Genomic DNA, 222881 nt, shown 5'->3' with positions numbered 1-222881 from the left:
CGCCGCCCGCCAGCCGCCGCACGACCTGGCTGTCGGTCGGCGGCGTGCACAGGCCCTCGGGAACGCCGGCCTGCGGCATGCAGCGCCCCCGCGCCGCCGGCGTGACGAGGTCGCGCCGGACGAACACGTCGCCGGGGAAGTCGAGCAGGACCTTCTCGCCGCTCGGGTTGGCGAGGATGTACTCGATGTAGGGGAACGCCGTCCCGGACGGCGGCGTGGACCGGGACGCCGTCCCCACGCCGTCGCTGATCCCGGACGTCACCGCGGCGATCCTGTACCGGGAGCCGTCGGCGGTGCCGATCGTGAGGGGCGCGCCCGCGGGCGGCAGCTTGGCGGCGCCGCCCGGCGCCCGCTCGCCCGCGGCGGGGGCGGCCTCGGTCGTGCCCTCGTCGCCGGAGCCGGGCGTCAGCACGACCCCGGCCGTGACCAGCCCGGCCAGGACGAGCACGCCCGCCGCGACCAGCCCGCTTCGGCGTCCCTTCCGCCGCCGCTCCCGGCGCTCGCGCTCGCGCTCGCGAGGCCCGAGCCGCACCTGGACGCCGCTGGTCTCGCGGACGCCCATCGGCCCCGTCGCCGACGACCGCTCCTCGGGTTCGGAGTAGGCGTCCTGCGCCTCGGGCACGGCGGCCCACTCCGACCCGCCGAGCGTCGGCTCCTCGCGCGACCGCGGCGGCTCGGGGGGCGACGGCGGGGGCCCCGGGGGCGACGGCGGGGGCCCCGGGGGCGACGGCGGGGGCGTTCCCCAGACGCGCGGCGGCGCCTGCGCGGCCGGCGCGGTGTGGACGATCGGACGCGTGGGGGCGTCCGGCGGGATGGGAGGGCCCGGCGGAACGTGCACGCCGGGCGGAACGTGGGCGCCGGGCCCGGGCGGGCGAACCGGCGTCCCCTCTCTGGGCGTGGCCCTCGGGATGCCCTGGGAGGGCGTCTGCCTGATCTCGCCTGGACGGCGCGGAAGTCCCGGTTCCGTGTCCACCGTCTCGCCTCCCGATGTCCCTCGTGCGGCTTCCCCGCGAACCACACTCCCCACAATTCACCACATTTTGACCTAATCGCCTTCCGCTGCCACACCGGCCCCCGGAGTCTCGCGAGATGCGACAAGTCGAGCCGGGAGTCTTGTCACCTGACGGACAATTACTCCGCGCTCCGGCGCCCCGGGCGGCGCCGGAGGCCGTTGGAGCGAGTCAGGAGAGGGAGTCGGCGAGCGAGCCGATGAGGTCGACCACGCCGGCGGGCCCGTCGACCACCAGGTCCGCCCGGTCGGCGAGCGCGGTGACCTCGGTCGAGCCGCTGCACACCAGCACGCCGGGCACGCCTTCGGCGCGCAGCGCGTCGACGGCGTCGAACGCGGCGAGGTCGCCGAGGTCGTCCCCGGCGAACAGCAGGGCGGAGGGGCGCGTCCCGCGGTCGTCGACGTACGCGCGCAGCGCCTTGCCCTTGTCCATGCCGGGCGGGCGCAGTTCGAGGACGTACCGTCCCGGCTCCACCGACAGCCCGGTCCGCTCGGCGAGCGCGGCGAGGATGCTGCGCAGCCGGTCCAGCGCGACCTGCGGTTCGGCGCACCGGCGGGTGTGGACGGCGAGCGCCTGCCCCTTGTCCTCGACGAACGTCTCGGGCGGGGCGCCGGCGGCGGCGAGGACGCCGGGCAGCTTCGCGCGGGCCTCGGCGACGCCGGGCGGCGGCTCCGGCACGGTCAGCGTGCCGGAGTCCCAGCGTTCGAGCCCGTACTGCCCGAGCACGACGAGCCCGTCGATGCCCTCGAAGCCGCCGTACTCGACGGCCACGGCGGCGGGACGTCCGGTCACGATCAGCAGCGAGCCGACCAGCGGGGCCAGCCGGGCCAGGGCCGGCGCGGCGTCCGGATGGGCCCTCGCCGAGGCGGGGTCGGGGACGATCGGCGCCAGGGTGCCGTCGAAGTCGAAGCCGAGCACGGCCCCGGCCGGGTCGTCGCGGATGGCGTCAAGTCCTTCGGCGCCTGCGGCCGTCAAAGAGCGGGGAGAGTTCACGTGACCAATGGTGGCCAGGTCAGGGCCGGATGCCGAGCCGCCGCGCGGCACGGCTTCGTTGCCGCTGTGTCCGCATCCGGCGCAGGCGCTTGACGAGCATCGGGTCGCACTCCAGCGCCTCGGGCCGGTCGATCAGGATGTTCAGGAGCTGGTAGTACCGCGTGGCCGACATGTCGAACGTCTCGCGGATGGCCTGCTCCTTGGCGCCGGCGTACTTCCACCACTGCCGTTCGAAGGCGAGGATCCGGCGGTCGCGCTCGGAGAGCCCGCCGGCGCTGAACGCGGCGTCGTCCGCCGCGCCCTCCGCTTCGGCGGGGCCGGGCTCGGCCGGGGGGCGGCCGTCGTCCATGGTTCGGTCCTGTGGGGGGACGTCACCGCGGGGGTCACCGGGGGCGTTCGCCGCTCGCATCAGGTCCCCTCTGTGGTTACTGATCCCGGGTCGTCCGGGTTCGGGCGGGAGCCATGCTACGCGTCCGCGCGGACAAGTTCCGGCGGATCCCGGTGAACGGACGCCGGTGGTTCAGTGCATCACATCCCCCTTCACCTGGGGCTCTTTCGCTCCGTGTGTCTCACCGGCAACGGCGTTCACGTCACGGTGAAACATATGTACGCTGCATACGTTAGAGTAGGTGATCCGCAGCGTCCGGCGTTCGGAACGGAGACCTTGCATGGCGACGGAGACCTCCGCCACGGGACGGACCGCCGAGCGGGCCGCGCCTCGGGACGGGAGCCCTCCCGGACCCCCCGCCGACGGCTCCCTCACCGAGATCGCGACCGCGCTGTTCCATCTGCGCCGCGTGTGGGCCAAGCCCGACCTCGTCAAGCGCGTCCGCGCCCAGACCTCCACCGCCGCGGACGGGCGCCCGCTGCAGCTGTCGAACCTGATGGTGGTGAACGCGGTCGCCGCCCTCACCGACTGCGCGCCCCCGGACGAGCCGTCCTGCGAGGTCACGGTCGGCGCGGTCGCGGAACGGCTGGAGATCGACCCGTCCACGGCCAGCCGCCTCGTCGGGCACGCCATCGACGCCGGCCTGGTGTCCCGGCGCCCCTCCCCCGTCGACGCGCGCCGCGCCAACCTCGGCCTGACCGAGTCCGGGCGGCGCGTCAAGCAGGTCTCCGACCGGTTCCGCCGCGCCTACCTCGACGACCTGATGGCCGACTGGTCGGAGCGGGAGCGCACCGAGTTCGCGCGGCTGCTCACCCGCTTCGCCGACGCCGCCGTCCGGGCACCGATGTACCCGGACGGCATCGACCGCATCTTCGAGGAGGCGGCCGCCGACTAGGCACCGTTGCGCAGGGCGGACATGCGGACGTGGTACTCGTCCTCGTCGATCTCGCCCCGGGCGAACCGCTCGGCGAGCACCGAGCGCGCCTTGGTCATCGGGTCGGCCGCCGCCCTGGCCGCCTCGGCGCCGTCGTGCATGCGGCGCCGGATGAGGTAGAAGGCGGTGCCGAGCACGGCCAGCCAGAACAGGCCGAACGTGATGGGGAAGACCGGCCAGAACGCGGGGGCGTCCCCGTCGTGCCAGCCGCCCGGGTGCATCGCGGCCGCCTGCGTCGCCAACATCGTCAACATGGTTCATCGACCTTCCTGTGTCGGATGAGTCGATGCTCGGCGAGAGGTCCGGGGGGCCGCATCGTCCGGCCGGAGGCACTCGCGCTACGCCCGCCGGAGTACCGCGCTCACCACCAGGGCGGCCGGTACTCCTCGTCCTCGCCGGGCCGCGGCGGCCGCGAGTGCCGTCCGCGCGGCTCGCCGTCGGCCGGGTCGGGCGGCGGGACGGGCCCTTCCGGCGGTTCGGCGCCGCCCAGGCCGGGCGGCGGGACGTCGGGGAACGCCTCGGCCGGCGCCTCGTCCGCGTGAGGTACGGGCGGAAGCGGCGGCTCGCCGGGCGGTTCCGGCGGTACCGCGGCGAGCGGATCCGTCGCGGGCCCGGGGACGTCCGGCGCCTCCAGGGCGCCCCGGCGGAAGGCGTCCCAGTCGTCGTCATCGAGGACGGACGGCTCGTCCCGCGCCGCCCCGTTCAGCCCGGCGCCGTTGCGCCCCATCCCGTTGAGCGGATCGTGTCCGCTGAGGGGGTCATGCCCGTTCAGCGGGTCATGCCCGTTCAGCGGGTCGTGCCCGTTCAGGGGGTCGTGCCCGTTGAGGGGCTCATGCCCGTTGAGCGGGCCGTGGCCGTTGAGCGGATCGTGCCCATTGAGGGGGTCGTGGCCGTTGAGCGGGTCATGCCTCTGGTGCGTCCCGTGCCCGCCCGTGGTGAACTCACCGGGATCGAACGGGCGCAGCTCGCCCGGCATGACCGGCGGCTGCTTCGGCTCGATGGGAGGCGTCGGCCGCCCGTCCCAGCCGGACGGCGGCGGGGGCTCGGGGAGAGCGGGGTCCGGCGGCGGGAACGCGGCGGGGCCCGGCTCGGGCCGCGGGGCCTCCCAGAGCGGGGCGTCCCGCGGCGCGGAGGCCGGCGGCGGAGGCTCCTCGAAGGCGGGGGCCGGGTAGACCTCGTTGTTCTGGAAGAGCGGCGCGTTGACCGGTGCGACCACGGGCGCCGCGTACATCTCGGCGGGGACCGGGGGCACGGCGGCCGCGGGCTCGCGCGGCGCGGCCGGGGCCGAGGGCAGGCCGTAGTCGGCGACGGCATCGGTGTCGCCGCCGTCCTCCTCGGGACGCCGCCGCTGCCGCCACCCCAGCACGAGCCCGAGGACGACCAGCAGCCCCCCGCCGCCGAGGACGAGCGGGAACAGCACGCCGGAGTCGCGGTCGTCCCGCTGCGCGGCCGGCCGCGGCGTCGCGGCCGCGGGCGGCGGCGTCTCCACCGGCCCGCTGGAGGTCTTGTTGATCTGGTTGGCGGCGACGAGGGTGCGGACCGCGTCGACCGTCCCGCGGCATTCGGGCGACCCGGTGGGGTGGGCGGCGCGGGCCGGCGAGCCCTGAATGAGCGCCCGCCGGACCTCCTCGGGGCTCAGCCTCGGGTAGCGGGAGCGGACGAGCGCGGCGACCCCCGCGACGATCGCGGACGAGGCGCTGGTCCCCGTCCCGACGACGTAGCCGTTGCTGGCGTCCGCGCTGACGATCTCGACGCCGGGCGCGCAGACCGCGGCGCCCGAGCGCCGGTTGCTGTCCTTCCAGAGGCGCAGGCGGCGGTCGAGCGCGCCGACGGCGATCACGCCCGGGTAGGCGGCGGGGAAGTTCTTGCGGTTCGCTCCGGAGCCGTCGTTGCCGGCGGAGGCGATGAGCACGACGCCCTTGGAGAGCGCGTACCGGATCGCCTTCTCCTGCGAGGGCGTGCCGTTGTAGGACTGGCGGCCGCCGCCGAGCGACATGTTGATGATCCCGGCGCCGTGGTCGACGGCGTACCGGATGCCCTGGGCCACCGCGTCGCGGTCGCCGCCGGCGCCCGGCTGCTGCCCGTTGTCGCGGCGCAGCGGGTCGTCGTTCTCCAGCGTCACGCGGACGGACAGGACGTTGCTGAGCGGCGCGACGCCCATCATGCCCTGCGACAGCTCGGGACCGTGGCCGTGACCCGCGATGATGCTGGCCATGGACGTCCCGTGCAGGCCCCAGTAGCGGCTGCCCGGACGGCGTACGCCGCCGGTCAGGTCGGGGCCGGTGACGACGCGCCCGGTGAGGTCGGGGTGGCGCCGGTCGACGCCGGTGTCGAGGACGGCGACCGTGACGCCGCGCCCCCTGGAGTACCGCCACGCCTTCTGGGCGCGCAGGACGTCGAGGTGCCATTCGCGGGAACGGATCTGGTCGGTCGGCGCGTTCAGCAGCGGCCCCGCCACGGCGCCGGCCGACGCGCCGCGCACGGTCCGGTCCTTCGCGGAGGAGTCGGAGACGATCGCCGCGGGCACGGCCACGGCGGCGCCGAGCGTGAGCGCGGTGAGGGCCGCGGTCGTCCGGGCGCCGAGCCGGAGCAACGGCACGGCCGGCCGGGGGTGCGCCGGACGGCGCCGACCGGCTTCGGACACGCCGCCCCTCCCTCTGGCTGACCGCCGCGCTCCACGGCGGGTGACATTCTGCCACGCGAACCGCCCCTGGCCCGGGCACTCGGCACATTAGGGCACGGGCCCGGACAGCGCGGATCTTCCCGGACCAGCCTTCCGTACTCGCGGGTAATCAAACCGGGCACGGCATGCTAACCCGTGCGCGCCGTCCGGGTCACTGTGATCCCGCACCCGTCAGAGCCCTGACCGAGAGGTCGTCGTAACGCTCCCGGTCGGCCTTCTCCCGTCCGGCGAAGGTGCCGGCGACCGCGCACGCGAACCCGATCGGGATCGACACGAGCCCCGGGTTCTCCAGCGGGAACAGGTGGAAGTCGACGCCCGCGGGGAACAGCGACAGGCTCTCCCCCGTCACCGGATCGACCTTGCCGGAGACGACGGGAGAGAAGAGGACCAGCACCAGCGACCCGATCAGGCCGCCGTAGATGCCCGCGACGACCCCGGCGGAGTTGAACCGGCGCCAGAACAGCGAGAGCACGATCGCCGGGACGTTCGCCGAGGCGGCCATCGCGAACGCCAGCGCCACCAGGAACGCCACGTTCAGGTCGCGGGCGACCACCGCCAGGACGATCGCCAGCGAGCCGACGAGGAACGAGGCGAACCGCGCGACCGCGACCTCCTGCGACTCGCGCGGGCGGCCGAGCATCAGCACCTGGCCGAAGTAGTCGTGGGCCAGCGACGCCGACGACGCCAGCACCAGCCCGGACACGACCGCGAGGATCGTCGCGAACGCCACCGCCCCGATGAACGCCAGCAGGACGTCCCCGCCGGCCCGCCCGCCGACGTGCTGCCCGACGGCCTGCGCGAGCTGCAGCACCGCGGTGTTGCCGGACGGGTCCTGCGCCACGATCGCGGACCGGCCCACCAGGGCCGCGGCGCCGAAGCCGAGCGCGAGCGTCATCAGGTAGAAGACGCCGACGAGGCCGATCGCCCAGGACACCGACGTGCGCGCGGCCCGCCCGTCGGGGACCGCGAAGAACCGCGAGACGACGTGCGGCAGGCCCGCCGTGCCGAGCACGAGGGCGAGCGCGAGGCTGATGAAGTCGAGCTTGTTGACCACGGTCCGGTAGGCGTCGCCCGGGACGTCCCGCCCGTACTGGAGCCCGGGGCGCAGGAACGCCTCGCCCTTCCCGCTCGCGTCGGCGGCCGACCCGAGCATCGCGCCGGCGTCGAACCCGAACCTGCCGAGCACCAGCGCCGTCAGCACCACCGCCCCGGCCATCAGCAGCCCGGTCTTGATGATCTGCACCCAGGTCGTGGCCTTCATGCCGCCGAACGCCACGTAGAGGATCATCAGCGCGCCCACGGCCACGATCGTGACGGTCTTCGCGGTGCCCGCGCCCATCCCGAGGAACCGCTCGCCGCGGTGGATGCCGAGCAGCAGCGACACCAGCGCCCCGGCCCCGACCATCTGCGCGAGCAGGTAGAACACCGAGACGGTCACGGTGGACACGGCGGCGGCCCGCCGCACCGGCGCCTGGCGCCGCACCCGGCGCACCAGCACGTCCCCCATCGTGAACCGGCCCGCGTTCCGGACCAGTTCGACCAGCAGCAGCGCGAGCAGCCACGCCACGAGGAACCCGATCGAGTACAGGAACCCGTCGTACCCGTTCAGCGCGATGATCCCGGCGATGCCGAGGAACGAGGCCGCCGACATGTAGTCGCCGGCGAGCGCGATCCCGTTCTGCGGGCCGGTGAACGTCCGCCCGCCCGCGTAGAAGTCGTCGGCGCCGCGCGTGGTCGCCCGCGCCCGCACCGTGATGGCCAGCGTGATCAGGACGAACGCCAGGAACAGCCCGAACGTCAGCGCGCGCCCCGTCACCGGAGCTCCCCGGCCAGCGGGTCCAGCCGCCTGCGCGCGTACGCCAGGTAGCCCCAGGTCAGCGCGAACGTCGAGACGAACTGCAGCAGCCCCAGCAGCAGCGCGACGTTGACGTTCCCGGCGACCGTCCGCGCCATGAACCCGCGCGCGAACGCGGCCAGCCCGACGAACACGAGATACCACCCGAGGAACCCGGCCGCGACCACGGCCGCCGCCCGCCGGAACCGCCGCCGCAACAGCAGGAACCTCTCATATCCCGCAACTGGCGCAAGTCCCCCCGCCATCGGTCTCCCCCTGCCCCTTCGTTACTCTCCGCGTCCTTTCGGTCGCCCTATGAGAGCAAAGATTCGCCGACCGCAAGCGCCGTTTGACGAGATCCGCATGACGGCGGCCGGAGACGGCCAAACGACCGCCGTGCTGGAGCGGCGGCCGCGACCGTGCAGGTGAGGAGGGGAACGGCGGTCAGCGTTCGTAGCGGCGATGGCCGCGTCTGGCCCGGAGGCCGGCGACGATCGCGACGCCGACCACCGCCAGGCCGATCTGGAAGACCAGTTCGATCCAGTCGATCCCCTTGGTCGTGGCGACGCCGACCGACTGCGCGATCGCGGTGCCGATGATCGCGGCGACGATGCCGACGAGCACGGTCAGGAGGACGCCGATGGGCTGGCGGCCGGGCAGCAGCAGCCGGCCGAGCGCCCCGATGATCGCGCCGATCACGATCGCGCTGATGATGCCTGTGATGTTCATGTCCTCGCCTGTGCCCGTTCAGGCCCGAACGTCACCTTTTCGGGCCGTCTCCCATGGACCGCAGGTCGTCGAAGGTCAGCGCCGGGCCGCCGAGCTCCCCGGGGCGTCCGGCGCGCAGGCCGTCGACGAGCAGGTCGAGGTGCCGGTGCGCCAGCTCCTCGCCCGTCTCCCGCGGCAGCGGGCCGGGCAGCGGGCGCGACAACCGCACGAGCAGCATGCCGACATCGCCGTGGGTGACGTCCGGACGCAGGTCGCCGTCCTCCTGGGCGGCGGCGACGAGTTCCTTCATGACGGCGACGCCCTCCTCGCGGGTGGCGGCGATCTCCGCGTCGTCGAACGGGATCTGGTCCAGCAGGACGGGGAAGACGGCGCCGATGCGGATGTCCAGCACGCGGTGCATGTAGCGGACGAGGGCGTCGAAGGCGGTCCCCTCCTCGTCCCGCGCGCGCCTGACCTCGTCCCTGGTGCGCTCCAGGGCGTCCAGGGCGACGGCCCTCGTCAGCGTCCGCCGGTCCGGGAAGCGCCGGTAGAGGGTGGCGATGCCGGTGCCCGCGCGCCGCGAGATCTCCTCCAGCGGAGCGCCCGGTCCCTGCTCGACGAACACCTCACGGGCGGCGGCGAGGATCCGGTCGCGGTTGTCCCGCGCGTCGGCCCGCAGCGGCCGTTGCTTCGCACCCATGAACCCAGCGTAGTGGAGGCTCGCCCTCCGAATCTCCTCTAGTCACAGTTAGTGACTATCAAGATCTATGACTATAGCGTCCCCGAGCGGAGGAGCCGAGAAACGGCACTAACCGGAGACATAACCTCCGGCTAGTGCTACGGTGCGAATAAGTGGAGAAGGAACCTCCGGAAGGAAGAGATCATGAATGCCGCCACCCGGACCCCCGCCCGGACTCGCCCCGCCGAGCCGCTGACCGTCGACGCCACCGGCCCCGCGGACGTCCCCGCCGCGGTCCTCGCGTCCCGTGAGCGCGGGCTGCCCCTGACCGTCCAGGCCACCGGGCACGGCACCGTCGTCCCGCCGGACGAGGGGCTGCTGCTGAGGACAGCCCGCATGTCCCGCGTCCTGGTCGACCCGTCCCGCCGCGTCGCCCGCGCCGAGGCCGGGGCTCGCTGGAGCCACGTGATCGCCGCCGCCGCGCCCCTCGGCCTGGCGCCGCTGTCGGGCTCGCACGCCTCCGTCGGCGTCACCGGCTACACCCTCGGCGGCGGCGTCGGCTGGCTGTCCCGCCGGTTCGGCTTCGCCGCCGACCACCTGCTGCGCGCCGAGCTCGTCACCGCCGACGGCCGGCACCTCACCGCCGACGCCGACCACCACCCCGACCTCTTCTGGGCACTGCGCGGCGGCAGCGGCAACTTCGGCGTCGTGACTTCCCTGGAGTTCCGGCTCCACCCCGTCTCGACCGTCTACGCGGGAGTCGCGCTGTTCCCGGCCGAACGGGCCGCCGAGATCCTCACCCAGTTCCGGGACGACGCCGCCACGCGCCCCGACGCGCTCTCCGTCTCAGTGGCGCTGGCCGACCACGCTGACCGCGGCCGGGTCGTCGTCCTCCGCGCCGTCTATGCGGGAACCGCTGAAGACGGCGCGCGCGCGTTGCGTTCCCTCCTGAAGGTCGCGGGCCCGCCACTGCATGACAGCTTCCGGACGATGCCCTACGCCGAGACCGAGTCGCTGGGCGGCACTCCGCCCCTGCACTTCCACCTGTACGCCGACCTACCCGACGCACTCATCTCTGCGATCGCCCGCAGCGACGCCTCGGGGATCGAGGTGCGGCACTGGGGCGGCGCCATGGCGTGCCCCGCCCCAGGCGCCGGCCCCGTCGGGCACCGGGACGTCCCGTTCTCCCTCACGATCGAGGGCTCCGCCGCGGACGCCGCTCCGCTCGCCGCCTTCGCGACCGGAGGCTCGTTCCTGAACTTCCTGCACGACACGTCCAGGACGGCCACCGCCTACACCCCGGAGGACTTCCGGCGGCTGCGCGAGGTCAAGCGCGCCTACGACCCGCAGAACGTGTTCCACCGCAACCACAACATCCGGCCCGCCTGAGCGGCTACCTCCGCACGACCCGCATCGGAAGGGCCCCCGCGGGACGGAACGTGATCTCCGCCCGGACGGGCACGGTCACACCGGGTACCAGGTCAAGCCGGTGCGTCCGGGCGATGGTGGCGAGCACCAGGGTCGCCTCCAGCATCGCGAAACCGGCGCCCACGCAGATGCGGCGCCCTCCGCCGAACGGCAGATACGCGTACCGGGGATGTGTCTGCTCCCCCATGAACCGCTCCGGCTGGAAGCCCTCCGGATTCGGCCAGACCTCGGCGTTCCGATGGATCAGGTAAGGCGGCACGGCGATCGTCGAACCGGCTGGCACCTGCACTCCGGCGACGTCGTCGTCTTCGAGGGCGTCACGCTCGATCGTCCAGGCAGGTGGACAGAGCCGCATCACCTCGGACAGGACGGCCTTCGTCCAGGGCATCCGGTCGACGTCCTCCGCCGTCGGTTCTCTGCCGCCCAGAACCTCGTCCACTTCGTCCTCTAGGCGGTCCCTGGCCGCCGGGTACTTCGACAGGAGCATGAACGTCCAGGCAAGCGAAGCCGCCGTGGTCTCGTGCCCGGCCAACAACAGGGTGAGAACCTCGTCGCGCAGCTCCGCCTCGCTGAACTGACCGCTCTCCTTGAGCAGATTCAACAGTTCGCCGCCGGACGAGCCCCGCACGACCCGCTGGACCATGCCGTCGAGGTGTTCCAGCGCACCCCCAAGCCCCGGCACCCGCTGATACACGCCGCGCTTTGCGGCCGCCCCGGGCAGGAAGGTGCCGACGACGGCCGCTCTCTGGAGTGCCTCAAGCGCCCGCCCCGTCTTCTCGGCTTCCCCTTCGAGCTCGCTGCCGAACAACGCCCGTCCCACGATGCCCAACGTGAGGCGTCGCAATTCCCTCGCCGCGTCCAGCGCGACCCCGTCGGGCCACCGTTCGACGGCCTTCGCGGCCGTATCGACCATCTGCGGCGCGAACCCGACGACATGACGCTGCGCGAACACCGGCTGCACCACCCGCCGATGCCGCCGCCACGTCCCGCCTTCGCTGGTCAGGAGACCGTCCCCGAGAACGGCCCGGAGCGGCCGATACGTGAACGCCTTGACGTAGTTGTCCTGGTTGGCGACGAGGACCCGTTCGGCATGCTCGGGACGCGACAGAAGGAAGAACGCCCGGTTCCGTCCGAACGGCACCCGCACGGTGTCTCCGTAGCGTCTGGCCAAGGCCCCATAGGTGTCGAGCGGGTTCCGGGCCATCCGGCCCCACCACCGAACAGCCTCGACCGCCCCCGGCCCCTGCGCACCCCGTCCGTCCATGCCTCAACCGTAGGAACCGCCCCAACCCCCGACAACCCTTCGCTCTATCTCACTATCGGTAGTCGATTGACCACATAAGGCCATCACTGCGAGCTGACGTACAGTCACTCTCCGTGCAACCGTGGTCGCGCGGCGTCACTCAAGCCGCCAACCACACCAGACGAACGGAGAGCCCCCCGATGGCCAATTGGAAAGCGCGCCTCCTGGTGACCACGACCGCCCTGGCCGCCTGCGCCACCGTGACCGGCCCCGCGGTCTCGACCGCGGCCCAGGCCGCCACGGTCACGACGCGCACCGCCGAGGCGGACCTTCCCCCCGGCGTCGTCAAGCTCGGCGACGCAGAAGGCTGCCCCCCGGTCACCCTCTGCCTCTACCGGGACTACAACCGGCGAGGCCCGGCCTACGGCATCGGCGCCGGCTACAAGGTCGACCTCAAGGACCTGCCCATGGGCGACGACACCGCCGCCAACAACGTCTCCTCGTGGGTCAACAACACCCACGGCCTCGCCGTACTGATCGACGCGGACAACGGCAAGGTCCGTCCGCTGTACCCCGGCCAGCCCCTGGAGGAGCCGCCGTCCGACAACGACACCGTGGACCTGGTCGACTGGGCCTGACGCCCCAGAGGCCGGGCTCCTCCGATCCACTTCCCTTGCGCACTGCCACAAGACCAACACGGTAAGGAACCGACCGTCCGCACTAGGCGCGGGCGGCGACGCAAAGCAAGGAGGACGATGTGGACACGCATGTGCGCAAACGCAGGCTGAAGAAGTGGTGGGTGCTGGAAGTCGGCACCGACAGGGAGATCTCAGGGCCTTACGACACCAAGGAAGAGGCCGAGAAGGCGAGGGACGATGCGAAGAGCTGACCCGCCTTTCTAACTGAACCACCGGCTCCCCGCGCTGTGCGCGGGGAGCCGGCTTGTTTCACGCCATGTCCCGCTCCGGGCCCCCGCCTCCGCGACCAGCGGCTACAGATCGGTCCCCACCGGACGCTTGCGCAGTGGGCGCTCCTCGGGACGGTCAGTACCGCAGGCGTGCTCAGCGCGAACGTATTCCGACAAACCCAATTATCACAGCCGTGCTCAGCGCGGCCCTTCACGCAAAGGAAACCCGATCATGGACAACATCACCGCCATGCTCAAGCGCAACCGCGTCGTCATCGCCGTCGCGGCCTTCGTCACCCTCGTCGTCTTCGTCTCCGGCGACAGGGCCCACTTCATCTTCACCGCTCTGGGGGCCGGCCTGGTCCTCGGCGGCTACAGGATCGTCGTTCGGCTGGCGAAGAACCCCGCCGAGGGAAAGAAGCACCTGGTGGCCGGCTCGGTCGCCCTCACGGCGGTCATCACGACCGCCATCAACAGCGACCTCAGTGTCGACGCCGTGGGCAACATCATCACCGGCATCGGCGGCACCGGCTTCATGCTGCTGATGTTCCTGCTCTTCAAGCACTTCTGGGCCGACGGCTCGAAGTGAAACCCCACCGGGGCTCCCGCCGAGTCCTGGTCCGATTGAAAAACGGCCCCCTCGGGGCCGTTTTCTGCTTTCCCAGGCTTTTCGGTCAGCGGCCGATGGCCGCGAGGACGTCGTTGGCGATGGCCTCGTCGATCCTGCCGTCGGGTGCGCCACCGACGCCGATGCCGGCGATGGGGAAGCCCCGGTACTTGACGGGGACACCGCCGGGCAGCACCAGGGTGCCGGGGATCTGCTTGATCGTTTCGTTTCCGGTCAGGGCGCTCGTGGGCTGGCCGAACGCCACGGCGGTGTAGGCCTTGCGCTTGGCGGACTCGTACGTCTGCGGGCCCGCCTTGCGGGTGCGGACCACGAGCCGGATGGTGCCGACCCGTTCCATGATGACCATCGTCACGTGCTGGTTCCCGTGGCGCCGCGCCGAGTGCACCAGGGCCCTGGACGCCCGGACGAGCGCGCTGTCGGACAGGACCCGTTCCGGTGCCGTGGCCTTGCCGTGCCCGCCATGCCCGCCGTGCCCGTCGTGTCCGCCATGCCCGCCGTAGACGGTGATGGCGGCGGCCGGCGCCGCGGCCGACGCCGTCCCCGTACCTCCGAAGGTCCCGGCCGCGACCGCGCCCAGTGCGATGGCGCCGCCCACGAGATGCCTGATCGACATGTCTCCCCGATTCTGCAACATCCGACTACATAGAGTGATCGTTCAGATATGCACGGTAATGGGGCCGGGGCCCGGGAACAACCCGCTGTGCGCAGAGCGCCGCGCAACACTCGGGAAACGAATCGCCATGGCTCCCCAAAGCCGGGGCGCGGGTGGGGGCTGCCGGTGACGCTCGCTGCACGACCGGCCGGTCGTCAGCCGAGCGCCAGGGCGAACACGAGGGCGAGAAGGAGAGAGTCGAGCCTGTCGAGGAGGCCGCCGGCGCCCGCGAGCCACGAGGCGGAGTCCTTGGCCTCGACCCCCCGCTTGACCATCGACTCCAGCAGGTCCCCCAGCGGGGCGCCGACCGCCACCGCGACCGCCCAGGCGGGCGTGAACGCACCGAACACGGCCAGCGTCCCCAGCCCCGCGGCGGTCCCCGCGAGCAGGCCGCTCCAGTGCTTGGACGGCGACAGCCGGGAAAGGGGCGGCCCGCCCAGCGACCGGCCCGCGAAGGAGGCGGTGATGTCGGCGATCGACACCGCGGCGAACAACGCCAGCACCTCCGGTCCGAGCAGGACCACGCCGGCCAGCGGCGCGAACCAGATCACTCCCAGCACCCCGAAGCACAGCCTGGACAGGCCGCCGGCCGCGTCCCCGGCCAGCACCGGCACCAGGGCGACGGCCGCGAGCGTGAGGGCGAGGGCCTGGGGCAGATGGGCGGGCGCCGCCCAGGCCGTCACGGGCGCGACGGGCACGGCGACGGCGAGCACCGCGCGGTCCGGCCGCGGGAGGTCGGTCAGGCCGCCGTATTCGATGGCGCACGCCACTCCCGCCGAGGCGGCGAGGACGGCCGCACCGCCGGGACCCACGTCCAGTGCGATGACCACCACGGGCACGCCCACCGCCCAGGCGCACCACCGGAGCATGTACTCGCGCCGTTTGGACAGCACGACCGCGATACCGCCGACGAGCAGCGCTCCGGCGAGGTAAGGGAGCGGACCCGCGACCCCGGTCACGCCATGCCGAGCGGGGCGCGCAGTGCCTCGGCGACGGTGACCGCCACGCGGGCGTTCGCCACGGCGTCCCGTACCGCGATCCGTACCGTCCTGCCCTCGAACGCCGGGGACATCGGCGACAGGTCCCGCAGGAACACCCCCCGCCGCCTGCACCGCTCGACGAGCCGGGACGCGGTGAGCCCGCCCCCGGGCAGCGTGAGCAGGACGAAGTTCGCCACCGACTCGCTGACGGACAGGTTCTCGTCGACCTCGGCGAGCGCCGCGGCGAGCTCGGCGCGCAGCACCGCCGTCTGGGCCCACCGGGAGGCGTAGTACGCCGGATCGCGCAGCGCGTTCACCGCGGCTATCTGGGCGGGCAGGCTCACCGCCCACGGCGGGGTCCAGCGGCGCAGTTCGGCCGCGATCGGCGCAGGCGCGGTGAGATAGGCCGCCCGCAGGCCCGACAGGGCGTACATCTTCGACAGCGATGTGCAGACGACGGCATTACCGGCCTCCGCCGCGTAGGGCTCCAGCGTCTGCCCCGCGCCGACGTAGCCGGCGTACGTCTCGTCGATCCAGAACCGGGTCCCGGCCGGCGCGTCCTCCATCACCCTCCGCAGCCGGGCCGCGTCGGCATGGACCCCGGTCGGGTTGTTGGGGTTGACGATGACCACCAGGTCATAGCGTTTCCGCAGGACGCGGGCGAGACGTTCCGGATCGATCCGCCAGCCCTCCGCGCGGTGCAACGGGAACCGGTCGGCACGGCAGCCGATCACCCGCTCGACGACATGCGCGTACTCACCGTAGGAGGGGTCGATCAGCAGCACCCGGCTGGAGGCGTCCAGCCAGCCGCGGAACGCGCGGAAGATCAGGTCCGAGGAGCCCGCCCCGACGGCGAGGACGCTCTCGGGCAGGCCCCGCCGGCGCGCGATCTCCTCGACGAGCCCGTCCGCCCGCACCGGCGGGGACGTCCGCGCGATCCAGTCCAGCCCGCGGGTCAGGGCGGCGACCGCGGCGGGAGCCGGCGGGAACCACGCGTCGAGCACGTCGGCGGGGACCACCTCGCCGCTCGCGTCCAGGGTGTCGAAGCCCCGTCCGAGCGCTTCGACGGACGCACCGCCGTGCGCGCACATCTCGTCCCCGGGCAGGAACGGGACCTCCAGGCCCCAGCGCACCGTCCGTCCCAGCTCGCGCAGCAGCGGCCCGTGGCGTCGCAGGGTCCGGTCGGTGAGCTCGGCGACGTCGCCGGTGAGCAGCTGGAACCCGGCGGCACCGGAGCGCACCGCCGTCCCGGTGGACGCGAGCCCGAGCTCCAGGTACATCGGCAGCAGCTCGACCCGGCCCAGGGCCACGATGCCCCGGCCCCCGTGCCCCGCCACCCAGCGGAGCGCCGCGTACATCAGCAGCCTGCCGATCATCGCGCCCCGCAGGGTCGGATCCACGGCCAGGATCCGGATCTCGAACAGGCCGTCCTCGCACAGCGCCGGATGCTCGTCCCTCCGCAGGTGCCTGTCGATCGAGAAGCGGCCCGCCCACGGAGGCGTCACACTGATGAACCCGGCCGGGCGGCCGTGGTGGACCGCCACGATGTAGACGTTGCTCCCATCGAGGTCGTCGGTGAGCAGCCCGGCGTCGTTGGGGGCGTGCTGGCCGAGCTCTCGCGCGTAGACCTCGTGCCGGAGACGGCCGATCCACTCGACGTCCGCTTCGGACGACATCCGAAGTTCCAGCTCCTCGACGCCGGGCGCGACGAGCGAACCGGCGGTGGACGTTCCCGGAAGTTGTTGATCCGTAGTCATTGACCTCACCTCGGGCGCCACTCTGCCGAGGCCGTCGCGCCACCGCCTGGGTACCCGTACTCAGCCCTCCGGCGCCTCGTACTCAACAGCGCCGGAACCGGTGGTCCCCGCTCGCGGTGCCATCGAGCCGGGGCATCTGATTACATCGGGTCACCTGGACGCGAAGAAGGAGACCTGTGACCGAGGACGCCACCGACAGCCAGGTCTGGGACCCCTACGGCACGCTTCGCCGGGTCCTGTGGGTCGGAGGCGGGCAGTGGGCCGGCAAGTCCACCGTGACCCGGCTGCTGGCCGATCGCTACGGGCTGACCTGCTACAACTACGACTACCACGACGCCCGCGGCCACAACGACCGCCGGATCGCCCGCCGGATCAGGCTGGGCCATCCGCCCGCCGACCCCGACCCCGACGCCACCTGGGTGAACACCACCCCCCAGGACATGGCCGCCGAGACGCTCGCCGGCTTCCCGGTCCGCTTCGAGTGGGCCCTGGACGACCTGCGCGCCCTCGTCTCGGGACGCCCCGTCATCGCCGAAGGCTGGGGACTGCGCCCCGAGCTGGTCGCGCCGGTCCTCGGCTCCCCCCGGCAGATGGTCGTCATGGTGCCCACCGAGGCGTTCCGTGACCGGCAACTGCGCGAACTCCCCCGAGCCGCCGCCTTCGGACCCCGCGTCAGCGACCCCGCGCGGGCCCAACGCAACCGCATCGAACGAGACCGCCTCGTCGCCGACGACGCCGTCCGCTCCGCCCGGCGCCTCGGCATCCGCGTGATCGAAGTCGACGGGACCCGCGACGCCGGCGCCGTCGCCGACATCGTCGCCGACCACTTCCGCCCGTATCTTCCACCCCCGGAGAAACGCGACCCCTGACCGCCGCAGGCGGTCGTCCGCCTTCGGAGAAGCCTGTTCGGCAGAGAGATGTGGCCCCTCCCGAATGCTCGGGAAGGGCCACACTCCTGGGGAGCGACCCCCGTCGAAGGGTCGCCCGTGTCTCAGCCGACCGCCCAGACCTTCAGGCCATCGGCGACGTAGAGGTCCGAGGACCCGGCAGCGGACGTGCGGGCTTGCAGGCCGTGCTCCGAGAAGTCGACCCACAGTTCGGTGTCCGCGCCGGCGCGCCGGCGGAAGGACTCGTCCGCACGCGCCTTGATCAGCGCGTTCCGCACGACCTCCTTCTTGGTGCTCCCCGTGACGCCCATGAGCAGAAGAGGCTCGACCTCCTCGTCGAGCCGCGGACGCCTGATCGGCTCGACCGCCGCGACGTTCACCCAGGAGGTCTCGTAGCGGGGACCGTCGGCGTCCTCGTTCTCGTACATCACGCAGTAGAACATCTCCAGCCGCGCGTCTTCGCCGACGCAGGCGCGCGCCTTCTTCAGCGCCGTCTGCTCGATCTCCTTCTTGCCGGCCCCTGTGAGGCCGCTGAACGCGAGAACGGTGACCGTCTCCTCGTCCTTGTTCACCTCGGTGAGGATGGTGGGTCCGACCTCCACGACGTCCACGACCGGAATGCCCTGGTCGGGGGCGACCTCAAGGGAGGCCTCCGGGGGGAAGCACCGACGCGCCCTCTCAAGCGCCACCGCTTCCTTCTCCGCCCGGTCGGCTCCGGCGAGGTGCCAGAAACCGAGAGCTGCCAACGTCACGTTGACCTCGGCGATCGCCATATCTTCGTCCTTCACGTGAGTTTTTTGATTGATCTGGGAACGCGTTCCCCTCAGGCTGAACCGTACGGCATCGCGGGTGTCGGTCAAGGTCGTCACGGACGCGGGCCGACCGTGGCATCGAAAAGGGCGCACACGCCAAAACAAAGAGCGGCCACGCGCCGGGCAGAAAGGCCTCCGTGGCCGCACTTCCGTACCGTTCTCATCCCCGCATAGAGCGGGCCCGGTCGTCGCTCAGCGGGTTCGCGCGGGCGGCACGATCTCGCCCACCGCGCCCGAGGCGTCCAGGCGGACGACGGTGGGGCCGCGCTCGCATTCCCACGTCGTGACGTTGACGAAAGTCGTCTCCCCGTGGCGCCAGAGCCCACCGTCCTGGTGGATGTGGCCGAACAGGTGCAGCTTGGGGCGAACCTGCCGCACCCGGGCCAGCAGATCCTCACAACCGTGGCGTCCGGGGTAGGCGTTCGCGTCACCGATTCCGAGCGGAGGCCCGTGGGTGACCAGGACGTCGACGCCGTCAGGAATCAGAGCCCATTTCTCCGCGAGGGAACGGCCCCGAGGGAGATTGAACGCCCACTGGTTGAACTCCGGCTGCCAGGGGCTGCCCCAGAAGGTGACGCCGTTGATCTCCGTTCCGCCGTCCTCCAGATAGCGGATGCCGCGATCGGCGAGAACGGCACGGGCCCGTGCGGGGTCGTCCATGAACATCCAGTCGTGGTTTCCCGCGACGACCACCTTCGCGCGATGCGGAAGTGCTTGCATCCAGTCCGCGGCATCCTCGAGTTCTCGCAGGTCCTTGCCGCGCCGGCACAGGTCACCGGCGTGAACGAAGACATCTCCGTCGGGGACGGCGAGTTCGCGATGATAGGTGTGCGTATCGGCGACCGCCACAATCCGCATGAGCCGAGCGTACTGAGCCGCCCCACCGCCCTTGAAGACCACCGCCCGCAGGGGCGGTCCAGGGCTAGAGTGCGCGCGTGGGCTCAGTGATCGGGTTCGACTGGCAGGCGGTGGTCTACCGGGACTTCGACGTCGACCTGGACGAACCCGGCGAGCGCAGCGGCGCGGCACTGGAGGCGCTGCTGGCCGACCTGAACGTGGAGGTCGAATCGCCGTTCATCCTCGGCGACTGGGTCGACAGGCTGGGCGCTTCCGCGAACGCGGAGTCGGCCGCGCTGCTGGAGCGGCTCACCCACCCGAACGTTCAGATCCGCCGGATCCTGGCCGTCGTGCTCACCTACCTGGACATGCCCGACGATGCGGTTCCCCGCATCCGCGCCAGGAGCGAGAGCGACCCGGACGCCCCGACCAGGCTCGGGCTGCTGCTCGCCCTCGGCCGGTACCCCATGGCCCACGACCACCTGCGCCGCCGGCTGGATCGCGAGCCGTCCGACGCGCTGGGCGCCGCGCTCGGCCTGCTGCTGCACACCCCTGAGACGGTGGACGACGCGGTCCTCGACGCGCTCACCCACTGCGACGGCGAGCCCGGATCGGCCCTGGCCGAACTGGCCTGGGGCGACCCCGAATGGGTCGGCGTCCCGCCGGGCGGCCCCGTCGACGCCGTCGACAGCTGGCTTCACCCCACGCCCGAGCTGCACTCACGCTGGCTGGCCCGGATGCTGGCGCGCTTGAGGACCGGCCCAGCGAACCCAGCGGCCACCCACCTCCTGGTCGCCTCCGCGGACCGCCTGTTCCCCCGGTTCCCCGAACACGCCGCCGCCGTCGCGTCCCTGCTGCGGCACCCAGACCCCGTGGTACGGCGAGCGGCCGTGGCCAAGAACCACCTGCCGTCCCACCCCGCATACGCCGATGCCCTCGCGGCCTGTCTGAGCGATCCCGAGTTGTCGGAGATGGCCCTCGTCGCACTGACCCAGCGCGGTGACCCTCGATGCGTGCCCGCGCTTCAGCGCCTGATCGCCCACGCCCCCCTGGATCTCCAGCTACAGCACCGGTTCCGTGCGGCATCGGCGCTGGCTGAGCATCTCTGGCCGCAGGTCCGAGCCCGGCTCGCCAGCTCCTCCTCCTTCGAGGCCAAGGCCCTGCTGTCGTGGATCAGGGAATGGCCCGAAGGAGAACAGGCCGTCCCCGAGGTCACCGCCGTCCTCGAAGGACTGATCCTGCGGCTCGGCGTCCCCGCCCCCGACAGCGGTGACCTGGAGACCGCCGCCGCGTGCTGCATGTTCCTGCGCAGATGGGGCCTGGCCGACGAACGGGCACTGACCGTCCTCCGGCGGGTCGCGTCGGGCCCGGACCCAGAGACCGGCCTCGCCGCCATCCGCGCCCTCATGGGCCTCGGCGAACCGGCTGACGAAGAGGTCGTCGGCCTGCTGCTGCACGTCCTGGAGCGCCGCCACCAGTTCGACCGCAAGGCCGGACGCCACGGCTGGCGCTTCGACACCAACGCCTGCGACTGGCTCGGCGAACTCGGCCCCCGGGCCCGCGCGGCCATCCCCGCCCTGCGCGCCGTCCGCGACGACCCCACCGAACCCGCCCGCGCGGCCGCGGCCTTCGCCCTCTGGCACACCACCCGCGACGCCAACGAGGCGCTCCCCGTCCTGATCGAACAGATCCCCGCCGACCCGGTGCGCACGCTGTACGACCTGAGCCTGATGGGCGAAGCGGCCCGCCCTGCCCTCCCCGTCCTCCGCGACTACGCCGAAGGCGAGGGAGACGTGGCAAAACACGCCCGCCAGGCCCTGAGACGCATCGCTCCCGAGGCGTGATGAACCGGTGCGCCCGAGCGCCGGATTCTCGATAGCGGAAAACAGCAAGGGCCCGGCGATGCCGGGCCCTGCTTGTTAGGGAGGCACCAGCCAGCGCTGGAAACCCTTGATGTGCAGGTGGCGGATGGATCACTCCTTGCGGAAGGTCACCTTCCCGCCCTCTTCGCGTACGTCCAGGGCGTTCTCCTGCCACTGACCGGAGACCTCGACATCACCGCCCCCCGTGCTGATCACGAGCTCGGTGGGGTTGTCCGCCCGAACACTGGCGTTCCCGCCATGGGTGTACAGGTGGACCTTGCCGGCAGCCCTGCCCACGACGATCGGGCCGGACGAGGTGAGGGAACCGAAGGTGAGTTCCCCGATCGTGATGCCCTTCCGACCGTCCAGGTGCACCCAGTCCGAAGGGCCGGAAACGGTGATGGCGCCTCCGCTGGTCGCCTCCATCTGACGGACGCTGAGCGGCAGGCCGACGGTGACGGTCCCGATCCGCGACAGGCCGCGCCGATGACGGCCCTCCACGGTGTCGAAATGGGGACCGGAGAACAGGAAGGCGCCGTCGGGCACCCTCTTGAGTCCGCGTCCGCGGTAGTCGAGGACGACCTCGATCTCTTCTCGGTCTTCCACGACGATGACCACGTCGGCGGCTCCGCCGTTGATGACGATGGCCCTGTGGGTGTGGAGCATGGTGATACGACGCTGCATGTCGAATCTCCTAGGTGAGGTGTTTGGGTTGCTTCACGCGTCGATGTACGAGCGCTAAGAACAACCGTCCCGGAAATGCCCCCGCCCGCCAGCCACCGACATCACCCTGCGAAAAGCCCTCGACACTGAGCGCTGGTAGAGCAACACCTAGGCCTCAGTCGGCAAAACGCACAGCGCCGACGCTGAGCGCCTTCAACAGGTCAGAGGGGTTACGGCGACTTCGGACAACAGCGGGGGTCCGACACATATTCGGCAGACTCACCATCCCCCGACGTGCCTCAGGGCCTTCCCGGGCGTTCACAAGATCGTGCCTGCCGATCAGCGCCATGTGCGCTCGGGCATCCGCCAGCACCGCAGCGAGCCTTGCCAACGAACGGTCGACCGCTACGGGGGCCTCAAGCAGGGGCGGACAGACGGTATCCGTCTACCTCAAAGCGGCTGGCGAGCAAGAGTCGGCCGGAAGGGCCAGCCGTTTGATCGGCACGGCCGGACGGCCGCGGGCGGCGCGGCGGGCCGGCACCCACGCCAGACGGCCGTAATGCCTCCAGGAGCGGGCGACCTTGGCGGCGTCAGACATCTGTTCACAAGAGACTGGCCGCCCCAAGATCGCCACGCGAACCCCAGGCAACCCGTGTGCACCTGGTGGTGGCTGCCAGCAGTTCTGTCGCGGTACTTCTCGCCTGATCACGGCGTCCGCCGGCCTCCAAGCCCGTGTTCGAGAAGGCTCTCGTTGGAGGTGTTCGACGGGCCTTGGGCTTGGCGGACGGCGGGCCGGTCGCCACGTGGCAGGTGCCCGTGGCTCGACGAGTTGAGGCTGCCGCCATCCCTCGGTGCCTCCGCCTTGCACAACCTGTAAGCCCGTAAGACCTCTCGGAGAACGTTGTTCTTCCCTGCGCAGAATCCCTGGAAGCCGCTCACAACGTGTCGCGATACGAGCCAGTGCCTTCACCCGCGCAGGCCCTATGGCGTCGCGGATGAGGAGGGGCTCGCACGAGACGGAAGGGCGGGGCGGATCGCTGGGATCCGCCCCGCCCTCGACTGGCGTCCCGGCGCCGTCAGTGGCGCCGGGAGGAGTTCATCGGCCAGGACCGAGCCGCGAGTCCCGGTCGGGCCAGTGACCGTACCCCCGTGCTCCGACGAACAGGTAGCCGGAGACCGAGGTGTCGTTCAGCGGGCCATTCCCGCCGATGCCGGTCTTGGTGAGATCCCCGTCGACCGTTTCCATCAGCCGCCGGAAACTCTCCAGCGCGGTTTTCTCGGAGCTGGAGAGACGGACCACGGCCGCGAGCTCGGAAGCGACCGGCCGGTAGATGGTCTTGCTGGAGACTGCCGGCTCGACCTTGTCGATCGCGAGGGTCAGCATGGTCTTCTCGATCGCCATGGACTGGGGATCGGCTTCGGAACTGCCGGGGCAGCCGGGTGCCCGGAGGAGATGGACGTCGACCCAGATGACGGCGTAGACGTCTTCCGACTCCCTCTGGGTTTCCAGGGCCCGCGTCAGGGCCTCGCTGCCCGGCAGGTCGGCCAGCATCTTCGCGTCCTGCGCGCAGGCGTCGGCATAGGTCGGCGGCCGGCCGTCGGTCTCTCCGAGACCGCAGCCGCTCGCGAGCAGTGCCAGCAGCGCCAGAAGCACCGCGATGGCCCCGCGTCGTTTGGTAGACACGTTGGGTCCTCCGAATTTTTCTTTGCGGACCGCTCTTCCTGGCGGTCGTCCTCAGAAGACCTTCGCTGGCCGGCACCGATCGGCAATGCACCGCCCGAGCGGCTTGCCGGTCAAGCGAAGGTGCCGACCGGAGGAGGTCCGCGAGGCAGTCGATACGGGCACGGTGCCGGACGACCGGATCACAATGAAGGCGTTCCTTGAACGCTGGGTGTCGGTGAACCTACCGGGCACTCTGGCAGAGTCCACGGAAGACGACTACGCCGACATGGTCCGTCTGCACCTGGTGCCGACGTTGGGCTGCAAGAAGCTCACGGTGGCCAAGGTCGATCGGCTCTGGAACGCAAAGCGAGAGGCCAGATACGCCGCAAATTCCCGGAAGAGAACAGCGGCCGCAAGACGCGCATCGTGCTCAGCAAGCTGAAGACGACCAAGTCACGGCGGACTCTCGTGCTCACGCCAGAGATCGTGAGCACGCCGCACGCCGCACGCCGAGCAGGCGAAGGCACGGCTCGCGCTCGGCCAAGCCTGGCAGGATCACGAGCTGATCTTCCCGTCCGAGGTGCCCACCCCCACCGACCCGGACAACTTCTCGCACACGTTCTCCCAGCGGGCGGGCCTCGGTCACTGGCATCCGCATGAGCTGCGCCACTCGGGAGCCTCGCTGATGCACACGCAAGACACGCCGCTACGCGTGGTCTCAGAGATCCTCGGTCACACGGGCATCGCCATCACGAAAGACACCTACGGTCACCTGACCGTGGACGACATGCGCGCGACAGCCAAAGCCATGAGCGGCGCTCTGCCCAACAGCTGAATCCCGTAGCTTTCACGGTGACGCACAAGCCCCCTTCCAACACCGGGAAGGGGGCCTTGAACTGGTAGCCGACGAAGGAAATTGAACCCCTACCTTCTGTTCACAAAAGACCGGCAGTACCAGGATCCCCACTCGAACCGCAGGCAGACCCGTGTGCGCCTGGTCGCCGATGCCAGCAGCCGTAAGCCTCTGTTGCGGTACTTCCGTGCTGTACTTCTCGCCCACTCACGGCCTCCGCCGACCTCTGAGGGCTGGGCTCACCAGTGATGCCACGCGGGTCCGCCCGACTGGGCAGACGGTTACAGTCCCACCGCCCAACTCCCCTGACCTGCGCCTTGCCGCCGAACTTCGGCCCGCATCCGGCACACGAGCTAGCGGGCGGCAGGAACCAGCCTCTGGACAAACGATCGGAAGTCTGCCGCCAGCCAGAGTTCAGTTTCTAGATCGGCATCGATCCAGGCGACAGACGGCTCGCCCTGTCGCCCGCTTGCGCGGTAGTCCAGCGCTACCCAGTAGTGCCCATCACCTGACAAGAGAACGGTTGGAGACGGCAAGTCCCACTCCTGGACCAAGTACGGGGTATCGAGGAGAGACAACGTGCCTTCACGGCGACCAATCCCGAACAGCTCGGCCAAGGGGACGTGAGTGGGACTCCATGAGTTGGGCTGGTCCGTGGGGAAGGCGTTCCAAGCGTCGGCCACCGGACCACCGTTCTGTACCCCCAGGAGATCAAGCAGAGCCTGGGGAAGCCTCACCCCAAGCAGGCCCTCGGCCTCCTCGATCGCCCCCGCCACCAAGGGCGGCTGAACCCCATAGTCACCAGTCCCCCAGAACGAGGCTTTGACATCTTCGAACGGGGCCACGAGCGCAGATCCTACGTGTCCACCTCCCGCGGCCAGCCACGCTCCACCAACTGCCGTCTGTTTACAAGCGAGATCAGCGACGTCCAGGCGTGTCCCCAAGTGCCCGCTGACCAGCGTCGCAACCTCCCGGGCGTCCACACCCGTCCAAGATCATCCGACCCCGTTGTTAGCACCACCGTTAGCACCCACGCCCGTCCCGGAGGGTGCGCCCGCGCGAACGACGAGACGCTGTGACAGACAGATTCGCGCGGGCGTGCCCTCCGGCCCGCGGGGGGCTGGGGGCCGCGAGGCCCCCGCTTCGAGCTCGCTCAACCGAGTCTGGCTGAGCCATCGCCCACTTCCGGGGCGGCGACCGGCCTAGTGCCACTTCGTCCACCGAGATCAGCGTTGCTTAGTGTGTGTGGGCGGGTTGCCTTGGTGGCCGACCCTGCCTTCAGGGTTCCCACCGTTCGGTGCAGCTCGTCCGCCTCAGAGGTAGAAACCGCCTTGCAGACAGCAGCTGCTGGGCAGTCTCGAACTTGTCGACTTGCTCTTGCGCCTGTCCACAACCGGTTAGTTGCCGCTAGCTACTGAGCGAGCGACCTCTGAGGCGATACTTGTTTGTCATGAGCAATGGTCGATGGGTGTTGGTGGCAACATGCCTAGGCGTGACCGTCCTGGCCGTGGTGCTAGCCGTACTTGAGTGGGATAGGGCCAACAAGTTGGCTACATCGGTTTCGGCGCTGGCAGGTGTGGCCGCGGTGGGAGTAGCGGTGTGGGCCGTGTTGGCTCGGTCGTCACGCGCCCAGGTCCGTGTGCGGGATTCGGGGCGTGCCGTTGCTACACGAGGTGGCAGGGCGTCTACGGGGGTGCGGAGTCCGGCCAGTGAGCCGTCTGATGCCATCGTGGAGCACAGCGGAGACGCCGAGGCATCCGACAACGGGCAGGCGTCCACGGGCGTGGATCTAACCTGAGCGCCCGGGATGGCTGGGCAAACCACGGAGAAGGTCGATGGAGTACGTGCGCAGTTCAGTGAAGGATTCGGGTGCCGCTACCGCATACTCCGGTGGCTTCGCTAGTTCAGGTATCCATGTTGGCGATGTGCACTTGGGTTCGCTGCCGGTAGCACGGTCGGCATATATCAAGCAGGTAGAAAGAATCTTTTCCGGCCAATTGCAAGGTCGCGAAGTAGAATTGGCCGAACTTGCGGATTTCTGCACTCGTTCCGAAGGCAGATGTTGGGTATGGTGGCAGGCGCCAGCATGGTCGGGCAAGTCGGCCTTGATGGCTTGGTTCGTACTGCATCCACCGCCGCAGGTGCAGATAGCGTCATTCTTCACCACCGCACGATTCAGCGGCCACAATAACCGAGTGGCGTTTGCAGACGTGATGCTGGAGCAGCTCGCGGAGATTGCCGAAGAGCCGGTTCCCCCATATCTGAATGAATCCACCCGCGAGGCGCATCTACTGGGTCTACTGGACCGAGCTGCCAACCGATGCCGGGAGCATGGGCGCTGGCTGACACTGGTGGTTGATGGACTGGACGAGGATCGCGGTGTTACTGCCGGGCCGGACGCACACAGTATCGCCGCGTTGCTGCCCGACAGGCTCCCTGAGGGCACCCGGGTAGTTGTGACTGGGCGCCCTAATCCCCCTGTGCCTTCCGACGTGCCCGAAGGGCATCCGCTGCGCGATCGCCGTATCGTCCGGCCACTGAAGCCGTCACCAGCAGCGAAGGTAATCAAGGATGCTGCGGTACGGGAACTTAAACATCTTCTTCAAGGTTCTCTTGCGGAGCAGGATCTACTTGGTTTGGTAACTGCAGCAGGTGGCGGCCTGTCAGGACCTGACCTAGCAGCGCTTACCGGACGGTCCGAGTGGGAGATCACTGATCATCTGTCGACCGCATCTGGACGAACTTTCAAGACCCACACGAGTCATTGGGCACCCTCGAATGCGCCAGATATGTACGTACTGGCACATGAAGAGCTCCAAACTATGGCCACTCAACGGTTGGGCTCGACGCGGCTGGAGGGATACCGACAGCGATTGCATGTCTGGGCTCAGTCCTATCGAGATCAGCTATGGCCTGAAGGAACTCCCGAGTATCTGCTACGCGGTTATTATCCTATGCTGCGCGCATCCGGAGATCTGCCCCGAATGATCGACTGTTGCTTGGATGGTGCACGACATAATCGGATGCTAGACGTAAGCGGGGGTGACCACACTTCCCTAACTGAGATTTATGCGGCACAACAAGCGCTCTGCGCTAACGATCAACCGGACCTTGTAGTGATTTGGCGCCTGGCTATTACTCGGGACAATCTCCGACAGCGCAACCTACACATTCCGGAACATCTGCCCGCAGCCTGGTCTCTACTGGGTAACACTAACCGTGCTGAGGCACTTGCCCGCTCCATCACCCATGTTGACCGCCGAGCTCAGGCGTTGGCCTACCTAGTACACGAGGTGGCCAAGGCCGGCGACCTCCAGCATGCTGAAGAAATCGCCCGCTCTATCACCCACGTTGACCGCCAGGGACAGGCGTTGGCCTACCTAGTACACGAGGTGGCCAAGACCGGCGACCTCCAGCATGCTGAAGAAATCGCCCGCTCCATTATCGATCTTAATCAGCAAGCTCATGCGCTGACCCATCTTGTGCCCCAGGCCATCGTAGAAGGCAACCGTGATCGTGCCGAGATTTTGACGTCCCAGATTGAGGCTCTCGTCGGCTTCACCTATCCCGACCATCAGGGCTGGCCTCCTGCGAATCTGGTGTACGAGGTAGCCAGAGCCGGCGACCTCGACCGCGCCAAAACCTTGGCCCACCAAGCCGAAGGTCTCGCCGCCCTTATTGGTGTCTTGGACCATCAGGCCTGGGCGCTGACATGCCTGGTGTACACGCTCGCCCAGATTGGTGAACTCGACCACGCTGAGGCTCTCGCCCGCACCATCACCAACTCCGTTTCTTACCACAGCGTGGCTTTGGCGAAGCTAGTAGCTGTGGCTGCCCAGACTGGCGACCTCGACCGTGCCAAGATATTGACCTCGCAAGCCGAAGAACTCGCTTCTACCATCACCAGCCCTGGTCTGCAGGGTTGGGCACTGGCGGAACTGGTGTACGCGGTTGCCCGGATTGGCGACCTCCACTACGCCGAGGCTCTTGCCTGTACCATCGACAAGTCAACCTCCTACCGCAACTTGGCTTTGGCGAACTATGTTTATGTAATTGCTGAAGCTGGCGATCTCGGCCGTGCTGAGGCCTTCATCGACTCCGTCTCCGACGGGCAGGGTCACATAGTGGGGGCTCTGGCGAATGCAGTGGCAAAAACCGGTGACTTTGACCACGCTGAAGCTCTCGTCCACACCATCAGCAATCCCTATCTACGGACGCAAGCGCTGACTGATCTCGTATACGCGGCAGCTAAGGCTGGCGCCCTCGACCGCGCCAAGACATTGGCTTATGAAACCGAAAATCTCGCCCGCACTGCTACTGCTCCCAAGGAGCAGGCCCGAGAGGCAATTAACTTGGTGCGCATGGTGGCTGAGGGGGGCGACATCGACCGAGCTGAGACCTTGGCCCGTGCCATTCCCAACCCGGATCATCAAGGACAGGCGCTTGCCGGACTGGTGTACACAGTGATCCAGAACTATGGACTCGACCGCGCGGAGACTCTGACTCGCACCATCGCCAGCCCCTACCATCAAGCGCAGGCTCTTGCCGATTTGGCGCACGTGGTAGCCCATACCCGTGACTTCGATCGCGCTGCGGCCCTAGCCAGTACCATCACTGACCCCGAGGCACAGGCTCGGGCGAAGATGAACCTGGCGGATGTGATGTCCAGGTCCGGCGACTTCGACCGAGCCGAAAACATAACCCGTACTATCACCAACCCCCACTACCAAGCTCAAGCGATGACAGGGCTACTGAAAGCGATAGCCAGGACCGGCGACTTCGACCGAGCCGAGACCCTAACCGACTTCATCGCAGACCCCTTCCATCAAGCAAAAGCGCTGACCGAACTGGTATCTGCGGTAGCTAGTGCGGGTAGCCCTGGTCAAGCCACGATCTTGGCTCAAAGAACTGAAGTTCTCGCTCGTACCATCGCTGACCACGAAGTGCGGAACCAAGCACTGGCTAAATTGGCGGAGGCGGTGGCTCAGACCGGCAATTCTAGTTACGCCGAAACCCTAACCCGCCCCATCACCGACTTCTACGAGCGTGGGCCAGTTCTCGCAAATATGGTGAAAGCAATAGTCGAAACCGGCGACATCGACCGAGCAGAGAAGCTAGCCCGCACCATCACTGACTCTCACCATCAAGGGCAAGCGCTGACACAATTGGTACGCATGGTGGTTAAGACCGGCGACATCGACCGGGCAGAGAGGCTAACCCGCACCATCACCGTGTCTCCCCATCAAGCGCTGGCGCTGAGGGAAGTAGTGCTTATGCTGACTAAAACCGGTGACTTCGATCAAGCCGAAAAGCTTACACGTTCCATCATTAACCTTTCCGATCGGGATGATATATTGACGGATCTGGTGAATGCGATAGCCAAGACCGGCGACTTCGACCGAGCCGAGAATCTAATTCATACCATGAACGGCTCCTATCAAGAAGGGGAGGCGCTGGTGGATCTGGTGTATCTGGCAGCTCAAACCGGCGACTTTGACCGCGCAGAGACCCTAACGCGCAGAATTTCGGATCCCGAACAGCGCGGCCGATCACTAGCGGCCTTTGCCAAGAGCGCGGATATCGATTCAGCCCGGCGACTTGTCGCCGAAGCCTGGTCTCTTGCAGACTGGAAAGTTCCTCTGGAAGCTCTTATTAGGATCGATCCGGCAGCCTTGTATGCAATAGCCGAAGAACTGTGTTCGGAAGTCTATTGATGGATCGCCGGTCAGAATCAACCATTGACAATCAGAAGAGGGGCACCTTCTTCGGACCTTTTGGTCGCCCTGACAAGGGGCTCTGCCGTTACAAGTGATCCACTTGGCGAATCTTAGAGGTGGCACAAAAGGGCGAGATTGTGCGAACAAGGACTTGGCCGCAGGGACTTTTTGCGAAATCCCTACCGAAGTAATCGACTAGTACCTGACCATCCATTTTTCCTTGCGGTCCCATTGACTCTGGCCTCCCACGGTTATGCGGACGGGCGCGCCGGTGCGGCGGGACCGGACGGGACAGGCCGCATGCCCGGCGCGCCGGGGCGGGCGGCCGCTGGCGGCCGCGTAGCGGGCGCCCTTGAAGACGTAGAGAAAGTTCTCATCCGGCGGGCGGGGCCCTCTGATGATCTTGGCTTCTGGACATGCGTCGGCCCCTGGGTTGCCTGGTCAGGGACCTTGTGACGGCAGAGCTCAGGGGCCGGGTGCGGATCTAGATCAGGTTGGTGTGGCGGACGTCGAAGCCTGTGGCGGTGAGGGCCTGGTGGACTTCTGCGAGGCTGCGGCGGCCGATGTTGCGGACTTCGGTCAGTTGATCGGTTCGGATCATGTGGAGTAGGGCGTCGATGGTCCGCGGTGGGGTGTCGGCGTACTTGAGGGCGTTGGCGACTCTGACGGACAGGTGAAGGCAGGACAGGGGGCAGCTCCCTGTGTGCCGGGCGCGCTGCTGGGGTTCGCCAGGGTGGGCTACGTCTGGGGATGCTGTGCGGGCGGCTGTGGTGAGGAGGGTGACCATGTCGCCGACTGTGTGGACGCCGAGACAGGTTGTCGGGCATCGAGCGGTGATGCCTGGGTGGTGCGGGAAGTGGTCGGCGGTGTTCACCTCTGATGCCATGGCCACGCCTTCGTGTGGGTGATCTGCTCGCGCAGCTGGTGAACGTCGGGGGCCGACAGTAGGCGGTCCCCGGTCGGTAGCGAGACCATCGCCCACCACTCCCCCGTCGCCTCGCCGTACCAGGCTTGGACTCCGGGGAACATCTCGGCGAGGACTCGGGCGGCCCGCATGGTCTCAGCGTTGCCGCTCATGGCGTCGGGCCTTCCCGGGCCTCGGCTGGTGGAGCCGGCCCCACAGGATGCGCTCGACCTCGGTGACCGCCTGGTCCAGGTCGGCGCAGGGGATGGGTTGGGGGTTGCTGCGGGTGAGGTAGACCCATCGGCCGAAGTGGGTGGCGCTGAGTTCCTCGATGGCCGGCGCGTGCTTGGTGGGGCCGACGCGCAGGGTTGCCGGGGAGACGTAGAAGCGGCGGTATGTGCGCCATCCCTGGGCGGCGAGTGCCTCGGCGAGGCGGTCTAGGTGCCACATGGCCTTGCGGTCCTGGCGGTCTCTGGTGGCGAACCAGCGGACGAAGCGGCGGGCTCGGCGTCCCCATAGGCGTAGGGTCACGGCGGATTCGTCGATCATGCGTCGCTCTCCTTGGTGAGGGCGAGGACGCGTCCGATCCGGTCGGCGGCCAGCTCGGTCTCCCACAGTGGGCACAGCGGTTCCAGCTCCGGTTCGGAGCCGCGGGTCGGGCCGGACCAGACCCAGTGCCACCACAGCTCGTGGTCGGGGGTGTGCGGGTGGCACCTGACCTCTTGGCGCAGGCCGGGGCTCAGCGCCTGGCCCAGGGCGTTGTCGGGTGCCGGCTCCCCTGCGAGGTTCACGGCCATCACCGCGCCGTGTCCCCATGGCTTGGCGGTTAAGCCGCGCTGATCCAGGGCGGCTATCAAGGCGAGTGCTGCGTCTCGCCATTCGCGTGGGTTGCCGCCCGGTGGACGTGGATGGGTGTCTGTCGCGTCCGGCGTCGGGGCGTCTGGGGGAACGGGCATAAGGGTTCCTTCGGACGGTCTTCTGCGAGGTTGGTCGGCCAGCTCATCGCGGTGATCTTGCTGGTCAGAGCTCCATCAACCTGGATTGGCATTCAAAGTACGGGTACAGTACTTCAAGTACAAGTCACTTCGCGTACTTGCGCCGCACAATAAGTACTGATCTCGTAGAGGCGACGAAGGAGGGTGCCGATGTTCGGCTTGATGGTCCGGTTCACCTGCAAGGACGAAGAGAGCGCCGGTAAGTTCGACCAGCTGGTCTCCGAGACGATCGGCAAGATCGAAACGGAAGAGCCGGGCACGCTGATCTACGCGGTGCACGAGGTCGACGGGCAGCCGCTGCAGAGGATCTTCTATGAGCTGTATCGGGACCGGGCGGCCTTCGACGCGCACGAGGAGCAGGACCACGTTCGGCGGTTCCTCGGTGCCCGTGATGACCTGCTCGCCTCGGTGGAGGTCGACTGGTTGGGCCTACAGGTAGGCAAGGGAACGACAGGGTGAGCACTGAGTATCAAAGGGCGCTCGGACGACGGATCGCTCAGGAGCGCAAGCGGCGAGGGCTGTCTCAGCCTGAGCTGGCGCGGCTGATCGATCGGTCCGTTGCCTGGGTCTCCCAGGTCGAGCGCGGCGTGCGCAAGGTCGACCGCATGTCGGTCTTGGAGAAGGTCGCCGAGGTGCTGGAGCTTCCGCTCTCGGAGTTGGCGGCCGAAGCTCCGGTTGTCGCCGCGTCGAGTGAGGAAATGCCGGGGTCGGCCGGGCTGCGCCTGGTGTTGTCGGGTGCTCACTCGCTTCGGGCCATGCTGCACTCGGCTCCCGTCCCGCCGACGGCGGAGATCAAGCCGCGGGTGGACCGGGCTTGGGAACTGGCGCATGAGAGCCACTATGTAGAACTGGCTGACTTGCTCCGGGGCCTGGTGCCAGCGCTGGAAACCGCGGTGCGGTCGGCGCCGGAGGAGCGGCGGGCAGAGCTGTTCAACCTGCTGGCGGCGACCTATCAAGCCTGCTCGGCGGCCCTGTCCAAGCTCAACGAACCGGAAGCGTCGTGGATCGCCGCTGACCGCGCCATCGTCGCGGCCGAGCGCGCGGGCGATCCGCTGATGATGGCCGCCGGCGCCTTCCGGCTCGGGTTCGTCTTCCTGGGAGCGCGGCAGTTCGACCAGGCCGAGGAGAACGCCCGGACGGCAACTGAGGCGCTGTGGTTCCTCGTCGACCAGGGCAAGCCGGAAGCCATGTCTCTGTGGGGTGGGCTGACGTTGCAGCGGGCCATGGCCGCGGCTCGGCTCAATCAGGCGGACGTGGCGTATGAGCACCTGGCGCGGGCTCGTGAGGTCGCGGAACGGCTCGGGAGCGGTCGCAACGACTACAACACCGAGTTCGGCCCGGCGAATGTCGTCCTGCATGAGGTCACCGTGGCGGTAGAGCTGGGAGACGCCGGCCACGCCCTTCGGGCCGGGAGCGAAGTCGATACCTCGACGTTGTCTCGCGAGCGCCGGGCAAGGCTGCAAGTCGACCTCGCGCGTGCTCACGCCCAGCGGCGGCAGGTCGATGGGGCTGTCGCGGCCCTGCTGGAGGCGGAGTCGATCACGCCGGAGCAGGTACGGAACCATCGGGTCGTGCGTCAGGTCGTGTCCGATCTGCTGACTATGCAGGATCCGCCCTCGTCCGACCTGCGAGAACTCGCGGAGAGGGTGGGCGCGTAGAAAAAGTACGTCTTCTAGTACTCCAAGTACTAGTAGAAACTCTGAGTACCGGGTAGCGTTCGTGTTGACGCTGAAGCACTCCTGATGGAGGTGAAGGCCCAACACGAACGCTCTTCGTGTTTCAGGGGCGGGAAGGCCGCTCTTGGACGGCGAAACAGGCCACTAGTGAAAGTGGCCTGAGCGGGAGACCCGCCCAGGCCGGATGCGGTTAGCACCCTAGTTGGCGCTTCGATGCTACCTCGTTCGTCCTGATGGCGTGTGCTCCCTTCGGTCCGTAACGCCTGTTCAGCAGGCGGACGAGAGGTGTACTCAGCATGCGCAACATTCCTGTCGACGTCTCCGCCCTCACCTTCGTGTGCGTGTCCGCGCCGCGTCCGAAGGTGCTCAACCAGGAGACGGGTGAAGTCAAGGTCGACCGTGACGGACACACGGTGTTCACGGTCGGCCTGTCGGCCGCCGACGCGATGGGGCGGGTTGACCTGCTCAATGTCGCGGTGACCGGCGACCAGTCGGTGACGATCGGGGAGGTCGTGACGCCGGTCGGGCTGGTCGCGTTCCCCTGGGAGGCGGTTCTCGGCGGCGAGAAGCGGTGGGGCGTTGCCTTCCGCGCTACTCGCGTCGTCCCCGTCTCCTCGGACTCGTCCGCTCCGGCGGGCGTGGCCTGAACGGGGCGGCCGTCATGACTGACTTCGTCCTGGTGCTCGGGGTCCTGGCCGCTGCGGCGGCCGGGCTCTGGGCCTGGCGCCGGTTCCACCCGGTGTCGTTCTGGTACGGCGTCGGATTCCCGGCCCGGGCGGTGCTGGTCTACCTGACGTGGCATCACGTCGCCTCGGGCTGCAAGCTCACCCGCAACCGGCGGCGATTCCGCCTCACCCTGGACGCCATCCCAGTGGTCGGGCCTGCCTCGCGTTCTGCGGCGACGGTGGTCGAGCACAAGCGGCGGGTGCGGCGGGTCGACGTCGAGCGCTCGCCCCGCCTCGGCATCCTGCGCCCTACCCGGCTGGGATGGCGAATGCGGCTGCGCCTGCACGACGGCCAAGTCCCCGCCGACTACGAGAAAGCCGCGGAGGGGATCGCGCACGCCTGGCGCGTCCACTCGGTCCGGGTGGTCGACGTGCGGCCCGGCTCGGTGACGCTGTGGGCCACGATGCGTGACCCGCTGGTCGAGGTGGTCACCGCGCCGGAAACCGGTGAGCTGCTGACCGTGCGTCCCGGGAAGCTGGAGAACGGCCGTGACTGGGTGATCGACTTTCGCGCGGTGCCGCACTGGCTCAACGTCGGCGCGACACAGTCCGGTAAGTCGAACCTGGCCAACGCCCTGCTCAAGGGACTGGCGCCGCAACCGGTCGCCCTCGCGGGCTTCGACCTCAAAGGCGGCGTGGAATTCACCCCGTACGCGCCTCGGCTCTCGGCGCTGGCCACGACCCGCAAGGAGTCGGTGGATCTGCTGGTCGACCTGGTGGGCGAGGTCGAGAACCGCATGGCACTCTGCCGGGCGCACGGTGCGCGCAACGTGTGGACGCTGCCGGAGGACCTGCGGCCGATGCCCATCGTGGTCCTGGTGGACGAGGTCGCCGAACTGTTCCTCATGGCCGACAAGTCCGAGAAAGACGAGGTAGCCAAGACCGCTACCGCGCTCCTGCGGGTCGCTCAGCTCGGGCGGGCGTTCGCGGTCTACCTAGTCGTCTGCGGGCAACGCGTCGGCTCCGACCTCGGCCCCGGCGTCACCGCGCTACGCGCCCAACTGTCCGGGCGGGTGTGCCACCACGTCAACGACCCGGAGACGGCGAACATGGCCCTCGGCGACCTCGACCCCGCCGCCCTGGACGCCGCCCGCGCCATCCCCGCCGAGACTCCCGGCGTGTGCATCGTCGCCGGCCAAGACGGCTCATGGCACCGCGCCCGGTCCGTCTACGTCCCCGAACACGAGGCCGAACAAGCCGCGCGCGACTACGCGCACCAGACCCCGGACTGGGAGACCCTCGTCGGCTCCGCCCCGGTCGTCCGCCCCGCAGCGTAGACGCCCCCTTCTTTCCCGGCTCGGCGTGAGCCCTGATCGCGCCACGTCCCTACCCGACCCATGTCCGAAACCGGTCCTGGAGGCTCTCGTGGCTACCCGCGTCCTCGTCGTTCGTCCTCGGCCCGTCCCCGTCCTGTCCGCCTCGGCCCCGGCATCGTCCCGGCCGTCCGCCCTCTCGTCCTCGTCGAGCCGCCAGCCGGTGCGCGTCGTGTGTGACGAGTTGCGGAGCCTGGACGTCGCGGTCTGTGGCTCCTGCACCGAGTCGTTCACCTCGTCCCGGTCCGGCGAGGTCGACACCTGGGCCGACGCGCACACCTGTGATGCCGAACTGGTCGCGCTGCTCGCCCTCGTCACTTCCCGGCGGGCGGCGTGATGCGGCGACTTGCCGGGGCGGTGGCCGACTCGGCGCCGGTGGTGGTGCTGGCCGGGATCGCGGCGGCGGGGTCGTTCACCCATATCCGTGACACCGCGACCGAGCACGGTCAGCGGGGGTGGATGGCCTGGGCCATCGCGGTCTGCATCGACCTGACCTGCGTCATGGCCGCCGCGGAACGCCAGCGAGACAAGAACACCGGCCGAGACACCGGACGGCTGTCGTGGCCGACCGTCGTCCTGGTCGGCGGGATCCTGCTGTCGCTGGCCGCCAACCTCGCCCAAGCCGACCCGTCGGTCTGGGGCTGGATCACTGCCGGGACTCCGGCGGGCGCGTTCCTGGTCGCGGTGTCGATGCTGGAACGCCGAAAGGCCGGCACCCGCGCGGCGGCGCACACCCCACCCGTCCCTGAGTCCTTCGGCCGTCCCGATCCTGCCCCGGTCGTCTCGTCCGCGTCCTCGTCCGGCTCGTCCTCGGCGTCGTCTCCGTGGGTGGTGTGGGAGGACGAACGCCCCACCGTCCCCGCTGCCCAGGACGAACCCCGCAACGGTGACCGCGACGAGCAGGACGGCCAGACCTCTATCCCGGCCCCGGCCCCGGTTCCGGCCTCCGAGGAATCCGCGGTGCCCTCGTCTGCTCCCGCTCCGGCGGCTCCGCTGGTCGAGTTCGCTCGCCGCGTCGCCTCCGAGCACGAAGCCCGCCACGGGCGGCCGATCACTCGTGACGCGCTGCGCGCACGGCTCGGCGTTTCCAACCAACTCGCCTCAGACCTGCTCCGCCAACTCCGCACCGAACAGCCCCACGCAACCGCGTCCGTCTCCTGACCCGCTGGAGGAACCCGCCATGACCGCCCACACCAACCCGACCGGTCACATGTCCCTGCTGGTGCCCGGTGACCTGTTTGCCCGCCATCAGACCATCGCCGGGCTTCGCGCCCTGGCCGACTTCCTGGAGGCCAACCCCGCCGTCCCGGTCAATGAGTACGGCAGGGAGTACAACGTCTACGCCCGCGCCGAGGACGAGGCCGCGGCGGTCGCCATGGTCGACCAGGTCGCCGCGCTGCTCGGCGCCGAAGTCATCGACAAGCGCGCCGACGGCGGCCACTACAGCGCCGAAAAGACCTTCGGCCGCATCACCTACGGCATCGTCCACGTCCCCCAGCGGCGCCAGGACGAATACGAGGCCTACACCAGCTACCGCCACAACATCCGCCTCGACCCCGACCAGAACGGCGACCAGGGACGGGCGGCCTGATGACCGCCGACCAGTACTCGGCGCCTTCCCGCGCGCTCGCCCCGCTCGCTCGGCTGGTCGTGGGCTGGGTGTGCGGGACGTGCGGCGGGGGCGGGGTCGCCTCCGACGGGTCCACCTGCTCCGACTGCAACGGCCACGGCCACACCTGACAGAAGGGGCACCCGATGTTCCTGCGCCGCTGCGCCTTCACCTGCTTCTGGCTGGTCCTGGGCCTGTTCGCCCTCCGGCATCCCGGATCCGCCGCGCAGGCCCTCCGCGCTGTCTTCGAGGGCCTGGCCCTGCTCGCCGACGCGCTCTCGCTGCTGGTGTCGGCCCTGTAGTCCCCGGCGTGGCCGCCGTCGCCGGCAAGCAAGTGCGGCCACGCCGGGCCCATCACCCGCCCATCCCACAGACAGGCAGGAGACCCGTTCATCGTGCCCGATCCCGCCCCCGCTCCGCTCATTAACGGTGTGGCCGCGCGTGACATGGCCAACCGGTACAACCGCGCCGACTTCCGCGCCTGGGCCCGCCGCGCACACTCCACCGGCGGCTGCGCCCAACCCGTCCACCTCCGCGGCCGCGTCACCCACCTCGACCCCCAGACCGGCGAGATCCTCCGCCACTACTCCACCGCCCAAGAGCCCGGCGGGGCGCTGCGGGTGGCGTGCAAAACCCGGCGGGCCTCACGGTGCCCGGCCTGCGCTGAGACCTACCGCGCCGACACCTACCAGCTCGTCCGCGCGGGCCTGGTCGGCGGCAAGGGCGTCCCGGGCACCGTGAGCACTCATCCGGCGGCGTTCGTCACGCTCACCGCGCCCTCGTTCGGTGCCGTCCATTCCCGGCGTACCGGCAAGGCCGGCGGTGTGGTGGCCTGCCGTCCCCGGCGTGATGGCGGGATGTGTCCACATGGGCGGCCGGTCTCCTGCACTGTCCGGCACGGCGAGGGAGACCCGCGTCTCGGGCAACCGATCTGCCCGGACTGCTTCGAATACGCGGGCGCGGTGCTCTGGAACGCCCACGCTCCTGAGCTGTGGCGCCGGTTCGCCCTGGCCTTCCGGCGGTACGTCGCCCGGTCGGCGGGCCTGCGCGTGGCCGACCTGCGGGACGTGCTGACGGTGTCGTTCGCCAAGGTCGCCGAGTATCAGCGGCGCGGCCTGGTCCACTTCCACGCCGTCATCCGCCTCGACGGACCCGGCGGCCCCCACGCATCCCCGCCATCCTGGGCAACCCTCGCCCTCCTCAAGGCGGCCGTCGACCACGCAGCGAGCGCGGTCACCGTCTCAACTCCGGCAGCGGGCGGTGTCCCGGCCCTGACGCATGCCTGGGGCTCACAGGTCGACGTCCGACCGATCACCACCACAGGGGAACTGACCGATACCGCCGTGGCGGGCTACATCGCCAAGTACGCCACCAAAGCCGCCGAATGCGTCGGCACTCTCGACCGCCGCATCCGGCCGACTGACGACCTGGCTGACCTGCCTGTAAGCGGCCACGCGCGGCGGCTCATCGCCGAGTGTCTCCGCCTGGGGGCGCTGGAGGAGTTCGCGGGGCTGCGGCTCGCCGAGTGGGCTCACATGCTCGGCTTCCGCGGCCACTTCTCCACCAAGTCACGCCGGTACTCCACCACCCTCGGCGCGCTGCGCGCGGCACGTATCGAGCACAACCAGCACCAACACGACGACATCTCGACTGGCCGACTGCCCTTCGATGACGACCAGGTCCTCGTCGTCGCCCACTGGCGCTACCTCGGCCAAGGCATGACACCCGGCGAAGCACTCCTCACCGCCGCACTCACCGGCAAGCCCATGCCGGCCCTCACCACCGATGAACGGAGTTTCGCGTGCCCAAGCTCCTGCTGACCGTCCCCGAAGCCGCCAAAGCCCTGTCCATCTCCCGCAGCAAGCTCTACGAACTCCTCGCCTCCGGCGCCATCCGCTCCGTCCGCATCGACGGAGCGCGCCGCATCCCGCTCAACGCCCTCAACGACTACGTCAACGCCCTGATGGAAGAGGCAGCCTGATGGCAAAGACCGCCCTCGCCAACCCCGAAGAGCCACGCCGACCCGGCAAGTCCAAGCTTCGTGACGGCGTGATGAAGCGGGGCAAGACCTGGTCCTATGTCATCCGCGTCACGGACCCCGAAACCGGCGTCTCAAAACCCAAATGGGTCGGCGGCTTCCCGACCGAAGACGCCGCCAAGGAAGCGCGCGACGAGGCACGTGTGAGGGCGCGGCGGGGCGAGTACATCGACCGCAACGCCATCACCGTGGGTGAGTACCTGGGCGAGTGGCTCGACGCTCACGCGGTCGAGATCAAGCCCAAGACCCTCGCCAACTACCGCTACCTGATCGACCGGCACGTCCGGCCCAACATTGGCGGCCTGCGGCTCCAAGCCGTTCGCCCCGGCCAGATCACCAAGCTCTACCGCGACCTCGTCACCGTGGGAGGTCGAAAGGGTGCGGGCCTCTCGCCTCGGACGGTCGCCCACGTGCACTCGGTGCTCCGGAAGGCGTTCGGCGACGCTGTCCGGGTTGATGAGCTGATCGCGTCCAACCCCACGGAACGCGCGAAGCGGCCTCGGCTCCATCACGGTGAGCCCGGGAAGGTCTGGACGCCTGCGCAGCTCCGGGCCTTCCTCGTCTCCGTTGAGGGCCATCGGCTGTCGGCGTTCTTCCACTTGGCCGCCTACACCGGTGCTCGGCGCGGTGAGCTGCTCAACCTGCGGTGGCCGGACGTCGACCTCGACGGGGCTTCGATCCACATCAAGGGGTCGGTGGGATTCGTCGCCGGCGAGCGCATCGAGGGGACGACCAAGAGCGGCCGGTCCCGTCTCGTAAGCCTCGACCCCAGCACGGTCGACGTCCTCAAGGCGCACCGCAAGCGCCAGCTCGCCGACAAGCTCAAGGCCGGTGAGTTCTGGAAGGGCGCCGAAGACGGCCACGTGTTCGCCACGGGATGGGGTGAGCCGGTGCACCCTGACACGGTCTCGTCCCTGATGGCGACTCTGATCAGAGAGCACAACGCGGCGGACGGCATTACGCCTCTCCCCCATGCAAGACTGCACGACCTCCGCCACGTCCACGCGACGACTCTGCTCCTGGCGGGCGTTCCCGTCCACGTGGTCGCCGCTCGACTCGGGCACGCTGACCCGGCGATCACACTGCGGGTCTACGCGCACGTCGTCAACGAGCAGCTCGCCGAAGCGGCCACGATCTTCGCCGACAGGATCGACGGCGCGGCGTAGTCGGCTGTTAGCAAACCCGTTAGCAAAAGCCCCCTTCCAAGGCTGGGAAGGGGGCTTTGAGCTGGGAGCCGGCGAGGGGACTTGAACCCCTAACCTTCTGTTTACAAGACAGATGCTCTGCCAATTGAGCTACGCCGGCGGGCTCGTCCCGCATCGTAGTCGACTTGGGGGCTCGGGGGGATCCGGGGAGGTTTTCTGGGGTGGGTGTCGATCTGCGGGGGGACTCGTTCGTGTAGGGGGCGGGGCGCCGGGTGCGCACGGGCGGGCGTCGCGGGGAAGGAGTGGGGGCAGGGGTGCTGGTGGTCGTGGAGGAGGAGAGATGAAGTCCTACGTGCTCAACATCATCCAGCCGGTGGGGGAGGTGCCGCCGCCGGAGGTGCTGGAGCCGATCATGGCGCGGCTCGCCGAGGTTCGGCGGGATCTGGAGCGGCAGGAGTGCTGGGTGTTCGGGCGGGGGCTGGACCAGCCGGAGGCGAGCACCGTGGTCTGCATGCGGGGGGACGAGGTGATCGCGACGGACGGGCCGTGGACGGAGGGCAAGGAGCACGTCGGGGGCCTCGCCATCGTCAGGGTGAAGGACCTGGACGCGGCGCTGAAGGTGGCTGCCAGGTTCACGCAGGTGACCGGGTTGCCGATCGAGGTGCGGCCGTTCCTCGGCGAGGGGTGATCGAGCGGGTCTTCCGGGAGGAGCACGGGCGCGCGGTGGCCGTGCTGGTCCGGGTGTTCGGCGATGTGGACGTCGCCGAGGAGGCCGTCCAGGAGGCGTTCGCCGAGGCGGTGCGCCGGTGGCCGGTGGAGGGGGTTCCGGCGAGCCCGGCGGGGTGGATCATCACGACGGCGCGGAACAAGGCGATCGACCGGCTGCGGCGGGAGGCCGCGCGGGCCGGGAAGTACGCGCAGGCCGTGCTGCTCAACGCGGCGGAGCCCGTCGGGGCGCCGGTGGTGGAGGACGATCGGCTGCGGCTCATCTTCACGTGCTGCCATCCGGCGCTGCGGATGGAGGCGCGGGTCGCTCTGACGCTCCGGTTGCTGGGCGGGCTGTCGACGGCGGAGATCGCGCGGGCCTTCATGGTGCCGGAGAAGACGATGGCGCAGCGGCTGGTGCGGGCGAAGGCGAAGATCCGGGAGGCCGGGATCCCGTACCGGGTGCCGGATGAGGGGGAGCTGCCCGGACGGCTCTCCGGCGTGCTGGCGGTCGTCTACCTGGTGTTCAACCAGGGGTACGGCGGTCGGGAGGAGTTGGCGGCCGAGGCGGTTCGGCTGGGGCGGGTGCTGCGGGAGCTGATGCCGGACGAGCCCGAGGTGATGGGGTTGCTGGCGTTGATGCTGCTCGTCGAGTCCCGCAGGGGCGCCCGGCGGAGGGACGGGGAGCTGGTGCTGCTGTCCGAGCAGGACCGCGGGCTCTGGGACCGCGGGCTCGTCGAGGAGGGGCAGGAGCTGGTGCGGCGGTGCCTCCGGATCGGGCGGCCCGGGCCGTACCAGATCCAGGCGGCGATCAACGCGGTGCACGGGGACGCGGCGAGGGCGGAGGACACTCGGTGGGATCAGGTTCTCCAGCTGTACGACCAGTTGATGGTCGTGGCGCCGAGTCCCGTGGTGGCGCTCAACCGGGCTGTGGCGGTCTGTGAGGTGGAGGGGGCCGGGGCCGCGTTGGAGCTGGTCGAGCGGCTGGAGTTGGGCCGGTACTACCTGTTCCATGCGGTGCGTGCTGATCTGCTGCGGCGGCTCGGGCGGGACGGGGAGGCGGCCGAGGCGTACGGCGAGGCCATGCGGCGTACGGAGGACGAGGCCGAGCGGGCGTTCCTCAGGAGGCGGCGGGCCGCGGTCGCCGGTTGAAGGTCTGGCCGGCGACGAGGGCGCCGAGGGCGACGGTGAAGCCGACGACCTGCCACGGGGTGAGGGTCTGGCCGAGGATCAGCAGGCCCGCCAGGGTGGCGACCATCGGGTTGGTGAGGCCGAGGAGCGAGACGGACGTCGGGGGCAGGCGGTCGATGCCGCGGAACCAAAGCGCGTAGGCGATCGCGGTGCCGACGATGCCGAGGTAGGTGAAGCCCAGGAGGTTCTCGCCGGTCAGCGAGGACGGGGCGCCTTCGAGCGCCAGGGTGAGCGGCAGGAGGACGAGGCCGCCGACGGTGAGCTGCCAGCCGGTCATGACCAGGGGCGACTCGGGGCGTCCCCACTTCTTGGCCAGGACGATCGCGGTGGCCATGAGGGACGTCGCGGTGAGCATGGCGGCGATGCCGAGGGGGTCAAGCCGGGCGTCGGCGCCGAGGGTCAGCAGCGCGACGCCGCCGGTGCCGGCGAGGGCCGAGTACAGGACGGCGCGGGCCGGGGCGATCCGCAGGACGCCGAGCGACAGCAGCGCCACGACCAGGGGCTGGACGGAGCCGATCGTCGCGGCGACGCCGCCGGGGAGGCGGTAGGCCGCGAAGAAGATCAGCGGGAAGAAGGCGCCGAAGTTCAGCAGGCCGAGGACGATCGACTTCCACCACCACTCGCCGCGCGGCAGGCGGCGGGTGGCGGCCAGCAGCACCAGTCCGGCGGGCAGGGCGCGCATCGTCGCGGCGAGCAGGGGGCGGCCGTCGGGCAGCAGCGTGGTGGTGACCACGTAGGTGGTGCCCCAGCTCGCCGGGGCGAGGGCGGAGAGGACGAGGTCGGAGGCGTAGCGGGTGCGCAGGGCCGGGGCCGGGAGGGCGGTCGTCTGATTCACTTCAACGTCAATTATCTGAACGTTGAGATTATTTCCGATCTCAGGCGCGAAGGCGGCTGATCTCGTACAGCGCGATGCCCGCGGCGACTCCGGCGTTGAGCGACTCGGCCCTGCCCGGCATCGGGATCGTGACGAGCATGTCGCAGGTGTCGGCGACGAGCCGTCCGAGGCCCTTGCCCTCCGAGCCCACGACCAGCACGAACGGCCCGGACGCGAGTTCCAGGTCGGCGACGGTCACGCCGCCTGCGGCGTCCAGCCCGGCGACGAAGCAGCCGGCCTTCTGGTAGGCCTTGAGCTGGCGGGAGAGGTTCGTGGCCTGCGCGACCGGGATGTTCGCGAGGGTCCCCGCGGACGACTTCCAGGCGCCGGCGGTGACGCCCGCCGCGCGCCGCTCGGGGACGACCACGCCGGTCGCGCCGAACGCGGACGCGGAGCGGACGATCGCGCCGAGGTTGCGGGGGTCGGTGATGCCGTCCACCGCGACGATCAGCGGGGCGGTGCCCTTGAGCAGGTCGTCCGGGTGGGCGTAGCGGTAGGGCTTGACCTGCAGCGCGATGCCCTGGTGGACGGCGCCGTCGGTCAGCCGGTCGAGCTCGTTCTTGCCCGTCTCCAGCAGCGGGATGCGGCGGTCGGCGGCGATCTGGGTCGCCTCGCGCACCCGCTCGTCGGTGCCGGACGTGACGTACAGGGCCGTGCCGGGGACGCCCGCGCGCAGCGCCTCGACGACCGGGTTGCGGCCCGTGACCAGCTCGGGGACCTCGCCGGTCGCGCGCCGCGCGCCCGCGGGACGTCCCGCCGGGCGGTTCTCCGAGGAGGCCTGGCCGCGGCCGCCCGGCCCCAGCGTCGGCGTGCCGGTGCGCTTGGAGTTCTTGACGGCGCGGGCCTTCTGGCGCTTGCCGTGCCAGTGCCGGTCCTCGGCCTTGGGGGTGGGTCCCTTGCGCTTGGCCATTGTCGGTTACGCCCCTCGCGACGATTGCGTGCTCGCCCCTGCCGGGCGGCTCAAGATCTCAGCGGACGGCGACGAACCCCCGCGAACGTTCGATTTTATCCGCAGCGCGGGGTGCGCGATGCACGTCAGCCGCGCTTCAGTTCCCAGCGGGGGCCCTGCGGGGTGTCCTCGACGAGGACGCCGGCCGCCGACAGGCTGTCGCGGATGGCGTCGGCCGCCGCGTAGTCCTTGCGGGCGCGGGCCGCCTGCCGCTGCTCCAGCGCCACCTTGACCAGGGCGTCGACGACGGGGTGCAGGTCGTCCTCCCCCGAGGCCGCCCACTGCGGCGAGAGGGGGTCGATGCCGAGGACGCCGGCCATCGCCCGGACGGACGCCAGGTGGCCGTGCACCGCGTCGAGGTCGCCGGACGCCAGGGCGCTGTTGCCCTCCCGGACGGTCTCGTGCAGCACCGCCAGCGCCTGCGGGACGCCGAGGTCGTCGTCCATGGCGGAGGCGAACGCGGACGGGACGGAGGACGGCGTGCCGCCCCCCACCTGCTCGGACGCCCGCGTCACGAAGCCCTCGATCCGCTGGTAGGCGGAGACGGCCTCGGCCAGGGAGGCGTCGGTGTAGTCCATCAGCGAGCGGTAGTGCGCCGAGGCGAGGTAGTAGCGCACCTCGGCGGGGCGGGCCTTGCCCAGCAGGTCGGGCAGCAGCACCACGTTGCCGACCGACTTGCTCATCTTCTCGCCGTCGACGGTGAGCAGGCCGTTGTGCAGCCAGTAGCGCGCGAAGCCGTCGCCCGCGGCGCGGGACTGCGCGATCTCGTTCTCGTGGTGGGGGAAGATCAGGTCGACGCCGCCGCCGTGGATGTCGAACGTCGGGCCGAGGTACCGGGTCGCCATCGCCGAGCACTCCAGGTGCCAGCCGGGGCGCCCGTCGCCCCAGGGCGTCTCCCAGGACGGCTCCCCCGGCTTGGCGCCCTTCCAGAGGGCGAAGTCGCGCGGGTCGCGCTTGAGCTCCTCGTTGGGGGTGTCGCCGGCGGAGCGCATGTTCTCCAGCCGCTGGTTCGACAGCGCGCCGTACTCGTCGGCCCAGGACCCGACGTCGAAGTACACGTCGCCGCCCGCGGCGTACGCGTGGCCGTTCGCGATCAGCCGGCGCATCAGGACGATCATCTCCGGGACGTGCCCGGTGGCGCGCGGCTCGATCGTCGGGGGCAGGCAGCCGAGCAGGTCGTAGCCCTGGGTGAAGGTGCGCTGGTTGCCCTCGGCGACGGCGAACCACGGCACGCCCCGCTCGGCCGCCACCGCGATGATCTTGTCGTCGACGTCGGTGACGTTGCGCGCGAACGTCACCTCGTAGCCGGACGCGCGGAGCCAGCGCAGCAGGACGTCGTAGATGACGCCCGAGCGCAGGTGCCCGATGTGGGGGGCCGCCTGCGGGGTCGCACCGCACACGTACATCCCCACGCGGCCCTCTTCCAGGGGCTCGAACGTGCGGACGCTACGGGTACCGGTGTCGTAAAAGCGCAGGCTCACGGGTTCAGGTTATTGGATCGGCGTCCGGCTCCGTGGCGCATCGCACAGGCCGGAACACGCCATCGCGCCGCGGAGGTCATTCCACCGGGAACGTCTCCGCCAGCCGGGCGGCGAACGCGGCGGCGTGCGGACCGAAGCCGCCGTGGTCGCCGGGGTAGGTCTCGGCGGACGTCCCGAGCCGGTCCGCCAGCTCCAGCGCGGCCCGGTGCGGCGGCTCGCCCGCGGACTCCTCCCCGGCCGCCGGGACGATCCGGACGGACGACGCGCGCAGCGCCTCCACATCGAGCTCGTACCGCCCGAAGCCCGGCACCTCGTACCCGACGAAGAAGTCGGTGTTCTTCTCGAAGCGGGCGAACATCTCCAGCATCTCCGGGCTCGGCGGCTCCTGCTCCCCGGCCGGTCCTTCCTCGGCGGAGCCGTCCTCCTCGCCGCCGCCCATGCCCAGCGCGGCGCCGAACGTCCCCATCGCGGGGCCGGCGCCGCCGTCGCGGTAGGCGCGCTCCACGTCCGCCATGACGGTCTCCCAGTGGTCCGCGTCCGGCAGCAGGGTCAGCAGCGGCGGCTCGTGGGCGACCAGGGCGCGCACCTGCTCGGGATGCCGCGCGGCCAGCTCCAGCCCGATCTGCGCGCCCGAGCTGTTGCCGAACACGAAGGCCGGGCCGTCCGCGACCTCGGCGAGCAGGCGGGACGCGTCGTCCGCGTGCGTCTCGACGCGCTGCCGCTCCGGCGGCCCGTCGAGCGGGCTGCGCGAGTTGCCGCGCCGGTCGTACGTCACGACCGTGTACCGGCCGGCGAGCAGATCGGCGAGGCCGGCGTAGCCCGCCGCATCGTAGATCCCGCCACAGATCAGCAGCAGGACGGGCCCGGATCCGCGCACCTCGTAGTGGAGGGTCGCGCCGGGGACGTCAAGCGTTCCCATCGGTGTCTCCTTCGTCGAGCCGGGCGGCGCGGGATTCGAGGTAGCGCCGCTCCGGCAGGCTCGTCGTGCCGCGGGCGGCGTCCCGGTACGCCTCCCGCGCGGCCGGCGCGTCGCCGGCCTTCTCCAGCAGGTGGGCCCGGACGGCCGCCAGCCGGTGGTGGCCCTCCATCCGGGTGTCGCCGTCCAGCGTGCGCAGCAGGTCCAGGCCGGCGGACGGCCCGTCCACCATGGCCAGCGCGACGGCCTCGTTCAGCGTGACCATCGGGTTGGGCGACAGATGGGCCAGCAGCCGGTACAGCGCGAGGATCTGCGGCCAGTCGGTGTCCTGCGGCCGTGCCGCCTCGGCGTGGACGGCGGCGATCGCGGCCTGCACCTGGTACGGGCCGGGCGGCGACCAGGTGAGCGCCTCGGTGATCAGCTCGGTCCCCTCCCGGATCTCCTCGGCGTCCCAGAGCGTGCGGTCCTGCTCGGTGAGCGGGACGAGCAGCCCGCCGTCGGCGGAGCGGGCCGCGCGGCGCGCGTCGGTGAGCAGCATCAGCGCGAGCAGCCCGGCCGCCTCGCCGTCGCCGGGCAGCAGCCGGTGCAGCGCCCGGGCGAGCCTGATCGCCTCGGCGGTGAGGTCCGCGCGCCGCAGGTCGGGCCCGCTGGACGCGGTGTACCCCTCGTTGAAGACGAGGTACAGCACGTGCAGCACGGCCCGCAGCCGCTCGTCGCGCTCGTCCGGCGGCGGGGGCCCGAACCGCGCCCCCGCCGCCTTGATCTTCTGCTTGGCGCGGCTGACCCGCTGCGCCATCGTCGCCTCCGGGACGAGGAAGGCGCGGGCGATCTGCGCCGTCGTCAGGCCGCCGACGGCCCGCAGCGTCAGCGCGACCTGCGAGGACGGCGACAGCGCCGGATGGCAGCACAGGAACAGCAGGGTCAGCGTGTCGTCGCGGTCGGCCGCACGGTACTCATCGGGGCCGGGCTCGGCGGGCTCCTCCGCGGCCACGGCCGCCTCGCGGTCGCGGCGGGCCCGCTCGCTGCGCCACTGGTCGGTGAGCCGCCGGGTCGCGACGGTCAGCAGCCAGCCGCGCGCGTTCTCCGGAACGCCCTCCCCCGGCCACTGGACGGCGGCGGCGAGAAGCGCCTCCTGCACGGCGTCCTCGCACGCGTCGAAGGCGCCGTGCCGCCGCACGAGCGTGCCGAGCACCTGCGGCGCGAGGTCGCGCAGCAGGTCCTCGACGGCCGGGGGCGTCCTCACATCTCCGCCCCGGACTCGTGCATGAGCGCCCTGACCTCCATGTAGCCGCCGTACCGGACGTCGGGCCAGCGGGAGGCGATCTCCACGGCCCGCTCCTCGGTCTCGCAGTCCACGGCGATGTAGCCGGCGAAGTGCTCCTTGGCCTCCAGGAACGGGCCGTCCGTCACGGCCGGCTGCCCGTCCCTGCCGACCACGGTCTTGGTCAGGGACGGGTCGGCCAGCGCCGCCCCGCCGACCAGCTCGCCCGACTCCGACAGCTCCTTCATGATCGCGTCGACCTCGCCGAACAGCGCGGTCCGCTCCTGCTCCGTCAGGTCCTCCAGGAAGCCGGGACGGTTGTAGATCATCAGCATGTACTTCACGGTCGTCTCCTCGTGGTCGGGCGGCCCCGTCTCCGGGCCCGTCAGAGAAGGATCGGAGCGGCCGGCGCGTTCTCGACACCCCCGCCGAGAAAATCTTCAGAAATCTTCGATCAGGTCCCTGACCTGGTGGCACAGGACGCTGAACGCCAGCGCGTCCGGCATCCGGGAGGCGACCGTCGCCAGATCGGCCCGGCCCGGACCGGCATGGACCGTCACCATCCCGCTCCCGATCACCACGTCCTGCACGGCGCTCCAGGGCAGCCGCTCGCCGTCCTTCCCGACACCGTCCAGGTCCACGGTGAACGGACCGATCCGCACGGACTCCCCCGCCTTCACCGCCGCCAGGAGGCGCGGGACGATCCGGGCGGTCACCTCCTGGGCGACGGCCACGCCGAGCGTCCGGACGTCGGGGATGTCGTCGCCGAGCCGCAGCACGCTCCCGTCGTCCGCGACGACCGTGAAGCACCACCGGACGCGCCCGCCGGGCCCGCCCGGCACGCCGGCGACCGTCACCGAGACGAGCTCGTCCCACGTGCGGGCGCCGCCGCCCGGCCCGGTGACCTCCAGGCCGCCGGTGTGGAGGACGGCGACGCGGGCCCGGACGCGGGGACGGTCGCGTCCCGCGATCCACCCGGCGGCGGCCGCGTACCCCATCGACAGGAGGAGCGCCGGGACGCCCACCCACCACACGTGGTCGTGCAGGTACACGACGGCCGCGGGGACGAGCGCGGCGGCGGCCAGGCACAGCAGCGCCAGCCACGCCCAGGTGCGGCGGGCCGCCGCCCGTCCGTCGAAGATCCGGACCGGTTCGCCGAGCCGGTCCCGCGAGGGTGCCACGGCGGCGCTACCCGGCCGCCCGGGCCCGCGTGACCCGCACGAACCTGCCGCACGCCATCGGTGCCTCCCTCGCCTGGCCTCTCCAATACCGTACGTCTCCCCACTTATAGTGCGCAGCGTCACAGTGATCACTAAGAAGTTGCGGTTCGGCGGCGTCCTGGCTGGTTAATCTCGGCGGAGGACCCCTCCCTTCCGGAACGAGAGACATGCCGACTGATCCGACCCGGCCCTCCTACACCGCCGTGCAGCGGCGGCTGCTGACCACCGTCGCCGGCCTCGTCGTCGCCGCGCTGGCGGGCGGCGCCTTCGCGCTGACCTACGACGTGCTGCGCGAGCTCGCCGTCGCGGGCGGGGTGGGCCGCCGCTGGGCGCCGCTGTACCCGGCGATGGCCGACACCCTCACCGCCGTGACGATCCTGTCCCTCGTGGTCACCCGCAACGCCCGCTGGTGGACGCGGCTGCCGCGCTGGACGCTGCTGGTCCTGCTCCTCGCCGGGGGCGCCGCGGCGTCCGTCCAGCGCTCGGTCCGGGGGTTCGGCCCGCTGCCGGACGACGCGGTGCGGACGGGCGTGGCCGTGGCGCCGCACGCGATGCTCGTGATCGCCGTCTGGCTGTGGCTGACGATGGTCAAGCAGATCCGGGTGGCCAGGCCCGCCGCCGGGGAGGAGGCGCCGCCCGAGGCGCAGCGCGGCCACGTCAAGGTCCTCGGGCCCGCGGCGCCGCCGCTCGCGCTGGAGGCGCCTCCCGCGCACGAGGCCGGGCCGGAGCGCGTGCCCGAGCCGGAGCCCGAGCCCGAGCCGGAACCCGAGCCCGAGCCGGAACCCGAGCCGATCCTGCCGTTCAGGGACGAGCCCGAGTGGCCCGTCGCCGACAGGCCCGAGCCCCTCCCGGAGAACCCCGGGCCCCTCGCCGAGGAGCCCGCGGCGGAGGAGCACGACCCCTTCGCCTTCACCTTCGAGGAGAGCCTGTCGTCGGAGCCGGCGCCGCCGCTCGACCCGCTGCCGCAGCCGCGCCGGCCGCTGGACTCGGTGCCCGACCGGCTGCCGACGGACGTCGAGCTCGTCCGGGGCCGCGACCGCGCCGCCGAGGAGCCCCCGCCCGCCGCGACGACCCGCCCCGACATCGTGGTGCCCCCGCCCTACGACACCGGCGAGGACGAGGACGACGGCCCGCCCGCCGACCGCGCCGAGGACCCCGACGCCGGAGACCCCGGCACGGAAGCCCTCAAGACGGGCGATCGTCCGGGGGAGGACGACGCGAACCCGCCGCCGTCCAGCAACTTCCGCAGCGGGCCCGTCCCTCCCGCCGAATAGGGAGCGGGCCCCGGCATGGCAACCGCGGCCTTTGCCCTGATCTGAAAAGCCGCCTTTCCTCCCACCTCGGCTGATCTACCCGCACCGGGTGAAAGGGAGGAGGCGGGGGAAGGTATGCCTCCATGACGACCGTTTCATGGGTCGAGGGCAGCCAGGACGGCGGCTTCGGTATCGAGAACCTGCCGTACGGGATCTTCTCGCGCCCGGGAGAACTGCCGCGCGTCGGCGTGGCCATCGGCGACCGCGTCCTCGACCTGGCCGAGATGTCGGCCGCGGGCCTGGTGGAGGACCGGCGGTACTTCGCCTCCGGGTCGCTGAACGCCTTCATGGTCGCGGGACGCGCCGCCTGGCGGGCGAACCGGGAGCGGGTGACGGAGCTGCTCACCGACGAGGCGTACCGCGAGCGCGTCGAGCCGCACCTGATCCCGGTCGCGGACGTGGAGCTGCAGAAGCCGTTCGAGGTCGCCGACTACGTCGACTTCTACTCCTCGGAGCACCACGCGACGAACGCGGGACGGATCCTGCGGCCCCAGGGCGAGCCGCTGCCGCCGAACTGGAAGCACATGCCGGTCGCCTACCACGGCCGCTCCGGGACCGTGTACCCGGCGGGGACGCCGATCATCCGGCCGTCGGGGCAGCGGCGGGCGAAGGACGACCCGGCGCCGTCCTACGGCCCGTCGCGGCGCCTGGACTTCGAGGCGGAGGTCGGCTTCGTCGTGGGCGTCCCCTCCCCCGCCGGGCGCGGGGTCCCGGCCTCCGCGTTCCGCGACCACGTGTTCGGGTTCGTGCTGGTGAACGACTGGAGCGCGCGCGACCTGCAGATGTGGGAGTCGCAGCCGCTCGGCCCGTTCCTCGGCAAGTCGTTCGCGACGTCGGTCTCGTCGTGGGTGGTGCCGGTCGCGGCCTTGGAGCCCGCGCGCGTCCCGCCGCCCGTCCAGGACCCGGCGCCGCTGCCCTACCTGCGCTGCGACGAGCCCTGGGGCCTGGACCTGCACCTGGAGGTCCTGATCAACGGGCGGGTGGCGGCGCGGCCGAGGTTCGCGTCGATGTACTGGACGCCGCCGCAGCAGATCGCGCACGCGACGGTGAACGGCGCCCCGCTCCGCACCGGCGACCTGTTCGCGTCCGGCACGGTTTCGGGACCCGAGCGCGAGGAGCGCGGCTGCCTTCTGGAGCTCAGCTGGAACGGCCAGGAGCCCCTGCTGCTGGACGACGGCACGGAGCGCACGTTCCTGGAGGACGGCGACACCGTGACCATCCGCGCCCAGGCGCCGGGAGCCGCCGGTTCCCGCATCGCCCTCGGCGAGGTGACGGGCACCGTCCACCCGGCTCCGTCGTAGCGGCGCCCGTCAGGCGGGCGGGAGCACGAGGGCGTTGGCGATGGCAGCGAGGCCCTCGCCCCGCCCCGTCAGGCCCAGGCCGTCGGTGGTGGTGGCGGAGACGGTGACCGGCGCACCGGACAGCGCCTCGCTGAGGGTCTTCTCCGCCTCGGCGCGCCGTTTGCCGATCTTGGGGCGGTTGCCGATGACCTGGATGGCGACGTTGCCGATCGTGTGACCGGCCTCGTCGACGAGGCGGGCGACCTCGCGCAGCAGGGTGACGCCGGACGCGCCGGACCAGCGCGGGTCGGACGTGCCGAAGACGGCGCCGAGGTCACCGAGACCGCAGGCCGAGAGCAGCGCGTCGCAGGCGGCGTGCGCGGCGACGTCGCCGTCGGAGTGCCCGGCGAGGCCGTGGCCCTCGCCCGGCCATTCGAGCCCCGCGACCCACAGGGGCCGGGGCTCGGACGCGAACGGGTGGACGTCGGTGCCGACGCCCACCCGAGGGAGCCTTGAGTTCAACGCGGCCGGCCTCTCAGCTGGCCAGGACCTCGTCGAGCAGAGCCTCTGCCTTGTCCTCGTTGGTCTTCTCGGCGAGCGCGAGCTCGCTCACGAGGATCTGGCGCGCCTTGGCGAGCATCCGCTTCTCACCTGCGGACAGCCCACGCTCCTTGTCGCGCCGCCAGAGGTCGCGGACGACCTCCGCGACCTTGTTGACATCGCCGGAGGCGAGCTTCTCAAGATTCGCCTTGTACCGGCGCGACCAGTTGGTGGGCTCCTCGGTGTAGGGTGCGCGAAGCACCTCGAACACCTTCTCCAGCCCGTCCTGGCCGACGACGTCCCGGACGCCCACGTCCTCGACGTTCTCGACCGGGACCCGTACCGTCAGGTCACCCTTGTCAACCTTCAGGACCAGGTAGGTCCTGTCCTCACCCTTGATGGTGCGAGTCTCGATGGCCTCGATCCGAGCAGCCCCATGGTGGGGGTAGACGACGGTGTCGCCGACCTGGAAAGTCATGTGACAAGTACCCCTTCCGCTAGAACCAGGGTAGCACGGAAACGAGCGTGCCCGAACCCGCCTTCCCGACAAATGCGCAGGTCAAGCCACATATTGAGGTATTGACAAACCCCTTTATTGGTGCATCGAAGACCAGTTCCCCTCGCTCAGCGTAGCCGAAAGAACACCGCGATCCCTCCCCCGCGCCCTTACCGGCAACCGGCCCCCGGATACAAGCATCATTCCGCCGACGGTGCGGACGGGTTCCATACTGGGATGTGAGCACCCTGCGCCGCGCGGGTACGAAGCGCCCGGAAGGGTCTTAATAGGACACGGGGTCGGGACGCGCGTCCCGCGGGAACACCGATCGGCGAGGGAGGTGCCGCGTGAGGCCGGACGGCGGCGACCCGGAACCCGACGACTACGGGCTTCCGCGCGTTGACGTCGTCGTGCCCGACGACGCCCGCGAGCTGGAGCGGGACGTCGCCGCCTACCACCGGGAGCGGCGCCGGAGGCGGCGCAGGGCCCGCGTGCGGCGGCTGTACCGCCCGCTCACCCGGTTCGGGGTCGCCGTCCCGATCATCGCGGGCGCGCTGCTGGTCGCGCTGCTGAGCGGCGTGCTGATGACCGCGTTCGGCCCCCGTCCCGCCCCGCGGCCGACGACCGCCCAGCTGGCCCCGCGCCCCACCGCGAGCCCCGGCAGGGTCGGCGGGCTCCTGCCCGACCGCCGGGTCGACCTCGTGACCGCCGGCCGCGTCTCCCGGCCGCTGCGCGACCTGCGCCCCGGCGTGATCGCCGTCGTCCCGCCCGGGTACCGGTGCGAGGGCCTGGTGGCGGAGCTGGCCGGCCGGACGCAGGAGTACACCCTCACCTTCTGGCTCGTCGCCGACCCGCGCCCCGCGGGCGCCCGGAAGCCCCTGTCCCTGAAAGACCTCAAGGCGTGCGCGGGCACGGCCCACAACGGGACGCCGCAGATCCTGGAGGACCGCGCCGGGGTCCTGGCCGGCGCCTACTCGCCCGCGCCCGGCACGCCCGGCCCGACGGGCACCGGCCTCACCGCCGTCTTCGTGCGGCCGGACGGCGTGGTCACCGAGGTCGTCCGGGCGCCCGCGGCCGGGCCCGGACTCACCGGGAAGATCAAGGGTCTGGGTTCCGGTTAGGTCTCCCGCCAGGGCGTGTCGGCCACCCCGGGGAGGGGTTTCCGGCAAGACCTCGCTACGCTTCCCCTGGCGTATCTCACGCCCGTCCCACAATTCTCTGAAACCACCTCTTCACCTGATATCTCGCGAGGAGACCGCCGCCGTGATCCGAAACAGCCGTCGAATGGTCGTGCTCGCCGTCGCGGGTGCCGTCGCCATCGCGCCGGTGGTCTCCGGCTGCGGCGCGGGCGAGAAGCCCCAGACCGCCGCCCCCACGCAGCTCACCGAGGGCGTCAACGTGTCGGTGCCGCTGAACAGGCCGCAGGCCCCGCAGATCGACCTGCGCGACATGTTCCTGCTGGGCCCGGAGGCGGGGCCGCCCATCCCCGCGGGCACGTCCCTGGCCCTCTACGGCGCGATCATCAACCAGGTGCAGGGCCGGCCGGACCGCCTGGTCTCCGTCAGCTCCCCGGCGTTCGGCGGCGAGGCGAAGATCGAGGGCGGCTCGCTCACGCTGCCCCCCGCCGCCTCGGACGGGACGGGCAGCTTCACCAAGCTGCTCGGCAAGCCTTCGGCGGCCCCCACCCCGCAGCAGCAGGGCGGCAAGAAGAAGACGCAGCAGCCCGGCGCCACTCCGACCGGCGGCACGCCCTCCGGCCCGGCCGCGCCGTCCGGCGGCGCCACCCCGGAGCCGACCGGCCAGGGCGCGACGCCGAACGTGTCCGAGACCCCGACCTCGCAGAACACCATGGGCCCGCAGGGCAGCGGTCCGTCGGTCTCGCCGAGCGCCGGCGGGGAGGTGCCGCTCGTGGTGCTGCCCCAGCTCAACAAGGAGCTCCTCGCCGGGTCCACGGTCCCGCTGACGATGCGGTTCGAGCGCGCCGGGTCCGTCGAGTTCCAGGTGCCCGTCGTGGCGCGGCAGGACCAGTTCAGCACCTACCCGCTGCCCATGACCCCCGCCACGCCGCAGACCCCCGGCGGCCAGACCCCCGGCGGCCAGACCCCTGGCGGCCAGACGCCCGGCCAGACCCCCGGCGGAGGGGCGAACACGTCCCCGTCCCCGGGCGCTGAGCAGGGCGGCCCCGAGGCGTCCCCGTCCCCGGGCGCCGTCCAGACGCCGGCCACTGGAGAGACGCCGACCGCCGGCTGACCCGCCGAACCCGGCCCGAACCCATGAGGAACGGCCCGTCCCATCCGGGACGGGCCGTTCCTCATGTCCGTCAGGGCTCGAACTTGGCGTCATGCCCGGCGGCTCCGAACCTATTGCGCGCGGCTTGGTTTCACGGCCCCCAGGTCTTTCGGCTCCTTCCTAGCCGAAGACCATGCGATGCCCCCGGGCCGTGTCCATGTACTCGCGGACTCGGTGGATCAGGCCGTCTCGAAGTTCGAAGACGAAGCAGTAGTCGTTGCTGTAGTGGTTGCCGTTGGCGAGCGTGGCCGTCATGGTCTCCTCCACGATCACGTGGTCGCCGTCGGCATAGATCCCGTGGAAGGTGACGGTGACGTCGTGCGCGAAGAAGCGAGGGAAGTCGTCGGCGAGAAAACGGACGATCGCCTCCCGGCCGACTATGTGGCCGGAGCCCTCCAGCGCTACGGCGGTCGCGTTGTTCAGGGGCGCCAGCCACTCGGCATCCTCAGTGAAGACTGCGGAGATCTGATTCGCCTCGTGGGTGGCGAAGGCTTTCCAGGCGTTCTGGACGATGTCCCGGCCGTGTTGTGACATGGCCGCGACCCTAGACAGGCGTGAGGGGAGATGACTGGCGAATTTGCGACATCAACGTCGGCACTCCCGCTTGGCCGACGTGGCGCGCGCGGAGGGCGCTTCCGGCCGTTCCGGCCCTGCTCCGTACGGGTCGGTGACCCGGCCACCGTTCCGGGTCCCTTCTCCCCTCTCCTGGGGCTCGACGAGTGAAGTCAGGTGGGTTGTTCGCGTTGATATCGGCGGAGGGCTTCCGGGCGGTGATGAGGCGCGGAACCGCTCGGCGAGTGGTTCGGCGGGGTAGTGCTCGCCGAGCAGAGAAAGAGCCGGCGACCGCTCCCGGCGCATCACCGGGAAGCAGTCCATGACGGTCCTCGCCCAGCGTCCCGGCCTGGTCCAACAGTGGACCAAGAACTCCAACAGTGGACCAAGAGCCTGGACGGTGCCCCCGCAGCCGTGACCGCGACGGAAAACGCAGGTCACGGCGTTCGGCTAGGGCTCGAACTTGTAGCCGAGGCCCCGGACGGTGACGATGTACCGCGGTGTGGAGGGGACTTCCTCGACCTTGGCGCGTAGGCGCTTGATGTGGACGTCCAGCGTCTTGGTGTCGCCCACGTAGTCGGCGCCCCACACGCGGTCGATGAGCTGCATCCGGGTGAGGACGCGGCCGGCGTTGCGCAGCAGCACCTCCAGCAGCTCGAACTCCTTGAGCGGGAGCTGGACGGGCTCGCCGCCCACGCTGACGACGTGGCGTTCCACGTCCATCCGGACCGGACCGGCCTCCAGCGTCGCGGGCGCCGGCTCCTCGACCTCGCCCTGGCGGCGCAGCACGGCCCGCATGCGGGCGATCAGCTCGCGGGTGGAGAACGGCTTGGTGACGTAGTCGTCGGCGCCGAGCTCCAGGCCGACGACCTTGTCGACCTCGCTGTCCTTGGCGGTCAGCATGATCACCGGGACGCTGGAGCGCGCGCGCAGCTCGCGGCACACCTCGGTGCCGGGCAGCCCGGGGAGCATCAGGTCGAGCAGCACGAGGTCGGCACCGTTGCGTTCGAAGATGTCCAGCGCGTCGGGGCCGGTGGCGGCGACGGCCACCTCGAAGCCCTCCTTGCGCAGGTTGTACGAGAGTGCGTCGCTGAAGGACTCCTCGTCCTCCACGACGAGCACGCGGGTCACGGTGTTGCCTCCCGGGCGGTGTTCTGTGGGGCTGGAAAAGCGGTGGCGCCGGCCGCCGGGCGGCGCGGCGTGTCGATCAGGGGGAGCCGGATCGTGAACGTCGACCCGTGCCCCTCCTTGCTCCACACCGTGACGTCGCCGCCGTGCTTGCTGGTGACGTGCTTGACGATGGCGAGGCCGAGGCCGGTGCCGCCGGTCTGGCGGGAGCGGGCGGGGTCGACCCGGTAGAACCGCTCGAAGATCCGCTCGATCTCGGCCTCCGGGATGCCGATGCCCTGGTCGGTCACGTTGATCTCGACGTGCGTCTCGTCGCACCGGCGGGTCGAGACGACGACCCGGGTGTGCTCGGGGCTGTAGGCGACGGCGTTGTCGACGAGGTTGCGCAGCGCGGTGACCAGCAGCTCCTGGTCGGCGCGGACGCGCAGCCCGTCCTCGCCGCCGGCCGCGAGCTGGATGTCCTTGGCGACCGCCTTGATCTGGCAGCGTTCGAGCGCCTCCGCCATCACCTCCTCAAGGGTGACCGGGGTGAGCTCGGGCAGCGGCTCGTCGCCCTGGACGCGCGACAGCGTCATCAGGTCCTGGACGAGGTTGTTCAGCCGCACTGACTCGTACTGCATCCGGCCGGCGAACCGGCGGACGGCCTCCGGGTCGTCGGCGGCGCTCTCGACCGTCTCGGCGAGCAGGGACAACGCGCCCACGGGGGTCTTCAGCTCGTGGCTGACGTTCGCCACGAAGTCGCGGCGGATCGCCTCGGTGCGGCGCATGTCGGTGAGGTCCTCGGCGAGCACGAGGACGAGCCCGTGGGAGCCGAGCGGCGCGACGCGGACCGCGAACCAACGGCCGTCGGCCCGCCGTCGGCCGCCGTTCGGGCCGACCTGTATCTCGGTCTCGCGGATCTCCCCGTCGCGGCGCACCAGCCGGGTCATCGCGATCACCTCGTCCACCACGAGGTGGTCGCCGCTGACCAGTCCGTACGCCCGCGCCGCGGAGCTGGCCCGCAGCACCCGGTCCTCGCCGTCCACCACGACGGCCGAGGACCGCAGGACGCTGAGGACCGAGGCGACGCCCGGCGGCAGGCTGCCCACCGGGTTCGTCGCTACCGCCGTCCGCTGGGCTCGCTCGCTCACCCGCACCGCCAATCCAGTCGCGAGCCCGATCGCGAGCCCGGCGAGCCCTGTCAGGCTCGCGACAATCTCGACCTCCACACCTCGGATCGTAAGCGGCGATCGGAGTAACGCTTCCCCCCTGCCCTGGTCAGCGCCTTCTCGTTACCCGAAAGTTCACCTTTCCCTCCGGATGCGTTCATGCCCGTGGGGCAAAGTGTGGCGTGGGCGAGTCCGCCCTGCCCCGCCCGCCCCCGTCCACATCGAAGGATTCTCAAGTGCGCGACGCCTACCACGAGGAACTCGACTCCCTCACCGACAGCCTGGTGGAGATGACCCGCCTCGTCCGGTCCGCGATGGCCCGCGCGGTGACCGCCCTCCTGGACGCCGACCTGCGGCTGTCGGAGGAGGTCATCAGCGGGGACGAGCACGTCAACAAGATCGACGCCGACATCGAGGCGACGGTGTTCGACCTCATGGCCCGCCAGCAGCCGGTCGCCGGCGACCTGCGGACCCTGATCACCGCGCTGCGGATGAGCGGCGACCTGGAGCGCATGGGCGACCTCGCCGTGCACATCGCCAAGACGGCCCGGCGGCGCCACCCCGAGTCGGCCGTCCCGCCCGAGCTGCAGGCGACCGTGCTGGAGATGGGGCAGATCGCCGAGCGGATGATCGCCAAGACCGGCAGCGTGATCGCGTCCCAGGACGTCGAGATGGGCCTGGAGCTGGACGCCGACGACGACCAGATGGACCGGCTGCACCGCCGCCTGTTCGACATCCTGCTGTCCCCGAAGTGGCGGCACGGCGTCGAGCCGGCCGTGGACATCACGCTCGCCGGGCGCTACTTCGAGCGCTTCGCCGACCACGCCGTGCACGTCGCGGAGAACGTCGTCTACCTGGTCACCGGCCAGCGTCCCGAGGAGATCGTCGACTCGGCCTGATCCGGTCGCGCCCGCGCGCCCGCGCGGCGGCGGGACACGAAGGGCGCGAGGGGTCTGGACGGCTTGATCAACGTTCGTTAGCTTGCGCGTCATGAGACCGATGCGGGCACTGGTGCGGGCGATGGCGTCGGCCGGGCTGTGCGGGGCGGTGGCGGCGGCGTCCCTCGGGGTGCCCGGCACCGCGTCGGCGCGGGCCACGCCGGGGGCGCACCGGCCCTCCTGGCGCCTCACTCCGACCGGCAGCGAGGCGCGGTTCCGCGGCCTGGCGGCGGTCGGCCGCGAGACCGCCTGGCTGGCGGGCGGCGGCGGGACCGTGCTGCGGACGACCGACGGCGGCCGCACGTGGCGCGACGTCGCCCCGGCCGGCGCGGAGGGCCTGGAGTTCCGCGACATCGAGGCGTTCGACGCGCGGCGGGCGGTCGTGCTGGCCATCGGCGAGGGCGACGCGTCCCGCGTCTACCAGACCTCGGACGGCGGCGTCACCTGGAGGCTCGGCTTCAGGAACGACGATCCCAGGGCGTTCTACGACTGCCTCACGTTCTTCGACTCCCGGCACGGGCTGGCGGTCAGCGACCCCGTGGACGGCCGGTTCCGGATCATCGCGACCGGCGACGCGGGCCGCAGCTGGCGGGTCCTGCCGCCTGGGGGCATGCCCCCGGCGCTGGAGGGCGAGGCCGGGTTCGCCGCCAGCGGGCAGTGCCTGGTGAGCCACGGGCCACGGGACGTGTGGCTGGCGACGGGCGGGGCGTCGCGCTCGCGCGTGTTCCATTCCGGGGACCGCGGCCTCACCTGGACCGTCGCCGACACGCCGCTGCCGTCCAGCCCGTCCCAGGGCGTGTTCGCGGTGGCGTTCCGCGACTCCCGGCACGGCGTCGCGGTCGGCGGCGACTACCGGCCCGGACAGCCGTCGCCGGCGGCCGCGGCGACGACCGCCGACGGGGGCCGCACGTGGCGTCCCGCGCGCCGCCCGCCGGCCGAGTACCGCTCAGGAAGCGTGTGGCCTGCGTATGCGGGTCCGGCGGTGTTGACGGTGGGCCCCACGGGCAGCGACGGCAGCCTCGACGGAGGCCGCACGTGGACCCGGTTCGACACCGGGAGCTTCGACACCGTCGACTGCGCGCCCGACGGCGGCTGCTGGGCCGCGGGCGAGAAGGGCCGCGCCGCCCGCCTCTCCATCACCCGCTAGACGGGCTCTCGGCTAGACGGACTCCCCCAGAAGCGACCTGAGGAGGTCGCGCAGGGACTCCTGCTGGGCCGGGGCGAGCGCGGTCAGCGGCGAGTCGGCGTCGAGGCGTTCGAGGACGTCGGCGCGGCAGCGTTCGCCGTCCGGCGTGAGGACGATCTGCTTGGCGCGGCGGTCGGTCGGGTGGGGGCGGCGCTCGACGAGGCCCTGCCCTTCGAGGCGGTCGACCAGGAAGGTCGCGTTCGACGCCTCGCAGGCCATGCGGTGGGCGAGCTCGCGGGCCGTGATCGGCTCGGACAGCTCGCGGAGCGCGACGACCTGGGCCGCGGTCATGCCCACCTCGTCGGCGACCCGCCGGGCGTGGACGTCGAGCCGCTGCGCGAACCGGTGGACCAGCTTGCACACGTCCCGTTCCATCTGCTCGCCCATGCCCCGAGTGTAGCGCCTGTACTTCGAATCATGATATTGCTAACTCGAATCATCCGAGTTCGAAGTAAATGGAGCGTGCGTGCCCCCCTCCCTCTTCTCCCTGATGCTGGTCGTCTTCGGCCTGACCACCGGCGAGTTCGTCATCGCGGGCATCCTGCCGGACGTGGCGGCGGACCTCGGCGTCTCGGTGCCCGCCGCCGGGCGCCTGGTGAGCGCCTACGCGCTCGGCATGATCGTCGGCGGTCCGGTCGTCACCGTCCTGACGGCGCGGGTGCCGCGCAAACCGCTCGTCACCGGCCTCATCGCCGTGTCGGTCCTCGGCAACCTCGGCTCCGCCCTGGCGCCGAACTACCCGGTGCTGCTCGCGGCGCGGTTCGCCGCGGGACTGGTCGTGGCCACGTTCTTCGCGGTCGCCATCGCCACCGCCGCCTCCACGGCCCCCGCGGGCCGGGAGTCCTCCACCATCGCGAAGGTGGCGCTCGGGCTGAACCTCGGCATCATCCTCGGCGCCCCGCTGGGCACCGTGATCGGCCAGACCCTCGGCTGGCGGGCGACCTTCGGCGCGGTCGCCGCGCTCACCGCCGCGGGCCTGCTCATGGTGCTGCGGTTCGTGCCCGCCCTGCCCGCCGCCGCGACCGGTCCGCTCTGGGGCGAGCTGCGCGTGTTCGCGGGACGGGACGTCCGCCTGGCGATCGCCCTCACCGCCCTGGGCAACGTGGGCGTGGTGACCGTCTTCACCTACATCGCGCCGCTGCTCACCGAGGTCAGCGGGTTCCCCGAGGGCGCCGTCCCGGTGCTGCTCCTGGTGTACGGCGCGGGCGCGGTCGCGGGCAACTTCCTCGGCGGCCGGCTCTCGGACCGGGCCCTGATGCCCTCACTGGCCTGGCTCCTCGGCGCGCTGGCCGGCGCCCTGGCGCTGTTCTGGGCGGTCGGCGGGGTCCGGCCCCTGGCCGCCGTGATGACGTTCGCGCTCGGGCTGCTCGCCTTCGCGATCCTCCCGGGCATGCAGACCCGCGTCCTGACCACGGCGGGCGCGGCCCCCACGCTGGCGGTGGCCGTGAACGCCTCGGGGTTCCAGGTCGCCGCCGCGTTCGCCGGCTGGCTCGGCGGGACGCTGATCGGCGACGGGCCGGGCCCGCGCTCGCTCTTCCCCGTCGCGGCCGCGCTCACCGTCGCCGGGCTCGCCGTGGCCGTGCGCATCCACCGCGGCGACCGCGCGGCCGTTCCCGCGAGCGCCGGCTCCGGGTGACCTCGCCGGTCCGCGTCCGGCATGCGAGGGGCCGCCGGGAGGCGGCCCCTCGCGGGCTACTTGCGCTTGCCGCGCCTGGACTTGCGCTCGTCCTTCGGGTCGGGGCTCTTCGCGGCGGGCTTGGGGGCGCTCCCGCCCTTGGCGGCGCCCTGGTTCTTGACGGCCTCGATGGCGGCCTTCGCGGCGGCCGGGTCGAGGTACTCGCCGCCGCGCTTGAGCGGGGAGAAGTCGTCGTCCAGCTCGTAGACGAGCGGGATGCCGGTGGGGATGTTCAGGCCGACGATCTTCTCGTCGGAGATGTCGTCCAGGTGCTTGACCAGGGCGCGCAGGGAGTTGCCGTGCGCGGCGACCATGACGGTCTTGCCGGCGGCCAGGTCGGGGATGATCGAGTCGTACCAGTACGGCAGCATGCGGTCGACGACGTCGGCGAGGCACTCCGAGCGCGGGATCAGCTCGGACGGCAGCTCGGCGTAGCGCAGGTCGTTGACCTGGGACAGGGGGTCGTCGTCCTTGATGGGCGGCGGCGGGGTGTCGTAGGAGCGGCGCCAGGTCATGAACTGCTCTTCGCCGAACTCCTCGCGCGTCTGCGCCTTGTTCTTGCCCTGGAGGGCGCCGTAGTGGCGCTCGTTGAGGCGCCAGGAGCGCCTCACCGGGATCCAGAGCAGGTCGGCCACGTCGAGGGCGATGTTGGCGGTGCGGATGGCCCGCTTCAGCAGGGAGGTGTGCAGCACGTCGGGGGTGATGTCGGCGTCGAGCAGCAGATCGCCGCCCTTGGTCGCCTCGCTCTCGCCCTTCGCGGAGAGGTCGACGTCCACCCAGCCGGTGAACAGCCCTTCCGCGTTCCAGACGCTTTCGCCATGCCGGAGCAATACCAGGGTCGCCATGGCACCAGAGCCTAGCGGCCCCGCGCGCGTCACTCGCGGTTGGCCGGGTCCGCGAAGGAGGCGAAGGCCTGGAGGTTGGCGAGGCTCTCGCCGCGCTTGACGCGCCAGTCCCACTCGCGCTGGATGGACGACTTGAACCCGCGCTCCAGCGCCTTGTCGAAGTTCTCGTCGGAGTAGGTGAGGACGCAGCCGAGGAGGCGGTCGATCTCCTCCGGGGACACCGATTCGAGCGGGACCTTCCCGACGAGGTGGACGTCGCCGACGTCGTCCAGCGCGAAGGCGACCCCGTACATGCGGCCGTTCTTCTCCAGGAGGAACCGGTAGAACTCGGCGTGGTTCTCGTCGGGACGGCGGCAGAAGAACGCCTCGACGTGCAGCGAGTGGTCGCCGGCGATGAGCCACGTCATGGTGGCGAGCTTGTGCTGGCCGGGGAGCTTGACGAAGAACGCGTTGTCGCGCGGCTCCTCGAACTCCAGCTCGTTGGACCTCAGCGTCTCGCGGATGGTCTCGACGACGGTCACGTGTGCTCCCCCCTGGAGGGCGGCTCCCCGCGCCCCCGGTCGGCTCGGCTAAACGGTGGCCCGCGCGGCCGCGGTCGGCACCGGCATGGCACCGGTATACACGTCGAGAAGGCGGTCGACGGTGGCGTCCCAGCCGAAGTCGTGGGCGTGCCGGACGGCGCCGCGGGCGAGGCGGGCGTGCAGGCCGGGCTCGGCGTGCAGGCGCCGCAGGACGGCGGCGTAGTCGGCGGGGTCGTGGCCGGAGACCAGCACGCCGGACTCGCCGTCGGCGACCGCCGTGCACAGGCCGCCGACGCGGGACGCCACCACGGGGGTCCCGCAGGCCTGGGACTCGACGGCGACGAGTCCGAACGACTCGCTGCGGGACGGGACGACGGTGACGTCCGCGGCGCGGTACCAGTCGGCCAGCTCGCGCTGCGGGGCCGGCGGCTCGAAGCGCATGACGTCGGAGATGCCGAGTTCGGCGGCGAGCAGTTGCAGGCCCGCGGGGCGGCACAGCCCGGAGCCGCTCGGGCCGCCGACGACGGCGACGACGAGACGCGAGCGCAGCGCGGGGTCGTCGGCCAGCATGCGGGCGACGGCGCGCAGCATCACGTCGGGCGCCTTCAGCGGCTGGATGCGGCCGACGAACAGCAGCACGTAGGCGTCGCGGGGGAGGCCGAGGCGTCGGCGGGCGGGGCCGGTCCGATGGGGCAGGAGGCCGGTGCCGCGGGCGATGAGGGGCGACTCGGGGCGGAACAGCGACAGGTCGACGCCGGGGCTGACGGTCGCGACGCGGGAGGGGTCGGCGCCGTAGAGGTCGACGAGCTCCCCGGCCTCCTTGGCGGTGTTGGCGACGAGCTGGTCGGCCGAGGCCACGACCTGCTCCTCGCCGAGGACGCGCTCGGCCGGCTCGGGCTGGTCGTCGTCGGCGAGGGCCGCGTTCTTGACCTTGGCCATCGTGTGCATGGAGTGGACGAGCGGGACGCCCCACCGCTCCTTGGCCGCCCAGCCCGCCTGGCCGGAGAGCCAGTAGTGCGTGTGGAGGAGGTCGTAGTGGCCGGGCTCGTGGGCGGCCTCGGCGCGCAGTACTCCGGAGGTGAATCCGCACAGGTGCCGGGGAAGCTCGGCCTTGTCGAGCTCCTCGAACGGCCCGGCGACCACGTTGCGGACGAGGACGCCCGGCGCGAGCTCCACGACGGGCGGAAGGGCCCGCGAGGTCGCGCGGGTGAAGATGTCCACCTCGACGCCCCTGGCGGCGAGCCGCCTGGCGACCTCGACCACGTAGACGTTCAGCCCGCCCGCGTCGCCGGTGCCCGGTTGGTCCAGAGGGGACGTATGCACACTGACTGTCGCAACCCGGCTGATACGACGCGACACCCGACACCACCTCCGACAGTGCAACCTACCGACCGGGTTTCGTGTTCCCCCGGTTCGGGGGGCAAGCGCGACCGTCCGCCACAGTGACGCACCTCACCCGGGGGCGACGCGCGGATAGGCTGCCGTCCGGGCTTACTCTGCCGATCCACGCTCACCCACCCGGAAGACTGGACGCATGCGCAAGACGGCGATAGTGACCGGAGCAAGCAGCGGCATCGGGGCCGCCACGGCGAGGCGCCTGGCGGCCGAGGGGTTCAACGTCGTGCTCGCCGCACGGCGCCGCGACCGCCTCGACGCCCTCGCCGAGGAGATCGCGGAGAGCGTGCCGGGCGCGGGGAAGGTGGCGCCGTTCACCCTGGACGTCACCTCGCAGGAGTCGGTGGACGCGCTCGCGGCGGCCGTCGGCGCCTGCCACGTCCTGGTCAACAACGCCGGCGGGGCCCTCGGCCTGGACAGCGTCGCGACCGCCGACCTCGACGACTGGCGGTCGATGTACGAGAGCAACGTCATCGGCCTCGTCCGCGTCACCAAGGCGATCCTGCCGAAGCTGGTCGAGAGCGGCGCGGGCCACGTCGTGAACATCACCTCGCTGGCCGGGCACGTCGCCTACGAGGGCGGCGGCGGGTACAACGCGGCCAAGCACGCCGCCTACGCGGTCAACGAGGTGCTGCGCCTGGAACTGGTCGCCGAGCCCGTCCGGGTCACCGAGATCGCGCCGGGCCTGGTGAAGACCGAGGAGTTCTCGCTGGTCCGCTTCCGCGGGGACGAGGAGAAGGCCGCCAAGCAGTACGAGGGCGTCCCCGAACCGCTGGTCGCCGACGACGTCGCGGACTGCGTCGCCTGGGCCGTGACCCGCCCGCCGCACGTCAACATCGACCGCATCGACGTCCAGCCGCGCGTCCAGGCCGCCCCGCACAAGCTTCACCGCGAGTAGGGGTTCTCACCGCGAGGGCGCGACGGCGCTCCAGGGGAGCGTGACCTCGCCGAGGCGCCACCGGTTCCGGCCGCCGTACGGGGGCCGCGCCAAGACGGGATGGGTCCGCGCCAGCAGCGACACCGCCTCGACCCAGCGCGCGCGGGGGCCGAACGCCGAGTGGGGCGCCGCGGTCGCCCAGCAGCGGTCGAACGCGGTCAGGAACTCGTGGACGGGCTCGCCGGGGACGTTGCGGTGGATCAGCGTCTTGGGCAGCCGTTCGGCCAGTGCGGACGGCCGTTCGAGCGAGCGCACGTGGGCCGCGAAGGTGATGGTCCGAGGGCCGTCGGCGGTGAGCGTCACCCAGACGGCGCGGCGCCCGATCTCGTCGCACGTCCCCTCGACGAGGACGCCGGAGGGGGCGAGGCGCGCCCGCAGGTCGTCCCATGCGCGCCACGCCGCGGCCTCGTCGTACTGCCGCAGGACGTTGAACGCCCGCACCAGCACCGGCGGGCGCGGCACCGGCAGTTCGAAGCCGCCGCGCCGGAAGGACAGGCCTTCGTGGGGGCCGGTCGCGGCCGCGAAGGCGACCCCGGCGGCGACCCGGGCCGGCTCGATCTCGATGCCGACGACCTCCAGGCGCGGAGACACCGGGCGGAGCCGCGAGTACAGCTCGAAGGTGGTGACCGGGGACGCGCCGTAGCCGAGGTCGACGGCCAGCGGCCGCACGCCCGAGCGCAGCGCGGAGGTCTGGGTGGCGGCGATCCAGCGGTCGATCCTGCGCAGCCGGTTGGGGGCGGTGGTGCCGCGGGTCACCTCCCCCCGCGGCCTCGGGACAGGGGGCACGGGGTAATTGTCGGCGGTCCGGACCTATGCCTCGTACATCAGTTCACTTCGTGAGATCGCACCCACTGAACCGGATTCGGTAAGTCATCGGTTACGGTGCTGCCGACGCCCCGTCCCCCGGAGGAGTGCCGATGCTCGACCTGGCGACCCTGCACGAGGCCATCGCCGCCGCGATCCCCGACCGCGAGTGCCTGGTGTGGCGCGAGCGCCGGGCCACCTGGCGCGAGGTCGCCGACCGGACGCGGCGGCTGGCGAACGTCCTGCACGCCCACGGGCTCGGCGTGCGCGTCCGGGACGGCGGCGGCGCGGCGCACGAGCCGTGGGAGTCGCCCCACGACCATCTCGCCCTCTACCTGCACAACGGACCCGAGTACCTGGAGGGCCTCGTCGGCGCGCACAAGGCACGGGTCGCGCCGTTCAACGTCAACTACCGGTACGTGGACGACGAACTGGCCCAGGTGTTCGCCGACGCCCGGCCGGCCGCCGTCCTCTACCACGCGCGGTTCGCGGACGTGATCGGCCGTGTCGTCCGCAGGCTCGGCACCGGCCCGCTCCTGCTCCAGGTGGCGGACGACTCGGGGGCCGCCCTCCTCCCCGGCGCGCTCGACTACGAGGACGCGCTCGCCGAGGCGTCCCGCGAGCCCCTCCCCGTCCGGCCGAGCCCGGACGATCTCCACATCCTCTATACCGGCGGCACGACGGGGCTGCCGAAGGGCGTGCTGTGGCGGATCGGCGACCTGATGACCGGGCCGCTCGGCCTGCGGCGCCGCGACGGCACGCCCCTCACCGACCTCGGCGAGGCGGTCGAGCGGGCCGTCCGCAGCGACGTCCGCGTGCTGGTCGGGCCGCCGCTCATGCACGGCGGGGGCACGTGGTCGGCGCTCGGCGGCTGGTGCGGCGGCGGCTGCGTGGTGTTCCCCGACCGGGTGGACGGCCTGGACGCCGCCGACCTGATGGCCACCGCCGAGCGCGAGCGCGCCACCCGGATGCCGCTGGTCGGGGACGCGTTCGCCCGTCCGATCGTGGCGGCCCTGGAGGCGCGCCCGCACGACCTCGGCTCCCTGCGGACGCTGATCAACTCCGCCGCGGGCGTCAGCCCGGGGGTGAAGGCGCGGCTCCTCGAACTCCTCCCGCACGCCCGGCTCGTGGACGTCCTCGGCTCCTCCGAGAGCGGCTTCCAGGTCACCCGGCACGGCCCGGCGGCGCGGACGTTCCGCGCGGCGCCGGGCACGGCCGTGCTCAGCGCGGACCGGTCCCGGCGGCTCGCGCCCGGCGAGGACGAGCTCGGCTGGCTGGCCAAGGGCGGCGACGCGATCCCGCTCGGCTACCTCGGCGACCCGGTGAAGACCGCGTCCACCTTCCTCACCGTGGACGGCGAGCGCCTCGTCGTCGCGGGCGACCGGGCCCGGCTCCTCGCCGACGGCGCCGTCGAGGTGCACGGACGCGAGGCCACCACGATCAACACCGGCGGCGAGAAGGTGTTCGCGGAGGAGGTCGAGACCGTCCTGCGCGGCCTGCCCGGCGTCGCCGACGCGCTGGTGGTCGGCCGCCCGAGCGAGCGCTGGGGGACGGAGATCGTCGCGGTGGTCGGCCCGTCCGGCGCCCCGTCCGACCGGGAGCTGCGCGAGGGCTGCGCCGCCCATCTCGCCCGCTACAAGATCCCGAAGGCGTTCGTGCGGACCGACCGCGGTCTGCGGCTGCCGAACGGGAAGGCCGACTACGCCGCCGCGCGCGAGCTCCTCGGCTGAACGGGATTCCGTGCGGCCCTGTACCGGCCGCCCCCGGCACGGGATCATGGCGGGATGCCGGACCTGACGCTCCTGCTCGCCGACCTCGCCGCCGAGGGCGACTCCGTCGACGCCCTGGTCGCGCCGCTGGCCGCCGGCCGCTGGGCCGACCCGACCCCGGCCGAGGGCTGGACGATCGCGCACCAGATCGCGCACCTGGCCTGGACGGACGCGCAGGCCGTCGTCGCGGCCACCGACGCCGCCGCGTTCGCGGGGATCGTCGAGGAGGCCATGGCCGACCCCGGCGGCTACGTCGAGGCCGGTGCGCGGGAGGGCGCCCGGGAGGAGCCCGCCCGCCTGCTCGCCCGCTGGCGGGAGAGCCGCGCCCGGATGGTGGAGGCGCTGGCCGCCGTCCCGCCGGGAACGCGCCTGCCCTGGTTCGGCCCCCCGATGAGCGCCGCGTCCATGGCGACCGCGCGGCTGATGGAGACCTGGGCGCACGGCGAGGACGTCGCCGACGCGCTCGGCGAGCGCCGCGCGCCCACGTCCCGCCTCCGGCATGTCGCGCACATCGGCGTCCGCACCCGCGACTTCGCGTTCCGCACCCGGGGCCTGGAGCCCCCGGCCGAGGAGTTCCGCGTCGTCCTGCGAGGACCGGACGGCGACGAGTGGACCTGGGGCCCGCCGGACGCCCGCCAGTCGGTCACCGGCCCCGCCCTCGACTTCTGCCACGCGGTGACCCAGCGCCGCCACCGCGCCGACCTGGACCTCACCGCGACCGGCCCCGACGCCGACCGCTGGCTGGACGTGGCGCAGGCCTTCGCGGGCCCGCCCGGCGCCGGCCGCGCCCCGGCGCGCGGCTGAGCGGGTCCCGCGCCTGAGAGATTCGCCACTGACCTCCGCGTTCGCGTTCGCGGCGCGCGGCGGTGGAGAAGTTGATCGTATGACAGTTCTCATCGCATACGACGGTTCTGACGACGCGCGGGCGGCCGTGGAGTACGTCGCGCGGCACCTGCGCCCCGGGCCGACCGTGATCATGACCGTGTGGGAGCCGCTGCTGACCCAGATCTCCTGGGCGCCGCTGGCCGCCGCGGTGCCCGTGGCGGGCAGGATCGACGAGGGCGAGCAGTACGAGGAGGAGAAGCAGGCGGAGCGGCTCGCCCAGCAGGGCGCCGACATCGCCGCCAAGGCGGGGCTGACCGACGTGGCGGTGCGCGCCGAGCGCGGCGGCGGGCCGGTGTGGGCCGCGATCGTGGACGTGGCGGAGGAGCTGAACGCCTCCCTCGTCGTCACCGGCTCCCGCGGTCTGGCGGGGGCCCGGTCGGTGATCCTGGGCAGCGTGTCCACCCGCGTGCTGCACCATGCCCACCGCCCGGTCCTGGTGGTGCCGCCGCCGAAGGGCGACGACGAGGGCTGAGCGTTCCCCCGGGGAGCGCTAGAGCGCTCCCACGACACGCTCGAAGGCGTCGTAGGCGGCCTCGGTGAACAGGACGAAGCGGGCGTCCATCACCTGGGTCGGGGTGCCCCGGACGGTGCCGACCGCGATGCGGGCGGCGTCGTCCACGGGCCAGCCGTAGATGCCGGCCGACACGGCGGGGAAGGCGATCGAGTCGACGCCCAGCTCGTCGGCGACGCGGAGGGACTCGCGGTAGCAGGAGGCGAGCTGGTGGGAGCGGTCCTCGGAGGAGGAGTACACGGGGCCGACGGTGTGGATCACCCACGCGGCGGGCAGCAGGCCCGCCGTCGTGGCCACCGCCTGGCCGGTCGGCAGGCCGCCGCCGTAGTGCGACGAGCGGAGCCGGCGGCACTCCTCCAGGATCTCCGGGCCGCCCCTGCGGTGGATCGCGCCGTCCACCCCGCTCCCGCCCAGCAGCGACGAGTTCGCCGCGTTCACGACCGCTCCGACCCTCTGCTCGGTGATGTCGCCGTGGACAAGAGTGATCTTCATGTGCCGCCGTTCCTTCGCCGTGCCGAATCCCGTCAGAGAACAAGAATTCTCGCCCGCGGCGCACGCGAAACGCGTTCGGGCGCTTCCCGGCGGTACGCTCATGGCGGACGAGCCGCCGGGGGGCGGTGTGGCCCGTCCGACTTCGTCCGGCCGGACGCAGGGGGGTGTCCATGCGGAACGCCGGGCGTGACCAGTGCTGGCAGACCCCACAGCAGACGATGCACGATGGCGTGAAAGTCGCGGAGGTACCCCCTTGAAGATTCTCCTCGCCGGAGCGACCGGAGTAGTCGGCCGCCGGCTGATCCCGCTGCTCGTCCAGGCGGGCCACGAGGTCGCAGGGACGACACGCCGAACCGAACGCACCGGCATGGTCCGCGACCTCGGGGCCGCGCCGGTCGTGCTGGACGTGCTCGACGCCGCCGCGGTGCGCGAGGTCATGGAGGCCGAGCGCCCCGACGCCGTGGTCCACCAGCTCACCGACCTCAGCGCCGAGGACTTCCAGGCCAACTCGCACCTGCGGATCGTGGGCACCCGCAACCTGGTCGACGCGGCGAAGGCCGCCGGCGTGCGGACCATGGTCGCGCAGAGCATCGCCTGGCTGTACGTGCCGGGCGACGCGCCCGCCGTCGAGACCGACCCGCTCGACTCGCACCTGCCGCCCTACGCGGGCATCGCGGCGCTGGAGCAGGCGGTCTCTGAGATGCCGCATGGCGTCGTCCTGCGGTACGGGGCGCTCTACGGCCCCGGCACCTGGTACGCCCCCGACGGCGCGATCGCCGAGCGGGTGCGGGCGGGCGGCCTGCGCGAGGCGCCGTCCTGGACGTCGTTCGTGCACGTCGACGACGCGGCGTCGGCGGCGCTCGCCGCGCTGGAGTGGCCGGCCGGGCCCGTCAACATCGTCGACGACGAGCCGGCGACCACGGCGGACTGGCTGCCGGTCTACAGCGCGGCGCTCGGCGCGCCCAGCCCGGGCAGCGCCGGCAAGCACGCGGCGGCGACGGGCCGTCCGGCGTCCAACGCCAAGGCGCTGAGCCTCGGCTGGAAGCCGCGGGTCGCGTCCTGGCGCACCGGTTTCGCGCGGATGGACGTGCCCGTCCGGACCGACTGACCTCCCGGTCAGCCGAACTGGAACGAGCGCTTGGCCAGTCCGAGCCAGTAGCCGTCGATGACCGACCGCCGTCCCGAGGCGGCGTCGGCGTCGGCGCCGAGCGCCACGAACAGGGGCGCGAAGTGCTCCGTCCGGGGGTGCGCGATGCGCGCCGCCGGGGCCTTGGCGCGGAAGTCGAGCAGGGAGTCGACGTCGCCGCCCCGCACGGCCCGGTCCGTCCACTCGTCGAACTCCGCCGACCAGGCGGGCGGCGCCGCGTCCGGGTCCGGGCGCATCTCCCGCAGGTTGTGCGTGGTGAAACCGCTCCCGACGATGAGGACGCCCTGGTCGCGCAGCGGCGCGAGGCTCCGCCCGATCTCGAAGAGCCGCTCGGGCTCCAGGGTGGGCATCGACATCTGCAGCACGGGGACGTCGGCGTCCGGGTACATCTCCACGAGCGGGACGTACGCGCCGTGGTCCAGCCCCCGCTCCTCGTCCTGGTGGACGCCGGGGATCAGCTTGCGCACGTCGTCGGCGAGGGCCGGCGCGCCGGGCGCGTCGTACCGGACGTCGTAGTAGCGCTGGGGGAAGCCCCAGAAGTCGTACACGAGCGGCACCGGCCGGGTCGCGCCGATGCTCAGCGGCGCCTCCTCCCAGTGCGCCGACACCATGAGGATCGCCTCCGGCCTCGGCAGTTCCGCCGACCAGCGGGCCAGCTCGGCGGTCCACCGGTCGTCGTCGGCCAGCGGAGGCGCGCCGTGGCTGAGATAGAGCACCGGCATCCTGGTCATGTCCACCCTCCCCTTACTTGAGAGTTCAACCATACTCGACATCATTGAACTTTCAAGTCTTGAGGGTTCAAATGCCGGGTAGAGTGGAGGCATGGCCGAGACGATGACCGGCGACGGGACGACGACCGACGAGACGATGACCGGCGAGACCACCGGCGAGGCGACCGGCGGGACGACGGCCGAGCCGCGCTGGCTCGACGACGACGAGCAGGAGACCTGGCGCGCCTTCCTGTGGACGTCCCGGCTGCTCGGCGAGGCGCTCGACCGCCAGCTCCAGCGCGACTCGGGCCTGCCGCACGCCTACTACATGATCCTGGCGATGCTGTCGGAGGCGCCCGGCCGCGCGCTGACGATGACCGAGCTCGCCGAGATCGTCCACTCGTCCCCGAGCCGCCTGTCGCACGCGGTGAACCGGCTGGAGGAGGCCGGCTGGGTGAGCCGGTGCAAGCCCGCCGCCGACCGGCGCACCACGATCGCCCACCTCACCGACGAGGGCTTCGCCGTCCTCGCGAAGGCGGCGCCGGGCCACGTCGCCGAGGTCAGGCGCCACCTGTTCGACCCGCTCACCCGCGAGCAGATGCTGGCCTACCGCGAGATCCTGCACGCCCTCCTGGGATCCCTCGACCCGAACCGCGAGGCGCCGTGCGCCCGCGAGGGCTAGACGAACTCCACGCCGTGCGACTTCGCCTTGGGGTGCGCGGCGGCGAGCAGGCGCATGCCCTCCTCCTCCAGCGCGGCGCGCTCCGGCGCCGGGACGGGGGCGAACGGCTCGATCCGCAGGACCGCCTCGCCGCGCCCCTTCTCGATCTTCCACATGCCGTGGACGAAGCCGTCCACGAGGAACGTCGCGCGGATGATGCCGTTGACGGTGAAGACGCGCCTGCGGTGCTCCTCGGAGATGATCCGCGCCCGGTCGGCGTGGGACAGCAGCAGGTTGTCGAAGTCGGGGACGAACCGGACCGGCGCCTCCGCGCCGGGACCGGGGCGCGGCGCGTCCGGCAGGTCGTACAGCGTCCTGCCGTTCTCGTCGCGGAAGGTCACCAGCTCCGGCCCGAGCCGCTCGACGACCTCGCCGAGGCGCGTGAGCCCGGCCCACTGCTGGACGTCCTGGACGCTCGCGGGCCCGAACGCCCCCAGGTAGCGCCGCACGAGGTCGTCCAGGGACGGGTCGGGCGCCGCGGGTCCGAGCCAGTTCTCCAGCGTCGTGTGCCGGGCGGTCCCGGACGAGCCCCATATCCCCCGCGGCGGGACCTGCACGAGCGGCAGCCGGCAGCGGACGGCCCACGCCAATAGCGCCGGGTCCTCGTCCGGCCACCGTTCGGCCAGCAGCGCGCGCAGATCCTTGTCGGAGCGCGGCTCCTCCTCCAGCAGGGCCCGCGCCCACGCCGTGACGGCCTCCAGGTCGAGGTGCCCCAGTTCGGCCGCCCGCGCCTTCAGATAGTTGTCGAGGATGACCTGGGTGATCGGCCGCAGCGCGCGGGCGTCGCGGGCGCTGACCAGGTGCAGCGTCCCGCGCATCAGGACCATCCGCAGCGCCCGGCGGTCGGCGATCAGCTCCCCGGCCTCGTCGAGCGCGTAGTCCGCGAGCCGCGTCCACAGCCCGATGTGGGGCGGGTTCGGGGCCTGCGCCTGCAGGCCGACCAGATGCTCGATCGCCTCCAGCGCGGGCATGGCGTGCCGCTCCAGCAGGAGCTGGCGGGCCAGCAGTGCGCGGTTGAGCGCGCGTCGTCCCAGCTCAGTCGTCATAGCGGGTGACCAGCTCCTGCCAGCTCGGCGCGGGACCGGGCGGTTCCGGCCGGTCCGCGAGGTTCAGGGCGTCCAGGAACAGCGCCAGGTAGCGGTGCCGCAGCCGGTTCATCCGCTCGTCGTCCCCGATCCGGATGCCGTGCAGGTGTTCGAGGATCACCGAGACGTCGCCGACCTCGATCCCGGGGCGCAGCGCGCCCGCCTCCCGGGTGCGCTCCAGCAGCCGCCGCGTCGCGACGTGGATCTCCCGGCCCTTGCGGCTCATGTCCTCGGTGACCTCGAAGCCGCCCGCCAGCCGCATGGTGAGCGAGCCCGCTCCGATGTCCAGGCAGCGGCGCATGAACGCGGCGAACGCCTCCCACGCGTCGCCGTCGTCGTCCAGGGCCGCCTCCACCTCGGCGAGGTAGCGGTCCATGCCCTCGTCGGCCAGCTTCTGGAGCAGGTCCTCCTTGCTCTTGTACCGCCGGTACAGCGCGCTGATCCCCACCCCGGCGTGCTCGGCCACCGCCGAGATCGGCGCTCCGGGGTCGGCGGTGAACACCGCCCGCGCCGCCTCCTTGATCAGCTCGTCGTTGCGGGCGGCCTGTGCCTTCCGCCCGCTCATGGGCTCTCGTGCCGTCTCCATGCCCGCCATCCTAGCGGAACGAAGAATTCCGTTCTACGTCTGGGAACCGGCGGCCTTGACCCGGCCGCCGTCCGCCTCCATTATGAACACACGTTCATGAACAAGTGTTCACATGAAGGAGGCCGGATGACGGAGATCGTCAACACCCACCAGGCGGAGGCGTGGAACGGGTACGAGGGCGAGCACTGGGCCGAGAACCACGACCGGTACGACGCCATGAACGGCGGGTTCAACGACGCCCTGCTGGAGGCGGCGCGGATCGGGCCGCGCGACCGGGTCCTCGACATCGGCTGCGGGAACGGGCAGATCACCCGGCTCGCGGCGAGGCGGGCGTCCCTCGGCAGCGCGACGGGCGTCGACCTGTCCCGGCCGATGCTCGCCCGCGCCCGCTCCCTCGCCGGGAGGGAGGGCGTCGCGAACGTGGCGTTCGAGCGGGGCGACGCGCAGGTGCACCCGTTCCCCGCGGCCGGCTTCGACGTCGCCCTCAGCCGGTTCGGGATCATGTTCTTCACCGACCCGGTCGCCGCGTTCGGCAACGTCCGGCGGGCCCTGCGCGAGGGCGGCCGGCTGGCGTTCCTGTGCATGACGCCCTCCGCCGAGAGCGACATGGCCGCCCTCGCGGCCGCGCTCCCGCCCCTCGACCGTCCGCCCGTCGGGCACGGCGGCCCGCTGTCGCTCTCCGACCCCGACCGCGTCGAGGAGGTTCTCGGCGGCGCGGGTTTCCACGACGTGTCCAGCCGCAGGGTCGAGGCCGAACAGGTCTGGGGACGGGACGCCCGCGACGCCGGGGAGTTCTTCGCCGGGTGGGGGCCGATCCGCCACAACTACGGCGCGGGCGAGGAGGTGCGCGACGCCCTCGTCGAGGCGATGCGCTCCTTCGAGCGCGACGGCGCCGTCCGCCTGCGCGCCACCGCGTGGCTGGTCACGGCACGGCGATGAGGAGGGTCGTGGTCCTCGGCGGCTACGGCGCGGTCGGCCGGGAGGTCGTCGCGGGGCTGCTCGGGCACGTCCCCGAGGTGGTGGCCGCCGGGCGCGACCTCGCCAAGGCCCGCACCGTGGCGGGCGCGCTCCCGCTGCGGTTCGACCTGCGCAGCGACGACCCGGGGCGGCTCGCCGCCGACGCCGTCGTCATGTGCGCGGAGACGGGCAACGCGCGGGTCGCCGAGGCGTGCCTCGCCCGGGGCGTCCACTACGTCGACGTGTCCGCGTCGCACGCGGTGCTCGCCGGGATCGAGAAGCTGGACGGGCTCGCCGCCGGGCGGAACGCCGCCGCGGTGCTGAGCGTGGGGCTCGCTCCCGGCGTCACGAACCTGCTGGCCCGCGAGGCCGGCGGCGGGGACGTCGAGATCGGCGTCCTGATCGGCGCCGGTGACCGGCACGGGCCGTCCGCCGTGGACTGGACGCTCGACTCCCTCGCCGGCCTCGGGGAGACGTGGCGGATGCGGTTCCCCGCGCCCTACGGCGTCCGGACCGTGCACCGCTTCCCGTTCTCCGACCAGTACACCCTCCCCGGGCGCGTCCGCACGGGGCTCTGCCTCGACTCGCGCGCCATGACCGCGCTCCTCCCCCGCCTCGTCCCGTTCCGCGACCTGGCCCCGCTGCGGGCCGCGTTCCGCCGCGTCCACATCGGCGGCGACGGGTTCGCGGTGGCGGTCGCGTCCGGCGGGACGGTGCGCTCGTTCGCGGGACGGCGGCAGAGCCGCGCGACGGGCCTGGCCGCCGCGATGGTCGTCCGGGGCCTGGACGGCACGCCGCCCGGCGTCCACCACATCGAGGACGCCGTCGGGCCGGACTTCCTGCCCGGACTCGCCGCGCACGGGTTCGAGCTCGCTCATTACGATGCGGGGTGATGTCACCTCGAAGAGCGGCGGCGCTGGGCGCCGGCGACCGCACCCTGCGCGACCACCTGATCGCCACGGCCGAGCGGATGATCGCCGAGCGCGGGACGGCGGGCCTGACCGTCCGGGCGATCGCGCGGGAGGCCGGCGTCGCCGACGGCGTCCTCTACAACCACTTCGCCGACAAGGAGGAGCTGCTCGCGCACGCGCTGCGGGCGCACGCCGAGTCGGTCGCGCGGCCGCTCGGCCCGCTGCCCGAGCCCGGCGCCGGCACGGTCGAGGAGAACCTGCGCGCGTACGTGGCGTACGGTCTCGCCCTGCACGACGGGGTGCTGCCCGCGCTGGCCGGGCTGGTCGGGCACCCGGCCGTCCTCGCCCGGTTCGCGGCGCTGAGCGGCGGGGGCGACACCTGGAGGGACCGGCTCGCCGCCTACCTGCGCGGCGAGCGCGACCTCGGCCGCCTCGCCCCGCAGGCCCGGGTCGAGGCGGCGGCCTCCCTGATCGTCGGCGCGTGCCACGAGCCGGTGCTGTCGGTGCTGTTCCAGGGCCAGGGCCTCGCGCACCGCGTGTCACCGGACGTCGTGGACGACCTCGTCGCGACCGTCCTCAACGGCCTCGCCCCCCGCTAGGGCGCCCCGCTCCTCACGATGCCATCGCCTCCCTGACCTCCGCCAGCGTGCGGTCCGCGATCGCGTTGGCGCGCTCGTCTCCCTCCGCAAGGACCTGGCGCAGGTACGCGCGGTCGGCGGCCAGCTCGGCGCGGCGGGCGCGGATCGGGCGCAGGAACTCGTTCACCGAATCGGTCACGACCTTCTTCAGCGCCGCCGAGCCGCCGTCGCCGATCTCGGCGGCGACGGCGTGCGGGTCGCGGCCCTGGCAGAGCGCGGCGAGCAGCACCAGCCCGGAGACCTCCGGGCGGGTCTCGGGCGCGTAGGTGATGGTCCGGTCGGCGTCGGTCACGGCCCGCCTGATCAGCCGCGCCGTCTCGTCCTCGGTGGCGGAGAGCGCGACGGCGTTGCCGCGGCTCTTGCTCATCTTGCGGCCGTCGGTTCCGAGCAGGAGGGGCGCGGACGACAGCAGGGCGTCCGGCACCGGGAAGACGGGCCCGTAGCGCTCGTTGAAGCGGCGCGCGACGGTCCGGGTGATCTCCTGGTGCGGGAGCTGGTCCCGGCCGACGGGCACCAGGTTGGCCTTGCAGAACAGGATGTCGGCGGCCTGGTGGACGGGGTAGGTGAACATCAGCCCGCTGACGGCCGCCTGCCGGGACGTCGCGATCTCGTCCTTCACCGTGGGGTTGCGGCTCAGCTCCGCGATCGACACCAGCGACAGGAACGGCAGCATGAGCTGGTTCAGCGCGGGGACGGAGCTGTGCCGGAAGATCGTCGCCTTGGCCGGGTCGATCCCGGCCGCGAGGTAGTCGGCGACCAGGCCCTCGACGTACTCCGACAGGTGGTCGGCGACGTCCCGGTCGGTGAGCACCTGGTAGTCGGCCACGAGCACGAACAGCTCCACGCCCGCGCGCTGGAGCCGCACCCGGTTGGCCAGGGTGCCGAAGTAGTGCCCGAGGTGCAGCGGGCCGGTGGGGCGGTCGCCGGTCAGGATCCGGAAGGCTCCGGGGTCGACCGCGATGCGTTCTTCCAGCTCGCGGCTGCGGGCTTCAGGGGTGGTGTCCATGGGGTCCTCCTCGTCGGGTCCGGCCGTCCGCCGGTCCGGTCCCGGTTCGCCGAGGAGGAGAAAGGGCCGTCCAGCGGACGGCCCGATCGCATGCGTCGTTGTGGCCGTCCTAGGACGGCCACCAGCCGAGACATGCGGTGCGCTTCACCCCTCGATGCTACTCCACCGGATGTGCGGGCTGCCAGATAATCTAGAACGGAACCATCTTGGGTAGGCTGGGCGCATGACCTCGATGGCCCCCGCCCGCACGCAGACGGACCTGTCCTTCCTGCTCGACCACACCAGCCACGTGCTGCGCGGCCGCATGACCGCGGCGCTCGCGGAGATCGGGCTGACGCCGCGCATGCACTGCGTCCTGGTGCACGCGCTGGAGGAGGAGCGCACCCAGATCCAGCTCGCCGAGATCGGCGACATGGACAAGACCACCATGGTCGTGACCGTGGACGCGCTGGAGAAGGCCGGGCTCGCCGAGCGGCGCCCCTCGTCCCGGGACCGGCGGGCCCGGATCATCGCCGTCACCGAGGAGGGCGCGCGGGTCGCCGCCCGCAGCCAGGAGATCGTGGACGGCGTCCACGCGGCGGCCCTCGGCTCGCTGCCGGACGACCAGCGCGAGGCTCTCGTCCGCGCACTGAACACCCTGGTCACCGGGCATCTGGCCACCCCGCCGGAGGCGTCGGCGCCGGCCCGGCGGGCCCGCGAGCGCCAGAAATAAGCCCGTCCCAGATCGTCTGTAACAAAACTATCTGCTACGGTCTCTCCTGTACCTCCCGACAGGAGATGACCAATGCCCTCCCTCTCGCTCTCCCCGCTCCGCTCCCGATGGGCGGCGCTCGGCGTGCTGTCGGCCACGATGCTGATGACCATCCTCGACGGCAGCATCGTCACGGTCGCCGCCCCCGCCATCCAGGACGACCTCGGCTTCTCGCCCGCCGGGCTCAGCTGGATCATGAACGCCTACCTGATCCCCCTCGGCGGCCTGCTGCTCCTCGCCGGACGGCTCGGCGACCTCGTCGGCCGCCGCACGCTGTTCCTCGCCGGGAACGCCGTCTTCACCGCGGCGTCGGTGCTGGCGGGCGCCGCCACCTCGTCCGGCCTGCTGATCGCCGCCCGGTTCCTGCAGGGCGTCGGCAGCGCCCTCGCCTCCGCCGTCGTGCTCGGCATCCTCGTGACGCTGTTCGCCGACCCCCGCGAACGGACGAAGGCGATCGGGGTGTTCAGCTTCACCGGCGCGGCCGGCGCCTCCATCGGGCAGGTGCTCGGCGGCGTGCTCACCGACGCGCTGAGCTGGCACTGGATCTTCCTGATCAACCTGCCGATCGGCCTCGCCGTGATGCTGCTCGCCCTCCCCGCGCTCCCCCGCGACCGGGGCGCCGGCCTGGCCGCCGGCGCCGACGTCGCGGGCGCGGCGCTCGTCACGTCCGGGCTGATGCTCGGCATCTACACGGTCGTCAAGGTCGAGCGGTTCGGCTGGCTCTCGGCGCACACGCTCGGCCTCGGCGCCGTGTCGCTGCTGCTGCTCGCCGGGTTCGCCGTCCGCCAGTCCCGCGCCGCGACCCCGCTGATGCCGCTGCGGATCCTGCGCTCCCGCAACGTGTCCGGCGCCTACGTCGTCCAGCTGCTGACCCTGTCGGCGATGTTCTCGTTCCAGGTGATCGTCGCCCTCTACATGCAGCAGGTCCTCGGCTACAGCGCGCTCGGCACCGGCCTCGCGATGCTCCCCGCCGCCGTCTCGATCGGCGCGGTGTCGCTGCTGGCCTCCGCCCGGCTCTCCAACCGCTTCGGCGAGCGCTTCGTGCTGGTCGCCGGGCTCGTCCTGCTCATCGGCGCGATGGCCTGGCTCACGACCGTCCCGGTGGACGCGGACTACGTCACCGACCTGCTCCCGGTCTTCGTACTGATCGCCGGCGGCGGGCTCGTGCTGCCGTCCCTGACCGGGCTCGGCATGTCCAGCGCCCGTCCCGAGGACGCGGGCCTGGCGTCCGGCCTGTTCAACACCGTCCAGCAGGTCGGGATGGCGCTCGGCGTCGCGGTCATGACCACGCTCGCGGCGTCCCGTGTCGCGTCCCTGCGGGCGGACGGGCGGGACACCGCCGCCGCCCTCACCGGCGGCTACCACCTGGCGTTCACCGTCTCGGCCGGCCTGCTGGTCGCCGCGCTCGCGGTGTCGCTGCTCGTCCTCCGCCGCCCGGCGCCGGTGGCCGCCGCCGCGCCCGTCGAGTCGGTCCCCACCACCGTCTGACCCCACCACCACCTGAAGGAGATCACGATGACCGAGTACGGCCCCGGCCAGGGACCCGGCCCCAAGCCCGTCGGCGAGGACGAGCTGTCCCGCCTCCTGGGCGAGCAGCAGTTCGGCGTCCTCGCTACGAACCGGAAGAGCGGCCACCCCCACGTCTCCACGGTCGTCTACACGTGGGACCCGGACGAGCGCGTCGTGCGGATCTCCACGACGGCCGATCGGGCGAAGGTGAAGCAGCTCCGGCGCGACCCGCGCGCCGCCCTGCACGCCTCCGGCCCCGGCCACCTGTCGTTCGCGGTCGCCGAGGGCGCCGCGGAGCTGTCCGCCGTCAGCGAGGAGCCCGGGGACGCGACCGGGCGCGAGCTGCTCGCGATGACGCCGGGCTTCGACGACCCGGCGGACGAGCGGGCGTTCCTGGAGCAGATGGTGAAGGACCGGCGGCTGGTCATCCGCCTGCGCGTCGCCCGCCTCTACGGCACGGTCCTGGCCGACTAGTGCGGCAGGACCAGGAGCAGCAGCGGGAGGACGGCGATGACCGGGACGGCGACCGACGCGGCGAGGCGGGTCCGGCGGGGCAGCGGCTCCGGCTCCAGCAGCCGGTTCACCCGCGCCATCACCGGGATGTCGCTGTGGGAGGCGACGCCGAGCGTGCCGGACGGCGCGGCGGCCGGGCGGGCGGCCGCGAAGCGCAGCAGCGCGGTCGCCAGCTCGCGCGGCGGCCGGCCGTGCCGGGCGCGGTCGTCGGCGGCCATCTCGATCAGCAGCTCCACCGCGTCCAGGCACCGCCCGACCAGCCGGAACTGCGGGAAGACCTGGCGCAGCGACGCGAACGGCAGCAGCACCAGGTCGTGGCGCTCGCGGGCGTGCGCGCGCTCGTGCGCGAGCACCGCGGCCAGCTCGCCGCGGTCGAGCAGCTCCAGCGTCCCGGCGCTGACGACGACCTTGGACGAGCGGACGCCCGGCACGCAGTACGCCGCGGCGCCGGGGTGGTCGAGGACGAGGGTGCCGGGCACCGAGGAGTCGCGGCGCGACACCAGCGCGAGCAGGGCCCGGTGCCGCCGCCGGGCCCGCACGACCCGCAGCACCGCGAACATCAGCATGACCAGCAGCACGCCGGTCAGGCTGATCGCGGCGAGCAGGGCCGCCACCTGCGCCGGGTTGAGCCGGGCCGCCTGGTCGTCGTACAGGCCGGGCAGCCCGCCGAGGACGCCCTTGCGGTACGGCAGGAGGGCGAGCCCGAGCAGGGCGCCGATCGTGGCGACGCCCCAGCACAGCCCGAGGGCCTGCCAGAGCGCGATCCCGATCCGGGGCGTGCGCCACGTCCACCGGGCCCGGGACAGCAGGTGCGCCCCGCCGACGGTCCCCAGTGAGATCAATGCGAGCAGGGCGGTGCCGGTCATGCCGGAGGTTCCTTACCGGTGAGGCCCGCGAGGGTCTGGCGGATCACGTCGATCTCGTCCCGCGACACGGAGCGGACGAAGTGCGCGAGCGCCGCGTCGCGGTCACCGGTCTCGTTCAGGGCCCCGAGCATCAGCTCGGTGACGTACATCTCGCGGCTCGCCACCGGGTGGTAGCGCCAGGCGCGGCCGTCGCGCTCGCGTTCCAGGAAGCCCTTCTTCGCGAGCCTGTCGAGGACGGTCATGACCGTGGTGTGCGCGAGGTCCCGGTCGTCGGCGAGGGCACGGCTCACGTCGCGCGCGGTGGCCGCCTGGTGCCCGGCTTCCTGCCGCGCCCACAGGACCTCCATGACCGTGCGTTCAAGCTCTCCCAGACCCTTCACGCGTCCCAGATTATCCGACGGCCACCGCACTGACCACGTCAGGTAGTACTACCGCCCGTAGGGGGCGCGACGAGGCCGGACTCGTAGGCGATGATGACGAGCTGGACGCGGTCGCGGGCGGCGAGCTTGGCGAGCAGCCGCGCGACGTGCGCCTTCGCGGTGGCCACGCTGATCACCAGCTCCGCGGCGATCTCCTGGTTGGATAGGCCGCGCCCGACCAGGGTCAGCACCTCCCGCTCGCGCTCGGTGACGCCCTCCACGTGCCGGGGGCGCCCCGCGGCCGGTCGCGGACGCGCCGCGAACTCCTCGATCAGCCGGCGGGTGACGCTCGGCGCGATCAGGGCGTCCCCGGCCGCGACGACGCGGATCGCCGCGAGGATCTCCTCCAGCGCCATGTCCTTGACGAGGAAGCCGCTGGCGCCCGCCCGGAGCGAGCCGTAGACGTAGTCGTCGTCGTCGAAGGTCGTCAGCATCAGCACGCGGGCGGTGCCGGGCCCCGCGCCGCGGATCCGGCGGGTGGCCTCGATGCCGTCCATGTCGGGCATGCGGATGTCCATCACGACCACGTCCGGGGCCAGGTCCGCCGCGAGGCGGACCGCCTCGGCGCCCGTCCCGGCCTCGCCCGCGATCTCCAGGTCGGGGGTGTCGGCGATCAGGACCCGCAGCCCGGCGCGGATCAGCGGCTGGTCGTCGGCCAGCAGGACGCGGATCGTCATGCGGCCGCCGGCGCCGGGATCCGCGCCGCCACCCGGAACCCCCCGCCGGGCCGCGGGCCCGCGGCGAACTCGCCGCGCAGCAGGGCGACCCGCTCCCGCATCCCGACGAGACCGTATCCGGTGCCGACCACGCCGCCGGCCCCGTCGTCCTCGATCTCGACGGCCAGCTCGCCGTCGCCGTAGCCGATCGTCACCCGGCAGCGGTCGGTGTCCGCGTGCCGGACGACGTTCGTGACCGCCTCCTGGACGATCCGGTAGGCGGACAGGTCGACGTCCGGCGGCAGCGCCCTCGGCTCGCCCGACGTGCGGACGTCGACCGCGACGCCCGCGTCCCCCGCGGCCTCGGCGAGGCGGGCGAGGTCGTCCAGGCCGGGGGCGGGCCCGAGCGGCGCGGCGCCGGGGTCGTCCCTGCGCAGGGCGGTGAGCATCCTGCGCAGCCCCGACAGGGTGTCGCGGCTGGTGGCCTCGATGGCGTCCAGCGCGTTGCGGGCCTCGGCGGGCTGGGTGTCGATGACCCGCCCGCCCACGCCCGCCTGGATCGCGATGATCCCGATGCTGTGGGCGACCATGTCGTGCAGCTCCCGCGCGATCCGGAGCCGCTCGGCCGCGACGGCCTGCGCGGTGGCCTGCTCCCGCATCGCCTCGGCGTGCGCGCGCCGCGTCCGAAGGGAGTTCCCCGTCATGTACGTGACGGCCGCCGCCAGCAGGATCGTCATCAGCAGGATCTCGTCGGCGTTCAGGAAGGCGGTGACGGCCGCGGCCTGGAGGACGCCCGTCGCGGCGCCGACGGGCACGGAGACCTTCCGCGGGCGGGTCGCCGCGATGTATCCGGACGAGACGTCGGTGATGAGGACCAGCAGGCCGGCGACCGCCCCGGACGGCAGCGACACCATGGCGAAGACCCAGGCGAGGAGCAGGATCGCGTGCGCGGCGAGAGCCCGCCGCCGCAGCAGGGACAGCACGAGGACCGTGAGCCCGGCCGCGACGGGGATCTCCAGCTGCTGGAAGGCGGACCTCCCATGGGAGAACGTGAGGAACACGACCACCGGGTACACGGCGGCGCCGCTCCAGGCGAGAACCGTCCCCGCGCCGCGGCTCACGCGGCGCACCGGCAGGGCTGACATGCGCCGATCGTAACCGCCGCCCCCGTCCCGGCACATTGGCCCGGAGGCGTAATCCCGCAGGCTACAAGCGCCTTTCGCCAATGTGGCCGGTGGCCCGATGCGCGGCGGGCGCCTCCGCCGAGACCGTTGCCCGGGTGAAGCGCTGGGCACCTTTCCTTCTGGCCGCCGAAGTTCTCGGAATCGTCGTCTTCTCCGCCGTCTACGACTCGCTGGATTTCCGCATCTACCGGCTCGGCGGGCATGTTCTGACGGATGGCGCGCGCCTCTACCAAGGACAGCTCGCCGAGCACTATTTCACCAACACGCCTTTCATGGCCGCGCTGTTCACTCCGTTGGCCGCGCTCCCGCTCACCCTCGCCCGCGTGCTGTGGCAACTGTCATCGCTGGCGGCCTTCGCCTGGGCGTGCGCGCTCACCGTGCGAATGGCCGGTCGCGACATCTCCCTTGTCCTGGTGGTGGCCGCGGGCCTGCTCCTCCAACCGGTCTGGCAGTCGTTCTTCCTCGGCCAGGTCAACCTGATCCTGCTCGCCCTGGTCCTCGCCGACCTGCGTCGGGTCGCGCGCGGGCGTCCGGCCGGAATCGGCGTCGGCGTGGCGACCGCGATCAAACTGACGCCGGCCGTCTTCGTCGTGCTGCTCCTGCTGAGCAGGCGGACGAAGGACGCGGGCACCGCCACCGCGACCTTCGCCGCCTGCACTTTCCTCGCCTACGCCATCGCGCCGGACGCGTCCCGCGTCTACTGGTCGCGCACCTTCTACGACACCTCTCGCGTGGGCGTGACCTACATCAGCAACCAGTCCCCCTATGGCGCGCTGGCCCGCGTGCTGCGGGGCACGGCCGAGGTAGGCGGCTGGTACACGGCGATACCGCTGGTCATCGCCGTCTCCGGCCTCGCGGTGGCCGCCCTCTGGGCTCGACGAGGCGACTGGCTGAGCGCGACGGCCGTCACCGGCGCGACGGGCCTGCTCGTCTCCCCGATCTCCTGGGCGCACCACTGGGTGTGGATCGTCCCGGCGCTGGCGGTGCTCCTCCGGAACGGCCACCGGAAGAGCACCCTGGCCGCCTTCATCGTGTTCGCCGTCTCGCCGTTGTGGTGGACGCCCCACAACGGCGATCCGCGCGAGTACGGCTTCCACGTCCTCCTGACCCCGGTCGCCAACTGCTACCTGCTGGCGGGCCTGTCCTTCCTGGCGTACGCGGCGATCCGCCTCCGGGTCAGCCCGCCGGCTCCGTCCAGCGATCGTGGTGGACGGCGGCGTCCAGTGCCCTGCGCCGCCGCCAGCCGTGCCGTTCGAGATCGGGAACGGATTCCAGGTGGGTGACGGGGCCGAGGCAGAGCCACGCGACCGGGCGGATCGTCTCCGGGATGCCGAGCAGGTCGCGCAGGTGCGGCTCCTGGTAGAACGACACCCATCCGACGCCGAGGCCCTCGGCGGTGGCGGCGAGCCACAGGTTCTGGATCGCCAGGCACACCGAGTACAGCCCCGCGTCGGCGATCGCGTGCCGCCCGAGGACCGCCGGGCCGCCGCGCTCGGGATCGTAGGTGACCACGACCGACAGGCTGGACTCCAGGATCCCGTCGATCTTGATCCGGGCGAACCGCTCGGCGGCCTCGCCCGTCAGGGTGGCGGCGAAGGCGGCGCGTTCGGACTGGACGTGCTCGTGGAAGGCCCGCCGGATCTCCGGGTCTCCCACGAGCACGAAGTCCCAGGGCTGGGACAGCCCGACGCTCGGCGCGGCGTGCGCGGCCTCCAGCACCCGGTCGAGGACGTCCCGCGGCAGGGGCGCACCGGTGAACTCGCCGCGCACGTCGCGGCGGCGGTGGATGGCGTCGTAGATGTCCATGGCAGGCGATTGTGCCCACGCCGGAGCCCGCGTCGCCCGCCGGGCGGGGGCGTCAGGGCCGTCCGGCGCCCGGGACGTCGACCTCGACGGTGAACACCCGGCCGCTGCCGGGCGCCACCGGCTCGGCCTCGGTCATCCCGCGCCATTCGGCGGCCGTGACGAACAGGGTGGTCCCGCCCGGCCCGCCCAGGACGCAGGCGAAGCCGCCGCGGTCGAGGCCGACCGTGCGCAGCACCTCGCCGCCCTCCGCGACGCGCACGCACCGCTGGTTGGGGACGTCGGCGTACCAGACGGCGCCCTCCGCGTCGACGCAGATGCCGTCCGGGACGCCGTCGCCGAGGTCCGCCCAGGTCCGGCGGCCGGACAGCTCCCCGTCCGCGCCGATGTCGAAGGCCTCCAGGCTGCCGCCGTAGGAGTCCGCGACGATCAGGGTGGAGTCGCCTGGCGTCACCGCCATGCCGTTGGGGAAGGCGATGCCGTCCGCGACATCGCGCACGGAGCCGTCCGGCCGCACCAGGGCGACCGCCCCCGGCGCGAACTCCTCCCCCACCATCGGGTCGAAGCCGGGCCGGTTGACGTAGACGTTGCCGCGCCCGTCGGCGACGACGTCGTTCCAGCCCGGCCGGCCGAGGTCGGCGTGGACGGCCAGGGAGCCGTCCGGTTCCCGGCGCAGCAGCCGCCCGTCCGCCGAGGAGACGATCACCATGCGCCCGTCCGGCAGCCACGCGGTGCACAGCGGGAGCGAGGCGACCCGCGCCACCACCTCGTGGGCGCCGTCCAGCCCCACCGCGACGACCTCGCCCGCCGTCCAGTCGGAGAAGTACAACCTGTCGCCGTGCCAGCGCGGCGACTCGACCAGTCCGCGGCCGTCGAGAAGCGTCCGCACTTCGTCCATCGTCCTCACCGTCCTCCTCGGATACCGATGTTCCGCCTTCTACACGAACGGCATCCGGCCGGATCGACACCGGGCCACCGCCCACTCCGCGGTCCGCGTTCCGCTGGAGCCGGGACGACCCGAATACACACTGGAAGGCCTCCGAGTGTGTATCGTGTGCCCCATGGCGAGACTCAACATCACGCTGCCCGACGAGCTTGCCGCCACGCTCCAGGGGCTCGCCGAGGACAAGAAGATCGCCTCGGTGTCGGGGTTCCTGGCGGACGGCGCGCGGCTGAAGCTGGCCTACCTCCGGGACGCCTCCACGATCGACGACCTGTTCGGGCCGCCGAGCCCCGACGAGCAGGCCATGGTCGACCGGCTGGTCGAGGGCGGCCCCTCGTCCCGCCGGGACGTCGCGTGATCACCGGTCACGTCTTCGACGCGACAGCACTCCTGGACCTCGCCACCGGCAAGACCGTCTACGTCCGCGCCCGGCTCCGGGCGTCCATCGCCCAGCACGCCACCATCGTCATCCCCGCGACGTCGCTCGCCCGCGCCTGGCAGCTCGTCCCCGACCACGGCCGCGCCGTGCTGGAGCGCCTCCCCGGCATGCAGGTCGTGCACGTCGACGACCTCGACGACGTGATCGCCCAGCAGACCGGCCTGCTCGTCACCACGATCCCGAACCTCGGCATGGACGCCGCCCAGGCCGCCTGGTCCGCCCGGTGGCGGCGCTGGCCCCTGATCACCGCCGAGCCCGGCCTCTACGCGTCCGTCCCGGGCGTCCGCGTGGAGCAGATCCCCTAGCGGGCCGCGGTCAGGTCGTGAGCTCCAGTTCCAGCTGCTCGTGGACGGGCCGCGGGGGCGGCGGAGCGACCGGCCGGGAGCGGCCCGGCCACCACCAGTTGGCATGGCCGAGCAGGCTCATCAGCGCCGGGACGAGCATGAGGCGCACGATCGTGGCGTCCATGGCGACGGCGACCGCCAGCCCCAGGGCCATCATCTTCACCATCGGGTCCGGCTGCGGGACGAAGCTGGCGAACACGAAGATCATGATGAGCGCGGCGGAGGTGATGAGGCGGGCGGTGGCCCCGATGCCGGTCACGACGGACTCGTGCGGATCGCCCGTCCGGTCGTACTCCTCCTTGATCCGCGACAGCAGGAAGACCTCGTAGTCCATGGACAGCCCGAAGATCAGGGCGAACATGAACAGCGGGATGAACGACATGATGGGGATCGCCTGGTCGACGCCGAACAGCTCGACGCCCCAGCCCCACTGGAAGACGGCCGTGACGACGCCGAACGACGCGCCGATCGACAGCAGGTTCATCAGCGCGGCCTTCACCGGGACGATCACCGACCGGAACGCGACGACCAGCAGCAGGAGCGCGACGCCCACCACCGCGACCACGACGGTCGGCATGCGGTCCCCGACCGTGGCGGCGATGTCGATGATCGCCGGGTTCTCCCCGCCGAGGTAGATCCGGGCGCCCGGATGCGCGTCCCGCACCTCCCTGATCTCCACGTTCCGCAGGCGGTGGACGAGGTCGGTGGTCGAGGCGGCGTGCGGCGCGTCCCGGGGGACAACCTGCACGATCGCCGTCGTGCCGGTCACGACGGGCTCCCCGGCGAACACCACGCCGGGCACCTCGGAGAGCTTCTGCCGCAGTTCCTGCCCGAGCAGGACCGCGCGCTTGTCGGGCTTCTTGGTGGTGTCCGGCGCCCCCTTGGGAAGGGCCGGCTCCGGGGACGGGCTCGGCGCGGCCGCCGGCGCCGGACCCGTCAGGCCGGACAGCCCCTCGCGCCCCTTCACGGTCGGGACCACGCGCTTCGGCTTGGTGCGCCTCTCCTCGCCCGGCACCTTCGCGACCACGACGAACGGGCTGTAGTGGCCCGCGCCGAACTCCTCGGCGACGATGTCGTAGGCCTGCCGCGCCTCCATCTTCGGGGACGACATGCTGTCGGCCATCACCCCGAACCGCAGGCTGAGCGTCGGCACGGACAGCGTCAGCAGGACGAGCGTCGCGACGATCGCGTACGGCCAGGCGTGGCGGTCGACGTGGCGCCCCCAGGCCGTCCAGCGGGCGGAGCCGCGGTCCGGGCGCACCCGCGGCAGGCGGTACCGGTCGATGCGCGGCCCCAGGGCGCCGAGGATCGCCGGGAGCAGGGTCAGCGCCGCGGCGACCATGATGGCGACGGCCAGCGCGGCGGCGATCCCGATGCGCCCGATGAAGGCGATCCCGGACAGGAACAGCCCGCAGATCGCGAAGACGACGGTACCGCCGGCGAACACGACCGCGTGGCCCGAGTGCGCCATGGCGCGCCCGACCGCGGTCTCGGCGTCGTCGCCCTCGGCGAGCTGCTGCCGGTAGCGCGTCACGATGAACAGGGCGTAGTCGATCCCGGCGCCGATGCCGAGCATGGCGGCGACCATCGGCGCGGTCGGCGCGATCTGGAACATCGACGCCAGGAAGTGGATCAGCGAGTACGCCACCGCCATCCCGCACAGCGACACCACGATCGGGATTCCCGCGGCGAGGAACGAGCCGAACGCCAGCAGCAGCACCAGCATCGCCAGCAGGATCCCGACGCCCTCCTGCGGCCCGCCCTTCGGCTGGTTGAGGATCATCGCGACGATCCCGCCGAACTTCACCTCCAGCCCGGCCATCCGCGCGGGCTCGACGGCCCGGTTCAGCGCGTCGAGGTCGGCGTGGCCGACGTCGCTCATCGTGCCGGTGAAGTTGAGCCGGACGACGACGGCGGCGTCGTCCTTCAACCCGCCCATCCCCTGCGCGTAGGGGTTCTCGACGAACGCGACCCGGTCGAGCTCGGAGATGTTCTCGATCGACTGCCCGACGGTGAGCGCGACCCTCCAGTCGGCGGGACTGGCCTGGCGCGTCTCGTGGAACACCACGGTCGCGGTCGGCCCGGTCATCGCGGGGAAGTCCTGCCCGAGCGTGTCGAGGGCGCGCTGGGTCTCGGTGCCCGGCAGGGTGCTCTGCTGGACGAACATCCCCCCGTGCGTCAGGCCGAGGACGCCCGCGCCGAGCATCACGGCGACCCAGAGCTCGAACACCGCGCGGCGCCGTCGCACGCAGAGCCGTCCGAGTGCCTCCAGGAAACGCGCCATGCCCGCAGAAAACACCCAATGCATGCAGTTTTGCAATAGATGCAACTTTGCAGCCATGGTAACGTGCGTCACATGGTGGAGGACGACGGCCGGCCGGGGCTGCGGGAGCGCAAGAAGATGCGCACGCGGCAGGCCATCGCGACGGCCGCGCTGCGCCTGTTCGCCGAGCGCGGCTACGAGGAGACGACGATCGCCGACATCGCGGCCGCCGCCGACGTCTCGCCCCGCACGTTCTTCAGCTACTTCCCCTCCAAGGAAGACGTGATCTTCGCCGAGATCGACGACCGGCTCGCCGAGGTCGCCGAGCGGCTGCGCCGCACCCCCGGCGAGTCCCCCATGGAGACCATCCGGCGCAGCATCGTGGACGTCCTCGAAGCGATCGTGGCCGAGCACCGCGACTACGGCCCGGTCCAGGTCGCCCTCATCCTGGAGCGCCCCGCCCTGCGCGCCCGGGCGCTCCAGCGCATGACCGACGCCCAGGACGCGATCGAGGCGCTGCTGCGCGAGCTGTGCCCCGGCATCTCCGAGATCGACGCGGTGGCCGCGGCGGGCATCGCGGTCGGCGGTATGCAGGCGGTCGTGGCGCACTGCCGCCGCGAGGGCTACGACCCGCTGTCCATGCGCACCGCCCTCGACCGCGCCGTGGACATCGTCGAGCACGGCCTCGTCTCGGTGGACGCGCTGTCGCGTCCGTCCCCCTGAGCCGCCGGGCACCGGCCGGCGGAGGCGCCCGCCGGCCGGTGCCCGGCTCAGCGCCCGCCTCCCGCCGATCGGATGGGCGAAAGATCAGCGAATGTCTCCGGTGCGGTGTAGAACTGCGGCCGTGGCAGACGAGACAGGACGGCCGGACGGCCCCGCGCGACTTTCCGAGCATGAACGCGGCACGGAGGCCGCGCTGAGCCAACTCGTGACGAGATCCGGCTTCGGCGGGCCGTCCAGGAGCACGCTCGCCCACATCGACATGGTCGGCCGGTTCCTGGCCGGAGCGGTGGACCCCGCGACGGCCGTGGCCGGGCAGACGTCCGATGTCTGCCCGTGGGGGCCGCTGGCCGGACGGATCGGGGCCGCCGCGCTGCGGGCGGTCTCGCCCGTCACCGCCGATCCCCATCGGGAGACCCTGCTGGCCCTGCTGGAGCTCTGGTCGCGCACGCCCATGGCCGACCCCGCCGTCCGGCTGCGCAGGGGACGCGTGGCCGCGAGCGTCACCGCCGCGCGGGACGAGCACGGGGCGGCCGTGACGATCGGGGGCGCCGACCCGGAATGGGTCGCCCGGAAGAATCCGGAACTGGCCTTCCTCGACCGCGCGTTCGCCGAGGGCGCCCCGCCCGCCCTCGGCGACGTCGTGGAAGTCGCCGACGCGCCCCTGGGATGGGGTACCGCCGATCAGCTCACCCGCCTGGTCGCCCTGGTCCGCGCCAAGGGCCCGGTGCCCTGGGACCGCAAGGCCGTGGACCTGCTGGCCGGGAAGACCGGCTTGTCGCGCACCACCGCGAGCGTGGCGCTGTGCGGGTTCCTCGGCCACCCCAACGCCAAGGCCGGCAAGCTGTCACCCCAGGCGCGCAAGACCCTCAAGGTGACGTTCCGCGACCTCGAAGACGCCTGGTTCCGCGACCTGGAAGGGCACACCGACGAGGACCGGCTCGAACTCCTCGCCGACGTCCTCCCTCAGGACCCGGAAGAGCTGTGGGAGCCCGGTGGCCTCGGCGAGGTCGCGCTGCGCCTCTCCCAGGCGTGGCGGCAGCGGTTCGGCGCGAAGCCGGTCGCACCGCCCGCCACCGTCCAGGCGGCCGAGACGGTGGCCCCGAACGTCACCGGCGCCCAGCTGTGCGAATGGCTGATCGATCCCGGCGCCGTCCCGCTGCTCACCAAGGACCTGGACACCTGGCTGGAGTCCGACGACACCCCCAAGTACAGGCACCAGAAGTGCGTTCCCGCCGCCGAGACGCTCCAACTCCGGAACCTGATCGAAGCCGTCCTGCTCGGGCTGCGCTGGTCCTACGACGAGCTGCCCGCCGGCGACCCCGTCCGGGAGGGCGCTTCCGCGGCCTACGACCTGCTGCTCCAGCGGCTGGCCCACCCCGGCCTGCTGCTGCCGGCCTGCCTCTTCGACACCGGGTCGGAGGGGCTGGACGCGATCACCGGCAGGTTCGGGACCACCCCCTACAGCGGCCCGAGCGAACTCACCGTCGACTACGTCGACGATGGCCTCACGGTCGCCTCACTCATCGAGCACCGGCGGCTCGCGAGCCTGTTCTTCCGCCCCGCCCTCTACGGCGTGGACGACCGGACCGAGCGCCTCGCCGAAGTGGTGGACGCGTCCCGCGACAGCAGGCACGCCTTCGAACGCGTCCGCCTGCTGCGGGGGAAGGGCGCCGAGGCCATGGCGCGCCGCATCCGGTCCGGGGCTCTGCCGGAGGGCTCGTACGAGGCCGATCCGTCGGCGTCGGCGCCGTCCCTGGTGGAGGAGGCGGCCGGGCGCCTGGACGTCCCGCCGGACTCCGCCGCGCTCTACCTCCAGTTGCTCACCCTGACCGCACCGACGGACCGCGACGTGCGGAAGTGGAACAACTGGACCCCAGCCCGCCTCCGCAAGGCCGCCGAGCCCCTGGTGGCCCGCGACCTGGTGGCCCGGCACGAGTACCGGGGCGACGGACGCAAGATCTTCCTCCCGGGTCCCTACACCCAGGGCCCGCCGCCCCAGGAGACGTGGAAGGCCGGCCTGAAGGCCGCGGCGGACGCGGAGGACCCCCGGAACCCCTTCATCTGGCGACCGCTCCCCGACCGCTTCACCTACGCCTGGCACCACGCCCAGAAACACCCGCCCGCGTGACACGCCCAGGTCGTCGATCTTGCTACCAGGGGCCGTAGGGGCCCTGGCGGGAGCCGCCGCGGCCGCCGTTCTTCTTGTACGGGCCGACGGCCGGGCGGACGTCGGCCAGGTAGACGGCGGCGGCGATGAACGCGGCGACCGGGAGGATGCCGAGGAGCAGGGCGATGGGGCTGGCGCCGAGCGCCACCGGCGCGACCGCGTAGGCGGCGCCGACCACCGTCGCGACGATCAGGATGATCATCCACAGCTTCTTGCTCTGCTTGCTCGCCGCGGCGTAGGCGTTCACGGGCACGGTCAGCGAGTCGACCAGCGCCCACGCCTCCATCGCGAACGCGATGATCAGCAGCAGCCAGAAGAAGTAGTCCAGCACGTTGAAGCCCGACATCGGCGATCAGCGCTCCTGCTCGTCTCGGACGGCGACTCCTCGTCGCACGCGGGTCTTCCTTCACCGCAACCCTATGCGCACCGTCCACCAGGGCGGCCTGATGGAACAGGCACCTGTAGGGACGACGGAGCCCGGCCGGGTGTTCCCGGCCGGGCTCCGTCGTTCGGCGCCGTTACTTCTTCGTGGTGGAGCGGGACTGCCCGGTGGCCCGGCTCTGCGCCGTCCGGCGCTGCGTGGTGCGGGCCTTGGACGCCTGCTTCGGCGCGGCCTGGTCGGTCGCGGCGATCTCGGCGACCTCGGAGGCCTCGCGGTGCACGACCTTCTTGCCGCGCTCGGCGAGCTCGTCGATGAACTCGACGGCGCGGGTGCCGAAGTGCGTGGCGTACGCGACGGCGGCGCCCGGCAGGTCCTTGGCGTCCACGCGCTCCTGGTACCGGGAGACCTCGCCGCGGTAGCGGGCGGCGGTCTCGCGGACCTGCACGCGGTAGCGGTCGACGGTCTCGCGGACCTCGCCCTGGTACCTGGTCACCTGCTCGGGGACCTCACGGATCTTCTCCACCGCGAAGTCGCCGGCGCCGGCCACGGCGTACACGGCCTTGTTCTCACGGAGGTTGCTGGCCAGCGTCATCCGACCTCTTCCTTTCCCTGTTGCTGTGGTCCGGCCTGTTCTGGGCCGGTCTCTTCCGGTACGGCGGTCTCGGCGGGCTCGTCGGGCTCGGCGCCGAGGACGCCGCTGGCTTCGTTCTCCTTGAGGAACGACGCGTAGATGTCGAGCAGGACCTGCTTCTGCCGTTCCGTCAGGACGAGGTCGGCCCGCACGGCGGCCTGCACGTCGGTGTCGGCCTCGCGGTCCTCCAGGATTCCGGCCTGCACGTACAGCGCCTCGGCGGAGATCCGCAGCCCCTTGGCGATCTGCTGCAGGATCTCGGCGCTCGGCTTGCGCAGGCCGCGTTCGATCTGGCTCAGGTACGGGTTGGAGATCCCGGACACGTCCGCCAGCTGGCGCAGCGAGATCTTCGCCCGCGTCCGCTGCTCCCGGATGTACTCCCCGATGGAGCCGACCTTCGAACTCGCCATGTCTCCACTCTCCGTCATGGTGCTTGCTATTGCAAGCACCATAGCTAGCACTTTGTGGTGAAACGGCTCACATGACTGAAATGCCAGGTGGCGCAGGTCACGGCGGGCGGTGTCACACGGGTCGCGGCGCCGGTGTCTTGGGGACGAACCACTCGTCCCACCAAGGAGGAAGCTCATGAACACGGCGCTGTGGATCGCGGCGGGGCTGTTGACCGCGGTGGCGCTCACCGGTGGTTTCACCAAGGTCCTCGTCCCCACCGCCAAGCTCGCCGAGGCCCCCGGCGGGCAGTGGACCGGGAGCGCCGGCGACGGCTTCGTGAAGGCTCTCGGCGGTCTGGAACTCCTCGCCGCCGCGGGCCTGGTCCTGCCCGCCGTGGTCGGCGTCGCGCCGGTCATGGTGCCGGTGACGGCCGCCTGCTGGGTGCTGCTGATGGTCGGCGCGATGGTCACGCACGGCAGGCGCGGCGAAGGCGGGTTCGTGGCGTTGAACCTGGTCTACCTCGTGATCGCGCTCTTCATCGCGGTGGGCCGCTTCGGCCCCTGGCCCTTCACCGGCTGACCGTGCGCGGGAACCGTCATGCCCCGCCGTCCCCCACGGACGGCGGGGTCAGCTCACCTTGGACGGGGGCGCGATCCAGGTGTTGCAGACGGTCAGGTCGCGCCCGTTGAAGCCGGCGACCACCCAGCCCGCGTAGTGGCGGCCCGAGCCGTGGTCGCGCTTCTCCGGCGGCTGGCGGTCGTCGCCCCTGGCCAGCACGTCGTTGACCATGGCCGTGTACTGCTCGCGGGTCATCGGGAGGGTGGTGCGCTCGCTGCCGAGGAACGCGCCCGCGAAGCACTGGGCCTGGAGCTCGATGCGGCGGCTCGCCTCCGTGCGGGTGGCGGTGTCGCCGGACTCCATCTGGCCGTCGCCGTAGAGCAGGATCCCGGCCCGGTCCTGGACGTGGTGCCCGTACTCGTGCGCGATCACGCGGGCGTAGACGGCGTAGTGGGACAGCGGCTCGCCGCCGGACGTCTCCACGACGTGCCGGAGCCCCACGTACATCGTGTTGTTGGCCGGGCAGTAGAACGCGGACGCGCCGGGCGCCGGGTAGGAGCCGCACGGGCTGCGCCCCGGCTCGACCCAGAACACCCGGTCGGGCCTGTCGAACGCGATGCCGGCCTTGGTGAACTGCTTGGTCCACGTCGCGTCGAGGCAGTCGCTCAGGGTGTCCATGAACCCGCGCATGGACTCGGCGGACGGCTGGATCTGCGGCAGGCGGCAGCTCACCGGCGTGAGCGGGCCGGTCCTGTAGAGCTTGCTGTTGGTCGCCTTCTCCCGCGGGGTCGAGGGGCCGCCGGCCGTGGTGGTGGGCGTCCCGGTGCCGCCGGCGGCGTCCCGGCCGCCGCCGAACAGCGAGATCCCCAGGATCGCCAGGACCACCAGGGACGTGAGCCCGCCGAAGATGCCCGCGATCGTCCCGCCCGCGCTGCGGCGCGGCGGCGGGCGCATCGGGGCGTACCGGTACTGCGGAGGCCCGTAGGCAGGAGACCCGTAGCCCGGACCGCCATACCCCGGCCCGCCGTACGGCGGACTCCCCTGCGGCGGCCCACCGTACGGCGGGCGGCCGTAGGGCGGTCCGGGAGGCCGCGGCGGAGGGGGCGGCGGGGGGTAGTGACCTGCCATAGCGCAGAATCATCGCACGCATTCCCGATACCATTTGCGGCCATGTCTGCTCTTGCGGCGATGTTCCGGTCGCGTCCGGCGGTCCTGGTGGTCTCGGCGGCCCTGGCCGCCCCCCTGCTGACCTGCACTTCCGCGACGGCGGCCGAGGCCGGCGAGCCGTCCGCGGCCGGTGCGGCGGCGTCCGGTCCCGCGGCCGAGCGGGTGCTCAAGGACGACGTCGTCCTCACCGCGGTCCAGGGCGGCACGGTCAGGGTGAAGGAGACGATCGTCTACCGGTTCGCCGGGCACGACGGCTTCCAGCGGACGTACCCGACCAGGACGCACGAGAGCGTCACCGAGGACCGCGTCCACCGGATCGAGAACCTGCGGGCCGCCAGCCCGGACGGCGGGCCCACGAGGGCCACCGCGTCCGCCTCGGGCCTGAACACGACGGTCAAGGTGGCGGGCGACCGGAAGCTCACCGGCGACCACACGGTCGTCCTGGAGTACGACGTGCGCGGCGCGATCACCCGGATGGGCGCGGCGGAGGAGTTGCGCTGGCCGGTGGTCGGCGGCTGGAAGGTGCCCCTCGACGAGGCCAAGGCGGTCGTCGAGGGCGGCGCGATGATCCGCAACGTCAACTGCTTCACCGGGCCGATTGGCAGCACGATCGGCTGCACGCAGTACTACACGAACCACACGCACACCCAGGGCGTCTTCGCCCAGCAGGGCATGCTGCCCGGCGAGTACCTGACGGTCGTCGCGGGCCTGCCCGCCGGGACGACGGGCGGGCGCGCGATCTACGAGCGCCGCCACACGGTCGCGACCGCGTTCTCCGTCAACGCCGTGACCGGCGCCGCGCTCGCCGGCCTGCTGGTGCTGCTCGTGGGCGGCGTCCTCGCCCTGTACCTGCTGCGCGGCCGGGACGCGCGGACCGTCGGCAAGCGGGCCGCCGAGGGCGACCAGGTGCCGGTGGCCGGGACGGAGTTCGAGCCGCCGAACGGGGTGCGGCCCGGCCAGATCGGCACGCTGATCGACGAGCAGGCCGACGTGATCGACGTGACCGCGACGATCGTCGACCTCGCCGTGCGCGGCTACCTGCTGATCGAGGAGGAGGACCGGGCCGTCACCGGCCGCCTCGACTGGACGCTGCGCCGCCTCGAACGCCCGCAGGCCGACCTGCTCCCCTACGAGCGGATCCTGCTGGACGCGCTGCTGACGGCGCCGGACGGGTCGGCCCGCGACGCCGTCCGGCTGTCGGAGCTCGGCGGGACGTTCGCGACGAAGCTGACGCAGGTCAGGTCCGCGATGTACGACGACGTGGTGAAGCAGGGCTGGTTCGCGCGGCGGCCCGACACCGTCCGGTCCCGGTGGACGGTCGCGGGCATCCTCGTGACGGTGCTCGGCATCGCCGGGACGGTCGCGCTGGCGCTCACCACCGAGTGGGCGCTGGCCGGGCTCGCGCTGATCATCGCGGGCGCGGCGCTGGCCTATGGCGGCCAGTACATGCCGGCGAAGACCTCGCGCGGCGCCACCGTCCTCGCGCACACGATCGGTTTCCGCGCGTTCCTGGAGCGCGGCGCCCTCCCCGACGACGGCTCCATGGCGGCGCGCCAGCGGATCGCGCTGTTCTCCCGGTTCCTGCCCTACGCGGTGGTGTTCGACCTCGTGGCGAAGTGGGCCGAGACGGTGAAGGACGCGGGCGAGCGCGCGGAGGGGGCCGACAACCTCTACTGGTACGAGGGCCCGGCGGAATGGGACCTGTCGAAGTTCGCCGAGTCGATGCGCACGTTCACGCTGGCCACGTCGGGCTCCATCTCCCAGTCGCGCGGGCTGTGACGGCGCCGGGCGGTTAACCGCCGGACGCCGGGTAAAGCCTGGGGCGAGGAGGTGTCGCCCCATGGTCGCCAGCGCCGTGCTCGCCGCCCCCTTGGCCGCCCAGTCCAACCGCCTCGGCGACGCCTACTTCATGGCCGTCGGCCCGGCCGTCATCTTCGTGGCGCTCATCGCCTGGGTGACGGTCGTGCTGACGACGTCACGCAAACGCCACCACTATCCCCCCAGCTCCGCGGACGGCCTGTCCCACCGCGGGCCCGTCATGGGCGGCGTGATCACGGGCAGCCCGTCGCAGCGGACGCGCCGCGACCCGGCCCCGTCGGTGACCCACCGCGAGGTCATGGCCCATGTCGAGCGGGGGCGCGCGGAAGAGGAGGCGGCCCGCGAGCGGGGACGGGCGGAGGCCGAGAGGGTCCGCGCCGAGCCGCCCGCCAGGAGCCGCCGCAGATTCGGCCTTCCCAGGCTCCGCTGACGCGGAGCGGCCGGAACGAAGGACGCGCCGCCCGCCGGCTCCGGCGCCCCCGCACCCCGCCTGGCGGGCGCCGTGGACGCCCGCGGTGGCGGCCGCGACCCCTCCCGGCCGCCACCGCGGGTCCGCGCCGGACCCGCCCCTCGTAAGATGTCTGACATCTTACTTTGGAGGCTTTCGTGGCGTTGAGTCCCGTACCGGGCGGGTCGACGGTGGACGCGGTCCTCGACCAGCTCCAGGCCCAGGTCAGCGGGGGCGCCTGGCCGGTCGGCCGGCGGATCCCGGCCGAGCTGGAACTGGCCGCGCAGCTCGGGGTCAGCCGTCCGGCCGTCCGGGAGGCGATCCGGGCGCTGTCGCACGTCGGGGTTCTGGAGGTGCGCCGCGGCGACGGGACGTACGTGCGCAGCACCGCCGACCCGCGCCCGCTGCTGCGGCGGGTGTCCCGCGCGTCCGCCCGGGACGTGTTCGAGGTGCAGCTCGCCTACGACGTCCAGGCGGCCCGGCTGGCGGCGCGCCGCCGCACCGGCGCCGACCTGGCGCGGCTGGAGGAGCTGCTCCGCGCCCGCGACGAGGCCACCGAGCCGGACGCGTTCGGCGCCGCCGACGCGCGCTTCCACCTCGGCGTCGCGGAGGCGTCCCGCAACCCGGTGCTGATCGAGGCGATGCGGTTCTTCATCGACCGGCTGCACGAGTCGATGCGCGCGATCCGGATGGACCGCGAGGTGCCCGAGGCGGGTCCGGCCCGGCACCGCGCCGTGCTGGACGCCATCGCGGCGGGCGACCCGGAGGCGGCCGCGTCGGCCGCCGCCGCCGTCGTGGAGCCGACCCTCGCCGTCCTGCAGTCCCTGCTCGGCGACGCGCCCGGGGAGGACGCGTGACCGGGCGGCGCGCCGGGCTGGCCGGCGCCCTGCTGATGATCGTCCTGCTGGCGGTCAACCTGCGTCCGGCGATCGCGGCGGTCGGGCCGCTGCTGACCGAGATCAGCGACGCCTTCCGGCTGTCGGGAACGGCGGCGGGCGCGCTCACCACGCTGCCACTGGCGTTCTTCGGCTCCTACGGGCTCGCCGCCGCCTTCCTGCGGCGCCCGCCGCGCAGCGAGACGCTGCTGGTGTGCGCGATGGCGCTGCTCGTCGCCGGGCTCCTGCTGCGGCTGCCGGGCGGCGTGGCCGCGCTGTTCGCCGGCTCCCTGGTCGCGGGGATCGCGATCAGCATCGGCAACATCGCGGTGCCGGCCATCATCAAGCGGGACCACCCGTCCCGGATCACCACGGTCACGGCGGTCTACACGGTCGCGGTGACGGCCGGCGCGGCCCTGTCGTCCGGGCTCGCCGTGCCGGTGGAGGACCTGTTCGGCGCGTCGTGGCGGCTGCCGCTCGGCCTGCTCGCGATCCCCGCCGCGCTCGCCGGGCAGCTGTGGCTGCCGAGGGCGCGGCGGGCGGCCCGCGCGGCCCGCTCCGCGCCGCCCGCGGTGCCCCCGGCCGGCGTCGCCGCGCTGGTCTGGCGGTCGGGCCTGGCCTGGCACGTCACGGTGTTCATGGGCCTGCAGTCGCTGCTGGCCTACGTGGTGATCGGCTGGCTGCCGACGCTCTGCCAGGACCGCGGGATGGACGAGACGGCCGCCGGCTCCGTGCTGGCGCTGGTGGCGGCGGTCCAGGCGGTCGGGTCGCTGGCCGTCCCGGTGCTGGCCCGGCGGACCCGCGACCAGCGCCCCCTGGTGATCGCCACGGTCGCGCTGACCGCGCTGGGCTTCTTCGGGGTGACCTGGGCGCCGATCGCCTCGGTGTGGGGCTGGGCGGTGGTCCTCGGCCTCGGCCAGGGCCTCGGTTTCGCGACCGCGCTGTCGTTCATCGGGCTCCGCGCCCACGACGCCCACGTCGCGGTCCAGCTGTCGGGGATGGCGCAGGGCGTCGGCTACGTCATCGCGGCGCTCGGCCCGCTCGCCCTGGGCGCGCTGCACGACGCCACCGGCGGATGGACCGTTCCGATGCTGGGCGTGCTGACCGTCTGCGCCGCCCTGGCCGTCCCGGGCCTGCCCGCCGGGCGGCTCCGCACCGTGGGCGCCCCCGCCTCCCCGGCGCCCGACGTGGTTAACACCGGTTCCAGCGGACACATCCCTAACTGACCTGGCGTGGGCCGATCCGCGCCTCGGGAGGTGGTCGCCTTGCTCACCACGATCGTCGCCGACCCCGTACTGGCGAACACGGCCCCCACGGGAGCCCGCTACTTCGTCTGGATCATTCCGTTCGCGATCGTCGGCGCCCTGCTGACGTGGCTGTACGCGACCCGGGCCGCCTCGTCCAGGAAGCTGCACTGCTCGCGCCGGAACAACCAGCTGAACCAGCGCGGCATGGAGCAGGGCGGCTACTACACCTACGCCCCGGGGATGTTCTCGCACAGCTACCCGCCGGCCAAGGAGGGCCAGCCCGAGGAGTTCCGCAAGGACAACCCCCAGCCCGGGCGGGAACCGAAGAAGCCCTGGCCCGAGGGCGTCCTCTACGAGCAGACGATCTTCAAGGAGGAGTTCGAGACCCTCAGGGCGTCCAAGAGCACCGAGAACCGCTAGCCCGCGTCCGGCAATCCGCCCCCGGGTGTCGGCGGGCCTCACTACGCTCCCGGCATGATCAAGTCGAGCGCCGCGCCTCCGGACGAAGACACCCTCGAAATGCCGAGGTCCTGGATGCGGCATCTGCATCCGCGGCGCGGCGGGCATCCGGGACCGAAACTCGCGTTGGCCGACGTCCACGAGGACGAACTGCTCGCACCGTACGCGGGCGCCATCGAGAAAGTCCTCGGCCGCACCGAGGCCGACCCGGCGCTGACCGCCGTGGTGCGCGAGCACCTGGACGGCAAGGGAAGCGCGCTGGAAGCGGCGGCGATCGTGGCCGTCCACGGCGCCGAGAAAACATACCTGGACCCGTCGCGGCAGGAGGAAGCGCTCAAACGCCTGCGCGCGTTCATCGCGCAGACCGGCGACGCCGAGTACCGGCGCGTCGTCTCGCTCATCGACGGGCTGCGCACGACGCCCGCACGGCGGATGGTCGCCGCCTACCTCGTCCCGACCGAACTCGACTGGGTGGCCGAATGCTGCGCGGCGCCTGCGCATTCGGTGCCGCGGGAGCTGCTGCTCCGTTCCCTGGGCTCGGCCGAGCATCTCGAAATTCTCGGCGCCGGAGCCCATATCTCCGTCTCCGACTGCTACTACGTCGAGAACCTCATCACTCTGGCGGACGGCGTGGGTCCTGCGATCGCCCCGTTCATGGCCGAGGCCTTCGACCTGTTCCACGACAGCGCGCCGCGCCGCAAGGGCCTGCTGGACGTCCTGAGCCGGCTGCCCGGCGACGAGGCGTTCCGGCAGATGCTGGAGCGCGCGGGCAACCTTCACATGATGGCGGCGCTCCGAGACACCATGCGCCGGTTCCCGGTCCGCGCGATCCGCGTACTGGCGGCCGCCTCGGCGGCGGGGGACGCCACGGCACGCGCCCTGCTGACCGACCACCTGCGGGCTAATGCGGAACTGGTGCGGCAGACCCTCCCGGACCTGCCCGCGGGGAGCCGCGCGGTCGTGGAGGAACTGACGGCGGCCGACGACCGGGCTCCGGACGCGGCGGCGGACGAGCTGCCCCGCGCGCTGGCCGCCCCGCGGTGGGAGCGGACGGAGCCGAAGCCCAAGCCGGTCGTCGTCAAAGGCGTGCCCGTCTCGCGGGAGCGGGCGATGGCGTGGGCGCCGGGCGAGCGCGACGCCTGGCTGAACAGCGAGATCGTCACGATCGTCGACGCGAACCACCACTCGTTCGGGCGGGTCCCGGTTCCGGCCGAGCGCACCGAGACCTGGGTGCGGCGGGTCGAGGAGGCCCGGTCCCCCACGACCGATCTGGGCCGGATGCTCTACTGGCAGGGCGCGGTCCTGGCGGCCGGTCCCGAAGACCTCGTCCGCCCCGTCCTGGCCGAGTGGCAGGCCGACTGGCGCCACGAGCGCGGGCTGGGCAGGAAAGGGAACCCCTACGACCCGGACACGTGGCTCCGCGTCATCATCGCGCGGTACGGGCTCGACGCCCTCCCGGTCGCGCTCGGCTACGCGCGGGCCCGGCCCGCGAACGGCGCCGAACTGCTGCTGCCCTTCCTCGACGGCGATGTCGCGAACGCGATGGCCGACTGGCTCCAGCGGAGCACGGCGGCACGCGGGGCCGCGACCGAATGGTTCACCCGGCACGGACGGGCCGCGCTCCCCTACCTCGTGCCGGTCGCGGTCGGCCGCGCCGGCAGGGCGCGCAAGGCCGCCGAGCACGCCCTGCGCCTCGTCGCCGCACAGGAAGGTCCGGACGCCGTCCTCGACTTCGCGCGCGAGCACGACGAGCGGGCCGTCGAGCCGATCAGGACCGCCCTGGACGCGGAGGCGGACGAGGCGCCGCGTCCCCGCAGGAAGCCGCCCGCCGACCTGGCGGTGAACGCCGAGGTGCTGCCGCAGGTCCTGCTGCGGAACCGGGAGCGCGCGCTGCCCGTGCCCGCCGTCCGGAACCTGCTCACGCTCCTGGCGATGTCCACGCCCGCCGAACCCGATCCCGACCTCGGAAGCGTCCTGGACGCGTGTGACGAGAGTTCGCTGTCCCGCTTCGGCTGGGCGCTGTTCCGGCACTGGCGTGAGAACGGCGCCGAACCCCGGGACGCCTGGCAGTTCGCCGCGCTGGCCTGGCTCGGGGACGACACGACCGTCCGCGAACTCGTCCCGGCGGTCCGGGCGTGGCCGGGCGAGGGCGGCCACCACCACGCGGTGCGCGGGCTCGACGTGCTCGCCGCGATCGGGTCCGACCTCGCACTGCGCGAGATCCACGCCATCTCCCAGAAGGTGAAGTTCAAGGCGCTGAAACTGCGGGCGCAGGAGAAGGTCGGGGAGATCGCCGCCGCGCGCGGCCTCACCACCGAGCAGCTCGGCGACCGCCTCATCCCCGACCTGGGCCTGGACGTCCACGGCACACTCGTCCTCGATTACGGCCCGCGCCGGTTCACCGTCGGATTCGACGAGGCGCTCAGGCCCTACGTCATCGACGAGGCCGGTAAGCACCGGTCGTCCCTGCCCAAACCGGGACAGCGCGATGACGCCGCCCTGGCGCCCGCCGCCTACCGGCGCTTCACCGACCTGAAGAAGGACGTCCGCGCCCTGGCCGGGCTCCAGCTCCAGCGCCTCGAACGGGCGATGACGACGGGGCGCCGGTGGCCGCTGCCGGAGTTCCGCGAGTTCTTCGCCGGACATCCCCTGGTGTGGCACATCGCGCGGCGCCTGGTGTGGATCGCCGAGCACGGCGACACCGTGACGGCGTTCCGGCTCGCGGAAGACCGCACCCTCTCCGACGTCGGCGACGACGCCGTCACGGTGCCCGACGACGCCGTCATCGCCATCGCGCACCCGCTGCACCTCGCGGAGGCGCTGCCGGCCTGGGCCCAGCTGTTCGCCGACTACGAGATCATGCAGCCGTTCCCGCAGCTCGGACGGGAGGTGCACGCGCTCACCGGTGAGGAGAGGGCGGCGGCCCGGCTGGCCCGGTTCGAGGGGGTGACGGTGCCGTTCGGCAACGTGCTCCGGCTGGAGCGGCGCGGCTGGTATCGCGGCCCCGTGGACTCCGACGGCGGGATCTCGTGCCTCGTCCGCCCGGCCGGCGCCGACCGCTACGTCGTCGTCACACTGGCCACGGGACTGTACGCGGGCTCCGTCAGCGCGTCCGGCGATCAGACCCTCGAAGCGGTCTGGGTCGGCGCCGACCCCGCCCCCGATTACTTCTCCCGCGGCGCGTCCGAGGGCGCACCTCACACCTTCGCCGAACTGGACGCGGTGACCGCCTCCGAAGTGCTCGCCGACCTCACCGCCGTCGTCTCCCCCTGAACCGACGCGGGCCGGCATGCCCGGGCGGCTGCTCCTGGACGGCTTCACCGCCCCCGCCATCACCGCGTCCTACGACACCGGCGCCCTGATCGAGACGATGGTGGCCCGGCTGCCGCCGGAGGAGCGCCAGAGCCTGCCTCGAAGGGGGCCGGGACTGGGGAACACAGCGCTAGACCGCCCGGTCGAAGACGCCCGGCGCCGGGCGGATGGCGCCGACGACCCGGTCCCCGCCGCGCACCTCGACGGTCGCCAGCTCGTCCAGGGCGACCCGGTCGGCGCCGTCGTGGACGCCGAGGGCGCGCAGCAGCGCGACGGTCACGGGCGTCCGCGCCCGCATCGCCCCGTCGTCGATCTTGACGACGCCGGCGCGCCCGTCGGCGAACGCGAAGGCGTCCACGCCCTCCGCGCCGCACTTGACGAGCAGCCCGGGGACGGCGTTCATCAGCTGCCGCTCCTCGCGCCGGGTCCCGGACGTCCACTGCGGGTGCGTCCGCATGGCGTCGGCGACGCGCCGCTCGTGCGTGCCCGGCTCGGCGAGGACGAGCGCCCGGAACGCCCGCGCGACGCCCGCGATGGACACGGCGAACAGCGGCGCCCCGCACCCGTCCACGCCGACCGCCGTGGCGGGCTCGCCGGCCAGCTCTTCGACGACCTCCCGGACGGCCTGCTGCAACGGGTGGTCGGGGTCGAGGTAGGAGTCGGCGGGCCAGCCCGTCGTGACGCACGTGGCGAGCATCGCGGCGTGCTTCCCGGAGCAGTTCATGCGCAGCCGGGAGGCGCCCCCGCCCGTCCGGGCGACCTCCTGCTGCGTCGCGGGGTCGAGCGGCCAGCTCTCGGGGCAGCGCAGGTCGGCGGCTCCCAGCCCGGCGCCCGCGAGGACCTTCTCCACGCCCTCGACGTGGAAGTCCTCGCCGGAGTGGCTGCCGGCCGCGAGCGCGAGCAGCTCGCCGCCGAGTTCGAGGCCGGCGCGCAGCATCGCGACCGCCTGCATCGGCTTGTTCGCCGACCGGGGGAAGATCGGCGCTCCGGTCTCCCCCGCCCGGAACGCGACGCCCCCGTCGGCGGCCAGCCCGATCGCCGCCCCCCGATGCCGGGACTCCACGAATCCGGAGCGCTCCACCTCGACCAGCACAGGATTGACGTCCACCGCACTCCTCCATCACCACGACACCGGCGCCCGCCTCCGGCGCTCTCCCACCCCGGAACGGTGACCTCGAAGGTCACGTACCCGGCGGACCCCATGAAAGCGGCACCCGGCACCACGAAAACGGCCAGGTTGCCCCATCCCGGCTTGACCCGCCGCCCGGGTTCAGCGGGGCTTGGTGGCGAGGAGCGCGCGGGCTTCGGCGGGCGCCATCGGGGGGCGCTGGGCCAGGCGGGCCGCCTGGGCCGCGCGCTCCACCAGCTCGGCGTTCGCCGTGACCGGGCGGCCCTTGGCGAAGGTGACCGTGTCCTCCATGCCGACCCGCAGGTGGCCGCCCGCCGACAGGGCCGCGAACATGACCGGGAGGGACGTCCGGCCGATGCCGGTGGCCGACCACGTGGCGCCCTCCGGGAGGGCCTCGACGGCGGCCACCAGGGTGCGGGCGTCTCCCGGCATGCCGCCCGGGACGCCCATCACCAGGTCGCAGTGGACGTGCCCGCCGTAAGGGAGCCCGTGCTTGTCCAGGAGGCGATGCAGCGCCGTGATGTGCCCGAGGTCGAACAGCTCGAACTCGGGGACGACCTCCAGACCCTGGGTGCGCTTGTACAGCTCCACCATGAACGACCAGGGGTTCATGAACACGTCGTCACCGAAGTTGACCGTCCCGCAGGTGAGCGAGCACATGTCGGGTCCGGCGTCGAGGACGCGCAGCCGGTCCTCGTAGGGATCGGTGACCGCGCCGCCCGTGGACAACTGGACGATCAGGCCCGTGCTCTCCCGCAGCGCCGTCACCGTGTCCCGCAGCCGGGACGGGTCGAGCGTGGGCCGCGCGTCGTCGTCGCGGATGTGCACGTGGATCACGGCCGCGCCGGCCGCCTCGCACTCCTTGGCCGTCCGGACCAGTTCATCCAGGGTGACGGGCAGGGCCGGGACATCCGCCTTGGCGGACTCCGCGCCCGTGGGCGCCACCGTGATGAGCGTCGTTGCTCCCATGGCGGCAGAATGCATGGTCATGCGTGCTGTAGTCCAGAGGGTGAGCCAGGCCAGCGTGTCCGTGGACGGGCGCGTCGTCGGCGCGATCGAGGGGCCGGGACTGCTGGTCCTGGTCGGCGTGACGCACGACGACGGCCCGGAAAAGGCCCGCAGACTGGCGTCCAAGCTGTGGGGGCTTCGGATCCTGGAGGGCGAGAAGTCGTGTTCCGACGTGAACGCGCCGCTGCTCGTCGTGAGCCAATTCACTCTCTACGGGGACGCGCGGAAGGGCCGCCGCCCGTCCTGGACGGCCGCCGCGCCCGGCCCCGCCGCCGAGCCCCTGGTGGACGCGATGGTCCGGGAACTGCGCGAGCTGGGCGCGAAGGTCGAGACCGGGGAGTTCGGCGCGGACATGAAGGTCGCGCTCGTCAACGACGGGCCGATCACGCTGATCCTGGACGTCTGACCGCGCCTCCGGCCGGGCGCGCGGGTCAGCGGAACCCGTAGACCATGCCGACGAGCGCCGCGACGGTCCCGCCTGCGGCGAGGAGGATGAGGGCGCGGTCCTGCGGGACGAGGCGGCCGCGCACGTCCGAGGACACCACCACGGTCCCGGTGTCGCTCTCGTCCCCGACGGGGCCGTGCTCGAACGGGTTGCGGAGCCCGGCGAGCCGCCACAGCGCGTCGTTGCGGAGCCGCTGGTGGGCCGGGCCGCAGGCGAAGAGCCGCCCCCGGGTGCGCTCGGTGCAGGCCGCGCCCTTCGGTGTCAGGACCCGGCACAGGGTGGGGACGAGGACGAACTCGTACAGGCACCAGGCCAGCAGGCCGAGCAGCGCGAGGCGCCAGGACCGCTGCCACCACGCGATGCCGGCGATCGCCGCGAACAGGGTCCACCACGCCAGAGCGGACTCCCGGCGCGGGCGGCGCCGGGTCCCTCCCCTCCGCGCCGCGGGCGGCTCCCCTTTCCCCAGGTTCGGGACCATCGGTAGGAATCCACCTTCCCCGGGCGCCGAGCGGTCAGAAATCGTCTTATCAGACGATATTCGCCCCAGGGGCGGGCTGCTACCCGTGTTTCGCGGGCCGGCGGCGCAGAGCGATCTGCGCGTTCGCGCCCGTCTCCGGCGACACGACGACCTCCTGCGCCGCCGCGACGCCGCCCGCGAGCAGCTCGGCGTCCACCGGGACGTTCCGCTTGACCAGCGCCAGCGCGACCGGCCCCAGCTCGTGGTGCCGGGCCGCCGACCCGACGAACCCGACCGTCCGGCCCCCGGGGACCTCCACCGGGTCGCCGTGCGCGGGCAACCGGTCGACGCTGCCGTCCAGGTGCAGGAACACCAGGCGGCGCGGAGGGCGCCCGAGGTTGTGGACGCGCGCGACGGTCTCCTGCCCCCGGTAGCAGCCCTTGTTCAGGTGGACGGCCGTCTCCACGTACCCGGCCTCGTGCGGGATCGTCCGGTGGTCGGTGTCGAGGCCGAACCGGGGCCGGTGCTCGGCGATGCGCAGCGCCTCGTACGCCCACATCCCCGCCGGCCTGAGGCCGGCCGGGAACTCGCCCCGCGGGACGATCCGCGTCGTCGTCCCCGCGACGTCCGGCCAGGCGGGACGGCCGTCGCCGGGGCCGCCCGGCCCCGTGACCACCATGAACTCGTCCGACACGTCCGCGACCTCGACGCGCAGCATGAACCGCATCCGGTCGAGGAACTCCACCAGCGCCGGGGCCGTCCCCGGCTCGACGTGGGCCCACACGGCCTCGCCGTCGTCGACGAGGAACAGGTGGTGCTCGATGTGCCCGTTCGGGCTGAGCAGCAGCGCCTCGGTCGGCTCGGACGGCTTCAGCCCGTCCAGGTGCTGGCTCAGCAGGCTGTGCAGCCAGCTCAGCCGGTCCGGCCCCGAGACGCGGACGACGCCCCGGTTGCTCCGGTCGACGAACGCCGTCCCCTCCTCCAGGGCGCGTTGCTCGCGCGCGGGGTCCCCGTAGTGCGCGGCGACCTCCTGGTCGGGCGCGTCGGCGGCGACGGCTCCGGGCGACTGCAGCAGAGGGCTCTCCATGCCGTCCAGACTATGCCGCGGACCGGCGGATCATGCCGCCCCGGCCGCCCCGCCTCGGCTAGCCCTCGCGGCAGTCCTTGCAGCGCCCGTACACGGTCAGGTGGTGGACGTCGGTCTCGAAGCCGAAGTCGCGCGCCAGGACCTCGGCCAGGCCGGCCGCCGCGCGCGGGTCGACGTCCTCCACGGTGTGGCAGCCCCGGCAGACGAGGTGGATGTGCTCGGCCTCGGCGGCGAGGTGGTAGTTCGGCGGGCCGTGCCCGAGATGGGCGTGCTTGACGAGCCCGAGCTCCTCCAGGAGTTCGAGCGTCCGGTACACGGTGGAGATGTTCACACCGCGCGCGGTGCGCTGCACCTCGGTGCAGATCTCCTCGGGGGTCGCGTGCTCCAGGTCGGTGACCGCTTCGAGCACCAGCTGCCGCTGCGGGGTCACCCGGTACCCCTTCGCCCGCAGCTCCTCCTGCCACGACTCGACCATGCACCGAGTCTAGGCTGTGCTTTCGAAGTCCCGGCCCACTTCGCTCGCCTTACGGCTCGCTACGTGACCGGGCCTGGGCGAACGCGGCATCGCTTCGCGATCTGCCCGGCTCCGGTCCGGACGTCCGGTTTCAGCCCTCGGAAAACCCGCTTGCCTCTCCGCGGGGGCGTCGCATACGTTCGGGATACGCGCGAAAGGAGGTGGTCCTAACCAATGGTTGCTTGTAGGACTCGCGAGGTGGCTGTCCGCTAGTCGCCGTTCCGCCTCGGATCCTCCGCCCACGGGCAGAGGTAGTCGGTCGCGACGGTGACCGGCGAATACCAGGCAGTTACCCGGTCCCCGGACCGATGGACCCGTCCTGTCCATCGCCCGCCACCCGGCGGGAAGGTCCGGGGATCGTTCATTTCCGGGGGCCGGCCGCCTCCCGGGGCGCTCACCCCCGGAGCCCGCCCCCTCCGGCGCTCAGGAGACCTTCTTCAGCTGGGCCGACAGGTGCGACTGGAGCTGGTGGCCCATCGCCGCCATGTCGTACGCCCAGCCGAGGTCCTCGCCGATCAGCCCGTAGAGGCGGTGGCCGCCGGTGACCTCCTTGGCCGACTCCGTCCGCGCGACGACGTCCGTGTGCAGCTCCACCCGGTTGAACGCCACGTTCCCCACGTAGATCTCGACGATGCCCGTCGGGTGGGCCAGCGTCACCTCGACCTGGTGGTCGGGGCGCGGGCGCCAGTACCCGGTCTCCATGCCCAGCGGACGCCCGAGCGCGCCGTCCTCCTCGATCTTCCAGGTCCGGCTCGCGTAGATCAGGAAGGGCTTCCCGACGTGCGTGAACGAGATCTCCTGGCCGAAGTTGAACGACTCGATCGTGGGATAGCCGCCCACGCCGGCGCCTTCCCAGGTGCCGAGGAGGAACTTCAGCGGCTCAAGGTCCGGGTGCAGCTCAACGTCCATGGGCACCGAGCGTAGCGGCGTCCGCGGCCCGCCGCGGCCGTCCGCGTCCCCGCGCTCCGTCCCCTCCGGCCCGGGACCGGCGTCCCTGTCCGAAGCCGGGCGGCGCCCCGATCATGGGAGCGTGTCGCTCCTCACCGCGAGCATGCTGGTTCCGCTGGTCATCGCCGCGGGCCTGCTGGCCGCGGGCTGGGTCTGGCGGCTCCGGCTCCGCAACCTGCACCGCGCCGTCCAGACGGACTGCGCCGGCGTCGCCGCGCTCCACGACGGCGTCCCGTGCCAGGTCAGCGGGACGGCCCTCGCCGTCCAGCCCGCCCCGTTCTCCGGCCGTCCCTGCGCCTGGTACAGGACGAAGGCGACGGCCCACGCGAAGACCGGCAAGCGGGTCTTCATCGACGAGAAGTCGAAGACGCCCTTCCCCCTGCGGGACGGGTCGGGGCACGTTCTCATCGATCCCGCCACCGCGGCCGTCGACGGCGCCGTCCAGACGATGGACGAGCGCCGCCCCGCCAGCGGGGAGCTCCCCGGCGTGGACGGGGAGGTCGCGGAGTACCGGTACCAGGAGTGGATCCTGCCGGCCGACCAGCCGCTCTACGTCCTCGGCACCGCGACCGGCGGCTCCGTGGGCAAGGACCGGGAGACCGGCCAGTACGCCATCAGCACGCGGACGCGCCGCGAGTACCGGCGCCGCGCCGTGATGTTCACGGGCATCGGGTACGGCGGAGGCGCGGCCCTCTTCCTCGCCTGCGCCGCCGTGGTCGCCGTGGACCACCTCTTCTCCGGCTGACGCGCCCGGGCTACCTGAGCCGGCCCAGCTTGATCACGAGGAGGACGGCGGCGACCGCCATCAGCCCCAGCACGACGACGAGGATCCCCGCGTTCACCAACCCGGCCACAACGCAGGATGCTACGCGGAACACCGGGCTAGAGTGCCCCCCATGGCAAGACCACTGGTCATCAAGGTGACGGCTGGCGCGGACGCCCCCGAGCGCTGCAACCAGGCGTTCACGGTCGCGGCGGCCGCCGCGGCGAGCGGGGTCCCGGTCTCCCTGTGGCTGACCGGGGAGTCGGCGTGGTTCGCGCTGCCGGGGCGGGCCGCCGAGTTCTCACTGCCCCACGCCACTTCCCTGGACGACCTTCTCGGCGTCGTCCTCGCCGCGGGCCGCGTCACGCTCTGCACCCAGTGCGCCGCCCGCCGCGGCATCGGCCCGGACGACGTCCTGCCCGGCGTCCGCATCGCCGGCGCCCCGACCTTCGTCGAGGAGATCACCCTTCCCGACGTCCAGGCCCTCGTGTACTGAGACGAGGCGGACGTCCGCCGGCACGGGACGGGCGCCGGGGCTCGCGCTCTCCGTGCCGGCCGCCCGGAGGCGGGACCGCCGTGCGCTCCAGAGGCCGAGCGCCAGCCCCGCAACGGTGGAGCCGGCGAGGCCGAGCATGAGGTCGCCGATGGTGTCGCGGTAGATCGTGACGGTCTCGGGGGTGTCGAGGATGAAGACGCCGTACTCGAAGAACTCCCACAGGATGGCCGCGACGGCGCCCAGGCCGGTGCACGTCAGGGCCAGCGTCCAGGCGTCGAGGCGCGCCCAGCGGCGCAGCGCGACACCGGCGGCGGCGCTCAGCAGGGCCCAGTTCCCGAAGTGGCAGGCGTCGTCGAACCAGCCGACCGTGTCGTAGAGGTCGGCGGCGTTCCCGGCGACGTCCACCACGAACGGGGCGGTGACGAGGAGGTCGACGTCCCAGGGGAAGGGCCGCCCCCGCCCGCGCAGCGCCCAGACCAGGGTGACGATCATGACGGCGGCGGGGTAGGCGGCCACCCGCACGCCCATCGCCTTGTCCGCGAACCGGTCCCACTCGGGGAAGGCGACGGCGAGCGCCAGCAGCGCGGCCAGGGCGGCCTTGGCCGCGAGAGCGGGCGGGCGCCAGCGAGAGGAGTCCATGACCGGAGCATCGCCCCCCGGCCGCCTCGGCGGCATCGGCGCGGATACTCAGACCCGCCTGAGTGCTTCAGCCCCCGCCGGAGCCGGATCTCACGGCCGGGGCGGGAGGCCGCGACGGTAGAACGGCCCGATAACGGATATAGGACTGCCGACCCGCCCCCGAAACTGGAGCCGCCGGATGGCCGACATCCCCGCCTGGGCCTGGGGCGCGACGATCGCACTGATCATCGCGCTCTTCGTGTTCGACCTGCTCGTCGCCGTCCGGCGGCCGCACGTGGTGCACATCCGGGAGGCGACGTTCTGGTCGGTCTTCTACATCGCCGTCGCGGTCCTGTTCGGCGGCGCGGTGTGGGCGCTCGCCGGGTCGGCGGCCGGCACCGAGTACTTCTCCGGCTGGATCGTGGAGAAGAGCCTGTCGGTCGACAACCTCTTCGTCTTCGTGATCATCATGGCCAAGTTCTCGGTGCCCGCCGAGTACCAGCAGAAGACGCTGCTGTTCGGCATCGCCGCGGCGCTGGTCCTGCGGGCGATCCTGATCGCGGTCGGCGCCGCCGCGATCAACCTGTTCTCCTTCACGTTCCTGATCTTCGGGCTGGTCCTGATCTGGACGGCGGTCCAGCTCATCCGGCACCGCGACGAGGAACCCGACGTGGAGGACACCTTCCTCGTCCGCCGCGCGCGCAGGATCCTGCCGGTGAGCCAGGACTTCCACGGCGGGCGGATGCTCGCCCACGAGGACGGGCAGCGCGTGATGACGCCGCTGCTGCTCGTCTTCGTCGCCATCGGGAGCACGGACCTGCTGTTCGCCCTGGACTCCATCCCGGCCGTGTTCGGCGTCACCGACGACCCGTTCATCGTCTTCACCGCCAACGCGTTCGCCCTGCTGGGGCTGCGCGCCCTCTACTTCCTGATCGAGGGCCTGCTCGAACGCCTCGTCTACCTGTCGATCGGCCTGTCGGTGATCCTCGCGTTCATCGGCTGCAAGCTGATCCTGGAGTTCCTGCACCAGGACGTCTCCACGTCCGTCCCCGAGATCCCGACGACGCTCTCCCTCGGCGTGATCCTGGTGATCCTGCTGTTCACCACCGGCGCCAGCCTGGTCCGCGTCCACCACCACCCGGAGGAGCGGGCCAAGGCCGGCTCCCTGCGCGGGCGCCGTGAGAAGAAGCCGCGCGAAGAGGAGCCGGCCGCCCGCTGACCGGGCTCAGCCCATGCTCTTGGCGCCGTCCAGCGACTCCCGGATGATGTCGGCGTGGCCCGCGTGCTGGGCCGTCTCGTTCGTGATGTGCAGGAGCACCCGGCGGATCGACCAGTGCGTCTCGGTGTTCCACGGAGCCTTGGGCAGTTCCCGCTGGAGGTCCAGGTCGGGAAGGGTGGGGATCAGCTCGTCGGTCCGGCGGGCCACCTCCTCGTAGGCGGCCAGCACGCCGGCCAGCGTCTCGCCGGGGAGCATCCTGAACTCGTCGGCGCGGCGCTTCCAGTCCTCCTCGGTCATCTGGGTGAAGTCGCCCATCGCGGCGGCGCCTTCGAGGATGAAGTCCACCCAGCCCCGCTCGCACGACGTGACGTGCTTGACGAGGCCGCCGAGGCACAGCTCGCTCGCCGTGGACCGCTGCCCCGCCTGCTCGTCCGTGAGGTCCCGCGTGGTGAACCGCAGGAAGTGCCGGGCCTTGGCGAGCGCCGCCAGCAGGTCCGCGCGCTCCCCGGTGACGGCGCGCGTGTTGTCAACGTTCATGGTTCCCGCCTTCGGTCGTGTCTCTTCGGCTGCGAGACCACGGTAGGAACCAAGGCGGTCAGATCCTGGCCTCGATCGCCGGGCCGGGGAGCTTCCTTGGCCGCGTCATGGCCGCGCCAGGAGCTCTCGCGTGCAGTCCCGTTCCGCTTCGGCACCGAGGGCGTCCCAGCTTTCGGCCGCCCGAGCGAGGCCGTCGGCGTCGCCCGACAGACGGCCGCGAGCGCGGGCCAGGCACGCCGCCGCCCACCTGTTCTCCTCGGCGAGCGGATCGGCCTCGGCCAGCAGTTCCGCCGCGTCCGGCAGACCCGCGGCCACGGCCAGTTCCGCGCCCGCCGCCCGCGCGTACGCCAGGTACGGGTCCAGCGGCGCCCCGGCGGCGAACGCCTCGTGGACCAGCGGCTCGGCGTCGTCGAACGAGCCGTCGTGCAGGGCGAGACGGGCGTCCACGAACGCCACCGCCGCCGCCGGGCCGTCGGCCGCACGGGCGACGCGGGCCCGCCACAGCGCCGCCCGTTCGCGGTCCCCGGACATCCCGCACGCCAGGGCGGTCGCGCACACCGACGCCAGCATCCAGCGCGGCGCCGGCCTCCCGGCCCGCTCCCACCGGTCCCACATCCGCTCGCCGTGCCCGATCGCGTCGCGGAAGCGGCCGGTCAGCGCGAGCGGCTGGACCAGGCGGCCCGCGGTGATGTGCGTGTCGCGCAGGAGGTCGTCCTCCATGCCGGCCCGCGCCGCGGCCATCCCGCCGCGCAGGTCCCCGGCCATGATCGCGTAGATGCAGGCGCGTCCGTAGGTGTTGCAGACCTCCGGCGCGCAGTACGGGTCGTCGCGGTCCATGGACGCCAGCAGGCGCAGCCGCTCCCGGGTGATCCGGTTCGCCTCCCGCAGCCGCCCGGCGCGCAGCGCCGCGGTGCCCGCCGCGCACAGCGCGGAGCTGGTCAGCACCGGGTCCCCGGCCGCCCGCGCGGCGGCGACGGCGGCCGTCGCGAGCCCGGCGTCCGGGACGCCCTCCCCCGGCCCGGCGAGCCACGCCCGCGCCCCGGCCATGCGCGCGGCGACCTCCGGGTCGCCGTCCCGCCCGGCCGCGGACGCCTCGGCGAGCAGGCCGCGCAGCCGCTCGCGCGGCACGCGGGCCTCGAACGCCTCCGGGAACCGGCACGCCGTCTCCACCGCCCGCGCCAGGTCGATCGCCCGGCCGCGGTCGTCCCCGGCGCCGCGCGCCCGCTCGGCCGCCTCCAGCAGCAGGTCGAACACGTGCTGGTTGGACGTGGTGCTGACGTGCGCGCATCCGGCCCCCGCCCGCAGCTCCCGCGCGGCCGAGCCGGGGTCCGGCGCGAGGGCGGCGGCGGTCCGGTGGTGCGCGAAGGACTCCAGCAGGTTGCGGCGGGCGAACGTCAGGTGCGCCAGCGCGCTCGCCAGCCGGTACGTCGCCTCGTCCGGGCGGGGGCGCGACGCCAGCGCGGCCCGCAGGTCCGCGGCCATGGCGTCGAAGTCGTCCCGCCACTCCGGGTCGCCGAGGCGGCCCTCGGCGGCGGACGCCGCTGCCGCCGCCCACCGCAGGTGGCGGGCCCGCGTCCCGTCCTCCTCCCCGGCGTCGGCCAGCCGGGCGAGCGCGAACGCCCGGACCGTCTCCAGCAGCCGCCACCGGCCGGTCCGGCCGCGCACGTGGACCACGAGGCTCTTGTCCACGAGCCGGCCGAGCAGGTCCGCGACGCCCGCGCGGTCCGCGCCCCCGCCGCCCCCGCCGTCCCCGCCCACGGCCGCGGCCGCGTCGATGTCGAAGGCCCCGGCGAAGACCCCGAGCCGCCGGAACAGCGCACGCTCCTCGTCCGCGAGCAGGTCGTGGCTCCAGGACAGCACCGCGCCGAGCGACCGGTGCCGCTCCTGCCCGCCCCGGCCGCCGGAGAGCAGCCGCAGCGCGTCCTCCAGCGCGGCGAGCAGCCCCGTCGCGCCGAGCGACGCCGCCCGGGCCGCGGCCAGCTCGATCGTCAGCGGCATGCCGTCCAGCCGTGCGCACAGCTCCGCGACCACCTCGGGCTCGGCCGCGAACCCCGGATCGGCGGCGAGCGCGCGGTCCCGGAACAGCCTCTCGGCGTCGGAGCCCAGGGACAGCGGCGCCACGGGCACGCAGCGTTCCCCCGGGACGCCGAGCCGCTCGCGACTCGTCACGAGCACGCGGGTGCCCGGGCACGCGGCGAGGACGCGCCCGGCGAGCGCGGCGGCCTCGTCGGCCAGGTGCTCGCAGTTGTCCAGGACGAGCAGCGACCGCCCGGTTCCGAGGCGCGCGGCGACCGCCTCCTCCAGCGGCTGGTGGGAGCCCTCCGTCACCCCGAGCGCGGTCGCGACGGCCCTGGCCGCGAACCCGGCGCGCACCGGGACGAGGTCCACGAACGCGCCGCCCGACGGGAACAGCGCGGCGGCGTCGCCGGCGACCACCGCCGCCAGCCGGGTCTTGCCCACGCCGCCCGGCCCGAGCAGAGTCACCAGCCGGGCCTCCTCCAGCGCGGCCAGCAGGGCGGCGCGCTCGGCGTCCCGTCCCACGAACGTCGTGCCGGAGACCGGGAGGCCCGCGACGCGCCCGGGGTCGCTGGCCCCGGAGCCGGCCAGCTCCGCCAGCGCCCACCGGTCCGGGACGCCGTACTTGCGCAGCAGCGACGACACGTGGCTCTCGACGGTCCGCACCGAGATGTGCAGGCGGCGGGCGATCTGCGCGTTGGACATCCGCGCGCCCAGGGCGGCGAGGACCTCGGCCTCCCGCTCGGACACGTGCTCCACCGCGACCCCTTTCCGTGGCATCGTCCGTGGTGCTCTGCGGGCGCCACGGATGACGGCGGACCTCCCCGGCGCCGAGGCTGGAGGCGACCCGGTACGAGGAGGACGGCATGACCACCCTATGGTCCGAGCTGCTGCAAACCGCGCGAACCGCCACCGACCTGGACGTCCTGGCCGCCGCCGTGCGCGCGGCGATCGCCCGCGGCGCCGACTGGCAGGACACCGCCGACCGCGTCGCCGGCGCGCTGCGCGAGCACCTTCCGTCCCCCGGTGAGCTGCTCCGTCCCGACCAGCTCGCCGGAGAGCCCGGCACCTCCAGCGGCCACCGGCTGCACGTGGAGCCGGACGGCTCGTTCTCCATGATGGCCATCGTGTGGCAGCCCGGCGCGGTGACCCGCGTCCACGACCACGTCGCCTGGTGCGTGTTCGGCGTCCTGGCCGGCGCCGAACACGAGGACCTCTACACCCTCTCCGACGACGGCGCCGCCCTGATCGGGGCGGGCGCGAACCCGAACCCGGCGGGCGAGGTCAGCGGCTTCGCCCCGCCCGGCGACATCCACCGCGTCCGCAACCTCGGCGACACCACCGCCGTCTCCCTGCACATCTACGGGACGGACCTCGACCGCGTCGGCTCCAGCGTCCGCCGCTTCTACGACCTGCCGGTCCGGGACTGAGCCGGGCCCGGCCGGGGCCGCGCTCAGCCGAGGACGAAGGGGACCCGCGCGGCGAGATCGCCCAGCTCGGCCTTCTCCGCGGCGGTCGGCGCCCGGCGTCCGGTGCCGACCAGCAGCGCGTCCCGGTCGGAGAACGCGGCCGGGAAGGGGGCTCCGGCGATCCGCTCCAGCAGCGCGCGGGCCGCCGCGAGGGTCTCAGCGGGCGGCTCGGGGCCCTCCGGCAGGTGCGCGATCAGGTCGAGGTGGTGCAGCGTCCACTCCATCACGTACGCGGACAGGTAGTCGCCGACGGTCAGGACCTCGTCCTGCGTGCCGACGCGGGCGGCGGGATCGGCGAGCCCCGCCGCGCGGCCCGCGGCCGAGCCGACGTCGTCGAGGTGGAACCTGAGCAGCCGGGGCTCCCCGTAGGCGGCGGCCAGCCGAGGGATGAGCGCGTCGAGCGGGTCGTCGCCCGTCGGGGGCTCGACGAGCTTCCAGTAGGTGGCGGCGTCCACGGTCGGTTCGGCGCCGGCGGGGGTGACCAGAGTGATCAGGACGTCCTGGGCGTCGATGACCAGGTGGCACACGAGGTCCCGCACGAGCCAGCCGGCGCAGCCGGACGGGCGCGCGAAGTCCTCGTCCGGGAGGCCGGCGACCGCCGCGAGCAGTGCCGTCCACGAGCGCGAGAAGTGGTCCACCTCCGGCACGGTAATGCCGCGCCGCGACGGCGGACAAGCGGGTTCGGACCGTCCTAGACGGCGGTCGCCGGTGCGGCCGTCCGGGCCTCCAGAGCGCGCACGACCGCGGCCATGTCGGCCTCGCCGTGCCCCAGCGCGGCGGTCTCGCCGTAGAGGGCGTGGCACGCGTCCAGCAGGGGCGAGGCGAGCCGCGCGGCGCGGGCGGCCTCCGCGATGAGGCGGTTGTTGTCCAGGACGTTCGCGATGGACGCCTGGACGGAGAAGTCGCGGTCGAGCAGCTTGCGGGCCTTGGCGCGCGACACGGTGCTGGCCATCGGGCCGGCGTCGAGCACCTCCAGCAGCCGCCGCCCGTCCAGGCCGTGCCGCTCGGCGAAGTGGAACGCCTCCGCCAGCCCGGTGACCATGGTGATCAGGTACAGGTTGACGGCGAGCTTCATCTGGAGGGCCTGCGGGACCGGCCCGCAGACGAACACCTCGCCGCACATGGGGCCGACCAGGGGGCGGACGGTCTCGACGGCGGACGGCTCGCCGGCGAGCATCGCGATGAGCTCGCCCGCCTCGGCCGGGCCCCGCGAACCGGACACGGGCGCCTCGACGTACCGTCCGCCGGCGGCCCGGACGTCGGCTTCGAGGCCGCGCGAGTAGCCCGGCGACGTCGTCCCCATGTGGACGACGACCCGTCCCCGCACGTTCGCGGCGAAGCCGGGGGCGCCGCGTCCCAGCGCGGAGTCGATGGCGGGGCCGTCGGCGAGCATGAGGAACACCACGCGGGTGCGGCGGAGGACGTCGGCGGGGCTTCCGGCGACCGACGCGCCCGCCGCGCGCAGCGGCTCGCTCTTGGCGGCGGTCCGGTTCCAGACGACGAGGCCGGTGCCCGCCCGGACGAGGTTGAGCGCCATGGGCCGCCCCATGACGCCGAGGCCGAGGAAACCGACGTCGCTGTCCACCATCGCCTCCAGAGCTTGCGACTTATGACAGTGGTCATGATAATGGCGCAGGTAAATAGGGCAATAGCCTGCGACATTTTCACGGAGGAGGCGATGGTGGCGACCGGCGAGCGGGGCCCGCGGGAGCGGATGGTCTTCAGCGCGGCGCAGCTCATCCGCCGCGACGGCGTCACCGCGACCGGCCTGCGCGAGGTCGCCGAGCACGCCGGGGCGCCGCGCGGCTCGCTCCAGCACTACTTCCCCGGCGGCAAGGAGCAGCTGGTCAACGAGGCGGTCGAGTGGGCCGGACGCTATGCGAGCGACCGGATCGCCCGTTTCATGGCCGCCATGGCGCGTCCGACGCCGGGCCGGCTCTTCGCCGCGATGGTCCGCCAGTGGACCGACGAGTTCGAGGCGGCGGGCTTCGACCGCGGCTGCCCCGTCGCCGCCGCCACGGTCGACTGCGCGGACTCCGCGGCGTCCACCCGGACCGCCGCGGCCGCCGCGTTCGCCGCCTGGCGGCGGCCGATCGCCCGCGAGCTGACCGCCATGGGCGTCCCGCCCCGCAGGGCGACCGCGCTGGCGACCCTGATGGTCAGCTCCCTGGAAGGCGCCATCCTCCTGGCCAGGGCCGAGCAGAGCGTCCGACCCCTGCGCGCCGTCGCCAGGGAGCTGGCCCCCTTCCTCGACTCCTGCGCCGCCGAGGACCCCGCCTGACCTCCCGCGCCTCAGCCCGTCATGACGCTGGGGCGGCGGGTCCGGAAGTCGATGACGCCGACCCAGGCGGGGCGCAGGGCGATGCGGGCCATGCGGGTCTCGGGGTGGTCGGCGCCGGCGACGTAGCCCGCGCCGCCCTCCTCGCCCAGGAACCGGCGGGCCGCCTGCGCCTGCTCGGGCACCATGCCGTCCACCTCGGTGATCGAGACGCGGCCGCGCAGCAGGAGGACCTCCGGGGGCTGCGTGTCGGTGTCGATGCTCACGGCGACGTCGGGACGCTCGCGGAGCGCGCGGATGCGGGCGGCCGGGCGCAGGATGCCCATCGGCGGGCAGTGGACGTAGGTCGCCATCACCAGCTCCTCGCCGGTCCAGGTGAACCAGGACGACATGATGCGGGGCGTCCCGTCCACGGCCGTGAAGGCGAGGCGGGCCGGGATCGTGGAGTGGAGCAGGCGCTGCGCGACGTCGGTTTCGAGCAGGCGCACGTCGCCCTGGGGAAGGTCCATGGTCATCTCCTTCGTAGCGGTCGGAGGAGATGACCGCGGACGGCGGGGAAACTCATCGCCGCACGGCGAGATCCATCGTCGGGTAGTCGGTGTAGCCGGTCGCGGCGCCCGTGTACATGAGGTGCCGGTCCTGGACGGGGTTCAGCGGCGCGCCGAGGCGGAGGCGCTCGACGAGGTCGGGGTTCGCCAGGAAGGGGCGGCCGAGCGCGACGAGGTCGGCGCCCGCGGCGACGAGGCGGGCGGACTCCCGCGCGACGTGCTCGGTGGTGACGTCGGGCAGCTTCGGGTTGGCGATCAGCGTTCCCGGCCACATGCGGCGGATCGTGTGGAGGAGGGCGCTGTCCGGGTCGGCGTGGACGACGTGCAGGTAGGCCGGGGAGATCTCCGCCAGGGCCCGGACGAGGGCCGGGTAGACGTCGTCCTGGTCGTCCTCGTGCATGGCGTTGGCGGTGACTCCGGGCGAGATCCGCACGCCGACGCGGTCGGGGCCGATGGCGCCGGCGACGGCGCGGGTCACCTCGGCCGTGAAGCGGATGCGCGCCTCGGCCGGGCCGCCGTAGGCGTCGGTGCGGCGGTTGGTGGCGCGGGACAGGAACTGGTGCAGCAGGTAGCCGTTGGCGGAGTGCACCTCCACCCCGGCGAAGCCCGCCTCGACGGCGTTGCGGGCGGCGGCCGCGAAGTCGTCGACGGTGGAGCGGATGTCGGCGGCGGTCATCTCCCGGGGGACGACGGCGGCCCGCGGCCCGGACGGGGTGTGGATCGTGTCCGGGAGCGGGACGGGCGACGGCGCCACCGGGCGCAGGCCGCTGTTGTCGGGGTGCCCGACCCGTCCGCCGTGCTGGAGCTGGAGGAACATCCGTCCGCCCGCGTCGTGGACGGCGCCGGTGACGCGCCGCCACCCGGCCACGTGGGCGGGGGCGTGGATCCCGGGGATGTTCGGGTACGTCTGGCCGACGGCGTTCGGGGTGGCGGCCTCGGCGATGATCAGTCCGGCGGTGGCGCGCTGCGCGTAGTAGGTCGCCATGAGGTCGGTCGGGACGCCGGCGGCGTCCGCGCGGTTGCGGGTCATCGGGGCCATCACCAGGCGGTTGGGGAGGACGAGTCCGCCCAGGCGGGCCGGTTCGGTGAGCGCGGTCTCCATTGCCTTGTCCTTTCAGCGGTGTGCGGGGAAGCCGTGGGTCCGGGCGGCGAGGACGACCGCGAGGACCGGCGCGAGGAGCGCGAGGGTGCTCCAGGCGAGCGAGGTCGAGCCGGCCAGGTGCAGCAGGACGCCTCCGGCGATCCCGCCGCCGGCCATGGCGACGTTCCAGAGGGTGACGAGCATGGCCTGCGCCGCGTCGGCGGCGTCTCCGCCCGCGTCTCCCGCGGCGGTCTGGAGCAGGGTGGGCGCGCCGCCCCATCCGAGGCCCCACAGCACCACGGCGGCGTAGACGAGGGCGGGGGCGTCCGCCCACAGCGCGAGGACGGCGGCGGCAGCGGCGACCAGCAGCGTCCCGGCGACCATGAGGGGGCGCAGGCGGCGGTGGATGTGCGCGCCGACCACCCAGATGCCGGCCAGGGACGCCGCCCCGAAGGCCAGCAGGACGAGGTCGGTGGACGAGCCCATGCCGAGCCCGTCGAGGATCGCGGCGATGTAGGTGTAGAGGATCGTGTGGGCGAGGACGAACACGAGCGTCACGAACAGCACGGCCGCGACCCCCGGGACGCGCAGGACGCTCCCGCCGCCCGTCCGCTCCCCCGCGCGGCGGCCGGGGAAGTCCGGGACGGACACGGTGATCCAGCCGAGCAGGACGACGGTCAGCCCGGTCATGGTCAGGAACGCCGCCTGCCAGCCCAGCGCCGCGCCGAGGAACGTCCCGGCGGGGACGCCGAGGGAGAGCGCGACCGGGATTCCGGCCATCGCGACGGCGATCGCGCGCCCCTCCAGGTGGGCGGGCACCAGGCGGCGGGCGTATCCGGCCAGCAGCGCCCAGGCGAGACCGGCCGCGACCCCGGCCGCGAACCGGGCCGCCATGGTCACCGCGTAGTGGGTCGACAGCGCCGTGACGGTGTTGGCGACGGCGAACCCGGCGACGGTCGTCAGCAGGAGCCGGCGGCGGCGCCATCCGGCGGTGGCCGCGGTCAGCGGGACGGCGGTCAGCGCCGTCCCGATCGCATAGATCGTCACGGTCTGCCCGGTGGCGGACTCGCTCGCGTGCAGGCTCGCGCTCATCGCGGGCAGGAGCCCGGCGGGCAGCGTCTCGGTCAGGCTCGTGATGAAGACCGCCGTCGCCAGCGCCAGCAGCGCCGGCAGGGGCAGGCCCCCGTCGGACGTTTCGTCCGGAGCGGTCGCACTCTCCGCGGTTCGCATGCCGCGACTGTGCCGGGCGGCGCTTCGGATGCGCTGACGGTCCGCTGACGGCCGGCGGACCGCCGCCGAGTAGCGTGCTGGCATGCGGTTTGGCGTGCTCGGTCCGCTCATGGTGCGGGACGGCGACGGGGCGTCCGTCCGGATTCCGGAGGCGAAGGTCCGGGCGCTGCTCGCCTGCCTGCTGGTCCACGAGGGGCGGCCCGTCTCCGCCGACCGCCTCGTCCACGACCTGTGGGGCGACGACCTGCCCGGCAACCCGGCGAACGCGCTCCAGGCCAAGGTCTCCCAGCTGCGGCGCGTCCTCGGCCGCGACCGCGTGGTCCGCGAGGCGCACGGGTACCGGCTCCGCCTCGACGGGCCCGACGACGAGGTCGACGCCGACCGGTTCCGCGCGCTGGCGGCGCGGGCCCGCACGCTGGACGCTCCGGCGGAGCGCGCCGCCCTGCTGACCGAGGCGCTGGGCCTGTGGCGCGGCGCCGCGTTCGCCGACTTCGCGGACGAGGAGTTCGCGCGCGCGGCGGCGGACCGCCTGGCCGACCAGCGCCTGGCCGTCCTGGAGGAGCAGGCCGAGGCGCGGCTCGACGCGGGGGAGCACCTCCTGCTCGCCGGGGAGCTCGCCGGCCTGGTGGACCGCCACCCGCTGCGGGAGCGGTTGCGGGCCGTGCAGATGCGCGCGCTGTACCGCGCGGGACGGCAGGGCGAGGCGCTCGCCGCCTACGCCGGGTTGCGCAAGGTGCTGGCGGACGAGCTCGGCCTCGACCCGAGCCCCGAACTGGCCGCGCTGCACGAGGCGATCCTGCGGCAGGACGCGTCGCTCGCCCCGCCGGAACCGGAGGCGCGGTCGAACCTGCCCGTCCCCCTCACCGGACTGGTCGGCCGGGACCGCTGCCTGGACGACGTCGCGCGGCTCCTCGGCACGGCGCGCCTGGTGACGCTGACCGGCCCCGGCGGCGTCGGCAAGACGCGGCTCGCGCTCGAAGCCGCCGCGCGCCTCGCCGGGGACGCCTTCCCGGACGGCGTCTGGCTCGTCGAGCTCGCCGCCCAGCGCGGGGACGCCGCCGGGCTGGCGCAGGAGATCTCGGCCGTGCTCGGGCTCCGCGACGACGTGCCGCCCGGCGTCCCGGCGGCCGGAACGTCCGGGAGCGGCGGCGGAAGCGTGGAACGGCTGGCGGCGGCGCTGCGCGGCCGGCGGCTGCTGCTCGTCCTCGACAACTGCGAGCGGGTGGTCGACCCGGCCGCCGAACTGGCGGAGCTGCTGCTGCGCGGTGCGGCGGGCCTGCGGATCCTCGCCACCGGCCGCGAGCCCCTCGGCCTGACGGGCGAGACGGTGTACCTGGTCGAGCCGCTCCGGGAGGACGACGCCGTGCGGCTGTTCGCCGACCGCGCCGCGGCGTCCGCTCCCGGCTTCTCCCTGGACGCCGACCGGGCGGCGGTCGCGGAGATCTGCCGCCGCCTCGACGGCGTCCCCCTCGCGCTGGAACTGGCGGCGACCCGCGTCCGGGCCCTCGGCGTGCGGGAGCTGGCGCGACGCCTCACCGACCGGTTCGGCGTCCTCACCACCGGGCCGCGCGGCGCGCCGGCCCGGCAGCGGACGCTGCGGGGGATGATCGACTGGAGCTGGGAGCCGCTCGGCCCGTCCGAGCGCGCCGTGCTGCGCCGGCTCGCCGTGCACGTGGACGGCTGCGGCCTGGACGCGGCGGAGGCCGTCTGCGCGGGCGGCGGCGTCCGCCGCGGGGACGTCCTCGACCTGCTCACCCGGCTGGTCGACCGTTCCCTGGTCGTGGTGGTGGAGGGGCCGCGCGGTCCCCGCTACCGCCTCCTGGAGTCCGTGGCCGCGTACGCGATGGAGCGGCTGCGCGAGGCGGGCGATCTCGACGGCGCCCGCGACCGGCACCTGAGCCACTACCTCGGCCTCGCCGAACGCGCCGAACCGCACCTGCGCGGGCCGGACCAGCGCGCCTGGCTCGACCGTCTCGACGCCGACTCGGCGAACCTGCGCGCCGCCCTGGAGGAGGCGCTGCGGCGTCCGGGCGCGGCGGAGGCGGCGCGTCTCGGCACGGCGCTGTGCTGGTGGTGGCTGCTGCGCGGCCGCCTGCACGAGGCCCACCGCACGCTGTCGGCGGTACTGGACGCGGCACCGGAGGCCGCCGGGTTGCGCCTGTTGCGGGCCGCGTTCGCCCTGCTGACCGGGGACCTGACGGCCCGCGGCGTCCAGGGCGAGGACGGCGTCCCGGACCCGGTGCGCCGCGGCCGCGCCCTCTGGCTCTACGCGCACGGGCTCTACCACGCCGGTCTCCCGGACGCGAGCGAGCGCGCCAACGAGCACGCCCTGCGCCTGTTCCAGGAGGCCGGTGACCGGTGGGGCGCCGCCGCCGCGCTCGGCCTGCGCGCGACGCTCGCGCTCGTCCGGGGCCGCCTCGACGTGATCGCGGACGCGGGCGGGCGCTCCGCCGCCCTGTTCGCCGAGCTGGGCGACCGCTGGGGGCGGCTGCAGCCCGTGTCGCCGCTCGCGATGCTCGCCGAGATCAACGGCGACTACGCGGAGGCGGAGCGGCTCCAGCGCGAGGGGCTGCGGATCGCCGAGGAGCTCGGCCTGCGCGCGGAGGTCTCCGCGCGGCTGTCGGGCCTCGGCCGCCTGGCGCTGCTCGCGCGCGACTGGGACCGGGCGCGCGACCTGCACGAGCGGGCGCGGGCGACGGCCGTCGACCAGGGCCACCGCTTCAGCGAGACGCACGCGCTGATGGGCCTCGCCCTCGGGGCGCGCCGCTCGGGCGACCTCGGCGCGGCGCGGGAGATCCTGCACCGCATCCGGGACGAGTACGACTCGTCCGAGATCGGGGAGCATCTGCTGCACGCGGAACTCGGCTTCACCGCCGAGCTGAGCGGGGACGCCGCGGGGGCGCTCGCGCACCACACCCGGGGCATGGAGATCGCGCGGTCGATCGGCGAGCCGCGCGCGCTCGCCCTGTCGCTGGAGGGGCTGGCGGGCGCGGCGTCGCTCGCCGGGGACGCCGTGCGCGCCGCCGGACTCCTCGGCGCGGCCGACGCGGCCCGCCGGAGCGTGGGCGCCCCGCTGCCGCCCGCCGAACGCGGCGACGTCGACCGCATCACGTCCGCCGCCACCGCCGTCCTGGGCGAGCGGGCCTTCGCTGAGGCGTTCCGCCGGGGCGCCCCGGCGGTCAGCTGAGCCCGGAGAGGTCGCGGTCCACGACCGTGTTGCGGTCGGTGGGGCGGTTCCCGAGGGAGAGCTGAGGCCACTGCCCGGAGAGTTCCTGGCGGCTGCGCTCGCTCCAGGCGCGGGCCTCGTCCCCGCGGGTCTTGTAGAAGTTGAGCGCGTACCCGCCGGTGTGGACGCGCAGGAGAGTGAACCCGCCCGGGTACTCCTTGACCGCCCCGACCTCCTGCTGGACGACCCGGGGCGCGAGCGGGAAGACGGAACGCTGGTTGCGGTGCGTGTGCCCCGCGTGGTGGAGGAAAACGCCGGGGGCCCGGTTGTAGGAAGTGAGGATCCGCAGGGACTGGCCCGCGTCGAGGGAATGGGCCCCGGTGACGGCGAGCGGGTCGTTCTCGGTGAAGAGCGGGTGGTGGCCGAAGACGAGGGTGGGGCGCTCCGGGTCCTTCTTCAACTCCGCCTCGAACCAGGAATGCTGCTCCGCCGAGAGGCCGCCGGAGTCGCCGCCGTCGCCGGGCTTGTCGTAGGTGTCGAGCCCGATGACGCGCAGGCCCCGCAGGTCGTGGGAGAAGTACGTCCGGTCGGACGTCGCGAACGCGTCCTTGAAACAGTCGTTCCCTTGGTGCTCACCCGGGCCGCACCCTGCGTAGGGCGCCCCGGTGTGCGCCCGGTCGTGGTTGCCGCGGGCCACCAGGTAGGCGTCGCCGAGGGTCCCGAAGGTGTCGAGGATGCTCTTGGCGCTCGCGAGATCGGCGGGGGCGGCCTCGCTCGACACGTCCCCGGCGGCGAGGAGGAAGTGCGCGCCCCTGGCCCGCGCGTCGGCGATGAGGGCGTGCGCCATCACCTCGGGATAGGGCGGGTGGCCGGGCACCTGCTCGATGCCTTTGATCCAGGGGAGCTGGCCGACCAGCCCGGCCACGGTCTCGCCCAGGTGCAGGTCGTTGCAGAGGGCGACCGAGAAGAGGTGGCGGCCCGGAGGCGGTTGCGGGGTCGTGAAAGCGAAGACGTCCCCGTAGGGGGTGCCCGCCGCTTGGCCTGCGGCCAGCCAGGTGGGAGCGGCGTCCCGCCCTCTGGAGCGGGCCCTGTAGTAGTAGGTGCGCCCGGGCTCCAGGCCGGTCAGCTCCACGTAGTGGTACGGGGTGCCGGCGGGGCCGTACGCGACGCCGGTGAGGCGGGACGGGTGCGTCCCGTAGAGGACCTCGGTGTCGGACGGCGCGGGTCGCATCCGCCCCAGGCCGTCGTCCGTCCCGGGGACGCCCGTGTACCAGGTGAGGACGGCCGTCGTCTCCGTGACGGTGACCAGTTCGAGGTTCACCGGCCGGACGTCGTCCGAGGCCCGCGCGGACGCCGCCTCGACGGCGGGCAGGAGCGAGGCGCCCGCGACGACGGCGCTCCAGCGCAGGAGCGCCCGGCGGGAGGGCCGGCAGCAGATCACGACCGTCACGGTCGCAGCACGAGGCCCCCCGCGCCAGACCCAAAGTCACCACGATCGACAGACCCGGCCGCCGACCGGCGAACCACCCGAAAGCGCCCCGGCCCCTCAGCTTCCGAAGGACGCCGACAGTCCGCGCAGGCCAACCACCCGCGCAGGCCCACCCGCCGCGTGAGCCGACCCACCCACAGGGGTCAGCTCACCACGGGGGTCAGGGCATCACCGGAGTTACGGCATGACGGCCTGGAGGCGCTCCTCGCGGAGGCGTCCGGCCCACGAGTCGTCCAGCGGGGGGAGGTCCCTCCCGACGGCCCAGCGGAGCAGCAGGTCGGCCAGGCCGGGGTTGCGGACGAGCGCCGGGCCGTGCATGTAGGTGCCGAGGACGCGGCCGCTGTAGGCGCCCTCGAAGCCGTTCCCGTCGCCGTTGCCGACGCCGTGCAGCACCTTCGCGAAGGGGCGCGCGTTCGGGCCGATGTGCGTGACGCCCTGGTGGTTCTCGAAGCCGGTGATGCGCGGGACGTTCAGCTCGCCCGCGACGTCCCCGACGATCTCGCCGACGGCGCGCTGCTCGCCGCGCCCGGAGCGGATGTCGAGCAGGCCGAGGCCCGGCACGGGCTGGCCCTCCTCACCGCCGAACTCGTGGCCGAGCAGCTGGTAGCCCGCGCAGACCGCAAACACGACCGCGCCGGACTGCACGGCCCGCGCGAGGCCGCCGTCGCCCCGCAGCCGCTGCGCCGCGAGGATCTGCGGCCGGTCCTCGCCGCCGCCGAGCAGGTAGATGTCGCCGTCGGCGGGCACGGGCTCGTCGGACCGGAGGCTGACGGTCTCGGTGGGGATGCCGCGCAGCGCCGCGCGCCGCTCCAGGACGATCGTGTTGCCCTGGTCGCCGTAGGTGCTGAGCAGGTCCGGGTAGATCCAGACGATTTTGATGCGGTCAGACGACACGGCCGTACCTCGTTCGGATGGTCTGGAAGGCGGTGTAGTTGGCGATCACGTCCAGATGCCCGGGCGGGACGGCCATGACCGCCTGGTCGATGTCGTCCACCACCGTGAAGGACACCTCGGCGGCCTCCAGCCGGGCGGCGAGGTCGATGCGGCGCTCGCCGGTCACCCACACGGGGCGGCCCTGCAGGATGCGGTAGTCGACGTCCCACAGCCAGGACGTGTCGCGGCCGTCGGGGCCCTGCGCGTTGATCGACAGCGCGACGGGGCCGGGCGCGGGCTGCAGGACGTCGAACGCCTCCAGCCATCCGGCGGGGTTCTTCGACAGCAGCAGCCGGATCGAGCGGCCCTGGTGCTCGACCGTCGTGTACCGGCCGGCGACGGAGGTGACCTGCGACAGCAGCGGGAGGGCCTGCTCGGGCGGCACCCCGAACTGCGCGACGACCGCGAGGGCGATCAGGGCGTTCGAGCGGTTCGCGCGGCCGGGCAGGGACAGGCCCGTGAGGGAGTACGCCCGTCCGTCGGGCGCGGTGATCGTGTCGCCGCGCAGCGTCCAGTCGGGGCGGGGGCGGGCGAAGTGGCACTGCCGGCAGCGCCAGTCGCTGTCCTCGTCGGTGTCCTGACGGTCGAGGGGGCCGCCGCACTCGGGGCAGCACCAGGAGTCCTCGCGCCAGTGCTGGCCCGCGGCGACCCAGGTGACGCTCTTGGCCGTGGACGCGCCCCAGGTGACCAGCGGGTCGTCGCAGTTCGCGATGACGTGGCTGGTCGGGGACGCCTCCAGCGCGCGCCGCCACTTGCCGGCCAGCAGCCAGATCTCGGCGGCGCGGTCCATCTGGTCGCGGCTGAGGTTCATCAGGGCGACGATGTTCGCCCCGGTCTCCCTCAGGACCATCGGGACGTACTTCTCGTCGCACTCCAGCACGCCGTAGCGCGCGGACGGGGCGGACGCCAGCGCGGACACGTGCCCGGTCGGCATGTTCGCGCCGAACGCGTTGGTGGCGACCTCGCCGAGCGGCGTCATGGCCGAGGTGATCAGCCGGGTCGTCGTCGTCTTGCCGTTGGTGGCGCTGACGAGGACGAGCTTGCGGTCCTTGGCGAGCCTGGTCAGCAGCTCGGGGTCGAGTCGGAGGCCGACCCGGCCGCCGATCACCGAGCCGTCCCCGCGGCCCGCGATTCGGGACATCTTGGCGGCCGTACGACCGAGCGCGACGGCCAGCTGCGAACGCAGCGGAAGATCGCTCATGGACTCCGTCTTCTCTGGATGCGCCGGGAAACCGCTCCGAGCCTAGCCGCTGAGTGCGACGCGCGCGGCGCGCCCGGCGGTTCGAGGGACGTCCGTCACACCATTGGTGCACAATGTGAGCAGCATCACAACGATCCCGGTAAACCACTGGCAGCAATCTTGACCAGTACCAACATGTCGTGATTGCGTGCGACCTCCGACTGCGGTGCGCCGGATTACCAACCACGCGTCCAAGAACGGCGTCACCCACTACTTTTGTCGGGAGCCCCGCTGATGATCGCGGGGAGCGGTGCCCGCCCGGGCGGCGGGCCTGGATCGCAAGCGTGGACAAGCGGCTAAAAGGCGAGGTCTGAGCGATGCAGTGTCCGACGTGCGGGAATGACACGCCTGGGACGCTCGGCAAGTGTTCGCACTGCGAGGCGCCGATCGACGTGTACTCGGTCGGTCCCTCCGTCCCGCTGGCGTCGCCGGTCGCGGAGGCCGCCCCGGCGGGCGTCCCGGCCGGCGCCGACACGTTCGGCGACCGGACGATGACGGCCCCGCCGTCCTGGGCCTCCGGCCCGCAGGGCGCGCCCGAGCCTCCGGCGCAGCCGCCGATCCGGCTGTCGGCCGAGCCTCCGATCCGGCTGTCCGTGGAGCCGCCCGCGACCGCCTCGGCGCCGACGCCCGCCGTCGCGTCCCCGCTGCCGTCCCCCGACCCCGACGACACCGCGGCCTGGACGTTCGACCCCGATGCCGACGACGACTCCGGCGCCTTCGCCGCCCCGCCCTCGCAGCCCTCGTGGGCCGGCGGGCAGCAGGCGCCGCCCGCCGCGGAGCTCCCCGCCCCGGCCTCGGCGTCGAACCCGTTCGGTCTCCAGGACCAGGCCCCCCGCGCGGAGTCGATCGTCCCGGACTCGTGGTTCGCCCAGCCGCGCAAGCCCGAGGCGCCGGACGCCGACGCCACGCAGGCGTGGGGCCAGCAGCCCCCCGGCGGCCCGCAGTTCCCCGCCCTTCCCGACGCCGACGCGACGCAGATCGCCCCCGCCGGAGCGCCAGGCCCGGCCATGCCCGGCGCCCAGGGCTTCGGCGACGACCTCGACCGGACGCGGATGGACCCCGGCGCCCCCATGGGCGCCCCCGCCCCTATGGGCGGCATGGGGAACATGGGCCAGCCCCCGATGCAGACGATGCAGATGCAGAACGGGCCCATGCAGCACGGCCCGATGCAGAACGGCCCCATGCACCAGGGTCCGATGGGCCCCGGGATGCAGCCCATGGGCGCGATGGGGCCGGGCGACCCCGCGTACGGCGGCTACCCGCCCGGCCAGTTCCCGCCCGGCGGACCGGGCGCGCCGGGCCAGGGCAAGAACGGGACGAGCAAGCCGCTGGTCGCCGCCGTGGCCGCGCTGGTCACGGTCGCGGTCGGCGCCGTCGCGTTCGTCGCCTGGCCGTCCGGGGACGACACGCCGGGGGGCGGCGACCCGTCTCCGGCGGCGTCCCAGAAGCAGGTCGCGCAGAAGAACGCGATCCCGCCCGAGATGAAGCAGCAGGCCGCCGTCCTCAACGGGATCCTCAACGACAGCGTCGACACCCGCCGCATCCTCGCCGGGGCGCTCGGCCGCGCCGGCAAGTGCAAGACGCTGCCGCAGGCCATCCAAGGATTCCAGACGGTCGCGCAGCGCCGCACGAACCAGATGCGCCGCACGCAGGGCCTCAAGGTCGACAAGCTGGCGAACGGCGAGCGGCTGCGCGGCTCGCTGCACCAGGCGCTGGGGGCCTCGCTCCAGGTCGACCAGGTGCTGCTGAAGTGGGCGCAGGCGAACCAGCGCAAGTGCAAGGGCAAACCGCGCCCGAGCGCCGCGCAGGTTCCCGGACGCGCCGACGCCGAACGGCGCGCGACGGCCTCGAAGAAGCAGTTCGTCGTCCTGTGGAACCCGGTCGCGCAGAAGACCGGTCAGCCGCAGCGGAGCTGGAAACGGGTGTAACGGTCGGTCACGCAGTATTCTCTGACCGTTCGAACTCACCGGGCAGGGGGCCGTCATGCGGTGTCCGAACTGCGGAACCGACTCCGCTTCAGGGTCGCCCAGGTGCGCGCGATGCGACGCGCCCCTCGTCACGCCTGGCACGGGCGACGCGGCGGCCTGGACCAACGCGGCCGGGGCAGGCGACGCGACGGTCCAGGACGAGACCGTCCGCGACCCGTTCACCGCGCCACCGGGCGGAGGGGCGCCAGACGCGGACGACGCCACCGTCCAAGACGACCCGTACCGCTCCCTCTACAGCGGTACCCCGTACGGAGCTCCGTCGGGCAGTGCCCCGCAGGCCGGAAGCCCGCCCGACGCTGACGACCCGACCATCCAGAACGACCCGTACCGCGCCCCGTACAGCGGCACCCCGATGGGCAGCCCCCCGCCGAACGCGGACGACGCCACCGTCCAAGGCGCCCAGTACGGCGGCGGGGCGCCGGGTGAGAGCGCCCCAGGCGGGGTGCCGGTGCCGTGGGAACCGGCGCCGCCGCCGTGGGCCGACCAGAGCCCCGTCCAGTGGGAGGCGCGGCCCGACCACACGCTGCACATGCCGCCCGCCGAGGAACGGACGACGCATCTCTCCCCCGAGCCGTGGGCCGAACCGTGGTCCGAACCCGCGATCTGGCAGCCGCCCGCGCCGCCGAAGCGCAGCACGATGCCCTACTTCCTGGGCGCGGCGGGCGTCGTCCTCCTGATAGGGGTCGCGCTGGGCATCGTGTTCTGGCCGAGCGGATCGAACTCGTCGCCCCCCGCGGCCTCCGGCCCGTCCACGGGCCAGAGCCAGGGCGTCGCGTCCGCGTCCGACAGCCCGACGAGCGAGGGCGACCTCGACGCGCAGGCCCGCGCCGTCAACGACCTGCTGGAGGAGATGGGCGGGACCCGCTCCGAACTCGGCACCGTCGTCACCCAGGGCTGCCCGGTCAGCGGCGTGCGGCGCGTCCTCGACGCCCGCCGCGGCGAGCTGGAGAAGGCGCGGGCCCTGGAGGTGAGCGCGCTCCTCGACGGCGAGGAGATGAAGGCCGCGCTCGTCCGCGCCCTTGAGGCGTCGACGGAGTCGAACCAGCGCTACCTCGCGGGCGCCCCCGGCTGCCCGTCCGAGAGCGAGGTGGCCGACGTCAACCAGCGCGCCAGCTCCGCCAAGAACGAGTTCATCGGCTACTGGAACGTGGTCGCGGAGAAGGCGGGCCTCCCCACCCGCACCGAGAGCGACATCTGAGTCATTCGGCCTGGGGGCTGAGGAACGCGAGCCCCTTGGACGGATCCTCGAACGGTGTGACGAAGCGGTCGTACCAGCTCAGGACGGGCTCCAGCCATCCGGTGACGCGCATCGTCCCGGCGACGTGGTCGATCTGCTCGTCCTCGTCGAACCCGATCGCGACGACGGCCAGGTCCTTGAAGAAGCCCGACTGGTCGTCGTCGCCGTAGAGGGCGGTCGCGGCGATCGGACGGTTGCGTTCCAGCTCCATCGACAGCGGGTGGCGGCGCAGGGCGCGGAGCCGGTGGCCGAGCTTGGCGTCCGGCGGCTGCTTGAGGCCGGGGAGCTGGTAGTCCAGGGGCGGCGCGAGGGCGTGCTTGTCGGGCGCGCCGCCGCCGTAGGGAAAGAGCCTGTCGAGCTCGTGCAGCCACCTGACCTGCGGAACCACCCACTGCGGGCCGGGGGAGGCGCCCGGCGCGCCGCCGCCGAGCAGCCGCTGCGCGACCTCGGCGACGGCGGCGGTGAGGTCGGCCGGCGGGTAGGCGGTGCGCAGCCCCCGCGACCGCCGCGACACCGCCCGTTCGAGGACGGTCGCCAGCGCGCACTCGCGGAGCCGGGGCGTGAGCCGCGACCAGGCGCGCCCCAGTTCGGGCGGGACCGACGGGATCGAGCGGTTCGCCACATGCGCCAGGACGAGCGTGTCGGCCCACAGGCGCAGCCACGCCCAGTCGGCATGGCCCGCGATCAGGTCCGCCTCGCGCAGCTCGTACAGGGTGCAGGCGCGCCCCGAACGGCACTCGCAGCCGCACGCCGCCGACCGCCGGCCGTCCACGGGCGGGGGCGGGCCGGGCAGCTCCGCCTCGCGGCCCTCGCCGAGCGGCACCCGCACGCGCAGCGGACGGTCCATGCCGTCCGCGAACACGGCGGCGACGCCCGGACGCAGCGACACCACCTCGCGGGACTGGTCGCCGTCCAGGTTCATCGCCGCGCCGACCTGGTGCCGGTCGTCGAACGCGGGCAGCCGGTGCACCACCTTGAGCGCCGTGTTCTTGATGACGTCCGGGACGAGCTTCGTCGGGATCTGCTCGGCGACGATGATGCCCTCGCCGTACGCGCGGATCTCGGCGAGCATCCCGGCGAACAGCTCGACGGCGTGGGAGCTGCCGCGCTCGGGCCCCCGGTTGCGCAGCAGCCGGTGCGCCTCCTCGATCACGATGACGTGCCGCAGCGCCGACCCCGTGGCGCGGTCGCGCCTGCGCTCCCGCATCCGCAGGTGCTCGACGATGCGGATGATGAGCGTCCCCATGAGGAACGCCTTGTCCTCGTCGTTCGCGACGTCCTCGATGGCGAGCACGATGTTGTCGCGGAGCATCCCGCCGATGTCGGCCGGGTGGCCGCCCTCGAAGAACCGTCCGGCCGAGCCGATGCGCAGCGACCGCAGCCGCACGTCCACGAACCCCTGCACGTCGGCCATCAGCTCGCGGCCGTAGCCCACGTCCTGGATGACCTGGAGCGCCGCGTTCTGCAGCTGCTCCAGCGTCGGCACGGCGGGCTCGATGAGCGACCCGGGCACGCCCCCGCCCGTCACCACGTCCCACCCGTTGTTCTCGTAGACGCGCTGCAGCGCCTGCGCCATGATCTGCGGGAACGGCTCCTCGGCGTCGAACGCGGCCTGGAACAGCGCCCGCACCATGTCGATGTGCGCCTGGACGGGGTAGCCCGGCTCCGGCGCGAGCGGGTTCACCGACAGCGGCACCGAGTCCGGGTCCGAGGGGTTGACGACCGTGACGGGCCCGCCGAGGTCCTGGATGCGGCCCGCCATCGCCGCGTACTCCGACTTCGCGGGCTCGATCGCCAGCCACGGCACGCCCGCCCGGGTGAGCTGCTCCAGCAGGTGCCGGACCGTCTGCGACTTGCCCGCGCCGGTCGCGCCGGTGACGAACACGTGCCGGTTGATGGTCGAGCGGGGCACGGCGAACCGCCCGACCTCGCGGTCCTGGCCGTCCAGGATGGCGCCCAGCTCGATCTGCGCCTCCCCGCTCGCCGGGGCCGTCTCGGACGTCACGTCGAAGTACCCGGCGTCCAGCACCCGCAGCCCCGGCACCTCCCGCCGCGGCAGCCCGGCCAGCGCCGCCAGCGCCCCGGCCGTCGCGACGAACGGGAACCGCTGCTCCGCCTCGCTCATCGGCCGCACCTGTGCGGGCGCCGTCCCCGGGCCCAGCATCTCGGCGAACGACCCGCTCCCCTGCCCCGACCTCAGCCGGTACGGATGGTGCCCCAGCTCCATGGACCCGACCAGCACGGGCGCGATCTGCCCCAGCTCCGCCTGCGACGCGGCCCCGGCCACCACCCGGACCTGCCAGAGCCCGGCCTCGCGGAACGCGTCCAGCTCGGCGAGCCTCCGGTCGGCCCGCGCCACCGCGAGCCGCGCATGCTCGTCCTCACCCCGCCGCAACATCCGCAACTCGTGGTGCAGCTCGCGCATCTCGGCGTCGACCAGCCGCTCGTCGCACGGATCGGCGACCACGAACCACCCGAACGGCCGCTCCATCAGCGTGACGAGCGTCGACTCGAACAGCCCCGGCCCGGCCCCGGACCCCTGCGGCGCGAGCCGTCCCGGACACCGCGTCCACTCCATCCGCTCGGCCTGCCGCAGCCACCCGTCCCCGATCGGCACGCCCCGCGCCCCGCTGGGGAACAGCAGCCCGTGCGTCTCCGCCCCGGCCTCGGGCGTCCCGATCGGCCCCGCGTTGGTGATCAGCTCCAGCGGCGCCCCGCCGCCCGCCGACAGCCACCCGACGACGAACGGCCTCCCCGACCGCGCCGCCGACAGAGCCGCGGGCAGCACGCTCACGAAGTCCCACTCCGCGGACGCCTCCCGCTGCGGCACCGGAATCGCCTGGATCCGATACCAGGGGCCCGGCAACACGAACGGCGCCCCCTGCACAGCGACCGGCGGCCCGCCCTGCGCCACCCCACCACCCCACCCGGAAGGCGGCCGGCCAGCACGAGACGAACCAGGGGGCATAGTCACCCCAGCATCCAACCCCGCCCCCACCCCCCACGCCAATGCCCGTCACGGAAGAACCCGCCCCCCGCACGTCAGGGCGCGTCCCGCAGACCGCGGTCGATGTCGTCGGCGTGCTTTCCCAACCACACGATCTCCTGATGCAGCCAGGTGCCGGGGGTGGTGATCCGTCCGGCGCGCCGGTGCATGGCGAGCTCGTCCTCGACCCGGGCGACGATGAGCGCGCCGAACCCTCGCCGGCCCTCCTCTCCGAACCCGTACACGTCGAGGAAGGTCCGCAGCAGAAACGTCTGCCGATCGAGAGGGCCGGCGACATCGGCGCCGAACAGCCACAACCAGGCGGCGTAGGCGAGATCGCGCGTACGCGGGCCGGGAGCCGCCTGGTCGAAGTCGAAGGCGGCCACGGGCAGGCCGTCGACGAAAGTGACGTTCAGCGGGGAGAAGTCGTTGTGGCACACGGTCTCCTGACCGCCCGCGACGGCCGCGCCCGCACTGGCGTCGTGCAGCCGGCGCAGCAACCGCGCCACCGCGGCGATCTGGGCGGACGTCCATTCCCGGGACCGGAACTCGGTCCGCGTCTCACCGCGCTGGAAGCTGAGGACCTCGCGCCCCTTGCCGTCGATCCCGAGCAGCCGGGGCGCCGCGTCGCAGCCCACCGCCTCGAAATGCCGGAGCAGTCGATGCACGAACGCCGAATGCGCCCCCACCGGCCGCCGCACCGTGTCACCGACCCGCACGACCCCCTCGGTGATGCGGCCTCCGCTCAACGGAATCTCCCGCTCCCCGGCGGACCTCCCGAGGGGGTCAAGGCGCGGAAACGGACGCGGTTCGCTCGACGGTGCCACCTAAGCTCCTCCTAGTCGTCGGACTGCCGACCGGATTGGCAATCAGAGCCGAACCCGCCCGGCGGCGTCCAACAACCGACACGCCGGCGCAGAACAACCAGGAGTTGTCGTTGGAGCTAGATCTCGGTGCCGTCCGAGCGTTCCTCGCCGTCGTCGACGACGGGCGATTCACCGAAGCCGCGGACCGCCTGGACATGACCCAGCAGGCGGTCTCCAAGCGGATCGCCAAGCTCGAAGCGGCCCTCGGCGTCCCCCTCCTGCACCGCTCCCGCACCGGCGCCGAGCCGACCGAGGACGGTGCGGCCTTCCTCCCCCAGGCCCGAGCACTGATCGGCCTCGCCGACCAGGCCACCGCGATGCTGCGCGCCCGCCACCGCGCCCTGCGCATCGACGTGCTCGGCCACAACGCGGCCCCGATCGAGATCGTCCGTTCCTTCTACGAGACCGGCGACGCCGAAGTCGACATCGTCGTCTCCCGCGGCGCCGGCTCACGCTGGACGGCCCTCACCGACGGCTCGATCGACGCCGCCTTCGGCCGCGTCACCGCACCCCTCCCACCTGGGATCAGGCGCGTCCCGGCCGCCCTGGAGCCCATCCCCATCCTGGTCGGCCACCGGCACCACCTCGCCGGGCACCGCCAGGTGCCGATGAGAGAACTCTCAGGCTCGACGGCATGGATGCCCGGCAACACCCCCGAAAGCGAGTGGGCGGACTACTACCGCCACCTCAGCGCAGATTTCGGCGTCCACATCGACACATCAGGCCCGGTCTTCGGCCACGACCACATGATGGAGAGGATCGGCGCCTCCCCCGACCTCATCACCTTCGGAAACAAGACCCAGTTCCCCGGCCACCCGGACGTCGTCCAGATCGCCATAACCGACCCCACCCCGGCCTACCCCTGGTCCCTGATGTGGCACGAGGCCAACCGCCACCCGTCCCTCCCCGGCTTCATCACCCACGCACAACACCACTACCGCCCTCAAACGGAATGGCTCCCAACTCCCGACCGCCCCCACTTCCCAACGCCACAATGACGGCGCCTTCGCGGCGGGCGGCGGGCGCGGACCCCCTTCCAAAGTCGGTGGTCGGCTTCTCTTTCGAGCGCCTCGGTCTGGCCTGCGGTGTGATGTGCCGTTCCCGCCCCTACCGCGATGCTCATCGGCATGAGCAACGACACGCAGCAGACCGCGAAGACCTGCACCACCGCTCGGCGCAGGGGCCGCGCGATCAACGTCGCCGCCGCAGCGGCCGGCGCTCTGCTCCTCTGGGCCGTCAATGATCCCTGGGCCGGCAGCGCCCTCACCGTCCACCAGGGAGACTCCACCCCGCACATCGGCCCGGCTGCCGTCGTGGGCGCCGCGCTGGCCGCCGGACTGGCCGCCTGGGGGTTGCTCGCCCTGCTGGAGCGCACCGTCCGCCACCCCACCCGGGTCTTCCGGATCATCACGCTGATCACATTGACCGTCTCGCTCGTGGGACCGCTGGGCAGCGGCGCCGACACCAGCAGCAGGCTCGTGCTGCTCGGCATGCACCTGACCGTCGGGGCCGCGCTGATCATCGGGCTGCCCCACCGGCGGAACCGCTGCTGATCAGACGCCGAGTGTGCCCTCTCCGGCGGTCTTCATGAGGTGTCGACGACTGCGAAGACGACCTTCCCTGCGTTCCCGGCCAGCGGACGGACGCCCCAGCAGCGCGCGAACTGGTCCACGATGAACATCCCCCGGCTGTCTCGCTGATAGTGTCCGCGCACTGAATTCGGGGCATATCGCAGGTCTCGTCCTGAACCTCCATCCACAAAGCGCCGTCCTCGGTGCGTCCGATCCGGAACGTCACGTCGCCATCGGGCGCGGACGCGTACCGGAGGGCGTTGGTGATCAGTTCGCTCGCCACCAGGCACGGCACAAAGTCGTCCATCTCCCACCGACCGGCGACCGGCGACCGGCGACCGGCGACCAGCCGAACGAACCTCCGCACCTCGGCAACGACCGCAAGGTCGTTCTTCACCACGATCTCGCCCCCATGACACGCCGCCTCACCCATGATCGGTCTCCTCACTCTGTGTGGCGAACACCACACAATTAGCAAGGTTTCTCGGTGGGATGTTGTTGCCAATTCGACTTGGTGACGACTGGAAACAGGAAGGCCGTCCTGGTGAGGTACCGGGGAGAGGAAACTTCGCGCTCATGCCTGCACGACGTCAACGCCCTAAGGAGTCCCCGGCGTTGATCGCCTTCGGTGGCCAGTACGCCGGATGCGGGAGGCGAGGGAGATCACGCAACAGTCCATTGCTGATCACACGACCATCAGTAAGGCGCAGGTGAGCCACATCGAGAACGGCACCAGGCGGGCCGGACTTCGTCGACGCGGTTGATCGTCTCCTTAAAGCTGACGGCGCATTGATCAAACTCTGGCTGGACCTGAACAGGAACGGCCACCCTGTGCCGATCTGGTTCGACTGGCCAGAAGTCGAGTCGGAGGCGGCCATGCTCGTGTGCTGGGAACACTCCTTGATCCCTGGCCTGGCACAGACCCAGGCTTACGCGTTGGCGATCCTGCACAGCAACATGGACGCCGCCGACGCTCGCATCAGCCGCCAGGCGATCATCACCAGAGAAGGAGGAAATCCCGCCCCGACCCTCGTACTTCTCATCGATGAACAGGCCCTCTATCGGCCGGTCGGCACCGCCGAGACGATGCGAGAGCACTGGAGCACTTGGTAGAGATCAGCACGTTGCCCAACGTCACGGTTCAAGTAGTGTTGACAAGCGGCGAACATGACGGGAACACAGGCGCATTCGCGGTCGCGACCAAGGACGATCGAAGCGAGGTCGCATATGTCGAGACGGCCATCCGCGCCATAACCACCGACGACCCCACAGACCTGTCCGAACTAGCACGCACCCTGGTCGCGCTTCACTCGCGCCCCCTTACAGAAGACATGTCCCGCGAGCTAATCAGGAAGGTGGCTCAGGAAAAATGGACCTGACGGACACCAAGTGGCGTAAGAGCAGCTACAGCGCTTCTAACGGAGGGAACTGCGTCGAACTGGCCGACGCCGCCACCGGGGTAGCGGTGCGGGACAGCAAGGACCCGGACGGCCCCCGTGACCATGACCAGGATCGCGATCAGCACGCCGCCCGGCGCGAACCCCGAAAGTGAGCAGCGCCTGCCGCATGTAGTGGACGGCCACGGGGCCTCCATGCCAGACGCGCCAGTTCCACAGCGCGACGGCGGCCGTCCAGAACGCGGCGTATCCGGCGGCCTCAGGAGTGATCGTGCCTGCGCTGACCAGACTGAAAGTCCTCGCCACCGCCCAGGAAAAGCCGACCAGACCAGAACCCCGGCCGCCTCAAATCAACCACCCGACTCAATCGGCCATTGCGTGGGCTATCTGTTTTTGGGGGTCGTAAGCGACCAGTCGATGCTTTACGGCCAGATCAATCAACACTGACGATACCTCCTCAGAGCGCGACCAAGCGATCGCGGCTATCAGACATTCATCAGTGACATAGAGAGCAGAAGACCATACAGACTCCTCCATATTGTCCTCATTGATATCCGGGTATATAGAAGTCACCTCATGATAGAAGCCCCGGATACTCGGCCCCTCTTCCACCGCCCCTTGAATCTCATCAGAAAGTTGATCATATATTTTGGCAGCCTCCTCTACAGTTGGGGCAGGCCATTGGAACCAAAAAGCCAGATCAAAACTCATCCGCTACTTACTCCAGACATCGTCGCCCCATTCGGTCAAGCAGCCGAAACAGCGTGATGATACCACGGCGACACTTCTCCGAGTCGACACGAAACTTGCCACCTGGCCCGATTCTGACTTTCCTAATAGATGTGCACGTCAAATACTCCGACCAGCGTGCGACCATCCTTGGTGGTTACCATATTGCCCGGCGCGTTAAGCCAGTCGTCAAAGCTGCGCTGAGGTTTACTTCTTTTTGCCGTGGCACCCTTTACTTCGATACCGTACCAATTACCATTGATCTGAACCGTGCCATCGTACTTTCGTGGCCGGAAGCCGGGCACGAACACCAGCGTCTCCTTGCGTATGACGGGTGCGCCGTCCAGTTCCAACTGATCGTCGCCGAACACGGGCGACGTCCAGGCCGGGGCCGGTTTCCGGCTTTCCGCTCGTCCAGTTCGGCAGCCGGTTCAGCCCGAAGAAGTACTGGGTGCCGTCAGTGGTGGCGACCTTCCAGTACTCACCGTTGTCGTCACCGTTGCCGTTGGACGAACTGGTGAGCTTCTCGAACTTCGTGCCGTCGTCGCCCTTCATCCGCCAGGAGCCGTCAGCGGCCTTGATCAGCTCCCCGCCCTTGCCGTTCCGCAGGGCGGGCCACCCGTCTTCCGTTAATCGCGCCTCGCGGCGACGCTGCGTCACTGCCTGTTATCGAATTAAGGATGTTTAGCCTTGTCGAGACCAGGGAAAAAGATCCCCTTCAATGGTCCTGAAAGACGCCAGTACGCAGGGCTCGCAATTTCGACCATTGGACTAAGCGATCCGATATTGACGCGCCGTCGTAACCGGTATCAAAGAACTCCCGGTGAGCGTGGAAACACCGACAGCATTCATCGGTCAGGACGGCGTTGAAGCGCGCCACGGGTCATGCGAACCGTTCGTCCTCCCGATGGGACCGTCAGGGGGTGGACGGGGGGTCGGCTTTGTGGCGGCCGTTGGGCTTCAGGGGTGGGACCTTGCGGGGCTGGCGGGGGGCCGTGCCTCTGGGGAGGGCGTGGCGGGCTTTCTGGAGGCGCTGCGGAGCCGGCGCTTCGGGGGGCTTCGAGGGCTCGGGCGGGTCCGGTTCGGCGGGCTGCTCCGGGGTCTGCTGCTGTTCGCGGAGGTACTCCTCGAACTCCATCGAGTGGGCGGTCGGCAGCGTGATGATGCCCGGGTTCGCGTCCACCAGGAGGGTGCGGCGGCCCGTCGCGCCCGAGTGGGTGAAGACCATGGCCGTGGGCGGGAGCTCCTGGAGTTGCAGGGGTTCGATGAGGAGTTCACGGAAGCGCTGCTTGTCGGGACGCGGCCGGGCGACCGTGCGGCCCCAGGCGGTCGCGGAGCTGATGCCCTCCACCAGGACGGAGTCGTCGGCGGCGGGGGCGGGCAGCGGCGTCCAGACGGGGTCGGTGAGGCCGTCGCCGCGGGGGCGCGCGTAGGCGACCGTGCTGGCGTAGGACTCGCCCGCCACGTCGAACAGCGTCTCGGCGGCCGAGTCGGTGATCTCGGCGACGAGCAGCGGCTGTCCGGCGCCGATGTGCTCGGCGGCGACGCGGGCGTCCTCGGGGTTGCCGAGCCGCATGAACCCGACGGCGGCGTGGCCACGGCGGCCGAGGCGCTCGCGGACGTGGCCGGGGATCGACCGGTACATCAGGACGAGCCCGGTGCCGGTGGCCTCGCAGGCGTCGATGAGGCGGTCCAGGACGTCCCCGCGCAGCTTCTCGGCCCCGCAGAGGAAGAGCGTGTGGTCCCAGCGGCCGCCGGGCGGGGCCTCGCGGATCCGGTGCGTGAGGGCGGTCGTCACGTAGGTGCCGAGGATGCGGTTGGTGAGGACGCCGGCGCGCCGGTCCATCGACACCACGTGCAGGCGCGAGGGCGGCAGGCGGACGGGCTCGGTGGCGAGCTTCTCCAGCTTGCGGAGCTGCGCCTCCAGCGCCCACGCGCGGCGGACGACGATGCGGTCGGTCGCGTCGCGGCCGAACAGGGTCGCGATCCGCTCGTGCTGCTCGTCGGTGAGCAGGCCCTTGCGCAGGTCGTCGCGGGGGTCGCCGACCTGGGCGAGGACGCGCAGGGCCGCGGTGATCTTGGGGATGGTGGTGTCCGGGCCGAGGACCTCGATGAGACGTTCCAGGATCGAGTTGTCGAACGACAGGTCGCGGGTGCCGCCCTCCTCCTCGCCCGCGCTGACGACCAGGGACAGCACGTCGGCGAGCGCCTCGGGGTTGAGGCCGCGGGTGGCGTCGAGGCGCGGGAGGTCGGCGGGCAGGACCCAGACGAGCGGGTCGTCGCCGCGGTCGGCCGCGAGCCGGAGGAGGTCGTGCGCGACCGCCCCCTCGGACAGGTCGATCACGGTCAGCCGCGCGCCCACGGCGAGCCTGGCCGCGCCCATCGTCGTGACGGCCGCGGACCATCCGGCGAGGGTGCCGCCCACGACGTCCACCCGGTCGACCCCGGGCGGGACGGCCACCGGGTACCACTCGCGCTGGCTCTCGTACGCCGACTGGCGGCGCTCCCACTCGGCCCGCTCCTTGGTGTAGGCCTCGTCGGCCTTCCTGCGGGCCCGCTCGCGTGCTGCCCGGTCGCGCTCCTCAGCGTCCCGCTCGTGGGCGATCCGTTCGCGGACGCCGCGTTCGTCCCGCCACAGCGCGCCGCCGGTGATGGCGAGGACGACGCCGCACGCCAGCAGCGCCACGATGGCGAACGCCCACGGGATCACCCCGGCGGCGCCGCACAGGAGGAACAGGCCGACGAACACCAGCGTGCCGGCGAACGCGATGCGCAGCGGCCGCCCGGCCATGTCCTCGCCGGGCCTCCGCGCGGGAGGCGGCAGCGGCGCCCGCGGCGGCGCCTCAGGCCGGTCGGGGGGCGGCCCCGGGTCGGGGTGCACCTGCGCGTAGCGCCAGCCCACGTAGACGCGGTCGGCCTGTGTGAGCCGCGCCATCGCGGACCCGCTCGCCATGTCCGTCACGTCGAGAGACCCCTGGGAGTCGCGGGAATGTATGGAACGCCTGGGGGTGGCCGGTTCGGTTGCTTACGGTCGGTTTCCTACACAGCACAGGGTAAAGAGCTTCCCGCGTTCCCGCGCCACGTTCAATGGAACAGCCCCGCGGACGACCCGTCTCGCTCGTCAAATCGGTCACCAGGTCAGCCCGCGGGAAAGATCGGGCACACTCCCGCTCGGGGTTGGCCGGATCCGGCCACCGTCAGCCCGCGGGGGACGCTTTCACCGGCAGGAACGCCTCCAGCTCCATGGCGGGATACGGGTACTTCCACTCCACCCCGTCGAACGGGACGTACATCCCCTCCGGCTGTCCGGCGAGGAAATAGTTCCCGTTCCATCGGTTCGGAACGGTCACGGGCGCCTCAGGCGGAAAGTTCGCGCCGAGCGCCTCGTACTTGACCCCCGCGCCGAACATCGCGTGGACGGCGGCGTCGACGAAGTTGAGGTACTGGATGTCGCCGCGCAGGTGGGTGGCATGGATCGCCAGCCCGTGGACGCGGTCGCGGACGAAGAACAGCGAGCTCAGGTCCCGGACGACCTGGTCGAAACCGTGCGCACCGTCGTGGTGCACCAGGGCGCGCGTCTGCGGCTCGGCCTCCAGCACGTTGGCGACATAGGTCGGCAGGTCACCGTGGAACATGCGGACGCGCGTCATGGCGCGCGGGAAGATGCGGCGCAGCCGCTCGTAGGTGAACTGCAGGTAGGCGGCGTTGACGTCGACGAGGTCGAGTTCCAGGCCCATCGGCTCGACGCAGCCGGCGAGGACGGCCGCGGAGCCCCCCATGAAGACCCCCAGGTCGACCAGCCTGGTCAGCTCCCCGTGGCAGCGCTCGACGCAGCAGAACAGGTCGTAGTAGTGGTAGGCGCTGCACTGGTCCTCGTAGAGCAGTCCCGCCTCCCCGATCCTGGCGGCCGCGCGGTCGAAGACGGCGTTCCTGCCGGCGAACTTTCCCAGCTCGGCGCGATGGCCTCCCCGAATCGGGATGTGCAAGGCCTCGTGCAGGTTCTCGACGTCGACGAGGTTCGGGGCAGGTTCGAGGAAGGTTCCCCAGGTGGCCCGGTGCATCGCCACGGTCGAGACGTAGTCCGTCATTGCCTGCTCCCTCTCCTGGAGTTGGGGCGTCCACGGCCACGGGATCCGGGCCGGTGGCGGTGGCCGCGGCGGGCCAGGTCACGGCGCCCGGCGACGGCGTCCAGCCGCCGGACAGCGGGTTCACGGCCGGGGCCCCGGCGGCTTGCGGATGCGGGCGGAGAGCGCCCGGCCGAGGTTGGACACGGCCGCCCCGAGCTCTTGCTCCGGAACCGGCGACGGAGCGGGCGGCGTGTCGCGCAGCCGCTGAAGCTCCTGGCTCCTGGACGCGTTCTCCGTGGCGGCGCGGTCGAGTTCGTCCTTCAGGCGGGCGATCTCCCGCTGCTGGGCGTTGATGGTCTCGGTCAGCCGGGTGGCCTCCCTGGTGCGGGCCGCCGCCTCGTACTGGAGCTGCAGGACGCGGGTGTAGAGGGCGATGCGGTTGTTCTCCATCGCGGCGAGCAGGCGCGAGGACGTGTAGGGCCGCAGCGCCTCGAAGACGGCGTCCGTGCCGGGTGCGCCCGTCCTGGCGAGGACGCCGAAACCGAACACGGCGGGGACGATCTGGAACCGCCAGTCGCCGGCCCCGTCCAGCGCGTCCTCGACGGCCGTGAGGACGCCGTTGCGGGGTCCGCCCGCCCGCTCGGCCACGGTGTAGGCGCCGTCGCCGACGAACCCGGCGGGGGTGAGCTCGTCGTGCCAGACCGTGGGGCCGTCGGTCGTGGCCGGGTGCGCGTCCTCCGGCGCGACCGGCGACGGCTGGTAGTAGAAGTCGCGGCGACCGCACGGCCACAGCACGTCGTGCAGGACGACCACGGCGTCCGGGGCGTTCGCCATGATCCAGGCGAGTTCGTCGCGGACGACCGCGTAGTTGTGGTCGCCGTCCAGGATGTAGAGGTCCGCCATCGGCAGGTCGGGCAGCACGGCGGGCGAGAGGCCCTCCACCAGGTTCAGGCGCGGGTCGCCGTCGAGGACGGCGCGCAGCTCCTCGCCGGGTGCGGGCTCGACGCAGTGGACGGTCGCGCCGAGGTCGGCGTACAGGGCGCTGACCTGGCCCGACTCCACGCCGACCTCGACGACGACGCCGATGTCGCGGCAGCGGAAGACCGCCTCGAACAGCTCGCGGAACACCGCCATCGAGTGCAGCAGCAGCGGCTGCTCCCGGGCGGCGCGGGACTGCTCGTGCGGGTCGTCCGGGGATCCGGTCGACGCCGCCCCGAGGTCACGTGTCACCGAGCTTCCTCCTGGCCACTCGTCCGGCTCCGGCGGCGATGCCGCGGACCCCGGCGGTCCGGTACTCCGTGCGGACGCGTTCGGTGATCCGCGCGGCCCGGGCGGCCCGCTCGGCCCTCCGGTCGACCGGCATGCGCGGCGCCATGCCCGTCGCCGACTGGGGCAGCATCGCGAACGCGATCGTGATCTGCCCGGACGAGACCGCCGGCACCCCGGCGCGGCGGGCGAGCGGGAGCCACACGGCCGCGTAGGAGGTGTCGAACTCCATGAGGTTGCCGCCGAGGTAGCGGCAGTCGGCGTAGTGCAGGCCGACGAAGTCCTCCGGCTTGTCCCAGCGCAGCACCTGCTCGCGACGCCGCCCCCCGGCGATGACCCTGGCCTCGATCCAGTCGACCCGCACGATCGCGGGACGGCCGGGGATCGCGAGCGAGATGTCGACCGTGTCGTGGTGCTCGAAGGAGAGCCGGGAGAACGACAGGCCGTTGTGATTGATCCGGACGCGGCGCCGGATGGGCTCGTGCCACCGGTCGTCGGCCGTCCGGAACCGCAGCCGCGTCTCGTGCTTCTCGCCGGACGGGTCGAACGCCTCGGCGTCGATGGCGCCGTCGGCGATCGCCCTCGCCATGGCGCCGAGCCCGGTGTCGGACGCGGCGATCAGCGCGGGCCAGAACGAGTCGCGCATGTGCAGGTCGCCGAGGTCGCCCGGCGACAGGTACGGGACGGCCGCCTTGAGGTCGGCGGGCAGCAGCGTGGTGACCAGGGACGAGCCGAAGTTGTCCTCGTGGGTCCAGTTGCCGAAGACGGCGGCCTCGTCGGGGGTGGGCGACTCCAGCGCGGCCACCAGGATGCGCGCGAGCCGGTTCCGCGCCGCCTCCGGGCGGGCGAGGTCGGGCCAGGCGCCGCCGGACGCGGCGACGTACCGGTTCCACATGCGCTGGAAGGCCAGGACGCCGTCCTGCACGGTCCGGCGCTCGGCGTTCTGGGACGGCGAGTCGGCCGTCCGGCCGAGGACCGGCGCGCCGTCCTCGGTGTAGCCGATGAGGGAGCCGCACAGCGCGTTGACGCACTGCTCGACGATCTCGGGGCTGCGGGTGACGGTCGCCGCGACGTGCGTGGGATGCCCGGACTGGGCCAGGTAGCCCTCGGCGCGCAGGCCGGCCATGTGGACGCGCTCGGCCCGGCCGTCGGTGGCCAGGTACAGCCCCGCCGGCCTGACGTCGATGCGGGCGATCTCCAGGGCGCGGGCGAGCTGGCGCTGGATCGTCCCGCCCCAGCCGAGGTCGACGAGCGTCAGCTCGCCCGCGGCGAGGGCGTCGTCGTCGAGGGCGCCCGCGTCCCGCAGCGACTTGATCATGCGTTCGCGGGCGGCGGTGACGGTCACCGCGAGCCGGTTGCACAGGTGCGGCGTCTCGGTCAGCGCGCGGGCGACCCGCTCGGCGATGTCGCCGTTGTCGATGACGGTGTCCAGCTCGGTCGCGAGGCCGGGCACGTCGCCGGGCTGGAGTTCCAGGACCGACAGCGCCTGCCGGACGGTCAGCCGGTAGCCAGTGCGGACGAAGGCGTGCACCGCGCCGGTGTCGTGGGGGTCGAGGCCGGCGAGCGAGGTCGTGAACCGCGACAGCCACACCGGGGCGGCGCGCACGTCCCAGCCGCGCGCCGCGGCGGCCTCGTTGATCAGCCGGGACAGCAGTTCGCCCTCGCGCATCGGGCACCACAGCCGGCGGGTGCCGGTGTCGTGCGCCCGCCACGCCGCCCATTCGGCGAAGCCGGTCAGCACCGGGCCGAGGACGCCGGCGCCGTAGCGCCACGCGACGTCCAGCGCGGAGGTGGTGAACGGCACGCCGGAGTGGACCGCCTTGGCGCGCAGGCTGGTGAGGCCGAAGTCGCCGTGCCGGTCGTCCAGGTCGGGGGCGTGGTCGCCGAACGGCCCGGCGGGTTCCTTCTCGCGTCCCAGCACGTCGAGGTAGGGCTCGTCGAGCCTGCGGTAGTGCACGGTGCGGATGCCGAGCTTGCGGGGCGCCTCGTGGTCGGCGATCTCGTGGTCGCCGACGTGCACGATCTGCTCCGGGGCGCGGTCGAGGTCGCGCAGCACGATCTCCCAGAGGCCGGACGCCTTGTCGGTGCCGTGCTGGTTGGAGCGGAAGACGCGCACGCCGTCCAGCGGGCCGAGTTCCGGCCGGTCGAGGAGCCGGGAGAGGTGCTCCTCGGTGAAGTAGGTGTCGGACACCAGGACGACCTGGAGGTCCTGCTCGCGCGCCGCCCGGACGACCTCGGCGACGTCCAGGTCCACGACGGTCAGCTCGCGCTCCACCTGGACCTCGGCCTCGACCAGCTCCTCCAGGGACGCGGCGCCGAAGATCCCGTCCGGCATCGCGCGCCAGACGTCGAAGAGCGAGACCTCGGTGCCGAGGGCGTCGCGGCCGCGGCGCGCGGCGTCCTCGGCGGCGATGCGCATGCGGCGGAACGTCGCGTCCGTCACCCAGGGCGGACAGAGGCCCGACTCCCGCATCCGCGCCCCGAGCAGGGCGAAGGCGTCGGTGGGACGGGGCACCCGGCGCCACAGCACCGTGTCGAAGACGTCCAGCGACAGGACGGCGCACGCCCGGTCGGCGATGACGCGGTGGACGTCGTCGAGCAACGGGCTGCCGGACTCCTGCTTGGTCAACGCCGCACCTCTCCCCTGGTCCTGCACCGGCGGGCGCGGCCCCCGGCCGCGGCTCGGGACACCCTATCCACCGAGAACTCCGTTTCCCCCGGAAACTCCCGGTGCGGCCGTCGTCCCGGCCGCCGCGGCGCGGCGGGCGGCGCGGTCCTCGCGGACGAGCCGGCCGGCCTCCTCCGTCGGCCCGTCGAAGATCACCCGGCCCTGCCGCATGGTGACGCCGCGGTCGCACAGCCCGACGAGCATCCGGATGTCGTGCGCGACGACGACCATGGTCCGGCCCTCGCCGCGCAGCTCGCGGATGCGGTCCAGGCACTTCTCCCGGAACGGCGGGTCGCCGACGGCCAGCACCTCGTCGATGAGGAAGACGTCCGGCTCGGTGTGCGCCGCGATCGAGAAGGCCAGCCGCATGAACATGCCGGACGAGTAGAACTTCACCTGGTCGTCCAGGAAGCGCTCGACGCCGGAGAACTCGACGATCGCGTCGAACTTGCGGGCGATCTCGGCCTGCGGCATGCCGAGGATCGCGCCGTTGAGGTAGACGTTCTCGCGGCCCGTCAGCTCGGGGTGCAGGCCGGCGCCCACGTCGATCAGCCCGGCGATGCGCCCCCGGACGAGGACCGACCCGCTGTCCGGGCGCAGCACCCCGGAGATCATCTTGAGCAGGGTGCTCTTGCCGGAGCCGTTCAGCCCCATGAGCGCGACGGTCTCGCCCTGGCCGATGGTGAGGCTCACCTCGTCCAGCGCCCGGAACCGGTCCGACAGGCGCTGCCCGCGGAACGCGCGGACGCTCATCTCCTTGATCGAGCGCGCGTGCCGCAGGGTGAAGTTCTTCGTGACGCGGTCGATGACGATCGACGGGGCCGCGGTCGGGTGCGAGGCGTTCAACGGCTACAGCTCCTGCGCGAAGCGCGCCTGCATGCGGGAGAACGCCGCGTGCCCGGCGGCGAACACCAGCACGCTGGCGGCCAGGGCGACCCCGGCGTGGGCGTAGAGGTGGGGCGGGAAGGCGTGGTCGCCGCGGGTCCCGGGGTACCAGAAGGCCCGCTGGAACAGGGAGACGGCGCTGACGAGCGGGTTGGCGAGGTAGACGTCCAGCACCCAGCCGGGCGCGTGCTCCCGGACGTGGGTCCATGGATAGATCATCGGCACCGACCAGGTGATGACGATCATGGAGATGTCCACGACCTGCTCCAGGTCGCGGAAGAACACGTTCACGGCCGCGCAGAGCAGCCCGAGCCCGAAGCCGAGCACGAGGACGATCGCGAACCCGTACAGGGCCGCGCCGAGCTCCGCGGGCGACGGCCGCCATCCGGCGGCGACGGACCCGCCCAGCAGGATCATCATCCCGGGCAGGAAGTGGACGAGCGAGACCAGCACCGACGCGGTCGGGAACAGCTCGCGCGGCAGGAACACCTTGCGGACGAGCGCGGCGTTGCCCGTCACCGAGCGGGTCGTCGAGTGCAGCGTCTCGGTGAACAGGTTGATCAGCACCATGCCCGAGAACAGGTAGACCGGGAAGTCCTCGACCCGGTCGTCCATGCCGAGGAACACGCCGATGACGTAGAAGTAGACGCCGAAGTGCACGGCCGGCCGCACGTAGGACCAGCCGAGGCCGAGCAGCGAGCCCTTGTAGCGGGCTCTGAGCTCCCGGCGCACCAGCAGCCGCAGCAGGTACTTCTCCCGGAAGGTCCGCCGGAGGCCGCCGTCCCCTCCCGGCGCCCGCAGCCCCTCGTCGGCGCGGACCGGCGTGGCGGTCATCCGCGCCCGCCCCCGTCGGCGCCCCCGCCGCCCGCGTCGGCACTCCCGCCGCCCGCGGCGTCGAACGTCGCCCGCCATGCCTCGGCGGAGGCGAGGTCGGCCATCGCGGCCCGGTAGCGGCGGCTCAGCTCCGGCCACTCGCGCCCCAGCCGGGCGTGCAGCAGCGACGTGCGCCGCAGCAGCGTCCGGAAACGCTCCGGGTCGCGCTGGTACCAGGCCACCCTGGTGCCGTCGGCGGAGGAGACGAGCGCGCTGTCGACCTGCGACAGCAGGCTCCAGTGCCGGTCGATGTGCGGGACGACGGCCTGCGGGTTGCCGCGCGAGCCGGGTTCGACCGGACGGAGCTGCCTGACGGTGCCGAGCATCGCGCTCGCGAGCACGTTCGCCGTCCCGCGCGGCGGCTTGAACCCGCGCCCGCGCTTCGGCGGCTTGGCGCGCCGGACCTGCGGGAACTCCTCGTGGCTGGCGCGGTTCTGCGCGTCGGGGAAGTCGGCGCGGAACGCGAGGATCTCCGGCAGCTTCGAGGCGATGCCCGCGTGCATGTGCTCGGGGCCGCTCAGCACGTCCTCGATCGCCGACAGCATCAGCTCGGCGGTGGAGTACTGCATGGCCAGCGCGTGCTTCACCGAGATGATGAAGCTCTCCTTGAGCAGGTTGCCGCCGCGCTCGTACGGCGAGTGCATGAGGGCGGTGACCAGGCGGTTGCGCTCGTGGAAGTACGCCTGCCAGTCGATGCCGTCGTCCTTGTCCTGCCAGGGGACGTGCCAGGCGGCCATGCCCGGCAGCGTCACGGTCGGGAAGCCGGCCTCGCCGGCGCGGACGCAGTACTCGGCGTCGTCCCACTTGATGAACATCGGCATCGACAGCCCGACCTTGCGGACGACGTCGGTGGGGATCAGGCACATCCACCAGCCGTTGTAGTCGACGTCCACGCGCCGGTGCAGCCACTTCGTCTTGAGGAGGCTGCCGGAGCTGGTCCGCGCGCGGGGGCTCGGGTCGGGCGGCCTGGCGAAGTCGTGCTCGCGCTTGGTGTGCGGGGCCTCCTCCCACCACCAGCGGTACCGTCCGATGGTCTCGCCGTAGGCGTGCAGCTGCGAGCGGACGAAGAGGTTGAACATGTGGCCGCCCACGATCGTCGGCGTCCGGGCGAAGTCCGCGAACGCGACGGCGCGCAGGACGCCCTCGGTCTCGGTGACCACGTCGTCGTCCAGGAGCAGGACGTAGTCGCTGGTCCCGGCCTTGAGGGTCTCGTCCATCGCGCGGGAGAAGCCGCCGGAGCCGCCGAGGTTGCCCTGCTCGATGACGTGCAGCTTCGGCCCGAGCGACGCGGCGGCGCGCGCGAAGCCGCCGTCGTCGCGGACGCGCTGGTCCCCCTGGTCGACGACGTAGACGGCGTCCACCACCTCCAGCACCTCGGGCGCGCCGCCGAGCGCGACGAGCTGGTCGACGCAGAAGCCCGGGCGGTTGTACGTGGTGATGCCCAAGCTGACCCGCCCCTGCCGGACGGGTCCGGTGGCGCCCGTGTCGGCGCACCAGTCGGCCCGCTCCAGGACGGCGTTGCTCTCCCCGGCGAGCACGTCCATCCAGTACCAGCCGCCGTCGATGAACGGGCGCAGCGTCAGCCGGAACGTCTCCTCGCGGGAGGTCGCGGAGTCGACGCGGACGGAGTCGACGCGCTGGACGTGGCCCTTCGCGCTGGACCGGTAGACGATGACCGTGGCCTGGCCCCGCAGCCGGACCCGCAGCACGACCTCCTCCACCGACGTCCAGCGGCGCCAGTAGCTGGCGGGGAAGGCGTTGAAGTAGGTCGCGAACGAGACCCGGCGCCCGACCGGCACGACCACGCTGCGCCGGCCGACGCCCTCCGGCCCGTCGGCCGGGGCCCCGGCCGAAGCCTCGGCGGCCGTCTCCGCCGCGACGGCCTCGGCTCCACGGGCGATCTCGCCCTCGACGTACAGCTTGAGCACGTCCAGGTCGCGGTCGACCGGCATGACGACGCGCTGCAGGACCCGCAGCCCGGGGGCGGCGCCGGACTCCCCGGACGCCTCGGCGTGTTCGGTCACTCGTCCATACCTCCGCTAGTGAGACGCGAACCCTCGCCGAAATGGGGACGCAGCCGGTTGTCGACCATGGTGAGCGCGCTCGCGATGGCCATGTGCATGTCGAGGTACTTGTAGGTGCCGAGCCGCCCGCCGAAGAGCACGCCGTCCTCACGCCGGGCCAGCTCCCGGTAGGCGAGCAGCCGGGCCCGGTCGGCGGCGGTGTTGACGGGATAGTACGGCTCGTCGCCGCGGGCGGCGGCCCGCGAGTACTCCCGCATGATGACCGTCCGGTCGGACGGGTAGGCGGCCCGCTCGGGGTGGAAGTGCCGGAACTCGTGGATCCGGGTGTAGGGGACGTCCTCGTCGGCGTAGTTCATGACGGGGGTGCCTTGGAAGTCGCCGGTCGGGACGACCTCCGTCTCGAAGTCCAGCGTCCGCCAGCCCAGCTCGCCCTCGGCGTAGTCGAAGTAGCGGTCCAGCGGGCCGGTGTAGACGACGGGGACGTTGCCGACGAGGTCGTCGCGCAGGTCGAGGAAGTCGGTGTTCAGCCGCACCTCGATGTTCGGGTGGTCGGCCATCCGCTCCAGCCAGGCGGTGTAGCCGTCGACCGGGAGCCCCTCGTGGGCGTCGTCGAAGTACCGGTTGTCGAAGGTGTAGCGCACCGGGAGCCGGGTGATGATCTCCGCGGGCAGGTCGCGGGGGTCGGTCTGCCACTGCTTGGCGGTGTAGCCGCGGATGAACGCCTCGTACAGCGGGCGCCCGATCAGCGAGATCGCCTGCTCCTCCAGGTTGGCCGGGCGGCGGATCTCGGCGGCCTGCTCGGCGATCAGCGCGCGCGCCTCGCCGGGGGTGAAGACCCGGCCGAAGTACTCGCAGATCGTGCCGAGGTTGATCGGCATCGAGTAGACCCGGCCCTTGTAGGTGGAGTACACGCGGTGCCGGTAGCCGGTGAAGGCGGTGAACCGGTTCGCGTACTCCCAGACCCGCTCGTTGGAGGTGTGGAACAGGTGCGCGCCGTAGCGGTGCACCTCGATGCCCGTCTCCGGCTCCGCCTCGCTGTAGGCGTTCCCGCCGATGTGGTCGCGGCGGTCGAGCACGAGCACGCGCAGGCCGAGGCCGGCCGCGCATCGTTCGGCGACCGTGAGACCGAAGAAACCGGCACCGGCCACCACGAGATCAACGTTCACTGGACGGCGTCCATCCGACTCGTGCGGGGAGCGAGGGACCTGGCCGCACGGGGGCGCCGGCCGGATCCACTGTACGGAATGCGGCTAAGATACCCGGGGTTCGTTCGGTACCGTCGCAGGAAGCCAAGGATCGCGGTGGCCCCACCCACTCCCGGCAGTGCGGCGCACAGCCCTGCCAGCGGTGCGGCGCGGGGGGCGCGCCCCGCGGTCTTCCTGCACGTCGGCGCCGCCAAGAGCGGCACGACCTTCCTCCAGCACGTGCTGTGGCACAACCGCGACCGGCTGCGCGAGCACGGCGTCCTCTACCCGGGCCGCGACCAGGCCGCGCACGTCCGCGCCGCGTTCGACCTGCGGCGGACGTTCTTCCGCGAGGCGTCCGACCCCGCCACCCGGGGGGCGTGGCACGACCTCGTCGCCGAGGCCCGCGACTGGCCCGGCACCGTGGTCATCTCGCAGGAGCTGTTCGCGCCGGCCCAGCCGCAGTGGATCCGGCAGGCCATGGCCGACCTCGATTTCGCCGATGTTCACGTGGTCTTCACCGCGCGCGACCTCGGCCGGCAGATCCCGGCGCACTGGCAGGAGGACGTCAAGAACCGCTTCACCACCTCGTTCGGCGAGTTCGTGGCGTCGCTGCGGCGGAAGGACTGGCACGCCTACGAGAGCGCGCGGCTGTTCTGGGGCCTGCAGGATCCGGTCGCGGTGCTCGGCCGCTGGGGCGAGGACCTGCCGCCCGAGCGCGTCCACGTCGTCACCCTCCCCCAGCCCGGCGCGCCCCGCGACCTGCTCTGGCGGCGCTTCTGCGCGGCCACCGGCCTCGTCCCGGACGACTACGACCTGTCCCGGACGTTCGCCAACCCGTCGCTCGGGCTGAGCGAGACGCAGTTCCTGCTGCGCCTCAACGAGACGCTCGGCGACCGTGTCGGCTGGCACGCCTACAACGAGGACGTCAAGCTGTTCCTCGCGCAGCGGCTCCTGACCGGACGTCCGTCGCCGGTCAGGATCGAACTGCCCGGCGAGCACGTTCCGTGGGCCGTGGAACGGGCCGTGGAGACCGTCGAGGCGCTGCGCGCGGCGGGCTACCACGTGGTGGGCGACCTGTACGAGCTGATGCCGGCGGCGGCGTCAGGCCCCGCCCTCGGGACCGCGCCCGCGCCGCCGCCCGACGAGGTCCGCTGGGCGGAGATGGCGGACGTGGGCCTCGACGCCGTCGCGGCGCTGCTGCGGCGCGTCCAGGACAATCGGAGGCGGGCCGAGGCGGTGCCCGGCGCCGGCCTCCCCGCCCGCGACCAGATCGGCATGCTGCGCGCGGGCTCGGCGGGGCTGCTCGCCACGACGGACCGGCTCGTGCAGGACGCCGCGCCGTTCGTCGAGCGGGCCAAGCGCACGGCGCGGGAGCGCTACCCGGCGGCGCTCCGGCTGCGCGGCGCCTACCGCAGGTTCCAGGGCGGGACGCGACGGCCCGACGCCGAGACGAGAACGAGGTGAGCGCCCGTATGGGGGATTCCGGTAAGTCCGTCTACCTGCATGTCGGGGCGCCGACGGCCGAGGCGGACTTCCTGCACCGAGCGCTGTGGAGCAACCGGCGGCGGCTGGGCGACGCCGGTGTCTGCTACCCCGTCACGGGGCCGCAGGAGCACTTCGCGGCCGTGATGGACCTGCGCGAGATGAGCTGGGGCGGCCACCGGGACCCGGACTGGGACGGCGCGTGGGACCGTGTCGTGGAGCGCGCCCGCGACTGGGACGGCCCCGCGGTCGTCTTCTCCCAGCCTCTGCTGGGCGGGGCGACCGAGCAGCAGGTCAAGCGGGCCGTCTCGGCGCTGGAGCCCGCCGAGGTGCACGTGGTCCTCGCCACCCGCGACCTCGGCTGGCAGCTGATCCTCGACTGGCAGGAGCAGATCCGCCACGCGCACACCATCACGTTCGAGCGCTTCGTCGACGATCTCGTCGCGCTCGGCATCGACGCGCCGGAGCCGTACGGGGAGATGTTCTGGGGGCTGCACGACCCGGTGCGGGTGCTGCGGGCCTGGGGGTCGGCGGTGCCGCGGGAACGCGTCCACGTCCTCACGCTGCCGCCGCCGGGCGGCCGCGCCGGCCTGATGTGGGAACGCTTCAGCGCCCTGGTCGGCGTCGAGGACGGGGTGTGCGACCTCGGCGGCATCCCCGGCGACGAGCCGCTGTCGGCGGTCGAGGCGGAGCTGCTCCGCCGCCTGAACGAGAGGATCGGCACGACGCTCGGCGGCGACTACGAGCACATGGTCCAGGACCACCTCCTCGGGCGCGGCGCCGCCGGATCCGGGGGGTCGACGCGGCTCGCCGACGGGACGGACCGCACCCGGATGGGGCTGCCCGCCCGGCACGCCGAGTGGGCCGCGCACCGGACCCGCGAGCTGGCCGAGTCGCTGCGCGCCTCCGGCTACGACGTGGCCGGCGACCTGGACGAGCTGACCACGTCCCGGGTCCCGGAGGCCGCGATGCTCCCCGGCGACGTCCCGGAGGAGCTGGTCGCGACCGCGTCCGTCGAGGTGGCGGCGCACCTGCTGGAGGAGCTGTCGCTGGCGCGCGAACGCGTCGGCCTCGCCCACCTGCACAGCGAGATGGCGGGCGTGAAGGAGAACCTGGAGCGACTCATGGAGACCGCCGCGTCGCCGTCGCCGGCGCTGCAGCGCGCCGCCCGCAGGGCCGCGGGCAGGCGCAACCCGTGACCCCGGGCGCGAGGAGCGGCAACGGACCGTCCGTCACCGCGGTCGTCGTCACCTACAACCGGCGCGACCTGCTCGGCGAGGCCCTGACCGCGCTCGGCGCCCAGACGCGGCCCCCGGACCGGATCGTCGTGGTCGACAACGCGTCCGCCGACGGAACCGCCGCGATGGTCGCCGAGCGGTTCCCGGGCGTGCACCTGCTCGCCCTGCCCCGCAACATCGGCGGGGCCGGCGGGTTCAGCGCGGGCATGGCCCGGGCGATGGGCGAGGGCGCGGATCTGCTCTGGCTGCTGGACGACGACACCGTGCCCGAGCCGGAGGCCCTCCGAGCCCTGCTGGACGCGCGGGAGGCCGCGACCGGCGAGGACGGGCCGCCCGTGCTCGTGGCGAGCCGGGTCGTCTGGACCGACGGCCGGGACCACCCGATGAACACCCCCCGCCCCAAACCGCGGGCGACGGCCGCCGAGTCGCGGGTCGCGCACGCGGCCGGCTGCGTGCCGATCCGGTCCGCGTCGTTCGTGTCCGCGCTGGTGGACGCGGCGGCGGTGCGCGAGCGCGGGCTGCCGGTCGCCGACTACTTCCTCTGGAACGACGACTTCGAGTTCACGACGCGGCTGCTGCGCGGGCGCCGCGGGCTGCTCTGCCCCGGCAGCGTCGTCGTGCACAAGACCAGGGAGTTCGGCGGGACGGACGCGGACCCGGGCGACCGCTTCTTCTACGAGGTGCGCAACAAGATCTGGCTGTTCACCGGGAGCCGCGGGCTCGCGCCGCCCGAACGGGCCCTGTACGCGGGGTCGACGGCGCGGCGCTGGGCGCGCACGTTCGCCGGCTCCTCCGACCGCGCGGTGCTGCGCCGGGCGCTGGCCCGGGGCGTGAAGGACGGCCTGTTCACCCGCCCGAGGCCGACCGCCGCGATCCTGCGGGAGGCCGGTGTCCTGCCAGAAGCCGAGTTACCTCCCGACGGTCGCGGCCATGGTCGCGACGGCTAGCCGGCCCCGGGACGGGACCGCGCGCGTCACTCGCCTGCTCGCCGGTCCGGCGCCGCCGGTCGCGTGCGCCGCGCTGACGCTCGCCGTGGCGCTCGTCGGTATCGGCACCCCGTCCCTGTGGCTCGACGAGGGCGCCACGATCAGCATGACGACCCGGTCGTACGGCGACATGCTGCGCGTCTTCCCGCATCTGGATCTCGTGCACGCCCTCTACTACATGCTCATGAAGCCGTGGGTGGCGGTGTTCGGGACGAGCGCGCTCGCGCTGCGGCTGCCCAGCGCGCTCGCCATGGCGGCGGCCGCCGCGGGCCTCGCCGTCCTCGGCCGGCGCTGCCTCGGGCCGCCGGCCGGGCTCGCGGCCGGGCTGGTGTGGGCCGCCGGTCCGCAGACGAGCCGGTGGGCGCAGGAGGCGCGCTCCTACGCCATGACCGCGGCCGTCGCGGTGCTCGCCACCTACCTGCTCGTACGGGCCCTCGACCGGGACGAACGGCGTCCCTGGCGGTGGTTCGCCGGCTATGCCCCCGCGGTCGCGGTGCTGGGGTTCCTGCACCTGGACGGGGCCCTGCTGCTCGCGGCGCACGGCGTGACCGTTCTGCTGACCCGTCCCAAGGCCGGAGTGTGGCTGCGCTGGCTGGCGTCCGCGGCGGTGGCCGCGGCCCCGCTCGTGGTTCTGACGCTCGCGGCGCAGGACCAGAAGCGCCAGGTGGAGTGGCTTCCCCGGCCGTCGTGGGACGTCGCGTGGACGCAGCTCCAGTTCCTGACCGGAGACCGCGCGCTCGTCGCGCCGGTCGTGGCGCTCGCTCTGCTCGGCGTGGCGGCGAGCATCTCGGGCCGCGTCTCCGTCCCGCACCGCACGGCCTCCCTTGCCGCCGTCGCGCTCCCCTGGGCGCTCGTGCCGACCGTGCTGCTGCTCCTCGTCTCCAGCGTGACGGACCCGGTCTTCTACTACCGGTACACGACCTACTGCCTGCCCGCCGTCGCGCTGCTCGTCGGCGCCGGCCTGGCCGGGCTGCTCACCGTCGCCCGCCGCCCCGCCGCCCGCGCCGTACCGGTGGCCGCCGCGGCGGCGGTGCTCGTGGTCCCGTCCCTGCGCGTCCACGGCGACATCCGCCGCCAGGACAGCCGCCTCGACGACATGCGCGCCGCCGCCGACGCCGTCCGCGCGCACGCCCGGCCCGGGGACGCCATCGTCTACCTCGCCGGGAGCGCCCGGTGGAGCGCCGCCGCCTACCCCGGCGTCTTCGGGCGGCTGCGCGACGCCGGCGTGAGCACCGACCCGGTGGCCGCCGCCAACCTCAAGGGCCGTGACCTGCTCCCCCGCGAGCTGCCGCCGAGGCTCGCCGGGACGGACCGGGTGTGGGTGATGAACCACCGCTCCCTCGACCCGCACAACCCGATCATCGAACGGCGGGAGCGCGCGGTGCAGTCCGCCGGGCCCTGGCGGAGGGCCGGGACGTGGACGTACCGGGGCGGCTGGCTGGTCCTGTTCGAGCGGACGGGCCCCTACCGCAGTTCCAGGTAGTCGACCTGCCCCTGACCGTCGAGGCGGCGCAGGCCGATCGTGTTCCAGCCCGCCGCCAGCTCCACCGTCGCGGGGACGTCCGCCCAGTCGGCGCCCGCCGTGGCGCGCAGCCGTACGGACGTCGCGGCATAGCCGTTCACCGACATCTCCAGGTCGGAGTCGCGGCCGGAGCGGTTGGCGTACCGGGTGCGGACCGCGTAGCTCCCGGCGGTGGGCGCGAACACCGGCACCTCGACGCGGCAGTCGTCGCGCGCGAAGGGCCCGACCGCCGACCCCCCGGACGCGTTGGGCCGCGCCAGCGCCGAGACGCAGCCGTTCAGCCGCCCCCGCTCCGCCTCGTACCGGACGGGGACGCCCCGGACGGCGGGACGCGCGCCGTCCCAGCCGAGGCGGGCGACGTACATGCCGCGGGTCACCCGGGAGCCGCCGTGGTGGTCGAGGATGCCGTGGAAGACGAGGTAGTCGCCGGTGTCGTCGGCGAACACGTCCGCGCTGCCCGGCCCCTCGACCTTCCCGCCGTACAGGCCGGTGGACTGGACGGCGCCGCCCTTGGCGTACGGCCCCTCGATCGACGAGGCCACCGCGTAGCGCGTCTGGTACTCCGGCGTGAAGTACCAGCCCGCCGAGTACAGCAGCACGTACTTCCCGCCGCGCCGGACCAGGTCGGGCGCCTCCACCAGGACGGGCTCGTCCGCCGCGCGCCCCATGATCAGCCTCGCCGGGCCGGCCGGGCGCAGCCCGTCCGGGCTCAGCCTGACCAGGTAGATCGCGGCCGTCTTCTGGTCGTCGGTCTTGTAGAGCAGGTAGCGGGTGCCGTCCGGCTCGACGTAGGACCCGGGGTCGATCGCGCCGCCGAGGTCCAGCGGGCAGACCAGCGGCCCGCCCTCCTGCGGGACGAACGGGCCCGCGGGCGAGGACGCGGTCGCGACCCCGATGCACTGCTCGGCGCCGTCCCTGCGGCGCGCGGAGAAGTACAGCACGTAGGTGCCCTCGGGCTCGCGCGGCGCGACCACCTCGGGCGCCCAGGTCCAGCCTCCGGCGGCCCAGGCCGGGAGCCGGGCCAGGCCGTCGCCGGGCCTCGTCCTCCACGGCCCGGTCGGCGACGGGGCCGTCGCGACCGGCATCGTCGCGTCCGCGTTGTTGGTGCCGTAGGCGAAGTACGTCCCCGCCACCTTGATCACGGTGGGGTCGGCGAAGGACCCGTCGATCACCGGTGCGGCGGGCGAGTAGCCGGGCGGGTCGATCGCCGCCGGAGTGCCCGCCGGGCTCGGCGGCGGCGCGCCCGGCGACGCGCCCGAGCCGGGCCGGCCGGAACCGCCCCGCGGGTGGGCGCCCGTCCCGCCGGACGGCGGGGCCACCGTCACCGCCAGCCAGACGACCAACGCGACCAGGGCGCTGATCGCGGCCCCCGCGATCAGCGGCAGCAGCGGTGCGAGCGCCCGCGGGTCACGGTCCGTCCACCTCATGGCACCCCGCATCATGCCAACAACCGGGGCGGGACGGCCAACGGGCGCCGCATGCGCGACCCGCGTCCGGATCGTTACGCTTGCCCGGCGATCTCGCCACAGAAAGGACACGCTCATCACGGAGGGGACGCTCGACACGGGCAGGACGCCCGGCGCGGAGAGGTCACGGACGTTGAGCCGGCATCGGCGGCTGGCGGCCGTGCTGTGCCTGCTCGCCGTCCTCGGGACGAGCGGCTGCCTCTTCCGGCCGGACGAGCGCCCCGCGCCGAAGGCGGTGAAGCCCCCGAAGAAGCCGAACGTCGTGTTCGTCCTCACCGACGACCTGTCCTGGAACCTCATCGCGCACATGCCGCAGGTGGTGCAGATGCAGCGGGACGGCCTCACCTTCGACGACTTCATCATGGCCGACTCGCTCTGCTGCACCTCGCGCGCCACGATCTTCACCGGGCGGTACCCGCACAACACCGGTGTCCGCACGAACTTCCCGCCCGACGGCGGCTACGAGGTCTTCAAGGACAAGGGCGGCGAGCAGGCGTCGTTCGCCCCGTCGCTGCAGAAGGCCGGCTACCGGACGGCGCTCCTCGGCAAGTACATGAACGGCTACCAGCCCAACGACACCCAGGGCGACACGAAGCCGTACGTGCCGCCGGGGTGGGACGAGTGGCACGTCAGCGGCAACGGCTATCCCGAGTACGACTACAACCTGAACGAGAACGGCCGGCTCGTGCACTACGGCGCCCGGCCGCAGGACTACCTGACCGACGTCCTGGCGAACAAGGGCGTCGAGTTCGTCCAGCGGTCCGGAGCGTCCGGGCAGCCGTTCTTCATCCAGATCGCGACGTTCGCGCCGCACGGGCCGTTCGTGCCGGCGCCGCGCCATGCCGGGCTGTTCGGCGGCCTGACCGCGCCGCGCCCCCCGTCGTTCAACGAGGCCGACATCCGCGACAAGCCGTCCTGGCTGCGGTCGCACGCGCCGTTGCGCAGGTGGGGGATCCGCCGCATCGACGAGGGTTTCCGCGACCGGGTGCGGATGGTGCAGTCGGTCGACGAGATGGTCGGCCGCATCCGGACGACGCTGAAGGAGCGCGGCCTCGACCGGGAGACCTACCTGGTGTTCGGCTCCGACAACGGCTTCCACCTGGGCGAGCACCGGCTGGCCGGCGGGAAGATGACCGCGTTCGACACCGACGTCCGCGTGCCCTACATCGTCGTCGGGCCGGGCGTCCCCGCCGGGCGCAAGGTCAGCGAGCTCGCGCAGAACACCGACCTGGCCCCGACCTTCCAGGAACTGGCGGGCGTGCGCCCGCCGGCGGCGACCGACGGCCGGTCGCTCGTCCCGTTCCTGCGCGGCGCCGCCCCGGCGGGCTGGCGCGAGTCGGCGCTGGTCGAGCACGTCAAGCCGCCGCCGTCCCCGCTGGACCCCGACCGGCAGGACTCCGCGCCCGGCGCGCCGACCACCTACAACGCGATCCGCACCCGCGACATGCTGTACGTGGAGTACACCGGCGGGGAGACCGAGTACTACGACCGGGTCCGCGATCCGCACGAGCTGGACAACATCGCCGCCGGGCTGCCGGAGCAGCGGCGCCGCCACCTGTCCGACCTCCTGTACGCGCTGACCCACTGCACGGGCTCCGGCTGCACCCCCGCGGGCCGGAGCCGATGACGAAGTTCCGTCCTTTATGCGCCGCTATCATCGCTGACGACTGCGGACGCGCCAGGGCGATGTGCAGGGTGAGACGTGCAGAGTGACCGGAAGCTGGGAGAGGGCGTGACTCCAACCGGAAAGCCGGATGACGACCACGAGGGTGAGCGTCCCGAACCCGGGCAGCCGGAGCAGACGCCTCCCCCGTCGCACTGGCTGGACGACCAGGACACCTCGTCCGGCCCGCTGCTCCCCGCGGACGATCCGGAGGACGATCCCGAGGACGATTCCGACGAGGCCGACGCGCCCGAGGACTACCCCGAGGACTCCCCGGAGGACGACCCGGAGGCGGACATGGCGGACCGCACCGTCATGGACCCCAAGTTCAACCAGACGCTGATCCTGCCGAAGCGGCAGAAGCCCGCGGCCGACCGGCCCGCGGAGACCGCCGGAGAGCCGGGCGGCGATGGCGAGGAGGCGGCCTCGCCCGTCCTGCCCGCTCCCGTCGCGGACGCTCCGGCCGCGTCCACCGACGTCCCCCCGCCGCAGCCCTCCCCGTACGGGCAGGAGATGGCGGACGTGACGAGGACGGAGATCCCTCTCCCGCCGCCCTCCTCCTACGAGGAGGACATGGCGGACGTGACGAGGATCGAGTCCCCCGCCCAGCCGCCTCCCTCCCAGGGGCATGACATGGGCGACGTCACGAGGGTCGAGTCCCCCGATCAGCCGCCTGCCTCCCAGGGGCAGGACGCGGAGGAGGTGACGTGGATCGGGCCCCCCGCCCAGTTGCCTGCCTCCCAGGGGCAGGACGCTGAGGAAGTGACGTGGATCCAACCCCCCAACCAGCCGCCTGCCTCCTATGGGCAGGACTCGGGGGACGTCACGAGGACCGAGTTCCCCGCCCAGCCGCCTCCCTCCTACGGGCAGGACATGGCGGACGTCACCCGCGTCGAGAAGCTGCCGTCCTTCCCGCAGGCCGCGCATCCGCAGCCCGCGCCCCCGCAGAGCCCCCCGGCCCACGAGCCGTTCCCGTGGGCGCAGGAGATCCCCGGCACCCCTGCGCGCCCGGCCCCCGAGCCGTTCCCCTACGCGCAGGACATCCCCGGCGCGCAGGCCTCCCCCGCCCCGCAGGCCCAACCCGCGGCGGAGCCGTTCCCGTGGGCGCAGCAGATCCCCGGGACGCCGCCCCCCGCCCCCGGCCCGGAGGCCGTCCACCCGGTGGCGCCCCCGCCGGTGATCGAGGAGCCGTGGCGGACCGGGGGGCCGGGCGGCCCGAAGGGGCCCCGCAGGAGCCTCAGGAAGCCGCTGCTCATCGGCGCGGGCGGGCTCGCCGCCGTGGCGCTGGTCGCCGCGGGCGTGCTCGTGGTGCCCGGCCTGGTCGGCGGTGACGACGACGGCGACGGCGGCGCGGGCGCCAAGCTCGCCGGCGCGCTGTTCCCCGTGGACGCCGCCGCTCGCACCGACGGCCGCGACCAGCAGGTCACCGGCGTCGCGGCGCGCGGCTCGACGGTGGTCGCGGTCGGCGGCGAGACCGACCCGCAGAACTCCCGCGGCCTGTTCCTCGTCTCCACCGACGGCGGACGCACCTTCACGTCGGTCGACCAGCAGGACACCGACGGCGGCCTCGCGCCGCCCGGCGGTGTCCCCGAGGCGGTCGGCGCGTCACGCCGCGGCTGGGTCGCCGTCGGCCGCCGTGTCAACGGCGGCGGCGCCGTCTGGACCAGCAAGGACGGCAAGGAGTGGCGCCGCCAGCCCGACGCCGTCGGCGACGTCTTCGGCCCGCAGAACCGGGTGACCCGGATCGTCGGCACCGGCGGCGGGTTCCTCGCCGTCGGCGAGAACTCCCCCAAGGGCGACTTCAGCGACGCGCGTCCGGCGGTGTGGCTGTCGAGCGACGGACGCCGGTGGGAGGCGCGGGTCGGCGACCAGATCGGGCTGCAGGTCCAGAACGCCGGGTTCTCCCTGGTCGAGACCGCGGCGAACGGCGACGTGATCCTGCTGGAGGGGCTCATCACGCCCGACTCCAAGAAGCCCGGCCCGTACCGGAAGGTCTGGCGCTCCGACGACGCCGGCCGGACGTGGGCGACATCCGACGTGCCGGCGCCGAAGGGCAGCCGCGGCCTGATGATCGGCGGGGGCGGCGGGGCGGGGTTCCTGGCGATGCGCGAGATGTCGGCGTCCGGGAAGCTCTTCGGCCAGGCCTACACGTCCAGGGACGGCAGGTCGTGGACCAGGACCGGCAAGCTCGAACCGGCCGGCTACCAGCGCACGAACGGGATCGTCTCCGACGGCCGGGGCTTCACCGCCGTCGTCGTCCGGGGCACCGACGTGCTGCTCGCGCGCACCGCGGACGGCGCCGCCTGGAAGGCGGCCGGCACCGCCGAGTCGAAGGCGGGCCGGGAGGTGCTGGGCGCCGCCGCGGCGGGCGGCCAGACGGTGCTCGTCGGCCGCGAGCCCGGCGGCGGCGACCTGGACCCGATGCTCGGCGTGTGGGACGCGGGCGGCGCCGCGCTCCCCGTCGACCCGGCGAAGATCCCCGGCGCCGTCCGGCCCGACCACGCCGTGCGCGCCGTGGCCGCCACGAACGGCCTCGCGGTCGCGGTCGGCAGCGCGAGCGGTGATGCCGCCGTGTGGTCGTCGCAGGACGGCGCGTCCTGGAAGGCCGCGCAGGGGCTCGGCGCCGCGTTCACCCGGCCCGGCCCGCAGCAGCTGGTCGACGTCGCCGCGGGAGCCGCCGGCTGGCTGGCGGTCGGCTACGACCAGTCCGCGCCGCGCCGCCCCCTCGTCGTCACCTCCCAGGACGGCTCGACGTGGCAGGCGGCCGACACCGCGCCCGCCTTCGCGGCGAACAAGCAGGGCCCGCCCGTCACCCATGCCGCGGCGGCCGGCTCCGCCGGGTACGTCGTCGTCGGCACGCAGGGCTTCTCCGTCGCGACCTGGTACTCGCCCGACCTGAAGAACTGGGCGCGGGGCGCGGGCACGGACCCGAAGATGATGGCGGGCACCAAGACCGCGAGCCGCTGGATGCTGGACGTCGCGTCCGGTTCGTTCGGGTACGCCGCCGTCGGCGGCAGCCGGGACGGCAAGGGCAACCACCCGTCGGTGTGGCTGTCGCCCGACGGCAAGCGGTGGACGCTTCAGGAACTCCAGCTCCCCGGGGCAGGGGTGACCGAAGGCCACCTCACCCATGTCGCCGCCAAGGGGAGCACGCTCGTGGCGGCCGGGATCGCGGCCACCCCGAAGGGGCTCGACTGGCTCGGCTACGTGTCCACCGACGCCGGCAGGACGTGGCGTCCCCTGCCGTCGCCGAGCGGCGGCACGACCGTCGGCGTCAGCGCGCTGACCGCGACCCCGAAGGGCTTCGCCGCGACCGGCACGACCTGGCGCGCGGGCGCGACCGATGTGGTGTCGTGGACGTCCGCGGACGGCGCGTCCTGGCGGGCCTCCACGCCCGGCGGCACCGGCCTCGGCGGCGTCGGCGACCAGGAGATCACCGGCCTCGCCGCCTTCGGGAACACGCTGCTCGGAGTGGGCCGCAGCGCCGACTCGGGCGGCGGCCAGCCCGTCCTGTGGAGCCGGCCCGTGCCGTGACCCGGCCCCGCGCCGCCCCGCGCTACTTCTCCGGTTGCGGCGGGGCGGCGTCCAGGCCGGGGAGCCCCTGGTGCCCGCCTCCCGCCGGGCGCGCATGCCGGGGGATGTAGGGGATGGCCGGGCGGGTGCCCGGCCGGGCCCGGTCGCGGTCGCGCAGGCGGTTGCGGCGGGCGCCGTAGGGGGCGACGACCGCGCGGTAGAACGGTTTGCGGATCAGCGTGGGGACGAGCCGGTAGCCGCCGCGCACCATGACGTTGCGCCAGTACTGGGGCTGGGAGATGAAGCCCTCGCGGAGCATCTCGCGCTGCAGCCGCAGTTCGGAGCGCAGCAGGTCGCGCCCGCCGCGCCGCTCGTAGGCCCCCTGGCCGACGCGGTAGTACACGAGGGGCTCGGCGACATTCACGATCCGCGCCCCGCCCGCGATCATGCGGGCGAACAGCCAGTAGTCCTCCATCAGGGGCAGGTCGCCGTAGCCGCCCGCGGCGACGACGGCGCTGCGCCGGTAGACGACCGTGGGGTGGTTGAACGGGTCGTGCAGGCGGGAGTAGCGCGCGATGTCGGCGGGGTCGCTCGGCGGGATGCGGCGGCCGACGATGTCGGTGATGTCGGTGCCGAACTCCAGCAGTCCCGCGCCCACGAGCTCGGCGCCCGCGCGCACCAGCGGGACCTGCGTCTGGAAGCGGTGCGGCATCGAGTAGTCGTCGGCGTCCATGCGGGCGACGATGTCGTGGCGGGCGGCGTGCAGGCCGGCGTCGAGGGCGGGGCCGAGGCCCCGGTTGTGCTCCAGGTGGACGAACGTGACCTCGACCGGGCTGATCCTCACGAGGTCGCGCAGGCCGGAGGCGAGCGCGGGCGGGACGGGCCCGTCCTGCACGAGGACGACCTGGTCCGGGCGGAGGGTCTGGAGGTGGACGGCGCTGCGGAAGGCGTCCCGGACATGCTCCTCACGATCACCGCCGTAGACGGTCATCAGCAGGGTGAAGGGTTCGGGCTGCATGCGTCCGTTCCGGGGGGGAGCGTGGCGGCCGTGGGGGGCGCCCGTGCGGGGGCGGGGCGGCGGGCCAGGTCGGGGGGTAGAGGGGGGCGCCGTCCTAGATGAGACGTTTCAAGAGGGTCGATGGTTTGCGCGGCCAAGATACCGCTGAGACGGCTCCCAACGGGTTCGGGCGCGTCATCAGGTCGGTGCGCAGATGTTGCGGTCGGCGCGGATCTCCCCCGCGATCTGCGGAACCATCGGGCCCAGCCCCCGCAGTTGGGCGCCGTCCCTGCCGATGACCAGGTAGACGTAGCCGGGTTTCGCGGACGCCCACGGGCGCGGCTGGTGGCCGGGCACCGCGATCGCCGTGCGCGCGGCCTGCCGCTCGGCGCCCGCGCCGTAGAGGATCCGGGTGTGGGGGACGGGCTTCCTGGCGGTGCCGACCTTGACGACCTGGAAGCCGCGCTCGGTGAGCTGGTCGGCGGTCCGCTGGGCGAGGCCGCCGGTGCCGGAGGCGTTGTAGACAGCGAGCCTGACCTGCGTGGGCGGGACGGGCTGGACCTTGTTGTTCGCGGGCACGGGCTCCGGCTGGGGGAGCTTGTTGTCCTCGCGGATGGCCCGGAACAGGGGCTCGGCGGCGGCCTGTGCGAACTGGACGCGGTTCTTGTCCTGCGGGAACGCCTGCACGGGCACGGTGACGAAGCGGACCTTGCCGGCGCTCATCCCGCCCAGGGACGCGGCGAGCTTCTGCATCACCGACAGGGTGAGCCCGTCGTCCGCCTTGATGGACCTGGTGGCGGCGGACAGGAAGGCGTAGGTGCGGCCGGGGTCGGTGAGCATGCCCTTGTCCGTGGCCTTCTTGACGACGGAGGCCATGAACGCCTGCTGCCGCTTGATCCGGTCGAGGTCGGAGCCGTCGCCGAGGACGTAGCGGGTGCGGACGTAGCCGAGGGCCTGGTCGCCGCGGACGGTCTGCCGGCCGGCCCTGAGGTGCAGTTCGGCCTTGGGGTCGTCGATCCGCCGGGGGACGCAGATCTCCACGCCGCCGAGCGCGTCCACGACCCGCTTGAACCCGGCGAAGTCGACCTCGACGTAGTGGTCGATGTGGATCTTGGTGAGCGACTCGATCGTCCGCCAGGTGCAGGCCGGGCCGCCGTTGGAGAACGCCGCGTTGATCATTCCGAACTGGGCCGGGACCGTCGTGCCGTTCTTGCGCTTGCACGGCGGCATCTGCACCATCGAGTCGCGCGGGAAGCTGACGCCGATGGCGCTCTGCCCGCCGGGCGAGATGTGCAGCAGGATCGTGGTGTCGGAGCGCTGCCCGGCCTCGGTGCCGTAGCGGGCGTTCTCCCCGGCGCGGCTGTCGGAGCCCATCATCAGGATGTTCAGCGAGTTGTTCAGCTTGGGCGGCCGGTGCTCGCCGAGCCGGCCGTCGACGTTCTCCCGGTCGATCTGCCCGTCGAGCCGGCGCCAGAACCCGTAGGCGGTGAGGCTGCCCGCCACGAGCACGACCGACAGCCCGATCGACACCCAGCCGAGCATGCGCCACAGGCGCCCCCGCACCGGCGGCTCCGGTGGCGGCGGGGCGCTGTCCGCGTAGTACACGGGCGGGGGCGCGACGGCTCGCTGCATCCGGAACATTTCAGCACAGATTGGACATGCGCCACGGGCGTCGCGGGAAAGAGCCAGGCCCGCGTTCCGACCGCCGCATAAGGGGCACCGGGTAGATGATCTAGACGTAAGGGATGCTGTACGGTCCTGCCCATGGAAGAGGCCGGTCAGCTCGACGCGCTTGAGCGGGCCGTCGAAGGGACGCTCGCCGAGGGGTCGTTCGAGTTCGACGACGAGGAGGCGGTGCTCCGCATCGAGGGGTCCCTCGTCCTCACGACCGGCTGGTTCCTCGCCCTCGGCGCGGGCGGCGTGGGCCTGCTGCTGACCGGTGCCGTCCTGTCCCTGACCGGGTTCCCGGACCAGGCACGGTGGGCGCTGGCCCCCGGCGCCGTCCTGCTCGCCCTGGTGGGCGGGTTCGTCCTGCTGCTGCGCTTCACCCCGCTCGCCGGGCTCTGGTCGGACCTCGAACTGCGGTTCGCCGAGCAGGCCATGGTCCACCGGCGCACGCGGATCCCGTTCGGCGACCTGCGCCCCGAGCACCTGGTGTGGAAGAACGGCCGGTTCTTCCGCCGCCTCTACGTCCGGCACCCGGCGCTGCGCAAGCAGCTCGCCGGGTTCTTCGGCAGCGAGGAGCGGCAGGCCGAGGAGTTCCAGCGGCGGCTCTGGGATCTGATCCGCGCGCCCGACCTGAACGGCGTCCTCGCCCGCGGCAGCGACCTCACCCCGGTGCAGCGCTGGATCATCGCGGCCGGCGCCCCCTACGGCGCCGTCAACGGGTTCCGGGTGGACCGGCTCGGCGCCGCCCCCGGCGCGTCCGCGGCGGCCGCCGACCGCCGCGCGGCGCAGGACCTGCTCCAGGACCCCTGGGGCGCCTACGACCTGGAGCAGCTCCTCGGCGCCGTCAACTGGCTCGTCCAGGACGGGCACCGCGCCGACTTCACGCAGGACGCGCACCTCGCCGGCCGGTCCCCCGCCGAGCAGCGGGAGTACCAGTCGCTGCTGCGCGAGGTCGACGGCCTCATCACCGGCGACCGGCTGGAGCCCCCGTTCGTCGAGCGGCTGATCGAGCTGGTCCGCATCCGGTACGGGGACGAGGGCGACTCGTACGCGCGGCTCGTCCCGCCGCTGCTGCGCGACGAGCCGGGCGCGGACGCGAGCGAGGAGGGCGCCGAGCTGGCCCAGTTCCTCCACCAGCTCTTCAACGACCGCAACCACGCGGCGGAGGAGCTGCACCGGCTGAAGGCCCTCGCCGACCCCGCGCTGCGCGCCAACGTGGGACGGTTCCTGATCTGGGACTACGGGCGCGCGCTCATGCTCTTCCGGTGGGGCCACATCGTCGGCTGGCTGACCGAGGAGTACTGCTGGGACCGGATGCTCCCGCTCGCGCTCGACATCCAGCGGCGGTACACGTCCTGGCGCGACATGGCGACCTGCTACCTGCAGGGACGCCTGCTCTGGTCGGGCGGCGGCGGCCCGGCGCAGGCCGAGTACGAGCGGCTCGTCGAGGAGCTCGCCACCGAGCCCCTCAGCCCCTGGAACCTCGTCCCCTGGGACCTGGAACTCACCCGCGACTGGACCTAGTCCGGGATTCGCCGCCCGCCGCAACCGGACCCGCGTGTGATCTATCTCTCCGGTCCCCGGAATGCCCACCGCGGAACGGTTGTGTCGGCGCGGCCATCTGTATATGGGAAATCTGCCACGAAATCACCATTCACCGCACGTAGTCTGGTCCGACCTCAGTCGGCACCCCGCACGTGAACCGCCCGGAGCGACCATGAACCCCCCACCTTGGCCCGGCCAGCAGCCCGGTCGGCCGGGATTCCCGCCGCCTGCCGCGCCCGCCGGCCCTCCGCCGATGCCCGGCGGCCCCGGCTTCCCACCCCCGTACCCGCCGCGGCGCGGCGGCGGCAGCACGCTCGTGTGGCTGCTCGTCGTCGGCGCGGTGCTGGTGGTGGCCGTCGCCGGGACGTTCGCCGTCCTCGTCTTCAGCGGCGATGACGACGACCCGGCCCGGCCCGTGACGCTGCCGTCCACGACGCGCCTCCCGAGCTACGGCTCCTCGACGGAGCCGACCGTGCCCTCGCCCACCTACTCCAGCGGCGGGGCGGTCGACCCCGCCGGCGTCCTGAAGCGGACGATCACGACGGCGAAGGGCAACGTGTTCACCCAGGCGGGGACGCGCACCGAGTCGTGCGTCACCCGCGCGAACTCCGTGCTGCTGCCGGCGCTGCGCCGGCACCCGTGCATGGGGAGCATGTACTCGGCCGTCTACGCCAGCCCGTCCAGGCAGATCATCACCTCGGTCTCGATCCTGAAGTTCGCCACGTCGACGGACGCGGCCATCGTCAAGGGCTACACGAACCAGGAGGGCTGGCCGAAGCTGCTGACCCCGTCGGACGCCAGCGGGCTTCCGCAGCCGAAGGCCGACCCCGCGTACTGGACGCGGACCTGGGCGCAGGGCTCCACGGTCGTCTACGCCCAGTCGTACTGGTCGAGCGGCGGCCCGACGGGCGACCGCACCGGCAGCGTCTTCGCCACCGCCGGGGAACTCGGCGTCGAGGTCACCAACACGCTGACGTTCAGCAACTGACCCCCGGACGCGACGAACCCCGCCGCCCCGAGGGGGCGGCGGGGTTCGCGGATCCGGACGCGGGTCAGATCGTGACTTCGAGGCCGGCGACCTCGCCGGTCTTCGCGGTGACGCCGGTGTCGACGCTCACACCGCCGGCCGCCAGGACGCGGACCGTCCAGTCGCCGTCGGCGGCGAAGAAGCGGAACACGCCCTCCTCGCCCGTCACCACCTCGGCGGTGAACTCGCCCGACGAGTCGAGGAGGCGGGCGTAGGCGCTGGACACAGGGGCGCCGTCACGCGTGACGGTCCCCTGGATGACGGCCTCGTTGGCCAGGTCGACGGTCGCCGGAAGGTGCGCCGTCTGCTCGGGCGCTGCGCAGCCCTGGGTCATGGTTCCTCCAAGTGTGGTGCTGCGGGACTTACTTGCCTGCGCCGAGCTCGATCGGCACGCCGACGAGCGAGCCGTACTCGGTCCACGAACCGTCGTAGTTCTTCACGTTCTCCAGGCCCAGCAGCTCGCGCAGCGCGAACCACGTGTGCGAGGAGCGCTCGCCGATGCGGCAGTAGGCGATGGTGTCCTTGTTCAGGTCGACCCCGGCCTCGGTGTAGAGGGCGCGGAGCTCCTCGTCGGACTTGAACGTGCCGTCGTCGTTGGCCGCCTTCGACCACGGGATGTTGGCCGCGGTCGGCACGTGGCCGGCGCGCTGCGACTGCTCCTGCGGCAGGTGCGCCGGGGCGAGCAGCTTGCCGCTGAACTCGTCGGGCGAGCGGACGTCGATCAGGTTCTGCTTGCCGATCGCGTCGACGACCTCGTCGCGGAAGGCGCGGATCGTCAGGTCCTGGTCCTTGGCCTTGTACTGGGTCGCGGGACGGCTCGGGACGTCGGTGACCAGCTCGCGGGAGTCCAGCTCCCACTTCTTGCGGCCGCCGTCGAGGAGCTTCACCTTGTCGTGGCCGTACAGCTTGAAGTACCAGTACGCGTACGCCGCGAACCAGTTGTTGTTCCCGCCGTACAGGATGACCAGGTCGTCGTTCGCGATGCCCTTGCTCGACAGCAGCTGCTCGAAGCCGGTCCTGTCGACGAAGTCGCGGCGGACCGGGTCCTGGAGCTCGGTCTTCCAGTCGATCTTCACGGCGCCACGGATGTGGCCCTTGTCGTAGGCGGACACGTCCTCGTCGACCTCGACGAGCACGAGCCCGGGGTCGTCAAGGTGGGCCTCGACCCAGTCGGTGTCCACCAGGACGTCTGAGCGGCTCATGCGGGAACCTTCCCTTCGGAGCGGACTTTCGCGGTGATGCGGCGGAAGAGCGGATACATCTCGCAGCCGAGGCAGAACCCGAACGCCGCGTTCAGGAACGCCGCCGCCAGTGCGAGGGCGGTGGCACCGATGCCGAGCCAGGTCGTTCCCGTCGCGTACCCGACGGTGCCCAGGAGGGCGAAGGCGAACCCGACACCCTGCGCGAAGCGGGGCGCGGCCTCGTCCTCCAGTTCCCTGGGCGGGGCGAGACGGGGACGGATGAGCACTTTGAACACCAGTCCGTACGGGGCGTACCGAAGGCCGAAGGAGGTCGCGATGGCGAACACGACGGCCTGAGCGGCGAGCAGTGCCCAGCTTCCGGTCACCAGGACGACGACGAGGACGGCCGTGGTGACGGAGGCGCCGAAGCGCGGCCCGCGTGGATCGACCTGCATCGGGGATCTCCTGGCGGAGTGGAAGCGTGCGTACGAGCTAGAAGGAGAAGGTGCTCGGGGGCGGACGGGCTCGATGCCTCAGGCCATGCGACAGAGCGAGGCGGCCACGCGGCAGAAGTCCACCGCGCGGCGCTTCGTGAGCATCTGCTCTGTCCAGTAACGCACGGACACGATGTTAAGCCGACAATCCACGGGCTGTCACATCCGTCTCGCCTTGCGAGACAGTGACATTCGTCTTAGCGCAGGTCATGAGGCTGCGGCTCAGGGAGTGACTCACGTGATGACCTCCCCCAGAGCGGCGATGACATCGGGCTTGCGGGGCGCGCCCGCGGCGCGCCGGACGACGCGGCCGGCCCCGTCCAGGACGAGGACGGTCGGCGTCCGCACGACGTTCAGCCGCCGGACGAGATCGAGGTGCGCCTCCGCGTCGAGCTCGACATGGGCCACGCCCTCCACCATCCGGCTCACCTCGCCGAGGACCCGGCGGGTGGCCCGGCACGGCGCGCAGAAGGCGCTGGAGAACTGCAGCAGCGTGGCCTTCTCGCCGAGTTCGGCGCCCATGTCGTCCGGGCCGACGGTCTCGCCCACCTGCCCGCCCTCCCCTCGCCGGGCGCGCAGCACGCCGTCACGGCGCCGCCTCACCAGGCCGAACGCCGTGGCCGCGAGCAGGACGCCCGCCGCGATCAATGCTCCGATCATCTCGTGCGACAACCCCGGGGCCTGCGCTTTTCTTCCCGCGGTCCGCCTTCTCTCACCGCCCGCCGCCCGCCGGGCCGCTCCCGGTCACGTGGGAATCGTGAGGAGGGGCCGCCCGTCCAGGCCGACGATCTCGAAGGAGAACAGCTGGCCGCGCGGGAACATCGTGGACCCGCGGTACTCGCCGTAGCCCTCGTCGTACGGGACGTACCAGCTGCCGAGGGCGTCCCGGCGCCCGTCCCGGGCGATCACCTGCAGCCGGCAGTGCGACCCCTTCGGGACGCCGGCCAGGTGCAGCTCCACCTCGGTCCCCCACGGCTTGCGGCGGAGCACCACGTAGCCCTTGACGGCGGTCCTGGGGTCCTCCGCGGTGATCCGCTCCCCCGCAGCCCCCGGCGCGGGGGACGCCGTGGACGGCGGCGGCTTGGCGCCCGCGCCGCCGGTCCCGCCGGTCCGCGACGGGAACACCAGGCCGCCGAACAGGCCCCCGACGACCAGCAGCAGGCACGCCGCGGCGGCGAGCGGGGCCCACCCCGCGGCCCGCCCGCCGGCCAGGCGCCCCAGCGGTCCGAGCCGTCCCCTCCGCCGCTCGGCCGCCCTGGCCAGCAGCCCGTCCAGCAGTTCGGGCGGCGGTCCGGCGATCCCTTCCAGCTGCGCCTCGTCGACCCGTCCGAGCAGCGCGGGCAGGCCGGCCATCCCGGCGAGCTCGTCGCGGCAGGCGGGGCAGTCCCGCAGGTGGGCCTCCAGTTCGGCGCGCTCGCCTGGATCGAGCGCGCCGAGCACGTACGACCCGAGCGCGGTGCGCGCCCGCGTGCAGCCGCTCACGGCGCCAGCCCCCGCTCCTCCAGCGCGAGCCTGAGCGCCCGCAGCGCGTAGTAGGTGCGGGACTTCACGGTGCCCGGCGGGATGCCCAGCGTCTCCGACGCCTCCGCGACGGAGCGGCCCCGATAGAAGGTCTCGACCAGGACGGCCCGGTGCGGCGGGCTGAGCCCGGCCAGCGCCTCGGCGACCGTCCAGGACTCCAGCGCCCGGTCGATGTCGTCGGAGCCGTCGGCGGTCATCAGGACGTGCTCGTCGATGCCCGTCTCCGGCGGCCGGGCCCGCCTGGCGCGGTGCGCGTCCACGACGAGGTTCCGTGCGACCGTGAACAGCCACGGCCGGACGGGGCGGCCCGCGAGGGCCTCCGGATGCTTCCAAGCGCGCAGCAGCGTCTCCTGCACGACGTCCTCTGCCTGGGTTCGGTCTCCGCCGGTCAGCCGCAGGACGTAGCCGAGGAGGGCGCCCCCGTGCTCGCTGTACAGGGCGCGCAGCAGCCCCTCGTCGGCGGTCGGTCCCACACCACTGTCACGTACGCTCCCCCGGCGCGGTTCACGGGTTCCGGGATTACTTCTGCGCGGGCGCCTGGAGATCGTTCAGCCGGACGTTCTCGGCGGTCGCCGCCACGCGCAGCCCGTCCGGCGTCGGCTCGATCTTGCTGATCCGCGACCCGACGGGCAGGTCGGAGACGGGCACCACCCACGTGAGCTGCCGCTTCACCAGCGCCAGCGGGATCTGCGCGGCGCCGTTCGACCCCACCGACACGGGCGAGATCGCGATGCCCTTGGCGGTCGGCCTGACCTCCACGACCGCGGTGCCGTTCACCGGGAACCCGAGGACGTTGCCGGTCAGGTCCACCGACAGGTCGTCGCCCTTCGGCCCGATCCGCTTGACCTCCTTGGGCGCCTGCTTCTGGATCACGTCGTAGGGGACGACGGCCGAGGCGGTCGCGGTGCGCGCGGTCACGTTCGCGGCGCTGCCCTTGGTGACCTCCGACAGCGGCGCGTCGACGCCCCGCATGTCGACCTTGACGCCGGTGACGGTCACGCCCTGCTGCGTCCAGTCGCCGATCCCCACCTCGATGTGCTTGTACTCGCCGCCGACCGCCTGCGTCAGGAACGGGATGCCGTGGATCGTGACGTCCGGCCGCTCCTGGAGGTTGTACTGCGCGGCCACCTGCTCGCCGATCTTGTCCTCCGCGATCCTGACCCCCAGCCGGTCCGCGGCGACCAGCCCCGCGGCCACGAGGATCAGCAGGACCAGCAGTACTTTCCGCATGTCTCTCCTTAGGCCTGGCGCATGCGTTCGCCACACGATAGTGAACGAACCACCCAAAAAGGGTCGCTCCGGAGAATGACCTCTGAGCCGGGAAAATCACCCCGGTGTGAGATCAGCCACCTCCTCCGCCCCCGCTCAGCCGCCCGCTCAGCCGCCCGCGAAGGGCGGCAGCACCTCCACGACCCCGCCCTCCGGCAGCGTCACCGACGCGTGCGGCCGCGTCCCGACCGGATCCCCGTCGACCAGGAACGAACTCCGCCCGACGACCCGGGCGAACTCGTCGCCGCGCCCGGCCCTGGCCGCGGCGACCGCGTCCTCCAGCGTCGCCGCGTCGTACGGCTCCTCGTGCGTCCCCGCGGCGGACTTGGCGGCCGCCCAGTACCGCATCGTTCCCTTGGCCATGCCTCCAGGCTCTCATCTCCCGCTGACACGGTTCCCGCTGACACGGTCCGGCCAGGCCGCGACATGGCCGCCGGAGGCACCTCGGTTATGCTCAGGGGTGAGGGATCCGGGCGACGAGGCCATGGAGTTCATCCGCAAGGCTCTGCATGGCCGCCTCGTCTTCGAGCCGCCGGCCGTGCGCCGGTCTTGGGGGTGGGCCGCCTGGGTCCTACGTCTTTTAGGGACGGGAGGCGGCATTGAGCAGCTTGCTCTTGCTGACCAACGCGTTGGAGCCCTCTGACGAGGTCCTGCCGGCGCTGGGACTTCTGCTGCACTCCGTGCGCGTGGCGCCCGCCGAGGGCTCCGCGCTCATCGACGCGCCGCCGGCCGACGTCGTCCTGGTGGACGCCCGCCGCGACCTGGTCCAGGCCAAGGGCCTGTGCCGCCTGCTGCGCACCACCGGACTCGACTGCCCGCTGCTCGCGATCGTCACCGAGGGCGGTCTCGCCGCCCTGAGCTCCGAGTGGGGCCTGGACGACGTGCTGCTCCAGACCGCGGGCCCCGCCGAGGTCGAGGCGCGCCTCCGCCTGGCCCTCGGACGGGCCGCGGCGGGCGCGGAGGCCGACGAGGTCCCCGGCGAGATCCGCAGCGGCGACCTCACGATCGACGAGGCCACCTACACCGCCCGGCTCCGCGGCCGCGTCCTCGACCTGACGTTCAAGGAGTTCGAGCTGCTGAAGTACCTGGCCCAGCACCCGGGCCGCGTCTTCACGCGGGCCCAGCTCCTCCAGGAGGTCTGGGGCTACGACTACTTCGGCGGCACCCGCACGGTCGACGTCCACGTCCGCCGCCTGCGCGCCAAGCTCGGCGCCGAGTACGAGTCCCTGATCGGCACCGTCCGCAACGTCGGCTACCGCTTCGTCCCCGACCACCGCCCGGGCGACGCCGAGGAGAAGACCCCCGCCCGCGCCTGACCGCCCCGCTCCCCGCCGGCGAAGCCGCTCAGACGGAGCAGCAGCGGGGTCAGGGCGAAGAGGACGACCGCGAGCGCCGCGACCGCGACCATGGCGCCGCGCAGCCCGACGGCCTCCGCCCAGAGCCCGACATAGACCGGCCCGGCGAGGAACCCGAGGTAGGACACGGTCGTGACGACCGACGTCGCGCGCCCCCGGTGGTCGTCGCCGACGTTCCGGGCGACCAGGCGGAGCAGCGTCGGGAACAGCACGGCGGTCCCGGCGGCGGCCGTCGCGAGCCCGGCCCCGGCGACCGCCGGCGTGGACGCGACCGCGATGACCAGGGCTCCGCCCGCGGCTCCGGCCGCCCCGGCGAGAAGGATCCCGCGGACGGCCCTCGCCCCGCCCGCCGAGAACCGCGTGATCGCCACCGTCCCGGCGAAGACGGCGGGCGCGACGGCGCCGAGCCCGCCCGCGTGCAGCTCGTCGTCGGCGAAGACCGCGCTCCAGCTCTGGTGCGCGTTCTCGCCGGCGAACGCAAGCGCGCCCAGAACCCCGATGAGCAGCAGCGGGACGATCCGGTGCCGCCCCAACGGCGCCGCCGCCTCACGCCGGACGACGAAGTCACCGGGAAACGCCCACAGGCACGTCCCGGCGGCCACGCAGGCGCCACCCGCCGCCACGAACGGCACCACGAGCGGCAGGGGCGACGCCGCCCCACTGGCGAGGCTCGCGAGCACCACGAGACCGGAGAAGACACCGTGGGCCCGGGTGATGACCGCCTTGCCGGCGGCTCTCTCCGCCACCCCGGCGACCGCGTTGATGCCCACATCGGCCGCCCCGCTGGCGGCGCCCACCATCGCGAGCCCGGCGCACAGCCCGGCAAGGTTCGCGGCGGTGAACGCCACCACGACTCCGGCCCCGCCCAACGCCGCGAGGGCGGCGCCCGCGACTCCCGGCCCCCACCGGTCCAGCGCCCGCCCCGTCAGCAGCATCGCCGGGAGGGCGCCCGCGCCCACGAACAGCAGCGCGAAGCCGAGCGCGCCGTCCCCGATCCCCGCCTGGTCCTGGACGCGGGGCACCGACGCGCCCCACACCCCCCAGAACGCCCCGAACGCAGCGAACCCCACGAACGCGCGCCACGAGGTCCCGACACCCAGGTGTGTAACGATACACAACTAGCATGAGGTCTCATGGAGCCGTCCGGAGGCGCGAAGCGCGTGACCCTGGCCCAGGTGGCGGAACGGGCAGGCGTGTCCGTCATGACCGCCTCCTACACCTACAACCGCCCGAACCGCGTCTCGGACCAGGCCAGATCCAGGGTCCTCGCCGCGGCGGCCGAACTGGGCTACGCCGGCCCCGACCCGAGCGCCCGGTCCCTGCGCCGAGGCAGCAACCGCACGCTCGGCGTGGTGATGGGCGAGCATCTGGGCTACGCGTTCGAGGACCCGGAGGCGGTGTCCTTCATGGCGGGCGTCGCCGGCGTCTGCGGCGAGCACGGGTACGGCATGACCCTCGTCCCCGTCACGGGCACTGCCGACGACGTCACCCGGATCACCGACGCCGCCGTCGACGGCTTCATCGTCTGGACCACCTCCGACGACGACCCCGTCCTGGCGGCGGTCCGGGCGACGAGGCGCCCCGCGGTGGTCCACGGGGGCCCGGCGGTCGGCGGCATGGCCCTGGTGGGCATCGACAACCGCGCGGCGGCCCGCGCGGTCGGCGCCGCCGCCTGGGCGGGCGCCGAGCGCCCCGCCGTGGTGAGCTTCCCGCTCTCCCGCGACCGGCGCACCATGATCACCAAGGGCGCGGCCCTCCCCAAGGCCGCCTTCCCGGTGACGCGCGACCGCCTGGAGGGCTACCGGCAGGCGGCCGAGGACGCCGGGATCGCCTGGCGGGACGTGACCGTCGCGGTGTGCGCACGCAACGACGCCGCCGAGGCGGAGCGGGTCGCCGCGGCCCTCCTGGCCTCGGCGGAGCCGCCGGACGCGATCGCCGCGATGAGCGACCAGCAGGCGTCCGGAGTCCTCCGCGCGGTCCGCGCCGCCGGCCGCTCCGTCCCCGGCGACGTGGCGATCACCGGGTGGGACGACGCGGCGGCCGCGGCACCGCTGGGCCTGACCACGGTCGCCCAGTCCCTGCGCGACCAGGGCGCGTCCTGCGCGCGGATCGTCCTGGGCCGGCCGGACTCCCGGGCGGCGGCATGGTCCCTCGTCCACAGGACCAGCACGCGCCCCTGACCTCCGGCCGGTCAGGACCCGGAAGACTCGGGCGCGCCGTTGAAGCAGAATCGGGGCGGCGCCTTCAGGGTGGGCGGCTCGGAGCCGGGAAGCTCGGCGATCTCGATGCCCTCGCGCTCCGCCATGGCCGTCACCGTGGGCAGGTGGTCGTGGTAGAAGACCGGGACCCACCGGTCGGACGGCTCGCCCCGGCCGGCGGGGAGCTCCACCAGCTCCTCATCCCGGGTGACGCCCGCCCGGGCGGCCACGTCGAGCGCTTCGCGCGGGTCGGCGTCCCCCGCGTCCAGCGCCGCGAGCAGCGCCTCGACGGCGGGACGCTCGACGTTCCCGGCGGTCACCGCGCGCATCAGGTCCTGGTACGCCAGCGCCGACGGGGATCCGTCCTCGTCGATGAACTCGTCCATGCGCTCGGCCCCGTCGGCCAGGATGATGGCGAGCCCGTCGTCCACGTGTTCGGGAAGCGGGGGGCCGCCCCAGGAGCCGTCCCACCAGCGCAGGAAGGCCACGGAGTAGTCCTCGTCCACCAGAAGGTTCTGGAGCCATTCCCACGGCAGCCACGCCGGGCCTCCGGCGAGCAGGTCGACGGGCAGGTCCTGGATGTGCGTGTCGGAGGCCTCGTTGTCGTAGCCGTACAGCAGCGCCCGGCCGCCCTCCACCCAGCGCAGGGCCCAGAAGCCGTTCCCGATGTCCTCGGTGCGCAGGAAGCCGCCGTCCACGTGGACCTGTCCGGAGCAGTCGTCGAGGTAGGGGGCCATCATCGCTTTGACGACGCCCTGGGCCCAGAGTTCGGCGGGCGGCGGCACGTCGGTGGAGACTTGGTCGAACACGGCACTCCTTCTGTCGGAGGTTTTCCGGCCGTCCGACGCTTGGGGAACCGGACTGGTTCCCGGCGCTCCCACCGCGCTCGCGGCCGTTCCCGCCGCGGCACGGCCCTCGACGCCTTGACCTCAACTTAACTTCAGGTTCTACGGTTCCCATACCAGTGATCAACCAATGGGGGGACACCGCACATGAAGACCGGAGAAGTCTCCGACGCCGAACTGGCCGCCCAGCCGGCCGCCTACTGGACCGGATTGGCCTACGAGGCCCTCATCGCGTTCACCCGAGCCCGGCAGGCCGAGTTCGGCTTCACGCAGCCGCAGTTCTGGCTGCTCCGCAACCTGTCGAAGAACGACCTCTCGCCCGACGGCCACGGCATGACCATCCCCGAACTGCGGGTGGCCATGAAGTCCTACCTGAGGCCGGAGGACGACCTGGAGGCCGAGTCGAAGGTCCTCCTGGAGCACGGCTGGTCGACCCGCGACGGCGACGGACGCCTGTGGATCACCGAGGCGGGAGAGAGGACCCGAACCGAGTGGAAGGAGCACGCCCCCGCGATCCGCGACCTCATCCACCGGGGCATAGACGACGCCGACTACGTCACCGCCCTGAAGGTGCTCCGGCAACTGATCCACAACACCAGCACCCCCGCGCCCGACCGCACAGGTCGGTGACGCGTCAGCCGGATGCCGCGTCCACGCCCGTCGGCGGCCCGGTCAGAACACGTGCGAGCAAGTCACGAAGGTGCCTCTGGTCGGAGCCGGGCAGCTCGAAGAAGTTCCGAGCCAGCGCGTGGGCCCTGGACCGCAACTGCCGGCGTTTGCTCTCCCCGGCTTCGGTGAGCACCACATGCTTGACACGACGGTCACCCGGCGCGGGCTGACGGGTCACCAAGCCGCGACGTTCCAGACCGTCGACTATGCCGGTGACGTTCGACGGCTCGCATGACAGCCAGTCGGCCAGCTGACGCATGGGGGCGGGCTCGGACAGGTTGGTCAGGACGAGCGCCTGGGCCGGAGGAAGACCGAGTTCCGCCGCGGCGGCGTTGAACTGGGCGCGCAGCCGCCCGGTCACCTCGAAGACGAGGCCGCTCAACTCGGCCACGACCGCGTCCGCGCCGGCCTCGGCCTCGGCCTCGGGATGGGGGCTCATGCCGCCAGCATAGTCACCGATTAAGTCCCTTAACTGTTCAGCTCCTGAGGTAACTGCTACGCTCCACGACGACCGAAAGGTTTAGTTCCTGAACTATCGAGCAGCTGAAGGAGTTGTGGCGATGACCCGAACGAGCACCCATGTCAGCCGCAGGAATCCACGACCCGCGCGGGCACTCGCCGTCGCGGGCGCCGTCGCGGCCGCGCTGGCGGTCTGGGCGGTCGGCGAACCCCTCCTGGGCCAGGACCTGGTGATCCGGCAGGAAGGTCAGGAGCCGCGGGACCTGGGAGCGGCCGCCATCGGCGTCTTCGCGCTGGCTCCGTCGCTCCTCGGCTGGGTGCTGATGGCCGTGCTGGAAAAGGTGACGCGACTGGCGGCCCGGATCTGGACGGCCACCGCCCTCGTCCTGCTCGCGGTGTCGTTCCTGCCCGTCATCGGCGTGCAGGCTTCAGGCGGGACCAGAGCGGTGCTCGCCCTCACCCACCTGGCCGTCGGAGCCGTTCTCATCCCCGTCTTCTGGTGGACAGCCGCATCCCGCAACACCGACACGGGGAGCAGGCCATGACCGCGCCCGAGAACGAGATCTTCGACAGCCCCACGCCCTGGGTCGCCGACCACATCCGCGCCTACCTGGAGACCGGCGGCGTCCAAGGACACCTCTACCAGGGCTGGCCGACGCTGCTGCTCACCACGCGAGGCCGCCGGTCCGGCAAACTGCGCCGCACCGCGCTGATCTACGGCCGGGACCAGGACCGTCACCTGCTGGTGGCCTCGAACGCCGGAGCCGCCCAGCCTCCCGCCTGGTACCTCAACCTCACCGCGCACCCGCAGGTGACCGTGCAGCTCGGAGCCGACACCTTCGTCGCACAGGCCCGCACCGCCACTCCGCAGGAGAAGCCACCGCTCTGGGCCCGGATGACCGCGGTCTTCCCCCTCTACGACACCTACCAGGCCACCTCCGAACGCGACATCCCGGTGGTGGTCCTGGACACCGTCTCGCCCTGACTGGCCGGCCAGAGGGCGTTCAGGGCCTCCCGGCGACCGCTCCGGTGTCCGGGTCGATGAGGACGCGGGGCGCCCTCGCGCCGGAGAAGTCGAACATCGAGTCCAACGCATTGGCGCGGGTGTCGAAGGAGGCGTCTCCGATACGGCCGGCGCCCCAGTTGTCCTCGATGAAGCGCAGGATCGACGCCTGCTCCGAAGGGCGGTGGTCGACGTGGTTCACCCTGGCGTACGGCGAGATCACGATCAGGGGCAGCCGCTGGCTCGGCCCGCACCGGTCCTGGTAGCCCCCGGCCGCCCCGACCTTCCGGCAGGCCGGCCCGTCCTGCGCGGGGTCGGCCGAACCGTTCGTGATGCGCGGAGGGACGTGGTCGTACCAGCCGTCGGAGTCGTCGTAGGCGAGGATCACCGCCGTCGAGGCCCATTCGGGGGACTTCTCGATCGCGTTGACGGTGGACGCGACGAACCTCTGCTCGTCCAGAGGATCGGAGTAGCCGGCGTGGCCGTCCTGGTAGGCGGGGGCCTTGAGGAAGGAGACGGCCGGCATGCGGTGCGCGGCGAGGGCGGCATGGAAGTCGGCCAGGTCGTACTGGTGGTTGGCCTGGTCGGTGTGGCCGATCGCAGCCACCCCTGACGGAGGCAGGTGCTTCTCGTTGGCCGTCGACCTGTAGTACTGGAACGGCTCGTGGTGCGGGCTGTAGTCGACGACCCGGCTCTTGCCGATGTTGGCGTGCGCGGCGCCGCAGACCTTGTAGCCGTTCCTCGTGCCGGTCGGACGGAAACCGCCCTGGAACCAGCCCCACGTCACGTGCTTCGCGTTCAGGAGGTCGCCGATATTGCGGCCGGTCATGACGGTGAGGCCGCCGCCGGACGCGTGGCCGTCGCCGGAGCAGTCGTCGAACGCCGGATCAGGGTCGTTGATGACCGTGCCCACGCCGTCCCCGTCCGGGGACGAGACGACCGACGGATCCGAGACTTTCTCGTGCGTCTTCGGGTCGACCGCGTAACCGCCGTGCGTCTGCCCTGAGACGAGATTGAGGGCGCCGGGGGTGGACGGCCCGAACACCGAATCCCAGGAGTTGTCGCTCATCGCATAGTTCTGGGCGTAGTTCCACATGGCGGTGACCGTGTTGCCGTCGTAGTAGTCCATGACGAGGCCGGGCCCGCTGAAAAAGTGCGGCCGGCCGCCGCACTCACCGCGCTCGGTGAACTCGACGAACCTGTCCATGCGGCCGCCGTTGACCGCCTTCTGCTCGGCGGCGTAGCCGTGGTCCTGGTCGCAGGTGAGGGCCTGGGAAGGACCGAGCCGCCTCGGGTCGTACCGGTTGGGGTTCCTCGTCAGGAGGCGTCCGCTCAGCCCGTCGGCCTTCGGCGTGCCCGGCGCGGCGTGGAACGGCGTGCCGTCGGTGTTGGCGGCCTTCGGATACGTCCCGAAGTAGTGGTCGAAGGAGACGTTCTCCCCGTAGATCACGACGACGTGCTCGATCGGGCTGCGCGCCGCCGCACTGGTGCGCGGGGAAGGCGCGACTCCCTCGCCGCCGCAGCCAGAGCTCAGCGCCACCGCGCCGACCACGACCATGGACGCGGCCAGCACCGAGGGCCTGCGCATCTCTCCACCACCCAAGCGTCGGGACGACCGGCGATCCCGCCCGTCACGCGCCGACTGTGCGGGGCGGCGATCGATCCCTAGGGGCAATGCCCCGCCGATGACGTCCGCACCGTTCGCGACGCCTGGAAGTGCGAAGAAATGGCCTCCGCCGAACGGAGAGATGGAGTCCGAGCGTCCCAGCGGGCCGGGAAGGCTCCGAGACGCGCGGAAAGCCCGGAGCCGAAGGCCGGCTCCGGGACCGATCGGGCCGGGGTCAGCCGAAGCGGCCGGTGATGTAGTCCTCGGTGGCCTTCTGCTCCGGGTTCGCGAAGATCTTGCTGGTGTCGTCGATCTCGATGAGCTTGCCGGGCTTGCCCGTCCCCGCGATGTTGAAGAACGCGGTGCGGTCGCTGACCCGGGCCGCCTGCTGCATGTTGTGCGTGACGATCACGATCGTGTACTGCGTCTTCAGCTTCTCGATCAGGTCCTCGATCGCGAGGGTGGAGATCGGGTCGAGGGCCGAGCACGGCTCGTCCATCAGCAGCACCTGCGGCTGGACGGCGATCGCCCGCGCGATGCACAGCCGCTGCTGCTGCCCGCCCGACAGGCCGGCGCCGGGCTTGGCGAGCCGGTCCTTGACCTCGTTCCACAGGTTGGCCCCGCGCAGCGACTCCTCGACGACCTCGTCCAGCCGGCCCTTGCGGCGGACGCCGTTCAGCTTGAGCCCGGCCGCCACGTTGTCGTAGATCGACATGGTGGGGAACGGGTTGGGCCGCTGGAACACCATCCCGACGACGCGCCGCACCGCGACCGGGTCGACGGCCGAGTCGTAGAGGTCCTCCTCGTCCAGCATCACCTTGCCCTCGACGCGGGCGCCCGGGATGACCTCGTGCATCCGGTTCAGGGTGCGCAGGAACGTGGACTTGCCGCAGCCCGACGGCCCGATGAACGCCGTCACCGAGCGCGGCTCGATCGTCATCGAGATGTCCTCGATGGCGTGGACGCCGCCGTAGTAGGCGTGCAGCCCGGATACCTCGATCCGCTTGGCCATGGGGTCAGGGTTCCTTTCTCTGGGTCAGCGGGCTCCGCGCGTGCGCGGCTGTCGAACCAAGGGGGATCAGCGCCCCGCGGGCGCCTTGCGCCGCGCGACGAGCCGGGCGACCAGGTTGAGCAGCATGATGATCCCGATCAGCACGAGCGCCCCCGTCCAGGCCCGGTCGATCGAGTTCTGGTTGGGGTCGGCGGCCTGCTCCCAGATGAAGGTGGGCAGCGAGGCCTGCGCGCCGTTGAACGGGTCGTTGTTGATCGCCTTGGTGAAGAAGATCGTGAGCAGCAGCGGCGCCGTCTCGCCCATCACGCGGGCGACGGCGAGCATCACGCCGGTGACGATGCCGGTCATCGCGGTCGGGAGGATGACGAAGCAGATCGTCCGCCAGCGCGGCACCCCGAGCGCGTAGGACGCCTCGCGCAGGTCGTTCGGGACGAGCTTGAGCATCTCCTCGGTCGCCCGCACCACCGTGGGGATCATCAGGATCGTCAGGGCGAGGGATCCGGCGAGTCCGGAGAAGTCGAAGCCGAACGTCAGCAGCCACAGCGCCAGCACGAACAGGCCCGCGACGATCGACGGGATGCCGGTCATCACGTCCACGGTGAAGCTGATGACCTTGCCGAGCCGCCCGTTGCCGGCGTACTCCACCAGGTAGATGGCGGTGAGCACGGCGATCGGCACGGCGATCAGGCTGGTGATCAGCACCTGCTCCAGCGTGCCGATGATCGCGTGGTAGGCGCCGCCGCCGGCGTCGCTGCCGCTGACGGCGTTCATCGAGAACTGGAAGAACGTCAGGTCGAGGCGCTTGGCGCCGTTCACGACCACGGTCCACAGGACCGACACCAGGGGGATGAGCGCCAGCGCGAACGCGAGGTAGACCAGGCCCTGGACGGCCCGGTCCTTGATCTTGCGCCCGGCGGACACCGGCCCCAGCCGGGCGCCGGGGGCGGGCTTGCTGGTGGAGACGGTGGTCACACGAACTCCTTCCGGCGCGCGACGACCGCGCGGGCGGCCATGTTCACGAGCAGGGTGATCACGAACAGCACCAGGCCGGAGGCGATGAGGGCGCCGCGCCCGGTGGTGGACGCCTCGGCGAAGCTGTTGGCGATGTTGGAGGCGAACGTGGCGCCGCCGTTCTCCAGCAGGTGGATGTTGATCCCGGGCACGAAGGTGAGGACCATCGCGACCGCGATCGTCTCGCCCATGGCGCGGCCGAGCCCGAGCATGGCGCCGCCGATCATGCCGGAGCGGCCGTAGGGCAGCACCGCCATCCGGATCGTCTCCCAGCGGGTGGCGCCGAGCGCGAGCGCGGCCTCCACGTTGGCCCGCGGCACCTGCAGGAACACCTCGCGCGAGATCGACGAGATGATCGGCAGGATCATGATCGCGAGCACCACGGAGGCGGTGAAGATCGAGTTCTTGCCGGGAGAGTCGCCCCCGAAGATCGGGATCCAGCCGAGGACGGAGTTCAGGAACGCGCTGATCCCCTCCATGTGCCGGGACAGGAAGACCAGGCCCCAGAGCCCGTAGACGATGCTCGGCACCGCCGCGAGCAGGTCCACGACGTACCCGAGCCCGGAGGCGAGCCGCCGCGGCGAGTAGAAGGAGATGAACAGCGCGATGCCGACCGCGACCGGCGTCGCGATGAGCATCGCCAGCAGCGACGACACGACCGTCCCGAACGCGAGCTGCGCGATGCCGAACCTCGGCGGCGCGGCGTTCGGGTTCCATTCCTCCGCGGTCAGGAAGTTCGCCTTGTTGTCCTGCAGCGCCGGAACGGCCTTCCACACGAGGAAGACCGCGATCGCGGCCATGATCAGCAGCACGATGATGCCCGAGCCGCGGGCCGCCGAGACGAAGATCTTGTCTCCGGCGCGCCCGGTGCTCATCCGCCTCGCGGCGGCAGGGCGGTCGACGCCGGCGGCCGCGCCGACGCCGGTCTCGCTCATCACGGGACGTCCTCCTTCGATCATGTCGCCGGAACCCGCGTCGGCCCCGCCGCCGATGTGCTCGGCGGCGGGGCTGCGGTTCCCGTCTTCTGCTGTCAGGACAGGGCCTTGACGGACGCCTGGACCTTGGTCAGCACGCTCTGGGGGAGCGGCGCGTAGCCCTTGTCGGTCAGGATCTTCTGGCCGTCCGCGCTGGAGGTGTAGGTGAGGAAGGACTTGACGAACTTGCCCTGCTCGGAGGGCAGCCCCTTCTCGCACGCGATCTCGTAGGTGACCAGGACGATCGGGTAGGCGCCCGGCTCCTTGGTCGCGTAGTCGATCTTCAGCGCGACGTCGTTGCCGGTGCCGGTGACCTGCGCGCCGGCGACGGCCTTGGAGGCGCTGTCGGGCGACAGCTCGGCGAACTCGCCCGCGCCGTTCTTGACGTGCGCGGTCTGCAGCTTGTTGTTCTCCGCGTACGACATCTCCACGTAGGAGATCGCGCCCGCGGTGCTCTTCACCTGGCTGGTGACGCCGTCGGACTTCGGCGCGCCCTGGCCGGTGGAGTTCGGCCACTTCTTGGCCTTCTCCCACGTCCAGGTCTTCGGCGCGGTGGTGTGCAGGTAGTTCGTGAAGTTCTCGGTGGTGCCGGACTCGTCCGACCGGTAGATCGGCTTGATCGGCTGCGACGGCAGCTTGGCGCCGTCGTTCTCCTTGGCGATCGCCGGATCGTTCCAGGTCTTGATCTTGCCGGAGAAGATGCTCGCGAGCGTCTCGGGCGAGACCTTCAGGCCGTCCACGCCCTGCACGTTGTACACGACCGCGATCGGGCCGACGACCATCGGCAGGTTCAGCGCGTTGCTCCCCTGGCAGCGCTTCTGCGCGGCGGCGGCCTCTTCGGGCTTGAGGGACGAGTCGGAGCCGGCGAAGGCCACCTGACCGCTCGTGAACGCCTGGATGCCCGCACCCGAGCCGCTCGGGTTGTAGTTCAGGTTGGCGCCCGCGCACTTGGACGAGTAGAGCTTCGTCCACTCCTCCATCGCGTTCTTCTGCGCGCTCGACCCGGCGGCGTTGACGCTGGCCTTCGCGCAGTCGATGTCGCCGGACGGCGCGGCGCTCGAACTCGCCGTCGTGTTGTTGTCGCTCCCGCAGGCGGAGAGGGCCAGCGCCCCCGCTACGACCACACCGCCCAGAGCAGCGAGTCGGGAACCGTTCTTCACCGGAGGGTCTCCTTGAGTTTCGTCGGGCGGGTCCCCCGAGCCGCCCCGGCCCATGTCGACCGGACGACGGGTTCGCCGTCGAGTGCGACGCTAGGCAGGCGAGGTGACCAGCCGCCCCGATCCAGGTGAACGGCAAATGAACGCAGACGAGCACAGTTGCGAAGAATGCCCCGATTTGCCGTGGACACCGGGTTAACATCGCAGCTCATCGCCCCAAAATCCCGGTCGAGACGCCTCCAGGGAGGGTTGGCCGCCCGGCATCCGGGGAACCATGGATTTCCCGAGGTCGCGGGCGTTCACGAGGCGGGCCGGGCACCCCCCCGGAGCGCCCCGGGGAGCGGGCCTCATCCGGCGCCCGAACCGCTACGGGGTGGCGGGCGCCAGACGGTGACGGGCGCTACGCGGTGGCGGCGTACATGACGTCAACGGCGTGGCGGGTGAAGCCCAGTGACTCGTACAGGCGGACGGCCGCGGTGTTCGACTCGTCCACGTAAAGCATGATCTGGTCCATGCCGATGTCGCGCAGGTGGTGCAGGCCCCGCAGGGTGAGCGTGCGGCCGAGCCCGAGGCCCTGCGCGGACGGGTCGACGCCCACGACGTAGACCTCGCCGACGCCGCCCGGGTGCACCTTCGTCCAGTGGAAGCCGGCGAGCCGGCCGTCCCGCTCGGCGAGGAAGAAGCCGCCCGGGTCGAACCAGTCCTCGGCCTCGCGCTCGCGGACGTCGTCCATCGTCCAGGCGCCCTGCTCCGGGTGGTCGGCGAACACGCGGGCGTTCACCTCCAGCCAGGCGCCCTCGTCCCGCCCCGGCTCGAAGGCGCGGATCGTCACGCCCCCGGCGACGCGCGCCTCCGGCAGCGGATCGGCCGCCGGGCGCCGCATCTGGAACAGCGCGCGGGCCCGCCCCATCCCCTCGGCGGACGCGAGCGCGGCGGCGGCCGGGAGATCACCGTGCGCCCACACCCGCAGCGGCCCTCCGGCCTCGTTCTTCAGGGCGCGCAGCAGCGCCCGCCCGTACCCCCGGCGCCGGTGCTCCGGATGGACGACCAGCTCGCCCGCCGCGGGTTCCTCCCCGGACGCCGGATCGAAGTGGGCGTAGGCGACGACGGTCCCGCCGTCGGTCACCGCGAGCCCGGACCGGCCGCCCCGCAGGGCCAGCAGAGCGTGCTCCGACAGCGGCCCCACCCCGTCGGCCTCGGTCGCGGCCCTGGCCGACTCCAGCGCCCCGGCCACCTCGTCGTCCCCCAGCGTCCCGCGCGCCCGCAGCTCACTCACGGTCCACACCCTATGCCGACGCCGCCGGCCGCCACACGGACGCCCGATCCGCCTCCCCCATGATCGACTCAGCTCCTGATCGATTCGTCATGAAAACGTCATCGGGCCGCCGGGAACCGTATGCCGAGCGAACCTAGCGTCCTCAGAATGATTCGACGACGGACCTTACTGGCCTGCGCCGCGGCGGGGGTGACGGTCGTGGGCGTGGCCGCGCAACCCGCCGCCGCGCGCCCCGCGCCCACCGCGTCCGTGCGGCTGCTCGCGCTGAACGACTTCCACGGCAACCTCGAACCCCCGTCCGGCAGCTCCGGGACGGCCATCGACGAGAACGGCGACGCCGTGCCCGCGGGCGGCGCCGCCTACGTCGCCGCCCACCTCAAGCGGCTGCGCGACCGCGACACCCTCACCGTCGCGCAGGGCGACCTGATCGGCGCCTCGCCCCTGATCTCGGCCGCCTACCACGACGAACCGTCCGTGCAGTTCCTCGGCGACGCCGGCGTCACCGCGTCGGCGGTCGGCAACCACGAGTTCGACGAGGGCTACCAGGAGCTGCTGCGCATCCAGAACGGCGGCTGCCACCCCGTCGACGGCTGCTCCCCGGCGGGACGGTGGCGCGGCGCGAAGTTCGACTACCTCGGCGCCAACGTCCTGCTGAAGAAGAACGACCGGCCCGCCGTCAAGCCCTGGACGATCCGCCGCGTCAACGGCGTCCGGATCGGCTTCATCGGCCTCGTCACCAAGACCACCCCGAGCATCGTCACGGCCGAGGGCATCAAGGACCTGAAGTTCCAGGACGAGGTGGACGCCGCGAACCGGGCCGCGCGCGAGCTGAAGCGCCGCCGCGTCCGCGCGATGGTCGTGCTCGTGCACGAGGGCGACCAGGTCAAGTCGGGCGAGCGGCCGGACGAGTGCGGCGTCGTGCCGGGCGCCGGGACGCGCATCGCGCAGCAGGCCGACCCGGAGATCGACATGGTGCTGTCGGGGCACACCCACCAGCAGTACCTCTGCTCGGTCCAGGACCCGGCGGGCAACCCGCGGCTGTTCTCCTCCGGCTCGTCCTTCGGCCGCGTCATCACCGAGGTGAACCTCAGGGTGAACCGGCGGACCGGCGACATCGTGCGGTCCTCGGTCAGGGCCGACAACCACGTCGTCACGCGGGACGTCCCGCCGGACCCGGCGACGCAGACGTTCGTGCAGACCTGGAAGGACCGGGTCTCCACGATCGCCGACAAGCCCATCGGCAAGATCACCGCTGATCTGACCCGCGCCCCGTCCGCCGCGGGCGAGACCGCGCTCGGCGACGTCATCGCCGACGGCCAGCTCGCCGGGACCAGGGACCTCGGCGCCCAGGTCGCGCTGATGAACCCGGGCGGCGTGCGCACCGACCTCGTCTACAAGAAGAGCGGCTCGGAGAGTGAGGACGGGATCGTCACCTACGGCGAGGCGTTCGCCGTGCAGCCGTTCAGCAACGTGATGGGCGTGACGTCGCTGACCGGCGCGCAGATCGACGCCCTGCTGGAACAGCAGTGGACGTCGGCGGGCGAGAAGATCCTCCAGCCGTCGGCGAATCTGCACTTCGCCATCGACCGCGCCAAGCCCGTCGGCGACCGCGTCTCGGCGATCACCATCGACGGGACCCCGGTCGACCCCGCCGCCGTCTACAAGGTCGCGGCGAACAACTTCCTCCTGGGCGGCGGTGACGGCTTCTCTGTCTTCACCCAGGGCAAGGACCAGGTCCTCGGCCCCATCGACCTGGACGCGTTCGTCGCCTACTTCACCGCCCAGGGGACGGTCTCCCCGCCCGCGCTGAACCGCATCTCGGGCAAGTGAGCACCCTTCCGGACCGGTGAGCGCGATCCCGGGCCGGTGAGCACGGGCGCGGCCCGTGTGCCGGGACGCCTCAGGGCGTCCGGGCGCACGGGCCGCGCGCATGCCGGTCCGGCGTTCGACCAGGGGCGAGGGCCCCGGTATCACGCGCCGAAGAAGTGGACGACGTAGTAGACGATCGCCGCGACCGCCGCGGCGGCGGGCATCGTCAGCACCCACGCGACGAGGATGTTGCCGGCGACGCCCCAGCGGACCGCGGAGAGCCGCTTGGTGGCGCCCGACCCCATGATCGCCGAGGTGATCGTGTGGGTGGTGGAGATTGGAGCGTGCCAGATGAAGGCGGTCGCGTACAGGACGACCGAGGCGGTCGCTTCGGCGGCGAACCCCTTCGGCGGATCGACCTCGATCACCTTGCGGCCCAGCGTGCGCATGATGCGCCAGCCGCCCGCGTAGGTCCCGGCCGACAGCGCGCCCGCACACGCGATGATCACCCACCAGGGCACGGACTTGCCGTCCGAGTGCCCGGTCGTGACCAGCGCGAGGACGATGATGCCCATCGTCTTCTGGGCGTCCTGCAGCCCGTGGCCGAGCGCGAGGGACGCCGCGGACATCGTCTGCGCGATGCGGAACCGGCGGCCGACCCTGCTCGGGTTGGACCGCCGGAAGATCCACAGGATCGCGACCATGACCAGGTAGGCGAGACAGAACCCGACCACCGGGGACAGCACCATCGGCACCGCGACCTTGTCGATGACGCTGGACCAGTTGACCTCCGACAGCGAGGCCAGCCCGGCGCCGACGACCCCGCCGATCAGCGCGTGCGAGGACGACGACGGCAGCCCGAAGTACCAGGTGATCAGATTCCAGGTGATCGCGCCCAGTACCCCCGCCGCGACGACGGTGAGGCCGTGCAGGCCGGTCGGCGGCGTGATCACCTCGCTGATCGTCTTGGCGACGCCGACGCCGAGCAGGGCACCGATCATGTTCATCGCGGCCGCCATGCCGAGCGCCACCCGCGGGGTGAGCGCCCGGGTCGAGACCGCCGTGGCGATCGCGTTGGCCGCGTCGTGGAACCCGTTGGTGTAGTCGAACACCAGGGCCACCACGACGACGAGGATCAGCACCGCCGTCTGCGCGCCCGAGCGAAGGCCCAGCGCGCCCGCGATCATGACGACCAGCACGCCCGCCAGCAGGAGCAGCCAGGCGCGTCCGGATACCCGGCGGGTCGCCTGCTCCCCCAGCGTCTCGGCGTTGGCCGGGGACTCTCGGGTGAGGGTGGCGCCGGGGTCCTCGGCAGCGCTCATGATTCCTTGACCGCGATGGTCTCGACCGTGTTCGCCACATGCTCGAAGGCGTCGGCGGCGTCCTCCAGCCGGTCGATGATCTGCTTGAGCTTCAGCACGGTCAGGGTGTCGTACTCACCGCTGAACAGCTGGGCCAGCAGCTTGCGGTAGACCTGGTCGCCCTGGTTCTCCAGCCGGTTGATCTCGATCCAGTACTCGTTGAGCTCCTTCATCGACCGCAGCCGGGGCATGGCCTCGGCGGTCAGTTCGGCGGCGCGCTCCAGAACCTCGACCATGTGGACGATGCCCTTCGGGAACTCGTCGATCTTGTAGAGGACGACGAGGTCCGCGGCCTCCTCCATCTCGTCCATGACGTCGTCGATCGTGGAGGCCAGCCGGTAGATGTCCTCACGGTCGAAGGGCGTGATGAACGTTTCGTTCAACCGTCGCATGATCGCATGGGTGTTTTCGTCGCCTGCGTGTTCGCAGGCGCGCATCTTCTCCGCGATCGCCGCCCGGTCGGCGCCGTCGCTGATGAGTTCCACGAGCAGCCTGGCGCCGGTGACCAGGTTGTTCGCCGAGTCGGCGAACATGTCGTAGAAGCTGTCCTCACGCGGCGTGAGACGCAAGCGCACGTCGTTCTCCTGATGTGCCGGAACAGTCCGCTGAGGATCGTAGGCGCAACCAGCCGTAAAAAGAACCTTTGCCCCGGCTTCGGCTGCTGTCCGCCATCCTCTCACCTACAAGACTGCCCTAGATCAGGAGGTACATACCCCGCGAGAAGGGCCCTATCTGGAGGAACGTTCGCCGTTTCGGGCCCTGCGGGCGCTCCGAGCGCACCGACGGCGGTGACCGCGAGTGAGATTCGTTACAGTGCCGCGACCTGGGCGGCGAGCTTCGGCGGGCTGAAATGACGAACCGGGGACGCCCCGAAACGGCGCCCCCGGTTACGGTGCTCAATCTCGTGGCGTCAGCTCACGTCGACCGGCGTCGCCGGACCGCACTCCCAGTACCACGTCGATCTCGGCCACGGTCAGCGGCCGCTCCGCCGCCGCCACCGCACCGAGCATCTCGGCATAGAGTTCGATCTCGTCGAGCGCGACGCGGTCGTGGACGCGCAGATCGAGGTTCTGGCGCACCGCGTCCACCTCCGTTCGTTCCCCACACCCGTCGTCGAGGCTACGCGTCTCGCCGCGGCGGGCACATGACCCAAGAGGGCCATTCGAGGGCCACCTCGGCCCCGTCCGTCCGGGGGAGGTCCGCACGCGCCGCCGGACGGCCGCACGCACCGGTTTCGGGAGCCGCACCCCGGACTGGCTAGCCTTCCCAGGTGATGCCCGTCTGATGCCCGTCTGATGCGCATGACCCATGCCCCATGGGACGAACGGGCGGTCACCGCTCCTACTGGAAGCCCTGCCCCGGCCCCTGGTGGAAGCCGCCGAGCATCTGCTCCAGCGGCGATTCGGGCAGGTCGCGGACCGTCAGCCGGGCCACGGTCGCGGCGTTGACGTCGGCCCCGGCGAGCCGCGCCGCCTGCCGCGCCACCGTCTGCTCGAACAGCGCGCGGACCGTCCGGGCGTAGGCGAACTGCGGGTCGTCCCGCAGGCGCGAGAAACGGTTGAGCAGCTCGACGCGCAGTTCCTCGTCCAGCATGTAGAGGTCGCGTTCGGCGTAGCTCTGGAAGAGCTGGACCATGTCGCGGTCGCCCATCCCGGTGAACTCCAGCGTCCGCCCGAACTCGGCGCGGAAGGCGGGGTTCCCCGCGAGGAAGCCCTCCATCTCCGCCGCCGGGCTGGAGCAGACCACCATGAACCTGGCCCTGCCCTGGCCCTCCGCGCCGCGCTTCATGTGCCGCAGCAGCTCCGCCACCACGGCCGGGGAGCGGTCGAGCAGGTACGCCTCCTGGATGAGCAGCACGCCGCCGAGCGCCTGCTCGACCATGCCCGCGACCCGGTTCTCGGTGTCGACCCGGTCGCGTCCCGCCAGGTGGACGGGGCGGCAGGCGACCACGTGCCCGGAGTTCAGCAGCCCGAGCGCCGCGTAGATGCCGCCGACGAGTCCGGCGACGGTCGTCTTGCCGGTGCCGGGCGGCCCGGTGAAGACCAGGTGCCGCGCGTCGCCGCCGGACATCCCGTACCGGGCCCGGTCGGCCGCGAGCCCCGCCTCCTCGGCCAGCTCCGCCACGGCGGCCTTGACGTCCTCCAGGCCGGTGAGCTGGTCGAGCCGGTGCAGGTAGCCGTCGATGTCGCCGGGCGGGCGCAGCGCGGGCTCGATCCCCTCGGCGACGCCCGCGAGGTCGTCGGGGGTCAGCACGAGCCGGTCGTGGGACGCCCCGGCGCGCTCCATGTTCCGCTGGGCCGCCTGGTCCAGGTACGCCTCGACCAGCCGCGCGTTGACCAGGTCGCCGGGCCCGCGCAGCCGCTCCAGGTCGGCGCGGACCGTCTCCAGGGCCGCCGCGCCGATCGTGACGCGCCGCTCCTCCGCCAGCAGGTGCAGCAGCGTCATCCGGTTGTCGAGGTCGCCGAAGTCGGGCAGCCGGTGGACGCGGAACGACTGCACGAGCTTCGGGTGGTCCTGCAGCAGCCGCTTGTAGGCGCGCGGTTCACAGGTCGCGATCACCGGCGTGGTGTTCACCGGGTCGCGGCGGGCGCGGCGCACCGCGCCGACGAGCGCGGCCGGGTCGGACGCGCCGGCGACCGCCACGTCCAGCCGCTCGAAGAGGATCACCGGGCCCGGCCGCCCGAGCAGCCGCCCGAGCTCCTCCGGCGGCGCGTTCCGGACGTCCTCGGCGTCGTGCGCGCGGATCGACCCGTCGCCGAGCCCCGCGTTGGCCAGCGTCAGCGCGATCATCCGGGCGAGCCGCCGCTGTCCCGAGTGCGGGGCGCCGACCAGCAGCACGCCGGGCACGCCGGACCTGATCGAGCTGGGCGCGCCGTCCACGCGGGTCTGCTCGACGTCCTCGTCCGCCGCGGCCTTCCACTGCTCGGCCCGCGCCTTCAGGTCGCCGAGGAGCGCGGCCGCGTCGTGCTCGCCGTACACGAAGCCGAACCCGAACCGCTCCAGGACGCGGCGGGTGCTGCGGTCGCTCGGCGGCGGGATCTCGTGGACGGGCTGGTCCGGCGACGGCGTGTCGTCCAGGAAGTCGAAGCCGCCGACCATCGTGCCGGACATGACCTTCGTCCCCGGCCCGCCCCCGGGAACCGGCGCACCTGGGCCGGGCGGCACGGGGCCGGGCGGGGCGTCCTCGAGGTCGCCCGGGCCGAGGATGCGCGTCCCCGGAGGCTGCCCCGGCTGGCTCTGCGGATTCGGCGGGCCCTGCTGGTGCTGCTGCGGGGGGCCTCCCTGGCCCTCCATGCGGGTCGCGTACGGGTCGAACGCCTGCGGCTCGGGGACGGGAGGCGCGGGGTTCGGCACGCCCGGCGGGACGTTCGGCTGCGCGCCCGGCTGGGGCGGCGGAGCGGAGCCCGCCGGCTGGTACCCCAGCACCGTGTACGGGGGCACGAAGTTCTCGTCCTGCTGCTCCTCCTCCGGAGGGGAGAAGCCGCCGAGCTCCGGCGGGGGCACCGGCCCACGGCCCGGCTGGACCGGCTCGGGCGCGGCGGGCTGAGCCGGCGGTGAGGGCGGAGGCGCGGGCTGGCTCTGCATGGGCGCGGGCGGCGCCGGGCTCTGCATCGGCGCCGGAGGCGCCTGGTGCTGCGCGGGCGCGGGCGGCGCCGCCCCGGGGCGCTGGAACCCCAGCTCGGTGTACGGCGGCGCGACGCTGCCCTCGTCCTTGTCCTCCTCGGCGGGCGAGTGGCCGCCCATCACCGGGTCCGGGGACGCGAACCCCGGGGCGGGCGGGGAGGCGAACGCCGCCTGCTGGCCGGGCGCGGGCGGCTGGGCGTGCCCGGCGGCCGGGCCGGGGGCGTTCTCCCAGCCGGGCTGCGCGGGCGGCTGGACGAACGGGCGGTCGGGCTCGGACGGCGCGAAGTTCGCCCCGGACGCCTCCTGCGGCGACGCGCCGGGGGCGAGGCCGGGCTGGCCCGGCATGTTGAACGGCGCGGGCTGCGGCGGCGCCGGGTTGGGCGGCGGCGTGGCCGTCGGCGCGGCGGCCGTGGCACGGGCCCGGTTGCGTCCGATGATCCCGGCGACGACCGCGGTCGGGACGGGGAAGCCGCGCGGACGGGCGGGCATGCCGCCGAGCCGGCACCACGCCAGGTCGACCTCGTACATGGCGGCGAGCAGCGACTCGGCTCCCGGCCCCGACCCGGCGGCCGACCGCAGCGGCTCCGGGAGCCGCATGTCCTGCGGCCACAGCCGGCGCAGCGGATGCCCCTTCTGCTGCGACACCGCCTGGACGGTGTAGCGGATCTCCGGGTCCAGCCAGGGCACGATCGTGCCGACCATGTCCTTGCGGACGACGTCCAGATCGGCGGCGAGCAGGGCGGCGGCCACGAGCCGGGGCTCGATGTAGGCCGGTTCGGCGGGATCGCCCGACAGCTCGGCTATCAGCTCGCTGAGCGTGTAGAAGGCGTGGCGGAAGTTGTCCCCCGGCGAGCTCTCGTTCCTCAGCGCGGGCACGAGGTTCGGCGGGCACCGCGTCAGCCACTGCTGGACGATCGCCTGGTCGCCGTAGGGCAGCGCCCCGTAGTCGACGGTCGGGTTGGACAGGGTGGCGCCGAGGATGGCGAGCAGCGCGTCCGCCCTCACCTGGAACCGGACGTCGTCGCGGAGCGCGCTGGCGACGGCCCACATCGTCCGCAGGACGACCACCGCGGCGTCCACCCGGCTGGCGCGCAGCCGCTCGGCGTAGAGCGCGACCAGCGACTCCAGGGCGGGCGGGGTGAGCCAGCGCGGGCCGTCCACGTCGGGGAGGGGCCTGGCGCGGTAGGGCTTCCACAGGTCGAGCATCTGGGCGTCCAGCCGCGAGTCGAACGCGGGCGCGGCGGAGCACCAGAGCATCACGCCCCAGGCGACGGCGACGGTGGACGGCGTCTCGCTCGTGAACTCCCGCCACCAGTGCGGGTAGTCGGGCGCCGCCAGCGTGGCGGCGGACTCGACGGTCGAGCGGACCCGCGAGGTCAGCTCGGTGGCGAACCCGTGCGCGACGAAGGGCAGCCCGGACGGCGGGTCGTAGGAGAAGTCGGGCCCGGCGGGGATGACGTGCGGCGGCAGCGCCGGGACCTGGCCGGCCCCCTGCTGCGCGGGCCGCGCGGCCATGCGGACGGAGGGGATGCGCGGCGGCGGGCACAGGTACCACTGGCCGTCGGCCGGGTGCAGCCGGTACCAGCGGGCCCACGCGCCGAACAGCCACCACGTCCCGTCCGGCAGGACGAGCATGCGGCCGGCGATGGCGTGATGGCGCTGCTGCGGAGGCGCCGACGGCCACCACGCGGCGGCCACCATCGCCCTCGTGTCGCGCTCTGCCTCCGTGAACGGATCGTGCCCCGCCGGGGGGCTGGGCGGCGGAGCACTGCCATAGCCCGGTCCCCACACCACGATGGTCATCGTAGTCAGCAGAATCCGGCCGAGGCTCCCCCCAGCACCCCTTTCTCCGCGTTATCGCAGGTCAAAGGATTATCAGAGGCAGGGAAACAGCCGTGCCGGGTAAGGCCGCGGCACTTTGGCGCCGACCCCGTCACGCGTTTCGGACCGCGCCGCGCCGTTCTCGCGGGCCGCGCCGCCGCCTCGCGCCGCCGCCTCGGATCGCGCCGTTCAGTCCCACTGGGCGGTGCGGTGCCGCTCGGCCTTCTGCACGTAGACCTCGGGCGTGTACCGCAGCACGGCGCGGTCGTCGTCGGTCAGCTCCCGGACGATCTTGCCGGGGGTGCCCGCGACGAGGACCCCGGACGGGATCTTCTTGCCGGGCGGGACGAGCGCGCCGGCCGCGATGAGCGTCCCGGATCCGATGCGGGCGCCGTTGAGCACGATGGCGCCGATGCCGATGAGCGAACCGGTCTCGACGTGGGCGCCGTGCACCATCGCCTTGTGGCCGAGGCTGACCCGGTCCTCCAGGACCGCCGGCATGCCGGGATCGGAGTGCAGGCAGCTGAGATCCTGGATGTTGCACTCCTCGCCGACGACGATCTCCTCGTCGTCGCCGCGCAGCACCGAGCCGTACCAGACGCTGGACGCGCGCCCCAGCGTCACCCGTCCGACCACGACCGCGCCGGGGGCGACCCACGCCGTGGGGTCGATCTCCGGCCGGTCCTCGCCCAGCGCTCCCAGGTAGCTCATGGCGCCGATGGTAGCCGCCCCCGGTGAAGCGATTTCTCCATAGATTGGATAGTTTGTCGCACACGCCCGTGTGACGAAACGACAGCGAGAAGTGCGTTCCGGTTGCGCGAATGGGGTGGACCGGACAAGAGTCGTCCTGACGTTTCCCACCGTGGGCCGCTCACCGGCGGGTGAGGATCGCAACTCAACCGACCCTGACGGGGCGCCGACCCCCGCCAACGACCCCCAAGGCATCATGAGCAACGAAGCCGAAATCCTGCCGAACCTCCTCCAAGAAGAGTCCTTCGAGATCGTCATGCGCGGCTACAACCGCCGCCAGGTCGACGACTACATCGCCCGCGCCCAGCAGAAGCACCGTGAACTAGAGGCGCGGCTCGCCCGCGCGCAGGACGAGGTCGAGCGGATCCGCCGCGAGATGGCCGAGGTCCGGGAGGCCCGCAAGCCGACCGGCGACGACCTGAGCGACCGGCTCCGGCAGATCATCAACCTCGCCGAGGACGAGGCCCGGGAGAAGCTGGCCGAGGCCGAGGCCAAGGGCGGCGAGATCCGCAAGGACGCCGAGCACGAGTCCAAGCGGATCATCGACGAGGCCCGCGCGCACGCCGAACGGAACCTCGCCCAGGCGCAGGAGAAGGCCGACCACGTGCTCGACTCCGCCAAGAAGGAGTCCGACAGCGTCCTGTCGTCCGCCAAGCAGGAGGCCGAGCAGACGGTGACCAGCGCCCGGTTGGAGGCCGAGCGCACCCTCACCGCGTCCGAGCGCCGCGCCAGCGTGATCAACGAGGGCGCGACCCAGCGGCTCACCGCGCTCACCAAGAACCACACCCAGGCCCTCCAGCGCCTCACCGAGATCAGCGACACGCTGCACCGGCTGCTGACCGCCGAGAACGAGGCCGGCCCGCTGGAGAAGATGGTCGAGGACGCCGTCCGGCAGAGCCCCGGGCCCCGCGCCCAGGCCAAGCAGGCCCCGCCGCAGCCCGCGCCCACGACGGGAGCCAAGCCCCCGCAGGCTCCCGCCAAGCCCGCGGCCGCCAAGCCCGCCCCGGCCAAGCCCGCCCCCGCCGCTCCGGCACCGGCGAGCCCCGCCCAGGCGAGCCCGGCACCGGCCGGTCCGGCGCCGTCGGCCCCGGCTCAGACGACCCCGGCGCAGCCGGCGGCGCCGCAGGCGAGCCCGCCGCAGACCGCGCCGCCGGTCAAGAAGCCCGAGCCGTCCCCGGCCGCCGACGCCCCGAAGCCGCCGGTCCCGCCGCAGGCCAAGCCCGCCCGCCCGGACGACGACTCCGGCGGTCCCGCGACCACCCCCATCCCCCCGCAGCAGCGCGGCCCCATCGAGTTGTAGGGCGAGACCGAGTCGCGGAGCGAGCAGCGCGACGACGCACGCCGCCGGGCGGTGCGCCGGGCCCTGAGCAGGCCTGGTGCACCGCCCTGCGCGTTCTCGGGGATCCGGCGCCCTCTATAGGATCTTCGACGTGAGCAAACGGACCCATCCACGCGGAACCGCCCGCCCGGTCAGGCTTCTCGGCGACCCGGTCCTGCGCACCGAGTGCGACCCGGTCCGGACGTTCGACGCGTCCCTGGAGCGCCTCGTCGACGACATGTTCGTCACCATGTACGAGGAGGACGGCGCCGGCCTCGCCGGCAACCAGATCGGCGTCGGCCTGCAGATCTTCGTCTACGACGTCGAGGACGACCGGGGCCGCCGCCACGTCGGCCACGTCGTCAACCCGAGGCTGGTGGCCGCCGACGGCGAGCTGGTGGTCGAGTCGGAGGGCTGCCTGTCGGTCCCCGGCCTGCGCTTCGACACCCCCCGCCACCACCACGCCGTCGTCGAGGGCGTGGACGTGAAGGGCAGGCCCGTCCGCGTCGAGGGGACCGGCTACTTCGCCCGCTGCCTCCAGCACGAGTGCGGGCACCTGGCGGGCGCGGTCTACATCGACGTGCTGTCCGGGGACGCCCGGCGCAAGGCGATGCGGGCGATCCGCGCCCTCCGCGAGTAGGCGCCCGTCCGGCGCGGACGCTCGACCTTTACCCTGCCCGCGTTCAGGGGACGTTCAGGTTGAGATGGCAACCTCTTCGATGATGTGGAGGGGGACTGTGCCAGTGGTCGAACGTACGCCGAACGGCGGCAGGGCGGCTGAGGCGACGCTGCTCGTCGTCGAGGACGAGCCCAACATCCTGGAGCTCCTCGCCGGCAGCCTGCGCTTCACCGGATTCGACGTGATCACCGCCACCAACGGCGCGGACGCGGTCCAGTCGGCGCGCCGGCACCGGCCCGACCTGATCGTGCTGGACGTGATGCTGCCCGACATCGACGGGTTCGACGTCGCGCGGCGGCTGCGGTCCGGCGGGAACCACACCCCCGTGCTGTTCCTGACCGCGCGGGACGCCGTCCAGGACCGGATCAAGGGACTGACGATCGGCGGCGACGACTACGTCACCAAGCCGTTCAGCCTGGAGGAGGTCATCGCCCGCATCCGGGCGGTGCTGCGCCGGTTCCGCGGCGGCGTGACCGAGCCGCCGCCGCGCATGGTCTTCGCCGACGTCGAACTGGACGAGGACAGCCACGAGGTGTGGCGGGGCGGCCGGCCCGTCCAGCTGTCGCCGACCGAGTTCAAGCTGCTGCGCTACTTCATGGCGAACGCGGGCCGGGTCGTGTCCAAGGCGCAGATCCTCGACCACGTGTGGAACTACGACTTCCGCGGCGACGCGGGCATCGTCGAGTCGTACGTCTCCGCGCTGCGCCGCAAGGTCGACAACACCGAGCCCCGGCTGATCCACACGCTGCGCGGTGTCGGCTACGTGCTGCGCGAGCCGTCGAGAACGGGCTGATGGCCACGCGGGTCCCTCCGGCGACCGCCCCTCCCCCGGCGCGGGGCGCCGGCGCGGCCCCGGCGGGGGGCCTCGCGCGGCTGTGGTCCCGCACGTCGCTGCGCGTCAAGCTGATCGCCGGGATGCTCGTCCTGGTCACGCTCGGCATGACGGTGATGAGCGCGGCGGGCGCGTCCGTGCTGCGGCAGTACCTCGTCGGACGGGCCGACGACCAGCTGCGCGGTTCGGTCGGGCGGGCGATCGACCAGGTCGTCCCGCAGCTGGAGAGCGGGCAGACGCGGATCACGGTGCGGATCCCGAGCGAGATGTACGGGCAGGTCCGCACCACCGACGGCCGCTCGCTCGGGCAGAACGAGGCGTGGAGCGAGGCCGGCCATCCGCGCCTGCCGGCCGACCTGAACAGGCACGTCGACCAGCCGTTCACCGTGACCGGGACCGGCGGGTCGACGTGGCGGATCCTGGCCGAGCCGATCCCCGGCGGCGCGGTGATCGTGCTCGCGTTCAGCCTGGAGGAGATCGACCGGACCGTGCAGCGGCTGGTGGTGATCGACGCGATCGTCGGGCTGGCCGTGCTGGCCGTGCTGGCGGTGGTCGGCGTCGGCGTCGTCCGGGCCAGCCTGCGCCCGCTGTCGGCGGTGGAGGAGACGGCGGGCGCGATCGCGGCGGGCGACCTGTCCCGGCGCGTCCCGGAGGCGGACCCGGGGACGGAGATGGGCCGGCTCGGACGGTCGCTGAACACGATGCTCGGGCAGATCGAGGCGGCGTTCGGGGCGCGCGCGGAGTCCGAGGCGGCGGCGCGGCGGTCGGAGGAGACGGCCCTGCGGTCGGAGGAGACGGCGCGGCTCTCGGAGGAGCGGATGCGGCGGTTCGTCGCGGACGCCAGCCACGAGCTGCGCACCCCGCTGACCGCGATCCGCGGGTTCGCCGAGTTCTACCGGCAGGGCGCGGCCCGCTCCCCCGAGGAGCTGGACCGGCTGATCGGCCGGATCGAGGAGACCGCGTCCCGGATGGGCCTGCTCGTGGAGGACCTGCTGCTGCTCGCCCGGCTGGACCGCCAGCGCCCGATCGAGCGGCGCCCGGTGGACCTGCTCGCCGTCGCCGCGGACTCTGTCCAGGAGGCGAGAGTCCTGGCACCCGAGCGCACGATCGACCTCACCGTCGAGGGAGGGCTGGCCTACCAGGTGCTGGGGGACGAACCGCGGCTGCGGCAGGTCCTCGGCAACCTGCTCGCCAACGCGGTCACGCACACGCCGGAGGGCACGCCGGTCGAGGTGCGGCTGTCGCCGGGCACTCTGCGGGGCGAGCCGGCCGCGGTCGTCGCGGTCGCCGACCAGGGGCCCGGGCTGGCTCCCGACCAGGTGGAACGGGTCTTCGAGCGCTTCTACCGCTCCGACGAGGGCCGCTCGCGCGACGACGGCGGCGCGGGTCTCGGCCTCGCCATCGTCGCCGCGCTCGTCGCCGCCCACGAGGGCGTCGTCCGGGCCGACTCCCCGCCCGGCGAGGGCGCGACGTTCTCGGTCGTCCTGCCTCTGGCGGACGGCTAGGAGCGACCGCCGGGGGACGCCGCCGCCCCGTTCAGGAAACGTTCAGGATCGTGGGTTCCAATGGACCCACAGGGCGCGCCCCGGTCTCGACGGGGAGCGGGAGGCCGCGCCCTGGCCAGCTTCGCGACGGTCGGCACGGCGGCCGAAGGGACCACCCTTCCGGCCGCCTTTTTCATGACATGTAGGCGTTCAGCACACTTTCAGGTTGGCTCCAGGCGGCCTGCAGACCCGGGACGCACTCTTCATGGTGAGAGAGCGACAGGGGGATCCGATGAACGCCGACCGGCCGCAGCAGCAGCCCTGGGAGCCCAGCAGACCCGGGGAGTCCAGCACACCCGGGTTCGAGCCATACCCGCCGTGGGCGGGCGACGCCCCGCCGCAGCAGCAAGCGGCGGCGCCGTCTCGTCCGGGCGTGTTCGGCATGGGGGTGCTGAGCACGACGCGGCACAAGCTCGCCGCGGCGGGCGCCGCGATGGCGCTGGCCCTGGGGGCGGGCGGCGCCGGCGCGGGAGTGGTGCTCGCGCTGACGCACGAGAGCACCGTCTACGCGAGCCCGACGGCCGTCTCGGGCGTCTCGTCCAAGAGCACGACCGCGCAGGTCGCGGCCGCCGTTCAGCCGAGCGTGGTGTCGATCCAGGCGCGGACGGCTTCGGGCGTCGAGGGCGGCTCGGGCGTGGTCCTGCGTTCCGACGGGGTGATCCTCACCAACGCGCACGTGGTGTCGGGCGCCCAGCAGGTCGCGGTGAAGTTCAGCGACGGCAGGACCGCCTCGGCGCGGGTCCTCGGCGCGAACACGGCGGAGGACGTCGCCGTGGTCAAGGCGCAGGGGGTGTCGGGCCTGAAGCCAGCGACGCTCGGCACCGGCGGCCGCGTCTCGGTGGGCGACGCGGTCCTCGCCGTGGGCAGCCCGCTCGGGCTGGACGGCTCGGTGACGTCCGGCATCGTCAGCGCCCTGGGCCGCGACATCCAGGAGGGCGGCGACCAGCAGCAGCAGCTTCCGCCGGGGCTCCAGGGGCGGCTGTCGCAGCAGCAGCAGACCGTGATCAAGAACGCGATCCAGACCGACGCCGCCATCAACCCCGGCAACTCCGGCGGCGCGCTGGTGAACGCCGCGGGCCAGGTGATCGGCGTCAACACCGCCATCGCCACGTCCGGGAGCAGCGGGGGGAACATCGGGGTCGGCTTCGCCATCCCCGTCGACTCCGCCAAGAAGGCCGCCGACGCGATCATCGCCGGCGCATCGGTCTGACCCGGGGCGCCGTCCGGCCAGGGCTCTGGGGGGAGCGGGCGGCGGACGGCGACCCGGGCCGGTAGGTCCTCCCGCCGGGTCTGGGCGGGAGGGCCGAGCAAGGGAGAGCGGCCGCGTGACCTGCCTGTGGGTCGCGCGGCCGCTCACATCCGTCTCCGGCCCGCCCGGGCCCGCGGTCAGCCCTGTTCCGGCGCCGCGCTCCGCACCTCGACGGCCGGGCGGCGCTTCAGCCTGGCCAGCATGCGGCGGGTCGTGAGCAGGTAGTACTCGCGCGGCAGCGTGCGGACGCCCAGCGGGAGCCGCGGGTACACGAGCGCGATCACGCCGACCAGGAGGCGGAAGCGGCGCTCCCGCGCCGCGTTCCAGGTCCACCCGTACTGCTCGCGGATCGGCGCGGGCATCAGCCCCGCGGTGAGCAGCCGGATCGCCGCGAGCCCGGGCGCGTGCAGCGGCCCGCCCGGCAGCCTCGGGTTCAGCACCTGCTCGGCGATGGCCCGCGACGCGTCGGTGATCTCCAGGCCGCGCAGCATCCCCGCGTAGTACTCGCGGAAGCGCGGGTACGTCTCCGGCATCCGCTCCTCCGGGCAGCCGAGGATCGTCGCGTAGACCTTGGTCTGCCGGTAGAACTCCTCCAGCTCCGCGTCGGTGAACGTCCGCCGGAAGACCAGCTGGTAGAACTGCACCGCCACCGCGAACAGCGTGGCCGCGACCCACACCTGCAGCTCCGGGTCGTTCGCCTCGTAGTCCGGGCCCGTGACGGCCGCGTGCCCCTTGGTGACCAGGGCGCTGAAGGTCTCGGCCTCCTCCTTCGTCCCGAACTGCACCGCGTAGAGCCATCCCATCGTGTTCCGCAGCCGGCGCAGCGGGTCGTCCGCCGTGTAGCTGTGGTCGTAGACGCCCTGCGCGACCTTGGGGTGCGCGGTCTGGAGGAGCGACGCGGCCCCGCCCGCGGCGATCAGCACGCCCTCCCGCGTGATGACGCGGATGAGGTCGTCGTCCCGGAAGAGCCCTGGTTCGTCGGCATGGTCATCGGCGAGAACGGTCATGGCGCCAGTGTAAGTAAGTACTTGCAACGGTCGCCAGTCGGACCCGCGAGCCGGAGGCCGCGGCGCGACGCGGCGGCGGGCACGATATTGGAGCGACCGGGCCGGCCCTTCCCTGCGACAATGGGGGCATGCCCGCCCAGATCCACGTCCGCGGCTCGGTCTCCATCCCGGAGTCCGAGCTCGGCTGGCGCTTCTCCCGCTCCTCGGGGCCGGGCGGGCAGCACGTCAACACCAGCGCCACCGCCGCCGAACTCTCCTTCGACGTCGCGAACTCGCCGTCCCTCCCCGAGCCGCTGCGCGCCCGCGCCCTGGAGCGCCTGTCCGGCCGCCTGGTCCGCGGCGTCCTCACGATCCGCGCCGAGGAGTACCGCTCCCAGCAGCGCAACCGCGACGCGGCCCGCACCCGCCTGGCGACCCTCCTGGCCGAGGCGACGGCCCCTCCCCCGAAGAAGCGGATCCCCAAGAAGGTCCCCAGGGGCATCAACGAGCGGCGGCTGGAGAACAAGAAGCGCCGCAGCAACGTGAAGCGCCAGCGCAACGCTCGCTGGGACTGACCCCGGCGGCGTCCCCCAGCACGCGGATCCGACCCGGCACGACGGCGGCGCACGGCGCGACCCGAGAACACAGCGCGACCCGAGAACACGGCGCGACGCCGCGGTGCTCGGCGGGAGCACCGCGGCGCGCGGGTTCGGTCAGATCCTCTCCCAGAGGGCGGGGACGTTGGGCGGGGTCCAACCGGGCATGGCGGTGTGGGCCTGGAGGCATCGGTAGCTGGCGCCGTCGTAGGTCACCACGTCGCCGGTCTTGTACGCGGTGCCCGCGGCCCACGATCCGCTCGGGTCGCCCGGGCCGGGGTCGCCGGGCCCCGGGTCGCTGACGCGGCTGCCGACGTTGACCCCGGCCCACGCGTTGGCGGTCGCGGCGTACTCGGCGCTGGACTGCCCGTACAGCTTGGACGCGGCCGCGAGCGTCGAGCGGCGGGCGTCGGCATAGTTCGTGGTCGGGCGCATCTCCTCGGTGAGCGCCTTGTACCAGATCGCCGTGGCCTTCTCCCGGCCGATGCCGGTGACCGGCTTGCCGTCGGAGGTCGGCGAGTTGTAGGCGGTGCCGTTGATCACCTTGGAGCCGCTGCCCTCGGACAGCAGGTAGAAGAAGTGGTTGGCGATCCCCGAGGAGTAGTGGACGTCCACGTTCCCGGCGTTCGGCGACCAGCCGTCCAGCGAGGAGCCGTCCCTGCTGGGACGGTCCATGTACCGCAGCGGCGCGCCGTCGCCGCGCAGGTTGATCTTCTCGCCGATGAGGTAGTCGCCGACGTCGCTGGCGTTGTTCGCCCAGAACTCCATGGCGCTGGCCATGATGTCCGACGTCGCCTCGTTCAGGCCGCCGGACTCGCCCTGGTAGACCAGGCCGGCCGTGTTGGAGGTGACGCCGTGCGTCATCTCGTGGCCCGCGACGTCCAGCTCGGTCAGAGGCTTGCTGTTGCCCTGGCCGTCGCCGTACGTCATGCAGAAGCAGCTGTCGTCCCAGAAGGCGTTGACGTAGCCGGTGCCGTAGTGGACGCGGGAGTAGGCGCCGACGCCGTCGCCGCGGATCCCCGACCGTCCGAAGACGGTCTTGTAGAAGTCCCAGGTCTCCCCGGCGCCGTAGGCGGCGTCGACCGCGGCGGTCTGGCTGTTGCCGGCCGTGCCGTCGCCCCAGGTGTCGTCGGCGTCGGAGAAGAGCGTGCCGCGTCCCGAGGTGGCCCGGTTGAGGTTGGTGGTGTCGTGGTTGCCGCGCCCGGTGTCGCGCAGGACGTAGCTGCCGCCGGACGAGCTGGTGCCGAGCTGGACCGTGCCGGAGTACTGGCTCCTGCCGGTGCCGGTCTGCACGCCCTGCCACTCGATGATCCTCTTGCCGGAGACGGCGTCGGTGAGGACGTGCAGCCGGTTGGGCGTGCCGTCCTTCCGCGTCCCGCCGACCACGGTCTCCCAGGCGAGGACGGGCTCGCCGTCCTCGCCGACCCACACGACCTTGCGCGGGGCGACGCTGCCCTCGGCCTTCGGCGTGTTCGGCCTGGTCGACACCAGGGTCTTCGGTGCGGTCTCCACCTGGAGCGGCTTGGTGAGCGCCTGGGAGACCCGCTCGATCGAACCGGCCTTGGACCGGTGCACGATGAAGTCGCCCCCGAGGACGGGCAGGCCCTCGTAGGTGCTCTCGTAGTGCGTGTGGGTGGTGCCGTCCTGGTCCTTGACGACGGTCTTCACCTTCAGGCCGACCTTCGCGCCGAGCTTCAGCGCGGACCGGGTCTCGCCCTGCCGCGCCTCGGCCCGGGCGACGAGCGTCCTGTACTCCCGCGCGCTGACCTTCGCCGGCAGCTGGCCGGGGTCGCCCTTCGGCGCCCGGGCGGGTGCGGCGGACGCCGGGCCCATCGGCATGCTCAGCAGCGCCATGGCGGCGACGGTGACGAGGGAGGTGTTCAGGGCGACACGCCTGTGGGCGCGTCCGGGGGTCGTGGATCTCACGGGGGTACTCCTTGTCTGCCGGCCGTCGCGGGGGACGCCCGAGGGGGAGCGCTCCGGCGGCCCGGTGGGGCCCCGGAACTCCGGAGTGGGGGGTTTGCCTCGGGAACGATGACACGCCATTTCCGGCATGTCATCGCAAAGTTCCCCCTGCACCTGAGGTGTAGGGAGGCGCGCCGCACGGCAAGGGAAACCCCTACACGGCCAGGGGGCGGACGAGGGTTCCCTAGTGCGGCGGCGACGCCCCGGGGCCGGTCGGCCCGCCGCCCAGCAGCGCCCCGAGCTGCGCCCGGGAGCGGATGCCGAGCTTGCGGTAGACGCGCGTGAGGGACGCCTCGACGGTCTTCACGCTCAGATACAGCCGGTTGGCCACCTGCTGGTTGGTGGCGCCCTGACCGACGAGGACGGCGATCCGCCGCTCCCCCTCGGTCAGCGACGCCCGGGCGGCGGGACCGGGCCCGGCGGGGCCGTCCCGCAGGCCGGTCTCCAGGCGGGACAGCCGGTGCCGCGCCCGCTCGATCCAGGGCCGCGCCTCGCACCGCGTGAAGATCTCCAGGGCGTCCTCGGCCGCCCGCCGCGCGGCCGCGCCGCGCCGCCGGCGCCGCTCGACGCGCGCCTGGTCGAGCAGGCAGTGCCCGGCCTCCAGCGGCTGGCCGAGCCGCGCGAACAGCGCCGCGGCCTCGCTGAGCAGCGCGACCGCCGCGTCGTGCTCGCCGCGCGCGGCCAGCAGCGCCGCCTCCGCCCGGTCCAGCCGTCCGGTGACGCTCGCGCCGCGGTACCCGACGGCGGCGCGGGTCGTGCGGATCAGCTCCGCGGCCCGCCCGGTGTCGCCCAGGGCCGCGAGCCCCTCGGCGAGGTCGCACTGCCAGGGCAGCACCGTCGGCGACGGCAGCCTGCGGTCCTGGCCGAGCGCCTCGATGCGCCGCAGCGTGCCGACGCCCGCCCGGACGTCCCCGCTCCGCGTCTGGGCGACGCCGAGCACGTGCAGCAGGCGGCTCTGGAAGATGACGTCGTTCTCCTGCTCGGACGCCCGCACCCCGCGCTCGGCGAGGGCGACCGCCCGGTCGATGTCCCCGCCCGCCAGCTCCGCCAGCGCGCCGTGGTACCAGGCCGGGCCGGGGCTGAGGGCCGCCTGCTCGGTGACGCGCATGGCGCGGTCGGCGAAGTCCAGCGCCTCCCGGCAGCGGCCCGTCCGCGCCGACACCTCCGACAGGTTGCGCAGGACGTGCACGACCTCCTCGCCGGAGCCGCGCTCCACCAGCGCCAGCAGCCGCAGCAGCTCGGCGCGCGCCTCGGTGAGCCGGTCCTCGAAGATGGCGCAGTAGGCCGCGAGGTACCGGGGCGTCATGTGGAGCCGTCCGTCCAGCGGGGGCTCCGGGAGCCGCCGCGCCCGTTCGAGGTCGCCCGCGTAGTCGCCGCGCCCCTCGATCAGCGCGATGTTCGCCCGGACGGCGAGCGCCCGCGCCTCCAGGTCGGTGTCGCCGGTGTCGCGCGCGTGCACCAGCGCGGCGTTGACCTCCTGCTCGGCGCGTCCGGGCGCGCCGGTCACGAGCGTGCCGAGCGCCGTCCGCAGCCGCACCTGCCCGAGCAGCGCCGGGTCGCCCTCGGCGTCCACCAGCGCGGCGGCGAACAGCTCGCCCATCTCGGTGAGCCCCTGGCCGGACAGGTCCAGCAGCGCGAGCCGGACCCGGACCCGCTGCGCGCGGGTGGCGTCGGCGGCCAGGACGGCGTCGGCGGCGCGGTGCGCGAGGTCGGGCAGGCCGCCGCTCGCGCCCGTCTCGGCCGCCGCGACCAGCCACTCCAGCCGCTCGGCGGCGGGCTCGGCCGGCGAGCGGTCCGCGGCCAGCAGGTACAGCTCGGCGGCCATCCGGTGCGACCCCTGCCGGACGGCCTGCTCGGCGGCGGTGACCAGCGAGTGCGCGAGCTCGGCGTTCGGGCCCGGGTCGGCGAGGGCGCGGTGCCGGGCCCGTCCCGCCGCGTCCGGCACCACCTCGGCGAGGGCCCGGTGCACCCGCGCCAGGTGCGGGGCGTCGGCGGACTCGGCGAGGACGGTGCCGACCGCGGGCGGGGTGAACCGGATCCCGCCGCCCTCGGTGATCAGCAGCCCCAGCCCGGCGGCGTGCCCGATGTCGCGCGCCGCCTCGGCGCGCCCGGCCCGGCGCAGCAGGTCCGCCGTCGGCCGGATCGCGAGCGCCGCCATCAGCAGCGTCTCGCGGGCACGCTCGGGCAGCCGCGCCAGCCGTTCGGCGATCACGGCCCGCACCCGCTGCGGCAGCGGGGCGGGGCGCCAGTGCCGCGGGACGCGCCCGGTGAACGCGCCGCCGAGCGCGAGCGCCAGGTACGGGTTGCCGCCGGAGTCGGCGTGCAGGGTGTTCACCACCCGCACCGGGAGCCCGTAGCTGTCGAGCATCTCGGCCAGCTCGTCCGGCTCCAGCGGCGGGACGGGCAGGTGCGCGGCGTCGGGCGCGGGCGTCCAGGTGTCGCCGCCGCCGTCGCCCGCGGCGAATCCGTCCGGCCAGCGCCCGGCGACGATGGCGCGCACGCCGCGCGGGCCGAGCCGGCCGACCGTGTAGCGGACGGCGTGCACGGACTCGGCGTCCAGCCACTGGGCGTCGTCGACGAGCAGCAGCACCGGCCGCTCCTCGGCGCACCGGGCGAGCAGCCCCCGGAACGCCAGCCGGCACGCGGCATGGTCGGACGCCGCCGCCGGATGCGGCTCGGGCAGCCCGGACAGCCGCTCGCGCGGCAGCTCGGCGGTGAGCGCGCCCGGCAGCTGGTCGAGCAGCTCGGCGAGCCCCGAGCACGGCACCCACCGCTCGGTCTCGGTTCCCGCGACCCGCAGCACGAGCTCCCCGCGTTCCGCGGCCGCGGCTCCGGCGGCTTCGAGCAGCGCCGTCTTCCCGATACCGCTCGGACCGGTCAGCACCACGCTGCCGTTCCGCCCGATCCGGGACTCCACGGACGCGAGCAGCGCGGACCGCCCTGCCAGCCTGGGCGGTGCTCCGGCGCGGACCACCGACGACGCGACGAGGACGTCCATGACTCGCTCCCCTCAGGAGGACTAGGACGCCGCCACCGACGATAGCCAGCGGACGAACCCGTCACAACGCCCGCGTTCCGTTCAGGGGCGGAACAGGGCCCGGCTCGTCCCCATCATGATCCGGTCGTGCGGGCGCAGAGTCCGCATGACGGCCTCCAGGACGGACCGCTCCATCGAGACGCACCCGGCCGTCCGACCCGCGCCGACGTGCATGAAGATCGCCGAGCCGTTCCCCTGGACGACCGGCGAGTCCGGAGGCCGGTTGTAGTTGATCACCACCCCCTGCCGGTAGGGCCCGTCCTGCATGATCTTCGAGAGGTTCTCGTCGGCGGGCAGGCACGTGCCCCGGTAGTACCGGTTGTACCGCCGGTCGCCGATCGTCGAGCCCCAGCAGTCGCCGCCCTCCCGCAGCGTGCGGTAGGGGAGGCGGGTGCCTGGGTCCCCTTCGCCGAACGCCTGGGTCAGACTGTAGGAGCCGGTCGGCGACCTGCCGTCGCCCTCCCGCTTGGCGCCCGGCTCGGCGTATCCGTTCCGTCCCACATGCCCCGGTGCGGTCAGGAGCGTCTTCCACGAGCGCCCCGCCCTGACGCATTCGGTGACGGCCACTTCGGTCGTGCCGTATTGGGCCGCCACGGCGAACACCACATGCCGCGCCGCACCCGGCTCGTAGCGCGTCTTCCCCTGGCCGAGCGCCCGGCAGGGATCCTCCGCCCTCTCCCGGGCGAGCGCCTGCGGAGCATGAACCCCCGCCGCGACCAGCACCGCGGCAGAGGACAGCGCGGCGGCAGAGGAGAGAACCGTGACCCGCATGGCACCCCAACGCATGACGCGGCTCCCTGCTCCCGAGAAACGGATGATCATGCCTCGGTCTCTACCCCGCCCGGGTACCCCTCACCCGCCCGCGCGGCGGAGCGGGCCCGGTGATGATCGGGAGCATGACGACGCCGCGACGCTTGGAAAACCGCAGAACGCCCGGAACTGTGAAGTTCCGGGCGTTCTGCGTGCCGTCACGACGCCAAAAGGGCCACTCAGGCCAGGGGGCTTACTCGCCCTTCCAGTTCGGCTTGCGCTTCTCGGCGAAGGCCGCCGGACCCTCCTGGGCGTCCTTGGACATGAAGACCGGCAGGGTGATGTCCTGCTGCTTCTTCCACGCCTCGTCGGACGTCCAGTCCGCGGACTCGACGATGACCTTCTTGGTCGCCGCGAGCGCCAGCGGGGCGTTCTCGGCGACCTTCAGGGCCAGCTCCTTGGCCGCGGCGAGCGCGCCGCCCGGCTCGGCGAGCCGGTTGACGAACCCGAGCTCGGCCATCCGCTCCGCCGGGTACTTGTCGCCGGTGAGGGCGATCTCCATGGCGATGTGGAACGGGATGCGCTGCGGCAGCCGCAGCAGCCCGCCGCCCGCGGCGACCAGCCCGCGCTTCGGCTCGGGCAGCCCGAACTGGGCGTCCCGCGCCGCGACGATCATGTCGCAGGACAGCGCCACCTCGCAGCCGCCGGCCAGGGCGTAGCCCTCGATGGCGGCGATCAGCGGCTTGGCCGACGGGCGCTCGGTGATGCCGGCGAAGCCGCGTCCCTCGACGGTCGGGTTGTCGCCCGTCAGGAAGCCCTTGAGGTCCATCCCGGCGCAGAACGTCCCGCCCGCGCCGGTGAGGATGCCGATGGACAGGTCCTTGCGGGAGTCGAGCTCGTCGAGGGCCGCCGCGATCCCCTTCGCCACCTCGCCGTTGACCGCGTTGCGGGCCTCCGGGCGGTTGATGGTGACGATGAGGACGGCGCCGTCTTCTTCGGTAAGGACAGCGTCGGTCATTCAGTGCCTCACTTCGGCTGGAAGCGGATACCGCCGTCGAAGCGGATCGTCTCGCCGTTCATGTAGTCGTTCTCGATCAGGGACTTGACCAGGTGGGCGAACTCCGACGCCTTGCCCATCCGCTTCGGGAACGGGACGGGGGCGGCGAGCTTGGCCTTGAACGCCTCCGCCGCCTCGCCTTCGCCGTAGATCGGGGTGTCGATGATGCCGGGGCAGATCGTGTTGACGCGGACGCCGATCGCGGCGAGGTCGCGGGCGGCGGGGAGCGTCATGCCGATGATGCCGCCCTTGGACGCGGAGTACGCGAGCTGCCCGGTCTGCCCCTCGATGCCGGCGATGGAGGCGGTGTTGATCACCACGCCGCGCAGGCCGTCCTCGTCGGCGGGGTCGGTCTTGGAGATCGCCGCGGCGCCGATCCGCATCAGGTTGAAGGTGCCGATCAGGTTGATCCGGATGACGGTCTCGTAGGAGGCCAGGTCGTGCGGGGTGCCGTCGCGGTTCACGGTCCGCGACGCCCAGCCGATGCCGGCGCTGTTGACGATGACGCGCAGCGGGGCGCCCGAGTCGACGGCGGCCTGCACCGCGGCCTGCACCTGCTCCTCGTTCGACACGTCCGTCTTGACGAAGACGCCGCCGATCTCGTCGGCGAGGGCCTTGCCCTTGTCCTCGTTCAGGTCGGCGATGACCACCTTGGCGCCTTCGGCGGCCAGCGCGCGGACGGTGGCCTCACCGAGGCCGCTCGCGCCACCGGATACGACGGCGGAAACTCCGTTCAGGTCCATAAGCGACACCTTACGTGAGGGACCGAATGTGGTTCGGGGTGATGCTATCCAGACGTCGTCGCGCGCTCTGCTCACACCCCTGCGGATCACGGAGGCGCGACCTCGCCCGGGAAGGCGAAGTTACTCTGGAGTCACAATAGAGAACGTTTGCCGCCCCCTGGCAAGGGCACCCGGACCCCATGAGCGAGCGTCCTGCACAGAGCCAGTCCTACCCCGGGCGCACCGAGGACATGACGCCCGAACCACGCGACGAGATGCGCGGCTACACCGGCAGCGGCCTGCTGGAGGGACGGCGCGCACTGATCACCGGCGGCGACTCCGGCATCGGCCGGGCGACGGCCGTCGCGTTCGCCAAGGAGGGCGCGGACGTCGCGATCACCTACCTGGAGGAGGACGAGGACGCCCGGCACACCGCGGGCCTCGTCGAGGCCGCCGGCCGCCGGTGCGTGACGTTCGGCGGCGACCTGGCCGAGGAGCGGCACTGCCGCGAGGTGGTCCGGCACACCGTCCGCGACCTCGGCGGGCTCGACCTGCTCGTCCTGCACCACGGCACCCAGACGCCGGTGAAGGACGTGCGCGAGATCGACGACGCCCAGCTCCGGCGGACGTTCGAGGTGAACGTGTTCTCGCTGTTCTGGACCGTCCAGGAGGCCCTCGACCACCTGGGCCCCGGGTCGTCGGTGATCATCACCGGGCCCATCAACGGGCTGCGCGGCAACAAGACGCTCATCGACTACTCGGCCAGCAAGGCGGCGGCGATGGCGCTGACCACGTGCCTCGCCCAGAACCTCATGGACCGCGAGATCCGGGTCAACTGCGTCGCGCCCGGCCCGGTCTGGACGCCGCTCATCCCCGCCACGTTCGACGCGGAGAAGGTCGAGGACTTCGGGAAGCAGGCCCCGATGGGGCGCGCCGCCGACCCCGACGAGATCGCGCCGTCCTACGTCTTCTTCGCCTCCGACCGCCAGTCGTCCTACTACACCGGGCAGACCCTGGTCCCCGCCGGCGGTGAGATCCACCCGGGCTGATGGAGTGCCGATGACGGAGCTGCGACGCAGCGACCTGAGCGAGCCCGGCTACGGACGCCGGAAGTGCGGGAAGGGATTCGTGTACCTCGGTCTCGACGGCCGGACCCTGGCCGACGCCGCCGAGAAGGCACGGATCAAGGCCCTCGTCATCCCTCCCGCGTGGAAGGACGTCTGGATCTGCCCCGACTCCGACGGCCACATCCAGGCCGTCGGGACGGACGTCGCCGGGCGCCGCCAGTACCTCTACCACGACGCCTGGCGCGAGCAGCGCGACCGGGAGAAGCACGACCACGTCCTGGAACTGGCCGAGCGGCTGCCCAAGGTCCGCCACACGCTCACCGAGCACCTGGCCGGACGCGGCTACACGCGCGAGCGGGTGCTCGCGGCGGCCGTCCGCCTCATCGACCTCGGGTTCTTCCGGATCGGCGGGGAGGCGTACGCGGCCGAGAACGGCACCTTCGGGCTCGCGACCGTCCTGCGCGAGCACGTCACCTGCGGGCGCGACCGGGTGACGTTCGACTACCCCGCCAAGGGCTCGAAGGACCGGTACCAGGCGGTCGCGGAGGAGAACGTGCGCAAGGTGGTGAGCGGCCTCAAGCGGCGCGGCGACGACTCGCCCGAGCTGCTCGCCTACCGGACGCCCGGCGGCTGGCACGACGTCACCACGTCCGACATCAACGAGTTCATCCGCGAGGTCACCCAGGGCGACTTCACCGCCAAGGACTTCCGGACGTGGCACGCCACCGTCCTCGCGGCCGTCGGGCTCGCGGTGTCGGTGCGCGCCGGTGACAGCGAGGCCTCCCGCAACCGCGCCGTCGTCCGCGTCGTCAAGGAGGTCGCCTCCTACCTCGGCAACACCCCGGCCGTGGCGCGGGCGTCCTACATCGACCCGCGCGTCATCGACCTGTACGAGGAGGGCGCGACGATCGCGCCCGCCCTCGGACGGCTCGGCGTGGACGTCGCCGAGGGCGAGCTGGCGACGCAGGGGCCGGCGGAGCAGGCCGTCCTCGACCTGCTCCGCGGGGCCTCCTGAGGCCCTCCGGAGGCGGAGACGCCCGTCCTCACTCCGCGCGGCGGTAGGCGGCGGGCGGGGTGGGCGTCGTGCCGAGGCAGGTGGCGACGGGGTCCTCGATCGAGCACCAGCCGGGCTTGCGCACCGGCACGTAACCGGCGGGAACGCCCCGGTTCGCGATGATCGACCGGTAGGTCGGGACGGCGTCGGTCGGACGGCGCGCCAGGGACGGATCGGTCAGCGCGTCCACCGTGTAGAGGCCGAACCGCGGCCGGTAACTGCCCCACTCGTAGTTGTCGGTGAGGCTCCAGTAGTTGTAGCCCATCATCTTCACGCCGTCGGCCATCGCACGCTGGATCCAGTAGACGTGGTCGCGCAGATGGTCCGAGCGTGTGTAGCCGTCCTGGCGCGGCTTGCCGTCGTCCGTGGACATGCCGTTCTCGACGATGTAGATGGGCAGGTTCGGCAGCCGGCGCTGGTAGTTCCTGAGGACGTAGTACAGCCCCTCGGGCTCGGGGTCGATCTTCCAGAACTCGCCCATGAGCGCGTAGGCCGCGGTCCCATTCTGCAGGTTGGCGCCGTAGTAGTAGTCGATGCCGATGAAGTCGAGCTTGTCGGTGACCTCGTTGAACAGGGCCGCGTCGAAGATGCCGTTGACAGGCGACCCGTAGGCGACGTTGCTGGACACCGGGGCGCCCGGGTCCACCGCGTGGATCATGTCGTAGGCGGCGCGGTGCGTCCTGACCAGGGCGTCGCGCATCCTCATCATCTGGCCGAGGTCCATCGGACGGGCCGTCAACTCCTTGTAGACGTAGGCGCTGGCCTCGTTGAAGGTGATCCAGACGACGCCCTGGCGCTTGTACCTGTCCACGACGAAGCGGGCGTTGCGCAGCCAGTCGTCCCCCGTCCGAGGGTTGTCCCAGGCGCCCTGGTCTGCGACCCAGCCCGGGTAGACCCAGTGGTCGAGCGTCAGCATCGGGCGCATCCCGGCCGCCCTGATCCGGCGGACGAGGTCGTCGTAGTAGGCGATCGCCTTGGGGTCGCGGAAACCGCGGCGCGGCTCGACGCGGGACCACTCGACGGACGTCCGGAACACGTTCGCGCCGAGCCCGCGGGCGAGTTTCAGGTCGCTCGGGTAGCGGTGCCGGAAGTCGACGGAATTCCCGTAGGGGTCGGTGACGCCGCCGGCCTTGCGGTCGGCGTACCTCGTCCAGTTGCTGTCGGGGAAGGAGCCTTCGCTCTGGAAGCCGGACGTGGCGACGCCCCAGAGGAATCCCGGCGGGAACTTGGCGGTGGCGGGCCTGCCGGCGGCGGGCTCGGCGGCCGGGGCGGCCGCGGCGGGGGACGCGGCGGTCAGCGCGAGAGCTGCCGCCAGGCCGAGGGCCGGCAGGAGGTGGACGGGGCGTGCTCTGCGGGGTCTGCCGAACACGGGACTCCCTCCGGAGGCGGACATGAATCTCCTTCGCACTACAGGGGTCGCGCGCGCCCCCGTCAATGGCCGGACACGGCCGGATCCGGCAACCGCCGGACCCGCCCCCGGCTGTGCCGCGCATCACAGACCGATAAATTGATCATGCTTTTCCGGCGCTTGTGACTCACTTCACAATCAGTGAAAGGGGTTGCCGATCAGTGCTGGCAGAACGCTGGACCGGTGTCTCAAACGGACCGCCGCCACCGTGGAGAAATGGCGGGTGATTTGCCAGCGCGGCCGCGCGCTGGCTAGCTTCCTGCCCGGTTCATGCGGCGCCCGAGCCGCCCGGACAACAGAACACGCACCCCGACGCGCGGCGGCGGCGCGGACGGTCTCCCACGGGAGGCCGGCGCGGACCCCCAGGTCGTCCCCTCCAGGGACCTCGCCCGGAAGCCGTCGTCGGACGCCGAATCCGTGCAGACGAGAGGCACGGAACCGGAAGCGGCCGCCATTTCTCTGCGTCCCCCCTCAATGACGCTGCGAAATCGGCCGCTGCATCTCGAACCCTCCAATTAATCCGGAGGGTGACGGCTGCCCGGTAGGCATCAACCGCGAGGTCTGGAGACATTCTGCATACCCCTCGAAACCCCCTCAAGGCCGGATTCACCGTGGGCGGGCTCGTGCTCACCACGACCACCGCGCTCGGCGCGTCCGTCCTGGCGGCAGGGCCCGTGCACGCCGCGGCCCCGCAGCGGGCGCCCCTCGCCGCGGCCCCGGCCGCGACGGTCACCACCACGGCCCTCACCGCCAAGCAGGCCCGGATCGCCAAGCAGAGGAAGCGCGCCGACTACGCCGTGAGGTACGCGGCCAAGCAGATCGGCGACCCCTACCGCTACGGCGGCACGGGCCCCGGCTCCTGGGACTGCTCCGGGCTCGCCGGAGGATCCTGGCGCAAGGCCGGGGTGAAGCTCCCCCGGACCACCCAGCAGATCTACAAGGCGGTCCACAAGAAGGTCTCCTGGAAGGGCGCCGTCAAGGGCGACCTGCTGTTCTTCTACGGCGGCCGGAGCCACATGGGCATCTACGTCGGCCACGGCTACATGATCCACGCGCCGAGCTCCGGCAAGCGGGTCAAGAAGATCAAGCTGAACGGCTACTACAAGCGCAACTTCCACGGCGCCGTCCGGCCCGGGATCTGACCCGGACCGCACGCCAGGCCCCGCGCCGCCCGCCCGGCGCGGGGCCTTCGCGGCACTAGGGCCTGTTTTGCGGATCTGGATCTTTGGTTTGTGGCTTGATGGTGGCCATGGTGCGGCGACATGAGTTGACCGATGCGGCCTGGGCGCGGATCGAGCCGCTGCTGCCGGTGGCTTCGGGGCCTGGTGGGCGGTGGCGTGACCACCGGCAGGTGATCAACGGGATCTTGTGGAAGGTCCGGACCGGCGCGGACTGGCGGGACGTGCCCGAACGCTACGGGCCCTGGCAGACGCTCTACCAGCGGTTCCGCCGCTGGAGTAGGGACGGGACCTGGGAGCGGCTGCTGGCGCACGTCCAGGTCCACGACGACGCGATCGGAATCGTGGACTTGTCGGCGGTGTGCGTGGACTCCACCATCGTGCGCGCCCACCAGCACGCCGCCGGCGCCCGCAAAAAGGGGAACAGTCGGGGACGAACCCGGCATCACCAGCCGACGGGCAGGCTGCCGGGCAGGCGCTCGGGCGATCCCGCGGCGGACTGACCACCAAGATCCACCTGGCCTGCGACGGGCGCGGCCTGCCGCTGGCCTTCACCGTGACCGCCGGCAACGTCAACGACTGCACCCGGCTGATCGAGGTCGTCGAAGCCATCGCGATCGGCCGGGCCGGGCCGGGCCGTCCGCGCACCCGGCCCGGGCACCTGATCGCCGACAAGGGCTACTCCACCCGCACCATCCGCGACTACCTGCGCCGGCGGCGCATCCCGCACACCATCCCCGAACGCAGCGACCAACTCGCCGCCCGCGCCCGCCGCGGACACCGCCGCTGCGGCTTCGCCCGGGACCGCTACCGCCGCCGCAACGTCGTCGAACGCTGCTTCAACCAGCTCAAACGCTTCCGCGGCCTGGCCACCCGCTACGACAAACTCGCCGCCCACTACCGCGCCGTCGTCACCATCGCCAGCCTCATCCTCTGGCTCAACCACGATCCACAAAACACGCCCTAGGCCGGCAGGGTCCGCCGCAAGAACTCCTCGGTGAGCCGCCAAGCGCGCGCGGCGGGCTCCGGCTGGTAGAACATCGGAGCCTTGCGGTTGTGGAACGCGTGCCCGCCGTCCTCCTGGACGTGGATCTCCATGTGGTCCCTCTGCTCGACCGCACGTTCCACCTTGGCGACGTCCTCCCGGGGGATGTACGCGTCGGCACCGCCGAAGTGGAACTGCGCAGGCGCCTGGACGGCGTCGAGCTTGTCAAGCATTCCCGGCACACCGGACCCGTAGTACGAGACGAGCGAATCGACCTGCGCGTTCGCAGCCACCAGGTACGCCAGCGTCCCGCCGAAGCAGAACCCCAGGACGCCCACCCGGCCCACCTCTGGCAGCCCCTTGAGGACCCCCAGCGCCGCCACAGCGTCCTCTACGCCCCTCTCCCAGTCGAACTGGGAGACCATCGACATCCCCTTGGGCAGGGCCGCCTCGTTGTGCGCGGTCGTCCAGTTCGGCTCGATCCGCCAGAACATGTCGGGCGCCGCCACGACGAACCCCAGCGCGACCAGGTCCTCGGCGACCGCCTCCATGTAGTCGCCGACACCGAAGATCTCCTGGAGGAGCAGGATCCCGGGGCCGTGCGTCCCCCACACCCGCAGGTCGAACTCGCCGTCCGCGACGACGACCTTCTCTGTACGCGTCATGTCAGCCGATGATGGCGTAAACCGCGCTGGCATGCGCGACCGTCCGCCCGTCCGCGGTCATGTCGATCTCCGCGAACGCCAGCGTCCGGCCCAGCTTGGACAGCTCCGCGCACACCAGCACGTCCCGTCCCGTCACGGGCCGCTGGAACGTCGTGCTGAGCTGCACCGTCGTCATCGGCACGAAGGCCCCCCTGGCCCCCGACACCGCCAGCACCACCGCCGTGTCGGCCGCCGCCATCAGCGCCTGCCCCGACAGCGCGCCGCCCTCCCTGGCGAGACGGTCGGACCAGGGCAGCCGCAGCACCGCCGTCCCGTCCCCGACCTCCTCGGGCACCAGGCCCAGGTCGAGCACCCACGGCGCGAAGTTGTCACGGAGGATCTCTTCAGGCTTCACCCCGTCATGATGCACGCTGAGGGCATGCACGAGGAGATCTTCCTGCCCGCCACCTATGCCGCCGGCGTCCCCTACGCGACGTTCGCCCGGCTCCGCGCCGCGTCGCCGGTCGCCCGGGTCGGCGAACCGGCCGTCGGCCCCTGGCCCGCGGGCCCCGGCTTCTGGGCGGTCTTCCGGCACGCCGACGTCAAGCACGTCCTGCGCTCCCCGGACCTGTTCTCCTCCCACCTCGGCGCCACCCAGATCCGCGACCCCGACACGCCCGAGGACCTCGCCTTCGTCCGCGCGATGATGCTGAACCAGGACCCGCCGGACCACTCCCGCCTGCGCCGCATCGTCGCCGCCGCGTTCACCCCCCGCGCCGTCCGCGCTTTGGAGAACACCATCAACGAGCGGGCACGCGCCCTCGTGGCCTCCGCCCTCGGCGAGGACACCGACTTCGTCGAGCTCGCCGCGGACCTCCCCGTCTGGACGCTGGCCCACATCATGGGCGTCCCCGACTCCGACCGCCGCCTCCTCTACGACTGGGCGTCCCGCGTCATCGGCTACCAGGACCCCGACTACGCCGGCCTCTCCACCGCCGACGCCGCCGCGATGACCCCCATGGCCCGCGAGGCGATGAGCCACCGCCCGTCCGAGACCGTCCGCGCCGACGGCCGCCCCATCAACCCGCGCTCCTCCACGGCCCTCGCCGACATGTTCGCCTACGCCCACGCCCTCGCCGCCGAGAAGCGCTCCCGCCCGTCCGGCGACATCATGTCCCGCATGCTCGAAGGCGGTCTCACCCCCTCCGAGTTCGAGAACATGTTCTTCCTCTTCGCCGTCGCCGGGAACGAGACCCTCCGCAACGGCATCCCGGGCGGCCTGCTCACCCTCCTCGACCACCCCGCCGAACTCGCCCGCCTCCGCGCCGACCCGTCCCTGCTGCCGTCCGCGGTCGAGGAGATGCTCCGCTACTGGCCACCGGTCATGGACTTCCGCCGCACCGCCACGACCCCGCTCGACCTCGGCGGCCAGAAGATCGAGCCCGGCGACAAGGTCGTCGTCTACCACGCCTCCGCCAACCGCGACGAGACCATCTTCCCCTCCCCCGACCGCTTCGACATCACCCGCACCCCCAACGACCACGTCAGCTTCGGCTTCGGCCCCCACTTCTGCCTGGGCGCCCACCTGGCCCGCACCCAGATGCGCGCCGTCTTCCGCGAACTCCTCCCCCACGACGTCACCCTCACCGGCACACCCGTCCGCCTGGCCTCCAACTTCCAGAACGGCCTCAAGCACCTCCCCGTCCACCTGACCCCCGCCCCCTAACCCCGTCGCGAACCCCCCGTCGATCTCGGTACGCTTGCCAGAACGGGTCGCTAGCTCAATTGGCAGAGCTCCGGACTTTTAATCCGTAGGTTGTGGGTTCGAGTCCCACGCGACCCACCACCCCTCACCAGGGGAAACGCGAGAATGTCGGGCTTGTCCACCGTCGTGTTTGCCCCCTTCGTCCCCATGTCGGCTCGAGGACGGCTCGGCGGCTCGATCCGGGCCCCACTTTCCCCCTGGTCGCGCCTCAGGGCCCGGCAGCCCTCACACACTCAATCCGGTCACACCGCCTACAGAACCGACGGCCATGACCACCAGCGCAGTCAGCAACGCAGCTTTGCGGGGGGCTTCCCATAAGCTGAGTCATGGAGAGCACAGCACGGTCCAGAACACGACGCGGGCGATGGCACGCCTCTCCCGCCCTCGACTCATACGCGCCAAACCAACAACCCGACGCGGCCTCCAAAGACGCTCGGCCGTCACCCAAGCAAGATCATCACATCGGCACCTATGGCCATGATCACAAACCAACCGAATGAAAACCGACGCCCTCACTGACAGCGTCGCAGGTCAGCAAGTGTCGGCCCCGCGCACGCGGGGATGGTTCTACACCCAAGCGTCGCCCGACCCGAACCCGAAGTCGAAGTAGGGGCCGACGAACGGAATGAACCCGCCCCACAGCGCCAGCAGCATCAGCAGCAGGCCATTGAGCAGGCCCCGGCTGCGCGGGGTCTTCAGCAACCCCGACATGCGGGTGCGCGGCGTGCTCCCAGTCATAGCAACCCTCCCTGACTAGGTCACGATTGCCCCATTTTGCACTGTTTCGGGGCCTACCCGGTGCCCCGCTGCACAACCGACCCGGCCGCGCGAAGACTGGGTTACGACGGGCGCGGCGGGGGCTTGGTGGGGCGGTCGCGATCGGGCCAGTGGCCACGGGTCGGTGGAGCGGTCGTGGCGGCGGGTCCGGTGCGGGCGCGTGCCGATCATGTGGCACAGGGAGTTGATGCTCCAGGTGATGTGCTGCAGCAGCGCGACGCGGATCAATCCTGCCCACAGAAAGGCGGTCACCCCGCGTGCCAGGTGCCGGCCAGTGCCCTACCGGCGGCGAACGGCAATGTCAGCGATAGTGCGCACAAGGCGAGGAAGGCCCGGCCCACGCGCATCATCGTCCGGTCGGCTTGCAGATCGGGGGCATAGCGGCGGGTGGAAGTGGGGTCGTTTGTGAAAATCCAGCCCAGGTGCGCGTGCGCCGCGCCGCGGAGCCGCCCTCGCAGTCCGGTGCCGTACCGGTAGGGGGAGTGGGGGTCACCGGGACGGTCGGTGAAGGCGTGGTGGCGCCGGTGGATCGCGACCCAGTCGATCACGCTGCCCTGGAAGCTCATCGACCCCGCGACGGCCAAGGCGACCTTCAGCCGGCGGCGGGCGTGGTCATCGTGTCGATCAGACCGACGCCGAGCTGGACGGCGACCATCCCCGTCGCCTGGTACACCTCGATCCTGCCCTCGCCCGGCCCGCCCAGCGGCCACGCCCCTGATCCGAGGCCGCGCCGTCCGGCGAGGTCTGGCCCGCGGTCAGCATCACCGCCACCGCCATCCGGCACAGCGTCACGGCGTCGGCGACCTCCTCCGCGGTCAGTGACCCCGGCCTACAGGGTGAGGGTGCCCAGCCGGATCGCCCCCGCCTGCAGCGGAGAGGCGAACATCGCCCGTACCCCGGCCGCCGCGGCCACCGGCGCGAACACCGGCCACCGGGAGGCGCCGGCCGGCGAGGAGACATCGGCGACCAGCACTTGGCCTCCGGAGGCACCGGCCTCGATGCCCGGACCTTCCCCAGGGTGAACTGCTGCTCCTCCAAGAGCGCGGCCACCGCATCGGTGGCGTGCGCCCGCTGCCGCCGGTCCGGCCGAGTCGCCACCGACAACGCCGCCCCGTCCACCTCCACCGCCGCCGGGCGATCGGCTCTGCTGATGGGCCCTGCTCGGATCGCCTGTGTCAGCGTCCGGGCCAGTGAGTTTCACTGAAAGTGACCGGCGTGCTTTATCGGGAATGCTCGCCCGTATGGAAGAAGACAATGTGACCACGAGCGCGACCACGAACGTTCCGACCCCCGGCAGTGCCCCCGCCCGGGACCCGGGCGAGGCGGTTCCGCGGGGCAGTGACTACGCGCTGCTGTCCCGCGAGGTGAAGCGGGCCGGGCTGCTGACCCGGCGGCCGGGCTACTACACCGTCAAGATCGTTTCGAATCTCGTCCTGCTGGCGGCCGGTTGGGCGGCCTTCGCGCTGATCGGGCCGTCCTGGTGGCAACTGCTGGTGGCGCTGTTCCTGGCAGTCACCTTCACACAGACCGCGTTCCTCGGGCACGACGCGGGCCACCAGCAGATATCCAGCTCCAAGCGGGTGAACGAGCTGCTGGGGCGACTGCACGGCAACCTACTGGTCGGGCTCAGCTACGGGTGGTGGATCTCCAAGCACAACCGGCATCACGCCCACCCCAACCAGGTCGACCGCGATCCCGACATCGCCACCGGAGCGATCACCTTCACCCCCGAGAGCGCCCGGGCCCGGCACGGCCCCGGTGCCTGGCTGGCCCGGCACCAGGCATGGCTGTTCTTCCCAATGCTGCTCCTGGAAGGGTTCCACCTGCATATCGCGGGGGTCCGCGCCCTGCTCGGCGGCAAGGCCACCGCGCACAGGCCGGGCAGGGCCCGCTTGGCCGAGGGCGGTCTGCTGCTCGCCCACATCGGCGGATATCTCACCGCCCTGTTCTGGGTACTCCCTCCGCTGCAGGCCGTGGGCTTCCTCCTCCTCCAGCAGGGCCTGTTCGGCCTGTATCTGGGCTGTTCGTTCGCCCCCAACCACAAGGGCATGCCGATGCTCGGCAGGAACGACAAGACGGACTTCCTGCGCCGGCAGGTCATGACCGCGCGCAACATCCGCGGTGGCAGGATCACCGATTTCGCGCTCGGCGGGCTGAACTACCAGATCGAGCACCACCTGTTCCCGTCCATGCCGCGGCCCAACCTGCGCCGCGCGCAGACGCTCGTGCGCGCCTTCAGCAACCGCCACGGCGTCGCCTATTGCGAGACGGGTCTCCTCCAGTCCTACGCGCAGGCGCTGCGCCACCTCCATGCGGTCGGCGGGCCGTTGCGTCCCGAGCTGGAGTAACCAACGCGTAGCTCATGCTGGTGTCCCTCATGAGCCCGGGGGCTCAAAGAGAACGAACCGCCCCCTCTGGTGGGCTCCCCGGCCGGGCTGGTCGCCGACATGCTGGTCACCAGATGAGGCTGTGGGTTTGAGTTCCACGCGACCCACCACCCCTGACCAGGGAAAGCACGTCTCGGTGGGCATGTGGGCGATCATGCCTGGGGCCGAGCTGAGGCCATCCTGGGGCCGAGAGGGCGCGCGACCCGAGCCGACACCCGCTTCTATCCCTGCGCCCGGTGAAGGGCGGTCCATACGGCCATGGCAGGCCGCTCCCCGGTCTTGCGGCAGTGCTGAACTCGGGCAGCGGCCCACACCACCGCCCGGGCTCGCCGGGTCGGCGGTAACGCCACCAGCGACGCCGGGTTCTCCTCCACCAGCCCTGCCCGCAACGCCGCGTTCAACGCCGCCCGCAGCGCCGCGCGGATCCGATCCAGCGTCGCGGTCGACAACCGCCGGCCCGCGGCCTGGTGCTCGCGGGTGATGACCTGGAAGATCTCATCCACATGCGCTAC

At 72.5% G+C, this 222881-nt stretch carries 216 protein-coding genes, 2 tRNA genes and 3 pseudogenes (1 of these 221 running past the window's edge); 96 read left to right on the top strand and 125 right to left on the bottom strand.

Annotated features, from left to right (window positions below):
• The 3 genes from ABD944_RS05705 to ABD944_RS05695 form a co-directional block, all read right to left on the bottom strand.
• Window positions 1-838, bottom strand: partial view of a hypothetical protein gene (locus ABD944_RS05705; protein WP_345173096.1) — the 5' portion only. The gene continues 185 nt to the left of window position 1, outside the view; only the first 838 of its 1023 coding nucleotides appear in the window; its start codon is at window positions 836-838; its stop codon lies beyond the left edge, outside the window.
• A 343-nt stretch (window positions 839-1181) separates the two neighbouring features.
• Window positions 1182-2003: a trehalose-phosphatase gene (gene otsB, locus ABD944_RS05700; protein WP_345173094.1), complete on the bottom strand. Its 822-nt coding sequence runs from the start codon at window positions 2001-2003 to the stop codon at window positions 1182-1184.
• A 19-nt stretch (window positions 2004-2022) separates the two neighbouring features.
• Window positions 2023-2352 carry a DUF3263 domain-containing protein gene (locus ABD944_RS05695; RefSeq protein ID WP_345173093.1) on the bottom strand — a complete coding sequence of 110 codons (330 nt, stop codon included), beginning with the start codon at window positions 2350-2352 and terminating at the stop codon, window positions 2023-2025.
• Between the two features lie 319 nt (window positions 2353-2671).
• On the opposite strand from ABD944_RS05695, the gene ABD944_RS05690 reads away from it, so the two are divergent.
• Window positions 2672-3286 (top strand): MarR family winged helix-turn-helix transcriptional regulator, encoded by a 615-nt coding sequence (locus tag ABD944_RS05690; protein WP_345173091.1) that lies wholly within the window; start codon window positions 2672-2674, stop codon window positions 3284-3286.
• Here ABD944_RS05690 and ABD944_RS05685 read toward each other — a convergent pair.
• From ABD944_RS05685 to ABD944_RS05660, 6 genes are all read right to left on the bottom strand, one after another.
• Entirely contained in the window at window positions 3283-3579 is a 297-nt protein-coding gene (locus tag ABD944_RS05685) for an SHOCT domain-containing protein (RefSeq protein WP_345173090.1), read from the bottom strand. The genes ABD944_RS05690 and ABD944_RS05685 overlap by 4 nt on opposite strands.
• Window positions 3580-3686: 107 nt before the next feature.
• Window positions 3687-5969: a S8 family peptidase gene (locus ABD944_RS05680; RefSeq protein WP_345173088.1), complete on the bottom strand. Its 2283-nt coding sequence runs from the start codon at window positions 5967-5969 to the stop codon at window positions 3687-3689.
• A gap of 190 nt (window positions 5970-6159) precedes the next feature.
• Window positions 6160-7824 (bottom strand): solute symporter family protein, encoded by a 1665-nt coding sequence (locus ABD944_RS05675; RefSeq protein WP_345173086.1) that lies wholly within the window; start codon window positions 7822-7824, stop codon window positions 6160-6162.
• Entirely contained in the window at window positions 7821-8060 is a 240-nt protein-coding gene (locus ABD944_RS05670; RefSeq protein ID WP_345173085.1) for a DUF485 domain-containing protein, read from the bottom strand. The genes ABD944_RS05675 and ABD944_RS05670 overlap by 4 nt, the downstream gene beginning before the upstream one ends.
• A 226-nt stretch (window positions 8061-8286) precedes the next feature.
• A complete protein-coding gene (locus tag ABD944_RS05665; RefSeq protein WP_345173084.1) occupies window positions 8287-8571 on the bottom strand; it encodes a GlsB/YeaQ/YmgE family stress response membrane protein in 285 nt (94 codons plus the stop codon).
• A gap of 31 nt (window positions 8572-8602) precedes the next feature.
• Window positions 8603-9250 (bottom strand): TetR/AcrR family transcriptional regulator, encoded by a 648-nt coding sequence (locus ABD944_RS05660; protein ID WP_345173082.1) that lies wholly within the window; start codon window positions 9248-9250, stop codon window positions 8603-8605.
• A 183-nt stretch (window positions 9251-9433) separates the two neighbouring features.
• Here ABD944_RS05660 and ABD944_RS05655 point away from each other — a divergent pair, with 183 nt between their 5' ends.
• Window positions 9434-10618 carry an FAD-binding oxidoreductase gene (locus tag ABD944_RS05655; RefSeq protein ID WP_345173081.1) on the top strand — a complete coding sequence of 395 codons (1185 nt, stop codon included), beginning with the start codon at window positions 9434-9436 and terminating at the stop codon, window positions 10616-10618.
• Between the two features lie 4 nt (window positions 10619-10622).
• On the opposite strand, the gene ABD944_RS05650 is transcribed toward ABD944_RS05655, so the two are convergent.
• Window positions 10623-11921, bottom strand: coding sequence for a cytochrome P450 (locus tag ABD944_RS05650; RefSeq protein WP_345173079.1), 1299 nt, complete (start codon window positions 11919-11921; stop codon window positions 10623-10625).
• Window positions 11922-12100: 179 nt separating this feature from the next.
• Here ABD944_RS05650 and ABD944_RS05645 point away from each other — a divergent pair, with 179 nt between their 5' ends.
• The 3 genes from ABD944_RS05645 to ABD944_RS05635 all read left to right on the top strand — a co-directional run bounded on the left by ABD944_RS05645 (window position 12101) and on the right by ABD944_RS05635 (window position 13396).
• Window positions 12101-12538: a peptidase inhibitor family I36 protein gene (locus ABD944_RS05645; RefSeq protein ID WP_345173078.1), complete on the top strand. Its 438-nt coding sequence runs from the start codon at window positions 12101-12103 to the stop codon at window positions 12536-12538.
• Window positions 12539-12657: 119 nt separating this feature from the next.
• Window positions 12658-12789 carry a hypothetical protein gene (locus ABD944_RS05640; RefSeq protein ID WP_345173076.1) on the top strand — a complete coding sequence of 44 codons (132 nt, stop codon included), beginning with the start codon at window positions 12658-12660 and terminating at the stop codon, window positions 12787-12789.
• A gap of 250 nt (window positions 12790-13039) precedes the next feature.
• Window positions 13040-13396 (top strand): hypothetical protein, encoded by a 357-nt coding sequence (locus ABD944_RS05635; protein WP_345173074.1) that lies wholly within the window; start codon window positions 13040-13042, stop codon window positions 13394-13396.
• A gap of 85 nt (window positions 13397-13481) precedes the next feature.
• Here ABD944_RS05635 and ABD944_RS05630 read toward each other — a convergent pair whose 3' ends face one another.
• The 3 genes from ABD944_RS05630 to ABD944_RS05620 all read right to left on the bottom strand — a co-directional run bounded on the left by ABD944_RS05630 (window position 13482) and on the right by ABD944_RS05620 (window position 16824).
• Window positions 13482-14048, bottom strand: a complete 567-nt coding sequence (locus ABD944_RS05630; RefSeq protein ID WP_345173073.1) for a GlcG/HbpS family heme-binding protein — start codon at window positions 14046-14048, stop codon at window positions 13482-13484.
• Window positions 14049-14242: 194 nt separating this feature from the next.
• Window positions 14243-15046, bottom strand: a complete 804-nt coding sequence (locus ABD944_RS05625; protein WP_345173071.1) for a phosphatidate cytidylyltransferase — start codon at window positions 15044-15046, stop codon at window positions 14243-14245.
• Window positions 15043-16824 carry a histidinol-phosphate aminotransferase family protein gene (locus ABD944_RS05620; RefSeq protein WP_345173070.1) on the bottom strand — a complete coding sequence of 594 codons (1782 nt, stop codon included), beginning with the start codon at window positions 16822-16824 and terminating at the stop codon, window positions 15043-15045. The genes ABD944_RS05625 and ABD944_RS05620 overlap by 4 nt, the downstream gene beginning before the upstream one ends.
• 176 nt (window positions 16825-17000) lie before the next feature.
• Here ABD944_RS05620 and ABD944_RS05615 point away from each other — a divergent pair, with 176 nt between their 5' ends.
• Window positions 17001-17693 (top strand): hypothetical protein, encoded by a 693-nt coding sequence (locus tag ABD944_RS05615; RefSeq protein WP_345173068.1) that lies wholly within the window; start codon window positions 17001-17003, stop codon window positions 17691-17693.
• A 122-nt stretch (window positions 17694-17815) separates the two neighbouring features.
• On the opposite strand, the gene ABD944_RS05610 is transcribed toward ABD944_RS05615, so the two are convergent.
• Window positions 17816-18571, bottom strand: a complete 756-nt coding sequence (locus tag ABD944_RS05610; RefSeq protein WP_345173067.1) for a hypothetical protein — start codon at window positions 18569-18571, stop codon at window positions 17816-17818.
• Window positions 18572-18715: 144 nt separating this feature from the next.
• Window positions 18716-19381, bottom strand: a complete 666-nt coding sequence (locus ABD944_RS05605; RefSeq protein ID WP_345173065.1) for a metallophosphatase domain-containing protein — start codon at window positions 19379-19381, stop codon at window positions 18716-18718.
• 77 nt (window positions 19382-19458) lie between these two features.
• On the opposite strand from ABD944_RS05605, the gene ABD944_RS05600 reads away from it, so the two are divergent.
• Window positions 19459-21204 (top strand): hypothetical protein, encoded by a 1746-nt coding sequence (locus ABD944_RS05600; RefSeq protein WP_345173064.1) that lies wholly within the window; start codon window positions 19459-19461, stop codon window positions 21202-21204.
• 129 nt (window positions 21205-21333) lie between these two features.
• Here the strand turns inward: ABD944_RS05600 and ABD944_RS05595 are convergent, their stop codons facing one another.
• Both ABD944_RS05595 and ABD944_RS05590 read right to left on the bottom strand, forming a co-directional pair.
• Window positions 21334-21906: a DUF4097 family beta strand repeat-containing protein gene (locus tag ABD944_RS05595; RefSeq protein ID WP_345173062.1), complete on the bottom strand. Its 573-nt coding sequence runs from the start codon at window positions 21904-21906 to the stop codon at window positions 21334-21336.
• 1075 nt (window positions 21907-22981) lie between these two features.
• Entirely contained in the window at window positions 22982-23569 is a 588-nt protein-coding gene (locus ABD944_RS05590; protein WP_345173061.1) for a hypothetical protein, read from the bottom strand.
• Window positions 23570-24101: 532 nt separating this feature from the next.
• Between ABD944_RS05590 and ABD944_RS05585 the strand changes: the two are divergent.
• Window positions 24102-24383 (top strand): annotated as a pseudogene (locus ABD944_RS05585) (tyrosine-type recombinase/integrase); the annotation flags it as partial.
• A gap of 371 nt (window positions 24384-24754) precedes the next feature.
• Here ABD944_RS05585 and ABD944_RS05580 read toward each other — a convergent pair.
• Complete coding sequence (locus ABD944_RS05580) at window positions 24755-25246, bottom strand: SMI1/KNR4 family protein (protein WP_345173059.1); 492 nt, start codon at window positions 25244-25246, stop codon at window positions 24755-24757.
• A gap of 990 nt (window positions 25247-26236) precedes the next feature.
• On the opposite strand from ABD944_RS05580, the gene ABD944_RS05575 reads away from it, so the two are divergent.
• Complete coding sequence (locus ABD944_RS05575) at window positions 26237-30115, top strand: hypothetical protein (protein ID WP_345173058.1); 3879 nt, start codon at window positions 26237-26239, stop codon at window positions 30113-30115.
• Window positions 30116-30602: 487 nt separating this feature from the next.
• Here ABD944_RS05575 and ABD944_RS05570 read toward each other — a convergent pair whose 3' ends face one another.
• The 4 genes from ABD944_RS05570 to ABD944_RS05555 are packed head-to-tail and all read right to left on the bottom strand — an operon-like array spanning window position 30603 to window position 31813.
• Window positions 30603-31004: a DNA-directed RNA polymerase subunit alpha C-terminal domain-containing protein gene (locus tag ABD944_RS05570; protein ID WP_345173056.1), complete on the bottom strand. Its 402-nt coding sequence runs from the start codon at window positions 31002-31004 to the stop codon at window positions 30603-30605.
• Window positions 30989-31195 (bottom strand): hypothetical protein, encoded by a 207-nt coding sequence (locus ABD944_RS05565; RefSeq protein ID WP_345173055.1) that lies wholly within the window; start codon window positions 31193-31195, stop codon window positions 30989-30991. Before ABD944_RS05565 ends, ABD944_RS05570 begins: the two co-directional genes overlap by 16 nt.
• The gene (locus ABD944_RS05560; protein WP_345173053.1) at window positions 31179-31571 is read right to left on the bottom strand and encodes a hypothetical protein; all 393 of its coding nucleotides are present in this window, start codon (window positions 31569-31571) and stop codon (window positions 31179-31181) included. Before ABD944_RS05560 ends, ABD944_RS05565 begins: the two co-directional genes overlap by 17 nt.
• Window positions 31568-31813, bottom strand: coding sequence for a hypothetical protein (locus ABD944_RS05555; protein ID WP_345173052.1), 246 nt, complete (start codon window positions 31811-31813; stop codon window positions 31568-31570). Before ABD944_RS05555 ends, ABD944_RS05560 begins: the two co-directional genes overlap by 4 nt.
• Before the next feature lie 354 nt (window positions 31814-32167).
• On the opposite strand from ABD944_RS05555, the gene ABD944_RS05550 reads away from it, so the two are divergent.
• The 12 genes from ABD944_RS05550 to ABD944_RS05495 all read left to right on the top strand — a co-directional run bounded on the left by ABD944_RS05550 (window position 32168) and on the right by ABD944_RS05495 (window position 40544).
• On the top strand, window positions 32168-32476 hold the full coding sequence (locus ABD944_RS05550) for a putative quinol monooxygenase (protein WP_345173050.1): 309 nt from the start codon (window positions 32168-32170) through the stop codon (window positions 32474-32476).
• Window positions 32473-33675 carry a helix-turn-helix domain-containing protein gene (locus ABD944_RS05545; RefSeq protein ID WP_345173049.1) on the top strand — a complete coding sequence of 401 codons (1203 nt, stop codon included), beginning with the start codon at window positions 32473-32475 and terminating at the stop codon, window positions 33673-33675. Before ABD944_RS05550 ends, ABD944_RS05545 begins: the two co-directional genes overlap by 4 nt.
• 314 nt (window positions 33676-33989) lie before the next feature.
• Complete coding sequence (locus ABD944_RS05540; RefSeq protein WP_345173047.1) at window positions 33990-34340, top strand: SCO3933 family regulatory protein; 351 nt, start codon at window positions 33990-33992, stop codon at window positions 34338-34340.
• A 14-nt stretch (window positions 34341-34354) separates the two neighbouring features.
• On the top strand, window positions 34355-35695 hold the full coding sequence (locus ABD944_RS05535; protein ID WP_345173046.1) for an FtsK/SpoIIIE domain-containing protein: 1341 nt from the start codon (window positions 34355-34357) through the stop codon (window positions 35693-35695).
• 88 nt (window positions 35696-35783) lie between these two features.
• Window positions 35784-36068, top strand: coding sequence for a hypothetical protein (locus tag ABD944_RS05530; RefSeq protein ID WP_345173044.1), 285 nt, complete (start codon window positions 35784-35786; stop codon window positions 36066-36068).
• The gene (locus tag ABD944_RS05525) at window positions 36068-36892 is read left to right on the top strand and encodes a DUF2637 domain-containing protein (RefSeq protein WP_345173042.1); all 825 of its coding nucleotides are present in this window, start codon (window positions 36068-36070) and stop codon (window positions 36890-36892) included. The genes ABD944_RS05530 and ABD944_RS05525 overlap by 1 nt, the downstream gene beginning before the upstream one ends.
• A 19-nt stretch (window positions 36893-36911) precedes the next feature.
• Window positions 36912-37322 carry a hypothetical protein gene (locus ABD944_RS05520; RefSeq protein ID WP_345173041.1) on the top strand — a complete coding sequence of 137 codons (411 nt, stop codon included), beginning with the start codon at window positions 36912-36914 and terminating at the stop codon, window positions 37320-37322.
• The gene (locus tag ABD944_RS05515) at window positions 37322-37471 is read left to right on the top strand and encodes a hypothetical protein (RefSeq protein WP_345173039.1); all 150 of its coding nucleotides are present in this window, start codon (window positions 37322-37324) and stop codon (window positions 37469-37471) included. Before ABD944_RS05520 ends, ABD944_RS05515 begins: the two co-directional genes overlap by 1 nt.
• A 15-nt stretch (window positions 37472-37486) precedes the next feature.
• Window positions 37487-37642, top strand: a complete 156-nt coding sequence (locus ABD944_RS05510; RefSeq protein ID WP_345173038.1) for a hypothetical protein — start codon at window positions 37487-37489, stop codon at window positions 37640-37642.
• A gap of 93 nt (window positions 37643-37735) precedes the next feature.
• Window positions 37736-39160, top strand: a complete 1425-nt coding sequence (locus ABD944_RS05505) for a replication initiator (protein ID WP_345173036.1) — start codon at window positions 37736-37738, stop codon at window positions 39158-39160.
• Window positions 39142-39321: a helix-turn-helix domain-containing protein gene (locus tag ABD944_RS05500; protein ID WP_345173035.1), complete on the top strand. Its 180-nt coding sequence runs from the start codon at window positions 39142-39144 to the stop codon at window positions 39319-39321. The genes ABD944_RS05505 and ABD944_RS05500 overlap by 19 nt, the downstream gene beginning before the upstream one ends.
• Window positions 39321-40544, top strand: coding sequence for a tyrosine-type recombinase/integrase (locus ABD944_RS05495; RefSeq protein ID WP_345173034.1), 1224 nt, complete (start codon window positions 39321-39323; stop codon window positions 40542-40544). Before ABD944_RS05500 ends, ABD944_RS05495 begins: the two co-directional genes overlap by 1 nt.
• Before the next feature lie 66 nt (window positions 40545-40610).
• Here ABD944_RS05495 and ABD944_RS05490 read toward each other — a convergent pair.
• Window positions 40611-40683 (bottom strand) — tRNA-Thr (locus ABD944_RS05490).
• A gap of 180 nt (window positions 40684-40863) precedes the next feature.
• Here ABD944_RS05490 and ABD944_RS05485 point away from each other — a divergent pair.
• Window positions 40864-41211, top strand: a complete 348-nt coding sequence (locus ABD944_RS05485; RefSeq protein ID WP_345173032.1) for a YciI family protein — start codon at window positions 40864-40866, stop codon at window positions 41209-41211.
• Window positions 41208-42380, top strand: a complete 1173-nt coding sequence (locus ABD944_RS05480) for an RNA polymerase sigma factor (RefSeq protein WP_345173031.1) — start codon at window positions 41208-41210, stop codon at window positions 42378-42380. Before ABD944_RS05485 ends, ABD944_RS05480 begins: the two co-directional genes overlap by 4 nt.
• On the opposite strand, the gene ABD944_RS05475 is transcribed toward ABD944_RS05480, so the two are convergent.
• From ABD944_RS05475 to ABD944_RS05445, 7 genes are all read right to left on the bottom strand, one after another.
• Window positions 42349-43254: an EamA family transporter gene (locus ABD944_RS05475; RefSeq protein ID WP_345173029.1), complete on the bottom strand. Its 906-nt coding sequence runs from the start codon at window positions 43252-43254 to the stop codon at window positions 42349-42351. The two genes, ABD944_RS05480 and ABD944_RS05475, sit on opposite strands and share 32 nt — an antisense overlap.
• 40 nt (window positions 43255-43294) lie before the next feature.
• Window positions 43295-44203: a 23S rRNA (guanosine(2251)-2'-O)-methyltransferase RlmB gene (rlmB, locus tag ABD944_RS05470; protein ID WP_345173027.1), complete on the bottom strand. Its 909-nt coding sequence runs from the start codon at window positions 44201-44203 to the stop codon at window positions 43295-43297.
• A gap of 125 nt (window positions 44204-44328) precedes the next feature.
• Entirely contained in the window at window positions 44329-45723 is a 1395-nt protein-coding gene (gene cysS / locus ABD944_RS05465) for a cysteine--tRNA ligase (RefSeq protein ID WP_345173025.1), read from the bottom strand.
• A gap of 76 nt (window positions 45724-45799) precedes the next feature.
• On the bottom strand, window positions 45800-46642 hold the full coding sequence (locus tag ABD944_RS05460; RefSeq protein ID WP_345173023.1) for an alpha/beta fold hydrolase: 843 nt from the start codon (window positions 46640-46642) through the stop codon (window positions 45800-45802).
• A complete protein-coding gene (locus tag ABD944_RS05455; RefSeq protein WP_345173021.1) occupies window positions 46629-47882 on the bottom strand; it encodes an RNA polymerase sigma factor in 1254 nt (417 codons plus the stop codon). The genes ABD944_RS05460 and ABD944_RS05455 overlap by 14 nt, the downstream gene beginning before the upstream one ends.
• On the bottom strand, window positions 47879-48235 hold the full coding sequence (locus ABD944_RS05450; protein ID WP_345173124.1) for a YciI family protein: 357 nt from the start codon (window positions 48233-48235) through the stop codon (window positions 47879-47881). Before ABD944_RS05450 ends, ABD944_RS05455 begins: the two co-directional genes overlap by 4 nt.
• 105 nt (window positions 48236-48340) lie before the next feature.
• Complete coding sequence (locus ABD944_RS05445) at window positions 48341-49081, bottom strand: DUF6585 family protein (RefSeq protein ID WP_345173019.1); 741 nt, start codon at window positions 49079-49081, stop codon at window positions 48341-48343.
• Window positions 49082-49287: 206 nt separating this feature from the next.
• Here ABD944_RS05445 and ABD944_RS05440 point away from each other — a divergent pair, with 206 nt between their 5' ends.
• Together ABD944_RS05440 and fahA are read left to right on the top strand one after the other, a co-directional pair.
• Complete coding sequence (locus ABD944_RS05440; RefSeq protein WP_345173017.1) at window positions 49288-50394, top strand: DUF2637 domain-containing protein; 1107 nt, start codon at window positions 49288-49290, stop codon at window positions 50392-50394.
• Between the two features lie 122 nt (window positions 50395-50516).
• Window positions 50517-51734, top strand: a complete 1218-nt coding sequence (fahA, locus tag ABD944_RS05435) for a fumarylacetoacetase (RefSeq protein WP_345173015.1) — start codon at window positions 50517-50519, stop codon at window positions 51732-51734.
• 9 nt (window positions 51735-51743) lie between these two features.
• Here the strand turns inward: fahA and ispF are convergent, their stop codons facing one another.
• Both ispF and ABD944_RS05425 read right to left on the bottom strand, forming a co-directional pair.
• The gene (ispF, locus tag ABD944_RS05430; RefSeq protein ID WP_345173013.1) at window positions 51744-52214 is read right to left on the bottom strand and encodes a 2-C-methyl-D-erythritol 2,4-cyclodiphosphate synthase; all 471 of its coding nucleotides are present in this window, start codon (window positions 52212-52214) and stop codon (window positions 51744-51746) included.
• A gap of 34 nt (window positions 52215-52248) precedes the next feature.
• Entirely contained in the window at window positions 52249-52731 is a 483-nt protein-coding gene (locus tag ABD944_RS05425; RefSeq protein ID WP_021599843.1) for a CarD family transcriptional regulator, read from the bottom strand.
• A 365-nt stretch (window positions 52732-53096) separates the two neighbouring features.
• Between ABD944_RS05425 and ABD944_RS05420 the strand changes: the two genes are divergently transcribed.
• Both ABD944_RS05420 and ABD944_RS05415 read left to right on the top strand, forming a co-directional pair.
• A complete protein-coding gene (locus ABD944_RS05420) occupies window positions 53097-53870 on the top strand; it encodes a hypothetical protein (protein WP_345173011.1) in 774 nt (257 codons plus the stop codon).
• 142 nt (window positions 53871-54012) lie between these two features.
• Window positions 54013-54999, top strand: a complete 987-nt coding sequence (locus ABD944_RS05415; protein ID WP_345173009.1) for a hypothetical protein — start codon at window positions 54013-54015, stop codon at window positions 54997-54999.
• A 159-nt stretch (window positions 55000-55158) separates the two neighbouring features.
• Here the strand turns inward: ABD944_RS05415 and ABD944_RS05410 are convergent, their stop codons facing one another.
• The 3 genes from ABD944_RS05410 to ABD944_RS05400 all read right to left on the bottom strand — a co-directional run bounded on the left by ABD944_RS05410 (window position 55159) and on the right by ABD944_RS05400 (window position 57926).
• Entirely contained in the window at window positions 55159-55572 is a 414-nt protein-coding gene (locus tag ABD944_RS05410; protein ID WP_345173007.1) for a nuclear transport factor 2 family protein, read from the bottom strand.
• A 468-nt stretch (window positions 55573-56040) separates the two neighbouring features.
• Window positions 56041-56712 (bottom strand): winged helix-turn-helix domain-containing protein, encoded by a 672-nt coding sequence (locus ABD944_RS05405; protein WP_476692268.1) that lies wholly within the window; start codon window positions 56710-56712, stop codon window positions 56041-56043.
• Window positions 56713-56717: 5 nt separating this feature from the next.
• The gene (locus ABD944_RS05400) at window positions 56718-57926 is read right to left on the bottom strand and encodes a sensor histidine kinase (protein ID WP_345173005.1); all 1209 of its coding nucleotides are present in this window, start codon (window positions 57924-57926) and stop codon (window positions 56718-56720) included.
• Between the two features lie 176 nt (window positions 57927-58102).
• On the opposite strand from ABD944_RS05400, the gene phoU reads away from it, so the two are divergent.
• Entirely contained in the window at window positions 58103-58765 is a 663-nt protein-coding gene (gene phoU, locus ABD944_RS05395; RefSeq protein ID WP_345173003.1) for a phosphate signaling complex protein PhoU, read from the top strand.
• Window positions 58766-58856: 91 nt separating this feature from the next.
• Entirely contained in the window at window positions 58857-59951 is a 1095-nt protein-coding gene (locus ABD944_RS05390; protein ID WP_345173001.1) for a WD40/YVTN/BNR-like repeat-containing protein, read from the top strand.
• 12 nt (window positions 59952-59963) lie between these two features.
• On the opposite strand, the gene ABD944_RS05385 is transcribed toward ABD944_RS05390, so the two are convergent.
• Window positions 59964-60377: a MarR family winged helix-turn-helix transcriptional regulator gene (locus ABD944_RS05385; RefSeq protein ID WP_345172999.1), complete on the bottom strand. Its 414-nt coding sequence runs from the start codon at window positions 60375-60377 to the stop codon at window positions 59964-59966.
• 79 nt (window positions 60378-60456) lie between these two features.
• On the opposite strand from ABD944_RS05385, the gene ABD944_RS05380 reads away from it, so the two are divergent.
• Window positions 60457-61626 (top strand): MFS transporter, encoded by a 1170-nt coding sequence (locus ABD944_RS05380; RefSeq protein ID WP_345172997.1) that lies wholly within the window; start codon window positions 60457-60459, stop codon window positions 61624-61626.
• A gap of 56 nt (window positions 61627-61682) precedes the next feature.
• Here the strand turns inward: ABD944_RS05380 and ABD944_RS05375 are convergent, their stop codons facing one another.
• From ABD944_RS05375 to mshA, 3 genes are read right to left on the bottom strand one after another with little or no spacing between them, the layout of a single operon-like run.
• The gene (locus ABD944_RS05375; protein ID WP_345172995.1) at window positions 61683-62510 is read right to left on the bottom strand and encodes a phosphoglyceromutase; all 828 of its coding nucleotides are present in this window, start codon (window positions 62508-62510) and stop codon (window positions 61683-61685) included.
• A 29-nt stretch (window positions 62511-62539) separates the two neighbouring features.
• Window positions 62540-63031, bottom strand: coding sequence for a type III secretion system chaperone family protein (locus tag ABD944_RS05370; RefSeq protein WP_345172993.1), 492 nt, complete (start codon window positions 63029-63031; stop codon window positions 62540-62542).
• A 48-nt stretch (window positions 63032-63079) separates the two neighbouring features.
• Window positions 63080-64390 carry a D-inositol-3-phosphate glycosyltransferase gene (gene mshA / locus ABD944_RS05365; protein WP_345172991.1) on the bottom strand — a complete coding sequence of 437 codons (1311 nt, stop codon included), beginning with the start codon at window positions 64388-64390 and terminating at the stop codon, window positions 63080-63082.
• 175 nt (window positions 64391-64565) lie between these two features.
• On the opposite strand from mshA, the gene ABD944_RS05360 reads away from it, so the two are divergent.
• Complete coding sequence (locus tag ABD944_RS05360) at window positions 64566-65324, top strand: SDR family NAD(P)-dependent oxidoreductase (RefSeq protein WP_345172989.1); 759 nt, start codon at window positions 64566-64568, stop codon at window positions 65322-65324.
• Window positions 65325-65330: 6 nt separating this feature from the next.
• Here ABD944_RS05360 and ABD944_RS05355 read toward each other — a convergent pair whose 3' ends face one another.
• Window positions 65331-66149: a class I SAM-dependent methyltransferase gene (locus tag ABD944_RS05355; RefSeq protein ID WP_345172987.1), complete on the bottom strand. Its 819-nt coding sequence runs from the start codon at window positions 66147-66149 to the stop codon at window positions 65331-65333.
• Between the two features lie 131 nt (window positions 66150-66280).
• On the opposite strand from ABD944_RS05355, the gene ABD944_RS05350 reads away from it, so the two are divergent.
• The 3 genes from ABD944_RS05350 to ABD944_RS05340 all read left to right on the top strand — a co-directional run bounded on the left by ABD944_RS05350 (window position 66281) and on the right by ABD944_RS05340 (window position 69293).
• A complete protein-coding gene (locus tag ABD944_RS05350) occupies window positions 66281-67897 on the top strand; it encodes an AMP-binding protein (RefSeq protein ID WP_345172985.1) in 1617 nt (538 codons plus the stop codon).
• Window positions 67898-67951: 54 nt separating this feature from the next.
• Window positions 67952-68740 carry a TIGR03084 family metal-binding protein gene (locus ABD944_RS05345; RefSeq protein ID WP_345172983.1) on the top strand — a complete coding sequence of 263 codons (789 nt, stop codon included), beginning with the start codon at window positions 67952-67954 and terminating at the stop codon, window positions 68738-68740.
• A 79-nt stretch (window positions 68741-68819) separates the two neighbouring features.
• The gene (locus tag ABD944_RS05340; protein WP_345172980.1) at window positions 68820-69293 is read left to right on the top strand and encodes a universal stress protein; all 474 of its coding nucleotides are present in this window, start codon (window positions 68820-68822) and stop codon (window positions 69291-69293) included.
• Window positions 69294-69311: 18 nt separating this feature from the next.
• Here ABD944_RS05340 and ABD944_RS05335 read toward each other — a convergent pair whose 3' ends face one another.
• Entirely contained in the window at window positions 69312-69824 is a 513-nt protein-coding gene (locus ABD944_RS05335) for an O-acetyl-ADP-ribose deacetylase (RefSeq protein ID WP_345172978.1), read from the bottom strand.
• Window positions 69825-70077: 253 nt separating this feature from the next.
• On the opposite strand from ABD944_RS05335, the gene ABD944_RS05330 reads away from it, so the two are divergent.
• Window positions 70078-70932: an NAD-dependent epimerase/dehydratase family protein gene (locus ABD944_RS05330; RefSeq protein ID WP_345172976.1), complete on the top strand. Its 855-nt coding sequence runs from the start codon at window positions 70078-70080 to the stop codon at window positions 70930-70932.
• 8 nt (window positions 70933-70940) lie between these two features.
• Here ABD944_RS05330 and ABD944_RS05325 read toward each other — a convergent pair whose 3' ends face one another.
• A complete protein-coding gene (locus ABD944_RS05325; protein ID WP_345172974.1) occupies window positions 70941-71702 on the bottom strand; it encodes a dioxygenase family protein in 762 nt (253 codons plus the stop codon).
• A 136-nt stretch (window positions 71703-71838) separates the two neighbouring features.
• On the opposite strand from ABD944_RS05325, the gene ABD944_RS05320 reads away from it, so the two are divergent.
• Window positions 71839-72363 carry a MarR family winged helix-turn-helix transcriptional regulator gene (locus ABD944_RS05320; RefSeq protein WP_345173123.1) on the top strand — a complete coding sequence of 175 codons (525 nt, stop codon included), beginning with the start codon at window positions 71839-71841 and terminating at the stop codon, window positions 72361-72363.
• Here ABD944_RS05320 and ABD944_RS05315 read toward each other — a convergent pair.
• Window positions 72360-73448, bottom strand: coding sequence for a winged helix DNA-binding domain-containing protein (locus tag ABD944_RS05315; protein ID WP_345172972.1), 1089 nt, complete (start codon window positions 73446-73448; stop codon window positions 72360-72362). The two genes, ABD944_RS05320 and ABD944_RS05315, sit on opposite strands and share 4 nt — an antisense overlap.
• Window positions 73438-74073, bottom strand: a complete 636-nt coding sequence (locus ABD944_RS05310) for a TetR/AcrR family transcriptional regulator (RefSeq protein ID WP_345172970.1) — start codon at window positions 74071-74073, stop codon at window positions 73438-73440. The genes ABD944_RS05315 and ABD944_RS05310 overlap by 11 nt, the downstream gene beginning before the upstream one ends.
• A gap of 126 nt (window positions 74074-74199) precedes the next feature.
• On the opposite strand from ABD944_RS05310, the gene ABD944_RS05305 reads away from it, so the two are divergent.
• Genes ABD944_RS05305 through ABD944_RS05295 form a run of 3 tightly spaced genes read left to right on the top strand, consistent with a single transcriptional unit; the run spans window position 74200 to window position 76540 of the window.
• Window positions 74200-75012, top strand: a complete 813-nt coding sequence (locus tag ABD944_RS05305) for a class I SAM-dependent methyltransferase (protein WP_345172968.1) — start codon at window positions 74200-74202, stop codon at window positions 75010-75012.
• Complete coding sequence (locus tag ABD944_RS05300; RefSeq protein ID WP_345172966.1) at window positions 75009-75923, top strand: saccharopine dehydrogenase NADP-binding domain-containing protein; 915 nt, start codon at window positions 75009-75011, stop codon at window positions 75921-75923. The genes ABD944_RS05305 and ABD944_RS05300 overlap by 4 nt, the downstream gene beginning before the upstream one ends.
• Window positions 75923-76540, top strand: coding sequence for a TetR/AcrR family transcriptional regulator (locus ABD944_RS05295; RefSeq protein ID WP_345172964.1), 618 nt, complete (start codon window positions 75923-75925; stop codon window positions 76538-76540). Before ABD944_RS05300 ends, ABD944_RS05295 begins: the two co-directional genes overlap by 1 nt.
• A gap of 13 nt (window positions 76541-76553) precedes the next feature.
• Here the strand turns inward: ABD944_RS05295 and trpS are convergent, their stop codons facing one another.
• On the bottom strand, window positions 76554-77585 hold the full coding sequence (gene trpS / locus ABD944_RS05290) for a tryptophan--tRNA ligase (protein ID WP_345172962.1): 1032 nt from the start codon (window positions 77583-77585) through the stop codon (window positions 76554-76556).
• A gap of 223 nt (window positions 77586-77808) precedes the next feature.
• Between trpS and ABD944_RS05285 the strand changes: the two genes are divergently transcribed.
• From ABD944_RS05285 to ABD944_RS05275, 3 genes are all read left to right on the top strand, one after another.
• A complete protein-coding gene (locus ABD944_RS05285) occupies window positions 77809-78297 on the top strand; it encodes a MarR family winged helix-turn-helix transcriptional regulator (RefSeq protein ID WP_345172959.1) in 489 nt (162 codons plus the stop codon).
• A 72-nt stretch (window positions 78298-78369) separates the two neighbouring features.
• A complete protein-coding gene (locus ABD944_RS05280; RefSeq protein ID WP_345172957.1) occupies window positions 78370-79824 on the top strand; it encodes an MFS transporter in 1455 nt (484 codons plus the stop codon).
• Between the two features lie 27 nt (window positions 79825-79851).
• On the top strand, window positions 79852-80319 hold the full coding sequence (locus tag ABD944_RS05275; RefSeq protein ID WP_345172955.1) for a pyridoxamine 5'-phosphate oxidase family protein: 468 nt from the start codon (window positions 79852-79854) through the stop codon (window positions 80317-80319).
• Here the strand turns inward: ABD944_RS05275 and ABD944_RS05270 are convergent.
• The 4 genes from ABD944_RS05270 to ABD944_RS05255 are packed head-to-tail and all read right to left on the bottom strand — an operon-like array spanning window position 80316 to window position 83444.
• Window positions 80316-81224 (bottom strand): M56 family metallopeptidase, encoded by a 909-nt coding sequence (locus ABD944_RS05270; protein WP_345172952.1) that lies wholly within the window; start codon window positions 81222-81224, stop codon window positions 80316-80318. The two genes, ABD944_RS05275 and ABD944_RS05270, sit on opposite strands and share 4 nt — an antisense overlap.
• Entirely contained in the window at window positions 81221-81604 is a 384-nt protein-coding gene (locus ABD944_RS05265) for a BlaI/MecI/CopY family transcriptional regulator (RefSeq protein WP_345172950.1), read from the bottom strand. The genes ABD944_RS05270 and ABD944_RS05265 overlap by 4 nt, the downstream gene beginning before the upstream one ends.
• Window positions 81605-81642: 38 nt before the next feature.
• On the bottom strand, window positions 81643-82320 hold the full coding sequence (locus tag ABD944_RS05260) for a response regulator (RefSeq protein ID WP_345172948.1): 678 nt from the start codon (window positions 82318-82320) through the stop codon (window positions 81643-81645).
• On the bottom strand, window positions 82317-83444 hold the full coding sequence (locus ABD944_RS05255) for a sensor histidine kinase (RefSeq protein WP_345172946.1): 1128 nt from the start codon (window positions 83442-83444) through the stop codon (window positions 82317-82319). Before ABD944_RS05255 ends, ABD944_RS05260 begins: the two co-directional genes overlap by 4 nt.
• Window positions 83445-83578: 134 nt before the next feature.
• Here ABD944_RS05255 and ABD944_RS05250 point away from each other — a divergent pair, with 134 nt between their 5' ends.
• Window positions 83579-84766, top strand: a complete 1188-nt coding sequence (locus tag ABD944_RS05250; RefSeq protein ID WP_345172945.1) for a glycosyltransferase 87 family protein — start codon at window positions 83579-83581, stop codon at window positions 84764-84766.
• Here ABD944_RS05250 and bluB read toward each other — a convergent pair.
• Together bluB and ABD944_RS05240 are read right to left on the bottom strand one after the other, a co-directional pair.
• On the bottom strand, window positions 84660-85289 hold the full coding sequence (gene bluB / locus ABD944_RS05245) for a 5,6-dimethylbenzimidazole synthase (protein ID WP_345172943.1): 630 nt from the start codon (window positions 85287-85289) through the stop codon (window positions 84660-84662). The two genes, ABD944_RS05250 and bluB, sit on opposite strands and share 107 nt — an antisense overlap.
• A 52-nt stretch (window positions 85290-85341) precedes the next feature.
• Window positions 85342-86184, bottom strand: coding sequence for an SMP-30/gluconolactonase/LRE family protein (locus ABD944_RS05240; RefSeq protein ID WP_345172941.1), 843 nt, complete (start codon window positions 86182-86184; stop codon window positions 85342-85344).
• A 163-nt stretch (window positions 86185-86347) separates the two neighbouring features.
• Here ABD944_RS05240 and ABD944_RS05235 point away from each other — a divergent pair, with 163 nt between their 5' ends.
• Window positions 86348-86587, top strand: coding sequence for a ribbon-helix-helix domain-containing protein (locus tag ABD944_RS05235; protein WP_149263024.1), 240 nt, complete (start codon window positions 86348-86350; stop codon window positions 86585-86587).
• On the top strand, window positions 86584-86973 hold the full coding sequence (locus tag ABD944_RS05230; protein WP_185031584.1) for a hypothetical protein: 390 nt from the start codon (window positions 86584-86586) through the stop codon (window positions 86971-86973). Before ABD944_RS05235 ends, ABD944_RS05230 begins: the two co-directional genes overlap by 4 nt.
• Before the next feature lie 10 nt (window positions 86974-86983).
• Here ABD944_RS05230 and ABD944_RS05225 read toward each other — a convergent pair whose 3' ends face one another.
• Window positions 86984-89296, bottom strand: a complete 2313-nt coding sequence (locus ABD944_RS05225) for an MMPL family transporter (RefSeq protein ID WP_345172933.1) — start codon at window positions 89294-89296, stop codon at window positions 86984-86986.
• Window positions 89297-89368: 72 nt separating this feature from the next.
• On the opposite strand from ABD944_RS05225, the gene ABD944_RS05220 reads away from it, so the two are divergent.
• The gene (locus ABD944_RS05220) at window positions 89369-89998 is read left to right on the top strand and encodes a TetR family transcriptional regulator (RefSeq protein ID WP_345172931.1); all 630 of its coding nucleotides are present in this window, start codon (window positions 89369-89371) and stop codon (window positions 89996-89998) included.
• A 121-nt stretch (window positions 89999-90119) separates the two neighbouring features.
• On the top strand, window positions 90120-92126 hold the full coding sequence (locus ABD944_RS05215; RefSeq protein WP_345172930.1) for a hypothetical protein: 2007 nt from the start codon (window positions 90120-90122) through the stop codon (window positions 92124-92126).
• A 22-nt stretch (window positions 92127-92148) separates the two neighbouring features.
• Here ABD944_RS05215 and ABD944_RS05210 read toward each other — a convergent pair whose 3' ends face one another.
• The 3 genes from ABD944_RS05210 to ABD944_RS05200 all read right to left on the bottom strand — a co-directional run bounded on the left by ABD944_RS05210 (window position 92149) and on the right by ABD944_RS05200 (window position 93588).
• Entirely contained in the window at window positions 92149-92511 is a 363-nt protein-coding gene (locus ABD944_RS05210; RefSeq protein WP_221493399.1) for a DUF2516 family protein, read from the bottom strand.
• Window positions 92512-92683: 172 nt separating this feature from the next.
• Window positions 92684-93139 (bottom strand): hypothetical protein, encoded by a 456-nt coding sequence (locus ABD944_RS05205; RefSeq protein WP_345172927.1) that lies wholly within the window; start codon window positions 93137-93139, stop codon window positions 92684-92686.
• Entirely contained in the window at window positions 93136-93588 is a 453-nt protein-coding gene (locus tag ABD944_RS05200) for a helix-turn-helix domain-containing protein (protein ID WP_345172926.1), read from the bottom strand. Before ABD944_RS05200 ends, ABD944_RS05205 begins: the two co-directional genes overlap by 4 nt.
• Window positions 93589-93763: 175 nt before the next feature.
• On the opposite strand from ABD944_RS05200, the gene ABD944_RS05195 reads away from it, so the two are divergent.
• Window positions 93764-94147: a DoxX family protein gene (locus tag ABD944_RS05195; protein ID WP_345172924.1), complete on the top strand. Its 384-nt coding sequence runs from the start codon at window positions 93764-93766 to the stop codon at window positions 94145-94147.
• Between the two features lie 48 nt (window positions 94148-94195).
• On the opposite strand, the gene ABD944_RS05190 is transcribed toward ABD944_RS05195, so the two are convergent.
• Window positions 94196-95080, bottom strand: coding sequence for a neutral zinc metallopeptidase (locus tag ABD944_RS05190; RefSeq protein ID WP_345172922.1), 885 nt, complete (start codon window positions 95078-95080; stop codon window positions 94196-94198).
• A 216-nt stretch (window positions 95081-95296) separates the two neighbouring features.
• Here ABD944_RS05190 and ABD944_RS05185 point away from each other — a divergent pair, with 216 nt between their 5' ends.
• From ABD944_RS05185 to ABD944_RS05160, 6 genes are all read left to right on the top strand, one after another.
• Entirely contained in the window at window positions 95297-97072 is a 1776-nt protein-coding gene (locus ABD944_RS05185) for a DUF2207 domain-containing protein (RefSeq protein ID WP_345172920.1), read from the top strand.
• A 61-nt stretch (window positions 97073-97133) separates the two neighbouring features.
• Window positions 97134-97541 carry a hypothetical protein gene (locus ABD944_RS05180; protein ID WP_345172918.1) on the top strand — a complete coding sequence of 136 codons (408 nt, stop codon included), beginning with the start codon at window positions 97134-97136 and terminating at the stop codon, window positions 97539-97541.
• A gap of 176 nt (window positions 97542-97717) precedes the next feature.
• The gene (locus tag ABD944_RS05175) at window positions 97718-98416 is read left to right on the top strand and encodes a FadR/GntR family transcriptional regulator (protein ID WP_345172916.1); all 699 of its coding nucleotides are present in this window, start codon (window positions 97718-97720) and stop codon (window positions 98414-98416) included.
• Window positions 98413-99660 carry a CynX/NimT family MFS transporter gene (locus ABD944_RS05170; protein WP_345172914.1) on the top strand — a complete coding sequence of 416 codons (1248 nt, stop codon included), beginning with the start codon at window positions 98413-98415 and terminating at the stop codon, window positions 99658-99660. The genes ABD944_RS05175 and ABD944_RS05170 overlap by 4 nt, the downstream gene beginning before the upstream one ends.
• A gap of 39 nt (window positions 99661-99699) precedes the next feature.
• The gene (locus ABD944_RS05165) at window positions 99700-100101 is read left to right on the top strand and encodes a hypothetical protein (RefSeq protein WP_345172912.1); all 402 of its coding nucleotides are present in this window, start codon (window positions 99700-99702) and stop codon (window positions 100099-100101) included.
• Between the two features lie 54 nt (window positions 100102-100155).
• The gene (locus ABD944_RS05160; RefSeq protein ID WP_345172910.1) at window positions 100156-103413 is read left to right on the top strand and encodes a DUF4132 domain-containing protein; all 3258 of its coding nucleotides are present in this window, start codon (window positions 100156-100158) and stop codon (window positions 103411-103413) included.
• A gap of 169 nt (window positions 103414-103582) precedes the next feature.
• Here the strand turns inward: ABD944_RS05160 and ABD944_RS05155 are convergent, their stop codons facing one another.
• Together ABD944_RS05155 and ABD944_RS05150 are read right to left on the bottom strand one after the other, a co-directional pair.
• Window positions 103583-104560, bottom strand: a complete 978-nt coding sequence (locus ABD944_RS05155; protein ID WP_345172908.1) for an asparaginase — start codon at window positions 104558-104560, stop codon at window positions 103583-103585.
• A gap of 162 nt (window positions 104561-104722) precedes the next feature.
• Window positions 104723-105550, bottom strand: a complete 828-nt coding sequence (locus ABD944_RS05150) for a beta-keto acid cleavage family enzyme (protein WP_345172907.1) — start codon at window positions 105548-105550, stop codon at window positions 104723-104725.
• A 19-nt stretch (window positions 105551-105569) separates the two neighbouring features.
• Between ABD944_RS05150 and dtd the strand changes: the two genes are divergently transcribed.
• A complete protein-coding gene (gene dtd, locus ABD944_RS05145) occupies window positions 105570-105995 on the top strand; it encodes a D-aminoacyl-tRNA deacylase (RefSeq protein WP_345172906.1) in 426 nt (141 codons plus the stop codon).
• Window positions 105996-106020: 25 nt separating this feature from the next.
• Here dtd and ABD944_RS05140 read toward each other — a convergent pair whose 3' ends face one another.
• The 4 genes from ABD944_RS05140 to ABD944_RS05125 form a co-directional block, all read right to left on the bottom strand.
• Window positions 106021-106512 (bottom strand): hypothetical protein, encoded by a 492-nt coding sequence (locus ABD944_RS05140; protein ID WP_345172904.1) that lies wholly within the window; start codon window positions 106510-106512, stop codon window positions 106021-106023.
• A gap of 79 nt (window positions 106513-106591) precedes the next feature.
• Window positions 106592-107578: a CAF17-like 4Fe-4S cluster assembly/insertion protein YgfZ gene (gene ygfZ, locus ABD944_RS05135; protein ID WP_345172902.1), complete on the bottom strand. Its 987-nt coding sequence runs from the start codon at window positions 107576-107578 to the stop codon at window positions 106592-106594.
• A gap of 58 nt (window positions 107579-107636) precedes the next feature.
• On the bottom strand, window positions 107637-108053 hold the full coding sequence (locus tag ABD944_RS05130) for a Fur family transcriptional regulator (protein ID WP_345172900.1): 417 nt from the start codon (window positions 108051-108053) through the stop codon (window positions 107637-107639).
• Window positions 108054-108515: 462 nt separating this feature from the next.
• A complete protein-coding gene (locus ABD944_RS05125; protein ID WP_345172898.1) occupies window positions 108516-109001 on the bottom strand; it encodes a heme-binding beta-barrel domain-containing protein in 486 nt (161 codons plus the stop codon).
• 121 nt (window positions 109002-109122) lie between these two features.
• Between ABD944_RS05125 and ABD944_RS05120 the strand changes: the two genes are divergently transcribed.
• Both ABD944_RS05120 and ABD944_RS05115 read left to right on the top strand, forming a co-directional pair.
• On the top strand, window positions 109123-109785 hold the full coding sequence (locus tag ABD944_RS05120; RefSeq protein WP_345172896.1) for a GIDE domain-containing protein: 663 nt from the start codon (window positions 109123-109125) through the stop codon (window positions 109783-109785).
• 151 nt (window positions 109786-109936) lie between these two features.
• A complete protein-coding gene (locus ABD944_RS05115; protein WP_345172894.1) occupies window positions 109937-110299 on the top strand; it encodes a DsrE family protein in 363 nt (120 codons plus the stop codon).
• A 99-nt stretch (window positions 110300-110398) separates the two neighbouring features.
• On the opposite strand, the pseudogene ABD944_RS42610 reads toward ABD944_RS05115, so the two are convergent.
• Window positions 110399-110938, bottom strand: a pseudogene (locus ABD944_RS42610) (DUF2238 domain-containing protein); the annotation flags it as partial.
• Between the two features lie 178 nt (window positions 110939-111116).
• Here ABD944_RS42610 and ABD944_RS05110 point away from each other — a divergent pair.
• Complete coding sequence (locus ABD944_RS05110) at window positions 111117-112136, top strand: TerC family protein (RefSeq protein ID WP_345172892.1); 1020 nt, start codon at window positions 111117-111119, stop codon at window positions 112134-112136.
• Between the two features lie 6 nt (window positions 112137-112142).
• Here the strand turns inward: ABD944_RS05110 and ABD944_RS05105 are convergent, their stop codons facing one another.
• Both ABD944_RS05105 and ABD944_RS05100 read right to left on the bottom strand, forming a co-directional pair.
• Complete coding sequence (locus ABD944_RS05105) at window positions 112143-112673, bottom strand: DinB family protein (RefSeq protein ID WP_345172890.1); 531 nt, start codon at window positions 112671-112673, stop codon at window positions 112143-112145.
• Window positions 112674-112778: 105 nt separating this feature from the next.
• Window positions 112779-115448 carry an ATP-binding protein gene (locus tag ABD944_RS05100; protein WP_345172888.1) on the bottom strand — a complete coding sequence of 890 codons (2670 nt, stop codon included), beginning with the start codon at window positions 115446-115448 and terminating at the stop codon, window positions 112779-112781.
• A gap of 107 nt (window positions 115449-115555) precedes the next feature.
• Here ABD944_RS05100 and ABD944_RS05095 point away from each other — a divergent pair, with 107 nt between their 5' ends.
• Window positions 115556-116119: a cysteine dioxygenase family protein gene (locus tag ABD944_RS05095; RefSeq protein ID WP_345172886.1), complete on the top strand. Its 564-nt coding sequence runs from the start codon at window positions 115556-115558 to the stop codon at window positions 116117-116119.
• A 23-nt stretch (window positions 116120-116142) separates the two neighbouring features.
• Here the strand turns inward: ABD944_RS05095 and ABD944_RS05090 are convergent, their stop codons facing one another.
• Both ABD944_RS05090 and ABD944_RS05085 read right to left on the bottom strand, forming a co-directional pair.
• Entirely contained in the window at window positions 116143-116796 is a 654-nt protein-coding gene (locus ABD944_RS05090; RefSeq protein WP_345172884.1) for a maleylpyruvate isomerase N-terminal domain-containing protein, read from the bottom strand.
• Window positions 116797-116849: 53 nt separating this feature from the next.
• Window positions 116850-117746 (bottom strand): NAD(P)-dependent oxidoreductase, encoded by an 897-nt coding sequence (locus ABD944_RS05085; protein WP_345172882.1) that lies wholly within the window; start codon window positions 117744-117746, stop codon window positions 116850-116852.
• A gap of 90 nt (window positions 117747-117836) precedes the next feature.
• Between ABD944_RS05085 and ABD944_RS05080 the strand changes: the two genes are divergently transcribed.
• Window positions 117837-118439, top strand: a complete 603-nt coding sequence (locus ABD944_RS05080) for a TetR/AcrR family transcriptional regulator (RefSeq protein WP_345172880.1) — start codon at window positions 117837-117839, stop codon at window positions 118437-118439.
• A gap of 11 nt (window positions 118440-118450) precedes the next feature.
• Here ABD944_RS05080 and ABD944_RS05075 read toward each other — a convergent pair whose 3' ends face one another.
• Genes ABD944_RS05075 through ABD944_RS05065 form a run of 3 tightly spaced genes read right to left on the bottom strand, consistent with a single transcriptional unit; the run spans window position 118451 to window position 121295 of the window.
• The gene (locus tag ABD944_RS05075) at window positions 118451-118945 is read right to left on the bottom strand and encodes a pyridoxamine 5'-phosphate oxidase family protein (protein WP_345172878.1); all 495 of its coding nucleotides are present in this window, start codon (window positions 118943-118945) and stop codon (window positions 118451-118453) included.
• 52 nt (window positions 118946-118997) lie between these two features.
• On the bottom strand, window positions 118998-120086 hold the full coding sequence (locus tag ABD944_RS05070; protein WP_345172875.1) for an alkene reductase: 1089 nt from the start codon (window positions 120084-120086) through the stop codon (window positions 118998-119000).
• A 12-nt stretch (window positions 120087-120098) separates the two neighbouring features.
• Window positions 120099-121295: an MFS transporter gene (locus tag ABD944_RS05065; protein WP_345172873.1), complete on the bottom strand. Its 1197-nt coding sequence runs from the start codon at window positions 121293-121295 to the stop codon at window positions 120099-120101.
• Between the two features lie 82 nt (window positions 121296-121377).
• Here ABD944_RS05065 and ABD944_RS05060 point away from each other — a divergent pair, with 82 nt between their 5' ends.
• Window positions 121378-124482, top strand: coding sequence for an AfsR/SARP family transcriptional regulator (locus tag ABD944_RS05060; protein ID WP_345172871.1), 3105 nt, complete (start codon window positions 121378-121380; stop codon window positions 124480-124482).
• Here ABD944_RS05060 and ABD944_RS05055 read toward each other — a convergent pair.
• The 3 genes from ABD944_RS05055 to ABD944_RS05045 form a co-directional block, all read right to left on the bottom strand.
• On the bottom strand, window positions 124475-125911 hold the full coding sequence (locus ABD944_RS05055; RefSeq protein WP_345172869.1) for a purple acid phosphatase family protein: 1437 nt from the start codon (window positions 125909-125911) through the stop codon (window positions 124475-124477). The two genes, ABD944_RS05060 and ABD944_RS05055, sit on opposite strands and share 8 nt — an antisense overlap.
• A gap of 216 nt (window positions 125912-126127) precedes the next feature.
• Window positions 126128-126844 (bottom strand): type 1 glutamine amidotransferase, encoded by a 717-nt coding sequence (locus ABD944_RS05050; RefSeq protein WP_345172866.1) that lies wholly within the window; start codon window positions 126842-126844, stop codon window positions 126128-126130.
• Window positions 126834-128084 (bottom strand): Mur ligase family protein, encoded by a 1251-nt coding sequence (locus ABD944_RS05045; RefSeq protein ID WP_345172863.1) that lies wholly within the window; start codon window positions 128082-128084, stop codon window positions 126834-126836. Before ABD944_RS05045 ends, ABD944_RS05050 begins: the two co-directional genes overlap by 11 nt.
• A gap of 356 nt (window positions 128085-128440) precedes the next feature.
• Here ABD944_RS05045 and ABD944_RS05040 point away from each other — a divergent pair, with 356 nt between their 5' ends.
• Together ABD944_RS05040 and ABD944_RS05035 are read left to right on the top strand one after the other, a co-directional pair.
• Window positions 128441-130051 carry a hypothetical protein gene (locus ABD944_RS05040; protein WP_345172861.1) on the top strand — a complete coding sequence of 537 codons (1611 nt, stop codon included), beginning with the start codon at window positions 128441-128443 and terminating at the stop codon, window positions 130049-130051.
• A gap of 55 nt (window positions 130052-130106) precedes the next feature.
• Window positions 130107-131309, top strand: a complete 1203-nt coding sequence (locus ABD944_RS05035) for a hypothetical protein (RefSeq protein ID WP_345172858.1) — start codon at window positions 130107-130109, stop codon at window positions 131307-131309.
• 1 nt (window position 131310) lies between these two features.
• Here ABD944_RS05035 and ABD944_RS05030 read toward each other — a convergent pair whose 3' ends face one another.
• Together ABD944_RS05030 and ABD944_RS05025 are read right to left on the bottom strand one after the other, a co-directional pair.
• Window positions 131311-134178: an ATP-binding protein gene (locus ABD944_RS05030; RefSeq protein WP_345172854.1), complete on the bottom strand. Its 2868-nt coding sequence runs from the start codon at window positions 134176-134178 to the stop codon at window positions 131311-131313.
• Window positions 134179-134390: 212 nt separating this feature from the next.
• Complete coding sequence (locus tag ABD944_RS05025; RefSeq protein ID WP_345172851.1) at window positions 134391-135083, bottom strand: phosphotransferase; 693 nt, start codon at window positions 135081-135083, stop codon at window positions 134391-134393.
• Between the two features lie 188 nt (window positions 135084-135271).
• On the opposite strand from ABD944_RS05025, the gene ABD944_RS05020 reads away from it, so the two are divergent.
• The 6 genes from ABD944_RS05020 to ABD944_RS05005 all read left to right on the top strand — a co-directional run bounded on the left by ABD944_RS05020 (window position 135272) and on the right by ABD944_RS05005 (window position 138323).
• Complete coding sequence (locus tag ABD944_RS05020) at window positions 135272-136198, top strand: LysR family transcriptional regulator (protein WP_345172849.1); 927 nt, start codon at window positions 135272-135274, stop codon at window positions 136196-136198.
• A gap of 129 nt (window positions 136199-136327) precedes the next feature.
• A complete protein-coding gene (locus ABD944_RS05015; protein WP_345172847.1) occupies window positions 136328-136753 on the top strand; it encodes a DUF6069 family protein in 426 nt (141 codons plus the stop codon).
• A 662-nt stretch (window positions 136754-137415) separates the two neighbouring features.
• Complete coding sequence (locus tag ABD944_RS42395) at window positions 137416-137535, top strand: helix-turn-helix domain-containing protein (protein ID WP_378191037.1); 120 nt, start codon at window positions 137416-137418, stop codon at window positions 137533-137535.
• Between the two features lie 25 nt (window positions 137536-137560).
• Window positions 137561-137884: a Scr1 family TA system antitoxin-like transcriptional regulator gene (locus tag ABD944_RS05010; RefSeq protein ID WP_345172845.1), complete on the top strand. Its 324-nt coding sequence runs from the start codon at window positions 137561-137563 to the stop codon at window positions 137882-137884.
• Window positions 137885-137919: 35 nt separating this feature from the next.
• Entirely contained in the window at window positions 137920-138150 is a 231-nt protein-coding gene (locus tag ABD944_RS42390; protein ID WP_378191148.1) for a Scr1 family TA system antitoxin-like transcriptional regulator, read from the top strand.
• Window positions 138141-138323: a DUF397 domain-containing protein gene (locus ABD944_RS05005; RefSeq protein ID WP_345172843.1), complete on the top strand. Its 183-nt coding sequence runs from the start codon at window positions 138141-138143 to the stop codon at window positions 138321-138323. The genes ABD944_RS42390 and ABD944_RS05005 overlap by 10 nt, the downstream gene beginning before the upstream one ends.
• A 208-nt stretch (window positions 138324-138531) precedes the next feature.
• Here the strand turns inward: ABD944_RS05005 and ABD944_RS05000 are convergent, their stop codons facing one another.
• From ABD944_RS05000 to glf, 10 genes are all read right to left on the bottom strand, one after another.
• Window positions 138532-138879 carry a hypothetical protein gene (locus ABD944_RS05000; RefSeq protein ID WP_345172841.1) on the bottom strand — a complete coding sequence of 116 codons (348 nt, stop codon included), beginning with the start codon at window positions 138877-138879 and terminating at the stop codon, window positions 138532-138534.
• Between the two features lie 270 nt (window positions 138880-139149).
• On the bottom strand, window positions 139150-139557 hold the full coding sequence (locus ABD944_RS04995; RefSeq protein ID WP_345172839.1) for a hypothetical protein: 408 nt from the start codon (window positions 139555-139557) through the stop codon (window positions 139150-139152).
• A 256-nt stretch (window positions 139558-139813) separates the two neighbouring features.
• Complete coding sequence (locus ABD944_RS04990; RefSeq protein WP_345172838.1) at window positions 139814-141850, bottom strand: hypothetical protein; 2037 nt, start codon at window positions 141848-141850, stop codon at window positions 139814-139816.
• A gap of 244 nt (window positions 141851-142094) precedes the next feature.
• Window positions 142095-142985: a class I SAM-dependent methyltransferase gene (locus ABD944_RS04985; protein ID WP_345172836.1), complete on the bottom strand. Its 891-nt coding sequence runs from the start codon at window positions 142983-142985 to the stop codon at window positions 142095-142097.
• 120 nt (window positions 142986-143105) lie between these two features.
• Window positions 143106-144194 (bottom strand): class I SAM-dependent methyltransferase, encoded by a 1089-nt coding sequence (locus ABD944_RS04980; protein WP_345172834.1) that lies wholly within the window; start codon window positions 144192-144194, stop codon window positions 143106-143108.
• Window positions 144184-146859: an HAD family hydrolase gene (locus ABD944_RS04975; protein WP_345172832.1), complete on the bottom strand. Its 2676-nt coding sequence runs from the start codon at window positions 146857-146859 to the stop codon at window positions 144184-144186. The genes ABD944_RS04980 and ABD944_RS04975 overlap by 11 nt, the downstream gene beginning before the upstream one ends.
• A 63-nt stretch (window positions 146860-146922) precedes the next feature.
• Window positions 146923-147744 carry an ABC transporter ATP-binding protein gene (locus ABD944_RS04970; RefSeq protein WP_345172830.1) on the bottom strand — a complete coding sequence of 274 codons (822 nt, stop codon included), beginning with the start codon at window positions 147742-147744 and terminating at the stop codon, window positions 146923-146925.
• A gap of 3 nt (window positions 147745-147747) precedes the next feature.
• Window positions 147748-148617 (bottom strand): ABC transporter permease, encoded by an 870-nt coding sequence (locus ABD944_RS04965; protein WP_345172828.1) that lies wholly within the window; start codon window positions 148615-148617, stop codon window positions 147748-147750.
• Window positions 148614-150680 carry a glycosyltransferase gene (locus tag ABD944_RS04960; RefSeq protein ID WP_345172827.1) on the bottom strand — a complete coding sequence of 689 codons (2067 nt, stop codon included), beginning with the start codon at window positions 150678-150680 and terminating at the stop codon, window positions 148614-148616. The genes ABD944_RS04965 and ABD944_RS04960 overlap by 4 nt, the downstream gene beginning before the upstream one ends.
• Entirely contained in the window at window positions 150677-151846 is a 1170-nt protein-coding gene (glf, locus tag ABD944_RS04955; protein ID WP_345172825.1) for a UDP-galactopyranose mutase, read from the bottom strand. Before glf ends, ABD944_RS04960 begins: the two co-directional genes overlap by 4 nt.
• A gap of 135 nt (window positions 151847-151981) precedes the next feature.
• Here glf and ABD944_RS04950 point away from each other — a divergent pair, with 135 nt between their 5' ends.
• The 4 genes from ABD944_RS04950 to ABD944_RS04935 are packed head-to-tail and all read left to right on the top strand — an operon-like array spanning window position 151982 to window position 157056.
• Window positions 151982-153331 carry a hypothetical protein gene (locus ABD944_RS04950; RefSeq protein WP_345172823.1) on the top strand — a complete coding sequence of 450 codons (1350 nt, stop codon included), beginning with the start codon at window positions 151982-151984 and terminating at the stop codon, window positions 153329-153331.
• A gap of 8 nt (window positions 153332-153339) precedes the next feature.
• Window positions 153340-154548, top strand: coding sequence for a hypothetical protein (locus tag ABD944_RS04945; RefSeq protein ID WP_345172821.1), 1209 nt, complete (start codon window positions 153340-153342; stop codon window positions 154546-154548).
• A complete protein-coding gene (locus tag ABD944_RS04940; RefSeq protein WP_345172819.1) occupies window positions 154545-155534 on the top strand; it encodes a glycosyltransferase in 990 nt (329 codons plus the stop codon). The genes ABD944_RS04945 and ABD944_RS04940 overlap by 4 nt, the downstream gene beginning before the upstream one ends.
• Window positions 155518-157056 (top strand): glycosyltransferase family 39 protein, encoded by a 1539-nt coding sequence (locus ABD944_RS04935; RefSeq protein WP_345172817.1) that lies wholly within the window; start codon window positions 155518-155520, stop codon window positions 157054-157056. The genes ABD944_RS04940 and ABD944_RS04935 overlap by 17 nt, the downstream gene beginning before the upstream one ends.
• Here the strand turns inward: ABD944_RS04935 and ABD944_RS04930 are convergent.
• Window positions 157038-158522: a family 43 glycosylhydrolase gene (locus ABD944_RS04930; protein ID WP_345172815.1), complete on the bottom strand. Its 1485-nt coding sequence runs from the start codon at window positions 158520-158522 to the stop codon at window positions 157038-157040. The two genes, ABD944_RS04935 and ABD944_RS04930, sit on opposite strands and share 19 nt — an antisense overlap.
• 172 nt (window positions 158523-158694) lie before the next feature.
• Between ABD944_RS04930 and ABD944_RS04925 the strand changes: the two genes are divergently transcribed.
• The gene (locus ABD944_RS04925; RefSeq protein WP_345172813.1) at window positions 158695-160188 is read left to right on the top strand and encodes a sulfatase family protein; all 1494 of its coding nucleotides are present in this window, start codon (window positions 158695-158697) and stop codon (window positions 160186-160188) included.
• Window positions 160189-160293: 105 nt separating this feature from the next.
• Window positions 160294-163758, top strand: coding sequence for a beta propeller repeat protein (locus tag ABD944_RS04920; RefSeq protein WP_345172811.1), 3465 nt, complete (start codon window positions 160294-160296; stop codon window positions 163756-163758).
• 22 nt (window positions 163759-163780) lie between these two features.
• Here ABD944_RS04920 and ABD944_RS04915 read toward each other — a convergent pair whose 3' ends face one another.
• Window positions 163781-164755 (bottom strand): glycosyltransferase, encoded by a 975-nt coding sequence (locus ABD944_RS04915; RefSeq protein ID WP_345172809.1) that lies wholly within the window; start codon window positions 164753-164755, stop codon window positions 163781-163783.
• Window positions 164756-164932: 177 nt separating this feature from the next.
• A complete protein-coding gene (locus ABD944_RS04910; RefSeq protein WP_345172808.1) occupies window positions 164933-166366 on the bottom strand; it encodes an LCP family protein in 1434 nt (477 codons plus the stop codon).
• 132 nt (window positions 166367-166498) lie between these two features.
• On the opposite strand from ABD944_RS04910, the gene ABD944_RS04905 reads away from it, so the two are divergent.
• Both ABD944_RS04905 and ABD944_RS04900 read left to right on the top strand, forming a co-directional pair.
• Complete coding sequence (locus ABD944_RS04905; protein ID WP_345172806.1) at window positions 166499-167926, top strand: DUF1266 domain-containing protein; 1428 nt, start codon at window positions 166499-166501, stop codon at window positions 167924-167926.
• Between the two features lie 193 nt (window positions 167927-168119).
• Window positions 168120-168935 (top strand): hypothetical protein, encoded by an 816-nt coding sequence (locus ABD944_RS04900; protein ID WP_345172804.1) that lies wholly within the window; start codon window positions 168120-168122, stop codon window positions 168933-168935.
• Between the two features lie 64 nt (window positions 168936-168999).
• Here the strand turns inward: ABD944_RS04900 and ABD944_RS04895 are convergent, their stop codons facing one another.
• From ABD944_RS04895 to ABD944_RS04860, 9 genes are all read right to left on the bottom strand, one after another.
• Window positions 169000-169308 carry a DUF1416 domain-containing protein gene (locus tag ABD944_RS04895; protein WP_185031495.1) on the bottom strand — a complete coding sequence of 103 codons (309 nt, stop codon included), beginning with the start codon at window positions 169306-169308 and terminating at the stop codon, window positions 169000-169002.
• Window positions 169309-169336: 28 nt separating this feature from the next.
• Window positions 169337-170176: a sulfurtransferase gene (locus tag ABD944_RS04890; RefSeq protein WP_345172801.1), complete on the bottom strand. Its 840-nt coding sequence runs from the start codon at window positions 170174-170176 to the stop codon at window positions 169337-169339.
• On the bottom strand, window positions 170173-170610 hold the full coding sequence (locus ABD944_RS04885; protein ID WP_345172799.1) for a DUF4395 domain-containing protein: 438 nt from the start codon (window positions 170608-170610) through the stop codon (window positions 170173-170175). Before ABD944_RS04885 ends, ABD944_RS04890 begins: the two co-directional genes overlap by 4 nt.
• Window positions 170611-170688: 78 nt before the next feature.
• Window positions 170689-170754, bottom strand: coding sequence for a putative leader peptide (locus ABD944_RS42385; RefSeq protein WP_353819285.1), 66 nt, complete (start codon window positions 170752-170754; stop codon window positions 170689-170691).
• A 129-nt stretch (window positions 170755-170883) separates the two neighbouring features.
• The gene (locus ABD944_RS04880; protein ID WP_345172797.1) at window positions 170884-171309 is read right to left on the bottom strand and encodes a TlpA family protein disulfide reductase; all 426 of its coding nucleotides are present in this window, start codon (window positions 171307-171309) and stop codon (window positions 170884-170886) included.
• Window positions 171310-171393: 84 nt separating this feature from the next.
• Entirely contained in the window at window positions 171394-172131 is a 738-nt protein-coding gene (locus ABD944_RS04875; protein WP_345172795.1) for an anti-sigma factor family protein, read from the bottom strand.
• Entirely contained in the window at window positions 172128-172643 is a 516-nt protein-coding gene (locus ABD944_RS04870; RefSeq protein WP_345172792.1) for a sigma-70 family RNA polymerase sigma factor, read from the bottom strand. Before ABD944_RS04870 ends, ABD944_RS04875 begins: the two co-directional genes overlap by 4 nt.
• 46 nt (window positions 172644-172689) lie before the next feature.
• Window positions 172690-173400: an LmeA family phospholipid-binding protein gene (locus tag ABD944_RS04865; RefSeq protein ID WP_345172791.1), complete on the bottom strand. Its 711-nt coding sequence runs from the start codon at window positions 173398-173400 to the stop codon at window positions 172690-172692.
• 147 nt (window positions 173401-173547) lie between these two features.
• On the bottom strand, window positions 173548-173802 hold the full coding sequence (locus tag ABD944_RS04860) for a MoaD/ThiS family protein (RefSeq protein ID WP_345172788.1): 255 nt from the start codon (window positions 173800-173802) through the stop codon (window positions 173548-173550).
• Between the two features lie 236 nt (window positions 173803-174038).
• Between ABD944_RS04860 and ABD944_RS04855 the strand changes: the two genes are divergently transcribed.
• A complete protein-coding gene (locus ABD944_RS04855; RefSeq protein WP_345172786.1) occupies window positions 174039-174755 on the top strand; it encodes a winged helix-turn-helix transcriptional regulator in 717 nt (238 codons plus the stop codon).
• Here ABD944_RS04855 and ABD944_RS04850 read toward each other — a convergent pair.
• Complete coding sequence (locus ABD944_RS04850; RefSeq protein ID WP_345172785.1) at window positions 174692-175864, bottom strand: MFS transporter; 1173 nt, start codon at window positions 175862-175864, stop codon at window positions 174692-174694. The two genes, ABD944_RS04855 and ABD944_RS04850, sit on opposite strands and share 64 nt — an antisense overlap.
• A gap of 63 nt (window positions 175865-175927) precedes the next feature.
• Here ABD944_RS04850 and ABD944_RS04845 point away from each other — a divergent pair, with 63 nt between their 5' ends.
• Window positions 175928-176974 (top strand): LacI family DNA-binding transcriptional regulator, encoded by a 1047-nt coding sequence (locus ABD944_RS04845; RefSeq protein WP_345172784.1) that lies wholly within the window; start codon window positions 175928-175930, stop codon window positions 176972-176974.
• A gap of 11 nt (window positions 176975-176985) precedes the next feature.
• Here ABD944_RS04845 and ABD944_RS04840 read toward each other — a convergent pair whose 3' ends face one another.
• Complete coding sequence (locus ABD944_RS04840; RefSeq protein ID WP_345172782.1) at window positions 176986-177801, bottom strand: hypothetical protein; 816 nt, start codon at window positions 177799-177801, stop codon at window positions 176986-176988.
• A 183-nt stretch (window positions 177802-177984) separates the two neighbouring features.
• Between ABD944_RS04840 and ABD944_RS04835 the strand changes: the two genes are divergently transcribed.
• Window positions 177985-178467, top strand: coding sequence for a MarR family winged helix-turn-helix transcriptional regulator (locus tag ABD944_RS04835; protein WP_345172781.1), 483 nt, complete (start codon window positions 177985-177987; stop codon window positions 178465-178467).
• A 4-nt stretch (window positions 178468-178471) separates the two neighbouring features.
• On the opposite strand, the gene ABD944_RS04830 is transcribed toward ABD944_RS04835, so the two are convergent.
• Entirely contained in the window at window positions 178472-178945 is a 474-nt protein-coding gene (locus ABD944_RS04830) for a MarR family winged helix-turn-helix transcriptional regulator (RefSeq protein ID WP_345172778.1), read from the bottom strand.
• Between the two features lie 121 nt (window positions 178946-179066).
• Here ABD944_RS04830 and ABD944_RS04825 point away from each other — a divergent pair, with 121 nt between their 5' ends.
• Window positions 179067-179510 carry a DUF6069 family protein gene (locus tag ABD944_RS04825; RefSeq protein WP_345172776.1) on the top strand — a complete coding sequence of 148 codons (444 nt, stop codon included), beginning with the start codon at window positions 179067-179069 and terminating at the stop codon, window positions 179508-179510.
• Window positions 179507-179950 carry a nitroreductase family deazaflavin-dependent oxidoreductase gene (locus ABD944_RS04820; protein WP_345172774.1) on the top strand — a complete coding sequence of 148 codons (444 nt, stop codon included), beginning with the start codon at window positions 179507-179509 and terminating at the stop codon, window positions 179948-179950. The genes ABD944_RS04825 and ABD944_RS04820 overlap by 4 nt, the downstream gene beginning before the upstream one ends.
• Before the next feature lie 19 nt (window positions 179951-179969).
• Here the strand turns inward: ABD944_RS04820 and ABD944_RS04815 are convergent, their stop codons facing one another.
• From ABD944_RS04815 to mshD, 6 genes are all read right to left on the bottom strand, one after another.
• A complete protein-coding gene (locus tag ABD944_RS04815; RefSeq protein ID WP_345172772.1) occupies window positions 179970-181556 on the bottom strand; it encodes a phospholipase C in 1587 nt (528 codons plus the stop codon).
• Window positions 181557-181809: 253 nt separating this feature from the next.
• On the bottom strand, window positions 181810-182586 hold the full coding sequence (pstB, locus tag ABD944_RS04810) for a phosphate ABC transporter ATP-binding protein PstB (protein ID WP_185031461.1): 777 nt from the start codon (window positions 182584-182586) through the stop codon (window positions 181810-181812).
• A 66-nt stretch (window positions 182587-182652) separates the two neighbouring features.
• Window positions 182653-183558, bottom strand: a complete 906-nt coding sequence (gene pstA / locus ABD944_RS04805) for a phosphate ABC transporter permease PstA (protein WP_345172769.1) — start codon at window positions 183556-183558, stop codon at window positions 182653-182655.
• Window positions 183555-184532, bottom strand: coding sequence for a phosphate ABC transporter permease subunit PstC (gene pstC, locus ABD944_RS04800; RefSeq protein ID WP_378191007.1), 978 nt, complete (start codon window positions 184530-184532; stop codon window positions 183555-183557). Before pstC ends, pstA begins: the two co-directional genes overlap by 4 nt.
• 95 nt (window positions 184533-184627) lie before the next feature.
• The gene (gene pstS / locus ABD944_RS04795; RefSeq protein WP_345172765.1) at window positions 184628-185731 is read right to left on the bottom strand and encodes a phosphate ABC transporter substrate-binding protein PstS; all 1104 of its coding nucleotides are present in this window, start codon (window positions 185729-185731) and stop codon (window positions 184628-184630) included.
• A 397-nt stretch (window positions 185732-186128) separates the two neighbouring features.
• Window positions 186129-186995, bottom strand: coding sequence for a mycothiol synthase (gene mshD / locus ABD944_RS04790; protein ID WP_345173121.1), 867 nt, complete (start codon window positions 186993-186995; stop codon window positions 186129-186131).
• 213 nt (window positions 186996-187208) lie between these two features.
• Here mshD and ABD944_RS04785 point away from each other — a divergent pair, with 213 nt between their 5' ends.
• Window positions 187209-188834 carry a bifunctional metallophosphatase/5'-nucleotidase gene (locus ABD944_RS04785; RefSeq protein WP_345172763.1) on the top strand — a complete coding sequence of 542 codons (1626 nt, stop codon included), beginning with the start codon at window positions 187209-187211 and terminating at the stop codon, window positions 188832-188834.
• Between the two features lie 140 nt (window positions 188835-188974).
• Here the strand turns inward: ABD944_RS04785 and ABD944_RS04780 are convergent, their stop codons facing one another.
• The 5 genes from ABD944_RS04780 to ABD944_RS04760 form a co-directional block, all read right to left on the bottom strand.
• Window positions 188975-190000, bottom strand: coding sequence for an inorganic phosphate transporter (locus tag ABD944_RS04780; protein ID WP_378191145.1), 1026 nt, complete (start codon window positions 189998-190000; stop codon window positions 188975-188977).
• Window positions 190001-190131: 131 nt separating this feature from the next.
• Entirely contained in the window at window positions 190132-190749 is a 618-nt protein-coding gene (locus tag ABD944_RS04775; protein ID WP_179844413.1) for a DUF47 domain-containing protein, read from the bottom strand.
• A 321-nt stretch (window positions 190750-191070) separates the two neighbouring features.
• Entirely contained in the window at window positions 191071-191262 is a 192-nt protein-coding gene (locus ABD944_RS04770) for a hypothetical protein (protein WP_345172759.1), read from the bottom strand.
• 253 nt (window positions 191263-191515) lie between these two features.
• Complete coding sequence (locus ABD944_RS04765) at window positions 191516-195601, bottom strand: AAA family ATPase (protein WP_345172757.1); 4086 nt, start codon at window positions 195599-195601, stop codon at window positions 191516-191518.
• 207 nt (window positions 195602-195808) lie between these two features.
• Window positions 195809-196330, bottom strand: coding sequence for a gamma carbonic anhydrase family protein (locus ABD944_RS04760; RefSeq protein WP_345172755.1), 522 nt, complete (start codon window positions 196328-196330; stop codon window positions 195809-195811).
• Window positions 196331-196565: 235 nt separating this feature from the next.
• On the opposite strand from ABD944_RS04760, the gene ABD944_RS04755 reads away from it, so the two are divergent.
• From ABD944_RS04755 to ABD944_RS04735, 5 genes are all read left to right on the top strand, one after another.
• Entirely contained in the window at window positions 196566-197669 is a 1104-nt protein-coding gene (locus ABD944_RS04755) for a hypothetical protein (RefSeq protein ID WP_345172753.1), read from the top strand.
• Window positions 197670-197799: 130 nt separating this feature from the next.
• Window positions 197800-198327, top strand: coding sequence for a peptide deformylase (gene def, locus ABD944_RS04750; RefSeq protein ID WP_345172751.1), 528 nt, complete (start codon window positions 197800-197802; stop codon window positions 198325-198327).
• 103 nt (window positions 198328-198430) lie between these two features.
• Window positions 198431-199159 (top strand): response regulator transcription factor, encoded by a 729-nt coding sequence (locus ABD944_RS04745; protein ID WP_345172750.1) that lies wholly within the window; start codon window positions 198431-198433, stop codon window positions 199157-199159.
• On the top strand, window positions 199159-200703 hold the full coding sequence (locus ABD944_RS04740) for a sensor histidine kinase (protein WP_345172748.1): 1545 nt from the start codon (window positions 199159-199161) through the stop codon (window positions 200701-200703). The genes ABD944_RS04745 and ABD944_RS04740 overlap by 1 nt, the downstream gene beginning before the upstream one ends.
• A 271-nt stretch (window positions 200704-200974) precedes the next feature.
• Complete coding sequence (locus ABD944_RS04735) at window positions 200975-201952, top strand: S1C family serine protease (RefSeq protein ID WP_345172746.1); 978 nt, start codon at window positions 200975-200977, stop codon at window positions 201950-201952.
• A 176-nt stretch (window positions 201953-202128) separates the two neighbouring features.
• Here ABD944_RS04735 and ABD944_RS04730 read toward each other — a convergent pair whose 3' ends face one another.
• Complete coding sequence (locus ABD944_RS04730) at window positions 202129-202998, bottom strand: oxygenase MpaB family protein (protein WP_345172744.1); 870 nt, start codon at window positions 202996-202998, stop codon at window positions 202129-202131.
• Window positions 202999-203126: 128 nt separating this feature from the next.
• Between ABD944_RS04730 and arfB the strand changes: the two genes are divergently transcribed.
• Complete coding sequence (gene arfB, locus ABD944_RS04725; RefSeq protein WP_345172742.1) at window positions 203127-203552, top strand: alternative ribosome rescue aminoacyl-tRNA hydrolase ArfB; 426 nt, start codon at window positions 203127-203129, stop codon at window positions 203550-203552.
• 138 nt (window positions 203553-203690) lie between these two features.
• Here the strand turns inward: arfB and ABD944_RS04720 are convergent, their stop codons facing one another.
• The 5 genes from ABD944_RS04720 to ABD944_RS04700 all read right to left on the bottom strand — a co-directional run bounded on the left by ABD944_RS04720 (window position 203691) and on the right by ABD944_RS04700 (window position 211125).
• Complete coding sequence (locus tag ABD944_RS04720) at window positions 203691-205499, bottom strand: M4 family metallopeptidase (protein ID WP_345172740.1); 1809 nt, start codon at window positions 205497-205499, stop codon at window positions 203691-203693.
• 223 nt (window positions 205500-205722) lie between these two features.
• Window positions 205723-208536, bottom strand: a complete 2814-nt coding sequence (locus ABD944_RS04715) for a helix-turn-helix transcriptional regulator (RefSeq protein ID WP_345172738.1) — start codon at window positions 208534-208536, stop codon at window positions 205723-205725.
• A gap of 81 nt (window positions 208537-208617) precedes the next feature.
• Window positions 208618-209361, bottom strand: coding sequence for a L,D-transpeptidase family protein (locus tag ABD944_RS04710; protein ID WP_345172736.1), 744 nt, complete (start codon window positions 209359-209361; stop codon window positions 208618-208620).
• 217 nt (window positions 209362-209578) lie between these two features.
• The gene (locus tag ABD944_RS04705) at window positions 209579-210343 is read right to left on the bottom strand and encodes a crotonase/enoyl-CoA hydratase family protein (protein ID WP_345172734.1); all 765 of its coding nucleotides are present in this window, start codon (window positions 210341-210343) and stop codon (window positions 209579-209581) included.
• Between the two features lie 8 nt (window positions 210344-210351).
• Window positions 210352-211125, bottom strand: coding sequence for an SDR family oxidoreductase (locus ABD944_RS04700; RefSeq protein WP_345172731.1), 774 nt, complete (start codon window positions 211123-211125; stop codon window positions 210352-210354).
• Between the two features lie 179 nt (window positions 211126-211304).
• Between ABD944_RS04700 and ABD944_RS04695 the strand changes: the two genes are divergently transcribed.
• Together ABD944_RS04695 and ABD944_RS04690 are read left to right on the top strand one after the other, a co-directional pair.
• Window positions 211305-212153 (top strand): SDR family oxidoreductase, encoded by an 849-nt coding sequence (locus tag ABD944_RS04695; protein ID WP_345172729.1) that lies wholly within the window; start codon window positions 211305-211307, stop codon window positions 212151-212153.
• A 10-nt stretch (window positions 212154-212163) separates the two neighbouring features.
• Complete coding sequence (locus tag ABD944_RS04690; RefSeq protein ID WP_345172727.1) at window positions 212164-213186, top strand: DNA topoisomerase IB; 1023 nt, start codon at window positions 212164-212166, stop codon at window positions 213184-213186.
• A gap of 28 nt (window positions 213187-213214) precedes the next feature.
• On the opposite strand, the gene ABD944_RS04685 is transcribed toward ABD944_RS04690, so the two are convergent.
• On the bottom strand, window positions 213215-214594 hold the full coding sequence (locus ABD944_RS04685) for a glycoside hydrolase family 1 protein (protein ID WP_345172725.1): 1380 nt from the start codon (window positions 214592-214594) through the stop codon (window positions 213215-213217).
• Window positions 214595-215244: 650 nt separating this feature from the next.
• On the opposite strand from ABD944_RS04685, the gene ABD944_RS04680 reads away from it, so the two are divergent.
• Together ABD944_RS04680 and ABD944_RS04675 are read left to right on the top strand one after the other, a co-directional pair.
• Window positions 215245-215775: a C40 family peptidase gene (locus ABD944_RS04680; protein WP_345172723.1), complete on the top strand. Its 531-nt coding sequence runs from the start codon at window positions 215245-215247 to the stop codon at window positions 215773-215775.
• A gap of 83 nt (window positions 215776-215858) precedes the next feature.
• A pseudogene (locus ABD944_RS04675) lies at window positions 215859-216778 on the top strand (IS5 family transposase).
• Here ABD944_RS04675 and ABD944_RS04670 read toward each other — a convergent pair.
• Both ABD944_RS04670 and ABD944_RS04665 read right to left on the bottom strand, forming a co-directional pair.
• The gene (locus tag ABD944_RS04670; protein WP_345172721.1) at window positions 216775-217461 is read right to left on the bottom strand and encodes a dienelactone hydrolase family protein; all 687 of its coding nucleotides are present in this window, start codon (window positions 217459-217461) and stop codon (window positions 216775-216777) included. The pseudogene ABD944_RS04675 and the gene ABD944_RS04670 overlap by 4 nt on opposite strands.
• A 1-nt stretch (window position 217462) precedes the next feature.
• Window positions 217463-217855, bottom strand: coding sequence for a PaaI family thioesterase (locus ABD944_RS04665; RefSeq protein ID WP_345172719.1), 393 nt, complete (start codon window positions 217853-217855; stop codon window positions 217463-217465).
• A gap of 6 nt (window positions 217856-217861) precedes the next feature.
• Between ABD944_RS04665 and ABD944_RS04660 the strand changes: the two genes are divergently transcribed.
• Window positions 217862-219166, top strand: a complete 1305-nt coding sequence (locus tag ABD944_RS04660) for a cytochrome P450 (protein WP_345172717.1) — start codon at window positions 217862-217864, stop codon at window positions 219164-219166.
• A 44-nt stretch (window positions 219167-219210) separates the two neighbouring features.
• Window positions 219211-219286, top strand: a tRNA-Lys gene (locus ABD944_RS04655).
• 486 nt (window positions 219287-219772) lie between these two features.
• Here ABD944_RS04655 and ABD944_RS04650 read toward each other — a convergent pair.
• From ABD944_RS04650 to ABD944_RS04635, 4 genes are all read right to left on the bottom strand, one after another.
• Window positions 219773-219943, bottom strand: coding sequence for a hypothetical protein (locus tag ABD944_RS04650; protein ID WP_345172716.1), 171 nt, complete (start codon window positions 219941-219943; stop codon window positions 219773-219775).
• 287 nt (window positions 219944-220230) lie between these two features.
• Window positions 220231-220548, bottom strand: a complete 318-nt coding sequence (locus ABD944_RS04645; RefSeq protein WP_345172715.1) for a hypothetical protein — start codon at window positions 220546-220548, stop codon at window positions 220231-220233.
• 26 nt (window positions 220549-220574) lie between these two features.
• A complete protein-coding gene (locus tag ABD944_RS04640) occupies window positions 220575-220766 on the bottom strand; it encodes a hypothetical protein (RefSeq protein WP_345172714.1) in 192 nt (63 codons plus the stop codon).
• Window positions 220767-220811: 45 nt separating this feature from the next.
• Window positions 220812-220955: a hypothetical protein gene (locus ABD944_RS04635; protein WP_345172713.1), complete on the bottom strand. Its 144-nt coding sequence runs from the start codon at window positions 220953-220955 to the stop codon at window positions 220812-220814.
• A gap of 268 nt (window positions 220956-221223) precedes the next feature.
• On the opposite strand from ABD944_RS04635, the gene ABD944_RS04630 reads away from it, so the two are divergent.
• On the top strand, window positions 221224-222330 hold the full coding sequence (locus tag ABD944_RS04630) for a fatty acid desaturase family protein (RefSeq protein WP_345172712.1): 1107 nt from the start codon (window positions 221224-221226) through the stop codon (window positions 222328-222330).
• A 260-nt stretch (window positions 222331-222590) separates the two neighbouring features.
• On the opposite strand, the gene ABD944_RS04625 is transcribed toward ABD944_RS04630, so the two are convergent.
• Entirely contained in the window at window positions 222591-222872 is a 282-nt protein-coding gene (locus tag ABD944_RS04625; RefSeq protein WP_345172711.1) for a hypothetical protein, read from the bottom strand.
• Window positions 222873-222881: the final 9 nt, after the last annotated feature.

The sequence above is a fragment of the Actinomadura verrucosospora genome (assembly GCF_039540335.1).
GTDB lineage: Bacteria > Actinomycetota > Actinomycetes > Streptosporangiales > Streptosporangiaceae > Spirillospora > Spirillospora verrucosospora.
This window is presented reverse-complemented; position numbering and strand designations above follow the sequence as displayed.

What these genes read in the sequence shown, in the direction of transcription:
- ABD944_RS04755 (WP_345172753.1), top strand. Translation starts at nt 196,566, where the DNA reads ATGAGCAACGAAGCCGAAATCCTGCCGAACCTCCTCCAAGAAGAGTCC.
- ABD944_RS04945 (WP_345172821.1), top strand. Translation starts at nt 153,340, where the DNA reads ATGGGGGATTCCGGTAAGTCCGTCTACCTGCATGTCGGGGCGCCGACG.
- ABD944_RS05000 (WP_345172841.1), bottom strand. Translation starts at nt 138,879, where the DNA reads ATGAGTTTTGATCTGGCTTTTTGGTTCCAATGGCCTGCCCCAACTGTA.
- ABD944_RS04825 (WP_345172776.1), top strand. Translation starts at nt 179,067, where the DNA reads ATGACCCGAACGAGCACCCATGTCAGCCGCAGGAATCCACGACCCGCG.
- ABD944_RS05685 (WP_345173090.1), bottom strand. Translation starts at nt 3,579, where the DNA reads ATGTTGACGATGTTGGCGACGCAGGCGGCCGCGATGCACCCGGGCGGC.
- ABD944_RS04735 (WP_345172746.1), top strand. Translation starts at nt 200,975, where the DNA reads ATGAACGCCGACCGGCCGCAGCAGCAGCCCTGGGAGCCCAGCAGACCC.
- ABD944_RS05150 (WP_345172907.1), bottom strand. Translation starts at nt 105,550, where the DNA reads ATGGGAGCAACGACGCTCATCACGGTGGCGCCCACGGGCGCGGAGTCC.
- ABD944_RS04965 (WP_345172828.1), bottom strand. Translation starts at nt 148,617, where the DNA reads ATGACCGCCACGCCGGTCCGCGCCGACGAGGGGCTGCGGGCGCCGGGA.
- ABD944_RS05080 (WP_345172880.1), top strand. Translation starts at nt 117,837, where the DNA reads ATGGTGGCGACCGGCGAGCGGGGCCCGCGGGAGCGGATGGTCTTCAGC.
- ABD944_RS04690 (WP_345172727.1), top strand. Translation starts at nt 212,164, where the DNA reads ATGACGGAGCTGCGACGCAGCGACCTGAGCGAGCCCGGCTACGGACGC.
- trpS (WP_345172962.1), bottom strand. Translation starts at nt 77,585, where the DNA reads ATGGACACCACCCCTGAAGCCCGCAGCCGCGAGCTGGAAGAACGCATC.
- ABD944_RS05085 (WP_345172882.1), bottom strand. Translation starts at nt 117,746, where the DNA reads ATGGTGGACAGCGACGTCGGTTTCCTCGGCCTCGGCGTCATGGGGCGG.
- ABD944_RS04760 (WP_345172755.1), bottom strand. Translation starts at nt 196,330, where the DNA reads ATGAGCTACCTGGGAGCGCTGGGCGAGGACCGGCCGGAGATCGACCCC.
- ABD944_RS05360 (WP_345172989.1), top strand. Translation starts at nt 64,566, where the DNA reads ATGCGCAAGACGGCGATAGTGACCGGAGCAAGCAGCGGCATCGGGGCC.
- ABD944_RS05410 (WP_345173007.1), bottom strand. Translation starts at nt 55,572, where the DNA reads ATGTCACAACACGGCCGGGACATCGTCCAGAACGCCTGGAAAGCCTTC.
- ABD944_RS05200 (WP_345172926.1), bottom strand. Translation starts at nt 93,588, where the DNA reads ATGGCGAGTTCGAAGGTCGGCTCCATCGGGGAGTACATCCGGGAGCAG.
- fahA (WP_345173015.1), top strand. Translation starts at nt 50,517, where the DNA reads ATGACGACCGTTTCATGGGTCGAGGGCAGCCAGGACGGCGGCTTCGGT.
- ABD944_RS05450 (WP_345173124.1), bottom strand. Translation starts at nt 48,235, where the DNA reads ATGCTGATGATCTACAACCGTCCCGGCTTCCTGGAGGACCTGACGGAG.
- ABD944_RS05390 (WP_345173001.1), top strand. Translation starts at nt 58,857, where the DNA reads ATGAGACCGATGCGGGCACTGGTGCGGGCGATGGCGTCGGCCGGGCTG.
- ABD944_RS05655 (WP_345173081.1), top strand. Translation starts at nt 9,434, where the DNA reads ATGAATGCCGCCACCCGGACCCCCGCCCGGACTCGCCCCGCCGAGCCG.
- ABD944_RS05260 (WP_345172948.1), bottom strand. Translation starts at nt 82,320, where the DNA reads ATGACGATCCGCGTCCTGCTGGCCGACGACCAGCCGCTGATCCGCGCC.
- ABD944_RS05005 (WP_345172843.1), top strand. Translation starts at nt 138,141, where the DNA reads ATGGACCTGACGGACACCAAGTGGCGTAAGAGCAGCTACAGCGCTTCT.
- ABD944_RS05565 (WP_345173055.1), bottom strand. Translation starts at nt 31,195, where the DNA reads ATGAGCGGCAACGCTGAGACCATGCGGGCCGCCCGAGTCCTCGCCGAG.
- ABD944_RS05125 (WP_345172898.1), bottom strand. Translation starts at nt 109,001, where the DNA reads ATGGACGTTGAGCTGCACCCGGACCTTGAGCCGCTGAAGTTCCTCCTC.
- ABD944_RS05525 (WP_345173042.1), top strand. Translation starts at nt 36,068, where the DNA reads ATGCGGCGACTTGCCGGGGCGGTGGCCGACTCGGCGCCGGTGGTGGTG.
- ABD944_RS05015 (WP_345172847.1), top strand. Translation starts at nt 136,328, where the DNA reads ATGAGCAACGACACGCAGCAGACCGCGAAGACCTGCACCACCGCTCGG.
- ABD944_RS05225 (WP_345172933.1), bottom strand. Translation starts at nt 89,296, where the DNA reads ATGGCGCGTTTCCTGGAGGCACTCGGACGGCTCTGCGTGCGACGGCGC.
- ABD944_RS04900 (WP_345172804.1), top strand. Translation starts at nt 168,120, where the DNA reads ATGAACCCCCCACCTTGGCCCGGCCAGCAGCCCGGTCGGCCGGGATTC.
- ABD944_RS05310 (WP_345172970.1), bottom strand. Translation starts at nt 74,073, where the DNA reads ATGGAGACGGCACGAGAGCCCATGAGCGGGCGGAAGGCACAGGCCGCC.
- ABD944_RS05105 (WP_345172890.1), bottom strand. Translation starts at nt 112,673, where the DNA reads ATGAACGTTGACAACACGCGCGCCGTCACCGGGGAGCGCGCGGACCTG.
- ABD944_RS05540 (WP_345173047.1), top strand. Translation starts at nt 33,990, where the DNA reads ATGCGCAACATTCCTGTCGACGTCTCCGCCCTCACCTTCGTGTGCGTG.
- ABD944_RS04765 (WP_345172757.1), bottom strand. Translation starts at nt 195,601, where the DNA reads ATGACCATCGTGGTGTGGGGACCGGGCTATGGCAGTGCTCCGCCGCCC.
- ABD944_RS04705 (WP_345172734.1), bottom strand. Translation starts at nt 210,343, where the DNA reads ATGACCGACGCTGTCCTTACCGAAGAAGACGGCGCCGTCCTCATCGTC.
- ABD944_RS05595 (WP_345173062.1), bottom strand. Translation starts at nt 21,906, where the DNA reads ATGCAGCGTCGTATCACCATGCTCCACACCCACAGGGCCATCGTCATC.
- ABD944_RS05035 (WP_345172858.1), top strand. Translation starts at nt 130,107, where the DNA reads ATGCGGTGTCCGAACTGCGGAACCGACTCCGCTTCAGGGTCGCCCAGG.
- ABD944_RS04730 (WP_345172744.1), bottom strand. Translation starts at nt 202,998, where the DNA reads ATGACCGTTCTCGCCGATGACCATGCCGACGAACCAGGGCTCTTCCGG.
- ABD944_RS05240 (WP_345172941.1), bottom strand. Translation starts at nt 86,184, where the DNA reads ATGGACGAAGTGCGGACGCTTCTCGACGGCCGCGGACTGGTCGAGTCG.
- ABD944_RS05560 (WP_345173053.1), bottom strand. Translation starts at nt 31,571, where the DNA reads ATGATCGACGAATCCGCCGTGACCCTACGCCTATGGGGACGCCGAGCC.
- ABD944_RS04860 (WP_345172788.1), bottom strand. Translation starts at nt 173,802, where the DNA reads ATGGCCAAGGGAACGATGCGGTACTGGGCGGCCGCCAAGTCCGCCGCG.
- ABD944_RS04990 (WP_345172838.1), bottom strand. Translation starts at nt 141,850, where the DNA reads ATGGCGAGCGGGTCCGCGATGGCGCGGCTCACACAGGCCGACCGCGTC.
- ABD944_RS05315 (WP_345172972.1), bottom strand. Translation starts at nt 73,448, where the DNA reads ATGACGACTGAGCTGGGACGACGCGCGCTCAACCGCGCACTGCTGGCC.
- ABD944_RS05180 (WP_345172918.1), top strand. Translation starts at nt 97,134, where the DNA reads ATGGTCGCCAGCGCCGTGCTCGCCGCCCCCTTGGCCGCCCAGTCCAAC.
- arfB (WP_345172742.1), top strand. Translation starts at nt 203,127, where the DNA reads ATGCCCGCCCAGATCCACGTCCGCGGCTCGGTCTCCATCCCGGAGTCC.
- ABD944_RS05220 (WP_345172931.1), top strand. Translation starts at nt 89,369, where the DNA reads ATGGTGGAGGACGACGGCCGGCCGGGGCTGCGGGAGCGCAAGAAGATG.
- ABD944_RS05195 (WP_345172924.1), top strand. Translation starts at nt 93,764, where the DNA reads ATGAACACGGCGCTGTGGATCGCGGCGGGGCTGTTGACCGCGGTGGCG.
- ABD944_RS05295 (WP_345172964.1), top strand. Translation starts at nt 75,923, where the DNA reads ATGTCACCTCGAAGAGCGGCGGCGCTGGGCGCCGGCGACCGCACCCTG.
- ABD944_RS05340 (WP_345172980.1), top strand. Translation starts at nt 68,820, where the DNA reads ATGACAGTTCTCATCGCATACGACGGTTCTGACGACGCGCGGGCGGCC.
- ABD944_RS04905 (WP_345172806.1), top strand. Translation starts at nt 166,499, where the DNA reads ATGGAAGAGGCCGGTCAGCTCGACGCGCTTGAGCGGGCCGTCGAAGGG.
- ABD944_RS05275 (WP_345172955.1), top strand. Translation starts at nt 79,852, where the DNA reads ATGACCGAGTACGGCCCCGGCCAGGGACCCGGCCCCAAGCCCGTCGGC.
- ABD944_RS05485 (WP_345173032.1), top strand. Translation starts at nt 40,864, where the DNA reads ATGAAGTCCTACGTGCTCAACATCATCCAGCCGGTGGGGGAGGTGCCG.
- ABD944_RS05375 (WP_345172995.1), bottom strand. Translation starts at nt 62,510, where the DNA reads ATGGCGACCCTGGTATTGCTCCGGCATGGCGAAAGCGTCTGGAACGCG.
- ABD944_RS05350 (WP_345172985.1), top strand. Translation starts at nt 66,281, where the DNA reads ATGCTCGACCTGGCGACCCTGCACGAGGCCATCGCCGCCGCGATCCCC.
- ABD944_RS04660 (WP_345172717.1), top strand. Translation starts at nt 217,862, where the DNA reads ATGATGCACGCTGAGGGCATGCACGAGGAGATCTTCCTGCCCGCCACC.
- ABD944_RS05510 (WP_345173038.1), top strand. Translation starts at nt 37,487, where the DNA reads ATGTTCCTGCGCCGCTGCGCCTTCACCTGCTTCTGGCTGGTCCTGGGC.
- ABD944_RS05190 (WP_345172922.1), bottom strand. Translation starts at nt 95,080, where the DNA reads ATGCGCCCGCCGCCGCGCCGCAGCGCGGGCGGGACGATCGCGGGCATC.
- ABD944_RS04835 (WP_345172781.1), top strand. Translation starts at nt 177,985, where the DNA reads ATGAAGACCGGAGAAGTCTCCGACGCCGAACTGGCCGCCCAGCCGGCC.
- ABD944_RS05620 (WP_345173070.1), bottom strand. Translation starts at nt 16,824, where the DNA reads ATGACTACGGATCAACAACTTCCGGGAACGTCCACCGCCGGTTCGCTC.
- ABD944_RS04890 (WP_345172801.1), bottom strand. Translation starts at nt 170,176, where the DNA reads ATGAGCCGCTCAGACGTCCTGGTGGACACCGACTGGGTCGAGGCCCAC.
- ABD944_RS05070 (WP_345172875.1), bottom strand. Translation starts at nt 120,086, where the DNA reads ATGGAGACCGCGCTCACCGAACCGGCCCGCCTGGGCGGACTCGTCCTC.
- ABD944_RS42395 (WP_378191037.1), top strand. Translation starts at nt 137,416, where the DNA reads ATGCGGGAGGCGAGGGAGATCACGCAACAGTCCATTGCTGATCACACG.
- ABD944_RS05495 (WP_345173034.1), top strand. Translation starts at nt 39,321, where the DNA reads ATGGCAAAGACCGCCCTCGCCAACCCCGAAGAGCCACGCCGACCCGGC.
- ABD944_RS05695 (WP_345173093.1), bottom strand. Translation starts at nt 2,352, where the DNA reads ATGGACGACGGCCGCCCCCCGGCCGAGCCCGGCCCCGCCGAAGCGGAG.
- ABD944_RS05335 (WP_345172978.1), bottom strand. Translation starts at nt 69,824, where the DNA reads ATGAAGATCACTCTTGTCCACGGCGACATCACCGAGCAGAGGGTCGGA.
- ABD944_RS04930 (WP_345172815.1), bottom strand. Translation starts at nt 158,522, where the DNA reads ATGAGGTGGACGGACCGTGACCCGCGGGCGCTCGCACCGCTGCTGCCG.
- ABD944_RS04830 (WP_345172778.1), bottom strand. Translation starts at nt 178,945, where the DNA reads ATGAGCCCCCATCCCGAGGCCGAGGCCGAGGCCGGCGCGGACGCGGTC.
- ABD944_RS05110 (WP_345172892.1), top strand. Translation starts at nt 111,117, where the DNA reads ATGGCCGACATCCCCGCCTGGGCCTGGGGCGCGACGATCGCACTGATC.
- ABD944_RS04710 (WP_345172736.1), bottom strand. Translation starts at nt 209,361, where the DNA reads ATGCGTTGGGGTGCCATGCGGGTCACGGTTCTCTCCTCTGCCGCCGCG.
- ABD944_RS04895 (WP_185031495.1), bottom strand. Translation starts at nt 169,308, where the DNA reads ATGACCCAGGGCTGCGCAGCGCCCGAGCAGACGGCGCACCTTCCGGCG.
- ABD944_RS05535 (WP_345173046.1), top strand. Translation starts at nt 34,355, where the DNA reads ATGACTGACTTCGTCCTGGTGCTCGGGGTCCTGGCCGCTGCGGCGGCC.
- ABD944_RS04700 (WP_345172731.1), bottom strand. Translation starts at nt 211,125, where the DNA reads ATGGACCTGAACGGAGTTTCCGCCGTCGTATCCGGTGGCGCGAGCGGC.
- ygfZ (WP_345172902.1), bottom strand. Translation starts at nt 107,578, where the DNA reads ATGGAGAGCCCTCTGCTGCAGTCGCCCGGAGCCGTCGCCGCCGACGCG.
- ABD944_RS05075 (WP_345172878.1), bottom strand. Translation starts at nt 118,945, where the DNA reads ATGGACCTTCCCCAGGGCGACGTGCGCCTGCTCGAAACCGACGTCGCG.
- ABD944_RS05630 (WP_345173073.1), bottom strand. Translation starts at nt 14,048, where the DNA reads ATGTCGATCAGGCATCTCGTGGGCGGCGCCATCGCACTGGGCGCGGTC.
- ABD944_RS05570 (WP_345173056.1), bottom strand. Translation starts at nt 31,004, where the DNA reads ATGGCATCAGAGGTGAACACCGCCGACCACTTCCCGCACCACCCAGGC.
- bluB (WP_345172943.1), bottom strand. Translation starts at nt 85,289, where the DNA reads ATGGACATCTACGACGCCATCCACCGCCGCCGCGACGTGCGCGGCGAG.
- dtd (WP_345172906.1), top strand. Translation starts at nt 105,570, where the DNA reads ATGCGTGCTGTAGTCCAGAGGGTGAGCCAGGCCAGCGTGTCCGTGGAC.
- ABD944_RS04845 (WP_345172784.1), top strand. Translation starts at nt 175,928, where the DNA reads ATGGAGCCGTCCGGAGGCGCGAAGCGCGTGACCCTGGCCCAGGTGGCG.
- ABD944_RS04670 (WP_345172721.1), bottom strand. Translation starts at nt 217,461, where the DNA reads ATGACGCGTACAGAGAAGGTCGTCGTCGCGGACGGCGAGTTCGACCTG.
- pstC (WP_378191007.1), bottom strand. Translation starts at nt 184,532, where the DNA reads ATGAGCGAGACCGGCGTCGGCGCGGCCGCCGGCGTCGACCGCCCTGCC.
- ABD944_RS05575 (WP_345173058.1), top strand. Translation starts at nt 26,237, where the DNA reads ATGGAGTACGTGCGCAGTTCAGTGAAGGATTCGGGTGCCGCTACCGCA.
- ABD944_RS05515 (WP_345173039.1), top strand. Translation starts at nt 37,322, where the DNA reads ATGACCGCCGACCAGTACTCGGCGCCTTCCCGCGCGCTCGCCCCGCTC.
- ABD944_RS04715 (WP_345172738.1), bottom strand. Translation starts at nt 208,536, where the DNA reads ATGGACGTCCTCGTCGCGTCGTCGGTGGTCCGCGCCGGAGCACCGCCC.
- ABD944_RS05305 (WP_345172968.1), top strand. Translation starts at nt 74,200, where the DNA reads ATGACGGAGATCGTCAACACCCACCAGGCGGAGGCGTGGAACGGGTAC.
- ABD944_RS05440 (WP_345173017.1), top strand. Translation starts at nt 49,288, where the DNA reads ATGCCGACTGATCCGACCCGGCCCTCCTACACCGCCGTGCAGCGGCGG.
- ABD944_RS05095 (WP_345172886.1), top strand. Translation starts at nt 115,556, where the DNA reads ATGACCACCCTATGGTCCGAGCTGCTGCAAACCGCGCGAACCGCCACC.
- ABD944_RS04820 (WP_345172774.1), top strand. Translation starts at nt 179,507, where the DNA reads ATGACCGCGCCCGAGAACGAGATCTTCGACAGCCCCACGCCCTGGGTC.
- ABD944_RS05325 (WP_345172974.1), bottom strand. Translation starts at nt 71,702, where the DNA reads ATGACCAGGATGCCGGTGCTCTATCTCAGCCACGGCGCGCCTCCGCTG.
- ABD944_RS05660 (WP_345173082.1), bottom strand. Translation starts at nt 9,250, where the DNA reads ATGGGTGCGAAGCAACGGCCGCTGCGGGCCGACGCGCGGGACAACCGC.
- ABD944_RS04645 (WP_345172715.1), bottom strand. Translation starts at nt 220,548, where the DNA reads ATGAGCTTCCAGGGCAGCGTGATCGACTGGGTCGCGATCCACCGGCGC.
- ABD944_RS05550 (WP_345173050.1), top strand. Translation starts at nt 32,168, where the DNA reads ATGTTCGGCTTGATGGTCCGGTTCACCTGCAAGGACGAAGAGAGCGCC.
- ABD944_RS04910 (WP_345172808.1), bottom strand. Translation starts at nt 166,366, where the DNA reads ATGCAGCGAGCCGTCGCGCCCCCGCCCGTGTACTACGCGGACAGCGCC.
- ABD944_RS04815 (WP_345172772.1), bottom strand. Translation starts at nt 181,556, where the DNA reads ATGCGCAGGCCCTCGGTGCTGGCCGCGTCCATGGTCGTGGTCGGCGCG.
- ABD944_RS05665 (WP_345173084.1), bottom strand. Translation starts at nt 8,571, where the DNA reads ATGAACATCACAGGCATCATCAGCGCGATCGTGATCGGCGCGATCATC.
- ABD944_RS05205 (WP_345172927.1), bottom strand. Translation starts at nt 93,139, where the DNA reads ATGACGCTGGCCAGCAACCTCCGTGAGAACAAGGCCGTGTACGCCGTG.
- ABD944_RS04865 (WP_345172791.1), bottom strand. Translation starts at nt 173,400, where the DNA reads ATGCGGAAAGTACTGCTGGTCCTGCTGATCCTCGTGGCCGCGGGGCTG.
- ABD944_RS05130 (WP_345172900.1), bottom strand. Translation starts at nt 108,053, where the DNA reads ATGGTCGAGTCGTGGCAGGAGGAGCTGCGGGCGAAGGGGTACCGGGTG.
- ABD944_RS05065 (WP_345172873.1), bottom strand. Translation starts at nt 121,295, where the DNA reads ATGCGAACCGCGGAGAGTGCGACCGCTCCGGACGAAACGTCCGACGGG.
- ABD944_RS05285 (WP_345172959.1), top strand. Translation starts at nt 77,809, where the DNA reads ATGACCTCGATGGCCCCCGCCCGCACGCAGACGGACCTGTCCTTCCTG.
- ABD944_RS05300 (WP_345172966.1), top strand. Translation starts at nt 75,009, where the DNA reads ATGAGGAGGGTCGTGGTCCTCGGCGGCTACGGCGCGGTCGGCCGGGAG.
- pstB (WP_185031461.1), bottom strand. Translation starts at nt 182,586, where the DNA reads ATGGCCAAGCGGATCGAGGTATCCGGGCTGCACGCCTACTACGGCGGC.
- ABD944_RS04915 (WP_345172809.1), bottom strand. Translation starts at nt 164,755, where the DNA reads ATGCAGCCCGAACCCTTCACCCTGCTGATGACCGTCTACGGCGGTGAT.
- ABD944_RS05140 (WP_345172904.1), bottom strand. Translation starts at nt 106,512, where the DNA reads ATGGTCCCGAACCTGGGGAAAGGGGAGCCGCCCGCGGCGCGGAGGGGA.
- ABD944_RS05520 (WP_345173041.1), top strand. Translation starts at nt 36,912, where the DNA reads ATGACCGCCCACACCAACCCGACCGGTCACATGTCCCTGCTGGTGCCC.
- rlmB (WP_345173027.1), bottom strand. Translation starts at nt 44,203, where the DNA reads ATGGCCAAGCGCAAGGGACCCACCCCCAAGGCCGAGGACCGGCACTGG.
- ABD944_RS05460 (WP_345173023.1), bottom strand. Translation starts at nt 46,642, where the DNA reads ATGGGAACGCTTGACGTCCCCGGCGCGACCCTCCACTACGAGGTGCGC.
- ABD944_RS05605 (WP_345173065.1), bottom strand. Translation starts at nt 19,381, where the DNA reads ATGCGGATTGTGGCGGTCGCCGATACGCACACCTATCATCGCGAACTC.
- ABD944_RS05045 (WP_345172863.1), bottom strand. Translation starts at nt 128,084, where the DNA reads ATGAGCGATCTTCCGCTGCGTTCGCAGCTGGCCGTCGCGCTCGGTCGT.
- ABD944_RS05255 (WP_345172946.1), bottom strand. Translation starts at nt 83,444, where the DNA reads ATGTCAGCCCTGCCGGTGCGCCGCGTGAGCCGCGGCGCGGGGACGGTT.
- ABD944_RS05040 (WP_345172861.1), top strand. Translation starts at nt 128,441, where the DNA reads ATGCAGTGTCCGACGTGCGGGAATGACACGCCTGGGACGCTCGGCAAG.
- ABD944_RS04880 (WP_345172797.1), bottom strand. Translation starts at nt 171,309, where the DNA reads ATGATCGGAGCATTGATCGCGGCGGGCGTCCTGCTCGCGGCCACGGCG.
- ABD944_RS05280 (WP_345172957.1), top strand. Translation starts at nt 78,370, where the DNA reads ATGCCCTCCCTCTCGCTCTCCCCGCTCCGCTCCCGATGGGCGGCGCTC.
- ABD944_RS05425 (WP_021599843.1), bottom strand. Translation starts at nt 52,731, where the DNA reads ATGACTTTCCAGGTCGGCGACACCGTCGTCTACCCCCACCATGGGGCT.
- ABD944_RS04780 (WP_378191145.1), bottom strand. Translation starts at nt 190,000, where the DNA reads ATGATCGCGGGCGCGCTGGGCCTTCGCTCGGGCGCGCAGACGGCGGTG.
- ABD944_RS04650 (WP_345172716.1), bottom strand. Translation starts at nt 219,943, where the DNA reads ATGACTGGGAGCACGCCGCGCACCCGCATGTCGGGGTTGCTGAAGACC.
- ABD944_RS05185 (WP_345172920.1), top strand. Translation starts at nt 95,297, where the DNA reads ATGTCTGCTCTTGCGGCGATGTTCCGGTCGCGTCCGGCGGTCCTGGTG.
- ABD944_RS04885 (WP_345172799.1), bottom strand. Translation starts at nt 170,610, where the DNA reads ATGCAGGTCGATCCACGCGGGCCGCGCTTCGGCGCCTCCGTCACCACG.
- ABD944_RS04740 (WP_345172748.1), top strand. Translation starts at nt 199,159, where the DNA reads ATGGCCACGCGGGTCCCTCCGGCGACCGCCCCTCCCCCGGCGCGGGGC.
- ABD944_RS05060 (WP_345172871.1), top strand. Translation starts at nt 121,378, where the DNA reads ATGCGGTTTGGCGTGCTCGGTCCGCTCATGGTGCGGGACGGCGACGGG.
- ABD944_RS05235 (WP_149263024.1), top strand. Translation starts at nt 86,348, where the DNA reads ATGGCGAGACTCAACATCACGCTGCCCGACGAGCTTGCCGCCACGCTC.
- ABD944_RS05210 (WP_221493399.1), bottom strand. Translation starts at nt 92,511, where the DNA reads ATGTCGGGCTTCAACGTGCTGGACTACTTCTTCTGGCTGCTGCTGATC.
- ABD944_RS05115 (WP_345172894.1), top strand. Translation starts at nt 109,937, where the DNA reads ATGGCAAGACCACTGGTCATCAAGGTGACGGCTGGCGCGGACGCCCCC.
- ABD944_RS05645 (WP_345173078.1), top strand. Translation starts at nt 12,101, where the DNA reads ATGGCCAATTGGAAAGCGCGCCTCCTGGTGACCACGACCGCCCTGGCC.
- ABD944_RS05650 (WP_345173079.1), bottom strand. Translation starts at nt 11,921, where the DNA reads ATGGACGGACGGGGTGCGCAGGGGCCGGGGGCGGTCGAGGCTGTTCGG.
- ABD944_RS05270 (WP_345172952.1), bottom strand. Translation starts at nt 81,224, where the DNA reads ATGACCGGCACCGCCCTGCTCGCATTGATCTCACTGGGGACCGTCGGC.
- ABD944_RS05635 (WP_345173074.1), top strand. Translation starts at nt 13,040, where the DNA reads ATGGACAACATCACCGCCATGCTCAAGCGCAACCGCGTCGTCATCGCC.
- ABD944_RS04695 (WP_345172729.1), top strand. Translation starts at nt 211,305, where the DNA reads ATGAGCGAGCGTCCTGCACAGAGCCAGTCCTACCCCGGGCGCACCGAG.
- ABD944_RS04985 (WP_345172836.1), bottom strand. Translation starts at nt 142,985, where the DNA reads ATGACGGACTACGTCTCGACCGTGGCGATGCACCGGGCCACCTGGGGA.
- ABD944_RS04630 (WP_345172712.1), top strand. Translation starts at nt 221,224, where the DNA reads ATGGAAGAAGACAATGTGACCACGAGCGCGACCACGAACGTTCCGACC.
- ABD944_RS05160 (WP_345172910.1), top strand. Translation starts at nt 100,156, where the DNA reads ATGATCAAGTCGAGCGCCGCGCCTCCGGACGAAGACACCCTCGAAATG.
- ABD944_RS04935 (WP_345172817.1), top strand. Translation starts at nt 155,518, where the DNA reads ATGGTCGCGACGGCTAGCCGGCCCCGGGACGGGACCGCGCGCGTCACT.
- ABD944_RS05320 (WP_345173123.1), top strand. Translation starts at nt 71,839, where the DNA reads ATGACCGGCGAGACCACCGGCGAGGCGACCGGCGGGACGACGGCCGAG.
- ABD944_RS05690 (WP_345173091.1), top strand. Translation starts at nt 2,672, where the DNA reads ATGGCGACGGAGACCTCCGCCACGGGACGGACCGCCGAGCGGGCCGCG.
- ABD944_RS05345 (WP_345172983.1), top strand. Translation starts at nt 67,952, where the DNA reads ATGCCGGACCTGACGCTCCTGCTCGCCGACCTCGCCGCCGAGGGCGAC.
- ABD944_RS05385 (WP_345172999.1), bottom strand. Translation starts at nt 60,377, where the DNA reads ATGGGCGAGCAGATGGAACGGGACGTGTGCAAGCTGGTCCACCGGTTC.